General features: G+C 34.4%; 200 protein-coding genes, 3 tRNA genes, 3 rRNA genes and 2 riboswitches (2 of these 208 cut by a window edge). Of the genes, 160 read left to right on the top strand and 46 right to left on the bottom strand.

What is annotated here, in order from left to right; genetic code table 11:
• Positions 1–264: the 5' end (the start) of a methionine adenosyltransferase gene (gene metK / locus V5J73_RS12865; protein WP_338646366.1), read on the bottom strand. Its footprint begins 1,005 nt before the window's first position; only the first 264 of its 1,269 coding nucleotides appear in the window; its start codon is at positions 262–264; the stop codon falls past the left edge of the window.
• Positions 265–1,019: 755 nt separating this feature from the next.
• Between metK and V5J73_RS12860 the strand changes: the two genes are divergently transcribed.
• From V5J73_RS12860 to metF, 17 genes are all read left to right on the top strand, one after another.
• Entirely contained in the window at positions 1,020–1,229 is a 210-nt protein-coding gene (locus V5J73_RS12860) for a hypothetical protein (protein WP_338646365.1), read from the top strand.
• 231 nt (positions 1,230–1,460) lie between these two features.
• Positions 1,461–1,568: riboswitch (SAM riboswitch) on the top strand.
• A 78-nt stretch (positions 1,569–1,646) separates the two neighbouring features.
• Entirely contained in the window at positions 1,647–2,609 is a 963-nt protein-coding gene (locus tag V5J73_RS12855) for an alpha/beta fold hydrolase (RefSeq protein ID WP_338646364.1), read from the top strand.
• 18 nt (positions 2,610–2,627) lie between these two features.
• The gene (gene thrA, locus V5J73_RS12850; RefSeq protein ID WP_338646363.1) at positions 2,628–5,042 is read left to right on the top strand and encodes a bifunctional aspartate kinase/homoserine dehydrogenase I; all 2,415 of its coding nucleotides are present in this window, start codon (positions 2,628–2,630) and stop codon (positions 5,040–5,042) included.
• 66 nt (positions 5,043–5,108) lie between these two features.
• Complete coding sequence (locus tag V5J73_RS12845) at positions 5,109–5,534, top strand: OsmC family protein (protein ID WP_338646361.1); 426 nt, start codon at positions 5,109–5,111, stop codon at positions 5,532–5,534.
• 71 nt (positions 5,535–5,605) lie between these two features.
• A complete protein-coding gene (locus tag V5J73_RS12840) occupies positions 5,606–6,778 on the top strand; it encodes a trans-sulfuration enzyme family protein (protein WP_338646360.1) in 1,173 nt (390 codons plus the stop codon).
• 73 nt (positions 6,779–6,851) lie between these two features.
• The gene (locus V5J73_RS12835) at positions 6,852–7,262 is read left to right on the top strand and encodes an RrF2 family transcriptional regulator (RefSeq protein ID WP_338646359.1); all 411 of its coding nucleotides are present in this window, start codon (positions 6,852–6,854) and stop codon (positions 7,260–7,262) included.
• Between the two features lie 117 nt (positions 7,263–7,379).
• Positions 7,380–8,282 carry a sulfite exporter TauE/SafE family protein gene (locus V5J73_RS12830; protein WP_338646358.1) on the top strand — a complete coding sequence of 301 codons (903 nt, stop codon included), beginning with the start codon at positions 7,380–7,382 and terminating at the stop codon, positions 8,280–8,282.
• Between the two features lie 15 nt (positions 8,283–8,297).
• Positions 8,298–8,999, top strand: coding sequence for a phosphoadenylyl-sulfate reductase (locus V5J73_RS12825; RefSeq protein ID WP_338646357.1), 702 nt, complete (start codon positions 8,298–8,300; stop codon positions 8,997–8,999).
• Between the two features lie 111 nt (positions 9,000–9,110).
• Positions 9,111–10,010 (top strand): sulfate adenylyltransferase subunit CysD, encoded by a 900-nt coding sequence (cysD, locus tag V5J73_RS12820; RefSeq protein ID WP_132066486.1) that lies wholly within the window; start codon positions 9,111–9,113, stop codon positions 10,008–10,010.
• Between the two features lie 146 nt (positions 10,011–10,156).
• On the top strand, positions 10,157–11,401 hold the full coding sequence (locus tag V5J73_RS12815; protein ID WP_091173250.1) for a sulfate adenylyltransferase subunit 1: 1,245 nt from the start codon (positions 10,157–10,159) through the stop codon (positions 11,399–11,401).
• 29 nt (positions 11,402–11,430) lie between these two features.
• Entirely contained in the window at positions 11,431–13,524 is a 2,094-nt protein-coding gene (locus V5J73_RS12810) for a HEPN domain-containing protein (RefSeq protein ID WP_338646356.1), read from the top strand.
• Complete coding sequence (cobA, locus tag V5J73_RS12805) at positions 13,514–14,308, top strand: uroporphyrinogen-III C-methyltransferase (protein ID WP_338646354.1); 795 nt, start codon at positions 13,514–13,516, stop codon at positions 14,306–14,308. The genes V5J73_RS12810 and cobA overlap by 11 nt, the downstream gene beginning before the upstream one ends.
• The gene (locus tag V5J73_RS12800; RefSeq protein ID WP_338646352.1) at positions 14,295–14,885 is read left to right on the top strand and encodes a precorrin-2 dehydrogenase/sirohydrochlorin ferrochelatase family protein; all 591 of its coding nucleotides are present in this window, start codon (positions 14,295–14,297) and stop codon (positions 14,883–14,885) included. Before cobA ends, V5J73_RS12800 begins: the two co-directional genes overlap by 14 nt.
• Positions 14,886–14,995: 110 nt before the next feature.
• Positions 14,996–16,048, top strand: coding sequence for an NAD(P)/FAD-dependent oxidoreductase (locus tag V5J73_RS12795; protein WP_338646350.1), 1,053 nt, complete (start codon positions 14,996–14,998; stop codon positions 16,046–16,048).
• A gap of 92 nt (positions 16,049–16,140) precedes the next feature.
• A riboswitch (SAM riboswitch) is annotated at positions 16,141–16,259 on the top strand.
• A 264-nt stretch (positions 16,260–16,523) separates the two neighbouring features.
• Entirely contained in the window at positions 16,524–17,525 is a 1,002-nt protein-coding gene (locus V5J73_RS12790) for a homocysteine S-methyltransferase family protein (RefSeq protein WP_338646348.1), read from the top strand.
• A 169-nt stretch (positions 17,526–17,694) separates the two neighbouring features.
• Positions 17,695–20,373: a methionine synthase gene (metH, locus tag V5J73_RS12785; RefSeq protein ID WP_338646347.1), complete on the top strand. Its 2,679-nt coding sequence runs from the start codon at positions 17,695–17,697 to the stop codon at positions 20,371–20,373.
• Between the two features lie 80 nt (positions 20,374–20,453).
• Positions 20,454–21,410 carry a methylenetetrahydrofolate reductase [NAD(P)H] gene (gene metF / locus V5J73_RS12780; protein WP_338646345.1) on the top strand — a complete coding sequence of 319 codons (957 nt, stop codon included), beginning with the start codon at positions 20,454–20,456 and terminating at the stop codon, positions 21,408–21,410.
• A gap of 68 nt (positions 21,411–21,478) precedes the next feature.
• Here the strand turns inward: metF and gldA are convergent, their stop codons facing one another.
• Positions 21,479–22,375, bottom strand: a complete 897-nt coding sequence (gene gldA / locus V5J73_RS12775) for a gliding motility-associated ABC transporter ATP-binding subunit GldA (RefSeq protein WP_338646344.1) — start codon at positions 22,373–22,375, stop codon at positions 21,479–21,481.
• Between the two features lie 147 nt (positions 22,376–22,522).
• Between gldA and V5J73_RS12770 the strand changes: the two genes are divergently transcribed.
• From V5J73_RS12770 to queA, 13 genes are all read left to right on the top strand, one after another.
• Positions 22,523–23,776, top strand: a complete 1,254-nt coding sequence (locus V5J73_RS12770) for a dicarboxylate/amino acid:cation symporter (RefSeq protein ID WP_338646343.1) — start codon at positions 22,523–22,525, stop codon at positions 23,774–23,776.
• Positions 23,777–24,164: 388 nt separating this feature from the next.
• Positions 24,165–24,992, top strand: coding sequence for a prephenate dehydratase (locus tag V5J73_RS12765; RefSeq protein WP_338646342.1), 828 nt, complete (start codon positions 24,165–24,167; stop codon positions 24,990–24,992).
• A gap of 24 nt (positions 24,993–25,016) precedes the next feature.
• Positions 25,017–26,162, top strand: a complete 1,146-nt coding sequence (locus V5J73_RS12760; protein ID WP_338646340.1) for a pyridoxal phosphate-dependent aminotransferase — start codon at positions 25,017–25,019, stop codon at positions 26,160–26,162.
• A 176-nt stretch (positions 26,163–26,338) separates the two neighbouring features.
• Positions 26,339–27,196, top strand: coding sequence for a prephenate dehydrogenase (locus V5J73_RS12755; RefSeq protein WP_338646339.1), 858 nt, complete (start codon positions 26,339–26,341; stop codon positions 27,194–27,196).
• Positions 27,197–27,280: 84 nt separating this feature from the next.
• Positions 27,281–28,363, top strand: a complete 1,083-nt coding sequence (locus tag V5J73_RS12750) for a bifunctional 3-deoxy-7-phosphoheptulonate synthase/chorismate mutase type II (protein WP_338646338.1) — start codon at positions 27,281–27,283, stop codon at positions 28,361–28,363.
• 199 nt (positions 28,364–28,562) lie between these two features.
• Positions 28,563–29,540 carry a ribosome small subunit-dependent GTPase A gene (rsgA, locus tag V5J73_RS12745; protein ID WP_338646337.1) on the top strand — a complete coding sequence of 326 codons (978 nt, stop codon included), beginning with the start codon at positions 28,563–28,565 and terminating at the stop codon, positions 29,538–29,540.
• A gap of 37 nt (positions 29,541–29,577) precedes the next feature.
• Complete coding sequence (gene dtd / locus V5J73_RS12740) at positions 29,578–30,030, top strand: D-aminoacyl-tRNA deacylase (protein WP_338646336.1); 453 nt, start codon at positions 29,578–29,580, stop codon at positions 30,028–30,030.
• Positions 30,031–30,079: 49 nt separating this feature from the next.
• Positions 30,080–31,987 carry a DUF3857 domain-containing transglutaminase family protein gene (locus V5J73_RS12735; protein WP_338646335.1) on the top strand — a complete coding sequence of 636 codons (1,908 nt, stop codon included), beginning with the start codon at positions 30,080–30,082 and terminating at the stop codon, positions 31,985–31,987.
• Positions 31,988–31,991: 4 nt separating this feature from the next.
• Positions 31,992–34,007: a DUF3857 domain-containing protein gene (locus tag V5J73_RS12730; protein ID WP_338646334.1), complete on the top strand. Its 2,016-nt coding sequence runs from the start codon at positions 31,992–31,994 to the stop codon at positions 34,005–34,007.
• A gap of 3 nt (positions 34,008–34,010) precedes the next feature.
• Positions 34,011–36,020, top strand: coding sequence for a DUF3857 domain-containing protein (locus V5J73_RS12725; RefSeq protein WP_338646333.1), 2,010 nt, complete (start codon positions 34,011–34,013; stop codon positions 36,018–36,020).
• A gap of 2 nt (positions 36,021–36,022) precedes the next feature.
• Entirely contained in the window at positions 36,023–36,349 is a 327-nt protein-coding gene (locus V5J73_RS12720) for a nucleotide pyrophosphohydrolase (protein ID WP_338646332.1), read from the top strand.
• A gap of 126 nt (positions 36,350–36,475) precedes the next feature.
• A complete protein-coding gene (gene aroA / locus V5J73_RS12715) occupies positions 36,476–37,699 on the top strand; it encodes a 3-phosphoshikimate 1-carboxyvinyltransferase (RefSeq protein ID WP_338646331.1) in 1,224 nt (407 codons plus the stop codon).
• Positions 37,700–37,847: 148 nt separating this feature from the next.
• Positions 37,848–38,897 carry a tRNA preQ1(34) S-adenosylmethionine ribosyltransferase-isomerase QueA gene (gene queA, locus V5J73_RS12710; RefSeq protein ID WP_338646330.1) on the top strand — a complete coding sequence of 350 codons (1,050 nt, stop codon included), beginning with the start codon at positions 37,848–37,850 and terminating at the stop codon, positions 38,895–38,897.
• A gap of 205 nt (positions 38,898–39,102) precedes the next feature.
• Here queA and V5J73_RS12705 read toward each other — a convergent pair whose 3' ends face one another.
• Positions 39,103–39,837, bottom strand: a complete 735-nt coding sequence (locus V5J73_RS12705) for an SIMPL domain-containing protein (RefSeq protein WP_338646328.1) — start codon at positions 39,835–39,837, stop codon at positions 39,103–39,105.
• Positions 39,838–40,019: 182 nt separating this feature from the next.
• Between V5J73_RS12705 and kynU the strand changes: the two genes are divergently transcribed.
• Both kynU and V5J73_RS12695 read left to right on the top strand, forming a co-directional pair.
• Positions 40,020–41,294, top strand: coding sequence for a kynureninase (gene kynU / locus V5J73_RS12700; RefSeq protein ID WP_338646327.1), 1,275 nt, complete (start codon positions 40,020–40,022; stop codon positions 41,292–41,294).
• Between the two features lie 101 nt (positions 41,295–41,395).
• Positions 41,396–41,794, top strand: coding sequence for a YMGG-like glycine zipper-containing protein (locus V5J73_RS12695; RefSeq protein WP_338646326.1), 399 nt, complete (start codon positions 41,396–41,398; stop codon positions 41,792–41,794).
• Between the two features lie 71 nt (positions 41,795–41,865).
• Here the strand turns inward: V5J73_RS12695 and V5J73_RS12690 are convergent, their stop codons facing one another.
• Complete coding sequence (locus V5J73_RS12690; protein ID WP_338646325.1) at positions 41,866–43,398, bottom strand: cryptochrome/photolyase family protein; 1,533 nt, start codon at positions 43,396–43,398, stop codon at positions 41,866–41,868.
• Positions 43,399–43,401: 3 nt separating this feature from the next.
• Positions 43,402–44,043: a flavin reductase family protein gene (locus tag V5J73_RS12685; protein ID WP_338646324.1), complete on the bottom strand. Its 642-nt coding sequence runs from the start codon at positions 44,041–44,043 to the stop codon at positions 43,402–43,404.
• A gap of 163 nt (positions 44,044–44,206) precedes the next feature.
• Between V5J73_RS12685 and V5J73_RS12680 the strand changes: the two genes are divergently transcribed.
• On the top strand, positions 44,207–46,597 hold the full coding sequence (locus tag V5J73_RS12680; RefSeq protein ID WP_338646323.1) for a penicillin acylase family protein: 2,391 nt from the start codon (positions 44,207–44,209) through the stop codon (positions 46,595–46,597).
• A 60-nt stretch (positions 46,598–46,657) separates the two neighbouring features.
• A complete protein-coding gene (locus V5J73_RS12675) occupies positions 46,658–47,995 on the top strand; it encodes an FAD-dependent oxidoreductase (RefSeq protein WP_338646322.1) in 1,338 nt (445 codons plus the stop codon).
• A gap of 45 nt (positions 47,996–48,040) precedes the next feature.
• Here V5J73_RS12675 and V5J73_RS12670 read toward each other — a convergent pair whose 3' ends face one another.
• Complete coding sequence (locus tag V5J73_RS12670) at positions 48,041–48,403, bottom strand: cupin domain-containing protein (protein ID WP_338646321.1); 363 nt, start codon at positions 48,401–48,403, stop codon at positions 48,041–48,043.
• Between the two features lie 63 nt (positions 48,404–48,466).
• Positions 48,467–49,987, bottom strand: coding sequence for a helicase HerA-like domain-containing protein (locus tag V5J73_RS12665; RefSeq protein WP_338646320.1), 1,521 nt, complete (start codon positions 49,985–49,987; stop codon positions 48,467–48,469).
• Positions 49,988–50,360: 373 nt separating this feature from the next.
• Here V5J73_RS12665 and V5J73_RS12660 point away from each other — a divergent pair, with 373 nt between their 5' ends.
• The 7 genes from V5J73_RS12660 (at position 50,361) to V5J73_RS12630 (ending at position 56,892) form a co-directional block, all read left to right on the top strand.
• Complete coding sequence (locus tag V5J73_RS12660; protein WP_315179204.1) at positions 50,361–51,179, top strand: MotA/TolQ/ExbB proton channel family protein; 819 nt, start codon at positions 50,361–50,363, stop codon at positions 51,177–51,179.
• Positions 51,180–51,269: 90 nt separating this feature from the next.
• Entirely contained in the window at positions 51,270–51,869 is a 600-nt protein-coding gene (locus V5J73_RS12655) for an ExbD/TolR family protein (RefSeq protein WP_445236401.1), read from the top strand.
• Between the two features lie 18 nt (positions 51,870–51,887).
• Positions 51,888–52,436 carry an ExbD/TolR family protein gene (locus V5J73_RS12650; RefSeq protein WP_338646318.1) on the top strand — a complete coding sequence of 183 codons (549 nt, stop codon included), beginning with the start codon at positions 51,888–51,890 and terminating at the stop codon, positions 52,434–52,436.
• 39 nt (positions 52,437–52,475) lie between these two features.
• Positions 52,476–53,273 (top strand): energy transducer TonB, encoded by a 798-nt coding sequence (locus V5J73_RS12645; protein WP_282713088.1) that lies wholly within the window; start codon positions 52,476–52,478, stop codon positions 53,271–53,273.
• A 233-nt stretch (positions 53,274–53,506) separates the two neighbouring features.
• Positions 53,507–54,430: a PstS family phosphate ABC transporter substrate-binding protein gene (locus V5J73_RS12640; protein WP_338646317.1), complete on the top strand. Its 924-nt coding sequence runs from the start codon at positions 53,507–53,509 to the stop codon at positions 54,428–54,430.
• A 16-nt stretch (positions 54,431–54,446) separates the two neighbouring features.
• A complete protein-coding gene (locus V5J73_RS12635) occupies positions 54,447–56,114 on the top strand; it encodes a tetratricopeptide repeat protein (RefSeq protein ID WP_338646316.1) in 1,668 nt (555 codons plus the stop codon).
• 145 nt (positions 56,115–56,259) lie between these two features.
• Complete coding sequence (locus tag V5J73_RS12630; RefSeq protein WP_338646314.1) at positions 56,260–56,892, top strand: 7-carboxy-7-deazaguanine synthase QueE; 633 nt, start codon at positions 56,260–56,262, stop codon at positions 56,890–56,892.
• A gap of 181 nt (positions 56,893–57,073) precedes the next feature.
• Here the strand turns inward: V5J73_RS12630 and V5J73_RS12625 are convergent, their stop codons facing one another.
• Positions 57,074–57,616 carry a YfiT family bacillithiol transferase gene (locus tag V5J73_RS12625; RefSeq protein ID WP_338646313.1) on the bottom strand — a complete coding sequence of 181 codons (543 nt, stop codon included), beginning with the start codon at positions 57,614–57,616 and terminating at the stop codon, positions 57,074–57,076.
• A 15-nt stretch (positions 57,617–57,631) separates the two neighbouring features.
• Positions 57,632–58,348: a class I SAM-dependent methyltransferase gene (locus tag V5J73_RS12620; RefSeq protein ID WP_338646312.1), complete on the bottom strand. Its 717-nt coding sequence runs from the start codon at positions 58,346–58,348 to the stop codon at positions 57,632–57,634.
• 73 nt (positions 58,349–58,421) lie between these two features.
• Here V5J73_RS12620 and V5J73_RS12615 point away from each other — a divergent pair, with 73 nt between their 5' ends.
• Complete coding sequence (locus V5J73_RS12615; protein WP_338646311.1) at positions 58,422–58,916, top strand: YkgJ family cysteine cluster protein; 495 nt, start codon at positions 58,422–58,424, stop codon at positions 58,914–58,916.
• Between the two features lie 43 nt (positions 58,917–58,959).
• Here V5J73_RS12615 and V5J73_RS12610 read toward each other — a convergent pair whose 3' ends face one another.
• A complete protein-coding gene (locus V5J73_RS12610) occupies positions 58,960–60,177 on the bottom strand; it encodes an exo-beta-N-acetylmuramidase NamZ family protein (RefSeq protein ID WP_338646309.1) in 1,218 nt (405 codons plus the stop codon).
• Between the two features lie 112 nt (positions 60,178–60,289).
• On the opposite strand from V5J73_RS12610, the gene V5J73_RS12605 reads away from it, so the two are divergent.
• From V5J73_RS12605 to V5J73_RS12560, 10 genes are all read left to right on the top strand, one after another.
• The gene (locus V5J73_RS12605; RefSeq protein WP_338646307.1) at positions 60,290–61,525 is read left to right on the top strand and encodes an ABC transporter permease; all 1,236 of its coding nucleotides are present in this window, start codon (positions 60,290–60,292) and stop codon (positions 61,523–61,525) included.
• Positions 61,526–61,951: 426 nt separating this feature from the next.
• Positions 61,952–62,125, top strand: a complete 174-nt coding sequence (locus V5J73_RS12600; RefSeq protein ID WP_338644750.1) for a hypothetical protein — start codon at positions 61,952–61,954, stop codon at positions 62,123–62,125.
• 530 nt (positions 62,126–62,655) lie between these two features.
• Positions 62,656–64,169 (top strand): 16S ribosomal RNA (locus tag V5J73_RS12595).
• Between the two features lie 130 nt (positions 64,170–64,299).
• A tRNA-Ile gene (locus V5J73_RS12590) sits at positions 64,300–64,373 on the top strand.
• Between the two features lie 90 nt (positions 64,374–64,463).
• Positions 64,464–64,537: transfer RNA gene (locus tag V5J73_RS12585), tRNA-Ala, on the top strand.
• A 185-nt stretch (positions 64,538–64,722) separates the two neighbouring features.
• Positions 64,723–67,605, top strand: a 23S ribosomal RNA gene (locus V5J73_RS12580).
• A 173-nt stretch (positions 67,606–67,778) separates the two neighbouring features.
• A 5S ribosomal RNA gene (rrf, locus tag V5J73_RS12575) occupies positions 67,779–67,888 on the top strand.
• The 16S, 23S and 5S rRNA genes sit together here with 2 tRNA genes alongside, the layout of an rRNA operon.
• 281 nt (positions 67,889–68,169) lie before the next feature.
• Positions 68,170–72,978, top strand: a complete 4,809-nt coding sequence (locus tag V5J73_RS12570) for a gliding motility-associated C-terminal domain-containing protein (RefSeq protein WP_338646306.1) — start codon at positions 68,170–68,172, stop codon at positions 72,976–72,978.
• A gap of 61 nt (positions 72,979–73,039) precedes the next feature.
• Positions 73,040–73,957, top strand: coding sequence for a PorP/SprF family type IX secretion system membrane protein (locus tag V5J73_RS12565; RefSeq protein ID WP_338646304.1), 918 nt, complete (start codon positions 73,040–73,042; stop codon positions 73,955–73,957).
• A 19-nt stretch (positions 73,958–73,976) separates the two neighbouring features.
• Positions 73,977–75,842, top strand: coding sequence for an OmpA family protein (locus V5J73_RS12560; RefSeq protein WP_338646303.1), 1,866 nt, complete (start codon positions 73,977–73,979; stop codon positions 75,840–75,842).
• A gap of 82 nt (positions 75,843–75,924) precedes the next feature.
• On the opposite strand, the gene V5J73_RS12555 is transcribed toward V5J73_RS12560, so the two are convergent.
• Positions 75,925–76,506, bottom strand: coding sequence for a tRNA-(ms[2]io[6]A)-hydroxylase (locus V5J73_RS12555; RefSeq protein WP_338646302.1), 582 nt, complete (start codon positions 76,504–76,506; stop codon positions 75,925–75,927).
• A 368-nt stretch (positions 76,507–76,874) separates the two neighbouring features.
• Here V5J73_RS12555 and V5J73_RS12550 point away from each other — a divergent pair, with 368 nt between their 5' ends.
• Complete coding sequence (locus tag V5J73_RS12550) at positions 76,875–78,119, top strand: glycosyltransferase (RefSeq protein WP_338646301.1); 1,245 nt, start codon at positions 76,875–76,877, stop codon at positions 78,117–78,119.
• A 257-nt stretch (positions 78,120–78,376) separates the two neighbouring features.
• Here V5J73_RS12550 and V5J73_RS12545 read toward each other — a convergent pair whose 3' ends face one another.
• The 5 genes from V5J73_RS12545 to porU all read right to left on the bottom strand — a co-directional run bounded on the left by V5J73_RS12545 (position 78,377) and on the right by porU (position 86,772).
• Positions 78,377–80,011, bottom strand: coding sequence for a pyruvate dehydrogenase complex dihydrolipoamide acetyltransferase (locus tag V5J73_RS12545; RefSeq protein WP_338646300.1), 1,635 nt, complete (start codon positions 80,009–80,011; stop codon positions 78,377–78,379).
• Between the two features lie 7 nt (positions 80,012–80,018).
• Positions 80,019–81,017 (bottom strand): pyruvate dehydrogenase (acetyl-transferring) E1 component subunit alpha, encoded by a 999-nt coding sequence (pdhA, locus tag V5J73_RS12540; RefSeq protein WP_338646299.1) that lies wholly within the window; start codon positions 81,015–81,017, stop codon positions 80,019–80,021.
• 143 nt (positions 81,018–81,160) lie between these two features.
• Positions 81,161–81,643, bottom strand: a complete 483-nt coding sequence (gene cdd / locus V5J73_RS12535) for a cytidine deaminase (RefSeq protein ID WP_338646298.1) — start codon at positions 81,641–81,643, stop codon at positions 81,161–81,163.
• Positions 81,644–81,727: 84 nt separating this feature from the next.
• Positions 81,728–82,897 carry a type IX secretion system outer membrane channel protein PorV gene (gene porV / locus V5J73_RS12530; protein ID WP_338646297.1) on the bottom strand — a complete coding sequence of 390 codons (1,170 nt, stop codon included), beginning with the start codon at positions 82,895–82,897 and terminating at the stop codon, positions 81,728–81,730.
• A 38-nt stretch (positions 82,898–82,935) separates the two neighbouring features.
• Positions 82,936–86,772, bottom strand: a complete 3,837-nt coding sequence (porU, locus tag V5J73_RS12525) for a type IX secretion system sortase PorU (protein ID WP_338646296.1) — start codon at positions 86,770–86,772, stop codon at positions 82,936–82,938.
• 208 nt (positions 86,773–86,980) lie between these two features.
• On the opposite strand from porU, the gene gldJ reads away from it, so the two are divergent.
• Both gldJ and V5J73_RS12515 read left to right on the top strand, forming a co-directional pair.
• Entirely contained in the window at positions 86,981–88,666 is a 1,686-nt protein-coding gene (gene gldJ / locus V5J73_RS12520) for a gliding motility lipoprotein GldJ (RefSeq protein ID WP_338646295.1), read from the top strand.
• A 64-nt stretch (positions 88,667–88,730) separates the two neighbouring features.
• The gene (locus tag V5J73_RS12515; protein ID WP_338646294.1) at positions 88,731–90,017 is read left to right on the top strand and encodes a UDP-N-acetylmuramoyl-tripeptide--D-alanyl-D-alanine ligase; all 1,287 of its coding nucleotides are present in this window, start codon (positions 88,731–88,733) and stop codon (positions 90,015–90,017) included.
• 64 nt (positions 90,018–90,081) lie between these two features.
• Here the strand turns inward: V5J73_RS12515 and V5J73_RS12510 are convergent, their stop codons facing one another.
• The gene (locus V5J73_RS12510) at positions 90,082–92,955 is read right to left on the bottom strand and encodes a triple tyrosine motif-containing protein (RefSeq protein WP_338646293.1); all 2,874 of its coding nucleotides are present in this window, start codon (positions 92,953–92,955) and stop codon (positions 90,082–90,084) included.
• A gap of 348 nt (positions 92,956–93,303) precedes the next feature.
• Between V5J73_RS12510 and V5J73_RS12505 the strand changes: the two genes are divergently transcribed.
• The 9 genes from V5J73_RS12505 to V5J73_RS12465 all read left to right on the top strand — a co-directional run bounded on the left by V5J73_RS12505 (position 93,304) and on the right by V5J73_RS12465 (position 106,844).
• Positions 93,304–96,414, top strand: coding sequence for a SusC/RagA family TonB-linked outer membrane protein (locus V5J73_RS12505; protein WP_338646291.1), 3,111 nt, complete (start codon positions 93,304–93,306; stop codon positions 96,412–96,414).
• A 14-nt stretch (positions 96,415–96,428) separates the two neighbouring features.
• Positions 96,429–97,937 carry a RagB/SusD family nutrient uptake outer membrane protein gene (locus tag V5J73_RS12500; RefSeq protein ID WP_338646289.1) on the top strand — a complete coding sequence of 503 codons (1,509 nt, stop codon included), beginning with the start codon at positions 96,429–96,431 and terminating at the stop codon, positions 97,935–97,937.
• 15 nt (positions 97,938–97,952) lie between these two features.
• Positions 97,953–99,050, top strand: coding sequence for a hypothetical protein (locus V5J73_RS12495; RefSeq protein WP_338646287.1), 1,098 nt, complete (start codon positions 97,953–97,955; stop codon positions 99,048–99,050).
• Between the two features lie 7 nt (positions 99,051–99,057).
• Positions 99,058–100,014 (top strand): hypothetical protein, encoded by a 957-nt coding sequence (locus tag V5J73_RS12490; RefSeq protein ID WP_338646286.1) that lies wholly within the window; start codon positions 99,058–99,060, stop codon positions 100,012–100,014.
• 103 nt (positions 100,015–100,117) lie between these two features.
• A complete protein-coding gene (locus V5J73_RS12485; RefSeq protein WP_338646285.1) occupies positions 100,118–101,173 on the top strand; it encodes a family 16 glycosylhydrolase in 1,056 nt (351 codons plus the stop codon).
• 160 nt (positions 101,174–101,333) lie between these two features.
• The gene (locus V5J73_RS12480; RefSeq protein WP_445236425.1) at positions 101,334–102,134 is read left to right on the top strand and encodes an endonuclease/exonuclease/phosphatase family protein; all 801 of its coding nucleotides are present in this window, start codon (positions 101,334–101,336) and stop codon (positions 102,132–102,134) included.
• Between the two features lie 3 nt (positions 102,135–102,137).
• On the top strand, positions 102,138–103,601 hold the full coding sequence (locus tag V5J73_RS12475; protein WP_338646283.1) for a glycoside hydrolase family 30 protein: 1,464 nt from the start codon (positions 102,138–102,140) through the stop codon (positions 103,599–103,601).
• 20 nt (positions 103,602–103,621) lie between these two features.
• Positions 103,622–105,079, top strand: a complete 1,458-nt coding sequence (locus V5J73_RS12470; protein WP_338646281.1) for a glycoside hydrolase family 30 protein — start codon at positions 103,622–103,624, stop codon at positions 105,077–105,079.
• A gap of 28 nt (positions 105,080–105,107) precedes the next feature.
• On the top strand, positions 105,108–106,844 hold the full coding sequence (locus V5J73_RS12465; RefSeq protein ID WP_338646280.1) for a cellulase family glycosylhydrolase: 1,737 nt from the start codon (positions 105,108–105,110) through the stop codon (positions 106,842–106,844).
• A 287-nt stretch (positions 106,845–107,131) separates the two neighbouring features.
• Here the strand turns inward: V5J73_RS12465 and V5J73_RS12460 are convergent, their stop codons facing one another.
• Positions 107,132–109,462, bottom strand: coding sequence for a beta-glucosidase family protein (locus V5J73_RS12460; RefSeq protein WP_338646279.1), 2,331 nt, complete (start codon positions 109,460–109,462; stop codon positions 107,132–107,134).
• Between the two features lie 323 nt (positions 109,463–109,785).
• Here V5J73_RS12460 and V5J73_RS12455 point away from each other — a divergent pair, with 323 nt between their 5' ends.
• Together V5J73_RS12455 and V5J73_RS12450 are read left to right on the top strand one after the other, a co-directional pair.
• Positions 109,786–110,541 carry an NUDIX hydrolase gene (locus V5J73_RS12455; RefSeq protein WP_338646278.1) on the top strand — a complete coding sequence of 252 codons (756 nt, stop codon included), beginning with the start codon at positions 109,786–109,788 and terminating at the stop codon, positions 110,539–110,541.
• A 395-nt stretch (positions 110,542–110,936) separates the two neighbouring features.
• Entirely contained in the window at positions 110,937–112,388 is a 1,452-nt protein-coding gene (locus tag V5J73_RS12450) for an FAD-dependent oxidoreductase (protein ID WP_338646277.1), read from the top strand.
• A 39-nt stretch (positions 112,389–112,427) separates the two neighbouring features.
• Here V5J73_RS12450 and V5J73_RS12445 read toward each other — a convergent pair.
• The 7 genes from V5J73_RS12445 to V5J73_RS12415 form a co-directional block, all read right to left on the bottom strand.
• Positions 112,428–112,502, bottom strand: a tRNA-Val gene (locus V5J73_RS12445).
• A gap of 86 nt (positions 112,503–112,588) precedes the next feature.
• Complete coding sequence (locus tag V5J73_RS12440; RefSeq protein ID WP_338646276.1) at positions 112,589–113,809, bottom strand: bifunctional folylpolyglutamate synthase/dihydrofolate synthase; 1,221 nt, start codon at positions 113,807–113,809, stop codon at positions 112,589–112,591.
• Positions 113,810–113,868: 59 nt separating this feature from the next.
• A complete protein-coding gene (locus V5J73_RS12435; protein ID WP_338646275.1) occupies positions 113,869–114,666 on the bottom strand; it encodes an energy transducer TonB in 798 nt (265 codons plus the stop codon).
• Positions 114,667–114,694: 28 nt separating this feature from the next.
• Positions 114,695–115,087 (bottom strand): ExbD/TolR family protein, encoded by a 393-nt coding sequence (locus V5J73_RS12430; protein WP_132067464.1) that lies wholly within the window; start codon positions 115,085–115,087, stop codon positions 114,695–114,697.
• Positions 115,088–115,089: 2 nt separating this feature from the next.
• Entirely contained in the window at positions 115,090–115,794 is a 705-nt protein-coding gene (locus V5J73_RS12425) for a MotA/TolQ/ExbB proton channel family protein (RefSeq protein ID WP_338646274.1), read from the bottom strand.
• A gap of 209 nt (positions 115,795–116,003) precedes the next feature.
• Entirely contained in the window at positions 116,004–117,230 is a 1,227-nt protein-coding gene (locus V5J73_RS12420) for a Glu/Leu/Phe/Val dehydrogenase dimerization domain-containing protein (RefSeq protein WP_338646273.1), read from the bottom strand.
• A 68-nt stretch (positions 117,231–117,298) separates the two neighbouring features.
• Positions 117,299–118,369: an anhydro-N-acetylmuramic acid kinase gene (locus V5J73_RS12415; RefSeq protein ID WP_338646272.1), complete on the bottom strand. Its 1,071-nt coding sequence runs from the start codon at positions 118,367–118,369 to the stop codon at positions 117,299–117,301.
• Between the two features lie 88 nt (positions 118,370–118,457).
• Here V5J73_RS12415 and V5J73_RS12410 point away from each other — a divergent pair, with 88 nt between their 5' ends.
• The 10 genes from V5J73_RS12410 to V5J73_RS12365 all read left to right on the top strand — a co-directional run bounded on the left by V5J73_RS12410 (position 118,458) and on the right by V5J73_RS12365 (position 125,795).
• Complete coding sequence (locus V5J73_RS12410; protein ID WP_338646271.1) at positions 118,458–119,597, top strand: acyl-CoA dehydrogenase family protein; 1,140 nt, start codon at positions 118,458–118,460, stop codon at positions 119,595–119,597.
• An 87-nt stretch (positions 119,598–119,684) separates the two neighbouring features.
• The gene (locus V5J73_RS12405; RefSeq protein WP_338646270.1) at positions 119,685–120,362 is read left to right on the top strand and encodes a Crp/Fnr family transcriptional regulator; all 678 of its coding nucleotides are present in this window, start codon (positions 119,685–119,687) and stop codon (positions 120,360–120,362) included.
• 80 nt (positions 120,363–120,442) lie between these two features.
• Entirely contained in the window at positions 120,443–121,042 is a 600-nt protein-coding gene (locus V5J73_RS12400; RefSeq protein ID WP_338646269.1) for a peroxiredoxin-like family protein, read from the top strand.
• Positions 121,043–121,044: 2 nt separating this feature from the next.
• On the top strand, positions 121,045–121,503 hold the full coding sequence (locus tag V5J73_RS12395; RefSeq protein WP_338646268.1) for a YHS domain-containing (seleno)protein: 459 nt from the start codon (positions 121,045–121,047) through the stop codon (positions 121,501–121,503).
• Positions 121,504–121,515: 12 nt separating this feature from the next.
• On the top strand, positions 121,516–121,896 hold the full coding sequence (locus V5J73_RS12390; RefSeq protein WP_338646267.1) for a DoxX family protein: 381 nt from the start codon (positions 121,516–121,518) through the stop codon (positions 121,894–121,896).
• 9 nt (positions 121,897–121,905) lie between these two features.
• On the top strand, positions 121,906–122,394 hold the full coding sequence (locus V5J73_RS12385) for a DinB family protein (protein WP_338646266.1): 489 nt from the start codon (positions 121,906–121,908) through the stop codon (positions 122,392–122,394).
• Positions 122,382–123,092, top strand: a complete 711-nt coding sequence (locus V5J73_RS12380) for an NRDE family protein (protein WP_338646265.1) — start codon at positions 122,382–122,384, stop codon at positions 123,090–123,092. Before V5J73_RS12385 ends, V5J73_RS12380 begins: the two co-directional genes overlap by 13 nt.
• Before the next feature lie 10 nt (positions 123,093–123,102).
• Positions 123,103–124,137 (top strand): D-alanine--D-alanine ligase, encoded by a 1,035-nt coding sequence (locus tag V5J73_RS12375; RefSeq protein ID WP_338646264.1) that lies wholly within the window; start codon positions 123,103–123,105, stop codon positions 124,135–124,137.
• 4 nt (positions 124,138–124,141) lie between these two features.
• Complete coding sequence (locus V5J73_RS12370; RefSeq protein WP_338646263.1) at positions 124,142–124,795, top strand: hypothetical protein; 654 nt, start codon at positions 124,142–124,144, stop codon at positions 124,793–124,795.
• Positions 124,796–124,814: 19 nt separating this feature from the next.
• A complete protein-coding gene (locus V5J73_RS12365; protein WP_338646262.1) occupies positions 124,815–125,795 on the top strand; it encodes a M28 family peptidase in 981 nt (326 codons plus the stop codon).
• A gap of 1 nt (position 125,796) precedes the next feature.
• Here V5J73_RS12365 and V5J73_RS12360 read toward each other — a convergent pair whose 3' ends face one another.
• Positions 125,797–126,366 (bottom strand): GNAT family acetyltransferase, encoded by a 570-nt coding sequence (locus tag V5J73_RS12360; protein ID WP_338646261.1) that lies wholly within the window; start codon positions 126,364–126,366, stop codon positions 125,797–125,799.
• Between the two features lie 131 nt (positions 126,367–126,497).
• Between V5J73_RS12360 and V5J73_RS12355 the strand changes: the two genes are divergently transcribed.
• Both V5J73_RS12355 and V5J73_RS12350 read left to right on the top strand, forming a co-directional pair.
• On the top strand, positions 126,498–127,175 hold the full coding sequence (locus V5J73_RS12355; RefSeq protein ID WP_338646260.1) for an SDR family NAD(P)-dependent oxidoreductase: 678 nt from the start codon (positions 126,498–126,500) through the stop codon (positions 127,173–127,175).
• 12 nt (positions 127,176–127,187) lie between these two features.
• Complete coding sequence (locus tag V5J73_RS12350) at positions 127,188–127,790, top strand: SprT-like domain-containing protein (RefSeq protein ID WP_113636767.1); 603 nt, start codon at positions 127,188–127,190, stop codon at positions 127,788–127,790.
• A 3-nt stretch (positions 127,791–127,793) separates the two neighbouring features.
• On the opposite strand, the gene V5J73_RS12345 is transcribed toward V5J73_RS12350, so the two are convergent.
• The 6 genes from V5J73_RS12345 to gcvP form a co-directional block, all read right to left on the bottom strand.
• Positions 127,794–128,555 carry an ABC transporter ATP-binding protein gene (locus tag V5J73_RS12345; RefSeq protein WP_338646259.1) on the bottom strand — a complete coding sequence of 254 codons (762 nt, stop codon included), beginning with the start codon at positions 128,553–128,555 and terminating at the stop codon, positions 127,794–127,796.
• The gene (locus V5J73_RS12340; RefSeq protein WP_338646258.1) at positions 128,552–129,301 is read right to left on the bottom strand and encodes an MlaE family ABC transporter permease; all 750 of its coding nucleotides are present in this window, start codon (positions 129,299–129,301) and stop codon (positions 128,552–128,554) included. Before V5J73_RS12340 ends, V5J73_RS12345 begins: the two co-directional genes overlap by 4 nt.
• A 68-nt stretch (positions 129,302–129,369) precedes the next feature.
• Positions 129,370–130,218, bottom strand: coding sequence for a glycosyltransferase family 2 protein (locus tag V5J73_RS12335; protein WP_338646257.1), 849 nt, complete (start codon positions 130,216–130,218; stop codon positions 129,370–129,372).
• 94 nt (positions 130,219–130,312) lie between these two features.
• Positions 130,313–130,840, bottom strand: a complete 528-nt coding sequence (locus V5J73_RS12330; RefSeq protein WP_338646255.1) for a methyltransferase — start codon at positions 130,838–130,840, stop codon at positions 130,313–130,315.
• A 235-nt stretch (positions 130,841–131,075) separates the two neighbouring features.
• Positions 131,076–132,134 (bottom strand): 3-oxoacyl-ACP synthase III family protein, encoded by a 1,059-nt coding sequence (locus tag V5J73_RS12325; protein ID WP_338646253.1) that lies wholly within the window; start codon positions 132,132–132,134, stop codon positions 131,076–131,078.
• 306 nt (positions 132,135–132,440) lie between these two features.
• Positions 132,441–135,290, bottom strand: coding sequence for an aminomethyl-transferring glycine dehydrogenase (gene gcvP / locus V5J73_RS12320; protein ID WP_338646252.1), 2,850 nt, complete (start codon positions 135,288–135,290; stop codon positions 132,441–132,443).
• 146 nt (positions 135,291–135,436) lie between these two features.
• On the opposite strand from gcvP, the gene V5J73_RS12315 reads away from it, so the two are divergent.
• Positions 135,437–136,249, top strand: a complete 813-nt coding sequence (locus V5J73_RS12315) for a hypothetical protein (protein WP_338646251.1) — start codon at positions 135,437–135,439, stop codon at positions 136,247–136,249.
• Here the strand turns inward: V5J73_RS12315 and V5J73_RS12310 are convergent.
• Both V5J73_RS12310 and V5J73_RS12305 read right to left on the bottom strand, forming a co-directional pair.
• Positions 136,229–136,690, bottom strand: coding sequence for an SRPBCC family protein (locus V5J73_RS12310; RefSeq protein WP_315167230.1), 462 nt, complete (start codon positions 136,688–136,690; stop codon positions 136,229–136,231). The two genes, V5J73_RS12315 and V5J73_RS12310, sit on opposite strands and share 21 nt — an antisense overlap.
• A 129-nt stretch (positions 136,691–136,819) precedes the next feature.
• Positions 136,820–138,847 carry a M3 family metallopeptidase gene (locus V5J73_RS12305; RefSeq protein WP_338646250.1) on the bottom strand — a complete coding sequence of 676 codons (2,028 nt, stop codon included), beginning with the start codon at positions 138,845–138,847 and terminating at the stop codon, positions 136,820–136,822.
• Between the two features lie 228 nt (positions 138,848–139,075).
• Here V5J73_RS12305 and V5J73_RS12300 point away from each other — a divergent pair, with 228 nt between their 5' ends.
• A complete protein-coding gene (locus V5J73_RS12300; RefSeq protein WP_338646249.1) occupies positions 139,076–139,747 on the top strand; it encodes a hypothetical protein in 672 nt (223 codons plus the stop codon).
• Positions 139,748–139,795: 48 nt separating this feature from the next.
• Here the strand turns inward: V5J73_RS12300 and purE are convergent, their stop codons facing one another.
• The 4 genes from purE to V5J73_RS12280 form a co-directional block, all read right to left on the bottom strand.
• Entirely contained in the window at positions 139,796–140,278 is a 483-nt protein-coding gene (purE, locus tag V5J73_RS12295) for a 5-(carboxyamino)imidazole ribonucleotide mutase (RefSeq protein WP_338646248.1), read from the bottom strand.
• Positions 140,279–140,385: 107 nt separating this feature from the next.
• Positions 140,386–141,537 carry a 5-(carboxyamino)imidazole ribonucleotide synthase gene (locus V5J73_RS12290; RefSeq protein ID WP_338646247.1) on the bottom strand — a complete coding sequence of 384 codons (1,152 nt, stop codon included), beginning with the start codon at positions 141,535–141,537 and terminating at the stop codon, positions 140,386–140,388.
• A gap of 100 nt (positions 141,538–141,637) precedes the next feature.
• On the bottom strand, positions 141,638–143,281 hold the full coding sequence (locus V5J73_RS12285) for a DUF1501 domain-containing protein (RefSeq protein ID WP_338646246.1): 1,644 nt from the start codon (positions 143,279–143,281) through the stop codon (positions 141,638–141,640).
• A gap of 100 nt (positions 143,282–143,381) precedes the next feature.
• Entirely contained in the window at positions 143,382–145,034 is a 1,653-nt protein-coding gene (locus V5J73_RS12280; RefSeq protein ID WP_338646245.1) for a DUF1800 family protein, read from the bottom strand.
• A gap of 257 nt (positions 145,035–145,291) precedes the next feature.
• On the opposite strand from V5J73_RS12280, the gene hpt reads away from it, so the two are divergent.
• The 10 genes from hpt (at position 145,292) to V5J73_RS12230 (ending at position 153,837) form a co-directional block, all read left to right on the top strand.
• Positions 145,292–145,822, top strand: a complete 531-nt coding sequence (gene hpt, locus V5J73_RS12275; protein WP_338646244.1) for a hypoxanthine phosphoribosyltransferase — start codon at positions 145,292–145,294, stop codon at positions 145,820–145,822.
• 15 nt (positions 145,823–145,837) lie between these two features.
• A complete protein-coding gene (locus V5J73_RS12270) occupies positions 145,838–146,410 on the top strand; it encodes an adenylate kinase (protein WP_338646243.1) in 573 nt (190 codons plus the stop codon).
• Positions 146,411–146,677: 267 nt separating this feature from the next.
• The gene (locus V5J73_RS12265; protein WP_338646242.1) at positions 146,678–147,898 is read left to right on the top strand and encodes a hemolysin family protein; all 1,221 of its coding nucleotides are present in this window, start codon (positions 146,678–146,680) and stop codon (positions 147,896–147,898) included.
• 87 nt (positions 147,899–147,985) lie between these two features.
• Positions 147,986–148,987 (top strand): GTPase ObgE, encoded by a 1,002-nt coding sequence (obgE, locus tag V5J73_RS12260; protein WP_099713458.1) that lies wholly within the window; start codon positions 147,986–147,988, stop codon positions 148,985–148,987.
• Between the two features lie 127 nt (positions 148,988–149,114).
• Positions 149,115–149,816 (top strand): tetratricopeptide repeat protein, encoded by a 702-nt coding sequence (locus V5J73_RS12255; RefSeq protein ID WP_338646241.1) that lies wholly within the window; start codon positions 149,115–149,117, stop codon positions 149,814–149,816.
• 44 nt (positions 149,817–149,860) lie between these two features.
• Positions 149,861–151,216 carry a UDP-N-acetylmuramate--L-alanine ligase gene (locus tag V5J73_RS12250; protein WP_338646240.1) on the top strand — a complete coding sequence of 452 codons (1,356 nt, stop codon included), beginning with the start codon at positions 149,861–149,863 and terminating at the stop codon, positions 151,214–151,216.
• A gap of 7 nt (positions 151,217–151,223) precedes the next feature.
• Positions 151,224–151,682 (top strand): GNAT family N-acetyltransferase, encoded by a 459-nt coding sequence (locus V5J73_RS12245; RefSeq protein WP_338646239.1) that lies wholly within the window; start codon positions 151,224–151,226, stop codon positions 151,680–151,682.
• Between the two features lie 12 nt (positions 151,683–151,694).
• Positions 151,695–152,390 carry a RadC family protein gene (gene radC / locus V5J73_RS12240; protein WP_338646238.1) on the top strand — a complete coding sequence of 232 codons (696 nt, stop codon included), beginning with the start codon at positions 151,695–151,697 and terminating at the stop codon, positions 152,388–152,390.
• Between the two features lie 8 nt (positions 152,391–152,398).
• Positions 152,399–153,088, top strand: a complete 690-nt coding sequence (locus tag V5J73_RS12235; protein ID WP_338646236.1) for a YjjG family noncanonical pyrimidine nucleotidase — start codon at positions 152,399–152,401, stop codon at positions 153,086–153,088.
• Positions 153,089–153,090: 2 nt separating this feature from the next.
• Complete coding sequence (locus tag V5J73_RS12230) at positions 153,091–153,837, top strand: hypothetical protein (protein ID WP_338646234.1); 747 nt, start codon at positions 153,091–153,093, stop codon at positions 153,835–153,837.
• A 74-nt stretch (positions 153,838–153,911) separates the two neighbouring features.
• Here the strand turns inward: V5J73_RS12230 and V5J73_RS12225 are convergent, their stop codons facing one another.
• Entirely contained in the window at positions 153,912–155,189 is a 1,278-nt protein-coding gene (locus V5J73_RS12225; protein ID WP_338646233.1) for a replication-associated recombination protein A, read from the bottom strand.
• A 187-nt stretch (positions 155,190–155,376) separates the two neighbouring features.
• On the opposite strand from V5J73_RS12225, the gene V5J73_RS12220 reads away from it, so the two are divergent.
• Entirely contained in the window at positions 155,377–156,165 is a 789-nt protein-coding gene (locus V5J73_RS12220; protein WP_338646231.1) for a rhomboid family intramembrane serine protease, read from the top strand.
• Positions 156,166–156,203: 38 nt separating this feature from the next.
• Here V5J73_RS12220 and rlmB read toward each other — a convergent pair whose 3' ends face one another.
• The 4 genes from rlmB to V5J73_RS12200 form a co-directional block, all read right to left on the bottom strand.
• The gene (gene rlmB / locus V5J73_RS12215; protein WP_338646229.1) at positions 156,204–156,938 is read right to left on the bottom strand and encodes a 23S rRNA (guanosine(2251)-2'-O)-methyltransferase RlmB; all 735 of its coding nucleotides are present in this window, start codon (positions 156,936–156,938) and stop codon (positions 156,204–156,206) included.
• A 69-nt stretch (positions 156,939–157,007) separates the two neighbouring features.
• The gene (locus V5J73_RS12210; protein ID WP_338646225.1) at positions 157,008–158,444 is read right to left on the bottom strand and encodes a SusD/RagB family nutrient-binding outer membrane lipoprotein; all 1,437 of its coding nucleotides are present in this window, start codon (positions 158,442–158,444) and stop codon (positions 157,008–157,010) included.
• 11 nt (positions 158,445–158,455) lie between these two features.
• Positions 158,456–161,698, bottom strand: a complete 3,243-nt coding sequence (locus V5J73_RS12205; protein WP_338646223.1) for a SusC/RagA family TonB-linked outer membrane protein — start codon at positions 161,696–161,698, stop codon at positions 158,456–158,458.
• Positions 161,699–161,782: 84 nt separating this feature from the next.
• Complete coding sequence (locus V5J73_RS12200) at positions 161,783–163,294, bottom strand: hypothetical protein (RefSeq protein WP_338646221.1); 1,512 nt, start codon at positions 163,292–163,294, stop codon at positions 161,783–161,785.
• Positions 163,295–163,669: 375 nt separating this feature from the next.
• On the opposite strand from V5J73_RS12200, the gene rpsL reads away from it, so the two are divergent.
• The 33 genes from rpsL to carA all read left to right on the top strand — a co-directional run bounded on the left by rpsL (position 163,670) and on the right by carA (position 182,304).
• A complete protein-coding gene (gene rpsL, locus V5J73_RS12195; RefSeq protein WP_007136570.1) occupies positions 163,670–164,053 on the top strand; it encodes a 30S ribosomal protein S12 in 384 nt (127 codons plus the stop codon).
• A 74-nt stretch (positions 164,054–164,127) separates the two neighbouring features.
• Positions 164,128–164,604, top strand: coding sequence for a 30S ribosomal protein S7 (gene rpsG / locus V5J73_RS12190; protein WP_035668130.1), 477 nt, complete (start codon positions 164,128–164,130; stop codon positions 164,602–164,604).
• A 10-nt stretch (positions 164,605–164,614) separates the two neighbouring features.
• Entirely contained in the window at positions 164,615–166,771 is a 2,157-nt protein-coding gene (gene fusA, locus V5J73_RS12185; protein ID WP_338646219.1) for an elongation factor G, read from the top strand.
• Positions 166,772–166,782: 11 nt separating this feature from the next.
• Positions 166,783–167,088, top strand: coding sequence for a 30S ribosomal protein S10 (gene rpsJ / locus V5J73_RS12180; RefSeq protein WP_011963470.1), 306 nt, complete (start codon positions 166,783–166,785; stop codon positions 167,086–167,088).
• Positions 167,089–167,241: 153 nt separating this feature from the next.
• Complete coding sequence (gene rplC / locus V5J73_RS12175) at positions 167,242–167,859, top strand: 50S ribosomal protein L3 (RefSeq protein ID WP_099713444.1); 618 nt, start codon at positions 167,242–167,244, stop codon at positions 167,857–167,859.
• Positions 167,859–168,488: a 50S ribosomal protein L4 gene (rplD, locus tag V5J73_RS12170; RefSeq protein WP_091173690.1), complete on the top strand. Its 630-nt coding sequence runs from the start codon at positions 167,859–167,861 to the stop codon at positions 168,486–168,488. Before rplC ends, rplD begins: the two co-directional genes overlap by 1 nt.
• 6 nt (positions 168,489–168,494) lie before the next feature.
• Entirely contained in the window at positions 168,495–168,785 is a 291-nt protein-coding gene (rplW, locus tag V5J73_RS12165; protein ID WP_066081040.1) for a 50S ribosomal protein L23, read from the top strand.
• 6 nt (positions 168,786–168,791) lie between these two features.
• The gene (gene rplB, locus V5J73_RS12160) at positions 168,792–169,616 is read left to right on the top strand and encodes a 50S ribosomal protein L2 (RefSeq protein ID WP_035668122.1); all 825 of its coding nucleotides are present in this window, start codon (positions 168,792–168,794) and stop codon (positions 169,614–169,616) included.
• Positions 169,617–169,622: 6 nt separating this feature from the next.
• Positions 169,623–169,901, top strand: a complete 279-nt coding sequence (rpsS, locus tag V5J73_RS12155) for a 30S ribosomal protein S19 (RefSeq protein ID WP_007136562.1) — start codon at positions 169,623–169,625, stop codon at positions 169,899–169,901.
• Between the two features lie 6 nt (positions 169,902–169,907).
• A complete protein-coding gene (gene rplV, locus V5J73_RS12150) occupies positions 169,908–170,321 on the top strand; it encodes a 50S ribosomal protein L22 (RefSeq protein ID WP_035668120.1) in 414 nt (137 codons plus the stop codon).
• A 5-nt stretch (positions 170,322–170,326) separates the two neighbouring features.
• On the top strand, positions 170,327–171,085 hold the full coding sequence (gene rpsC, locus V5J73_RS12145; RefSeq protein WP_035668118.1) for a 30S ribosomal protein S3: 759 nt from the start codon (positions 170,327–170,329) through the stop codon (positions 171,083–171,085).
• A gap of 19 nt (positions 171,086–171,104) precedes the next feature.
• Positions 171,105–171,530 (top strand): 50S ribosomal protein L16, encoded by a 426-nt coding sequence (rplP, locus tag V5J73_RS12140; protein WP_007803637.1) that lies wholly within the window; start codon positions 171,105–171,107, stop codon positions 171,528–171,530.
• A 13-nt stretch (positions 171,531–171,543) separates the two neighbouring features.
• Positions 171,544–171,735 (top strand): 50S ribosomal protein L29, encoded by a 192-nt coding sequence (gene rpmC / locus V5J73_RS12135; protein WP_035668115.1) that lies wholly within the window; start codon positions 171,544–171,546, stop codon positions 171,733–171,735.
• A 17-nt stretch (positions 171,736–171,752) separates the two neighbouring features.
• Complete coding sequence (gene rpsQ / locus V5J73_RS12130) at positions 171,753–172,013, top strand: 30S ribosomal protein S17 (protein WP_091173701.1); 261 nt, start codon at positions 171,753–171,755, stop codon at positions 172,011–172,013.
• A 2-nt stretch (positions 172,014–172,015) separates the two neighbouring features.
• Entirely contained in the window at positions 172,016–172,384 is a 369-nt protein-coding gene (rplN, locus tag V5J73_RS12125) for a 50S ribosomal protein L14 (RefSeq protein ID WP_026717863.1), read from the top strand.
• An 11-nt stretch (positions 172,385–172,395) separates the two neighbouring features.
• A complete protein-coding gene (gene rplX, locus V5J73_RS12120) occupies positions 172,396–172,710 on the top strand; it encodes a 50S ribosomal protein L24 (protein ID WP_188049962.1) in 315 nt (104 codons plus the stop codon).
• A 2-nt stretch (positions 172,711–172,712) separates the two neighbouring features.
• Positions 172,713–173,264, top strand: a complete 552-nt coding sequence (gene rplE, locus V5J73_RS12115; protein ID WP_338646217.1) for a 50S ribosomal protein L5 — start codon at positions 172,713–172,715, stop codon at positions 173,262–173,264.
• A gap of 3 nt (positions 173,265–173,267) precedes the next feature.
• On the top strand, positions 173,268–173,537 hold the full coding sequence (rpsN, locus tag V5J73_RS12110) for a 30S ribosomal protein S14 (protein ID WP_026707007.1): 270 nt from the start codon (positions 173,268–173,270) through the stop codon (positions 173,535–173,537).
• Positions 173,538–173,634: 97 nt separating this feature from the next.
• On the top strand, positions 173,635–174,033 hold the full coding sequence (gene rpsH, locus V5J73_RS12105; protein WP_269685551.1) for a 30S ribosomal protein S8: 399 nt from the start codon (positions 173,635–173,637) through the stop codon (positions 174,031–174,033).
• Positions 174,034–174,051: 18 nt separating this feature from the next.
• Positions 174,052–174,594 (top strand): 50S ribosomal protein L6, encoded by a 543-nt coding sequence (gene rplF, locus V5J73_RS12100; RefSeq protein ID WP_338646215.1) that lies wholly within the window; start codon positions 174,052–174,054, stop codon positions 174,592–174,594.
• An 11-nt stretch (positions 174,595–174,605) separates the two neighbouring features.
• On the top strand, positions 174,606–174,956 hold the full coding sequence (gene rplR, locus V5J73_RS12095) for a 50S ribosomal protein L18 (RefSeq protein ID WP_113636694.1): 351 nt from the start codon (positions 174,606–174,608) through the stop codon (positions 174,954–174,956).
• Positions 174,957–174,962: 6 nt separating this feature from the next.
• Complete coding sequence (gene rpsE, locus V5J73_RS12090; RefSeq protein ID WP_035668102.1) at positions 174,963–175,490, top strand: 30S ribosomal protein S5; 528 nt, start codon at positions 174,963–174,965, stop codon at positions 175,488–175,490.
• Between the two features lie 12 nt (positions 175,491–175,502).
• Complete coding sequence (gene rpmD, locus V5J73_RS12085) at positions 175,503–175,685, top strand: 50S ribosomal protein L30 (protein WP_035668100.1); 183 nt, start codon at positions 175,503–175,505, stop codon at positions 175,683–175,685.
• An 11-nt stretch (positions 175,686–175,696) separates the two neighbouring features.
• Positions 175,697–176,149: a 50S ribosomal protein L15 gene (gene rplO, locus V5J73_RS12080; RefSeq protein ID WP_066081007.1), complete on the top strand. Its 453-nt coding sequence runs from the start codon at positions 175,697–175,699 to the stop codon at positions 176,147–176,149.
• A gap of 13 nt (positions 176,150–176,162) precedes the next feature.
• On the top strand, positions 176,163–177,509 hold the full coding sequence (gene secY / locus V5J73_RS12075) for a preprotein translocase subunit SecY (protein WP_099713440.1): 1,347 nt from the start codon (positions 176,163–176,165) through the stop codon (positions 177,507–177,509).
• Between the two features lie 3 nt (positions 177,510–177,512).
• Positions 177,513–177,728, top strand: coding sequence for a translation initiation factor IF-1 (gene infA, locus V5J73_RS12070; RefSeq protein ID WP_007136545.1), 216 nt, complete (start codon positions 177,513–177,515; stop codon positions 177,726–177,728).
• 12 nt (positions 177,729–177,740) lie between these two features.
• Positions 177,741–177,857, top strand: coding sequence for a type B 50S ribosomal protein L36 (ykgO, locus tag V5J73_RS12065; RefSeq protein WP_008992256.1), 117 nt, complete (start codon positions 177,741–177,743; stop codon positions 177,855–177,857).
• A gap of 2 nt (positions 177,858–177,859) precedes the next feature.
• Positions 177,860–178,234: a 30S ribosomal protein S13 gene (gene rpsM, locus V5J73_RS12060; protein ID WP_091203660.1), complete on the top strand. Its 375-nt coding sequence runs from the start codon at positions 177,860–177,862 to the stop codon at positions 178,232–178,234.
• An 8-nt stretch (positions 178,235–178,242) separates the two neighbouring features.
• Entirely contained in the window at positions 178,243–178,626 is a 384-nt protein-coding gene (gene rpsK / locus V5J73_RS12055) for a 30S ribosomal protein S11 (RefSeq protein WP_024981527.1), read from the top strand.
• Positions 178,627–178,719: 93 nt separating this feature from the next.
• Positions 178,720–179,325 (top strand): 30S ribosomal protein S4, encoded by a 606-nt coding sequence (gene rpsD, locus V5J73_RS12050; RefSeq protein WP_338646212.1) that lies wholly within the window; start codon positions 178,720–178,722, stop codon positions 179,323–179,325.
• 21 nt (positions 179,326–179,346) lie between these two features.
• Positions 179,347–180,339: a DNA-directed RNA polymerase subunit alpha gene (locus tag V5J73_RS12045; RefSeq protein ID WP_039110214.1), complete on the top strand. Its 993-nt coding sequence runs from the start codon at positions 179,347–179,349 to the stop codon at positions 180,337–180,339.
• 63 nt (positions 180,340–180,402) lie between these two features.
• A complete protein-coding gene (gene rplQ, locus V5J73_RS12040) occupies positions 180,403–180,891 on the top strand; it encodes a 50S ribosomal protein L17 (protein ID WP_338646209.1) in 489 nt (162 codons plus the stop codon).
• A gap of 312 nt (positions 180,892–181,203) precedes the next feature.
• A complete protein-coding gene (gene carA / locus V5J73_RS12035) occupies positions 181,204–182,304 on the top strand; it encodes a glutamine-hydrolyzing carbamoyl-phosphate synthase small subunit (RefSeq protein ID WP_338646207.1) in 1,101 nt (366 codons plus the stop codon).
• Positions 182,305–182,379: 75 nt separating this feature from the next.
• On the opposite strand, the gene V5J73_RS12030 is transcribed toward carA, so the two are convergent.
• Complete coding sequence (locus tag V5J73_RS12030) at positions 182,380–183,717, bottom strand: erythromycin esterase family protein (protein WP_338646206.1); 1,338 nt, start codon at positions 183,715–183,717, stop codon at positions 182,380–182,382.
• Between the two features lie 396 nt (positions 183,718–184,113).
• On the opposite strand from V5J73_RS12030, the gene eno reads away from it, so the two are divergent.
• From eno to ctlX, 4 genes are all read left to right on the top strand, one after another.
• A complete protein-coding gene (gene eno / locus V5J73_RS12025) occupies positions 184,114–185,406 on the top strand; it encodes a phosphopyruvate hydratase (RefSeq protein WP_338646205.1) in 1,293 nt (430 codons plus the stop codon).
• 156 nt (positions 185,407–185,562) lie between these two features.
• The gene (locus V5J73_RS12020) at positions 185,563–186,846 is read left to right on the top strand and encodes a citrate synthase (RefSeq protein ID WP_338646203.1); all 1,284 of its coding nucleotides are present in this window, start codon (positions 185,563–185,565) and stop codon (positions 186,844–186,846) included.
• A 65-nt stretch (positions 186,847–186,911) separates the two neighbouring features.
• The gene (locus V5J73_RS12015; protein WP_338646202.1) at positions 186,912–187,826 is read left to right on the top strand and encodes a dimethylarginine dimethylaminohydrolase family protein; all 915 of its coding nucleotides are present in this window, start codon (positions 186,912–186,914) and stop codon (positions 187,824–187,826) included.
• Between the two features lie 75 nt (positions 187,827–187,901).
• Positions 187,902–188,837, top strand: a complete 936-nt coding sequence (ctlX, locus tag V5J73_RS12010) for a citrulline utilization hydrolase CtlX (RefSeq protein WP_338646200.1) — start codon at positions 187,902–187,904, stop codon at positions 188,835–188,837.
• 47 nt (positions 188,838–188,884) lie between these two features.
• Here ctlX and V5J73_RS12005 read toward each other — a convergent pair whose 3' ends face one another.
• Positions 188,885–189,517: a MarC family NAAT transporter gene (locus tag V5J73_RS12005; RefSeq protein WP_338646198.1), complete on the bottom strand. Its 633-nt coding sequence runs from the start codon at positions 189,515–189,517 to the stop codon at positions 188,885–188,887.
• Positions 189,518–189,664: 147 nt separating this feature from the next.
• Between V5J73_RS12005 and V5J73_RS12000 the strand changes: the two genes are divergently transcribed.
• On the top strand, positions 189,665–190,030 hold the full coding sequence (locus tag V5J73_RS12000; RefSeq protein WP_338648624.1) for a CoA-binding protein: 366 nt from the start codon (positions 189,665–189,667) through the stop codon (positions 190,028–190,030).
• A gap of 111 nt (positions 190,031–190,141) precedes the next feature.
• Here the strand turns inward: V5J73_RS12000 and V5J73_RS11995 are convergent, their stop codons facing one another.
• On the bottom strand, positions 190,142–191,650 hold the full coding sequence (locus tag V5J73_RS11995) for a sodium:solute symporter (protein WP_338646195.1): 1,509 nt from the start codon (positions 191,648–191,650) through the stop codon (positions 190,142–190,144).
• A gap of 129 nt (positions 191,651–191,779) precedes the next feature.
• Here V5J73_RS11995 and recR point away from each other — a divergent pair, with 129 nt between their 5' ends.
• The 31 genes from recR to V5J73_RS11840 all read left to right on the top strand — a co-directional run.
• A complete protein-coding gene (gene recR / locus V5J73_RS11990) occupies positions 191,780–192,400 on the top strand; it encodes a recombination mediator RecR (protein WP_338646193.1) in 621 nt (206 codons plus the stop codon).
• A gap of 71 nt (positions 192,401–192,471) precedes the next feature.
• Positions 192,472–193,263: a polysaccharide biosynthesis/export family protein gene (locus V5J73_RS11985; protein WP_338646192.1), complete on the top strand. Its 792-nt coding sequence runs from the start codon at positions 192,472–192,474 to the stop codon at positions 193,261–193,263.
• A 15-nt stretch (positions 193,264–193,278) separates the two neighbouring features.
• Positions 193,279–195,747 (top strand): polysaccharide biosynthesis tyrosine autokinase, encoded by a 2,469-nt coding sequence (locus tag V5J73_RS11980; protein WP_338646190.1) that lies wholly within the window; start codon positions 193,279–193,281, stop codon positions 195,745–195,747.
• Positions 195,748–195,767: 20 nt separating this feature from the next.
• Entirely contained in the window at positions 195,768–196,751 is a 984-nt protein-coding gene (locus V5J73_RS11975) for an SDR family oxidoreductase (RefSeq protein WP_338646188.1), read from the top strand.
• Positions 196,752–196,817: 66 nt separating this feature from the next.
• Positions 196,818–198,209: a UDP-glucose 6-dehydrogenase gene (locus V5J73_RS11970; RefSeq protein WP_338646185.1), complete on the top strand. Its 1,392-nt coding sequence runs from the start codon at positions 196,818–196,820 to the stop codon at positions 198,207–198,209.
• Positions 198,210–198,368: 159 nt separating this feature from the next.
• A complete protein-coding gene (locus V5J73_RS11965) occupies positions 198,369–198,833 on the top strand; it encodes a UpxY family transcription antiterminator (protein WP_338646183.1) in 465 nt (154 codons plus the stop codon).
• 1,059 nt (positions 198,834–199,892) lie between these two features.
• On the top strand, positions 199,893–201,176 hold the full coding sequence (locus V5J73_RS11960) for a nucleotide sugar dehydrogenase (RefSeq protein WP_338646181.1): 1,284 nt from the start codon (positions 199,893–199,895) through the stop codon (positions 201,174–201,176).
• 31 nt (positions 201,177–201,207) lie between these two features.
• Positions 201,208–201,633: an adenylyltransferase/cytidyltransferase family protein gene (locus tag V5J73_RS11955; RefSeq protein WP_338646180.1), complete on the top strand. Its 426-nt coding sequence runs from the start codon at positions 201,208–201,210 to the stop codon at positions 201,631–201,633.
• Positions 201,634–201,659: 26 nt separating this feature from the next.
• A complete protein-coding gene (locus V5J73_RS11950) occupies positions 201,660–202,664 on the top strand; it encodes a mannose-1-phosphate guanylyltransferase (RefSeq protein WP_338646179.1) in 1,005 nt (334 codons plus the stop codon).
• 364 nt (positions 202,665–203,028) lie between these two features.
• The gene (locus V5J73_RS11945) at positions 203,029–203,418 is read left to right on the top strand and encodes an endonuclease domain-containing protein (protein ID WP_338646178.1); all 390 of its coding nucleotides are present in this window, start codon (positions 203,029–203,031) and stop codon (positions 203,416–203,418) included.
• A gap of 472 nt (positions 203,419–203,890) precedes the next feature.
• Positions 203,891–204,841 (top strand): GDP-L-fucose synthase family protein, encoded by a 951-nt coding sequence (locus tag V5J73_RS11940; protein ID WP_338646175.1) that lies wholly within the window; start codon positions 203,891–203,893, stop codon positions 204,839–204,841.
• A 50-nt stretch (positions 204,842–204,891) separates the two neighbouring features.
• On the top strand, positions 204,892–205,974 hold the full coding sequence (gmd, locus tag V5J73_RS11935) for a GDP-mannose 4,6-dehydratase (RefSeq protein WP_338646173.1): 1,083 nt from the start codon (positions 204,892–204,894) through the stop codon (positions 205,972–205,974).
• A 194-nt stretch (positions 205,975–206,168) separates the two neighbouring features.
• Positions 206,169–207,692, top strand: coding sequence for a lipopolysaccharide biosynthesis protein (locus tag V5J73_RS11930; protein ID WP_338646171.1), 1,524 nt, complete (start codon positions 206,169–206,171; stop codon positions 207,690–207,692).
• Positions 207,693–207,700: 8 nt separating this feature from the next.
• Positions 207,701–208,981 (top strand): glycosyltransferase family 4 protein, encoded by a 1,281-nt coding sequence (locus V5J73_RS11925; protein WP_338646169.1) that lies wholly within the window; start codon positions 207,701–207,703, stop codon positions 208,979–208,981.
• Positions 208,978–210,210: a hypothetical protein gene (locus V5J73_RS11920; RefSeq protein WP_338646167.1), complete on the top strand. Its 1,233-nt coding sequence runs from the start codon at positions 208,978–208,980 to the stop codon at positions 210,208–210,210. The genes V5J73_RS11925 and V5J73_RS11920 overlap by 4 nt, the downstream gene beginning before the upstream one ends.
• Positions 210,179–211,141, top strand: coding sequence for a glycosyltransferase (locus tag V5J73_RS11915; RefSeq protein WP_338646164.1), 963 nt, complete (start codon positions 210,179–210,181; stop codon positions 211,139–211,141). Before V5J73_RS11920 ends, V5J73_RS11915 begins: the two co-directional genes overlap by 32 nt.
• A gap of 161 nt (positions 211,142–211,302) precedes the next feature.
• Entirely contained in the window at positions 211,303–212,055 is a 753-nt protein-coding gene (locus V5J73_RS11910; RefSeq protein ID WP_338646161.1) for a glycosyltransferase family 2 protein, read from the top strand.
• On the top strand, positions 212,055–212,573 hold the full coding sequence (locus V5J73_RS11905; protein ID WP_338646159.1) for an acyltransferase: 519 nt from the start codon (positions 212,055–212,057) through the stop codon (positions 212,571–212,573). Before V5J73_RS11910 ends, V5J73_RS11905 begins: the two co-directional genes overlap by 1 nt.
• The gene (locus V5J73_RS11900) at positions 212,574–213,896 is read left to right on the top strand and encodes a hypothetical protein (protein WP_338646158.1); all 1,323 of its coding nucleotides are present in this window, start codon (positions 212,574–212,576) and stop codon (positions 213,894–213,896) included.
• On the top strand, positions 213,893–214,816 hold the full coding sequence (locus V5J73_RS11895; RefSeq protein WP_338646157.1) for a phosphotransferase: 924 nt from the start codon (positions 213,893–213,895) through the stop codon (positions 214,814–214,816). The genes V5J73_RS11900 and V5J73_RS11895 overlap by 4 nt, the downstream gene beginning before the upstream one ends.
• Positions 214,813–216,036 (top strand): glycosyltransferase, encoded by a 1,224-nt coding sequence (locus tag V5J73_RS11890; protein ID WP_338646155.1) that lies wholly within the window; start codon positions 214,813–214,815, stop codon positions 216,034–216,036. Before V5J73_RS11895 ends, V5J73_RS11890 begins: the two co-directional genes overlap by 4 nt.
• Positions 216,036–217,196 (top strand): glycosyltransferase, encoded by a 1,161-nt coding sequence (locus V5J73_RS11885; protein WP_338646153.1) that lies wholly within the window; start codon positions 216,036–216,038, stop codon positions 217,194–217,196. The genes V5J73_RS11890 and V5J73_RS11885 overlap by 1 nt, the downstream gene beginning before the upstream one ends.
• 66 nt (positions 217,197–217,262) lie before the next feature.
• Positions 217,263–218,006 (top strand): WecB/TagA/CpsF family glycosyltransferase, encoded by a 744-nt coding sequence (locus V5J73_RS11880; protein ID WP_338646151.1) that lies wholly within the window; start codon positions 217,263–217,265, stop codon positions 218,004–218,006.
• A gap of 121 nt (positions 218,007–218,127) precedes the next feature.
• Entirely contained in the window at positions 218,128–219,546 is a 1,419-nt protein-coding gene (locus V5J73_RS11875; protein WP_338646148.1) for an undecaprenyl-phosphate glucose phosphotransferase, read from the top strand.
• Between the two features lie 499 nt (positions 219,547–220,045).
• Complete coding sequence (locus V5J73_RS11870) at positions 220,046–220,669, top strand: polysaccharide biosynthesis/export family protein (protein ID WP_338646146.1); 624 nt, start codon at positions 220,046–220,048, stop codon at positions 220,667–220,669.
• A gap of 9 nt (positions 220,670–220,678) precedes the next feature.
• Positions 220,679–223,054 carry a GumC family protein gene (locus V5J73_RS11865; protein ID WP_338646144.1) on the top strand — a complete coding sequence of 792 codons (2,376 nt, stop codon included), beginning with the start codon at positions 220,679–220,681 and terminating at the stop codon, positions 223,052–223,054.
• 403 nt (positions 223,055–223,457) lie between these two features.
• Entirely contained in the window at positions 223,458–225,893 is a 2,436-nt protein-coding gene (locus tag V5J73_RS11860) for an SLBB domain-containing protein (RefSeq protein WP_338646143.1), read from the top strand.
• Between the two features lie 70 nt (positions 225,894–225,963).
• Positions 225,964–227,028: a Wzz/FepE/Etk N-terminal domain-containing protein gene (locus tag V5J73_RS11855; RefSeq protein WP_338646142.1), complete on the top strand. Its 1,065-nt coding sequence runs from the start codon at positions 225,964–225,966 to the stop codon at positions 227,026–227,028.
• Positions 227,025–227,990 carry an SDR family oxidoreductase gene (locus V5J73_RS11850; RefSeq protein ID WP_338646141.1) on the top strand — a complete coding sequence of 322 codons (966 nt, stop codon included), beginning with the start codon at positions 227,025–227,027 and terminating at the stop codon, positions 227,988–227,990. The genes V5J73_RS11855 and V5J73_RS11850 overlap by 4 nt, the downstream gene beginning before the upstream one ends.
• 58 nt (positions 227,991–228,048) lie before the next feature.
• The gene (locus tag V5J73_RS11845) at positions 228,049–229,323 is read left to right on the top strand and encodes a nucleotide sugar dehydrogenase (RefSeq protein ID WP_338646139.1); all 1,275 of its coding nucleotides are present in this window, start codon (positions 228,049–228,051) and stop codon (positions 229,321–229,323) included.
• Between the two features lie 148 nt (positions 229,324–229,471).
• Positions 229,472–230,686, top strand: partial view of a lipopolysaccharide biosynthesis protein gene (locus V5J73_RS11840; RefSeq protein ID WP_338646137.1) — the 5' portion only. Its footprint extends 231 nt past the window's final position; only the first 1,215 of its 1,446 coding nucleotides appear in the window; the start codon lies at positions 229,472–229,474; the stop codon falls past the right edge of the window.

The following is a 230,686-nucleotide window of genomic DNA, read 5'->3' as shown; positions in this document are numbered from 1 at the left end:
AGAATTGGCTTCAAACATGTATTCGCTTTTTGTATAACCAATTTTCTTGATTACATCACGCGCGATTTGTTGTACGTCTAAATAAGTATTTGATTTTACTTCACCTGCCAAAATTACTTGACCAGTAGTCACTAAAGTTTCGCAAGCTACTTTTGAATCAGCATCAAATGCCAAAAAATTATCAATTAATGCGTCTGAAATTTGATCTGCAATTTTGTCTGGATGTCCTTCGCTTACAGATTCTGACGTAAATAAATAGGCCATAATAATTATTATTTAAAAATTAAGCGAGGAAAAATAATTGCTGAAAAGGACTAAAGGAGAGTTTCTGCTTTAGCATTTTTTCTACTGAAAATTTTTCAGCATCCATAATGAATTAGTTTCATTATGAAGAGGTTGCAATCAGTTCAAATTTTTCCTCTTGTATTCGGGTGCAAATGTATGAAACCATTTTGAATTGCAAATTAATCTTAACTTTTTTTTGCTCATAAATCTTTCCTTCTTCTCATACTACTATAAAAAAAGAAAATAGAGTTTGTTTTTGCAGGTATTTTTTAAAACTTATTTGCATAATTCAGAAATAGTTAGCATATTTGTTACAACAAAAAAAGAAAAATGAAATTTAATGTGTGTAATATGTCAAAAGCCATTCAGGAAAATTCCTGTGGGTCGTCTATTGCTTAAATTAAAATCAAAATTTATATAGCAAAAGCCTCCCGAAAAAACGGGAGGCTTTTTTTTTGAAATCTATCCAACTGAAAATACAATTAAGTACAGAATGAAAAACTTGAAAATCCAGAATACCAATAATTTTAAAGTCAAAAATATGATTTGCGCCAATGCCATGGTGCGCATTCATGTCTGTTGATTCCAAAAAGTATAAGTTATAGAACAACTTAAAACCCTTTTGGATATTCTTCTAAAAGGGTTTTTTCGTTCAGATTAGTAAAGAAGTCAATAGAATTCAGAATTCAAAAAAATAATAGGAAAACAAAACTAACATCTTAAATTTAATCATCATGAGCACATTAAAACACTTCCCGAAGACATTACAGTTACTAAAAGGTTTCGGTTTTAGAACCAAAATAGAAAAGGTGAGCGATTCAAAAAATGAATTGACTAATCCAAGATTTGAAATTTCAAAGAATGATCCTTTGGCACAAAAAATAGTACCTAGTTCATTATTATTTCAAATGTATTCAAAAGAAAATGAAGAACTTTTTATCTAATAAAGAGAAGGCTCTTTTAGCTATTGGAACTTTAACGGGGAATCTCAAATTATTATTTCGACGAAAGATAGAATCATAGTGCTATGTTTTTTCTTTCGTCGGAATCATGATGCTACGCGTATTTTTTCCAAGTCAATTTGCAATAAATCAATTAGAAGCAATGTGATAAAAATTTGGTTGTTTAAAAAAATAGTAGTTAATTTGTGCCTTTAAGTTCAAAAACGTATTGAAATGTTATAAAGAAAGGCAGAGGGATTAGACCCGATGAAGCCTTAGCAACCCTTCGATTTATCGAAGAAGGTGCTGCATTCTACCACGCCAAACGTGGAAAGATAACACTAAGAATTTGTCTAGATAACTCCTAGCTTTCTTTCTAATATTTCCAAACACAGGTCAAAAATCATAAAAGATTTGCAATTGGAAAATAAACCAACATCCCTTTCATTACAAAATTTCACCACCGAAAGTGGCGCTTTTTATGCTGGCTTAAACTTAAGTTTTCAAGTTTTTGGAGCAGAATTGCATACCGCACCAATAGTTTTGGTTAATCATGCTTTAACCGGAAATTCACAAGTTGTGGGAGAAAACGGTTGGTGGAATGATTTAATTGGAGAACACAAAACTATAGATACAACAAAATATACAATCCTCGCGTTTAATGTTCCCGGAAATGGATTTGATGGTTTTAGCATCGAAAATTATTCGGATTTTAATACTAGAGATATTGCTAGAATTTTTATTGAAGGAATTCAGCTTCTTGAAATTAAAAAACTATACGCCATTATTGGTGGTTCTGTAGGTGGAGGAATCGCTTGGGAAATGGTAGCATTGGAACCAAAAATCACACAACATTTAATTCCTATTGCAACCGATTGGAAATCGACAGACTGGCTGATTGCCAATTGCTTTTTGCAGGAACAAATTCTGAAAAATTCTTCAAAACCTATTGAAGATGCTCGCACTCATGCGATGTTATGTTATAGAACTCCAGAGTCTTTTGCTGCCAAATTTCAGCGAACAACCAATGAAGAATTGGCTGTTTTTAATGTAGAAAGTTGGTTGCTGCATCATGGAGAAAAATTACAGAAACGTTTTCAAATCTCCTCTTATAAAATGATGAATCAACTGTTGAAGACGATAGATATTACGAGAAATAGTGATTCATTCGAAGATATAACGTCAAAAATTGAAGCTGACATTCATATTATCGGAATCAATTCAGACTTGTTTTTTACGGCAAATGAAAATAAAGCAACCTACGAGGAATTAAAAAAATATAAGAATAAGGTTAGCTATCAGGAAATTGTTTCCATTCACGGACACGATGCTTTTTTGATAGAATACAAACAATTACACAATTTGCTTCAGGATATATTCTAAGCCAAAAAACACAACACAATGAAAATATTAAAATTTGGAGGTAAATCTTTATCGAATGGCGACGGAATAAATAAAGTGGTTGCAATTATTACTGATAAAGTAAATCAGGGAGAGGAAATTGCCATTGTGGTTTCAGCAAGAGGGAATGCCACAGATGAACTGGAAGAAATTTTAAAGGTTGCGGCTACTAATAAGGATTATAAACTGCTTTTTGAGGATTTTAAAAAATACCAACAAGATGAATATGAGAACGTGGATTTGTCTGAGGAGTTTCATGTTTTGGAAAAATTATTTGAAGGTGTTAGTTTAATTGGTGATTACAGCAACAAAATTAAAGACCAGATTTTATCCAAAGGGGAATTGCTTTCTGCCAAATTATTGACGGCAATCTTAATTGAAAACGGAATAAATGCTCGCTTTGCAGATACCAGAGAATTGATTAAAACCGATTCGAAATTTGGTGATGCACAACCTTTGGAACAAATTTCGAAGAAAAACGTAATCAATTATTTTAAGGAGAATAACGGAACAATCGTGAATATTATTACAGGTTTCATCGGTTCTAATAATAATAATGACACGACCACTTTAGGAAGAAACGGCAGTAATTACACCGCTTCGTTGATAGCGAATTACTTAAATGCGGACGAATTACAGAATTACACACACGTAGACGGAATTTATACCGCTAATCCGGACTTAGTGCTTGATGCAAAAAAAATCGATCATTTGTCGTTTAACGAAGCCAATGAAATAGCCAATTTTGGTGCGACGATTCTTCATGCCAAAACGATTATCCCTTTATTGGAAAAAAACATTCCTCTTCGTATTTTGAATACTTTCAACCACGAAAATAAAGGAACATTAATTACTTCTAATTCTAATAAAGAAGGTATTAAAACACTTTCGGTACTTGAAAATGTGTCTTTAGTGAATCTGGAAGGAAGAGGATTATTAGGAAAAACTGGCGTTGATGCCCGTATTTTCAGAGTGATGGGTGACAATGATATTAGTGTGAGTATTATTTCTCAAGGTTCTTCAGAAAGAGGAATTGGTTTGGTTGTAGCTGCTGACAAAGCGACAAAAGCCATGATTGAATTAGAGAAAGAATTCGAAAATGATTTCTATTCTAAAGATGTGAATAAAATCACGGTGACCGATGATGTTTCGGTGATTTCTATCATTGGACAGGATTTGAGTACGTTTCACAAGCCTTATACGGCGTTGATAAAAAATAAAATTGTCCCGATTCTTTTCAATAATACGGTTACGGGTAAAAATGTGAGTTTGGTGGTTAAAAAATCGCAACTGAACAAAGCCTTAAACGTGATTCACGGAGAGATTTTTGGAGTTTCAAAGAAAATTAATATCGCTATTTTCGGACATGGTTTAGTAGGGGGAACGTTGATTAACCAAATATTGGAATCAGCAGCAACCATCGAAAAAAGAAAAGACATCAAACTGAATGTTTTTGCGATTGCCAATTCCAGTAATGTACTTTTAAATAAAAATGGGGTTACTCCAAATTGGAAAAATGAAATTCAAAACAATGGATTCTCTTATACTATTAATGACGTAATTGCATACGCAACCGAGCATCATCTTGAGAATTTAATTGCAATTGACAACACGGCAAGTGCCACGTTTGTCGAAAATTACATTCCACTTGCAGAAAGCAGTTTTGATTTGATTTCATCTAATAAAGTAGCGAATACATTAAGTTATAGTTTTTATAAAAAATTACGAAAAGTGCTAGCAGATAATCAAAAGAGTTATCTTTATGAAACGAATGTTGGAGCGGGATTACCATTGATTGATACGATTAAATTATTGCATCTTTCTGGAGAAAATATTACTAAGATTAAGGGTGTTTTCTCTGGGACATTGAGTTATTTGTTCAATAATTTTTCTGCAAAAGACGCTCCGTTCAGCGAAATATTAAAAGAAGCGATTCAAAACGGATATACTGAGCCGGATCCAAGAGAGGACTTGTGCGGGAATGATGTAGGTAGAAAATTATTGATTTTGGCCAGGGAATTGGACTTGCAAAATGAGTTTGAAGAAATTGATATTCAGAATTTAATTCCCGAACATTTACGTGAAGGTGATGTTTCTGATTTCTTGAATAAATTGACGGAGTTTGATCCAATTTATGCTAAAATAAAAGCAGAACAAAAACCTAATCACGTGTTGCGATACATAGGCGAATTGTCAGGCGATTTGCAAAATGACAAAGGAAATCTGGAAGTGAAATTAGTTTCGGTACCATCAGATACGGCTTTGGGCGGACTGAAAGGTTCTGATTCTTTCTTTGAAATTTATACAGAATCGTACGGAGACCGACCAATTGTGATTCAAGGTGCAGGCGCAGGCTCAGCAGTAACTGCGAGAGGAGTTTTTGGCGATATTTTGAGATTATCGGATAAAGGGTAATGATTTAAGATTGGGGATTTTTGAATTTAGATTTCAGATTGAATAAAAGAATTAAAGCAAATAATAATGAAAATAACATTAAATAGAGTAAACGATAATTTCCATTTCGAATTAAAAAACGAAAGAGGACATATTGTAAATGTAGATAGCCGTCCAGAATTTGGTGGAGATGATCAAGGACCAAGTCCGATGGAATTGGTATTGATGGGTGTTGCGGGTTGCAGCGCCATCGATATGATTTCAATTTTGAAAAAACAACGTCAGGAAATCACCTCTTTCAAAGCTGAGGTAGAAGGAGAACGTGTACAAGTTGGAGAAGCGAAACCATTCAAGGATATCCACATTGTGTTTTATTTGGAAGGACCAATAAACGAAGAAAAAGCAGCCAGAGCCGCACAACTTTCTTTCGAAAAATATTGTTCGGTTTCTAAAACATTAGAGCCAACCGCAACGATACATTACAAAGTAGTTTTGAATAATAAATCATTGTAGTTTAAATATAAGAGGTTGGATTTTCACGATTCCAACAACTTTAAACTTTAAACTTTAAACTAGAAAATAAAATGAACGAACAAGAATTTGGTTTTGAAACCCAAGCCATACGCAACCAACTAGAAAGAACACAATTTTTAGAGCATTCAGTGCCTTTGTACTTAACTTCCAGTTTTGTATTTGAGGATGCCGAAGACATGCGTGCTTCTTTTGCCGAAGAAAAAGACAGGAATATTTACAGCCGTTATAGCAATCCAAACACCAACGAATTTGTTGATAAAGTTTGTGCTATGGAAGGTGCTGCAGCTGGTTTTGCCTTTGCATCCGGAATGGCTGCGGTGTATTCAACCTTGGCAGCTTTATTGAAATCTGGAGATCATATTGTTTCGTCCAGTAGTGTTTTTGGAGCGACACATTCGTTATTCATTAATTATTTTCCAAAATGGAATATTGAAACCTCCTATTTTGATATAAATAAGCCGGAAACAATTGAAAGTTTTATTACACCAAATACAAAGATTCTTTTTGCTGAATCGCCTACCAATCCTGCTGTTGATATTATCGATTTGGAACTTTTAGGAGCAATTGCTAAAAAGCACAATTTAATTTTGGTAATAGACAACTGTTTTGCAACGCCTTACTTGCAACAACCTATAAAATGGGGTGCACATCTAGTGGTACATTCTGCTACAAAGCTAATGGATGGCCAAGGGAGGGTTTTGGGAGGAATAACAGTTGGTGATGCAGATTTGATTCAGAAAATCTATTTGTTTTCCCGACTTACAGGACCTTCTTTATCGCCTTTTAACGCTTGGGTATTGTCTAAGAGTTTAGAAACATTAGCGATTCGTTTGGACAGACATTGCGAAAATGCCTTGAAAGTAGCAGAATTTTTAGAAAACCATCCTCAGGTGAATAAAGTCAAATATCCGTTTTTGAAATCGCATCCGCAATACGAAATTGCTCAAAAGCAGATGAAACTAGGCGGAAACATTGTAGCTTTTGAAATCAAAGGCGGAATTGAAGCGGGAAGAGCTTTTTTAGACAAAATAAAATTATGTTCTTTATCACCAAATTTGGGCGACACCAGAACAATTGTTACGCATCCGGCATCAACAACACATAGTAAGTTATCAGTTGACGAACGTTTGGCAGTCAGTATTACTGATGGTTTAGTTCGTGTTTCTGTTGGATTGGAAACTGTAAAAGATGTAATTGCTGATTTGGAGCAGGCTTTGTCTTAATGATTTTTGATTTGGGATTAACGATTTTAGATTGTAGATTTGATATCAGTAAAAAGAAAATCAAACATCAATTATGCTGTCTAAAAAAACAAAATACGGAATAAAAGCACTTACTTTCTTGGCGCGCCAAAAAGACAATTCTCCTGTTCAAATAGCGGAGATAGCCAAGAGCGAGACTATTTCGATCAAGTTTTTAGAAAGTATTTTATTATTGCTGCGCCATTCCGGTTTTTTGGGTGCCAAAAAAGGAAAAGGTGGAGGCTATTATTTGATAAAAGATCCCAAAGACATCAATATGGCTCATGTGTATCGCATTCTTGAAGGGCCAATTGCATTACTTCCTTGTGCCAGCCATAATTTTTACGAGCCTTGTTCGGACTGTTCAGATGAAGCTACTTGCGCGGTTCGGAAACTGATGATTGAGGTGCGCGATAATACACTTAAAATCTTAGAAAGTAACACCTTGGCTGACATTGCCTTTTAAAGAATATATCACAAAATAAATTTTGTAGTTAACTTAAATTATTTACTTTTGCATAATAATCTACTATTCCGATAGGGCAATAGATTTAAATGTTAGAAACAGTTGAATAAAAAAAGCATGAACCAAGAATTGAAAGCTATTACCATCAATGCAAAATCGGAAACGACTTTTAAAGAACGCTTGTGGGTTATTATTCCGGTTGTCTTATTGGTAGGTTTAATTTCTACATTAGTTTACAATCATCATGCAGAATTTTCTTGGGATGGTTTTATAGCGGGATTTAATCAGGAATTTTTAATCTTTTTCTGTATCGGTGTTTTTGCACAATTAGTAGATGGAACTTTAGGAATGGGTTATGGAGCAACTTCTACTTCATTTTTATTAGCGTATGGAATTCCGCCGGCAATAAGTAGTACAGGAGTTCACGTGGCTGAAATGTTTACAACAGGAGCTTCGGCGATTTCTCATCATCGTTTTGGGAATATCAATAAAAAACTAGTGAGACATTTGTTAATTCCCGGTGTTTTAGGGTCTATTGCAGGTGCTTATTTATTGTCGGATGTAATTGATGGGGATGCGATAAAGCCTTTTATTGCGGTATACATGATAGGGCTGGCCATTATAATCATCAGAAAAGCAATGCAGAAAAACATCATTAAAAAGAAAACCAAGCGACTGAATATTTTAGCTTCTTTTGGAGGTTTTATGGATGCTGTTGGGGGTGGTGGCTGGGGGCCAATTGTGACTTCGACTTTATTAGGTCGAGGTAGAAATCCACGATATACTATTGGTTCTGTAAATGCAGCCGAGTTTGCAGTAGCTTTTGCCAGTGGTGTAACATTTATGCTTTTTGGAGGAATACAAGGATGGCAAGTTATTATAGGGTTGATTTTAGGTGGTGTGATTGCTGCTCCAATTGCCGCAATTTTAGTCAATAAAATAAAGAGAAAGCCTATGATGATTTTGGTAGGCGTTTTAATTATTGTTTTGAGTTTAAAAACACTGTCTAAATTATTATAAAAGAGAAACGAAATTATGAGCATAGCAATAACCAATACTTTATTAGATAAAACAAAGGATTTTTCAATTGAAGAGACTTTGGCTTTTTTGGCTAATGAATTTAGAGACAAAGTAGTTTTCTCGACTTCTTTTGGACAGGAAGACCAAGTAATTACGGCTTTAATTGGAAAAAATAATTTACCTATTACCATTTTTACTTTGGATACCGGAAGGTTATTTCAAGAGACTTACGATGTTTTTCATAAGACCTTGAAAAAGTATCAAATAGATATTAAAACTTATTTTCCGGAAACAAGTGCGGTTGAAGAGTTATTAAATCAAAAAGGCCCAAATAGCTTTTATGAATCAGTAGAGAATAGAAAAGAATGTTGTTTCATTCGAAAAGTAGCGCCTTTGACTAAAGCTTTAAAAGGAAATTCAATTTGGATTACCGGTTTGAGAGCTGAGCAATCAGAAAATAGAAATGATTTAGACCTTTTTGAATACGATGAAAAATTCGATATTATAAAATTCAATCCGTTGTTAAAATGGACATTAGAAGAGGTTCAGAAATATTTAGACGATAACAATGTGCCACAAAATGCCTTACACAAACAAGGTTTCGTCAGTATAGGTTGCGCACCTTGTACCAGAGCAATTGTCCCTGGAGAAGATATCAGAGCAGGAAGATGGTCATGGGAATCCAGTCATAAAGAATGTGGTTTGCACCAGAAATAGAAAACAGAGGTTAGAATAAAGAGAAAAGAAAAAATAATAATAGTTAAGAGATTTTAGATGAGGTTCCAACAACCTTAAACTTTAAACTTTTAAACTTTTAAACTAATAATAATGAGTTCAATATTAAAAACAAACGCTTTAGAAAGCGAAGCTATATACATTTTTAGAGAAGTTATATCTCAATTTGACAAGCCGGTTTTACTTTTCTCTGGTGGAAAAGATTCAATTACATTGGTGCGTTTAGCACAAAAAGCATTTTTTCCTGCAAAAATTCCTTTTCCGTTGTTGCATGTAGACACGGGACATAACTTTCCTGAAACTATTGCTTTCAGAGATAAATTGGTTGCTGAATTAGGATTGGAACTAATCGTTCGTAATGTTCAGGATGCTATTGACGAAGGTAAAGTGGTGGAAGAATCTGGAAAATATTCCAGCAGAAACAGTTTGCAAACGACGACACTTTTGGATGCAATCGAAGAATTCAAATTTGATGCTTGTATAGGTGGTGCGCGTCGTGATGAAGAAAAAGCAAGAGCTAAAGAACGTATTTTCTCTGTTCGTGATGATTTTGGTCAATGGGATGAGAAAAACCAACGTCCGGAATTGTTTGATATTTTGAACGGAAAAATTGAAAATGGTCAAAACGTTCGTGTTTTTCCAATTTCGAACTGGACTGAGCTTGATGTTTGGAGTTATATTGAGCAAGAGCAAATCGAAATTCCATCGATTTACTTTTCACACAAACGTAAAGTATTCTTGAGAGACGGTATGATTTGGTCACATTCTCCATTTGTGTACCAAGAAGAAGATGAAGAGATTGAAGAAAGAATTGTTCGTTTTAGAACTGTTGGAGATATGAGTTGTACTGCAGCTGTTGATTCTTACGCAGCAACCATTCAAGAAGTAGTAGGCGAAATAAGATCTTCGACTATTTCAGAAAGAGGAGCCAGAATTGATGACAAACGTTCTGAAGCTGCGATGGAAAAAAGAAAACAACAAGGGTATTTTTAGAAAATAATTATAAGTTATGAATTATGAATTGTTCCGAGACATTTAAAATTTAAAATTCAACATTTAAAATAAAAAAATCAAATTTAGAAGTTACATAAGGTGTTTAAGAAACCTTAAACTTTTAAACTTCAAACAAAAAACAAGGAATGGAAGTTTTAAAAATAGCAACAGCAGGAAGTGTAGATGACGGAAAGAGTACCTTAATCGGGAGATTATTATACGATACAAAATCATTGACTACAGATAAGATTGAAGCAATAGAAAAAAGCAGCAAGCAAAAAGGATACGATTATTTAGATTTTTCATTGGCTACCGATGGTTTGGTTGCTGAGAGAGAACAAGGAATCACGATTGATGTGGCGCATATTTATTTTTCGACAGCCAAGAAAAGTTACATTATTGCCGATACTCCGGGTCACGTAGAATATACTCGTAACATGGTTACAGGAGCTTCGACTTCGCAAGTTTCTATCATTTTGATCGATGCTCGTAAAGGCGTTATTGAGCAAACGTACAGACACTTTTTCATCAATAATTTATTGAGAGTAAAAGAAGTGATTGTTGCGGTAAACAAAATGGATTTGGTTGATTATTCGGAAGAAGTATACAATAAAATCAAAGCTGATTTTCAAGCGCTGAACAGCAAAAGTTCATTCAAAGAGCAAAATGTAAGTTACATTCCGTTGAGTGCTATCAATGGAGGAAATGTTGCTGATAAATCAGAGAATATGCCGTGGTACACTGGACAAACGGTTTTGGAACATTTAGAAGCTTTAGAGCCGGAAGATGTTTTTGAAACAGGAAAAGCTCGTTTCCCCGTTCAAACAGTTATTCGACCAAAAACGGAAGAGTATCACGACTTCAGAGGATATGCCGGAAAATTATACGGGAACAATATTAAAGTGGGTGATGCGGTAACGGTACTTCCTTCATTGACGGAATCTAAAGTGACCAATATTCACTTTTTCGATCAGCAATTTGATGAAGCGACAGCAGGTTCTTCTATTACTTTGGAACTGGAAAATGATATCAATGTGACAAGAGGCGACATGATTGTAAAATCGGATGAGCTTCCTAAAATCGAAAAAGACATCAATACAACGATTTGCTGGATGGACAGCAAAAAGTTAGTTCCAGGTGCTAAATATTTGGTACAACACAATACAAACAGAGTTTTGGCAAAAATAGAAAGCGTGAAAAACGTTATCGCTACAGATTATTCTGGAGTTACACCAGCGACTCAATTGGCTATAAATGAAATAGGCGAAGTAAATATTAAATTAAGCAAAGCTTTGTATTTTGATGCCTATAATGACAACAAATCAAACGGCGCTTTTATATTAATTGATGCTGCAACCAACACAACTGCTGGAGTTGGATTTATAAACTAAATCTAACTTTTGCCAAAAACAACACACAGATGGAAAGTTTTAGAACCGAAATAGAAAACCCGATTGTCCAAAAAGACATTATCGATTTAGAAAGAAAAATTGCTTTATTCCGTGACGGGAAAATTGATGATGAGCGTTTCCGGAGCCTTCGTTTGGCGAGAGGAGTTTACGGTCAACGTCAGGAAGGCGTACAAATGATTCGTATCAAATTGCCTTTTGGTAAAGTGACCAGCGAACAATTGTTGCGAATTACTAAAGTTTCTGATGAATATTCAACCGGACGTTTGCACATTACAACGCGCCAGGATATCCAAATTCACTATGTAAGTTTGGACAGAACGCCACAACTTTGGGCTGAATTAGAAAAAGATGATGTTACACTTCGTGAAGCTTGTGGAAACACCGTGAGAAATATTACGGCCAGTGAAACAGCAGGAATTGATACTGAAGAACTTTTTGATGTGTCGCCTTATGCGCATGCTATGTTTCAGTTTTTCTTAAGAAATCCGGTTTGTCAGGAAATGGGACGTAAATTCAAAATTTCATTTTCTTCTTCGGATAAAGATACGGCCTTGAGTTATTTACACGATTTAGGATTTATTCCAAGAATTGAAAATGGCGAAAGAGGATTTAAAGTAATGTTAGGTGGAGGATTAGGTTCACAGCCACACCACGCCGAATTGCTTTCCGAATTTATTCCGGTAAACCAAATTATTCCAACGACCGAAGGTGTTTTGAGAATTTTTGATCGCTATGGCGAAAGAGCGAAACGTTTGAAAGCCCGTATGAAATTCTTAATCAAAGATATTGGTAGAGATGAATTTTTAAAATTGGTTGATGAAGAGAAAAAAGCCTTGTCTTACCAAACAGTTGAAATCGATACAACTGCTTTTGATGCTGAAATAACTGCTCCTTTACTGGAAGTTCCAAAAGTAGAAATCGAAGATACTCCTGCTTTCGAAGCTTGGAAAAAATCAAATGTAATTGCGCAAAAACAAGCGGGTTATGTAGCGATTGGAATCAAAGTTTTATTAGGTGATTTTTATACAGATAAAGCGAGAGCTTTGGCTGAATTAATCAAAAATTATGCGGCGAATGAATTGCGTTTTACATTGAGACAAGACATTTTAATTCGTCACGTAAAAGAAGAAAATTTACCTTTTTTCTACCAAGAATTAGCCAAATTAGATTTTGTAGCTTTGGGTTACAATACCATTTCTGACATTACTGCTTGTCCGGGAACAGATACGTGTAATTTAGGAATTGCAAGCAGCACCGGAATCGCAGTAGAACTGGAAAGAGTTTTAGAAACTGAATATCCACAATACAGCAACAATCAAGAAATCACGATTAAAATCAGTGGTTGTATGAATGCTTGTGGACAACACAATATGGCCGAAATTGGTTTTCAGGGAATGTCTATCAATTCTGGAAAATTAGTAGCGCCAGCATTACAAGTATTATTAGGCGGAGGAAATTTAGGAAACGGATCAGGAAGATTTTCGGATAAAGTTATCAAAATTCCAAGTAGAAGGGGACCTGATGCATTGCGTTTCATCTTAAATGATTTTGAAGCGAACGGAAACGGACAATCATTCTTGAATTATTATGATGCCAAAGGGGAAAAATATTTCTACGAATTTTTGAAACCATTAGCCGATTTGACTAATCTTACCGAAGCTGATTTTGTAGATTGGGGAAATGCTGATAATTACGTGAAAGCAGTGGGAGTTGGTGAATGCGCTGGTGTTGTAATTGATTTAGTTGCTACTTTATTATTAGAAGCCAAAGATAAATTGACTTTTGCGCAAGAAGCTTTCGAAGAAGGAAAATGGTCTGATGCTATTTATCACGCTTATGCTGGATTTGTGAATGGTGCCAAAGCATTACTATTGGCTGAAAATCAAAAAACAAATCATCAAGCTGGAATCATTGATTTATTCGATACTGTTTTTGTGGAAACAAATAAAATTCCATTACAATCAACTTTGAAAGCTTTAGTATTTCAAATTAGAGAGAATGAACCGTCTCAAGCGTTTGCTACAAAATACATTCAAGAAGCCATTGTGTTTTTTAAGACCTTAGAAACATTTAGAGCCAAAGACCTTCAAGATGAAAAATAAAATAGAACCTCAAGTTACTTTAGTAGGTGCTGGCCCAGGTGATCCGGATTTACTGACCATCAAAGGTGCAAAAGCATTGGCGGAAGCTAATGTAGTTTTGTATGACGCCTTGGCAAATGAAGAACTATTGTCTTATGCTCCTAAGAAAGCTTTGAGAATATTTGTTGGTAAAAGAAAAGGCTGTCATGAATATACGCAAGACCAAATCAATCAATTGATTGTTGATAATGCGTTGACTTATGGAAATGTGGTGCGACTAAAAGGTGGTGATCCATTTATTTTTGGTCGTGGAAGTGAAGAAATAGAATTCGTAGAAAGCTTTGGAATTCCTACATTTGTAGTGCCGGGAATTTCATCCTCTATTGCAGTTCCTGCGTCGCAAGGAATTTCGTTGACAAAAAGAGGAGTTTCGGAGAGTTTTTGGGTGATTACCGGTACAACTTCGGCACGGAAATTATCTGCGGATGTGGCTTTAGCAGCTCAATCAACAGCAACGGTTGTAATTTTGATGGGAATGAGTAAACTGGATCAAATTGTGGCTTTATTCCAAAAAGAATCTAAAGGAGAAATGCCCGTTGCGATTATTCAAAACGGAACAACTCCAGAGGAAAAAGTAGGAATTGGAACAATTGATACCATCCAAAGAGTTGTGGCTGACAATAATTTAAGTTCTCCAGCGATAATCGTTATTGGAGAAGTGGTAGGAGACAGTAAAAAAAGTGTAGGTTTTTATAAAGAATTGAGATCGAACCACAATAAGGTGCTGGTATATGGAAAGGAATGAATTGTACCCAATATTTTTAAAATTACACAACCTTAATGTGCTTATAGTAGGTGGTGGAAATGTGGGGTTGGAAAAGTTATCTTTTCTGTTGAAATCCAGTCCAAATGCAAATGTTGAGGTAGTTGCACCGCGATTTTTACCTGAATTAGAACTATTGGCTTCAAGCTATTTGTCAGTAAAACTGACGTATAAAAAGTTCAATCGATGGATGCTTCGCAAACGCCACATGGTTATTGCTTGTACGGATGATTTGAAAGTGAATAAAAGGATTTATGATTTATCCAGAAAAAGATATTTGATTTGCAATATTGCTGATACACCGCTATTATGTGATTATTATTTGGGCGGAATTGTGACCAAAGGAAATGTAAAAATCGCCATTTCAACCAACGGAAAATCACCAACAACTGCCAAAAGATTACGGGAGTTTTTTGAAGAAATAATTCCGGACGATATTAATAAAATGGTCGAAAACCTAAATGAATATCGTAAAACGCTGAAAGGGAATTTCGAAGAAAAAGTTCAAAAAATGAACGAAATCACCGAGTCGTTGAAGAATAAAGAACCAAGAGAATAGCATAAAGAACAAAGAATTCTACTGATATTTATCATTTAAAGTAATAAAAATCAATCGTTCATTTGCAATTAAATAGTTTAGCACAATTACATTACATAAAGAATAAAAAAATGATTAAAACAGACATACTTATAATAGGAGCCGGACCTACGGGTTTATTTGCAGTTTTTGAAGCAGGATTGTTAAAATTAAAATGTCATATTCTGGATGCTTTGCCACAAGCGGGTGGACAATTATCTGAATTATATCCTAAAAAACCAATTTACGATATTCCAGGTTTCCCGGAAGTTTTAGCCGGAGATTTGGTTGATAATCTAATGGAACAAATCAAGCAGTTCGAACCAGGTTTTACCCTTGGTGAACGTGCTGAAACAATTGAAAAACAAGAAGACGGAACTTTTATAGTAACTTCTAATAAAGGAAAAAAATTCCATGCGCCTGTAGTCGCTATTGCGGGTGGATTAGGAAGTTTTGAGCCAAGAAAACCATTAATCGAAGACATCGAATTTTACGAGGATAAAGGAATCAAATACTTTATCAAAAACCCGGAAAAATTCAGAGACAAAAGAGTAGTAATTGCCGGAGGAGGAGATTCTGCTTTAGACTGGAGTATTTTCTTGTCGAATGTAGCTTCTGAGGTGACTTTGATTCACCGTCGAAACGAATTTAGAGGTGCTTTAGATTCTGTAGAAAAAGTACAGGAATTAAAGAATTCAGGTAAAATCAAAATGATTACTCCAGGAGAAGTAATTGGGTTGAACGGTGCAGAGCATTTAGAATCTGTTGTTGTCGATGAGGATGGCGCACACCGCACAATTCCTACAGATTACTTCATTCCGCTTTTTGGTTTAACACCAAAATTAGGACCTATTGGTAACTGGGGATTAGACATTGAAAAGAATGCTATAAAAGTAAATAATGCTTTGGATTATCAAACGAATATTCCAGGGATCTTCGCCATTGGTGACGTAAATACCTATCCTGGAAAATTAAAATTGATCCTTTGTGGTTTCCACGAAGCAACGATAATGTGTCAGGCAGCCTATCAAATCATCAATCCAGGTAAAAAATATGTATTGAAATATACTACAGTTTCTGGTGTTGACGGATTTGACGGGACTCGTAAAGAGGCTCCAAAAGCCGTGGTGAAAGCCATAGTTTAACAACTTAATATAAACTAGTTAAAAAATATAGCGCTAATACTTGCAAGTATTAGCGCTATGTCTTTACTTTGCACTGTTCATATATTTATTGAAAGTTATCACGAAAGGCGGAGGGAAAGACCCAATGAAACCTTAGCAACCCTTTATCTTTAAAGAAGGTGCTACATTCTACTTTGTACTGAACAGTTTCAGTATCTAAGATAGATAACACACGAATACGCACTAGTATTTCTCAAACCTTTTCTTGACAACATATCGATATTTAGCCACTGAATTTATTTCAGTATTAGGAGCGAATTATCAGGCTTTTTTGCTGATAATCTTCCCGCTGTACACTTTATCTTTTATGCCGAACCCCGGCACAAAAGGATGCCGTTTCCATCGGGGCTAAAGAGTTAATATTGTGAACTTTTGTAATCATTAATCAAAAGAACGAATCTCAATACGTATCGAGATTTGCAAGAAATAAACACTTATGTCAAACATTCAAAAGGCTATAAAAGAAAGGATTCTTGTTTTAGATGGAGCCATGGGAACCATGTTACAACGCTACAATTTTTCCGAAGAAGATTTTCGAGGCGAACGTTTCAAAGATTTCCCACATTCCTTAAAAGGGAACAACGATTTATTGTCACTCACGCAACCACAAGCAATACGAGCAGTTCACGCAGCTTATTTTGAAGCTGGAGCGGATATCGTTGAAACCAATACTTTTTCTGGAACTACCATCGGAATGGCCGATTACCATCTTGAAGATTTGGTGTATGAACTCAACTATGAATCGGCACGAATCGCCCGTGAAGTAGCCGATGAATTTACAGCTAAAAATCCAGACAAACCTCGTTTTGTAGCCGGTTCAATAGGACCAACAAACAGAACGGCGAGCATGTCACCAGATGTAAATGATCCGGGTTATAGAGCCGTGACGTTTGATGATTTGCGTATTGCTTATAAACAACAAGTAGAAGCCTTAATTGACGGAGGAAGTGATTTACTTCTAGTAGAAACTATTTTCGACACGTTAAACGCAAAAGCAGCACTTTTCGCCATTGAAGAAGTCAAAGACGAACGCAATATCGATATTCCAATCATGGTTTCCGGAACCATTACGGATGCATCAGGAAGAACACTTTCAGGACAAACCGTAGAAGCTTTTTTGATTTCGGTTTCACACATTCCATTGTTGAGCGTAGGTTTCAATTGTGCTTTGGGAGCTGATTTGTTGAAGCCCTATTTGCAAACGTTGTCGCAAAATACTTCATTCAATGTATCAGCGCATCCTAATGCAGGATTGCCAAACGCTTTTGGAGAGTATGATGAAACACCAGAACAGATGCAAGCCTTCATCAAAGAATATCTGGACGATAATTTAGTAAACATCATAGGCGGTTGTTGCGGAACAACGCCAGAACACATCAAGTTGATTGCTGATATCGCAAAGGAGTATAAACCTAGAGTATCAACAGCAACAATGTAAGTAAGAATGCCCGCGTGAGGGATAGCAGTGAAAAGCCCACAGCCTGACGAAGGAAGAGCGAGGACTTGCAGCGAATAGCCCGACCCTTTTGGGTCACGCCAAAAATATTAATAAGATATACGAAACCTACACGTTTGCTGAAATCGTGAAGGATCAAACAAAATAAAAAATGGCACAAGCAGAAACTAGAAGAAACCTTGTTTTATCGGGATTAGAGCCTTTAATCATTACGCCGGAAAGCGTTTTTGTGAATATTGGTGAACGTACGAATGTTACAGGTTCTAGAAAATTTCTTCGATTAATCAAGGAAGAAAAATACGAAGAAGCACTTAGCATTGCAAAAGAACAAGTAGAAGGTGGCGCACAAATCATCGATATTAATATGGATGAAGGAATGCTGGATGGCGAATATGCCATGACAAAATTCCTAAATTTAATCGCTGCTGAACCTGATATTTCCAGAGTGCCAATCATGATTGACAGCTCGAAATGGGATATTATCGAAGCTGGATTAAAAGTGGTGCAAGGAAAGAGTGTGGTAAATTCGATTTCGTTGAAAGAAGGGGAAGAACAATTCATCCATCACGCTAAATTGATTAAGCGCTACGGAGCTGCGGCAATTATTATGGCTTTTGATGAGGTAGGTCAAGCGGATAATTACGAACGCAGAATAGAAATTTGCCAACGTTCGTATGATATTTTGGTAAACAAAGTTGGTTTTCCTCCGCAAGATATTATTTTCGATTTGAATATTTTTCCTGTTGCAACAGGAATGGAAGAACACCGATTGAACGCATTGGATTTCTTCAGAGGAACCAAATGGGTAAGAGAAAATCTTCCTCATGCGCATATTAGTGGTGGTGTGAGTAATGTTTCGTTTTCGTTTAGAGGAAATGACACGGTTAGGGAAGCGATGCACTCGGTTTTTTTGTACCATGCAATTCAACATGGTATGACTATGGGAATTGTAAATCCAGAAATGCTTACTATTTACGATGACATTCCAAAAGACTTGTTAGAACATGTTGAAGATGTGATCTTAAACAGACGCGATGATGCAACGGAAAGATTGTTGGACTTTGCTGAGAATGTAAAAGGAGATACAAAAAGCAATGAAAAAACTGTTCAAGAATGGCGCTCGGGAACTGTTCAGGAACGATTGACGCACTCGTTAGTAAAAGGAGTCGATGAATTTATAGAAATTGATGTTGAAGAAGCCAGACTTGCAGCAACAAAACCTATCGAAGTAATCGAAATCAACTTAATGGCAGGAATGAATGTCGTTGGAGATTTATTTGGATCAGGTAAAATGTTTTTGCCACAAGTGGTAAAATCAGCGCGTGTCATGAAGAAAGCGGTAGCTTATTTATTGCCATTTATTGAAGCAGAAAAAGATGGTGTTTCAAGTTTTGCAGGTCGTATATTAATGGCGACGGTAAAAGGCGACGTACACGATATTGGTAAAAATATTGTTTCGGTTGTTTTGGCTTGTAACAATTACGAAATTATTGATTTAGGGGTAATGGTTGCTCCAGAGAAAATCATCGCGGCAGCCATAGAACACAACGTTGATATTATTGGTTTAAGCGGATTGATAACACCTTCGCTTGATGAAATGGTGTATCTAGCTAAAGAATTAGACAAAAGAAATATAAAAATTCCGGTAATGATTGGTGGAGCAACGACTTCACGAGCGCACACTGCCGTGAAAATTGCGCCACAATATAAATCAACTGTGATTCACGTAAATGATGCTTCGAGAGCGGTAACGGTTGCCGGAAATTTATTGAATAGTGAAAAGAAAATATATGCAAGTGACATTAGGGCAGAATATGATGCTTTTAGAGAGACATTTTTGAATCGTTCACGCGACAAAAATTTCTTGACGATTGAGCAAGCTCGTGTTAATAAACTGAAATTAGATTGGGATAATTACAACCCAATGAAACCTAATTTTATTGGAACAAAAACAATCGAAGTCGATTTGGATGTTTTGGTTCCGTATATTGACTGGACACCGTTTTTTAGAACTTGGGAATTGTTTGGGAAATATCCTGCGATATTGACGGATAATGTTGTTGGCGAACAAGCTACTTCTGTTTTTGCGGATGCCAAAGAAATGTTAGACGTTATTTTGAAAGAAAAGAAACTGACAGCTAAAGGAATCTACGGAATTTTTCCAGCGAATCAAGTGAATGATGATGACATCGAATTGCGTGATGAAAGCGGAAAAGTACTAGAGAAATTCTTGACGCTGCGTCAGCAATCACAAAAAACGAAAGGAGCTCCAAATATTGCATTGTCGGATTTTATTGCTCCGAAAGACAGCGGTAAAACGGATTATATGGGAGCGTTTTGTGTAACGACCGGTTTTGGTGTGGATGAATGGGCAGCTGAATTTGAAAAAGATTTAGACGATTACAATTCGATTATGGTGAAAGCATTGGCAGATCGTTTTGCTGAAGCTTTTGCGGAGTATTTACATGAAAAAATCCGTAAAGAAATTTGGGGTTACGCTGCTGATGAAAATTTAACTACCGAGGCAATGATTGAAGAGGTGTACAAAGGAATTCGTCCTGCGCCAGGTTATCCTGCTTGTCCTGACCATTTAGAAAAACCAACGATTTGGAAATTACTAAATGTAGAACAAGAAATAGGAGTGACTTTAACGGAAAGTATGGCGATGTGGCCGGCTTCATCGGTTTCAGGATATTATTTTGGAAATCCGGAAAGTAAGTATTTTGGACTTGGAAAAATAAAAGAAGACCAAGTTATTGATTATGCCAAACGAAGAAGTGTTTCAACAGAAGTAGCCATGAAATGGTTAAATCCAAATATTGCGGATTAAAAACATAGTCGTAAAGTCAAAAGTCATAAAGTCTAAAGGACGTGACTTTCGACTTTTGACATTCAAACTTTAAGACTTAAATGAAAGTAACACAACATATAGAAGCTGCAAAAGGAGAAACTTTATTCTCCTTCGAAATTATTCCGCCTCAAAAAGGAAAAAGCATTCAGGAATTATACGATAATATTGATCCGTTGATGGAGTTCAAACCACCATTTATAGACGTAACTACTTCTCGCGAAGAGTTTATTTATGTCGATAAAGGGAATGGTTTATTGGAAAAAAAACTGACCAGAATGCGTCCTGGAACACTTGGAATTTGTGCTTCAATCAAGCATAAGTACAATGTAGATACAGTTCCTCATGTGCTTTGCGGGGGTTTTACCAAAGAAGAAACCGAATATTTATTGGTCGATTGTCATTATCTGGGAATTGATAATGTGATGGCTTTGCGTGGTGATGCGATGAAAGATGAGCAGTCTTTTGTTCCTAAACAAGGAGGAAATGATTTTGCTGTTGATTTGGTCAAGCAAATTAACCAATTGAATTGCGGAAAATACTTGCATGACGTGATGGATGTTGACAACAAAGCTAATTTTTGTATTGGAGTTGCGGGATATCCGGAGAAACATTTAGAATCTCCGTCTTTAATTTCAGATTTGAAAAGACTGAAAGAAAAAGTGGATGCTGGTGCAGATTATGTAGTGACGCAAATGTTTTTTGATAATGCTAAATACTTTGAATTTGTTGCAAAAGCCAGAGAGATGGGGATTACCGTTCCAATTATTCCAGGAATTAAACCAATTGCAGTCCAAAGACACTTACAAGTTTTACCACAAATTTTCAGAATCGATTTGCCGGAAGATTTAATTCATGCGGTAGATCAATGTAAAAACAACGCGGATATCAGACAAGTTGGAATCGAATGGGCGATTCAACAATCACTAGAATTAAAAGCAGCTGGAGTTCCAGTTTTACACTATTATTCTATGGGGAAATCAGAAAATATCCGACAAATAGCGAGTAAGGTTTTTTAATTTTCAATCGTATTTCATAAAAAAAGCTCGTTTAAAATTGGATTTAAACGAGCTTTTTGTTGTTGTAACTATTTCGTAATCTCTCTAAATACAGCTTCTAGATTTTTATTTTTCTGATTCAGCTGCAAGGTTTTCAAACCATTGGCATTCGCAAAATCAAAAACAGTTGGGCGCATGTCTTTATCGGCTTTGAAAGTCAATTCCCAAATCATGTCATGCGTATTTTTAAAAGAGACAAGATTTTCGATTTTAGCAATCAGTTGTTCCTCGACTTTATAATCGAATTCTACTTCAATAACTTGTTCTTTATCCTCGGAAATTAAGTTGTCCAGTTTTTTATCGGTAACAATTTTACCGTTATTGATGATGATAACGCGGTCACAAATCGCTTCGACTTCCTGCATAATGTGGGTAGAAAGGAAAACAGTTTTGTCTTTCCCTACGTTTTTAATCACATTACGAATTTCCATCAATTGATTTGGGTCTAAACCTGTAGTTGGTTCATCCAAAATCAAAACATCTGGATTGTGTAATAAAGCGTTGGCAAGACCTACGCGCTGGCGATATCCTTTGGATAATTGCCCTATTTTTTTATGACTTTCGGTACTTAAACCGGTCAGTTGAATTACTTCTTCGATTCGGGATTTGGCTACTTTATACACATCAGCATTGAAAGCCAAATATTCCCTCACATACAAATCCAAATACAATGGATTGTGTTCTGGAAGATAACCAATAGAAAGTTGCACTGCTTTTTGTTGTGTATTTACATCATTTCCATTTACGATTGCAGTGCCTTCATCGGCATTGATGTAGGTTGTCAATATTTTCATTAAAGTTGATTTTCCGGCTCCATTTGGACCTAAAAAACCAACGATTTCTCCTTTTTTTATAGAAAATGAAATGTTATCCAATGCTTTTTGGGCACCGTAACTTTTTGATATGTTATTTACTTCTATTGACATGGAATTTTATTTGTTGCAAAAGTAAACAGAAAAAGTATTGATTTATTGTTTTTTGTAGCCCAATAGCTAAAAAGACCTTTGTCAAAGTTTTACAAAGCGAGATGATATTCTATTTTAGATTTATATATTTACCTAAACAATATAAATATGAATTTGAAAAATACACAATCAAGCAGTTTCTTGAAAAACTACAAAAGTATTTTATTACTACTTGGCGGAATTTTGGCAGGAAGTATATTGGGTTTAGTTTTTGGAAAAGGAGTAGAAGTGATTAAGCCTTTGGGCGATATATTTCTGAATTTATTGTTTACAGCAATTATTCCATTGGTGTTTTTTACGATTGCGTATTCGATTGCTAATTTAGAAAAGACGGAGAAGCTTGGAAAATTATTTGTAATTGTTATCGGCGTGTTTTTAAGTACGGTACTGATTTCGGCTATTTTGATGCTAGTTGCTGTTTTGTTATTTCCCATTCAGCAAGATATCATCATCTCAAAACTTCCATTGGAAACTATTCAGGAAAGTTCAGCTGGTTCTCAAATTACTCAATTGCTAACGGCAGGGGACTTTTTTGAATTGTTATCTCGCAAAAATATGTTAGCACTAATCATATTTTCTTTTTTAATAGGATTTGCCAGTTTACAATCGGGCGAAAAAGGGAAAGATTTCAGTCGGTTTTTGAATTCAGGTAATGAAGTGATGAAACAATTGTTACACATCATCATGAAAACGGCTCCAATAGGATTAGGTGCTTATTTTGCGTATCAGGTTGGGATTTTTGGACCGCAATTATTTGGCGCTTATGCAAAACCTTTGGGACTTTATTATGCAGTTTGTGCTTTTTACTTTGTCGTGTTTTTTAGTTTGTATGCATTTATCGCCGGAGGAAAATTAGGATTTAAAGTATTTTGGAAAAACAATATTACTCCTTCCTTAACAGCATTGGGAACTTGCAGCAGCATTGCGACAATTCCTGCCAATCTGGAAGGTGCTCAAAAAATGAATATCCCGGCTCACATCAGGAATGTAGTTATTCCACTGGGAGCTCCGTTACATAAAGATGGTTCGAGTATGTCGTCCATTATAAAAATTGCGGTTATTTTTGCCATGTTTGGAAAAGATTTAACGGATCCTAATACTATATTAATGGCTTTGGGAATTACAGTAATTGTTTCAGTAGTTGAAGGCGGAATTCCAAACGGAGGTTACATAGGAGAAATCCTTGCGATAACCGTTTATGGATTTCCAATGGAACAAGCGCTTCCGGCAGCAATGATTGTGGGAACTTTAGTAGATCCAATGGCGACTTTGCTTAATGCGAATGGTGATTTAGTGTCGGCAATGATGGTAACTCGAATTTCGGAAGGGAAAAAATGGCTTACTGAAAAGTTAGTGGCGTAATTTAGGTTAGATTTTAAAGGTAAAATTCTGGAAAAAGAATATTTCAATTTCCGAAAATCATAAAGACACGCTGATTAAAAAATATTTTAAAAGCCTTTTTTTAATTATTACATAATTAATAACCAGTTTTTTAGCGAATCCCTTTTTTGTTCAATAAAATCAGCTTTTTTTTTGGGTTAGCTGGAAATTATGTATACATTCGCAGAGTAATTAATACAAAAAACAACAACATGTTGAGTAACCGATTTTATTTTAGCAACTCTTATTATTTCTTCTGGAAAGTAGAAAGGGATTGTTGTATGGTTATTTGATTATAAAATTAAATTGATACTATAAATATACAATCCCGATGAAAATCGGGATTTTTTTTTGCTTAAAAGTGTGTAAAATGAATGAAATAATTGGAATACAAGGTATAACGGGTTCTTTTCACCATCAGGTGGCGCAGGAATATTTCAATCAAGCAGTTATTGTTGATGAATGTTTATCCTTTGAAGAATTAGTAGATAACCTGCTTTCTGGGAAATCAGATCAGGCAGTTATGGCGATAGAAAATTCTATTGCAGGCCCAATTATTCCGAATTATGCATTGATTGACAAAAATAATTTGCACATAATAGGAGAACATTATTTAAGAATTCATCAGAATCTAATGGCCTTAAAAGGTCAAAAAATAGAGGATATTCAAGAAGTACATTCGCATCCCATGGCAATTTTGCAATGTATGGAATTCCTGAAAAAATACCCAAACATAAAATTAGTCGAAGACAAAGATACTGCTGAAACGGCACGTAGAATTCAGGAAAAACAGTTGAAAGGAATTGCTGCAATTGCTAGTAAAACAGCTTCGGAAATGTATGATTTAGAGATTTTGGCTCCGGAAATTCAAACGATTAAAAACAATATGACTCGTTTTGTGATTATCAAAAAGGACAATTCTTTTGTCCCTGAAAACGAAATAAACAGAGCCTCCATCAAATTTGAATTGGATCACAAACGTGGAAGTTTAGCGGCAGTACTAAATGTAATGAGTGATTGTAAATTGAATTTAACCAAAATTCAATCGTTACCAAAAATTGAAACACCTTGGAAATATTCGTTTTTTGTTGATGTAACTTTCGAAAGATACGAAGATTATGCAAAAGCAAAGTCACTATTGATTATTATGGCGGAATATTTCAAAGTATTGGGTGAATATAAAAATACAAAGCAATAAAGATTTATAGAAAAAATTAAAGCCATGATTACAACCGCTAAGCGTTTAGATATAATTGAAGAATACTATTTCTCCTCAAAATTGAGAGAAGTAAGACAACTGGCTTCTGAAGGGAAACCCATTATTAATATGGGAATTGGAAGTCCGGATTTGCAACCGTCACAAGCGGTAATTGATGCAGTGGTTCTAGCAATGCAAGATGAAAATGCGCATCAATACCAAAGTTATCAAGGATTACCGGAATTGCGTCAAGGCATGGCTGATTTTTACAAAAATAATTACGGAGTTGCGTTGAATCCGGCTAACGAAATCTTGCCTTTGATGGGTTCCAAAGAGGGAATTATGCATATTTCGCTGGCTTTTTTGAATGAAGGCGATCAGGTATTGATTCCAAATCCAGGATATCCGACGTACACTTCGGTTACGAATTTAGTGGGAGCAATTCCAGTGTATTATGATTTAAAAGAAAATAATAACTGGGAACCGGATTTTGAAGCTTTGGAAAAATTGGATTTATCGAAAGTGAAAATAATGTGGATTGGTTATCCGCACATGCCAACAGGAGCGAGAGGAAGTTTGGAGTTGTTTTCAACCTTGGTGGCTTTCGCCAAAAAACACAGCATTTTGTTAGTCAATGACAATCCGTATAGTTTTGTTTTGAACGACAACCCGATGAGTTTGTTGCAAGTGGAAGGCGCAAAAGACGTGGCTTTAGAATTGAATTCTTTGAGTAAGACTTTCAACATGGCGGGCTGGAGAGTTGGAATGCTTCTGGGAAATGCAGCTTGCATTGATGCAGTTCTAAAAGTGAAAAGCAACATGGATAGCGGAATGTTTTACGGGATTCAAAAGGGAGCAATAGAAGCTTTGAAAAGCGACAAATCTTGGTTTCATTCGATGAATGCCGTTTACCAAAAAAGAAGAGTTTTGGCGGAACAATTAGCTGAGAAGTTAGGATGTAAAGTGTACAAAGAAGGTGTTGGATTATTTGTTTGGGCGAAATTACCGGACGGAATCACATCAGCTGAAGATTTTATTGATAAGATATTATACGAAAAATCAATTTTTATTACGCCGGGAACTATTTTTGGCTCAAATGGAGAAGGATATATTCGATTTGCACTTTGTGTAAAAGAAGAGAAAGTTCAAGAAGCAATTGATAGATTTTAGATTTCCAAAAAGATGTAATCTTTTATAAAGCTTAGAGGTTTAGAAAAGGTTGTAAAAACAAGAAGGTTCTGAAAAAATGAGGTTTCCTAGCCCTGATAGTAGTGGAAATCCTTTTATGCCGGGGTTCGGCATAAAATATTGAAACGAATAGCAGGATTAGCTCAAAAAAATAAAAAATGAAAGTATTTGTAATAGGAATAGGATTGATCGGCGGCTCGATGGTATTGGATATCAAGACGCTGTATCCGGAAGCCACAATTTATGGGATTGATACTAATGAAAGCCATTTGGCAGAAGCAATTGCTTTAGGAGTTGTTGATGCTGGCGTAACTTTTGATGATTTAATCGATGCCGATTTTGTAATCGTTTCGGTTCCTGTTGATGTTGCGTTGACGGTTTTGCCAAAAGTTTTGGATTCTATTGGGGACAATACGATTGTTTTTGAAGTAGGTTCAACAAAAACACCTATTTGTGAGGCAGTTTCAAATCACCCCAAAAGGCGAAATTTTATTGCCACGCATCCTATTGCGGGTACTGAATTTTCAGGACCTTCGGCAGCGATAAAAGGATTGTTTAAGGGAAAAACGAATATTATTTGCGAGGTGGAGCGAACAGCTTTCAAATTACAAGAAAAGGCGTTGGAACTTTTTGCCGAAATGGGAATGAGAATCCGTTATATGGATCCAAAATCGCATGATAAACACATTGCTTATGTGTCACATTTATCACATATAAGTGCTTTTATGCTTGGGAAAACGGTTATTGATAAAGAGAAACACGAGCAGGATATTTTTGATATGGCTGGTTCCGGTTTTGAAAGCACGGTTCGATTGGCGAAAAGTTCTCCAGCGATGTGGACGCCAATTTTCAAACAAAATAGAAAGCAGGTTGTAAAAACACTAGAGGAATACATTTCGAATTTATCAAAATTTAAAGAACTGTTGGAAAAAGAAGATTACGATGCGATTTACAATGAAATGCAAAGTGTCAATAAAATAAAAGAAATATTAAACGGAATAAATATAAAAAAATAGGCCGTTTTCAATAGACAGAAATTGTCTTAAGTAAACAGTTTTAAAAGAAGAACAACACATAATAAAAAATAAAATTTAGAAAAGATGGAAAACAAGAAAGAAATGAGAAATTGGTTGAATGAATTCAATTTATCTCATCCATTAGTGATTGCAGGACCTTGTAGTGCTGAAACAGAAGAGCAAGTGTTGAAGATAGCACATGAATTGAAAGATTCAGATGTAAGTATTTTTAGAGCTGGAATTTGGAAACCAAGAACGCGTCCGGGAGGGTTTGAAGGAGTAGGAGAAATAGGGTTGAAATGGTTAGTAAAAGCCAAAAAAGAAACGGGTTTGTTAATGGGAACTGAGGTTGCTACTGCAGCTCACTGTAAATTGGCTTTGGAATATGATATTGATGTTTTATGGGTTGGTGCTCGCACAACTGCAAATCCATTTGCTGTTCAGGAAATTGCAGATACATTAGCAGGGACAGATAAAATAGTTTTGATAAAAAATCCGGTAAACCCTGATATGGCTTTATGGTTGGGTGGTGTAGAACGTTTATATGCTGCTGGAATCAAAAAATTGGGAGTAATTCACAGAGGTTTTTCTACATACGAAAAAACAAAATACAGAAATATTCCAGAATGGCAAATTGCAATTGATTTGCAAAATAAATTTCCTGATTTACCTTTGATTATTGATCCATCCCACATTACAGGGAACAGAGACATGATTCTTGAAGTTACACAAGAAGCGTTGAATTTAAATTATGATGGTATGATAATCGAAACTCATACGGATCCTGATAATGCCTGGAGTGATGCAGCACAACAAGTTACACCAGATGCATTGAAGCAAATTTTTAAAGATTTGAGAGTGAGAAAACAGGACGACGTGTCTGATGAGTACACTCAGAAGATGAAAAAATTAAGAGCAAACATTGATGTTTTGGATACGAATTTATTGGACTTGTTAGGGAAGCGTATGAAAGTAGCTGACGAAATAGGTCAGGTTAAAAAAGATGCTAACGTTGCTGTTTTGCAAAATACCCGTTGGAATGAAATTCTAGGAAAAATGATTCTTGAAGGAGAAAAAAGAGGTTTGACAGAAGAGTTTGTTCTTAGAATGTTCAAAGCAATCCACCAAGAAAGTATTGGTCACCAAGAAAAAATTGTGAACGTTTAAAATAATTTTAGATTTCTGAAAACGTAAAATTTAGATTTTTATTAAATCCCAAGGCTTACAGTCTTGGGATTTTGTTTTTGTAGCAGTCTCAAATACTTTGAACTTTAAACTTTAAACTTGAAACAAAATTTTACCTTTGCAAAGTCTTAGGTTTTAAATCAGAAATCTAAATTCGTTAATCTTCAATCAAAAATCCTAAATGACAGGACTAGTATACAAATCTACAGGAAGTTGGTACACTGTAAAATCAGAACAAGGTGATTTTATAGAATGCCGTATGAAAGGTAAATTCCGTATGAAAGGAATTAAGAGTACCAATCCTATTGCTGTAGGCGATATTGTAGACTATGAACTCGAAGAAACATCAGATACAGTTACGGGAACCATTCATAAAATTCATGACAGGAAAAATTATATCGTGCGTAAATCAGTGAATTTATCGCATCAGATGCATATTATTGCGTCTAATATTGATAGGGTTTTCTTGCTGGTTACCATCAATAATCCACCAACGACTTTCAATTTTATTGATCGTTTTCTAGTTACTGCTGAAGCATATGGAATTGAAACGATACTGGTTTTTAATAAAATAGACACTTTTGATGATGCTACGCTTGATGAACAGTTGTATATGCAGCATGTATATCAGGAAATAGGATACAAATGTTTGCGTGTATCTTCGACAGAAATGAAAGGAATTGAGGATTTGAAAGCAATGATGATTGGTAAAGTAAGCATGTTCTCAGGACATTCCGGTGTTGGGAAATCAACTTTAGTAAATGCAATGGAGCCTTCTTTGCATTTAAAAACAAAAACAATTTCTGAGGCAAGCAAGCAAGGACAGCACACGACCACTTTTGCTGAAATGTACGATTTGTCATTTGATGCCAAGATTATAGATACTCCGGGAATCAAAGGTTTTGGGATTGTCGATATGGATCCAGCAGAAATCAGTGGTTATTTTCCTGAGTTTTTCAAATTGAAAGATCAGTGTAAATTCAATAATTGTTTGCATAAAGACGAGCCGCATTGTGCTATTAAAGCTGCTTTAGAAAAAGATGAAATCGCATGGTCGCGCTACAGAAGTTACCTTAAAATTCTGGAAGGAGACGATGAGCATTATCGTACTGATATTCATAACGAGGATAGAATAATTAGTGATAAAACGAGAGAATAAGAATCTCCAATTTTATAAAACAATTTGAAATTTAAAAATGAAAGTTGTAATCCAAAGAGTTTCCTCCGCCTCAGTAACAATAGATACTAAAATTGTAGCCGATATTCAGAAAGGATTATTGGTTTTAGTTGGAATTGAAGATGCCGATAATCAAGAAGATATTGATTGGTTGGTAAATAAAATTACGAACATCCGCATTTTTGGTGATGAAAATGAGGTGATGAATTTATCTGTAAAAGATATTGATGGCGAAATGATTGTAGTTTCCCAATTTACACTGCATGCTGCTACCAAAAAAGGCAATCGCCCTTCCTATATTAAAGCTTCAAAACCAGAAATCGCTATTCCTTTGTATGAGAATTTTATAAATCAGATGGAAAGCGAATTGGGTAAAACCGTTCAAAGTGGTGTGTTTGGTGCTGACATGAAAGTGCTTTTATTGAATGACGGTCCAGTTACTATAATCATAGATAGTAAAAATAGAGGTTAATTTTTCTTTAATCGAAAAATTCTTATATTTTTGATGAAAAGAATTTTTTATGATTGTCAAATATGTTTCTTTCCTGCTTTTGTTTTTTACCACCATTATTTTTGCTCAAAAGGTAGAATATACCTCTTTAACTATTCCTGATAGTTTAAAAGAAAATGCTAATGCTGTAGTTCGTTTAAATCAATTAGATATTGCCATTGCTTCTCAAAGAAGCATGAATATAACCACTAAAAGAGTGGTAACGGTTTTAAATGAAAAAGGGCTTAGTGCTGTTGATGCAATTGAAAACTTTGACAAGAGAAGAACTGTAAAAGCAATAGAAGCGGTTGTTTATGATGCATTTGGGAATGAAATCAAGAAAATAAAAAGAAAAGATTTTAAAGAACAAAGTTCCTCAGGAGGAAATACTTTATTTTCGGATGCACGTTTTATTTATTTAGAATATACTCCAACTCAGTATCCATTTACGATTGTTTTTGAAAGTGAAATAGAAACCTCTAACACTGCTTTTATTCCAACTTGGTCTGTGATTTCAGATTATAATGTTAGTATTGAAAAAAGTACCATTAACGTACTTTTTCCATCAACACTTGGTTTTAGAAAGAAAGAATTCAATTTTTATAATTTTAATATAAAAAGAGTAGTTGATACACCTTTGCAATTGCAGTATGTTGTATCAAATGTTGTCGCGCAAAAATATGAGGATTATACACCGATTTCCAAAGTTTTTCCTAAAGTAATGATGGGATTAGAGAGTTTTAATCTTGAAGGTGTAGATGGGACTGCAAAAAATTGGAAAGAATACGGGAAGTGGTTTTCGGATAATATTTTAATAGGGACAACTAATTTAAGTGATGAAACCAAATCGAAAATTAAAGCAATAATAGGTGTAGAAACTGATCCCATTAAAAAAGCAAAAATTGTTTACAAGTTTGTACAAGAAAGATCAAGATATGTAAGTGTTCAAGTTGGGATTGGCGGATTTAAGCCGATGTTGGCTAGTGATGTAGATCGACTTGGTTACGGGGATTGCAAGGCATTGTCTAATTATACTAGAGCCTTATTAGAAGTTGTGGGTGTTCCTTCTTATTATACTGAATTATATGGTGATCGAGATATAAGGAATATTGAAGCAGACTTTTTTTCAATTCAAGGGAATCATGTTATTTTGTGCGTTCCTAATGAAACTGAAAGTATTTTTTTAGAGTGTACAAGTCAAGATGATCCCTTTGGTTTTCAAGCAAACTTTACGGATGATAGAGATGTTGTTGTAATGAAACCTGATGGTGGCGAAATAATACATACTAAAGTATATCAAAACAAGGATAATTCTCAAAGCAGCAAAGGAAGTTACAGTATTGATGATAAAGGTAGTTTTTCTGGGAAAATTAGTATAGTATCAACAGGTTCTCAATACAATAGAAAAGCTTCACTAGAAAAATTGCAACCTAATGATAAAGAGGCTCATTATAAGCAATATTGGAGTAATATCAATAATCTTAAAATCGAAAAAACGCTCCTTGAGAATGATAAAGAAAGCGTTCGTTTGACAGAGAATGTAACGGTTAATGCTATCAATTATGGTAATGTCTCGGGTAACAAAATGATGGTTACTATAAATGCATACAATCAATATTCAGGAAATGTAAAAAGAATTCGCAACCGTAAAAATCCATTTGAAATATCAAGAGGATATATAGATACTGACGAAATTGAAGTTGCATTACCTACTGATTTTAGTATTGAGTTTCTTCCAGAATCCTTTGAGTTGCGCACAAAATTTGGAGATTATAAAACAGAAATAGTAAAAAAAGATGCCGCTAATTTAGTGTACAAAAGAACCTTATTTATAAAAAAAGGATTATACTCTAATAAAGAATATGACGAATACCGTCTTTTTATAGAGCAAATTTCAAAAAATGATAATGCCAAAATTATTCTAACCAAAAACCAATAAAACCATGAAGTACAATCAATTTTTCATTATTATCTTTTTTTCTTTAGTCTTTTTTGAAAGTAATGCGCAAGAATTTAAATTAGGTAAAGTTTCAGTTGAAGAACTTCAAGAGAAAAATCATCCCCTAGATTCTACTGCTGTAGCTGCTATTCTTTTTGAAAAAGGAGCAGTAGATTTTGAGTACAGTCAAAATGATGGTTTTGTGATGACCACCGAAGTGATAACGCGTATTAAAATCTATAAAAAAGAAGGATACGATTGGGCAAATAAAGAAGTGAGATATTACATTGGTAGCAATGCAAAAGAAACAGTGTCCTTCTCTGATGCCGTTACTTATAATTTAATAAATGGTAAAATAGAGAAAACAAAACTAAAAAGTGATGGAGAATTTGAAGGTAAGGTAAACAAATATTGGGGACAAAAAAAAATTACGATGCCTAATATAAAAGTAGGCTCTGTTGTTGAATTCAAATATAAAATTCGCTCATCACGGTTTAGTGAGTTGACAGAGTGGAATTTTCAATCCAGTATTCCTGTTAATTATTCTGAATTTAAAACCTCTATCCCAGAATATTTTGTCTATAATCCAAATCTAAAGGGGTTTGTCTCTCCTAAAATTACTACAGAAAAAAGCAATAAATCTTTAAGCTACTCGTATCGACCGGAAGCACGACCTGGAGAGAGTACAACTAGTTCTACTTCACAAGAAAAGTTAGAGTTTTTAGAAACAAGAACTGTTTACCTTGTAGAAAATCTTCCGGCTATGAAAGACGAAGCTTATGTTAACAATATTTCAAACTACTCAACAAGTATTTCTCATGAACTTTCTGTAGTGAAATTTCCAAATCAACCTTATAAAACCTTATCAACTGATTGGGCATCTGTGACTAAGACAATTTATGATTATGATGATTTTGGCGCTGAATTGAATAAAACAGGTTATTTTGAAGAGGATTTAAAGTCAGTAATTGCGGGATTAAATACACCAGAAGAAAAGATTTCTGCACTGTTGAATTATGTCAAAACTACAGTAAAATGGAATGATTACTATGGGTATTCTTGTAATGATGGTGTAAAACAAGCATACAAAAATAAAACTGGAAATGTTGCCGAAATCAATCTAATGTTAACTGCTATGCTAAGGCATATAGGCCTTACAGCTAATCCAGTTTTGGTGAGTACTCGTTCAAATGGAATTGCACTATTTCCTAATAGAACTGCTTTTAATTATGTAATCGCTGCAGTTGAAATGTCAAGTGGTCTTGTATTACTAGATGCATCGGATCGATTTTCCACTCCCAATATTTTGCCATTAAGAGTTTTGAATTGGGTAGGAAGATTGATACGCAAAGATGGTACTTCGATAGAAGTAGATTTAATGCCTAAAGTACCATCTAATGATGTAGTAATGATGAACTATGAAATTGATGCTAATGGAAAGGTTTCTGGTAATCTGAAACGCCAAAGAACGGATTATAATGCAATGATTTTTAGAGGTAACGTTGGAGATGTAAAAGAGGACGTTTATCTTGAAAAATTAGAGAATGAAAATAATAAAATTGAGATAAATGAATATTCAAGAGCTAGTGAAAAGGATTTAAAAGTACCAGTTGTAGAAACGTTTTCGTATTCAGGTACTAATTTTAGCGAAATTATTGGCGGTACAATTTATATCAATCCAATGTTGTTTTTTGCTGTAGAACAAAATCCCTTCAAACAAGAAATTAGAGAATATCCAATAGATTATGGATTTCCTTTTGTTGATAAATACAATATTGCGATTAAAATTCCAGACGGATACAAAGTGGAAACAATCCCAACGCCATTACTTTTAAATATGCAGGATAGCTTGGGTAGTTTTAAATTTGTGATAAATGCATCAGGGAATTTTATTCAGTTAGTGATTACACATCAAATAAATGTACCAATCATTACAGCAGAATATTATTCAATGTTAAAAGAGTTCTATCAAAAAATGATTGAAAAACAAAATGAGAAAATTGTACTGAAAAAAGTGTAATAAATGAACATAAAGCAATTAGTAGCTATTGTTTGTTTTGCGTTCTCGTTTACAAATTTAAATGCTCAAAATTTTGAATTAGGAAAAGTATCCGTTTTTGAACTCAAGGAAAAGTACCATCCTAAAGATACAACAGCTGTGGCAGCTATTTTATACAATAAGGCAAAAACTTTTTTTAAATATGATGAAAAAGTTGGCTTTACTATACATACCGAATTTCAGATTCGGATTAAAATTTATAAAAAAGAAGGATTAAGTTGGGCCAGTTTTCAGACGCCATATTATGTGGGATATGAAGGAAGTAATGATGATTCTGTTCGTTTTTCCAATGCGATTACTTATAATTTGGAGAATGGAGCAGTAGTTAAAACTAAATTAAATAGTGAAGGAAGCTTTAATACTAAGGTTAATGAATATTGGAAAGAGGCTTCAATTACATTGCCAAATGTAAAAGTTGGATCTGTTATTGAATTTAAATATATTTTAAAGTCAGAAAACATTGTAAAGTTTCCACGGTTTGATTTTCAGTATGAAATCCCTGTAAACTATTCAGAATACAGTACTGAAATCCCAGGTTTCTTTATTTATCAAGCGATTGTAAATGGTTTTTTACAACCAAAAACAGAACAAAAAGTAGATTTAGGAAGTTTTAATTATGCCAATAAGAATGATCCTACCAGAAGTAAATTTGTCAACTTTCAACAGTTAATCAGCAAGTATAGTGCTTATGATATTCCTGCTTTAAAGAGTGAACCTTTTATCGACAATCTTCAAAATTATCGCTTTTCGATTAAGCATGAATTGGAAAAAACGCAATTCTATGAGCAGCCTGTAAAAGACTATGCTGTGACTTGGGCAGGAGTGGCTAAAACAATTTTTGAAAACAAAGATTTCGGGAAAGAGCTAGATCAAGGATTGTACTTTCTGAATGATTTAAAAGCAATTTTAAAAAGCGAGGAGTCTGGCACAAAAACGGCATCAGAAAAACTCCTTCTCATTTTTAAATTTGTACAACAAAAAATGAATTGGAATAAAGAAAATAGTTATTACACTGACAAAGGTGTAAAAGAAGGGTATTCTAATAAAGTGGGAAATAGCGCAGAAATAAATTTCATACTAATTAACATGTTGAAATTGGCAGGAATTAATGCTAATCCAGTTTTAGTGAGTACACGAGAATATGGAGTTCCAGAATATCCAAACAGAACCGTTTTTAACTATGTAATTGCAGTTGCAGAGGTTGAAGGAAAACAGATCTTGCTTGATGCTACAAATAAATACACAAGCCCCAATGTTTTGCCTTTAAATGTGTTAAACTGGAAGGGTAGGCTTATTAGAAAAGATGGAACTTCACAGGAAATTAATCTAGTGCCAGAGTTGCCATCTAAAAAAAATTACAATATACTAGCCACTATAAATCCAGAAGGAAAAGTTACCGGTAAGTTTAGAGTGCAATATACCATGTATGAAGCCCTTAATTTTAGAGAAAAATTTTCAAAGCTTAATGAAGAAAGTTATCTTGAAAAATTAGAAAATGATTGGAACGGAATAGAGATTAGTGATTATTCAATAGAAAACAAAGACGCGGATTTAGAAAAACCAGTAACGGAAAGTTTTACTTTTGCTACGGCTAATCATTGCGAAATAATAGCTGGAAAGATGTTTGTCAATCCGATGCTATTTTTCACACTGAATAAAAATCCGTTTGTTCAAGAGCAAAGACAAATGCCGATTTATTTTGGATATCCAAAACATAACAAATACAGTATTAATATAGATATTCCTGAGGGTTATGGTGTAGAATCGTTACCGAAAGCAATGAAGATAGCTACTGTAGGGAAAGAAGTTGTTTTTAGTATTAATACCTCGTTGGTAGGAAATAAGATTCAGTTAGTAATTAGTGAAGAAATAAATGGAGTTATTTTTAACGCCAATTTTTACAATGAATTAAAAGAGTTCTATCAAAAAATGATTGAAAAACAAAATGAGAAAATAGTATTAATTAAAATATAATCATGGACTTAAAAAATTCCCAACTCGACGTAGATACTTGGATAAAAGAACACGGCGTTCGTTACTTTAATGAACTGACTAATATGGCACAACTTACCGAAGAAGTAGGTGAAGTAGCCCGAATCATAGCCCGTCGTTATGGAGAACAATCCGAAAAGGAAAGTGACAAAAACAAGGACCTTGGCGAGGAATTAGCTGATGTGGTTTTTGTGGTATTGTGTTTGGCAAACCAAACAGGAATTGATTTACAAGCGGCTTTCGATAAAAAAATGGATTTAAAATCTATTCGAGATAAAGATCGTCACAAAAATAACGATAAACTGAAATAATTTGTGGATTTTAAATTATGAATTATAAAGGAGGAGTGGTAAATTGCACCTCTTGAGTATTGGAGTAAAAATCTTCATCAAAGTCGATACTTCATAACTTATAGTTCATAACTCACAATTACAAACATGAATTTACTGTTACAAACTTCACATTCTAATTTACAAGCTCAAATTGCAATTACTGGTTCTAAAAGTGAAACCAACCGACTGCTATTGTTGCAAGCACTTTTTCCTAGTATCACTTTGGCCAATACTTCTAACTCAGATGATAGTGAAGTCATGCAAAAAGCGCTGAAAGGAAACGAGGAAATCGTAGATATTCATCATGCTGGAACTGCGATGCGATTTCTAACGGCTTATTTTGCAGTTGATGAAGGTCGAGAAGTAGTTTTGACTGGCTCTCAGCGAATGACGGAGCGTCCAATAAAAGTTTTGGTGGAAGCATTAGAACAATTGGGTGCAAAAATCTCCTACGAGAGGGAAGTTGGGTATCCACCAATTCGAATCAAAGGACAAAAAATCACGGCTTCTAAGGTTTCTATTCCTGCCAATGTAAGCAGTCAATACATATCGGCATTGTTGTTAGTAGCGCCAAAACTGGAAAATGGTATCGAAATCACTTTGGTAGGAGAAATCACTTCGGTTCCATATATCAAAATGACTTTGGCTTTGCTGAATGATTTAGACATTAAAACCAGTTTTGAAGGAAATGTGATTACTGTTTATGCAAAAGAAGAAGTAACATCAAAAGTAATGACTGTAGAATCCGATTGGAGTTCTGCTTCGTACTTTTTTAGTTTAGTTGCTTTGACTGAAAAAGCTTCTATTTCATTGACGAGTTATAAAGAAACCAGTTTACAAGGCGATTCAGCTTTGGTTGAAATCTACAAACAAATGGGTGTTGAAACGCATTTTGAAGGAAACAAAATGACTTTGGTTAAACTACCTGATTTTAAACTGGAGACTTTAAATTTAGAATTAAATAACACACCTGATATTGCTCAAACTATAGTGGTGACTTGCCTTGGGCTAGGAATTGGTTGCCATCTTACGGGACTTCACACCTTGAAAATTAAAGAAACGGACCGCCTCGAAGCACTTAGAATTGAGCTCACAAAATTGGGTGCAAATATTACCGTAACTAATGATAGCTTGACGCTAGGAGCTTCACAAGCAATTAATAATAATGTGAAAATCGCTACGTATAACGATCATAGAATGGCAATGGCATTTGCGCCTTTAGCTTTAAAAGTACCAATTATCATCGAAAATGCAGAGGTAGTTTCTAAATCATACCCTGATTTTTGGGAAGACATGAAAAAATTAGGTTTTGAAATTTCAGAAAAATAAAACGTGTAACGACTAGTGAATCAACGACTTTTGAAAATAAACAGCAAAACACTTGACAACGCCTATCTCACAATCGTATATTTGCAGCTGAAAGATTTTTTGGATTCGTATAAATCCTAAATCTAAAATCTAAAATCTAAAATTTAATATGAAATTATCACATTTCCAATTCGATTTACCTAAAGAACTTCTTGCTGAATATCCAGCTGAAAACAGAGACGAAGCGCGTCTAATGGTTATTGATCGTAAGAAACAAACTATAGAACACAAAATGTTCAAAGATGTTATCGATTATTTTGATGACGGCGATGTTTTAATTTTGAATAATACTAAGGTTTTTCCAGCGCGTTTGTATGGAAACAAAGAAAAAACTGGAGCAAGAATCGAAGTTTTTTTACTTAGAGAATTAAATTCTGAGCAAAGACTTTGGGATGTTTTAGTTGATCCAGCTCGTAAAATTAGAATTGGTAACAAATTATATTTTGGAGATGACGATTCGTTAGTAGCAGAGGTTATCGACAACACTACTTCTCGTGGTAGAACTTTGCGTTTCCTTTACGACGGTTCTTATGAAGAATTCAGAAATAAATTAACAGAACTTGGTGAAACTCCAATCCCAAAATACATTTCTAGAGATGTAACACCAGAAGATGCGGAACGTTACCAAACTATTTATGCTAAAGAAGAAGGAGCTGTTGCAGCGCCAACTGCAGGGTTGCACTTCTCGAAACATTTATTAAAAAAATTAGAAATCAAAGGAATTAAATTTGCCGAAGTAACACTTCACGTAGGTTTAGGAACTTTCAATCCAGTTGAGGTTGAGGATTTGTCAAAACATAAAATGGATTCTGAGGAATTAAAAATTACTCAAGAAGCGTGTGATATTGTGAATGAAGCCAAAGCTAAAAAGAAACGCATTTGTACCGTAGGAACTACTTCTATGCGTGCTGTTGAAAGTTCAGTGTCGTCACAAAACACCTTGAATCCGTTTGACGGATGGACAAACAAATTCGTTTTTCCTCCTCATGATTTCACGATTCCAACGTGTATGATTACTAATTTCCACACCCCAAAATCAACTTTATTAATGATGGTTTCAGCATTTTGCGGACACGATTTAATGAAAAAAGCGTATGCTGAAGCCATAGAAGAAAAATACAAATTCTATTCTTACGGTGACGCGATGTTAATTATTTAATCTCTGAATTACATCCTATTCTAAATAACAAAATCTCGTCAGTACTGGCGAGATTTTTTTGTTTGAGCCTAAATATTTTGGGTGTGTCCCGCTGAAAAAGCGGGTCGGGCTATACACTGTATCTTTATTTTCTTAAAGAAAGAAAATAAAGGATGCCGCTTCCATCCCTCACACGACGTTCTGTTTATAAAAGAGGTTTGTATTCCTAATTCACTTGATACACCAATCGCACTGTAATATTAGCCGTTTTGTTTTTGGATTGCGTATTAAAGGAACCGCCATAAGAAAAATCTTCCGATGAGTTTTGACCTGTAATCTGAAAAACGCCCATGTCTGATTTCTTTAGATTTCCTAAACTGGCATCTGCATTTTCAGCGATACTTTTTGCTCTGATACTGGCATCTTTCGTAGCTTCGGCAATCATTTTTATTTTTAGTTCAGCTAGTTTAGTGTAGTAATATTCAGGTGGAGAAGAATAAAATTCCACACCTGAGTTGATCAATTCACTCGATTGTCGCGATAATTCTTCAATTTTATTTACTTCCTTAGATTGGATACTCACACTTTGAGTTAAGGTAAATCCAGTGAAAATTTGCTGTCTTGTCGTTCCGTTTTCGTTATAAGTCGTTTCAAAATCTTTATTGAAATTTACCGCCGAAAACACCATTTCAGTTGAATGTATTCCTTTGCCTGATAAATAGCTTTTTATTTTCTCCCTATCAGCATCTAATGCAGCGTAGGCTTCTTTCAAAGTCATACTTTTTTTAGAAAAGGAACCATTCCAAACAATCAAATCCGATACAAAATCTTTCTTTCCTGATCCTGTTACACTTATGGTGTCGTTGCTTTTGTTTCGATTCTGAAATGCATTCGAAAACAAATACGAGGAAATCACCACGGCGATGGCAATAATGATAACATTAAAACTGTTTTTAAGCATAGCTAAGAATTTTAAATTCAATCAAATGTAGTTAAATAACGAGTAGTTTCTTAATTCCGTATAGGAATTGGGAACTATTTTTTTCCATTCGAAAATTTAACTCTTGTATAGGTAGCCAATCATTCAAAAGTCTTTTATCTATCGCTCCTTTTTTACTACTTTTACAAATCAAAATACAAATCATGACTTTCGAAAATACCCTTGAATTTGCAAAAAAACTTGATTCACAAGATCAATTACATAAATACCAAGACGAATTTATTTTTCCGCAGGTAAATGGAAAAAAAGTGATTTATTTCACTGGAAATTCATTAGGATTACAGCCTAAACGTACTAAAGCGTATGTAGACGAGGTGATGAATGATTGGGCAAACCTCGCTGTTGAAGGACATTTTTACAGTGAAAAACCTTGGTGGGATTACCATGAACGATTTGCAAATCCGTTGAGTAAAATTGTGGGTGCACTTCCAAGTGAAGTTACGGTGATGAACACCTTAACAGTAAATCTTCATTTATTGATGGTTTCTTTTTACCGACCAACAAAGACCAGATATAAAATCATTTGCGAAGAAAAAGCATTTCCTTCGGATCAATATATGTTTCAAAGTCAGGTTCATTTTCATGGATACAAACCAGAAGATGCTATTGTTGAAATCAAGCGTCGTGAAGGAGAACACAACATTCGCATAGAGGATGTTTTGGCTAAAATTGAAGAAGTAGGTGATGAGTTGGCTTTGGTCTTAATTGGCGGTGTCAATTATTACACAGGACAAGTTTTTGACATGAAAACCATAACGGCAGCTGGCCATAAAGCGGGTGCTTATGTAGGTTGGGATTTAGCACACGCTGCAGGAAACATAAAACTGGAATTGCACGATTGGAATGTGGATTTTGCAGCTTGGTGCAGTTATAAATACATGAATTCAGGTCCTGGAAATGCTTCTGGTTGTTTCATTCACGAAAAACACCACAACAATTCTGAGTTGCCAAGATTTGCGGGTTGGTGGGGACATAATAAAGAACGTCGTTTCAAGATGGAACAAACTTTTGACCCAATTCATGGAGCCGATGGTTGGCAAATAAGCAATTTACCGGTACTTTCGCTGGCACCTTATTTAGCATCTGTAGAAATGTTTGATGAAATAGGAATGGAGGCTTTAATTCAAAAAAGAGATGCGATAACGTCCTATTTAGAATTCATTCTACACGAAATAGACAAAGAAGTCGATAGTACTTTCGAAATTATTACGCCATCAAATCCATCAGAAAGAGCGTCACAATTATCAGTGCTACTGCATGGGGAAGGACGCAGTTTGTTTGATTATCTTATGAAAAATGGGGTGATTACGGATTGGCGTGAACCTAATGTAATTCGTTTAGCACCAGTTCCATTATATTGTTCTTTTGAGGATATGTATCATTTTGGACAAATATTGAAATCGGGAATTCTAAAATAATTCGAACATTGAATTATATAAGAAGTTGTTTTAATTGTATAAGTTTTTTAGAGCGATTTTGACGTTTCTTTGTGTTATTATAAATTACAAAATTTAAAATTATGAAAGCATTATATTTTATATTGTTCGCCGCAGTTTTTATTTCATGTCAAAATCAAGGCAAAATGGAAATTGAAAAAGCGAAGCTAGCAACTGTAGATTCCATGAAAGTTGAAATGGAGAAACAAAGAGTTATTGATTCGATGCAAGCTAAAATTGAAACTCAAAAAGAAGTTATCGTTGTTAATCAACCAGCAGCTACGACTACGACTACTACCACTACTCAAAAGACAGGGATGAGCAGTACAGCTAAAGGTGCTTTGATTGGAGCAGGAGTTGGAGCAGCTACAGGCGCAATAATCAGTAAGAAAAAAGTGCAAGGAGCCATAATTGGTGGAGTTGCAGGTGCAGGTGTGGGCGCCGGAACTGGTGCAATTATAGATGGAAGTAAAAAGGACTAGATTTACTTTAGATAAGTATAGAGAGTGTTTGAGTTCATATTGAATTTAAACACTCTTTTTTTGTATTAGTTTTAGTATGCGTCCATATTAGCAATAATTTCGTTTGCTTTTATTTTGATTTTATAGAGCTCTTCTGGCTTTATTTTGTTTAATAAATTCAACATCATCCCCATACGTTGGTTTCCTTTGAAATATTCTTTTTTCTCATCTAAGAAATTCCAATATAACGTATTGAAAGGACACGCTTTTTCTCCAAATTTTTCTTTGACATTGTAGGGACATTTATTACAATTATTACTCATTTTATTGATGTAACTTCCGGAGGAAACATAGGGTTTTGTGGCTATAATTCCACCATCTGCATATTGTGACATGCCACGGGTGTTGGGCATTTCGACCCATTCAATTGCATCTATGTATACGCCCAGATACCATGCATCTACTTCGTCAGGATGGATTTGTGTTAATAGTGTAAAATTTCCTATTACCATTAGCCGCTGAATATGATGGGCGTAAGCTTCATCTAAACTTTGATTTATGGCGTGGCTCATGCAATTCATTTTGGTTTTACCGGTCCAGAAAAATTCTGGTAATTTATTTGTGTTTTCCAATACATTCATTTGGGCATAATTGGGCATTTCTTTCCAGTAAATTCCCCGAATATATTCTCGCCATCCCAATATTTGCCTTACAAATCCCTCTACTTGTGAGATGGATATTTCGTTTTCATTCGCATGATAATAAGAAACAACAGCTTCAATTACTTCTTTTGGCGAAAGCATTTTACTATTCATGGCAAAAGACAAACGGGAATGAAAAAGGAACTTTTCATCGGTATGCATTGCATCTTCGTAATCACCAAAATGCTTTAACAGATTGGTACAGAAATAATCTAAAACCTCCAAAGATTGCTTTCGTGAAGTAGGCCAGCTGAAGTTATTTTCGTTGATATTTCCAAAAGTTGTAATTCCTGCTTCTTTGATTTGTGCAACAATTTCAGCAACATTGGTATGGAAATTTTTTTCTTTTGGTACTGGAACTTCTCCTTTATATTTCTTGCGATTGTCTGCATCAAAATTCCATTGATTGCCAACTGGAGTTGATCCATCCATTAAAAGGTGGTGTTTTTTGCGCATGTTGCGATAAAAATTTTCCATCAGCAATAACTTCTTTCCTTCAAAAAATTCAGAAAGCTCGTGACGCGTAGTGTAAAAATGTTCACTGTCAAATACTTCTGATTGTATTTTTAGATTAGAACAAATTGCTTTTAGTTGCTGGTCCAGCCTGTATTCGTCTGGAAACTGATATTCGAATTTTTCAATCTTATACTTTTCAATACAATGCGTGATGATTTTTTCTAAATCCTGTGGATTTTCAGCATCGGTAATTTCAAAATAGATTGTTTGATGTCCATCTGCTTTTATTGCTGTGAAAAAATTACGCATCGACATAAAAAAAGCCACGACTTTTTGTATGTGGTGTTTTACATAATCTGTTTCTTGGCGCATTTCTGCCAGAACATAAATCGTGTTATTGTCTAATTCCTGTAGCCAAGAATGTTCTGAATTCAGCTGGTCGCCAAGGATTAACCGCAGTTTTTTCATTTTTTATTTTTTGAAAAATGAAGTAGTAGGGATTTCTTTTCGAGCATATTGAAAACGATCTAATAATTTTGGTAAACAATACCCATCAAGACCATTTAACGCCACAACATTTCCTCTGTCAATTTGCAACCAGCCATCTTTGTGTTCTAAGTCTTCTTCAAAAAATAAATTTTCGATCGATGCAATAACATGAATCGTATCATTTTCCTTAATGTAATATTCATTCACATATTTGCAGTATAATTGAACCGGACTTCCTTTTACAAAAGGGATTTCAATATCATTTCTATATTCTTCTTCTAAATTGGTTTTGTCAAATTCAGAAATACCTAATTCATAATTTGCAGAGGTATGATGTGCATCTTCAATCATGTTTGCAGTAATATGATTTACTGTAAAATAACCCGTTTCCCGGATGTTTTTGTATGTGTCTCTAGGTACGGTTGTAGGTCTCATGATGAATCCAATCAATGCGGGATTACTTCCTAAATGGGTAACGCTACTAAAAATTGCCACATTGGATTTTCCGTTAAGGGATTTAGTAGCTAATAAGTTAGCTGATTTATATCCAGTACAAGAATTAATTAAATTCAATCTCTCGACTTTCTCCATTTGAGAAATATCATCTCTTGAAATGTGCTTCATATCTTTTTAATTTGGAACAAATATACTTTTTGTTTAATTAATTTTAAAATAAATTAAACAAAATAATTGTATTTAAATAGATTTAGTCAATAAGAACTCGTTTAAATAAAATGTTTTATATAACTTTCAAATCCTATATATTTGTTTATCAATTTATTTAAATATGAAAAAACTTAAAAAAATATTTCTGGTTTTGCTTTCGGTAGTATTAGTTTTAGCGGCAGCTATAATTGTTTATGGGTTTTATTTAAAACCAAAATACGAGGGCGAATTACAACTGAAAAACATTCAAAAAGAAACGACTGTTTATTTTGATGAGTTTGGCGTTCCGCATATTTATGCAACCAATTCAAAAGATGCGATGATGGCTTTGGGTTATGTTCATGCTCAAGATCGATTGTGGCAAATGGAACTGATGCGTAGGATTGCGCCGGGACGATTATCCGAAATATTTGGTTCAGTAGCACTTAAAAATGATAAGTTCTTTGCAGGTCTCGGCATCGAAGAAGCTTCTGCAAAAGCGATTGCTGCTTTGGATAAAAATAATCCAAGTTATCAATTGACTATGGCCTATTTAGATGGTATTAATCAATATCTTGAGGAAGGAACAACGCCAATAGAATTTAGTTTAGTTGGGGTTAAGAAAGAGAAATTTACAATTAAAGACGTTTATAATATTTTTGGTTATATGTCTTTTAGTTTTGCGATGGCTCAAAAATCAGATCCATTATTGACTGATATTCGAAACAAATACGGAATGGAGTATCTCAAAGATTTTGGTATTGATGGTTCATTTAATACTACCCGAATCAAAAATGCTAAAGAAACTTCTCAAGAATATATTGCGATTTCAAAATCAGTGGCTTCGATTTTAGATCGGTCTCCCATTTCTCCTTTTATAGGTAGTAACAGTTGGGTAATTGCTCCAAAGAAAACAAAAAACGGGAAAGTCATTTTTGCCAATGATCCACACATTGGGTTTTCACAACCAGGAACTTGGTATGAAGCCCATCTTGTAACGCCAGATTTTGAACTGTATGGCTGTTATTTAGCAGGAACTCCATATCCTTTGTTGGGGCATAATCGTGAGTACGCCTATGGTTTGACAATGTTTGAAAATGATGATATTGATTTGTATCAAGAGGAGAATAATCCAAATGATGCTAATTTTTATAAGACACCAACTGGCTTCAGCGCTTTTGAAATTCGAAAAAAAACAATAAAAGTAAAAGATTCTGCTGATGTTGTTTTGAATGTAAAAACAACACGTCACGGTCCGGTTGTAAATGATTTGATTGACGGGTTACAGCAAAATAAACCTGTTGCAATGTCTTGGATTTATACCCAGCAACCGATACAAATTCTAGATGCTGTTTATAAATTGTCCCATGCTAAAAGTAAAACCGATTTTCAACAAGGAGTTGCTTTGATTGCAGCTCCAGGTTTGAATGTAATGTATGGCGATGCCAAAGGGAATGTGGCTTGGTGGGCTACCGGAAAATTATACAAGCATGAAGCAGGCGTAAATCCTAATTTTATATTGAATGGTGCCAGTGGTAAGGACGATATAAAAGAATTTTTGGATTTCTCCAAAAACCCATCGGCAGTTAATCCAAAGTGGAATTATGTATATTCAGCGAACAACCAACCCGAACCCATAGATGGATTTTTATATCCAGGATATTACCTTCCGGAGGACAGAGCAAAAAGAATCACGCAATTATTAGAGCCAAAATCGAATTGGGATAAAACTGCTGTAGGAGAAATGATTTTTGATAATACGTCATCAGTGGCTCCAGAAGTAGTGAAACAGCTAGTTTCGTCTTTAGATCTTAAAATACTATCGGAAAATGAAAAAGAAGCTCTGGTTGTTTTGAAAGAATGGAAAGGTTCTAATAATCTTGCTGATGTTGCCCCGACAATTTACAATAAATGGATTTTTAATTATTTGAAGAATACTTTTGAAGATGAACTTGGTGCCACTAATTTTAAGCAGTTTTTAGGAACACACATTATGAAACAAATTATTGCAAAACAAATTGTGAATGCAACGTCGCCTTGGTGGGATAATATAAGTACTAAAAATGAAAAAGAAACCCGAAGTAAAATTATTTCACAATCCTTTAAAGAGTCTATTGTAGCTTTAGAAAAACAATTAGGGTCTACGGTATCTGATTGGACTTGGAATAAGGTTCACACACTAGAACATCAGCATCCATTAGGTAAAATAGCGGCATTAAGAAGGATTTTCAATGTAGGTCCATTTGAAGTTTCAGGTTCTACAGAAGTTATTAATAATTTGTTTTTTGATTTTACTGAGGATGGAAATTATAGTGTGAAAGGAGGTCCGTCAACAAGAAGGATTATTGATTTTTCGGATATCGAAAATAGCTGGAGCATCCTTCCGACAGGGCAATCAGGAAATCCATTAAGCGCACATTACAGTGATCAAGCGGAGCTTTATAATACGGGAAAATTTAGAAGAATGAAGCTAAATAAGGAGGAGATTGTTAGAACTTCAACAAAATTGGTTTTTATTCCACGTAAAAATTGATAGTTTTAAAGTTCTGAGTCTAATAAAATCAGTAATTTTGCTTAACTTTTATAAAAAATAATGCAAATTTCTCAAAAAATAGCGGTTGTAGGTTCTGGATTAGTTGGATCTTTATTGGCTATTTACCTTCGCAAAGCTGGACATACTGTTCATGTTTTCGATAGAAGCCCAGATATCAGACAAATTCAGTTTTCTGGTCGCTCTATTAATTTAGCAATGTCAAACCGTGGCTGGAAAGCACTAGATGCTGTGGCAATAGGTGATGCGGTCAGAGCCATTGCTATCCCTATGGACAAGCGTGCCATTCATCTTGTTGATAAGCTTAATTTTCAAAATTACGGGCAAGAAGGCGAATCTATTTATTCGATTTCTAGGGGAACTTTGAATAGAAAAATGATCGATTTGGCGGAAGCCGCTGGAGCTGAATTCTTTTTCGAGCATAAAATCTGGGATGTGACTTTAGATGATGCTACGTTGCATATTGGAGAAACCGAAAGAGGAGCGTGGGAAGAAAAGAAATATGATATGGTTTTTGGTGCAGACGGTGCTTTTTCTAGAATTCGTCATCGCATGCAACGCCAAAGTATGTTTGATTATTCACAAGAATTTTTGCCTATTGGATATAAGGAATTAAACATTCCTGCAAATTCAGATGCAACGCATAAATTAGACAAAAATTCTTTTCATATTTGGCCGCGAGGTGAGTATATGTTGATTGCATTACCAAATTTAGACGGAAGTTTTACATGTACTTTGTTCATGCCTTTTGAAGGAGAAAATTCCTTTGCTTCCTTGAAAGATCATAAAGAAGTAGAAGCTTTTTTTGAAAAGAATTTACCAGATACTATTGATGTAATTCCAAAATTGACGGAAGATTTCTTCAAAAACCCAACGAGTACTTTGGTAACTATGAAATGTTTTCCATGGACTTATGAAGATAAAATCGCTTTAATTGGTGACGCTTGTCATGCTATTGTTCCTTTTTACGGACAAGGAATGAATGCGGGTTTTGAAGATATTTCCATTCTTTATGAAATGATTGAAAAATATGGAGACGATTGGAAAACAATTTTCTCGGAATATCAAAAATCACGCAAACCAAATGCCGACGCTATTGCAGAACTTTCCTATCGCAATTTTATGGAAATGAGTTCTAAAACCGCTGATGAGAAATTCTTGTTGCAAAAGAAAATAGAAAAATCATTTTCAGATAAATACCCTGAGAAATGGATTCCGCTTTATAGTAGGGTTACCTTTAGTGATCGTCCTTATGCAGAAGCTTTGGCTATTGGAGATTATCAAAATGCTATTATGGAAGAGGTTTTAAAAATGGAAAACATCGAAAATATTTGGAATACCGAAACGGTAGAGAATAAAATTTTAGAGTTGTTACAATAATTTTTAAGGAATTGGCTTTGATGGGTTTTAAAGAATAATTGTTGTTTATTGCTCACGATGAACTTTAGTAAAATCGAAAGCAGGTTTGCAAATTGCAATATATTCGCAAGGTTCATCAAAAGGATTGGAATATTGTACTCGCGTATTTTTTTCAATTTTTATTGATTGCCCAGCTTCAAGGATCACAATTTCACCTTCAATGATAAATTGCTTCTTTCCTTTTATAATATAGGTGTACTCTTCAAATTCTGGCGTTTGGTAAGGTTCGCTCCATTTGGGTGGAGCAATCATGTGTGCAATTGAAATTTCTAGATTGTTTGTGCTCGCACTGCCATGGTGTTCCTCTATTAATTTACCATCAGTTGTGGGAACTACGAAAGGAGTTTTCTGGATAAAATATTTTTTCATTTTTATAATTACTTTTTAAAATCCCCTTTTTAAGATATAGTTGTAAAAGGGGATTGTAGGATGTTATTTTTTAAACATTTTTGTTAAAATGCCAAAGGCACCTCTAATAAAAGTAGCGCTTGTCAAGACTTTTAAAACTGATTTCCCAACTACACTTGCTGTACTCGGGCCTTTACTTTCTTCTTTTTCAGATGTTTTTGCCTGTTCTTGTTCTGTGGCTTCTTCCTCTAGTATAGTTATTTTTTTATTTAACATTTCATAAGCGCTTTCGCGATCAATAAGTTCGCTGTATTTTTTTACCAGTTTCGATTTATTATTGATTTCTTGGATTTCACTTTCGGTTAAAACATCCATTCTGCTCATCGGTGCACGCATCATAGTTGCTGCAAGCGGTGTTGGAATTCCTTTTTCGTTTAATGCGGTAACAAGTGCTTCTCCAATCCCTAAACTAGTCAAAATTTCATCTGTTTTGTAAAATTCAGATGTAGGGTAATTGTCCGCAGTTTGTTTGATTGCTTTTCGGTCATTGGCAGTAAAAGCCCTTAAAGCATGTTGGATTTTCAGACCTAATTGTGCCAAAACTCCACTCGGGATATCCATTGGATTTTGGGTAATGAAATAAATTCCAATTCCCTTGGAGCGAATTAGTTTTACAATAGTTTCTATTTGTTCCAGTAATGCTTTGCTGGCTTCGTTGAAAATTAAATGGGCTTCATCAATAAAAATCACTAATTCAGGTTGGTCTGAATCTCCTTTTTCAGGCATTTGCTGATAGATTTCAGCTAGTAAACTCAACATGAATGTTGAAAATAATTTTGGTTTGTCTTGAATGTCAGTTAGTCGTAAGATATTGACATATCCTTTTCCATTTTCGTCAATGCGCATGAGGTCTTCAATATCAAAAGATATTTCTCCAAAAAAAAGTTCGGCACCTTGCTGTTCTAATTCTATAATTTTTCTCAGAATTGTACCTGTTGTCGAAGTAGAAATTTTGCCATATCTTTCTTCAATTTCGTCTTTTCCTTCTTCGGTGATGTAATTGATTACTTTTTTGATGTCTTTTAAATCCAATAAAGGCATTTTGTGATCATCACAATATTTGAAGATGACTGAAACAACTCCTGCTTGGGTGTCGTTTAGATTTAAAATTCGAGAGAACAAAACGGGTCCAAACTCAGAAATAGTAGCGCGAAGCCTAACACCATTTTGTTCGGATAAGCTTAACAGTTCAACAGGGAAACTTGCTGTATTGTAGGGAATGTTTATTTTAGTATGACGTTCAGTAATAAATGGTTTCTCTTCACCCTCTTTTGCAATACCGCTAAAATCACCCTTAATATCCATCATCAATACTGGTATTCCAAAAGAGGATAATTGTTCTGATAAGACCTGTATGGTTTTGGTTTTTCCGGTTCCAGTTGCACCTGCAATTAATCCATGACGGTTTAATGTTTTTAGAGGTATTTTTACATGTGCATCGGGTAAAGCTTCTCCTTCTAAGATTGCTCCGCCTAGGGTGATACTATCTCCTTTGGTGCTATATCCAGTTGTAATTTGCTGTATGAAATCTTCTTTTTTGCTCATAATAAGTTTGCATTTAAATCATTTGCAAGGTATTATTTTTTTTACAAAACCTGAAATTTTAGTGTATACTGCAGTTTTCCTGCTTTTTTATTGTTAATAATATAAAATATTGGTTTTAATAGAAGGGAGTGGGTTATTGAAATATTGTGTTAATATATCATAAAAAAATACGTTATTTTTTGTAAAAGAGCTGATTTGTTTGAGTATTTTGATATAAATGCAAAGTGTTAAATTGTAAATGTGTTTTTGAAATAAATTTAATTATAATAAAATTAAAAAAAGTTTTTTTATTTAAACTAAAAATATAAATTTGCTCTACTACAAGTTTAATATAACTAAGATAATTTATTTAAAACTATTAAAATTAAAAAAAATGGCAAACGTTAAAAAAGAAAAAGGTGCAAACGGAGGAGGAATGATTTCAGGAATCATTATTGTAGCATGTATTTTTGTTGGATGGTTAATTTGGAATTTCATAATGGGTAATGGCGCTAATTTTGAAGGCGGTGTTAATACAGGTCACCCATTACCAGGAAATATGTTAGCAATGGTTTACAAAGGAGGTCCTATTGTTCCAGTATTATTAGGTTTATTGTTAATGGTTGTTGTGTTTTCATTTGAGCGTTATGCTGTAATTTCAAAAGCAGCTGGTACAGGTAATCTTGATCAATTTATGACAAGTGTACAAAAAGATATTAAATCTGGTAACATTGAAGGAGCTATTGCTTCATGCGACAAACAAAAAGGTTCTGTTGCAAACCCAATAAAATCAGCTTTATTGAAATACCAAGAAGTTAAAAAAGAAGGTTTAGATAGTGAAGCTGCTGCTGAAACTATTCATAAAGAAATCGAAGAGGTTACTTCGTTAGAAATGCCAATGTTAGAGAAGCACATGACTGTACTTTCTACAATGGTATCTTTGGGAACTCTTGCTGGATTATTAGGAACGGTAACAGGGATGATTAAAGCATTTAGTGCGTTATCTGCTGCTGGAACTCCGGATCAAGCTGCACTTGCAAATGGTATTTCTGAAGCATTGATTAATACAGCTACAGGAATTTCTACTTCTGCATTAGCAATTATCGCTTATAACTTTTTTACTTCTAAAATTGATACTTTGACTTACTCTATTGATGAGGCGGGTAATACAATTGTAAATACTTACAGACACTTCAGAAGTACACAAAAATAATTAATAATTTAATTTACAGGAAAATAGAGGTCTGAAATGACAGATTCTATTTTCTTGTAAATATAAAAAATAATATTGATGGCTATAAAAATGAAGAAAAAAGCAGGGTCTACTGATATGACTGCTATGTGTGATGTCGCTTTTCTTTTGTTGTCGTTCTTTGTAATGACAGCAACAGCTAAGATACCAGAGGCATTGCCAGTAGATACGCCTGCATCAACGGTTCAATCTAAGTTGCCAGAAGATAATTTAGCTACTATAACTATTGGTAAAGGAAAAGTTTTCTATGACCTTAAGGGAAGAGAAGTTAGAAAAAAGGCTCTTGAATTAATGGGTCAAAAATATGGTGTTGAATTTACAGAAAGTGAATCAGAAACTTTTGGTTTAATGGAAGGTATTGGGGTTCCAATTTCAGGACTTAAACAATTGATTGCTATGAAAACTGCAGATAGAAGTAAGCCTGGTGTGCAATCAGGGGTTCCTAAGGATTCATTAGATAATCAATTGAAAGAATGGATTTACAATTCTCGTATTGCAAATATTGATGTAAATGATAAAGAATTGCAAATTGCCATAAAAGGTGATGCGAAAGAAGAATATCCTGCGATCAAACAAGTGATGGATATTTTACAAGATCAAAAAATCAATAGCTTTAACCTAGTTACTGGTTTAAGAGCAACAGAAAAATAACTAAAAAAATACACTAAAATGGCTGAATTAAATACTGGCGACGGTGGAGGCAAAAAAGGTGGAAAAGTAAGAAGTAAAAAATCAAATTCAAAAGTAGATTTAACTGCTATGGTGGATTTGGCATTCTTATTGATTACATTCTTTATGCTTACTACTACGTTGTCAAAACCACAATCGATGCCTTTGGGTTTACCAGATAAGAATGATGATCCTACAAAAAATAAAGATATTAAAGTTGATGAAAATCGTACTTTAACAGTTTTATTAGGTGATAATGATAAGATGGTATACTATATGGGATTGTTAACATCTCCTATAGCTGGACCTAAAGACATTTCTTATGGTAAAGAAGGAATTCGTAAGGAATTATTGAAAAGAAAAAAATCAGTAGTTGAATACACTGGAAATAAGGACAAAGGTTTAATTGTAATTATAAAACCAAGTAAAAAATCAAACTACCGTAATTTAGTAGACATACTTGATGAGATGGCAATTGTAGGGGTTCCTACAAACGCAATTGTAAATGATTTTTCTCCTGAAGAACTAAAATTGTTAGAAAGTAAATAATATTTTCATATTTACTCTATAACCTAATAATTAAGAAAAATGAAATTAGATATATTCACAAACCAATGGCTTGATATTGTATTCGAAGGTCGTAACAAGGCTTATGGCGCTTACGAGCTAAGAAAATCAAATAACAAGACTACTGTTAGAGCGCTTATCTTTGGTGCAATTATTTTTGCTATAGCAGTTAGTATGCCACTTATTTTAGGTTTATTACCTGATTCTTCAGATGGTGATGACACTTTAGATACTAAAATTGTAAGTATCAAATTGCCACCTAAGAAGGAAGAAATTAAAAAAAATATTCCACCTCCACCACCACCTCCACCAAAAGTAGATCAGGTAAAATTTGTTAAGCCTGTTGTTGCAAAAGCTGAAGAAGTAACGGAAGAACCACCTAAAACTGTAGAAATTAAAGATAAAAAATTAGGTGCAGAAACTATTAAAGGAGATCCAGATGCTGTTTTAACTGTGGAACCGGTAGGTACAGGAACTGCAGCTGTTGTAGAAGAGGTAGATAACCAAATTTATAATACTGCTGGTATTGAAGTTAAGCCTGATTTTCCAGGTGGTATTGACAAGTTTTACAAATTTGTTGGTAATAACTATCAAACTCCAGAAGAAGAAGGATTAAAAGGTAAAGTTTATGTTACTTTTGTAGTTGAAAAAGATGGTTCATTAACTGATATCAAAGTAATTAGAGATATTGGTTATGGTACTGGAAAAGAGGCTATCCGTGTCTTGAAAAAATGTCCTAAATGGACTCCAGGTGAGCAAAATGGTAAAAAAGTGAGAGTACTTTATTCATTGCCTATTACTATCCAATCTGCGGAATAATGTTAAATAACATACTTAATAATATTAAGAAGAAATCGCTTAAAGAGCGATTTCTTCTTGTTTTAGGAATTTTGTTTTTTCTAGTTTATCTTATTTTAGGTTTATTTATTATCTTTATGAAGAATTTTCCTTTAGCAATGACGCCTACTTATAGAGTAGCTTTTGGTGTTTTGCTTATTGTTTATGCTTCTTTTAGATTCTTCCGAATTATTAATGATAATAACAACTAGATCATGAAAAATCATTCTAAACTTTCTCTTTTTATTTTGTTTTTAGTAGCAGTATTGATTTTTGCTTGTAATCAAATATCAGATAAAAATGCTAAGGAAACTATTCTAAAAGGTTCAACTACTATATATGTAGACGAAACCTTAGCCCCTATTATTGAAGATCAAGTTGCGGTATTTGAAAATGAATACAATGCCAAAGTAACGCTTGTTGCTAAATCTGAATCGGAGACAGTCAACTCTTTATTTAAAGAAAAGGCAGCTATTGCAATTTTGTCTAGAAATTTGTCTGCTGAAGAATTGAAGATTTTCAAACAAAGAAAAATTAATCCTAAAACAACTGTTTTTGCCACTGATGCAATAGCATTTATAGCAAACAAAAACAATAAAGATACGCTGGTTGCGTTACAAGATGTTATTAGTTTCATGCAAGGTAAGCCTGTTGCATCAATCAAAGGGTTAGTTTTTGATAATCTAAACTCAAGTACCGTTCGATACATGAATTCATTGGCGGGGATTAATGCTATTCCGGAAAAGGGAGTTTTTTCCTTTAAATCTAATGATGAAGTTATAAAGTACGTTTCCGAAAATGATGGTATGATTGGAGTAGTTGGTGTTAATTGGCTTTCTCAACCTTTGCCAGCAATGCAAAAATACGTTGATAATGTTAACTCTTTAAGTGTTAAAGGACTTAAAAGTGATAATTATTATATTCCATCACAAAATAATATTGCAGAAGGAAAATACCCTTTGGCACGCGATTTGTATATAATCAACTGTCAAGGTTTTTCAGGTTTAGGAATGGGCTTCGCTTCATTTGTAGCTGGAGATGTTGGTCAAAGAATAATTTTAAAATCTGGATTGCTACCAGTTCGTATTCCTACAAGGAAATTTACAATAATTGGTAAAGAACAAAATGATAATAAATAAATTAACTACAATTAAAATGAATAAATTTAAATTTTTTAGTGTTGCATTGTTGGCTTCCGCTTTTGCAAGTCAAGCACAAGATATAAATCAAGCAAAAAAGGCTATCGATGCAGAGCAATTTGAAAGCGCTAAATCGATATTAAAATCGATTATTAAAGCAAAACCAAGTAATGGTACAGCTTTCTTTACTTTAGGGAATGTGTATCTTACTCAAAGTATAGAAGATTCCGCTAAAATATATTTTCAAAATGGATTAAGTGCATCTGAAGGAGCTAAGTTGAATAACATTGGTTTAGGTCAAATGGATTTAGAAAAAAATGATGTAACAGCAGCTCAAGCGAAATTTGCTTTGGCTACAAAAGACATCAAAAAGAAAGATGTGCAAGAGTATGTTTATATAGCAAGAGCTTATATGAATATCGCAAAGCCAGATTATAAAAGCGCTATCGCAATTTTGAACCGTGCAGTGATAAACAATCCTCAAGACGCACAATTGCAATTAGCATTAGGTGATGCTTATTATGGTGATGGCAAACAAAATGAAGCTTACGTAGCATACAGAAGTGCTTTTCAAGCAGATAATACTTTGTTAAGAGCTAAAATGCAATTAGGAGTATTGTTGAAAGGTGCAAAATCATACGATGAAGCTTTAAAAGCTTATAATGAAGTTATTGCAATAAACCCTAATTATGGGCCTGTATACAGAGAATTAGCAGAAACGTATTATAAAATAGCACGTAATAAACCTTCTCAAGCTGCTGAAAACTATAAAACAGCGATAGGATATTATGATAAGTATATGTCTTTAACAGATTATTCTATCCATTCAAGAATGCGTCGTGCTGATTTCCTTATCTTAGTAGAAGATTATGCTGCTCTTGAAGTAGAAGCTAATAAGATGATTGAACTAGATAAAGTAAATCCAAGAATTTATCGTTATTTAGGATATGCGGCTTACAAAAATGGAAACGTTGATGTAGCAATTAAATCTTTGGAAAGTTTCATTAATGCACCTGGAAATAAAGCAATTGCTTTAGATTATTTATATTTAGGTTTAACCAAAATTAAAAAAGGAACTAGTGCTGATGGATCATCAATTGATGTTGATGCTTTAAATGCTGGATTAGTTGATATTAAAAAGGCAGTAGAGATGGAACCTTTAGCAGTTCAAGATTTAAGTGAAGTTGGTAAAAAATTATTTACACAAAAACTATACAAAGAGGCTGCTTCAATTTTTGAATTTGGAGCTAATGTTATGGATTCTAGAACTTATCTTGATGATAATGTTTATTATGGTTTGTCAAATTATTATGCTAATAATAGTAAAGATGTAAAACCAGATGTTGTAGCTTTACAAAAAGCAGATGCTGCTTTCGAAAAAGTTTTAGTAGCATCCCCAACATATCATGAAGCGTACCTTTACAGAGCAAGAACGAACCGTTTGCTTGAAAAAGACGATGTAATGACTAAAAACTATGAGGATTATGTTGCTAAAGTTACCGCTTTAGGGGCTGAAGAAACTGCAAAACCTGCCGTGAAAGCTAAAATTATTGAATCTTACAATAATATTGCTGCTAGTTATGCTAATACTGATAAAGCAAAAGCTATTGAATATTTCAATAAAACCTTAGCACTTGATCCTGCTAATGCTTATGCAACTCAATCAGTGAATACATTGAAATAAGATATTTGTTTCTTACCTATTAAACCGATAGTTTTTCAACTATCGGTTTTTTGTTTTTAGTGGTTTTTAAAGTTTATTGTTTTAGTTTCTGTTTTCAAATTAACTCATTTTCAAAATACCTATCTTTGCACTTTAAAATTAAATAATGTTATCAAAAGAAATACAATTAGAGGTTAACAAAGGTGCTATGCTACCGCTGATGGAAGAATTTTATACTATTCAAGGAGAAGGATTTCATACTGGTACTGCCGCGTACTTTATTAGAATTGGCGGATGCGATGTAGGTTGCCATTGGTGTGATGTTAAAGAAAGCTGGAATGCCGAATTACATCCTCCTACAGGTATTGATTTAATAGTTGGAAATGCAAGCAAGTACTCAGAAACTGTTGTTGTTACAGGTGGTGAACCATTAATGTGGGACATGTCATTGCTGACGCAAAAGCTAAAAGAGAATAATAGAAAAGTTCATATAGAAACTTCAGGCGCTTATCCACTTTCTGGAGATTGGGACTGGATTTGTCTTTCGCCAAAGAAAAATAAATTGCCAACCGAAACAGTATACGATAATGCACATGAGTTAAAAGTAATCATTCACAATAAACATGACTTTATTTTTGCCGAAGAGCAAGCCGAAAAAGTGAATAGTAATGCTATTTTATTTTTGCAGCCGGAATGGAGTAAAAAAGAAGAAATGACTCCGCTGATTGTAGAGTATGTTATGAATAATCCCAAATGGCGTGTTTCTTTACAAACGCATAAATATTTGAACATACCATAAAATGAAAAAGGCAAACAAGAATAATTGTTTGCCTTTTTTCATTTTTATGATATTTTGATTTTTGGAATCTGTATTTATCGTAACTACAGTTGGTAGCCCAGATAGCAGCGGCATCCTTTTTTATCTCATTTTTTAATGAGATAAAAAGATATAGCGAATAGCTGGAAAATGCTCCCAAAAATCACCATCCTTTTTGTTTTTTTAGTGTTGTGATATGTGCTAGATGATGATTACCATGCCAAGCATATGTTCCTATGATTTCCTTAATTTTAAATTCGGTACTGTTTTCAGGGTGAATGAAGCTTTTTTCTAAATCTACTTCTGATAAATTTTTCATTAAATATGTCAAACGAAAGTGCAATCCTTCTAGTAAGGAAAGAGTAGGCTGAATGGGCATTGTTAAATTATCATGTAATTCAGCCCAAAGATTTTCATAATAAAATTTTATTGTTGGATTTTCTTCAGTCAGTGCCCATTTTATTCTAACAAAACAGTTCATATGGCTATCAGCACAATGATGTATTACTTGACGAATGGTCCAGCCATCTTGACGATATGGTGTTTCTAGTTGTTCTTCGGTTAAATGAAGGATTTCTTTTTTCAATCGTTCTGGAAAGCTAGCAATTTCTTCTATTTTAGCAGTAAGGTATTCGGCTGAATAGGATTCGGGTGCCATAAATTTCCCAATAGGATATTGTGATTTTTCTAATGCTGTCTTTTCCATATTGGCTGTGTTGTTTTAAATCGAAAGTTTTGCTAAATAATCATAGTGTTCTCCTTCCAGAATCAACTCACTTTGTAATCCATTAGCAAAAGCTGCATTTTGTAAAGTGTTATAATCTAAGTATAGCCAAGGAAATTCATCTTCTTTTTCATTTTTATAACGAATTGTAAAAGTCAATTCGCCATAATATCCGTTACTTGGAATCCATTTCCCACCATCTTCATCATTGTCAAACATATAAATGATGTCTGAGGAATCAATTAGAATTTGCCCGCTTGGGTTTAATAAGCTTCTAAGTTTTTGTAAAAATTTAGTAGTTTCTTTCAGGGTTCCAAAAATACCAGTACCATTCATTAATAATAAAATGGTGTCAAACTTGTTTTCAGGATTGTTAGAGTCCATTTCAAGTATGTTTTGAACTTTTGCATTTTTTAATCCTCGAAGTTGACAGGCTTTAATTGCATTTGGAGAAATGTCAATCGAATGAACGTCTAAATTCCGTTCGTTTTGTAAAGATAAGCTATGACTTCCTGCACCACATCCTACATCCAAAATTTTTCCTCTGGCAAGTTGTAACGCTTTTTGTTCTAGTTTTGGCATTTCTTTATAAGTGCGAAAGAGATATTCAACACTCATTTCATCTTCTTCTGAGATAGAGGTTTCTGTGACTAAATCTTCCGGGGAATTATTGGTTTGAAAATCTAGGATGGCTTTGCCAAAAAGGTCTTTCATCTTTTTTGTTTAAAGTTTAAGGTTTCAGGAATCAAGTTTGTTACTTTTGTGTTTCCAACTTTAAATTATAAACTTGAAACATATTCTAAACAATCTTCCTAAAGAAGCCAAAGATAAGCATATCGAAAATAAAAAGTATTTCGATAAGCTGAAAAAGAAGACGCCAAAAAATTTAGATTATGTAATGCAAGATTTACATGATACTGAATTCAAAAAAACGGATTGTTTAAAATGTGCTAATTGTTGTAAAACGACAGGGCCATTATTCACAGATGCGGATATTGAGCGTGTTTCAAAATATTTGCGTCAAAAACCACAACAGTTTATTGAGCAATATCTTCGAATTGATGAAGACAGAGATTATGTTTTGCAAAGTGTACCCTGTACTTTTTTAGATAATGAAAATGCTTGTATGATTTATGATGTTCGTCCAAAAGCATGCAGAGAATTTCCGCATACGGATAGGAAAAAGTTCCAACAAATTACTGATTTAACATTGAAAAACGTAGCTATTTGTCCAGCTGCTTTTAATATTGTAGAAGAAATGAAGAAGAAAATGCCATTATGATTGACTATAGCAGGTCTCCTTTTCTCTTGCCTCTTTCTTCTTTTTAATAAATCAAATATTTTGACCTCATTTCCTTGAACTCAATTAATCCTTTTTTCCAACTTTCTCTAATTTTTTCTTCAGTAATTCCAGCTTCTATTTGTTGTTGTAATTTTTTTGTTCCAGCTAATTTGGTAAAAAAAGGATTGAAGAATTTTGATTTGTTAGTTGTCGTCTCGTACGCTTTAATCAACCATTTTAGTTCAAGCTTATTTACTTTTGTAATTGTAGATAAATCTTCGCCATAACAGAGTATTCCATTATAAACAGGATTTTGTGCGCCAAAATTTGGTTTTGGAGTAAAATTAAAATCACTCTTCGGTAAATAAGGAGAACCATAAATTTGAAATTGCATTTCCGTTCCCCTTCCTACACTTACATTCGTACCTTCAAATAGACATAAACTGGCATAAAGATTCACGGCTTGATCATTTGGAAGGTTGGGTGAAGGCTTTACGGGCAAACTATAATTCATTTTTCGGTTGTAATTACCGCAGGGAATAATAGTCAATTTAGATTGCACTTCATTCTTTAGCCATTTTTCTCCATTAATCATTTGTGCATATTCACCAATTGTCATTCCGTGAAGTAAAGGAATTGGATGCATTCCTACAAAACTTGTAAATTCTCTTTCAAGAATGGGTCCATCTATAATACTTCCGTTAGGATTTGGTCGGTCAAGAATTAAAAGTGCTATATTATTCTCCGCACAAGCTTCCATAATATAATGTAACGAGGAGATATAGGTATAAAATCGTGCTCCCACATCTTGTAAATCAAAAATCATAATGTCAATTCCTAGTAATTGTTCTGGTTTTGGTTTTTTGTTGTCGCCATAAAGAGAAATAATGGAGAGCCCAGTTGTAGAATCTTTCCCATCAACTATATGTTCACCTGCATCAGCTGTTCCACGAAAACCGTGTTCTGGTGCGAATATTTTTTGGATAGCAATATTTTTTTCTAAAAGAAAATCTACTAAGTGTGTTTTATTAGAGAGAATACCTGTTTGATTGGTTACAATTCCAATTTTTTTACCTTTTAGTAAAGGTAAATAGGTTATGGGACTATCTGTACCAGGTATTATACTTGTTTTGAGGTTGTCAGTAGCTTTTTCTAAATCGGATTTTTCATTTTTTTCCGAATCTGTTTTTCTGGCTGAACAAGCAGTGGAAATGATTATTATGAATATAAAACTAATTGGTATTTTAAATAATGAGTTCATAGTGAGGTTCAAATAAAATTAAGGTCAATTAGCGTAATTCGTGTTTTAGCTGTATTTTTGGCTCTAGCAACGCAAACTGGCGTAGCAAATCCAAATTAGAAACACAATCAAATTGAATTTAGAATATTTCATAGCCAAACGACTTATCACTGCTAAAGATTATAAAAGTAGCATTTCTGCTCCAATTATAAAAATTGCTATTTCGGCAATTGCAATCGGTATGATTATGATGATTGTTTCGGTAGCAACAGGAATCGGGTTGCAACAAAAAATTCGAGAAAAAGTTTCGGCTTTTAATGGACATATCATTATTTCGAATTACGATAACAATAAATCTGAGGTTACGCTTACACCCATTTCTAAAAAACAAGATTTTTATCCTAACTTTACTTCTGTTCCTGGAGTACAGCATATCCATGCGATTGCCAGTAAAGCAGGAATCATTAGAACCGAAACTGCTTTCGAAGGTATTATTTTCAAAGGAGTAGGTAATGATTACAAATGGGATTATATAAAAGAGTATCTTGTTTCAGGTAAATTACCCGATTATTCAAAAAATGTTAATCAAGAAGTTCTAATATCTCAATTCCTTGCAAATAGATTGAATTTAAAAGTTGGCGATCAATTTAATACATTCTTCATTAAAGAAAATCAAAATCAGCTGCCTAACATTCGAAGATTTCAAATCACAGGAATTTTTAATTCGGGTTTTCAAGAATTCGATGCTACCTATATTATAGGTGATATTCGTCACATGCAGCGTATCAATAAATGGACCCCAGATCAAATTGGCGCTTTCGAAGTTTTTGTAGATGATTTTAATGCAATTGAAGCTACCGGTGAACAAGTCTATGCACAAACAGCATCAACATTAGATAGTAAAACCATAATCGAAAAATACAGTTATATATTTGAATGGCTTCAACTTTTTGATTTCAACATCATTGTTATATTAGTAGTCATGATTCTTGTCGCAACTATCAATATGGTTGTCGCGTTATTGGTGCTAATTTTAGAGCGAACACAAATGATAGGAATTCTGAAGGCATTAGGCGCTAATAATTGGTCAGTCCGAAAGATATTTCTTTACAATGCCTTTTACCTTATAGTAAGAGGATTGTTCTGGGGAAATTTAATAGGCATCTCATTATTATTAATTCAACAACAGTTTGGAGTAATTCAACTTCCTCCTGAGAACTATTACGTCAATCAAGCACCAGTTTACCTTAATTGGGGATACATACTATTGTTAAACCTACTTACGGTGATCGTCTGTTTTCTGGTACTACTAATCCCTTCCTATATAATAACCAAAATTTCTCCAGTAAAAGCGATACGATTCGATTAGGTTTCTTTTGGCGTTCCTATTCATAGCACAAAAGCAATTATCAAAAAAGATAATTGCTTTTGTGCTATACTAGGCCGGGCTATTCGCTACAAGTCTTCGTCCCGTCAAAAAGAGCCGTGACTGTGGGCTTTTTGCTACTATCCCTAACGCGGTTTTCTTATAAGGAGAAGTTTAGAATGTATTGATAAATTGGAAAGTGTTTTTATTGTACCTTATATATAAGGAAGGAGGTTAATACTATTGCTACCTATTATAAGGTATCAAATAAAAGATTCGGGAAGTCTAGTTGGAGTAGATTAGGGTAAACCGTTCTTTAATTATGGTAACAAAAGGATTTGTGGTGTTTATTTTCAAGCAGGAAGGCAGGATAGGGAGCCAATAAGGAGAACACAGCTGCTATTTTAGGTTATTATATAACGTATCGTAATGTCTTTAGGAGTAGATATTGTGCCTTGTTATTGGTTTTTTTGTAGTTTAAATGGCTTTTTGGTCAAAAATCAAGGGGTGGAGTTAAAAAACTTTGTTATTCAAAAACCATGTTTACAGCGAGTTAAAAAAAAGACGAATAAAAAGGAAAAAAAAGGGTTTAAAAAAGCTTGAATAACGGTATAAAGGTTGTAGTTTTGCACCCGCAACAACGGCAAACGTTCATTTAAATACTGGCAAGCACAACGAATCGGGTTGAAAATTTATTTTCAAAAAAGATTAAAAAAAGCTTGTGAGATTAGAAAACGGATGTTACATTTGCACCCCGCTAACGAGAGAAGAAACGAGTTAGAGATGTTACTACGAGAGTGGTAATTTAGGTTAAGCAAAACAAATGAAGTTCCTTGAAATACTGATAAGAAAAGAAATTAAACGGAGATAAAAATTTCCAAAAAAAAACTTCATAATTTTCTTGCCAGTTAAAAAAAGAATTTTTACTTTTGCACCCGCTTCGAGCGACACACAATGTGAGTTAAACGAGGTTAAAATAAAAGAAGAATACGTTCCTAGACATATTGAATTGACAGCCGTTTTAACAGAGATGTTAAAACAAAAGAATAAGAGTAATAGAATCGAAAGATTTGAAAAAACCACTAGAATTTAGTCGAATAACAATAGCTTGAAGAGATTCAAGCAAACAATATACGATGAAGAGTTTGATCCTGGCTCAGGATGAACGCTAGCGGCAGGCTTAACACATGCAAGTCGAGGGGTATAGGTTTTCGGACCTAGAGACCGGCGCACGGGTGCGTAACGCGTATGCAATCTACCTTTCACAGAGGGATAGCCCAGAGAAATTTGGATTAATACCTCATAGTATAACATGACCGCATGGTCGAGTTATTAAAGTCACAACGGTGAAAGATGAGCATGCGTCCCATTAGCTAGTTGGTAAGGTAACGGCTTACCAAGGCAACGATGGGTAGGGGTCCTGAGAGGGAGATCCCCCACACTGGTACTGAGACACGGACCAGACTCCTACGGGAGGCAGCAGTGAGGAATATTGGACAATGGGCGCAAGCCTGATCCAGCCATGCCGCGTGCAGGATGACGGTCCTATGGATTGTAAACTGCTTTTGCACAGGAAGAAACAACTCTACGTGTAGAGTCTTGACGGTACTGTGAGAATAAGGATCGGCTAACTCCGTGCCAGCAGCCGCGGTAATACGGAGGATCCAAGCGTTATCCGGAATCATTGGGTTTAAAGGGTCCGTAGGCGGTTTAGTAAGTCAGTGGTGAAAGCCCATCGCTCAACGGTGGAACGGCCATTGATACTGCTAAACTTGAATTATTAGGAAGTAACTAGAATATGTAGTGTAGCGGTGAAATGCTTAGAGATTACATGGAATACCAATTGCGAAGGCAGGTTACTACTAATGGATTGACGCTGATGGACGAAAGCGTGGGTAGCGAACAGGATTAGATACCCTGGTAGTCCACGCCGTAAACGATGGATACTAGCTGTTGGGAGCAATCTCAGTGGCTAAGCGAAAGTGATAAGTATCCCACCTGGGGAGTACGTTCGCAAGAATGAAACTCAAAGGAATTGACGGGGGCCCGCACAAGCGGTGGAGCATGTGGTTTAATTCGATGATACGCGAGGAACCTTACCAAGGCTTAAATGTAGATTGACCGGTTTGGAAACAGACTTTTCGCAAGACAATTTACAAGGTGCTGCATGGTTGTCGTCAGCTCGTGCCGTGAGGTGTCAGGTTAAGTCCTATAACGAGCGCAACCCCTGTTGTTAGTTGCCAGCGAGTCATGTCGGGAACTCTAACGAGACTGCCAGTGCAAACTGAGAGGAAGGTGGGGATGACGTCAAATCATCACGGCCCTTACGCCTTGGGCTACACACGTGCTACAATGGCCGGTACAGAGAGCAGCCACTGGGTGACCAGGAGCGAATCTATAAAACCGGTCACAGTTCGGATCGGAGTCTGCAACTCGACTCCGTGAAGCTGGAATCGCTAGTAATCGGATATCAGCCATGATCCGGTGAATACGTTCCCGGGCCTTGTACACACCGCCCGTCAAGCCATGGAAGCTGGGGGTGCCTGAAGTCGGTGACCGCAAGGAGCTGCCTAGGGTAAAACTGGTAACTAGGGCTAAGTCGTAACAAGGTAGCCGTACCGGAAGGTGCGGCTGGAACACCTCCTTTCTAGAGCCTTAGTGTTAGTAGCAATACACGCTAGGGAAAGAAGACGAAAGTTCAAGTTGGAAACAAATGTGGACATTTTATTACTCTTGCTGTTAATTTAAAAAAAAAGAATAAAATTTAAGAATAAGAGTGTCTCGTAGCTCAGCTGGTTAGAGTACTACACTGATAATGTAGGGGTCGACAGTTCGAGTCTGTCCGAGACAACTATTTAGACTTAAAAAAGGAAATTCTAGAGTTGAAAGATTACGAATTACAACAATTCATAATTCATAATTCACAATTCATAATTAAATTGGGGGATTAGCTCAGCTGGCTAGAGCGCCTGCCTTGCACGCAGGAGGTCAACGGTTCGACTCCGTTATTCTCCACAAGATAGTATCAAGCGGATAGTATCAAGTATCAAGATTAGTCTTAATACTTAATACATTAAACTTAATACATATTAAAGTTCATTGACATATTGAGATAAGAAATAATAAAAAGTAGAAAGCATTTTTACTTGTTTATCATTAGACAAGTAAAGAAACGGTCATTCATAATTGAATGATTGGTACAATAAGCAAAATAAGGGCGTATGGGGGATGCCTTGGCTCTCAGAGGCGATGAAAGGCGTGATAAGCTGCGAAAAGTTACGGGGATTGGCACACACGATACGATCCGTAAATACCTGAATGGGGCAACCCACTATGTTGAAGACATAGTACACCGATAGGTGGGCAAACCCGCTGAACTGAAACATCTAAGTAGGCGGAGGAGAAGAAAACAAAAGTGATTCCGTAAGTAGTGGCGAGCGAACGCGGATTAGCCCAAACCAATGTTGTTACGGCAATGTTGGGGTTGTAGGACCACGATATTTCTTGCACAAAGAATTAGAATCTACTGGAAAGTAGAGCCATAGAGAGTGATAGCCTCGTATAAGTAATAAGTGTAAAGGATAGTGGTATCCTGAGTAGGGCGGGGCACGTGAAACCCTGTCTGAATTTGGCGGGACCATCCGCTAAGGCTAAATACTCCTGAGAGACCGATAGTGAACCAGTACCGTGAGGGAAAGGTGAAAAGAACCGTGAATAACGGAGTGAAATAGATCCTGAAACCATACGCTTACAAGCGGTCGGAGCCCTTTCGTGGGGTGACGGCGTGCCTTTTGCATAATGAGCCTACGAGTTAACGTTGCTGGCAAGGATAAGTGGTTAAGCCACGGATCCGTAGCGAAAGCGAGTCTGAATAGGGCGCTTTAGTCAGTAGTGTTAGACGCGAAACCGTGTGATCTACCCATGGGCAGGATGAAGCGCTGGTAACACAGTGTGGAGGTCCGAACCGGTTGACGTTGAAAAGTCTTCGGATGACCTGTGGGTAGGGGTGAAAGGCCAATCAAACTCGGAAATAGCTCGTACTCCCCGAAATGCATTTAGGTGCAGCGTTATGCGTAAAGTTATATAGAGGTAGAGCTACTGATTGGATGCGGGGGCTTCACCGCCTACCAATTCCTGACAAACTCCGAATGCTATATAATGTTTCATAACAGTGAGGGCTTGGGTGCTAAGGTCCAAGTCCGAGAGGGAAAGAACCCAGACCATCAGCTAAGGTCCCCAAATATATGTTAAGTTGAAAGAACGAGGTTTGTCTGCCCAGACAGCTAGGATGTTGGCTTGGAAGCAGCCATTCATTTAAAGAGTGCGTAACAGCTCACTAGTCGAGCGGACGAGCATGGATAATAATCGGGCATAAACATATTACCGAAGCTATGGATTTGTAATTTATTACAAGTGGTAGGGGAGCATTCTAACAGGGTAGAAGGTGTGTCGTAAGGCATGCTGGACTGGTTAGAAAAGAAAATGTAGGCATAAGTAACGATAATGCGGGCGAGAAACCCGCACACCGAAAGACTAAGGTTTCCACAGCTATGCTAATCAGCTGTGGGTTAGTCGGGACCTAAGGCGAACCCGAAAGGGACAGTCGATGGACAACGGGTTAATATTCCCGTACTAGTTATTACTGTGATGGGGTGACGGAGTGATGAAAGCGCCGCGAACTGACGGAATAGTTCGTTGAAGTACCTACCTATAAGCTGCGCAGGCAAATCCACGCGGCTTGGGGAAATACGATAGTACTCGGAGTCTTCGGACAAAGAGATAGTGCGCCTAAGGGCTTCCAAGAAAAACCTCTAAACTTCAGGTAATAAGTACCCGTACCGCAAACCGACACAGGTAGTCGAGGAGAGAATCCTAAGGTGCTCGAGAGATTCATGGCTAAGGAATTAGGCAAAATAGACCCGTAACTTCGGGAGAAGGGTCGCCAGCAGCAATGCTGGCCGCAGTGAAGAGGTCCAGGCGACTGTTTATCAAAAACACAGGGCTCTGCAAAATCGTAAGATGAAGTATAGGGCCTGACACCTGCCCGGTGCTGGAAGGTTAAGAGGAGATGTTATCTTCGGAGAAGCATTGAATTGAAGCCCCAGTAAACGGCGGCCGTAACTATAACGGTCCTAAGGTAGCGAAATTCCTTGTCGGGTAAGTTCCGACCTGCACGAATGGTGTAACGATCTGGACACTGTCTCAGCCATGAGCTCGGTGAAATTGTAGTAGCGGTGAAGATGCCGCTTACCCGCAGTGGGACGAAAAGACCCTGTGCACCTTTACTATAGCTTAGTATTGACCTTGGACAAATGATGTGTAGGATAGGTTGGAGACTGTGAAGTGGCGTCGCTAGGCGTTGTGGAGTCATTGTTGAAATACAACCCTTTGTTTGTCTGAGGCCTAACCCCCAATCGGGGGGACATTGCTTGGTGGGTAGTTTGACTGGGGTGGTCGCCTCCAAAAGAGTAACGGAGGCTTCTAAAGGTTCCCTCAGTACGCTTGGTAACCGTGCGTAGAGTGCAATGGCATAAGGGAGCTTGACTGAGAGACATACAGGTCGATCAGGTACGAAAGTAGAGCATAGTGATCCGGTGGTTCCGCATGGAAGGGCCATCGCTCAAAGGATAAAAGGTACGCCGGGGATAACAGGCTGATCTCCCCCAAGAGCTCATATCGACGGGGGGGTTTGGCACCTCGATGTCGGCTCGTCACATCCTGGGGCTGGAGAAGGTCCCAAGGGTTGGGCTGTTCGCCCATTAAAGTGGCACGCGAGCTGGGTTCAGAACGTCGTGAGACAGTTCGGTCTCTATCTACTGTGGGCGCAAGAAATTTGAGTGGATCTGATTCTAGTACGAGAGGACCGAATTGGACAAACCTCTAGTGTATCTGTTGTCACGCCAGTGGCATCGCAGAGTAGCTACGTTTGGAAGGGATAAGCGCTGAAAGCATATAAGCGCGAAACCCACCACAAGATGAGATTTCTTTTAAGGGTCGTGGGAGATGACCACGTTGATAGGCTATAGATGTAAAGGCAGTAATGTCATAGTCGAGTAGTACTAATAACCCGTAAGCTTATGTACGCTTTTCTCTCCCGATGCAAATCGGGAGAGAAGAAACTTTCTTTATGCTGAACTTGTTTCAGTATTAAACTTTTTATATTCTTTATCTCAGTATGTTAAGATATTATGTAATTGATGTTTATTATACAATATAAACAACATTACAATAATTGCCCAAAGCAATTATAACCTCTTAAGGTGGTTATTGCGGCGGGGCTCACCTCTTCCCATCCCGAACAGAGTAGTTAAGCCCGCCTGCGCAGATGGTACTGCAGTTATGTGGGAGAGTATGTCGTCGCCTTTCTTTGAAAACCCTGTTCTAACGAACAGGGTTTTTTGTTTTATATTGTTTCTAGTTTGTTTTGAAAAAAATATAGCATTGAAAAAATATATTCAAATATTAAATAGTTGTGGCTAAAAGTTTGCAACTATTTTTTTGTTTTTATATGTAATCCCATTTTAATTTTATTTCTTTATTTTTGAATAGTTAAATTTTTATTAAAATTTGATTTGTTCATTGAAAATAAAAGAATACATTTAAGGATTAAAAATATTTACAGTTATATTAACTACAAAAATCACTTTATGAGGAAAAAATTACTTATAGTTTTACTATTTCATTTATTATTTGGCTTTACCTTAAGTTCAAAAAATTTAAAAGATCTTGTAAAATTGCATGATGTTAATTTTGAAATAGCTTCAAAATTGATTTCTGTTGATACAGTAAAAAAAAATAAAAAATCTTTAAGGATTTTAAAATCTAAAGCCGTTTTACCTCCACCTTCAACAACTGCGGGTAGTTCTTGCGGTGATGGTATTACTTTAATGCAGGTTAATGTATATGCATTTGGGGCTAATGGTTCAGAGACTATCGAATGGTTTACCTCTCAAACATCAATAACTCCTATTTATACGGGTTCAATATATAGCCCCAGTATAAGTTCGACGAGAACCTATTATGTGCGCAGTCGTTCTGGAAGTGATATTAGTACACGTGTACCTGTTGTAGCATCAATTTATGTAGCGCCTTCAGCAGTTACTTTGACAGCTTCTCCTGTAAATAATACAACAAGCCCCCTATGTTTAGGAACATCTGTAACTTTTACTGCATCGGGTGGAGCTGATTTATTTGAATTCTCTGTTGATGGTGTTGTGCTTCAAGCTATGTCAACTAGTAGAGTCTTTACGACTAGTAGCTTAACTGATGGGCAGGTTGTTAAAGTAAGGACTAGATATGCAGTTACTATGGATGGATCTATTACTGAAACATCATGGGGAACGGGAGCTTTAGAGGATAATTTTCTTTCCGCTCCATTATCTGCGAATGCTTCAACAGGATATATCAATTCTTTAAAAATAAGTGCTTTAGAAGACAAAGTTGTTTTAGGGATTGCAGGTAAAGTTTTAAATAATAGAAGTATTTTGTTGTTCCTTGATACTAAAAATGGAGGATTCAATATTTCAAATTATGGTGATGAAGCAGGTTCTGATCCATTAGTCAGAGCTTTTAATATTTTTAATAATAATCCTAGTACTTTCGATTCTTATTTTCAGGCTGATTATTGTTTAGTTATATCTACAGATGCAGCCGAAACGAATTATTATGCAAATGTTATAGAATTAAGAACTGGTGCTTCTGTTAAAACTTATTTAGGAAGTGCTGCCACTGGTTTTCCCTCTAGTGTAATGGGAGTTAATAAAAATAATAGTGGAATCAATGACTATAATCTAGGTTTTGAAGTGGAAATTCTAAAATCTCTAATAGGTTATACTACAGGTGATATTAAGTTTTTTGCATTGACTATGAATGACAAAGAAGATGGTAGTCAATCCGTTACTAATTCATTTTTGAGTCCTGAAAGAAGTAGCAATTTAGATTATGGAATTGCTGCTATTGATTATAATCTTAAAGATCCAAATCCAGTTGTAGTTGCTTCATCTGCATTGATTCCTTGTTATTCGGAGGCTAACATTACAATGAATTTTGTATCTATTCCTACTGAAGTTAGTGTAACCCAACCTACTTGTGCTTTACAAAATGGAACTATTTTAATTACAACTCAGCCAGGTGTAGAATATAGTTTAAATGGTGCTGATTATCAAGACTCCAATATGTTTTCGGGTTTGTTACCAGGAAATTATACCTTGTTCGTTAGGAATAAATTAGATAATAGTTGTGTTCTTTCATCAGTATCCCCAACTGTAATTAATGCAATTCCATTACCTCCAGTAGTTCCAACAACAGCAAGTGTTACTCAGCCTACTTGCGGAACGCCATCAGGAAGTATTACAATAACAACCCAAACTGGAGTAGAATATAGTTTGGATGGAATAACCTATCAAGCTTCAAATATATTTACAGGATTAACTCCGGGTACTTATACTTTGTTCACTAGAAATACAGCCGATACGACTTGTGTAACTTCATCTGCTACGGGAACAACTATTAATTCAATTCCAACACCTCCGGTAGTTCCAACAACGGTAACTGTTACTCAGCCTACATGCGGCACACCATCAGGAAGCATTGCAATAACAACACAAGTAGGAGTAGAGTATAGTTTAGATGGTGTAAACTATCAGGCTTCCAACAATTTTGCAGGATTGGCTACAGGGAATTATACATTGTATGTTAGAAACACAGCTGATATCACTTGTGTTAATTCATCAGCATCAGTAACGACTATTAATTCAATTCCAACTCCTCCAGTAGTTCCAACAACAGCAAGTGTTACTCAGCCTACTTGTGGAACACCATCAGGAAGTATTGTGATAACAACACAAACTGGAGTAGACTATAGTTTAGACGGTATAAATTATCAGGTTTCTAATAGTTTTAATTTATTAATTCCAGGAGATTATACGTTGTATGTTAGAAGTTTAACTGATGCTACTTGCGTTACACAATCTGCCTCAACAGTAACTATTAATGCAATTCCATTACCTCCAGTAGTTCCAACAACAGCAAATGTTACTCAGCCTACTTGCGGAACGCCATCAGGAAGTATTACAATAACAACTCAAACTGGAGTAGAATATAGTTTGGATGGAATAACCTATCAAGCTTCAAATATATTTACAGGATTAACTCCGGGTACTTATACTTTGTTCACTAGAAATACAGCCGATACGACTTGTGTAACTTCATCTGCTACTGGAACAACTATTAATTCAATTCCAACACCTCCGGTAGTTCCAACAACGGTAACTGTTACTCAGCCTACATGCGGCACACCATCAGGAAGTATTGCAATAACAACACAAGTAGGAGTAGAGTATAGTTTAGATGGTGTAAACTATCAGGCTTCCAACAATTTTGCAGGATTGGCTACAGGGAATTATACATTGTATGTTAGAAACACAGCTGATATCACTTGTGTTAATTCATCAGCATCAGTAACGACTATTAATTCAATTCCAACTCCTCCAGTAGTTCCAACAACAGCAAGTGTTACTCAGCCTACTTGTGGAACACCATCAGGAAGTATTGTGATAACAACACAAACTGGAGTAGACTATAGTTTAGACGGTATAAATTATCAGGTTTCTAATAGTTTTAATTTATTAATTCCAGGAGATTATACGTTGTATGTTAGAAGTTTAACTGATGCTACTTGCGTTACACAATCTGCCTCAACAGTAACTATTAATGCAATTCCATTACCTCCAGTAGTTCCAACAATAGCAAGTATTACTCAGCCTACTTGCGGAACGCCATCAGGAAGTATTACAATAACAACCCAAACTGGAGTAGAATATAGTTTGGATGGAATAACCTATCAAGCTTCAAATATATTTACAGGATTAACTCCGGGTACTTATACTTTGTTCACTAGAAATACAGCCGATACGACTTGTGTAACTTCATCTGCTACTGGAATAACTATTAATTCAATTCCAACACCTCCGGTAGTTCCAACAACGGTAACTGTTACTCAGCCTACATGCGGCACACCATCAGGAAGTATTGCAATAACAACACAAGTAGGAGTAGAATATAGTTTAGATGGAGTAAATTATCAATCTATCAATACTTTCATAGGATTAGTTTCTGGGACTTATACGCTGTATGTTAGAAGTCTTTCGGATTCGAGTTGTGTTACTTCTTCGGGATCAGCAATAACAATTGATCCTATACAAATAGTACTTGAGCCAACTACAGTTAGCGTGGTTCAACCAACATGTGCTGTGCAATCAGGAAGTATTGTAATAACAGCACAACCTGGAGTAGCGTATAGTTTAAATGGTATAACGTATCAAGCTTCAAATACATTTGCAGGATTAGCTCCGGGTAATTATACCTTGTATGTAAGAAGTACAGTTGATAATAGCTGTTTAAATTCATCTGCATCACCAGTAACTATTAATACAATTCCAATTCCTCCGATAGTTCCAACAATGACTAGCATAGTTCAGCCAACATGTTCCGTTACGTCCGGGACTATTGTAATAGCTGCTCAATCTGGAGTAGAATATAGTTTGGATGGTACAACCTATCAAGCTTCAAATACGTTTGCAGGATTAGCTCCAAATAATTACATATTGTATGTGAGAAACAGTGCTGACAATACATGTTCAGTTCAAAGTCTGACAAGTGTAACTGTTAATCCGCTTCCTTTATTGCCGTCAACTCCAACTTTGGTTCAAGTTGTGCAACCAACATGTTTGGTTCCTTCGGGAAGTATCACAATTAGTACACAAGCAAACGTTCAGTATAGTATAGGTAATGGCTATCAAAACAGTAATGTCTTTAATAATTTGGCTCCTGGAAAATATACAATGAGTGTGCGATTTACAAATAGTATTGCCTGTATAACTATAGGTGCTGAAATAACTATAAACGCGATTCCTCCACAAATTCAATTCGAAACAATAGGTGATTGCGAAAATAAAGAATATGTTATAACAGCAAATCCACTATTAGGCTCATATGATCCAAACAATGTGTCTTATCAATGGAAGGATAATACTGGAGCTCCTATTGGAACTAATTCAAATGTGTTAAACGTAACTGATGTGATAGCCTCAACTCCAAGCGGACAAGTAGTGTTTCCTGTAACATATACCCTTACTGTAACTTCTACGAATACGGGTTGTGAAACATCAAGTAATGTAGTTATAGAGTCTGTTTATTGTAATATCCAAAAAGGAATTTCTCCTGATGGGAACGGTTCAAATGACTTCTTTGATTTAAGATTGATGGATGTTAAAAAACTGGAAATATTTAATAGATATGGTATTAAAGTTTACAATCAATCTGATTATACAGACCAATGGAAAGGTCAGTCAAACAAAGGAGAAGATCTTCCGAGTGCTACCTATTATTATGTGATAGAATTCAATAGTGGAGAACCAAAAACAGGTTGGATTTATTTAATCAGAGAAAAACAGTAATTAATAAATTTATTTGTCTGTAAAATTTTAAATAGACCAATAAACCGAAAAATAAATAGATATGAACAAAAAAATATTGATGTCTCTTTTAATTCTTATTGCCTATATGGATGTAAAAGCGCAACAAGACCCACATTATACTCAGTACATGTATAATATGAATGTTATTAATCCAGCCTATGCAGGTTCTAATGAGAGTATTTCCTTTGGTCTTTTATATAGAAAACAATGGGTAAACATAGAAGATTCACCAGCTTCATTTACTTTCGCAGGTCATACTCCAGCGGGAAAGAATGTAGGTGTTGGTCTATCATTTATATCAGATAAGATTGGACCGGTAACAGAGCAAAATGTATTTGGGGACTTCTCTTATACTTTGAAATTAGGAGACACACAAAGATTGGCATTTGGTTTAAAAGCTGGAGTTTCTTTTCACAAAGTAGGACTCAGGGATATTCAATCCAGTTTGCCAGACCCGAATGAAGGTATTTTTGGAGAAGACATCAACGATACATCATTTAATTTAGGGTCAGGGTTGTTTTATTACACAGACAAATATTATGTGTCTTTTTCTATTCCAAATATGATTAAATCGGCGCATCTAGATTATAACGGACGTGAATATGGTTCTGATGTTTCGCACTATTTTTTAACAGCAGGTTATGTTTTTGATCTTAATTATGAATTGAAATTCAAGCCTTCGTTAATGTTAAAATCGGCGTTTAATGTCTCTCCATCTTTAGATGTTTCTGCTAATTTTTTATATCAAGAAAAATTTGAGATTGGAGCAACTTATCGACTGGAAGATAGTTTTGGAGGAATGGTCAATTTTGCTGTCACTCCTGAACTAAGAATTGGTTATGCTTACGATCGTATTATTTCAGATTTGAAAGTAACCTCACCCTCCTCACATGAATTCATATTATTGTATGATTTATTTGAATCAAAAAAAGTTTCACGTTCTCCTAGATTTTTCTAAAATTTAATTTTTATAATTAATGAAAAAAAATACATTATTACTGTTTTTTGTGTTAGTAGGTTGCTCACTTTGCGCACAAAATAAAGAGACTAAGAATGCAGATAAATTATTTGAAAGCTACGATTATGTTGAAGCTGTTGATGGGTATCTTAACTTAGTTGAAAAAGGAAACACAGATGCTTATGTAGCCAAACAACTAGGTGATAGTTATTATTACATGCACAATACTGTAGCTGCTGAACAATGGTATGCAAAAGCTATACAAACAAAACAAGATTCAGAAACGTATTATAGATACGCTCAAGTCTTAAAATCTAATGGCAAATACACTAACTCTGATGCGCAAATGAAAATATTTTCGGCCTTAATGCCAGATGATCAGAGAGCCAAACAATTTAATAAAAATCCAAATTATCTTGCGGAGTTAGTAAATAAAGAAAAACTTTTTGTCGTTGAGAAGATTTCGGTGAATTCGCAAAGATCTGATTTTGGCGCAAGTCTTTATGGAGATATCCTTTATTTTGCAAGTGCTAGAAATGAAAGCAACAAAATATATGGTTGGAATAATGAACCTTTTTTAGATATTTATCAGTCTACCTATAATGCTGATGGCAGTTATTCGGAGCCAATTCCTGTTAATGAATTAAACAGTAGGTTTCATGAAGGTCCACTTACAATGACTAAAGATGGTAATGTTGTTTACTTTTCAAGTGAAAGTTTCAAAGATAAATTATTCGAGAAAGATAAAAATCACAAACTAAAGTTGGGTCAAGTCAATCTTTACAAATCAATTAAAGAAAATGATAAATGGGGAGTAGTAACTCCATTACCATTCAATAGTAAAAGTTTTTCTATGGGGAATCCATCCATAGATGCAGATGGAAAGGTTCTTTATTTTGCTTCCAATATGCCGGGCTCATTTGGGGGAACTGATATTTGGAAAGTAACCGTGAACAACGATGGGACATTTGGCACACCAGAAAATTTAGGAAATAAAATTAATACTGCAGGTGACGAGAATTTCCCTTTTGTAACGGATGATGGTATTTTGTACTTTTCTTCAAACGGTTTGATGGGTTTAGGAAGTTTTGATGTTTTTTCTGTAGATTTAAACAAAGACGAAGAACCATATAATCTTGGTAAACCTGTAAATACGGAGAAAGATGATTTTGCTTTTACGTTTAACAAAGAAAAAAATATAGGTTTTTTATCCAGCAATCGTGATGGTGTAGATCATATTTATAGTTCTGTTCCTATTTGTAAAGCGCAAATTGCTAGTGTTGTCAAAGATGCTAAAACGGGAGCGCTATTGGAAAATTCTAGAGTCGTTCTTTTGGATGCAAATAATACGGTTTTAGAAACTAAATTGTCGAATACTAATGGAGCGGTTTTTTATGATGTTGAATGTCAAAAGCCATATAGTATTCAAGTTTTTAAAGATGGTTATGTGACTAAATCTTTCTCTATAGCTAAAATTAGTGAAGGAAAGATTACTATTGATGCAGTTATTGACCCAATAGAAGTAATCGTTACTGAAACAGAAATTATTTTGAATCCTATTTATTTTGAATACAACAAAAGCAATATAACTAAGTTAGGGGCAACTGAGCTTGATAAATTGGTTTATATAATGTCTCAAAATGATAAATTAAAAATTTATGTAAAGGCTCATACTGATTCTAGAGGTACTGATGAATTTAACTTAGATCTTTCAGAGAGAAGGGCAAACACTACTGTAGCATACATTGTTTCTAAAGGAATTTTGGCTGATAGAATAACTGGAAAAGGTTTTGGAGAATCAGAATTCAAAGTGGATTGCCAAGAAAATTGCACCGAAGAAGAACATGCATTAAACAGACGTTCGGAGTTTATGATTGTTAAATAATATATTTGAATTGTATCTAATAAAAAACAGGATTCGTTTATGAATCCTGTTTTTTAGTTAATATGATAGTAGAATTCTAAACTTAACCGTGTACAGTTTCGTTTTTTCCGTAGTTTATGATGATAGAAGTTTCAAAATCAATCCATTCTTGCCAGCGTTTATCAACATCTACATTATCCGCATATTTTCTGGCAAAACCAAGAAAAGTCGTGTAATGTCCAGCTTCTGAAATCATTAAATCACGATAGAATTTAGCCAACTCTGGATCTTTTATGTTTTCTGAAAGTACTTTAAAACGCTCACAACTTCTAGCCTCAATCATTGCTGAAAATAATAACCGGTCACAAAGTGCATCTTTACGGCTACCATCTTTTTTCATGAATTTAAAAAGTTCATTCACGTAATGATCTTTCCTTTCTCGACCTAAAGTAAGTCCTTTGCTTTTTATTAAATTATGAACTAATTGCAAATGATCTAATTCCTCTTTAGCAATAATCAACATTTCGGTTACTAATTCTTCTAATTCAGAGTTGTAAGTAACAAGACTTATCGCATTCGATGCCGCTTTTTGCTCACACCAAGCATGATCCGTCAAGATTTCTTCAATGTTTGATTCAACTATATTTACCCATCTTGGGTCTGTGGCTAATTTTAATCCTAACATAACAATGCAATTTATTTAACTGCAAAATTAGTGTTTTCTTCCTGATTTTTATTGATTAAAGTTGAAATGCTTAACCAATACAATTTTTAATAATTGGGTGTGTCAGCACAAAAAAATGGCAAAAGCACAAACCCTTGAGCCATTTTTTTTGTGCTGTCGGGCTATGCGTTACAAGTCCTCATCTCGTCTTCGGTGCGCTGCATCGAGATTTCGGGCTTTTCACTGCTATCCCTCACGCAATTCGCAGTAAAGAACAGCGTTTTCATTCCAAAATCGATGATAATTACTGATGGCAAAAATTTTAAAGTAAATTACCTTTCGAATTCCCGTCAAAATAGCATTATTTTGTAGCATGAACTTTTAAAATTATGAATCAAGTGCAATCGCTTTTAATAATAGGTTTCGTCTGGCCTGAACCCAATTCTTCCGCTGCAGGAGGAAGAATGATGCAATTGATTTCATTATTTCAAGAGCAAGGTTTTCAGATAACTTTTGCTAGTCCAGCTCAAGACAGTGACTTTATGATTGATTTGAGTTCGTATGCTATTAATAAAAAATCAATTGCTTTAAACTGTTCTAGTTTTGATGTTTTCGTAAAAGAGCTAAATCCTAACCTTGTTTTGTTTGATCGTTTTATAATCGAAGAGCAATTTGGTTGGCGCATCGCCGAAAATTGTCCAAATGCTTTGCGAATTCTAGATACCGAAGATTTGCATTGTCTGCGATTGGCAAGACAAAAAGCGTTCAAAGAAAAACGCGAATTTCATACTCATGATTTATTTGTAGAAGAGGTAGCGAAACGCGAAATCGCCAGTATTTTACGTTGTGATTTGTCTTTGATGATCTCTGAATATGAAATGGAATTACTAACAAATGCGTTTAAAGTAGACAAGTCTTTACTATATTATTTGCCACTTTTATTAGAATCAAATTCTATTCTTGATTTAGAAAAATTACCTTCTTTTGAAGAGAGGCAAAACTTCGTTTTTATTGGTAATTTTCTTCATGAACCTAATTGGAATGCTGTACAATTTCTCAACGAAACCATTTGGCCTTTGATTAAAGAACAAATGCCAGATGCAATTATGAATGTTTATGGTGCATATTCTTCGCAAAAAGTAGTGCAACTTAATAATGTAAAACAAGGTTTCTTAATAAAAGGTCGTGCAGATGATGCGCAAGAAGTGGTGAAACAAGCTCGTGTGGTTTTAGCACCTTTGCGTTTTGGCGCTGGAATTAAAGGGAAATTATTAGAAGCGATGCAATGTGGTTCTCCAAGTATTACAACAAAAATTGGTTCTGAATCGATGCATGGAGATTTATCTTGGAATGGAATTGTAGAGGATAATCCTAAAGTTTTTGCTGATAAAGCAGTGCAACTATATCAGGATAAAAATCTTTGGCTTCAAGCTCAAAAAAATGGAATTACAATTATTAAGCAGCGCTATTTGAAAACACTATTTAAAGTTGATTTTGCCAAGCAAATTGATTTTTTAGTTTCTAATGCCAAGCAACACCGGTTGAATAATTTTATGGGTGAATTGTTACAACATCATACTCTTAGAAGTACAAAGTACATGTCAAAATGGATTGAGGAGAAGAATAAGAAGTAATACTTATTTGATTTCGTTTTTGGTCAACTCTATTCTATTTAGCTTAACATCACTTATACTTACTAAAACTATTGCTCATGATGAAAGGGTTTAATCAAAGTTCTCACATAGTCTGAGATTACTTTCAGCGTGACAAATTAAATGGAATTTTTTTGTGAAAGTGTAGAATGATTTGCTAGTGAAAGTGTGTATGGCCAATAAAAAACCCGCCATGTTGCAAAAAACATGGCGGGTGTATTATTTTAAGAACCTAGTTATTATGCTAGCATCGTAACTGGGTTTTCTATAAATTGTTTTAATGTTTGTAAGAACTGTGCTCCAGTTGCTCCATCAATTGTTCTGTGATCGCAAGCTAAAGATAACATCATTGTGTTTCCTACAACGATTTGCCCATTTTTCACCACTGGTTTCTCCACAATAGCTCCTACAGATAGGATAGCAGAGTTTGGTTGGTTAATGATAGAATTGAATTCAGTGATACCAAACATTCCAAGATTAGAGACAGTAAAAGTACTTCCTTCCATTTCTTGAGGTCCAAGTTTTTTGTTTTTAGCTCTTCCTGCAAGATCTCTTACACTAGCGCCAATTTGAGATAAACTCATTGCATCAGTGAATTTTAATACAGGGACTACTAAGCCGTCTTCAACAGCTACAGCTACTCCAATGTTTACATGGTGATTGATTGTAATAGCATCAGCTGACCATTGTGAGTTTATTTTTGGGTGTTTTTTTAATGCTAAGGCACACGCTTTGATTACCATATCGTTGAAAGATACTTTCGTATCAGGAACGCTATTGATTACGGCTCTAGATTTCATTGCTTCATCCATAGTCACTTCTATTACTAAATTGTAATGTGGTGCTGTGAATAATGATTCAGCCAAACGTTTCGCAATGATTTTACGCATTTGCGAATTTTTAATTTCCTCAGTAAATACTTCTCCAGCAGGAACAAATACTTGTGGTGCGGCAGCAGGCGTAGCGGCAGTTTCCGTTTTTGTTGCAGGTGCAGCAGCTGGTTGAGCAGCAGGAGTGAAGTTTTCTATATCGCTTTTTACAATACGTCCGTTTTCACCAGAACCTTTTACTTGCGTCAATTGGATTCCTTTATCACTTGCAATTTTCTTTGCTAATGGAGATGCTAGAATTCTTTTTCCGTCACTTGATGGTTCTTGAACGATTGGTTCTGAAGTTTTTTCTGTTGAAATAACTTCTTTTTCTTCTGTTACTGCTGGAGCAGCTTGTGGCGCTCCGCCAGTTTTATAGTTTTCAGCAATTCCGCTAATATCAGTTCCAGCAGGTCCAATGATTGCTAAAAGACTGTCTACAGGAGCTGTGTTTCCTGCTTCGATTCCTACATATAACAAAGTTCCTTCGTTGAAAGATTCGAATTCCATCGTTGCTTTATCCGTTTCTATTTCAGCAAGGATATCTCCTTCTGCAACAGTATCACCTACGCTTTTTAACCAAGTTGCTACCGTTCCTTCTGTCATGGTATCGCTCAAACGAGGCATAGTAATCACTACTACTCCTTTTGGTAAAGAAGCAGTTGCTGGCGCAGCAGTTGTTGTAACTTCTGGTGTTGATTTAGTTTCTTCTTTAGCTGGAGTTGCAGTAGCGGGTTTTCCTGCTAATAATGCGGAAATATCTTCGCCTTCTGTTCCTATAATTGCTAATAAAGAGTCTACTGGTGCAGTTTCACCTGCAGGTATTCCTATGTGTAAAAGTGTTCCTGCGTTGAAGGACTCGAATTCCATTGTTGCTTTATCGGTTTCAATTTCAGCAAGGATATCACCTTCGCTTACTTTATCACCTACTTTTTTTAGCCAAGTCGCTACCGTTCCTTCCGTCATAGTATCGCTCAAACGAGGCATTGTAATTATTGTTGCCATAATTGATTTATAGTTTATGAGGTAAAAATGGATAGTTCTCTTGTTCGTACACTACATCGTATAGTTGTTGAATTGGTGGGTATTCAGATTCTTCGGCAAATGTTACACATTCTTCCACTAAATCTTTTACTCTTTGATCAATTTCTTCAATTTCTTCTTCGGTAGCATATTTTTGATCTTTAATTACATCTAAAACTTGAGTAATTGGATCAATTTTTTTGTATTCTTCTACCTCTTCTTTCGAACGGTATAATTGCGCATCCGACATAGAGTGACCTCTATAACGGTATGTCTTCATTTCTAGGAAAGTTGGTCCGTCTCCACGACGTGCTCTGTCGATTGCTTCAGTCATTGCCTCGGCCACTTTTACAGGGTTCATTCCGTCCACTGGTCCGCAAGGCATTTCATACCCTAAACCTAATTTCCAGATATCAGTATGATTGGCCGTTCTTTCTACAGAAGTTCCCATGGCATATCCATTGTTTTCAACAATAAATACAACCGGAAGTTTCCATAGCATTGCCATGTTAAAAGCTTCGTGTAATGATCCTTGACGAGCAGCACCATCACCAAAATAGGTCATAGTAACTCCGCCTGTTTCAAAATATTTGTCAGCAAAAGCTAATCCAGCGCCTACAGGGATTTGTCCTCCTACAATTCCATGACCACCATAAAAACGGTGCTCTTTTGAAAAAATGTGCATAGAGCCACCCATACCTTTTGAAGTTCCAGTAACTTTTCCTAAAAGTTCTGCCATTACACGTCTAGGATCAACTCCCATACCTATTGGCTGAACGTGATTTCTGTAAGCAGTAATCATTTTGTCTTTAGTCAAGTCCATAGCGTGCAAAGCACCTGCTAAAACTGCTTCTTGACCATTGTATAAATGTAGAAATCCTCTAACTTTTTGTTGGATGTATAATGCTGCAAGTTTGTCCTCAAACTTTCTCCAAAGCAGCATATCTTCATACCACTTTAAATATACTTCTTTTGTAACTTCTTTCATCTGAATTTTTCTTTTGCTAAAGTGTTATTGTATTATCAATTTGTACCTATAACGCAAAATAGTTTCCTCCCACAAATTTGCGAAATGCAAAAATAAGACATTCCAAGTAAGAACTAAAATATTAAGGCCAATTTTTGGAATTTTTACAAGAATTTTTTATCAAACATAAAGGGAAGCAAGTTTTTCAGGGATTCTGATTTGTAAATGGCGCCAATTTCTCCCATAAAATAGATTTCGATAGGGGTTTCTTGTTTGATTTCGTATTCGGCTATAGATTGTCTGCAAGATCCGCAAGGAGGAATTGGAGCAGTAGTTTGATTCGAGTCCGAAGCAGCGGTTATTGCCATTTTTAAAATTTTGGCTTCTGGATATACTGCTCCTGCATAAAAAATCGCCACACGCTCTGCACAAAGTCCAGAAGGATATGCTGCATTTTCTTGGTTTGAACCTAATACCGTTTTACCGTTGTCTAAAATAATTGCAACTCCAACTCTGAATTTTGAATAGGGAGCGTAAGCATTTTTTCGAACTTCAACGGCTTGCGTCATTAAATCTTGAATGTCATTTGGTAAATCTTGAACGGAATCGAATACTTTGAATTGTGTGGTAATTGATATTTCTTTCATACTTTTTTTAGGGAAAAAAATCCAAACTTCATCCCGAAGCTTCGGGGTTGAAATTTGGATTATAATTTGTGGGTTTGTTTACGTTTAATATTCGTCATATTTATCTCCAAAATTGAAGGTAAGTGAAAAACGAAGGGTGTTTTCTAAAGGGTTTTTTACTTTTGATGCTGAGAATAAATAAGAGACATCTACTTTTACTACATTGTATTTGAAACCTGCTCCAAGAGAGAAAAATTGTCGAGCTCCTTTTAGAGGGCTTTCGTGAAAGTATCCCAAACGCATTGCAAAGGAATCTTGGTACAAATACTCTGCACCTACAGCATACGTAACTTCTTTTATTTCCTCACTCAGACCATCCGGCGCATCACCAAATGATTTGAAAACACCAGATGTCCAGCCTATAGCGCGATAGTTCTGATTGTTCTGATTGCGTTCTTCAACTGTAACTGTTCCGTCGCCGTTTAAATCTGGGTCTTGTGGTGTTGGGACCAATAATTTATTGAATTCAACATTTACGGCAACCTTATTATAGTCATCTAAAATAAAATCAAAACCAGTTCCTATTTTTAAATTAGCAGGTATGAAGTTGTTGTTAAAATCATCGTTGTCATAACTAATTTTTGGTCCTAAATTTTGAATATTAAATCCTGCTCTCCATCTTCCGTTGAATTCGTTGTATGCTATTTCTTCGGATTGGTAAAAACCGGCAACATCAACAGCAAATGTACTTGCAGATGATGCGTCGTTATTATCTGAAGCCACTTTTAGATTAGAATTGATAAATCGTCCAGCAACAGCCATAGAGAATTTTTCGCTTAATTTTAAGGAATAGGAACCGTCAATGGCAAACTCGTTTGGAGAAACTATTCTAGGTGCTTCGTTAGGATCCCCAGTTTCACGTAATTCAATTTCACCTAAACCAAAGTAGCGAAGGCTTCCTGCAAATGCACTTTTTTCATCCAATTTTTGGTAGTAAGTCACTTGCCCTAATGAGATATCATTAACTAGGTCAGTAAGGTAAGGGGTGTAACTGATTGAAAATCCTTTTGCATCTGTTGCAAAAGCATATTTTGCAGGATTCCACTGTTGTGAAAAAGCATCTGCTGATGTTGCAACTCCTATGTCTGCCATACCTGCTGCTCTAGCATCGGCGGCGACTAATAAAAAGGGAACCCCTGGATTTATAACTCTATCTTGTGCTTTTGCAAATGAAATTACAAACAAAAAGATAAAAAGTAATGTTATTTTTTTCATTATTCTAGGAAGTTTTATTAAACAAATATAGTATTTTATTAAAGTATTACAAGTTTTTCAAACTTTTCAGTTTTCTTATTTGTCAAGCTTGATTTGACGGTTAATTTGTAAACATATACACCTTTCCCTATTTTATCTCCAAAATCGTCTTTGCCATCCCAAGTGATTTCTTTTGATAAAAATCCTTCAGTTGTGATAATTTGATTTTTTGTCCAAACCACTTTGCCTGTTATTGTCATTACTTGAACTTGAACATCCAAGGGCTCAAATGGTCTGTTGTGTGTAAACCAAAATTCAGTATAACTAACGAACGGATTAGGATAATTCAACACATGTGTCAATGTTAGCTTTTCATCACCTACAACAATAAACTGAATCTCAGCGGTTATTGGATTGTTATATACATCCCATGCTTTGAATGTTATAGTGTGTAATCCTGGAGCTAAATTACGCAACGGAAATCGTAGCGTTCCACTTGTAAAATCGTCTAATGTCGTTTGATAATAATCATTCAGTACAAAAGGATTGCTTACATCTCCGTCAAGAATAGCAACAATATCATGACCTATTCCGCTTGCTGTATTTATTCCGTTTTCATCTTCAAGCAGTGCAACAAAATATGGGGATTCATTTGTTATGCCGCCAGAAACAAAAGTCTCGTCATTCATATATAACTTAACTCTTGGACTAATATTGTCTGCGATTGCACTTTCATTTATTCCTCCTATTTTTATATTAGAATCGTATCCAGTTTCGTCCTGTAGTAATTGACTTTTTTTGGAATAAAAACTAATTCTACCATTGGCTAAAGGAATTCTAATGTCTCGAGGTACAACAAAACTAAATTCAAATTGGCTGTTTGTTACTGAGGCATTTCCTCGAAATATGGCCTCTCCTAAAACATTGAAATTAATAGGCGGACTGTTTCCGTCGTTATTGTATGTTGTTCTTGAAACTGTTTTGTCGAAAATAGTTATAGCAACTTCTCCGTTATAATTTGTCAGAAGATTGTTGTTCTCATCTGTAATTTCTCCGGTTAGTTTCATTTTTGATAATGATTTAAAATCATCAATGGTTTGGGTGACCGGAATATCATTTACTTTAGTTAATCTAATTTTTGGCCTTGGAATAGCAAGCATTAATGCGGGATCACCTATGTAAAAAACAACATTGGTGGCTGAATTTGGATTGCTGTTTTTTGAAATTCTAAGCGCTTCTGCGATTGAAGTATATTGATTGGAATTGTAGGATAATAAATTTTTTGTAAGCAAGTCATTGAAATTTTCTGCACTGAATTGCCCTATGGAACGAATGGTGGTAATCATTGCAATTGCTCCGCCTTTTGGATTCCAATAGGTGTATTCTCCAGCTGTAGGTCTTAAAGGATTGTCAAATCGAGAAAACTCACATGTGATAGTTATAAATAAAGGATACTTATATTGATTGCTTAAATTTTGCCCGTCTGATTTTTCCCATATACGCTCACTTGATAAGCCATCTTCGCCACCATGTCCTAAATAATTAAACACCAAAGCTCCCTTTTCGAAAGCATTGAAAAAGTCTGTTCTCGCTTTTGGGTATCTTGAACCTCCTGCTGACGCTTCTTGGACATACGAATCTAAAAGAATTTTATTCACATTTAGAAATGGTTTCTCGGTAGCAATTGTGTTGGCAAGGATGTTTTGCCTGTTTTGTAAACTGGCATCAGATAATAAATCGGAGTCATCAGATACTAGGGCGAAGTTATTTCTCCAGCTTCCGTAGGATTTTAGGTCATGATATTCGATTACTTTATTGACCATTTCCTCGGCTTGTTTGGTGTCATTAACCAGCATTCTACCAACAGCAATGTCAATTCCTCCAAAAAATGAAACGATATTTCCCTCTGATGGATTCATTAGCCCAAAAAAATCATCTGAAGCAAAGGATGATTCGCCAGTTGAACTACTGTTCAAAGCATGGTAAATAGGTACTACATTAGTATTTCCAGAGATTCTATTTTTGAAATCGTAAGAAGCATCCCCAAAAAGATTCACAAACCGCACTCTTTTTTCTGTTGCAGAAGCATTTTCATAAATATATTTTATGCAATTTCGTATTGCTGCAACATCTTGTTTCCCAGAAGAAAATTCCTGATATATCGATTCTAAAGGGATAACTTTTACATTTAAATTCGAATGGGAACGATGAAATGTTGCTAGTTTTTCAGCTTGTGAAGTTAAAATATTTGGAGTGATAATAACGTAATCAATATCTTGAAATTGGCCTTGTCTGTTTTTGAATATGGTACCTTTTATGTTTTGATTTGCGATTTTTGATTTGGTATCTTTTAATGGAGTGTAATAGTCTGAGGCGTCTAAAGCGATATATTTTCTCAGTTCACCTAAGTTTGCTTTAAAATTTAAGGTGCTTTGATTAGAGTTTTCGATTTTGGTTGCATTATGTATATCAGTAACATCCCAAATTTGAGGAATAGTTGTTGTATTTGAAATACTGTAATTTACAATCCCAAAATTAGAACTGGACTGATCGTATTGAAAATGGAACTGTTTTCCGTAGCCTTGTAGTTTTCTCTTGGCGATAAGTCTGATGTTATCAAGAAAACCTCTGGAGCCTGGCACGCCATTGTTGTTGTATTTTAGTTTTATTTTTATGTTTTCAGAACCGTTGAAATTGCTGTTGATTGGCAAAGAACCTAAATAGAACGCTGTTTCTGAATTTTTATTCAAGGCAGGGAAAGAAATGGTACCAACCGTAGTTTCATTTGCAGACACATTTAAAGTGGTGGCCGTAAATGCAGCAGAAGCGGCTGTTAGTGAAATTTTTACGGGGGTTGATGAGTCGATATTAGGGAAATTAAAATCAAATTCTTGTTCGTCTTTAACTTCGAATGATTCGCCAAACCATTGACGACCCAATCGTGCTATATTTATAAGGTCCAATTCGTGGTATTGATGATCATCAAAAGAAGTTACGGTCAAGCTACTATTTCCGCTGGGTTGAGCCATAGTCTCGATTCTTTTTCCATCACCACCTTGTATGGTAATGTAATAATAGGATTTTGTATCGTAGAGATTAGTAAAGGTTAGACTTTCTTGATTCCAAGTGTCAATTCCCTCGGCATAAAAAAGGATATAATCCTCATTGTTAAAAATTCCGTCAGCTTCGCCATTGATTTGAATGGCATTTTCAGCCAAGTCATTGGGGTAAAAAATACTGTTTGATAACGGGAGCATGCGTCCGCCATTACCATATATTTTTATTTTTCTGGGGTCTAATGTGTTTGCGTCTAATCCTAATTGCTGTAAAAAAGATTTTGTGATTTTATAGACACCTGATTTTTCAACATAAAATTGGTACCAGTTTCCAGTTGCTAAAACAGAATTAACGATGCTATTTGTACTTGTGTTTTTACTTAATGGTGAAAGTCTAGTAGTGTTGTTCTCTACTTCATACGAGAATGACTTGATTCGTTTGTATCCAAAGTCGTCCTTAATGATAGGTGAAAAGTTAATAAATGCCTCATTAGTATCTCGAGAAATGCTGACTTTTAACGAGGCATTTATTGTTTTAGGAATGTTTTCGCCGGTTAAATCGCCTAGTTGAGAAGTCGCGATAGTTTCATAAGTTGCATTTGTGATTGTAACTTTTCCTTCATTAAACGTAACTGGTTCTTTTACTTTTAAAGTATAAAATAACGCATTTTGGGAAGCATCATAATGAAAACTACTCCCTGTAAATTGAGGGATTATGACTTTGAAGTCTCCATACGACATTTCTTTTTTATCTGTCCATTCAATAACGGCATCACCTTTAATTTGAGCAAAAGAAACAAAAGGAATTAAGCTCAAATAAGCTAAAAGTATTTTTCTCATCGTTTTTTTAACGTGATTAATAGTGGGTTATTATTTATCAGTAAAAATAAACCATTTCGTGTGATTTAAATAATAAATATTATAAATTTGCGTTTTGATATATAATTTATTGTTAAAATTAAGCCGTCTAAAATTATTAAAAAGTATGATGTCGGTTAATGGTTAATTATTATATTGCGACACTTAAAATTATTACCTACGAAAGAGTATGAAAGCAAACAAAATTTTGGGTTTACGATTGTTGATAGCAATCCTATTATTAATTGGTGTTTCCAGTTGTAGTAAAAAATCCAGTTCCAAAAATACCTCAAGAGCAACCGGTTGGAATATGGACAGCAAGAAAGCAGGTTCAAGTAAAAAACAACAAGCAGGGCCAGGTTTAGTTTTTGTTGAAGGTGGTACATTTACTATGGGTAGAGTAGAAGATGATGTTATGCATGATTGGAATAATACTCCAACTCAACAACACGTTCAGTCTTTTTATATGGATGAGACAGAGGTTACTAATTCTATGTATTTAGATTATTTAGATTGGTTGAAAAGTGTTTATCCACCAACTGAAGAAAATTATAAAAATATATACGAAGGAGCTTCACCAGACACCTTAGTTTGGAGAAATAGATTGGGTTATAATGAGACGATGACTAATAATTATTTAAGACATCCTTCTTATGCTGAATATCCTGTTGTTGGAGTAAATTGGATTCAAGCTGTTGAATTCAGTAACTGGAGAACACAACGTGTGAATGAAGCGCTCTTAGAAAAAAATGGATATCTTAAAAAGAATGCTAAAACCTTAGATGTAACTGCTGAAGCTAACTTTGATACTGAGACGTATTTGAATTCACCTACTTTGGCTTACGGAGGAAATGAAGATATTGTATTAAAAGGAAAAAACGGTGGTAGAAAAACACCAAAAGCTGGAAAAGACGGTAAAGTTATTGAGCCTAAGAATGTTTATGCACAGCGCTCTTCAGGAATATTGCTGCCTGAATATAGATTGCCAACTGAAGCAGAATGGGAATATGCGGCTGCCGCTGATGTAGGGCAAAGAGAATACAACATCTACAAAGGCCAGAAAAAATATCCTTGGTCAGGAGGGTACACCCGTTCAGGTAAAAGACAAAGTAAAGGTGATCAATTAGCCAATTTCAAACAAGGTAATGGAGATTACGGTGGAATCGCAGGTTGGTCAGATGATGGTGCTGATATCACAAATGAGGTTAAAAAATATCCTGCAAATGATTTTGGATTGTATGATATGGCTGGAAATGTTGCCGAATGGGTGCAAGATGTTTACAGACCTATAATTGATAATGAAGCCAATGATTTTAATTATTTTAGAGGAAATCAATACACTAAAAATAAAATAGGGGCAGACGGTAAAGTTGAAATTGTTACTGCAGCCAATATGAAATTTGATACTTTAAGTAATGGTAGAATAGTTGCTAGAAAATTCCCAGGTCAAATTGCGCAAGTTCCTGTTGATGAAAAAGAAACGTATTTGAGACAGAATTTTGATAAAAGTGACAATACTAATTATAGAGATGGTGATAAGCAATCAACTAGATATTATAATTTTGGATCTTCAGAATCTGACACTGAAAAACAAAAAGATGAAAAAATCATGTATAACTCTCCTAAGCACAATGTTACAACAGATAGTTTAGGTAAAATGGTTAGAAAATATGATAAATCAAGCAAGAGAACGACTTTAATAAATGATGAAGTTAGAGTGTACAAAGGTGGTTCTTGGAGAGATAGAGCGTATTGGTTAGATCCTGCACAAAGAAGGTATTTTCCACAAGATATGGCTACTGATTATATAGGTTTTAGATGCGCTATGTCAAGAGTAGGGCCTAAAGCTGATAAGAAAAAATCTGCTAGAAATTAAATTTTTTATAAAATAAAAAGAAAAGCCCTTTGATTAGGGCTTTTCTTTTTTTAAAGCGTTTCAAATGGATATTAATTACATTCATAGTTTATTTTTAAAGTGCACATCGGTTTCAATAGATACCCGAAAGATTGAAAAAAACTCCTTATTTGTTGCTATAAAAGGGGAACGTTTTGATGCAAATACTTTTGCAAAAGAAGCGTTAGACAAAGGTGCTTCTTATGTCATAATTGATGACGAATCTTATTTTATTGACCAAAGAACTATTTTGGTTGACGACAGTTTAACAGCATTACAACATCTTGCTAAATTTCATCGTGAATATTTGAAATTGCCAATAATAGCACTTACGGGAAGTAACGGAAAAACTACGACCAAAGAATTAATTCATGTCGTTCTCTCTAAAAAATTTAATACCAAAGCAACTGTTGGAAACCTAAACAATCATATTGGTGTTCCATTGACTTTACTTTCGTTCAATACTGAAACAGAAATTGGAATAGTTGAAATGGGTGCAAATCACAAAAAAGAAATTGAATTTCTATGTGAATTGGCAACACCGGATTATGGTTATATCACTAATTTTGGAAAAGCACATTTAGAAGGTTTTGGAGGTGTTCAAGGTGTTATTGAAGGAAAAAGTGAAATGTATCAATACCTTTCGGCAAGTGATAAACTCGCTTTTATAAATTTGGAAGATCCAATTCAAGTAGAAAAGTCAATTTTGTTACACTCCTATTCTTTCGGTATAAACAAAACAAATGCGAATGTAAATATCACATCTGTTAATGCAAATCCATTTGTGATAATAAACTATGCTGATCTAATTATTTCAACGCATTTAATAGGTTTGTACAATGCAAATAATATTAATGCTGCGCTTACTATTGGGAAGTATTTTGCAATTGATAATGTATCAATAAAAGAAGCTTTAGAAAGTTATGTACCTGAGAATAATAGGTCACAGCTATTGACAAAAGGAACAAACCAAATTATTCTGGACGCCTATAATGCAAACCCAAGCAGTATGGCTGTAGCTATTGAGAATTTTCTGCAGTTAGAGAGTTCAAATAAAGCAATGATTTTGGGAGACATGTTTGAGTTGGGACAGGAAAGTCAGGAAGAGCATAAAGCAATAGTTGACTTGCTTTCGAATGAAGATAATGTGAAATGTTATTTTATCGGTTCAGCATTTTATGCCAATAAATTTGAAAAAAGCAACTTTTGGTTTTACAATACATTTGAAGAATTTTCAAATGATTTGCCAATGACTGAATTCAATAATTGTACTATTTTGATAAAAGGATCCAGAGGAATGGCATTGGAGCGAACTTTAAATTTCTTGACATAACGAACAGCTGTTTTTTATAATAGAAATGCCATCATAATATGCTATGATTGCATTTTGGTTTTTATTAAATGCTCATTAGAAATCCAATCAGATTTTCTTTTTTGTGGAGTCCTAGTTTTTTTCTCAATCGGTAACGCGCCAGTTCTACTCCTCCGTTTGATATATTCATGATTTCGGCAATCTCTTTTGTTGACATATTCATTAATAAGTAGGTCGATAAATCCAATTCTCGCGGAGATATTGTTGGGTATTTTTCTTTTAATCTTTTCAGGAAATCAAAATGGACATTCTTAATGTGTTTTTCTAAATCCTTCCAACTTTTGTCTGCATTCACCTCTTTAGTTATACTTTTATTTAATTTTGTAAATTGGAATTTAGTCGAATCATCAAAAGACTCGACATTGATGTCTTTTAGCTTATGAATAATTCCATTTAGGATTTTGTTTTTCTTAACCACTTGCAGCGAGTTATTGACTAATTCTTTGTCCTTTGCCAAAATCTTAATTTGTAAAGTATTACTTTTTAATTTTTCAATTTCCTTTTCCAGTTCGTATTGTTCCTGTCTTATTTTTGACTCTTTCTCTAAATAAAGTCTTCGTTGTTCTATTGTTTCGTAGTATTTGTTTTTTCTAATTTTTATTTTTACTCTGTTGCGAATGAAAAATACTGAGGCAACAATTAGTAAAAGGTAAATGAAATACGCTAAAAAATGCCTATACCAAGGAGGTGAAACGGTAAAAGACACTTTTGCCTCTTGGGATTGTATCCCGTGACTATTTCGTACCTTTAATTTCATTATATAGTCTCCCTCTCTCAAGTTAGTGTATTCTTTGATTGAAATGGAAGACCACGTACTCCATCGATCATCAAAGCCTTCTAGTTGATAAGAAAATTGTACGTTTTCTAGATTTTCATAAGTTGGAGATGAAAATGTGAATTTTACGTGATTTGCTGAATATGGTATTCGGAGCCTCTCGATTTTATTTTGTCCATTTCCTAAGATTATTGTTTCTCCAGGATACGAAAAGCTTCGTATAAAAGCAATCGGTTTTGACACGGAATAATTCTGTAGTTTTGCATTATAATGCGCTAAACCATCAGTCAGACCTATTAATATATTTTCAGGATTAATTGTATTTACGGAGATGTAGTTGTTTACAAGGTTACCAGTTAAACTAGAAAAAGGAGCAATTTCATTTTTATAATTACCATTTTTCTGTTTCATTAAAACGCCTAATGATTCACTAAAAACATACCAGATATTGCCGTAATTATCTTCTGTTAAAGCATATATTTTTGGAACATCTTTAAATATAATACTGATTTTTTTGTCTTCAAAAAACAAATCTTGCTCTTCTGAATATCTATAGAAACGATTGTTTGTTTGAAAGTATACATTGTCTTTCATTCGTTGTAAACTTCCTATTCCTTTGTTAGAATTTGACAAGTTTTTGTGTCTTTTTATAGATTTAAATTTGTCTAAATCGGTAGAGAAAGTCAGCTGGTAGATTAAATTATCTTTTTTTAACCACAAATTGTGTTCATCTACTTCATAGGTGTTGGCAGATAAATCAAATCCTTCTATTTGATTTTTATAGCCCCATCCGCTAGTTGTTTTTTCAAATAAGGTGAATCCATTGTAGGTAGACCCAATTAAATAATTAGGCCGGTTTGGAATTGGCTTAAAGCCAAAATACCATTTATTGTCTAATGTTTTAATCACTTTTCCACCAGAAATGAGTAATGCACCTCTATTATGAGCACAGATCAGTTGATCATCAATCACTTGAATATTCCAAGCCTGTCCAGTTGTTCCTTCAACAAGTTTAAAAGAATCTTCTTTAATACTGTTGTTCCAAGAATGATAAAAAAGACCTTGATTAGTGGCTACATAAAGGTTCCCTTTGTAAGTTGCAGAAGCATAAACGGTACTTAAATCATAACTAAAACCAAAATAGGTAAAAGGAGAGCTCTCATTAATAAAGGCAATTCCATTGTCTAAGCCAAGCCAGAGATTATTTTTATTGTCAATAAATGAAGTCAGTACGGTATTGTTTTGCAACCCCTTTTTATGATTGATGTGCTGGATTATATTTCCGTTGAAGTCACAGATAATCATGCCGTCTAATACAGAATTTAGGACGATAAATCTATCGTTTATCGCTACGCCACCCAAAGAGCTGTTTTTTTTGATAAAATAATTAGCTTCTGAATTCCAGGGAGTGATGCTTTCATTGTCGTATATAAAAAGTCCCTTATCTAAAGTTATAACAAGAATTTTTTTATCTGGCATCTGAAACATTCCCCATATTTCAGTAGAGTTCAAAACGGTAGTTCCTTTCAGTGGAAGCAATTTTCCGTTTTTATATTCCAATATACCCAAAGAAATGTCTTGAAAATAAAGTTTGTTTTTTATTTGAAATGAAAATTGAAACCGGTTTGGGGATTCAAGTAATTTAAGTTTTTGGTTTTTGAAAATATAGGCTCTTGTAAAAGATTGATAAATTACTTCTCCATTATGAATGTGAATTTTCCATATAAAGTCTATGGCTTTGATGTTATCGTTGTTAATTAATTTTGAAACTGAAAAATAAATTAGTTTTCCCTTTGAATTAGCCTCGAAATATCCAAATTCATCATAGCCTCCCACAAAAATTTTCCCTAAATCATCAATTTTTAAGCATCTGATAGCTGATCCATTTGGCAAACTGTACTTCTTCCATGATGACCCGTCAAATTGAAATAGACCATTGTTGTTAGCGAAATATAAATTACCGTTTTTATCTTGGTCAATGTTCCAGTTTTGAGTACCTCCTTTATAATCCGTTCTTTTATAATTTCGGATTTCGGGTAAGCCTATATTTTTTACCTGACTATAGATTGTAGTTAAAGAGGATACAATCAGAAAAATTAAAATAGGGAGTTTAGTGAATCTCATGATTAAGGTCTAAATGTATGAGTTGAATTTTATTATAACGAAGTGCTTGTGGTTATTTGTAAAAGGATGATTTATAGGCTATTTTTTGTAATAATTCTACAAATAAAATGTAATATCTGTTTATTTTATAAATGTAGTGGTTTTTATTTAAATTAACATTTAAATAACAATATTAAAAAATATTTAATTTATTGTAAAATAAGTATTTATAAAAATTTTGATGTGTTTTTGTTAAGTATTATAAAAGTGTTTGATGTGTTTTTGTAGTAAATAATTAAAATGAATATAAAAAAAATAGTGATAATATTGCGTCAAATTACTAATTAATTAACCAAAATTTTTAGAAATATGAAATTTACAAAACTGTTCATTTTTTGTCTTTTATCTATTCTATTCTCAGTTTATACACAAGCACAAGATGTTACTGTAAACGGAAAGGTATATGACGAAAACGGGCTGCCCATCCCAGGAGTAAGCGTTTTAATTAAAGGAACTTCCAAAGCTACCGCTACGGATTTTGATGGAAATTACCAAATTAAGGCCGATGCAAAAGGTACTTTAGAGTTTAGCTATTTAGGTTATAATACCGCAAAAGAAGCTATTAATGGAAGAAGTAAAGTTGATGTTAATCTTAAACCTTCAACAGAGAGTTTACAAGAAGTTGTCGTTGTAGGTTACGGAACTCAAAAGAAAAGTGTTGTTACGGGAGCAATATCCAGTGTGAAAGCAAAAGATCTTGAGAAAGTTCCTAACGGACGTATTGAGCAAGCTTTACAAGGTAGAGTTTCTGGAGTTACTATTGCTGCCAGTTCTGGTCAACCGGGTTCTGCATCAACAATCCGTGTCAGAGGGGTAACTACTTTTGGTGATGGAGGGAATAATCCACTTTGGGTTGTTGATGGTGTTGTTGTTGATGGTGGTGGAATAGGATTCCTTAATCAATCAGATATAGAGTCGATTGAAGTGCTTAAGGATGCTGCTTCTGCTGCAATTTATGGAACACGTGCTGCAACAGGTGTTATTTTGGTGACAACCAAAAAAGGAAAATCAGGAAAAATTTCGGTTAGCTATAATGGTTTTTCAGGAATTTCAGCACCAGAAAAGACTTTAAACTTACTGAATGCCACGCAGTATGGCGCTTTGTTAAATGAAAAATCAGTTGCCGCCGGCGGTCCAGCAATATTTCCTAATTTATCTGCTTTAGGAGTTGGTACAGATTGGCAAAAAGCGATTTTTAATACAAGCGCTTTCCGTTATTCACATGAATTAAGTATTAGCGGAGGATCTGATGTTTCTAATTTTTATGCTTCTTTTGGACTTCAAGAACAAGAAGGAATTGTTTCAACAGAAATATCAAATTACAGCAAAAAGAATTTTCGTTTAAACTCGACACATAAAATATCTAAAGTATTTACTTTCGGACAAACTTTAGGTTTTTCGAGACAAAAAACAATTGGTATTGGAAATACGAACAGTGAATTTGGTGGGCCGTTAAGTTCAGCAATCAACTTAGATCCAACTACTCCTTTAGTAGAAACGGATCCGGTAAAAGCCAATGATGCACCTTACGCTACTAATCCTGTAATTCGTGATGCAAACGGAAATCCTTATGGAATTTCAAGTTTGGTTGGTCAAGAAATGACGAATCCTTTGGCTTATGCCAAAACAAGACTAGGAAGTTATGGAACTTCAGATGACATCGTTGGTAACGCATATATTGAAGCGGCTATAACAAGTCATATCAAAGTGAGATCAACTTTTGGAGCAAAATTAGCAACATGGGGAGGTCAAGGATTCACGCCTGTTTTCTATTTAAGTGCAACTTCAAATGTGCTAAAAAATAACTACAGCAAATATGAAAACAAAAGTTTTGCGTGGAATATTGAAAACATAATGACGTATACAAATCAATTTGGGGATCATAACTTAACGGTTTTATTAGGTCAAGGATCTTACGTTGATAATATTGGTGGAGGCCTTGGTGCTACATTGTTTGGATTGCCGGTAACTAGTTATAAAGATGCTTCTTTTAATTTCGATATACCACAATCTGATAGAAGTAGCTATACTTATGATTCTACTCATCATAAATTAAATTCTTTGTTTTCACGTGTAAATTATGATTATAAGGAGAAATATTTGTTTACAGGTATTATTCGTCGTGATGGTTCTAGTCGTTTTGGTGGTAACAATAAGTTTGGAATTTTTCCATCATTTAATCTAGGATGGGTTTTAACCAAAGAAGATTTTTGGAAAGAAAGCAAAGTACTTAATACTTTCAAAATAAGAGGTGGATATGGTGTTGTTGGAAATGATGCTATACCAGATTTTAGATATCTTTCTCTAGTTGAAGGAGGTTATAATTATTCTTTTGGGAATTCAGGTGCAATTACGACTGGATATGCTAACCTTACACTTGACAACCCAGATTTGAGATGGGAAGAAACTTCTCAGGCAAATGTTGGTTTCGAATCGAAATTTTTTAATGACATAAGTCTTACTGTTGACTTGTACAAGAAATCGACCAAAGGGATTTTGCGTCCTATAAACATACCTGGTTATGTAGGTGTTACTGCAAGTCCAATTGGGAATGTAGCTGATATGGACAATAAAGGAATCGAAGTTGAATTAGGCTATAAAAAGACTTTTGGAGACTTTAATTTCTCTGTGAATGGAAACGTTGCTTACTTAGAAAATAAAGTTACTTATGTCGCAGCAGATTCTAATTACTTAGCAGGTGATGCTTCTTTTCAATCTATGGGACCTGTGACTAGAACACAAGTAGGACAGTCGTATAATTCATTCTACGGATTTAAAACAGCGGGTATTTTTCAAAATCAAGCAGAAATTAATGCTTATACAAATGCATCTGGAGGTTTAATTCAGCCAAATGCGCGCCCTGGAGATTTCCGTTGGATTGATACTGATGGTAATGGGTCAATTGGAGATGATGACAAACAATTTTTAGGGACTAATATTCCAAAATATACTTTTGGGTTGACATTGAATTTAGAGTATAAAAACTTCGATTTGATGGCATTTGCTCAGGGAGCTGCAGGAAATAAAATTTTCCAAGGTTTGAGAAGATTAGATGTAGGAAATGCAAACTATCAAACGATAGCTTTAAGCAGATGGACAGGGGAGGGAACTTCTAATAATTATCCTAGATTGACTAATGATGATACCAATGGGAATTTTGGAAAAATGTCAGATTTTTATTTAGAAGATGGAGATTATTTAAGATTGAAATTAGTCCAACTTGGATATTCTTTGCCTAGTAAAGTAGTAAGCAAAATTGGAGCCAATAAAGTACGCTTTTATTTAACTGCTGAGAACTTATTGACTATAACGAAATACACTGGATACGATCCTGAAATTGGTGGAGGTGTATTTGGAATAGATAAAGGAATTTATCCGCAAGCCAGAACATTTATGCTTGGAGCTAATTTACAATTTTAATAAAATCAACAAATATGAAAACGATAAAATTTAAATATTTATGTATTGCAGCAGCTGTGATTTCTTTAGGTTCCTGTACTGAAGAATTTGTAGATGTAACACCAAAAGGGTCATTCCTTTCGGATAATTATTATGCGAATCAAGACCAAGCTACTGCAGCTCTGGTAGGAGTTTATGATGCCATTAGAAAAAACACAGGTGGTTTTGAAAACATGGTAGGCATGATGAATGCTGGTTCAGATGACTTCTTCGCAGGTGGAGGTGGTTCTACAGATGGAGCAGGAATTCAGGGTTTTTCCACGCATACACTTACAGGTACAATTGTTCCCGGAAGTTTTTGGAATGATCATTACCAAGGAATTTTTAGAGCAAACACTTTACTATTGAAATTACCAGGTGTTGCTATGCCAGATGATGTAAAGGCTCGATTTAGTGGAGAATCAAAAGCATTGAGAGCCATGTACTATTTCAACTTGGTTAGATTGTTCAAAAATGTACCATTATTATTGGATCCTTTGACAGCTACTAATATGTATGAAGTGGAACAAGCGACATCAGAAGCTGTCTATGCTCAAATAGAGAAAGATTTGATTGATGCAATTGCTACTTTACCAACATCAGTTCCTGCTGATACTGAATCTGGACGTCTTACAAAAGGGGCCGCTCAAGCTTTGCTTGGAAAGGTATATTTACAAGAGGGTAAAAAAACCGAAGCAGCAGCTATTCTAGCCTTAGTAAATGGAACTCCAGGTGGAACAAATCAATATGGGAATAAATTGCTGACTAATTTTAGTGATTTATGGGTAGTTTCTAATAAGTTTAATACGGAGTCACTTATTGAAGTTTCTCACACCAGTGCTGGTAATTCTGACTGGGGATTCTGGGGTTCAGGTAGAGACGAAGGGAATTCATTGAATGTTATGGTAGGGCCTAGAAGTTATTCAAGACCATCAGGTTCTACAGCACCTGATTTACCATCAGGATGGAGTTTTAATGTTATCACTCAAGATTTATATGACGCCATTAAGTTAGATCCAAGATTTGGTGCTACAATATTAGATTTGAAAGCTCTGAAAGCAGCTGGTAAAGCAGATTATATTGGTGGATATCAAGATACAGGATATTTCTTAAACAAATTTCTTCCTCGAAAAGAAGATGTAAGAACTGGTGGTGGAGCCGCAGAATTGAATTACAGACAAAATTCGTATATCATTAGATTAGCAGATACTTATTTGATGGAAGCCGAAGCATTAGGTTCAGGAGCAAGAGCTCAAGCATTACTCGATGCAGTTAGATCAAGAGTTGGCTTGCCTTCTGTTCCAGTTACACTTGCAGCCATTAAAAATGAAAGAAGAATGGAACTCGCTGGTGAAGGACACCGATTTTTCGATCTTGTTCGATGGGGTGATGCAGCGACTAAATTATCAAATAGAGGTTTTGTAGCTGGTAAAGATGAAATTTTCCCTATTCCAATACGAGAACTTCAGGGAACTAAATTGAAACAAAATCCTGGCTATAATTAATTAAAAGATAAAATTATGAAAAAGATAAAATTAATTTTCAGCTTTATACTAGTAGTTGTTGTAGCTGTGAGTTGTACTGTAGAGGGAATTAGCGATGACACAGCTCTTTTAGGAACAGAATCATCTGCAAATCTCAATAAGATATTTGATATCAGTACCGATAATTCAGGGAAAGTGATCATAACTCCAACAGCTGATGGTGCTATTTCTTTCAAAGTAGACTATGGCCACGGGGCAGTAGCGCCAGTTACAGTAGTTCCTGGAGCAAGTACAACCCATGTTTATCCAGAAGGAAAATATACGGTAAAAATTACTGCAACTTCAATTGCTGGAGTAGCTACTGAACAAACATTCCCCTTAGATGTTGTATATAGAGCACCTGAAAACCTAGCAGTTACTTTAAATAAAAACATTCACAATTTGAAAGTAAAAGCAAAAGCAGATTATGCAAAATCGTATTTAATTTATTTTGGTGATGTCCCTAATGAAGTTGGAACGCCATTAGCTACTGATGGAGAAGTTTCTCATGATTATGCAGTAGCCGGAACGTATAATGTAAAAGTTGTTGCGTTAAGTGGTGGTGCTGCCAAAACCGAAAAAACGACGTCAACAATTATTTACAATGCGTACGGGTTGCCAATTACCTATGAATTAGCGACTCAAGATTATGGAGTTGGTGGAACTTTTGGTGGGATTTCAACTGCAGTAATAGCAAATCCTTTTCCAACAGGATTAAACACTAGCGCGACTGTTTGGAAATACACAAAAACTACCGGAGCAGAAACTTGGAGTGGAACCTATTCTCCTTTAGATTCTCCAATAGATTTTGCAACTGGAAATAAAATCAAATTATTGATGTATGCAACAGAAGTGGGGAAAAATCTAAATGTAGAATTAGAATGGGCTGTAGGCGGAACACCTGCTAATGGTGTTTCGGTTTTAAAAGTAGCCAATACTGTTGCCAATTCTTGGCAAGAATTAGTATTTGATTTCAGTACAATTGCAGCAATTCCGGCTGATGCCAAATTTACTCAACTTGTATTTAGATACGATGATTCAGCAAAAGGATCAGGAGAAGTAATTTATATAGACAATATTAGATTAACTAATTAAAAAAAATATGAAAACAAATATCAAATACATTTTAGGGCTTTTCATAGTAGCACTAACATTTATTAGCTGCAACGAAGAAGAGTATAGTTTGGGCGAATTATCGGCACCAGCAAATGTTGTCATAAATACTGAGGTTGTCGGAGTAGATGCAACGCATCCAAACGGTGATGGTTCGGGAAGCGTAAAAATTGCTGTAACGGGAGACAATGTTCTTTCGTATAAAATTGATTATGATGCCAATACTCCATTGGATTTAGTTTATTTACCAACAGGTATTGCGACTAAAAAATATACTTCGGTTGGAGTAAATACCTATAGAATAACTGTTGTTGCTTATGGCAAAGGCGGATCTTCTACTAATGTGACAAAAGATGTTACCGTAAGAAGTGATTTTACAGTTGCTCCTGAAATTGTTACTGCATTAACGAATGATGCTTCAAAAACGTGGGTAGTAGATAAAAGTGTAGCAGGTCATCTTGGTGTAGGTCCTTGGAATGTTGCTTCGATCAGACCAGAATGGTGGGCTGGTGGTGTTAATGAAAAAGTAGCTTCTGCAAATTGTTTTTACACAGCCACTTTTACTTTTGCTAAAGTTGCAGCCTCGGGAACATATTCCTTACAAGTTGCAACTCCGGACGGAGCATTTACAAAAACAGGTTCACTAACAACTCTTCCGGGTATTCCGGGTTCAGGAGATGAAGGCTGTTATAATTATGGAGGGGGAACTTCGGCTTTTAGTTTTATACCGGCATCATCTGGTGCACCGGCAGTAATTACTAATGCTGATAATTCAACGTCTACCCAAACGAGTATTTTATTGTCAGGTGTAGATACTTTCATAGGATATGGTGCAGTTCAAAAAGAATATGAAATCTTGGTTATTACACCAACTTATTTATATGTTCGAGTTCAAGGAACGGAGACTGGAAATGCTTGGTACCTAAAATTAAAACCTGTACTTTAATAAATCATGAAGTAAAAGGCTCAGAACTTTTAACAGTTCTGAGCTTTATTCGATAAAAAGTATTTAAAAGATGGGGAAAAATAGGTTATCTCAATTTTTAAAAATGAAGAATTATATGTTTGTATTTGCTTTAGCTAATTTTTTCATGTTTTTCTCATGCACTAGTAACGCTAATACTGAAGAGGAAACAATAATGTTACCTTCAAATCTTTCGGTTTCAGCAACAGTAGCTGGTGCAACTGCACAAAACCCAAACGGAGATGGTAGCGGAACAGTAAATTTTAACATCAGTGCAACTAATGCGACTTCTTATAAAATTTTACTTGGTAATGGAGAAACTAAAGAGTTAACAAATGGAAGTTTTACTTATACCTATACAACAGCGGGTACAAATACCTATGTTATATATGTGTCAGCATATAATTCAGGACAGTTTGTTTCTTCCACTATTTCAGTAACGGTTTTTGTGGGTTCTGCTTTAGTTTGGTCAGATGAGTTTAATGTCAATGGCGCTCCCGATAGTTCAAAATGGGGATATGATTTAGGTGCTGGTGGCTGGGGAAATAATGAATCTCAATACTACACGAACAGACCGGAAAATGTAATTGTTCAGGATGGTTTGTTAAAAATTAAAACTTTAAAAGAAAGTTTCAGCGGAAGCAATTATACTTCGGCTCGAATTCTTTCAAAAGATAAATTTTCGTTCAAATACGGAAGAGTGGAAATTAGAGCAAAACTGGCTTTGGGCGCGGGAACTTGGTCCGCTTTATGGATGTTAGGAAGCAATATAAGTACAGCTGGTTGGCCTGCATGTGGAGAAGTAGATATTATGGAACATGTTGGAAACAGTCAAAACAGGGTTCATGGATCCTTGCATTCTCCAGGACGTTCAGGAAATACACCTGATACAAGCACGGTTATGGTTCCTAATGCTTCAACTGAGTTTCATGTTTTTTCCATAGATTGGACAGCAACATCCATTAAGTTTTACGTTGATAATCAGTTGTTTTATACCTTTACAAATTCGGCGAGTCTTCCTTTTAATCAGAATTTTTTCTTAATCATAAATTGTGCAATGGGAGGGAATTTTGGCGGAGCAATAGACCCTAATTTTACGGCTTCTACTTTTGAGGTCGATTACATTAGGGTTTACAATTAATTATGTTTTTGTTTAGTTAGGTCTTCATTGGGAGCTTCTGTTTGTAAGTTGGATAGAAGCTCTAATGAAGTGTTATATTTGGTATCAAATATTAATTCATTAAAAAATAGTATACATGAATCAGGTAAAAAAAATAATTGTTTCGGGAGTTTTTCTGCTAATGGGAATTTTTTCTAATGGGCAAACATTGAAAGTGATGACATACAATATTCGCTTAGATGTTGCCAGTGACGGAGCCAATGCTTGGAGTCTTCGCAAAGATTATTTTATTTCTCAAATTCAATTTTACAATCCTGATATTTTTGGAGTCCAAGAAGCAAGACCAAATCAGGTTGTTGATATTGCAACTTCCCTTCCGGAATATAATAATGTAGGTATCGGAAGAGACGGAATTGGGCAAGGAGAATCGTCTAATATTTTTTATAAAAAAGAAAGATTTACAGTTAAAGAAAGCAATACGTTCTGGCTTTCTGAAACGCCGAATATAATTTCAAAAGGTTGGGACGCTGCTTACAATAGAGTTTGTACGTATGCGCTGTTCAAAGATTCAAAAACAAAACAACTCTTTTGGGTTTTTAATACACACTTGGATCACATTGGCGAAGAAGCCAGAACCAGAGGAATTCAATTAATTCTTTCGAAAATTAAGGAACTAAACACTAAAAATTATCCTGTAATTCTTATGGGTGATTTAAACTCAGAACCTAAAGAGGACAGAATAATAATGCTTAAAAAAGCAATGGATGATACTAGAGAAGTTTCGAAAGAGAAACCTTTCGGGCCTTATGGAACATTTAATAATTTTAAACACAACGAACCTGTAACTAAATTGATCGATTACATTTTTATTTCGAAGAATAGTATTTTGAAAGTAAAAAAATATGCCGTTTTGAGCGATTCAAAAGACTTGAAATATCCATCTGATCATTTGCCGGTTTATGTTGAAATAAACTTTAAATAAAATATGAACACTATAAAAAACACTATGAAATTTTTAGCTGTATTAACTTTTACGCTGCTGATGTCAAAATGTTCTCCGTCTGGAGATACTGTTGATCCGGCTCCAGCACCTGCACCAACTCCGCCAGTGGCAGTGACAAATGAAATGGATTTTTGGTTGACAAAAGGCAATCAAAGCGTCACACTTCAAAAGCAAACATCAGTTTTAGCATTTGGCACAACCTATAATACCTATGCTAATATTGAGGTCGATGATGCTAAAGTGTTTCAAACAATCGATGGTTTTGGATATACTTTAACGGGAGGAAGTGCTCAGGTTATCAATCAATTAAATACTCAAAAGCGACAAGAATTATTAAAAGAATTGTTTGGTTCTGATCCTAATTCCATTGCAATAAGCTACTTGAGAATTAGCATTGGTGCATCCGATTTGAATGCCGCGCCATTTACGTATGACGATTTACCAAGTGGACAAACGGATATGAATCTGGGCAATTTTAGTTTGGCACCAGATAAAACGGATTTAATTCCAATGCTAAAAGAAATTGTGGCAATCAATCCAAATATTAAAATTATGGCAACTCCATGGTCGCCACCAGTTTGGATGAAAGACAATAATGGTTTTGTCGGCGGAAGCTTGAAGCCGGAATATTATGCAGTTTATGCAAAATATTTTGTCAAATACATTCAAACAATGAAAGCCGAAGGAATAACCATTGATGCTGTTACGCCTCAAAACGAACCCTTACATCCGGGCAATAATCCAAGTATGTTGATGATTGCATTGCATCAGGCTGATTTTATAAAAAATCATTTAGGTCCAGCTTTCAAAGCGGCAAATTTATCAACTAAAATTGTGGCGTACGACCATAATTGCAACAAACCAGAATATCCTATTGCGGTGCTGAATGATCCAGGAGCAAATCCTTATGTTGATGGTTCTGCATTTCATTTGTACGAAGGAGATATCAGTGCGTTGTCTACGGTACGAAATGCATTTCCTAATAAAAACATCTATTTTACAGAGCAATACACGTCTTCTACAGGAAGTTTTGACGGAGATTTAAAATGGCATGTAAAAAATGTAATCATCGGCTCGATGCGCAATTGGAGTAAAACAGCATTAGAATGGAACTTAGCCAATAATGCTACTTTTGGACCAAATACTCCGGGCGGTTGCACCACTTGTAAAGGCGCATTGACGATTAACAGCAGTGATAGTTTTACAAGAAATGTAGGATATTATATCATTGCCCACGCTTCTAAATTTGTTCCTGCCGGTTCTGTGAGAATTTCGAGTAACTTTAGTGGAAATTTAAACAATGTGGCTTTTAAAACGCCTAGTGGGAAAAAAGTTTTAATTGTTGAAAATGATGGAAATACTTCCGAAATTTTCAATATCAAATACAATGGGAACTGGGTAAAAACTTCCCTCGAAGCAGGTTCGGTAGGAACGTATATCTGGTAAATAAAATAGATAATAATATCATGAAAAGAATAACGACAGCAGTACTTTTGGTAACGTCTTTTTTTGCTTTTTCTCAGCAAAAAAGTCAAGCTAAACGCAACTCTTTTTCTACAAAAGACAAAACGATTATCGTTTATACTACAGCAGAAAATACAAAGTTACGATTAACACAAACCGATAAATTGAGTTTTAGCAGTTCAAAACAGCCTTTAGAAACAGAGATTTCTGTTTTTGTGGAACCAACTAAAACATTTCAAAGCTTTATGGGAATTGGCGGAGCAATAACAGATGCCAGTGCTGAGGTTTTTGCAAGATTAAGCAAAGAGAAACAGCAAGAACTTTTGAATGCCTATTATGATAAAGAAAAAGGAATTGGGTATTCGTTATTGAGAACCACCATTCATAGTTCTGATTTTTCGAGCGGAAGTTATACCTATATAGAAGAGGGAGACAGTGATTTAAAAACCTTCAATATTGATCATGATCGAAAGTATCGTATACCAATGATCAAAGAAGCCATAAAAACAGCTGGTGGGAAATTATTGCTTTATGTATCGCCTTGGAGTCCTCCTGCATTTATGAAGAGCACCGGAAACATGCTTAAAGGCGGGACTTTACGTCCAGAGTACAGCCAAGCATGGGCCAATTATTATGCAAAATTCATCAAAGCGTATGAAAAAGAAGGAATGCCAATTTGGGGATTAACAGTTCAAAACGAGCCGATGGCCACGCAAACTTGGGAATCTTGCATTTATACCGCTGAAGCCGAGCGCGATTTTTTGAAAAACTTTCTCGGTCCTACATTGAAAAAAGAAGGTTTAGGAGATAAAAAAATTGTGGTTTGGGATCATAATCGTGATTTGATGAACCAGAGAGCCAATGTTATTTTCTCTGATCCGGAAGCCTCAAAATATGCTTGGGGAATGGGTTTTCATTGGTATGAAACTTGGGCAGGTGGAGCACCTATGTTTGAGAATGTACAAAAAGTAAACGAAGCCTACCCCACTAAAAATTTATTGTTTACGGAAGGTTGTGTCGAAAAATTTGATGCTAAGAAATATCAATTTTGGGCAAATGGAGAACGATATGGAACCAATATGATTCATGATTTTAATAACGGAACTGTAGGTTGGACGGATTGGAATATCCTTTTAGACCAGAATGGAGGGCCAAATCACGTAGGTAATTTTTGTTTTGCACCCATTCACGCCGATACGAAAACGGGAGAATTAATCTATACACCGTCATATTATTATATTGGACATTTCTCAAAATTCATTCGACCAGATGCTAAAAGAGTCAGTACAGCAGTAAGCCGAAGCAGTTTGATAAGTACTTCATTCCTGAATAAAGATGGAAAAATGGTTACCATAGTAATGAATCAAGGCGAAAAAAATGTGACCTACAATTTGATTATTGCCAATGAAAAAACGGTTATCGAAATACCTGCACATGGCATTCAAACTTTAGTCTATTAAATCGGAGCCTTATTTAAAAACTAACAGTATGAAAAAAATTGTTTTACTTGTTTTTGTTTCTTTATCGATGGCGTCATTCGCACAAGGGTTTATACATCGAAAGGGACAAGAAATTGTTGATGGAAAAAACCAAAATATAGTGTTACGCGGTTTGGGATTGGGCGGATGGATGGTTCAGGAAGGATATATGCTTCAAACCGGTTCGTTTGCAGGTCCTCAACATGTGATTAAACAAAAAATAACGGATTTAATTGGTGCCAAAAACACGAAAGAATTTTATGATGCCTACAAAGCAAACGGAATAACTAAGCGAGATATCGATTCATTGGCGGCTTGGGGTTTCAACTCTGTTCGCTTGCCGATGCATTATAATTTATATACGTTGCCTCTTGAGCAAGAAGCGGTTTCTGGTCAAAATACTTGGCTGGAGGAAGGTTTCAAAATGACCGATGATTTGTTACAATGGTGCGCTGCCAATAAAATATACCTCATTTTAGATTTGCATGCTGCACCAGGCGGACAAGGTAAGGATGCCAATATCTCAGATTATGATCCCACAAAACCATCACTTTGGGAAAGTACTGCAAATCAAGATAAAATGGTGGCGCTTTGGGAAAAATTAGCCATACGTTACAAAGACAATCCTTGGATTGCTGCTTACGACATCATAAATGAACCCAACTGGAATTTTACTGGTACCAATCAAAATGGTTGCGATGAAAATTTAAATGCACCTTTGAGAGCCTTACAAGTTAGAGTTACCAATGCCATTCGAGCCATTGATAAAAATCATTTGATTTTTATTGAAGGGAATTGCTGGGGAAATAATTACAACGGAATGTTTCCGCTTTGGGATGAAAATATGGCGTTGAGTTTTCATAAATATTGGAATCAAAATGATACAGCTTCGATACAAAAAATGTTGGATTACAGAATCCAATACAACGTACCGATTTGGTTAGGTGAAAGTGGAGAAAATTCCAATGTTTGGTTTCAAGAAGCCATCTCGCTGGTTGAGTCGAATAATATTGGTTGGGCTTTTTGGCCTATGAAAAAAATTGACAATCTTGCTGGCGTAACATCGGTTACAAAAACGCCTGAATACAATCAATTGTTGAAATATTGGAATAATGAAAGCGCTAAACCTACGGTTAATTTTGCCAAAAAAGCATTAATGCAAACTGCCAAAAATTTCAAAATGAAAGACCTGACCATCAGATACGATGTGATTGATGCGATGTTCAGACAAGTTCAGACAACCGATACCAAAAAATACAAAAACCATTCTTTACCTGGGAAAGTATTTGCAACGGATTATGATTTGGGACAAAACGGATTTGCTTATTTAGATAAAGATGTCGCAAATTATGACGGGACTAAATTTACCAAATGGAACAAAGGCGGAATGATGCGAAATGATGGAGTTGATATTGAATCTTGTAAGGACACAAGTACGAACGGTTATCAAGTAGCTTTTATTGAAGATGGTGAGTGGTTGCAATACACAGTTGAGGTGCCATCCAAAACTACTTTTGATGTTGCTGTTCGTTATGCGAGCAATGTTGCTGGCGGAAAACTTTATTTAGAAGATGAAAATAGTAGAATTTCTGAAACCATAACAATTCCGGCTTCTGGAGGATATGATAAATGGAAAACCGTGACTTTGAAAACTGTGATTTTAAAACAAGGTGTGCATAAAATTAAAGTGCATTTTGAAAAAGGGAATTTCAATTTGAACTTTTTAGAATTTAAAAAAATCAAGTAAATGAATAGAACCCTAAAATCTTTAAAAGCATTTTTTTTTAGTTTAACACCAAAGATCAATAAGTAATAAAAAAACGCAATCGACAGTATTTTAAAATTTACTGTTGACTGCGTTTTAGATAAAAAAAGTATTGACTCTGTATCTATTTCCTAAAGAACTTGTAGTTATGGTATTAGATTTAGGAACATAGATTTTACGAGAGGGAATTTAATTGTGATAAGCGCGCTATAGACGATATTGGATTAAATTCTTTTCAATACTTTTTTAACAACAATTAATAACAATTTTTAATTTTGGTTGACAGCTTTCAAAATACCATCAAGATTTTCCTCTGTAAATTTCCCTCCTGATAATAAAATCAGTTTATTTAACGGCATATCGGATAGCATAGCTTCAAAAAATAAAGCCGCTTTTTTCTCCTCTTCCGTCTCTGGTTTTTTAGTAGTACCAGTGAAACTTTGAACTAGTTGTTCGTATATCGCTTGACTGTTTGGTGATTTTTTGAATTCCTTAAATAGTGATTCACGCGTAAATACTGCTTTTGCAGCTTTTGTAGATGCAATATCTATAGTTTGTTTTAAAGGTAAATCACGAGATGAACTTCCAACAAGGATGTCAAATTTCCCTGATTTTATTGCCCAGTCATGTGTTTTTGAATTAAAGTAAGCAAAGTCGCGTGAAGTTAATTGAAAGCTAACGGTTTTTTCTTCTCCAGCTAATAATGATACTTTATCAAAATGTTTTAGTTCATTTTCGGGTCTAGATACTTCGCTTTCTTGCTCATGAACATACAGTTGAACAACTTCTTTTCCAGCAATTTTGCCTGTGTTTTTTACTTTTACAGAGATAATAATAACATCCGAATCTTTGGCTGATGTTGTATTGGCTTTAATATCAGAATATGAGAATGTAGTATAACTCAATCCATATCCAAAAGGAAAATTAGGTTCAATTTTCTTTTTGTCATAATAGCGGTACCCAATGTAAACTCCTTCACCATAATTTGCATTTCCATCTTTTGAAGGGAAATCCAAAGCTGTTGGTGTGTCTTCCAAACGTTGAGGAAAAGTTTCAGATAATTTACCTGAAGGATTTACTTTTCCAGTTAGCACATCAGCAATTGCTCCACCGCCAGCTTGACCGCCAAGGTAGGCTTCTATGATTGCGGCAACATCATTTTTCCAAGGCATAGCTACAGCAGCGCCATTCATCAATACTACCACAATGTTTTTGTTCACTTTCGCTACCTCTGTAATTAATTTGTTGTGACCAGCAGGCAAATCCATATTGTTTCTGTCAAAGCCTTCTGACTCATAACTGTCTGGTAAACCTGCAAAAACAAGTACTAATTCAGAGTTTTTTGCGTTTTGAACAGCCTCTGCAATTTTTGTATCGTCAGTTTCACCTAGTGTATTGTAACCTGTTGAAAAAGAAAATTGTGTTCCTTTTGCTATTTTTTGTAATTCACTCAGTGCATTTTGAATTTGTGTAGGTCGTACTTGAGAACTTCCGGCTCCTTGATAACGCGGGGTTTTAGCAAATTCACCAACAACAGCAATCTTTTTTAAAGTAGATTGAAGTGGTAAAATAGCATTGTCATTTTTCAATAAAACAATGCATTCTCCGCTTACTTGTCGGGCTAATTCATTGTGTTTTACTTTGTCGACAACAATTCCTTTTTTATGACTGTCTTTAGCTTTTAAAGTAACGGCGAGTAGATCAGTTACGATTTCGTCCAATCTGGCTTCTGTCAAAGTTCCTTTTTTAACTGCTTCAACAATTTTTTTATCATTCAAACCACCGCTTGCAGGCATTTCTAGATGCATCCCGGCACCAACCCCTAAAGCTCTTTCATTCACGGCACCCCAATCAGAAACTACAAAACCTTGTAAGCCCCATTTACCCTTTAACATTTGGTTTAATAAATAAGAGTTTTCAGAAGCATAGGTTCCGTTCAGTTTATTGTAAGAGCACATTACTGTCCAAGGCTGTGCTTCTTTTACTGCCATTTCAAATGCTGGAAAATAGATTTCGTTCAAGGTACGTTCGTCAACATTTGAACTGTTTGACATGCGTTCTACTTCTTGACTGTTAGCAGCAAAGTGTTTCATAGAAGTTCCTACGCCTTGACTTTGAACACCATTTATAAAACCAACCGCTATTTTTCCGGCTAAAACGGGATCCTCAGAAAAATATTCAAAGTTTCTTCCGCCAAGAGGAGAACGTTTCATATTGACTCCGGGTCCTAATAATATTTGAACGTCACTGGCTTGAGCTTCGATTCCTAAAGCTTCTCCCATTTTTTGAGCCAAAGCAGTATTCCAAGACGAAGCTAAAGCAGATGCCGTTGGAAAACAAGTAGAAGGCACACTATTAGTGAAGTCAAAACCTTCGGCTTTGCGCAGGCCATGAGGTCCATCAGTCATAAAAATCGAAGGAATGCCAAGTCTAGAAATGGCTTTTGTGGACCAAGCTGTTTCTCCTGAACATAAAGAAGCTTTTTCTTCTAATGTCATTTGGGAAACTAATTTTTTGGCTTTCGCACGATAATCTGTAGCTTGTGCTTGCAATTGTGACGTGAATGCAAATCCAATAAGTAGTAAAATAATTTTTTTCATAGTATTTTAAGTTGGTTTTTTGGGTAATTATCTTTGTAACAATCTATTGTGTTATTTTGACGCAAAGTACATATTTTTTTGAAGCACAATACATAAAATATAAAATTTCACATTTTTTTTTCGTTAATGTTTTTCTTTAACTGTTTTTCACGAATAGTTGTTTTCTTATCAAATGGATTTGTTTCTTTACCAAAATATTTTTTGGTTTAAGCCGAAAGAAAGAATAATGAGTATTCAAAATGGAGCGCTCTTTTATTTTCTAAAAAAAAATGAACTAAATTGCGGCTTTTAAAGGGTGTATTAATTTCAAGAATAAGAGTCACATGTTAAAAAATATTTTAGCTAACAAGGCGTCGTACCAACCGGGTTTGTCGATAGATTGTGTGATTTTTGGATTTCATGACAATCAGCTTAAGGTGTTATTGATAAAAACAAAGTACAGTGATAAATGGGCTTTGCCAGGAGGTTTTGTGTCAATAAATGAAGGTATAGATGAAGCTGCTGTTACTGTTTTACATGGTAGAACTGGTCTAAAAGGAATTTTTCTGAGACAATTTGCTACATTTGGTGCTGCAAATAGGTGCGATGTAGAGGTGAGTAACAGTGTACTACGTTTTTATGATATTCCTCTAGATGAAGGCAAATGGTTTGCAAGCCGCTTTGTAACAGTTGGGTATTATGCGTTAGTTGATTTTTTACAAACTATCCCACAACCATTGGGTGCAGGCGAAATTGTAGAATGGATTGATCATGATGCCGTACCGGAGTTGGTTTTAGACCATAAAGAAATTTTAGATAAAGCATTAGGCACACTTCGAATGGAGTTAAATCTAATGCCTGTAGGTTATAATTTACTTCCTGAAAAATTTACTATTCCCGAGTTACAGAAGTTATATGAAACCATTCTAGGAAGAAAATTAGATCGTAGAAATTTTTTACGTAAAATAACGGCAATTGGAATTTTAATAAAATTAGACGAGAAGAAAAGCAATGTAGCACATAAAGCGCCTAATTTATATCGTTTTGACAAGGAAAAATACGAAGAAGTCGTCAAGAATGGATTGACACAAGGTTGGTAGTCAGAAAAAGTTATTGATATTTTTAGCTTATTTTAAAAATGTAAGAAGATAAAAACTCCATTAATTCAATGGAGTTTTTTTGTCTTTAAGCATATAGTTTCTCAAAATTTTAGAAATGATAGGTTGTCATTTCAAAAGAAAAAAATGTGATCAGACTTTAAAATATTCTGGTAATTAGTGTTTCGAGTTCTCTCCAAAATTTCTAAAGTAATTTAGCTAAACTTTTGTTTTAAATTTGCGGAAGTATTCAAACCACTGAACAATTAAAAAATAGTTAATTTTCACATTCAATGGTTTAGAAGAAAAGAAAGTATAATCAATACTTTACTCTTAGGACAGTATCAATTGCATTAGTTTTATTCTTAATCTTATAGGAAAGTCAAATAAAAGTGGAAGTGAAAAAAGCAGAAAATGAGCAAGCAAGCTGGACTATGTGTAATGAATGTCAGGGACGCGGAAAAAAAAGTCGCGGGCTAAGTGATAAAGCGCGACGAAGCTACCAGAAGGCATGCGAACAATTTGAAAAAAATAATGGAGAAGGCGTGGCTCCCGTCCAACCTAAGGGACACCTATATATATGCTTAACCTGTAATGGGTCTGGTTTGATTCACTCATTTAATCCTCCAAAACCAGATAGGAAAAACTTTCCCCACGTTGCTATTATTGGCGGTGGTATTGGCGGAGTAGCTCTAGCTGTTGCTTGTTTGCACCGAGGAATTCCTTTCACCCTTTATGAGCGCGATAGCAATTTTGATGCTCGATCTCAAGGGTATGGGCTTACGTTGCAACAAGCCAGTAAAGCGATTGAAGGACTGGGTATTTACTCTTTAGAACAAGGGGTGATTTCAACAAGACATGTGGTTCATACTACAGATGGAAACGTGATTGGGGAATGGGGTGTCAGAAAGTGGATGCAGTCAGATGAGAAAAAATTTCAGAAACGTACAAATGTACATATTGCACGGCAAGCGTTACGTTTCGCTTTATTGGAGCAACTCGGCGGGCATGAAGCAGTACAATGGGGCCATCAATTAGTTGATTATAATGAATCGGAAGGTATAGATATTGATTTGTCTTTTCAAGTAAATGGTGAGATTAAGCATTGTAAAGCAGATCTTGTGGTTGGAGCAGATGGCATTCGTAGTTCGGTGCGTAAGTTGCTAATAGGGGAGAAAAGTAGTCCTTTGCGATATTTGGGTTGTATTGTGATATTAGGTATTTGTCCTTTGAGTGCGCTGAAAAATAGAGATAGTTCTTTACTCGACTCGGCAACTGTATTTCAAACCGCCAACGGTAATGAGCGAATTTATATGATGCCATATACATCAGATTCGGTGATGTGGCAACTTAGTTTTCCAATGTCAGAAGAAGACGCTAAAGTATTAAGTGCTCAAGGACGGGAAGCACTTAAGGAAGAAGCATGTCGGAGAACGCAATGGCATGATCCAATTCCTGCTATTTTAGCGGCGACTTCGGAAGCTCAAATTTCGGGTTATCCCGTATATGACCGAGAACTACTCGATTCAGAACTGCTGGTCAAGGGTAGAAAAGTGACTCTCATAGGAGATGCGGCTCACCCAATGAGCCCATTCAAAGGACAAGGGGCAAATCAAGCGTTATTGGATGCGCTTTTGTTGGCTCGTGGAATCTTAAAAGGATGTAGGCCTTTATCAAAATGGAGAGAAAAGGGAATAAGAGAAAGTGTGTTAGCCGAGTTTGAATCAGAAATGTTAGAGCGGAGTGCTGTTAAAGTAAAAGATTCAGCTGCAGCGGCGGAGTTCCTGCATTCTGAAATTGTATTACGTGAGGGTGATGAGCCAAGAGGGCGTTGTTTACAGAGAAAATAAGACATAAAAAAACTCCATTATTTCTAATGGAGTTTTTTGTGGGCGATGAGGGGTTCGAACCCCCGACCCCCTCGGTGTAAACGAGGTGCTCTGAACCAGCTGAGCTAATCGCCCTAAACAATTTAGTAACTTTCGTTAGTGTTATTGCGTGTGCAAATATACAACTAGAATTGGTATTTACAAGTAAAAAAATAAAAAAATTATAAAATTTCCGCGACCACAAATGTACTTCCGCCAATGTATATGAAGTCAGTTGCTCCTGCATTTTTCAGTGCTTTTTGATAAGCTTCTGAAACAGAATTGTATACTTCGCCTTTTAAGCCAAAGCTAGTAGCTTTTTCTTTTAGAATCTGAACTTCTAGACCTCGAGGAATATTAGGTTTGCAGAAATAATAATTTGCTTTTTTGGGGAATAAAGGCAAAATCTCCTCTAAATCTTTGTCATTTACAACTCCTAAAACAATATGTAAAGTGTCAAAATCTTCTTTTTGAATTTGATTCAAAACAATTTCTAGTCCGTTTTTATTGTGTGCAGTATCGCAAATAACTTTTGGGAATTCTCTTAATTGCTGCCATCTTCCTTGTAGTCCAGTATTTTTAACCACATGTAACAAGCCGGCTTTTATGTTTTCGGGTGTGATTTTAAATTCATTCGGACTATTTAAAACGGAAATGGTTTGTAGTACCGTCTTTTTATTATGAATTTGATAATCGCCAATTAAATCAGAAGGATAGGTTTCTGAAACTAAATCAGCAGCAAAATAAATTTCCGAATTGCATTCTTTGGCTTTAGCCAAAAAAACAGGTTTTGTTTCAGAAGTATATTCTCCTATTATTACAGGAATGTTGGGCTTTATGATCCCCGCTTTTTCAAAAGAGATTGATTGAAGGGTGTTGCCCAAAAATTGTGTGTGATCTAATCCTATATTGGTAATCACCGAAACTAATGGAGTGATGATGTTGGTCGCATCTAATCTTCCGCCCATTCCCACTTCAATAACGGCTATGTCTACTTTTTCTTTAGCAAAATAATCGAAGGCAAGTCCAACGGTCATTTCAAAAAAACTCATGTCATTGGACTCAAAAAAACTTTTGTGTTCATTTATAAAATCAGTAATAAATTCTTCAGATATGTCCTTTCCGTTAATTTTTATACGTTCCCGGAAATCCTTTAAATGAGGAGAAGTGTACAATCCAACTTTATAACCAGCTTCTTGAAGAATCGATGCCAACATATGCGACGTAGAACCTTTCCCGTTAGTTCCGGCAACATGAATGCACTTTAATTTTTCTTGTGGATTCTCAAGATGTGCTAGGAGTAAATGAGTATTGGTCAAATCTTTTTTATAGGCCGAAGCGCCCTGAAGTTGGTACATTGGGAGTTGATTGAACATCCAATTTATGGTTTCCTGATAGTTCATGTGGTCTTTAAATAATAAAAACTCAAAGATACTTGAGTTTTTAATGTTTTTGCTACGGATTATTCACTTAGTTTAAAGTTAACGGTGATAAAGCCAACTTGAGTTTCGGGTGCTTTTGGATCTGCTTGCCATTTGTATTTTCGGGCTGTAGCCAAAGCGGGTTCTACTAGGCAAGGATTAGTGTTTGTTGTGCCTTTAGTATATTTGGCGGCAATTACGTTCCCGTTTCTATTTACTGTAATTTGAACGACTACAGTGCCAAATTCATTGCATTTTTGCACTTCTTTTCCTCTGGAGCTGATGCTTCTGCCATTAAGTCCCCAGCCACTTCCGTTGCCGCTTCCACTTCCTGAACCATAATAACTGTTAGCGTAAGGATTACCATTTGGACTTCCTTTGTCTCCAGCTGTATTGTCATTGCCTTGGCCTCCTTGAGCTTTTCCATCTGATTTGGGTCCGTTTAGGATGCTTGACAATGCGTCAGAAGTACTTTGTGAAGGTTTTGGATTTTCTTTGGGCTTAGGTTTAACAATTTCTTTGGCGGTTTCCTTATTAGGTTGGATTTTCTTAGTTTCTTTTATAACCACTGCCTCTTCAATATCTTGTGATAAAACCTCGTCATTGCTTGAGGCAGTTTCCTGTGCTGCAGTCGTTTTAGGAGCTGATTGTATGGCTTCGGTAGGTTGTATGTCTCCTGATCCAAATTCAGTAGTTCCAAAGTTGATTGCTATTCCATTTTCAGGAGGAGGATCTAGAGAAGTCAATCCTAAATAAAAGAACAAAATAAATAGAATCACAAAAATAATTGATGTGATTGCAAATGATTTTTTTTCTTCTTCTGTTTCTATGTATTTCATTTAGAATAAATCTTTAAACGCACTAAAATTATTTAGGTCTTACTGCTAAAACTACTTTGATTTGGTTTCGATTTGCGATATCTAAAACACTCACAGCTTTCTCAATTGGTACACCTTCTTCGGCTCTCAAAACTATAGCTTTTTCTTTGTCAGCGGTAAATAGGGATAGCAATTTAGATTCCAATTCAGTTTCTAAAACGGGTTCTTTATCAATAAAAAACTCTAATTTTTTATTGATGCTTACGGAGATATTTTTATTACTGTCTGTTTTTCCTTTTGCTTTTGGCAATACCAAATCCAAGGCATTAGTGGTAACCATTGTTGACGTCAGCATAAAGAATATCAGTAATAAAAAAACAATATCAGTCATGGATGACATATTGAATTCAGCGCTAACTTTATTTCTTCCTCTTAAATTCATGATTATGCTGGATCGTTTAATAAGTCTAAGAAGTCAACCGCATTGGCTTCCATTTGATGAACTATCTTGTCAGTTTTTACTACTAGGTGATTGTAACCTACGTATGCAATAATACCAACAACCAGACCAACAACAGTTGTTGTCATGGCAGTATAAATTCCTTCTGAAAGAGCACCCACTTCGATTTGACCGCCAGAGCTAGCCATTTTATGGAATGCCTGAATCATTCCCACAACCGTTCCTAAAAAACCAGTCATAGGACCTGCTCCCGAAATAGTAGCAAGCATGCTTACGTTTTTCTCTAGTTTGTAAATTTCTAATTTTCCAGCATTTTCAATAGCTGTGTTGATATCGTCAAGTGGTTTTCCTATTCGTGAAATTCCTTTCTCGATTAGTCGTGCAACAGGCGATTTATAGTGCGCACAAATAATTTTAGCGTTATCAATGCGGCCGTTTTTAATGTTTTCCTTGATTTGACCCATGAAGTTCGTGTCTACTTTCGAGGCTGCGTTGATGGCCATTAAACGTTCAAAATAGAGGTATAAAGCAATAAAAAACATCAGAAATAAGGAGATCATTATGATCTGACCGGCTAATCCTCCGCTAGTTAATAGTTCCATAATTGATAACGTTTTCTCAACAGGAACAGCTTCCGCTAAATTTTCACTTGCAACAGATAGGGTGTCTGCTTGTAACAATATGCTCATATAATTTTTCTTTGGTAATGAAACGCTAATATATTATAAAAATTGCTATTTCTTAGATTAAAATATGCAATAGATTAGGTTTTGTGTAGGGCGTTATTATAAAATATTGAAAAAGTCAGTTTAATACATTTGTTAGGGACATAATGCGTTAAACTGACTTTTCAGAATAGAATTGTAAATTATAAAATTGTTTTTAAAAACAAGTAAATCTATGTTAACTGCTTCAATGCGATTTCAAAAGCAGTGGCACTAATATTTGTTTTACTTGGATTTAAAGCATGTGCTTTTTCAATTGCTTTTTTGATAATTTCTGAAGTGTCTTGAAAGATAGCTTCATCGGTCATTTGTACTTTCTTTTCCATGAAGTAAGCAAAAACTCTTGCCATTCCACAATTAGAAATAAAGTCAGGAATCAAACTCACTTTATGATCTACATCTTCCATAATTGGACCGAAAAAGATTTCTTTATCAGCAAAAGGTACATTTGCGCCACAAGAAATTACCTCAAGACCGTTAGCAATTAAACTGTCAATTTGAGATTGAGTTACCAATCTTGAAGCGGCACATGGAGTGAATATTTCGGCACCAATGGTCCATATTTTTTGATTGATTTCTTCAAAAGGAATCATGTTTTCGGCAACTAGTTTGTTCCCGTCTTTGGCAAGAAATAAAGCTCTTATTTCTTCAAAAGTGAATCCTTCTTCGTTGATTAATCCACCATCTCTGTCGATAATACCAATGACTTTCGCACCCATTTCGGCTAAATAAAAAGCAGCAGCAGAACCTACATTTCCAAAACCTTGTACGATTGCTTTCTTTCCTTTTACATCACCACCATAAATTGTATAATAATTGCGAACGGCTTCAGCAACGCCATAACCGGTAATCATATCAGCTACAGTATATTTTTTAGAAACATCTGGTGAGAATTTTGGATTTTCTATCACTTTTACCACACCTTGACGCAATTGTCCAATTCTATTGATTTTATCTGCTTCGGTTGGTTTAAAGTGACCATTGAAAACTCCTTCTTGCGGATGCCAAACACCACATTCTTCCGTCATTGGAATTACTTCGTGAATTTCATCTACATTCAAATCGCCACCCGTTCCGTAGTAACTTTTCAATAATGGAGAAACGGCTTTATACCAACGTTGTAAAACGCCTTTTTTTCTTGGATCATTTGGATCAAAATTAATTCCAGATTTAGCACCGCCAATAGCAGGTCCAGAAACCGAAAATTTCACTTCCATGGTTTTTGCCAAAGACAAAACTTCATTCATATCCAACCCTTTTCTCATTCGAGTTCCACCACCGGCAGCACCACCACGCAGCGAATTGATGACTGTCCATCCTTCAGCTTCCGTTTCAGCATCTTTCCAATGGAAAACTATCTCAGGTTCTTTATTTTCGAATTTCTTTAATAAATCTTTCATTTGTTGCGATATGTTTAATTTTGGCAAATATAAAAAAATAGAATAATGTGAAATATGTATTTTTAATTTTATTTTGGTGAATAAATTTTTCCAGAACTGTGATCTGTTTTTGCGCCTGTAACGCTACTTAAAACATTGATTTCTCCGCGCAATTTTAAAACTCCGAGTAGTGCAAAAATTAACGCTTCTTTGAATTCCAGAATCTTTGGAGACGGAATTATAATTTTCATTTCGGGTAAATAGTACTGAATTCTCTCGATGAGAAAATCATTGTAAGCGCCGCCGCCAGTTATAAAAAGGCTTCCGTTTTTATTAGGCAAAGCCAAAGCAATTTGCAACGCCACATGTTCCGTGAAAGTGTGCAATTTGTCTTCAAGGGGAATGGTATGGCTTTCGATAAGTGGCAAAATCGTTTCTTTTACAAATTCGAAACCCAACGATTTAGGATGTTTTTTTTGGTAGAAATCTAAAGCATTTAATTCCTTTAATAATTCTTCGTTACAATTACCAGTTTTTGAAATAAGGCCTTTGTCATCATAATCCAATCCCAATTGATTGGCGTAAAAATTTAAAACGGTATTTAGAGGCGAGATATCAAAGGCGATTCTTTCGTTATTTTGTTCAAAGGATACATTCGAAAAACCACCTAAATTTATGCAGTAGTCGTATTCAGAAAATAAAATTCGGTCACCAATAGGAACCAAAGGTGCGCCTTGTCCGCCAAGTTGCACGTCTTGAACTCTGAAATCACAAATAACAGTTTGGTTGAGTAGAGTAGCTATTTCCGGTAAATTGCCAATTTGCAATGTAAAGCCATTTTGTGGTTGGTGAAGAATAGTGTGTCCGTGTGACGAAATAGCGTCAAGGTTTTTTATGTCGTATTTTTTGACAAAATCCGAAATAATGGTAGCTAGAAGTTGGGTGTAGTCTTGATTTAGTTTTTCGAGTTGAGTCTTAGAAAAACCGACTGCAATTTTTAATTTGTTTAACCAATCATTTGGGTAAGCGATAGTTTCAGATTCCAGAATTTCAAATTCCCATTTGTTGTTTTTTACTGTAAAAACAATGTGTGCCAAATCTACGCCGTCTAACGAAGTTCCAGACATGACTCCTATAATAGTATACTTTTCTTTAAACATTGGCTAAATTTACGAAATCGTTTGAAATCTGATATTTAATAATTACTTTTGACGACAAATTTAAGAACATTTAATTTACAATAAAAATATGGATTTTAATCTAACCGAAGAGCATTTAATGATTCAACAAGCCGCTAAAGATTTTGCTGTAGCAGAATTATTACCGGGTGTCATTGAACGCGATGAACATTCAAAATTTCCTACTGAGCAGGTGAAAATGATGGCCGATTTAGGTTTTATGGGAATGATGGTAGATCCTAAATATGGCGGGTCTGGTTTAGACAGTATCTCTTATGTTTTGGCAATGACGGAAATCGCAAAAGTTGATGCTTCGGCTGCTGTAATTATGTCAGTAAACAATTCTTTAGTGTGTGCGGGTCTTGAAAAATATTGCAATGAAGAGCAAAAAATGAAATACTTAGTGCCGCTTGCAAAAGGAGATGTTATTGGTGCTTTTTGTTTGTCAGAGCCTGAAGCGGGATCTGATGCAACTTCGCAAAAAACGACAGCAATTGATAAAGGAGATTATTATTTGTTAAATGGAACAAAAAACTGGATAACAAATGGTTCTACAGCATCTACTTATATTGTAATTGCACAAACTGATATAGAAAAAGGACATAAAGGAATCAATGCCTTTATTGTAGAAAAAGGTTGGGCTGGTTTTGATATAGGTCCAAAGGAAAAAAAAATGGGGATTAGAGGATCTGATACGCATTCTTTAATGTTTAGTGATGTTAAGGTTCCAAAAGAAAATAGAATAGGTGAAGACGGATTTGGATTTGCTTTTGCTATGAATGTTTTAAACGGCGGTAGAATAGGAATTGCATCACAGGCTTTAGGAATTGCAACTGGTGCTTATGAAATTGCGTTGAAATATTCTCATGAAAGAAAAGCTTTTGGGAAAGAAATTTTTAATCATCAAGCTATTGCTTTCAAATTGGCTGATATGTATGTGAAAGTAACTGCAGCAAAATTATTGGTGATGAAAGCGGCTTGCGAAAAAGATGAAGGTAAGGATATTGCGCATTCTGGTGCTATGGCAAAATTATACGCTTCAGAAATAGCTTTAGAAGTGGCAAATGAAGCCGTTCAGATACACGGTGGAAACGGTTATGTTGCTGAATACCATGTAGAACGTATGATGCGTGATTCTAAAATTACACAGATTTATGAAGGAACGTCTGAGATCCAAAGAATTGTAATTTCAAGAGGATTAGTTTCTTAAAGCATATAAAATAGCTTGTACAAACCCTTTTCAATTTCGGTTGTAAAGGGTTTTATTTTTTTAATACATTTACGGAAATAATTTTTCATGTACGAGGATTTAAAATATTGGTATTTGCGCGATCATAAATTATTCAGGACATTGAGTTTTGGACAAATCAGACAATTGTGTATTATTACCGGTTTTAAAAAAGCTCAGAAAGGCGAAATCATTTATTTTTCTTCATCGGATTTGCCGAGAATTTTTCTGCTAAAAAAAGGAAACATAAAGATTGTTGCGGTCGATGAAGATGGCAATGAAACGATTAAAGATATTATTCAAAAAGGAGATTTATTTGGAGAACTGACTTTGGAAGCTGACAGCCAGTCCAATGAATATGCAAAAGTACTTTCAGATGACGTGGCTATTTGTAGTTTTCTAATGTCGGATTTTGAAGATTTATTATTGCGAAATCCAAGTCTGGCTTTGTCATACACTAAGTTTGTCGGGCTTAAAATGAAACGCATTAAAAACAGTTATTCTAATTTGATTTCTAAAGATGCTAAAACCCGATTGTTTCAGTTCTTAAAAGATTGGGCGGAGAAAGAAGGGGTACGAACTGAAAATACCGTGGTTATTGAAAATTACCTAACCCAAAATGATATGGCACAAATTATTTGTACTTCAAGACAAACTGCCACCCAATTGCTCAATGAAATGGAAGCAAATGGTACTCTAATTTATAGTAGGAAAGAAATAATTATAACGGATATTAGTAAATTGTAATTATTTTACTAGAACTGTAACATAGCCGACAAATCATTTCGAAATAGCACAGTAGTTTTAGAACATTAAAATGTATCACTATGAAAAAAATAATTTGTTTGGCTCTATTTGTAATTGGTTTGTCTGCTCAAGCTCAAAATGATTTACCTAAAATATCCACAGAAATTGCTCCATTACTCATTGGAGAAAAAATCCCTAATTTTATTTTAAAATCAGTAGAAAATACGGATGTTGATTTAGCAGCATTAATCAGTAAGAAAAAAACGATTTTAGTTTTTTACCGTGGCGGTTGGTGTCCGTATTGTAACGCTCATTTAGCAGCTTTGGCCGAAGCCGAAAAAGAATTGTTGGATTTGGGATATCAAATTATCGCAATAAGTCCAGATGCTCCAAAAAACTTGAAAGTTACTGATGAGAAAGAAAAATTGAATTATTTGTTATTATCAGACAGTACAGGCGAATTATCTAAAGCGGTTGGTATTGCTTTTCAAGCTCCAGAAAATTATAAACCAATAGTAATTAAAGGATCTGAGGGAGCAAATAATTCTTTTTTACCAGTTCCTTCGGTGTTTATCTTGAATACAAATGCTGAAATAGAATTTGAACACATTACACCTAATTTCAAAAATAGAATTTCAAATGATTTATTAATTGCTGCTGCAAAATCTTTAGATAAATAATCATGAAAAAGTTACTATTTATATTAATCGTGCTGTCTAGTTTTTCTAGTTTTTCGCAAAAGGATAACAAGCGAATATCCCATTTTAACCTTGAAAAAAATTTGGCTATCCAAGGATATGATCCTGTGGCTTATTTTAAACAAGGTAGAGCAGTGAAAGGAAAAAAAGAAATAGCAGCATCACATGAAGGCGTGGTTTATTATTTTTCGACGCCAGTAAATAAAGAATATTTCTTGAAGAATCCTTCAAAGTTTGAACCACAATACGGTGGTTGGTGTGCTTTTGCAATGGGCGACTCTAACGAAAAAGTGTCTGTAAATCCAGAGACTTTCAAAATTATTGATGAGAAACTGTATTTGTTTTACAATGCTTTTTTTAATAATACATTGAAAACCTGGAACAAAGAAGAATCTAGATTGATGATGAAGGCTGATGTAAACTGGAGTAAAATGACTAAATAAAAAATAGGATTTATGAAATCAATTGTATTTTTTTGGATACTTCGACTAGCTGTGGCAGTGATTTTAGTGCAAACGTTGTACTTCAAATTTACGGGAAGCGAAGAGTCTGTCTATATTTTTTCTGCTTTGGGAGTAGAACCGTATGGAAGGATTGGTACTGGAATTGCTGAATTGATTACTGCAATTTTAATTTTAATTCCAAGAACTTCACTAGTAGGAGCTGTAATAGGTTGCGGTGTTATGGTTGGTGCGATTTTTGCGCATCTTTTTGTGTTGGGGATTGAAGTGAAAAATGATGGTGGTACACTTTTTATTTTGGCGCTAATTACCTTTCTTTGTTGTGTTGGTTTAGTTTTTAAAGATAGAACTAGAATAATGAATTTGTTGAATTAAAACTTAAATATGCTAATACCTTCTATTAATAATAGTTTAAACGAACTAATTGATCTGCTCAGGCAATTGTCACAAAATGAATATTCTAATTCCTGTGCAGAGTTAAGTAATGCAACTATTGGAGAGCATACAAGACATATTATTGAAATGTTTCAGTGCCTAGAAAATCAATATGATTTAGGCATTGTGAATTATGACAAAAGAGAACGAAACAGTCGTATTCAAACGGATACCGCTTTTGCCATTGAAAGTATAGTGTTGATTCAACAAAATTTAGAAAAAGAAAATAAAGACATCGAATTGTTACAAATTATTGATGGAGAAGAAATTCGAATTGAAAGTAATTATTTCAGGGAGTTGCTTTATAATTTAGAACATTGCATTCATCATCAGGCACTTATAAAAGTGGCTATTTTGCAATGCGAAACAGTAACAATTGATCCTAATTTTGGAGTTGCCCGCTCTACTATAGAATATAGAAATCAATGTGCACAGTAAGTTTTGTAGCAACGAATGATAAAATTATCATTACTTCAAATCGGGATGAAAAAACAGTAAGACCGAGTGCAATACCTCCAAGAAGTTATACCGTAAACGGAAAAAATCTTATTTTTCCCAAAGACCCAAAAGCAGGAGGAACGTGGTTTGTGGCTAATGCAGATGGAGTAATTTTAGTACTCTTAAACGGTGCTGATGAAAAGCATGAAGTAAAGCTTTCGTATCGAAAAAGCCGTGGCTTGATTGTTTTAGACATGATTAGTAGCTTATCGCCAAAGGATTTTTGGAGCGAAATTGATTTGGAAAACATAGAACCTTTTACGTTAGTTTTATTTCAAAACAATGCGCTATTTCAATTGCGCTGGAACGGAAAAGAGAAAGAAACAATTACTTTAGATATTCATCAAAATCATATTTGGTCTTCATCGACTTTGTATACCTCATCGATTCGAGAAAAACGTGCCAACTGGTTTCATACTTTTATGGATGAAAATTCTGAGATTTCCGAATCAAAAATGCACGATTTTCATCGCTACACCGAAGAAGAAAATGATGAAAACGGTTTGGTTATCAATAGAAATGATGAAATGAAAACGTTGAGTATCACACAAGCGGTTATTGAAAAAAATAAAGTAGCTATATTGCATTACGATTTGATTGCAAAGCAGGACTTTTCGACCTCATTTATCACCGTCTAAAAAATATATTTTGAAACTATTTTTTCATAAAATTACCCATTGGGAATATTGGCCTTTCCAGATTGTTTACATTCCTATTTATTTTTTATGGTCCTACTATTCTATCAAAGCAAAGTCTATTTTTTTCTTTAATGCGTCTAATCCAACCATAAAAAATGGCGGTTTTATGATGGAGTCCAAAAAAGAAATCTACAATTTGATTCCACAACAGTATTATCCAAAAACGGAATTAATAAAAGAAGGAACTGCTCTTGAAGATGTTTTAAATGTGATTGAAGTAGCAAAAATAAAATATCCTCTGATTGCAAAACCAGATATTGGACTGCGAGGATCTGGGGTCAAAAAAATAAATACCGTTCAAGATTTAAAAGAATATGCTGAAAAAGCAAATTTCGATTATGTAGTGCAGGATTTAATTCCGTTTGATAACGAAGTTGGGATTTTTTATGTGCGTTATCCTCATGAAAAAACCGGCAGAATTACAGGAATAGTTTCCAAAGAATTTCTAATTATTACCGGAAACGGATTCTCTACCGTAGAAGAATTAATTAAACAAAATCCGCGATACGAATTACAATTAAAGGTTTTGAAACAGGAATACGGAAAAAAACTACTTCATATTCTTCCAAAAGGAGAAAAATTGAATTTGGTGCCTTATGGGAACCATGCACGAGGTGCAAAATTCATTGATGGAAGTCATTGGATAACACCAAAATTGACGGAAACAATAAACGAAATGTGTCTGCAAATTCCAGGTTTCTACTTTGGTAGATTGGATGTGATGTACAATACAATTTCAGAATTAGAACAAGGATCGAACTTTTCAGTCGTGGAGCTTAATGGTGCTGCTAGCGAACCCACACACATTTATGACCCAAAGCATTCTTTGCTTTTTGCATGGAAAGAACTCGCGCGTCACATTACCTATATGTATGAAATAAGTGTGGCAAACCATAAAAATGGTGCTCCTTATTTACTGCATAAAGACGGTATGAAGGAATACAGAATGCATTTGGAACAAAGCAATAAAATTGTAAATTTCTAAAATCATGAAGGCATTAAAGAACATTTTTGTTGGTTTTTTAGTGAGCTTTATCGGTTCGATACCTTTGGGATATTTGAATGTAGTAGGTTTTGAAATTTATTCAAAAACAGGAATGAAAAGTTTGATTCTCTTTTTATTGGGAGTGATTTTTGTGGAGATGTTTGTGATTTATTTCACTTTAATTTTTGCAAAACAATTGGTCAACAATAAAAAATTAATGAAGATTATTGATTTTTTTGCCGTTTTCTTTCTGCTGATTTTAGGGTATTCTTTTTATGCTAATTCCAATCAAACAATGGAAGAGCCAGGTATTCTAGAGAAATATGCAATGTATTCTCCTTTCCTGATTGGTGTGTTTTTGAATTGTATCAATTTCCTTCAATTGCCATTTTGGACCGGGTGGAATCTTTATTTGATGAATGGAAATTATATCTCCATTGTAAATAAGCTAAAATTATATTATGTTTCAGGGACTTTAATAGGTACATTTTTTGGAATGATGACTTTGGTTTTGATATTAAATACCTTGTCTCAAAACACAACCGGCTTTTCTAAATATGTAATGCCAGTAATAATTCCGTCATTTTTTGTAGTTTTAGCTATTGTTCAAATGGTAAAAGTCTACAAGAAATATTATAGAAATAAAGTCAGATTATAAAAAAATAAATCTTAATATTATGAAAAAAGCATTCCTGTCTCTTTCTTTGGTTTTCTTCGGTTGTTTTTCAAGTTCGGTTGTAATTGCTCAAATCGCTAGTGATTCAAATTTAAAAACGATAGAAGTTCCTTATAAAGTTAATGAAAGTGACGTTGCTAAAACTTTGAAATATTTAGCTTCGGATGAATTGGAAGGAAGGGAAACCGGAAAAGTAGGAATGGTAAAAGCCGCTGATTATTTGGAGCAGTTATTCAAAAATAATAATGTGAAACCCTATTTCAAATCGTATCGCGATACCTTGTCTACATTTAAAGAACCAGCTTTCAATATAGTAGGTTTTATTGAAGGAAGCGACGCGGTTCTTAAAAATGAATTTATAATTTTAAGTGCTCATTACGATCATATTGGCTTGGATAAAAAAGGCATAAATGGTGATTTTATAAATAATGGAGCCAATGATGATGCATCAGGAACAACTGCAGTTGCTGAAATGGCGAAATACTTCAGTATTGCCAAAAATAATAAACGAAGCATTCTTTTTGTGTTTTTTGCAGGAGAAGAAAAAGGGTTATTAGGGTCTAAACATTTAGCCAAAAAACTGAAAGCACAGGATTTTAAATTGTATGCTCAGTTCAATATTGAAATGATTGGTGTACCAATGAAAAGAGATTATCTAGCTTATATTACTGGTTTTGATAAATCTAATATGGCAGGTAAAATCAATGAATATACTGGTAAAAATACGATTGGTTTTCTTCCGAAAGAAGCCGAATATAAATTATTCTACAGGTCAGATAACTTCTCTTTTTATGATGTTTTCAAAGTGCCTTGCCAATCTGTGAGTACATTTGATTTTGAAAATTTTGAATTCTATCATCATGTTTCTGATGATTTCAAAGCTATGGATATTCCGCACATGACTTCATTTATTCAGGAATTTTTGCCTGCTGTAACACAAATGGCAAACACGGAGGCACAAGAAATCATAATGCTTAAATAGTTTAAGAAACTGCCTGACTCATATCATACGACAAAATAAAGTACTCGTTATTGTTGAATTGAAAATCTCCAATAATAGTCCATTTTAGTTTTTCGGTATGCGCTTTCGTTGACGGAATGTTAATTTTATTGATGAAAGTTAAGGCCAATGGATATTTATGAAGCATGTGTGTTCTCATGAATTCAAACAGTGGCGTTATCAATCCTTTGCCGCGATATTCTTTGTGAATGCAAATAGGGCCATATTGAAAACTATTGTTTGTGGTGATTTCAAAATCCAAAAAGGTCAGCTCCGTAAACAAGGAACTCATATACTTGAAAATGGGCCATTGTTTGAAAAAATCCCAACTTCCTGCGAAAATGTAAGCAATGATTTTGTTATTGTCTTTAGCAATAAATAAGTTATTTTTATTGATGACTTCGGTTAGTTGCTCAATGGTAAATGGCGTGGTAACAAACCCGGAAGCTTTTTCTTCTTCGGATAAATTAGCTACAAGGTACAATTCCTGTAATGCCAATACGCCATCAATATCACTTATTTTTGCAGTTTCGAATTGTATGCTTTCTGTCATTTTATGAAAATTCAGATGTTAATTTGGATTACCAAAAATAAGTAAAATTATAGGAATCTTTAATTTTTATTACAGCAAGAATCCTTTGCTTAAAGCATTAGTTTTTTATCGTTTTTGTTTATTTTTGCTCTATGAAAAATATCATCATCACAGGAACGAGTAGAGGTATAGGATTTGAATTGGCATTACAATTTGCCAATGCGGGACACCAAGTGTTAGCCATTTCTAGAAAAATTCCTCAAGCTTTATTGGGCAACGAAAATATTACCTGTCTTTCAGTTGATTTAGCTACTGAGTCTGAATTAGTTAAAGTAAGCGATTTTTTATCCAAATCTTGGAAACAAATAGACGCAGTCGTTCATAACGCAGGAAGTTTATTGCTAAAACCTTTCTCAGAAACAACTCAGGAAGATTTCGAAAATATCTATAAAGTCAATGTTTTTGGAGTTGCTAATTTGACTCGAACTTGTCTGTCTTATTTACAAAAAGGGAGTCATGTTGTAACTATAAGTTCTATGGGTGGAATTCAGGGAAGTTTAAAGTTTGCCGGATTGGCAGCTTATAGTTCTAGTAAAGGAGCTGTTATTACACTGTCAGAGTTGTTAGCAGAAGAATACAAAGAGCGTGGGATTTCGTTCAATGTTTTGGCTTTAGGTTCGGTACAAACTGAAATGCTAGCAGAAGCTTTTCCTGGTTACCAAGCACCAATATCAGCGAGTGAAATGGCAAATTATATTTATGATTTTACTTTGACGGGAAATAAATATTTCAATGGGAAAGTATTGCAAGTTTCTTCAACAAATCCATAATTTATAACTACTTTGAGCGAAACTTTAGCCAGATATATTCCCGAACATGCGGTAAAACCCGTTTTCGAACTTATTGTTGCCAATCAAGTGCATCTTAAGATTGTGAATGAGCGTCAGACGCGTCATGGGGATTATAGAAAAGGGTTAAATGGAAAACATGAAATTACGGTAAACTCAAATTTGAATAAATACAAGTTTTTGATTACATTGATTCATGAAATTTCGCATTTGGTAGCTTTTGAAAAGTTCGGACGAAACATTAAGCCTCATGGAAACGAATGGAAATATTCTTTTCAGCGATTGATGATTCCTTACATTCGACCAGAAATTTTTCCGAATCATTTGTTGCCTTTGTTGGCAAGACATTTCAAAAATCCGACTGCCAGTAGTGATACCGATGCTACTTTGGCATTAGCCTTGAAACAATTTGACCAACAAAATGATAAGAATTATGTTTTTGAAATTCCGTACGGCAGTGTTTTCCGAATCCAAAACGGAAAGATTTTCAAGAAAATAGCCATAAGAACCAAGCGTTTTGAATGCTTGGAAATGAGTTCCGGAAAGACTTATTTATTCAATCCAAATGCTGAGGTGGAGTTGTTGAAATCGAGTTAGCCTTTATTCTTTCAAATATGCTTCTCGTACTTTTTTGAACAAATTAGAAGAATAAACAAAAGCTACAACGGCTTCGTTATCAGTTCTAAAAATTTCTTCTTTGGTTCCTTCCCAAGCTTTTAAACCATCTTTTAAAAATAGAATTTTCTCTCCAATTTCCATCACAGAGTTCATGTCATGTGTGTTGATGACTGTTGTAATGTTGTATTCTTCGGTAATTTCTTTGATCAAATTGTCAATCAAAATAGCTGTATTTGGATCTAAACCAGAGTTTGGTTCATCACAAAACAGGTATTTTGGATTGTTTACAATCGCGCGTGCAATCGCAACTCGTTTTTGCATTCCTCCTGAAATTTCCGAAGGTAGTTTTTTATGTGCATCTGTAAGATTCACTCTTTTTAATACGAAGTCAACGCGTTCTTGAATTTTTGAATTGTTGTCTTTGGTGAACATTTTCAAGGGAAAACCTACGTTCTCGGCTACAGTCATAGAGTCAAACAAGGCGCTTCCTTGAAAAACCATTCCAATTTCTGTTCGTAAATCTCGTTTTTCATCTGGATTTAATTCAGAATAAATCCTTCCGTCAAATGCGATTGTTCCTGATTCTGGTGTGTGAATTCCTAAAAGACTTTTGAGCATAACGGTTTTCCCAGAACCACTCTGTCCAATAATTAAATTCGTTTTTCCAGTTTCAAAAACTGTTGAAACGCCTTTAAGGATTTTGATACCGCCAAATGATTTTTCTACGTTTTTTACTTCTATCATGAGCCAAGTAGCAATTGAGTTAATATGTAATTAAAAGTAATTATGGTAACCGATGTCCAAACAAAGGAAACGGTACTTGCGCGTCCTACTTCGAGTGCACCACCTTTCATGTAATATCCGTGAAAAGAAGGTATAGTTGCTAATAACATAGCAAAAATCAATGTTTTAAGGAAAGCATAAACGATATGGAATGGTATAAAATCCAATTGTGCGCCATTTATAAATTCGGCACTTGATGTAAATCCGCCATAAACTCCGGCCATCCAGCCACCTAAAACTCCCAAGAACATACTGATTCCAATAACAAAAGGATAAAGGAGTAATGCAATTATTTTTGGGAAAACCAAGTAGTTTAGCGAATTAACTCCCATCACTTCAAGGGCGTCGATTTGTTCAGTAACTCTCATGGTTCCAATACTTGATGTGATAAAGGAGCCCATTTTTCCAGCCATAATAACTGAGATAAACGTAGGCGCAAATTCTAAAATTACCGATTGCCGCGTAGCAAAACCAATCAGATATTTTGGAATTAAAGGATTGGTCAAGTTCAATGCAGTTTGTATGGCAACAACACCGCCAACAAAGAAAGAAATGAACGCTACAATACCAAGAGAACCAATAATTAAATCATCTATTTCTTTGAAAATTAGATTTCTCATGACAGACCATTTTGTCTGTTTATTGAAAATTTCTTTTAGCATCAAGAAGTATCTTCCTATCTGCGTTATATATCGAATGAGCATCATAGTTATGTGATTATAGGCTAAATTACAAAAATAGTTATGAGTTATACCTTTTGCGTTATTAGTTTTCGTTAGAAAATTTTCTCTTTCATTTTCTTTAAACGATACTTACGAATGAATTTAGCTTGTTCTGCGGTCACCAATAATGGAGTTTTTGCCGCTTTTGCTTTCCAAAATCCTTTTATATAATCTAAAAAGAGTACTGGTCTTTTTTTCATCATTGCCAATTTTGCCGAAGCGATGGAAGTGATTAAAAAACCATATCCTAAAGTGTAAAACGCTTCTCCTTGTTTATAACGGGCTGTTTTGTTGTAATTTGCTCCAGTTGGTTTTAAATGTTTCACGATTAAGGAAGCATCGGTAACGACTTTCCAGCCGTAAAATTTTGACAATAATTCATCAACAGTATCCCAACCCATAGCCGGTTTTAAATTCCCTATTTGTTGGAAGCATGCTTTTCTGTAGGCTTTGAATGCGCCACGAATATGATCTTTATCGGTTAGATTTTCCAGAATCCATTCGCCATTTTTTTCAATGTATGCAAATCCGCCAGCCATTCCTATTGTTGCATCTTTTTCGAAAATATTTAAAATAGTCTCGAAATAATTGTTGGGCAGAATTAAGTCGGCATCCAGTTTTACGATGACATCATACTCTTCGTCCAATGTTTCGAATCCTTTATGAAAAGCCTGAATAACTTTACTTCCCGGTAAATGTATTGCGCTGGAAGTTTTATTTACTAAAGAGATAAACGGATTTTCTTTGGCGTAAGCGGTTACTATTTCAGCTGTTTTATCAGTAGAATTGTCATTGACAATCACTACTTTTTTGGGTAAAACAGTTTGAGAAATCAAAGAATCTAAAGTTAAAGCGATGAAAGCTTCTTCGTTATGAGCCGGAATAACAATATAATAATTCATTTAAAATATTTTTGAATGGAGATTAACGATTCTTGATTTCAGATTTTTACATCCTTTATCACAATCATAAATCGACATTCGTTAATCAACAATCTTAAATCTTAGCTCTTTCAGCGTAAACAATATAATATCTGTTGGTAAATTTTCTCAATAAGGGACGAAGACCAAATTTCTTTACGGGATTTGTCCATTTTTCACGGTCGACTATTTTCCAACCTGTTTTTTCCAAAAGCCAGTCCAATTGCCAATCTTCAAATTCATGGTAATGTCTGTCCCACATATCGGTTTTGCTTCGATAAGCTGGTGAAAACCACAAGCGCATTGGGATAGATATAAAAAGTTTATCTGATTTTATTTCGCTTAAAATCGTGTAAGGATTCAATAAATGTTCAAAGATTTCGAAAGCGGTTACCACATCTTTTTTTTCTGTTGAAAATACGGATTGGTCTTTGTCTAAGTCTTCTCCTGTTGTATTTGTAACTGCAAATCCTTCGGATTTCATGATTTTAGAAAAAGGATTTTCTACGCCTAAATCTAATATGGTTTCTGAAGTTGAGACGTGTTTTTTTAGAAATTCTAAAGTATGTTTGAATCTTTTATTGGGAAACGTTTTTTCGTACATGTTTTTTTGATTTTGCCGCTAGGGCACGAAGGCACAAATATAGTAATAAATGTGTTTTTGGGCATTGTTTTTTAGCCCGGATGGGAATGAAAATCCCGGAGCTTCAAAATGTAGTTTTTCAAGGTGCAAAAAGCGACTGAAAGAAGCTTTCTTGCACCTTAGAAAAACAAGTTTTGTAGTGAGGAATTGTAGTGTACAGCCGGATTAGCTTCTGATTGTTGTGTTCCTCAAAATTTTAATATCTGTAAACAAATGCGTTAATGTTCATTCCAGCTCCTACGGATGCAAAGATTAGAACATCGCCTTTTTGTATGGATTGGTTTTCTATTTCTCCGCGAATTAACAAGTCGAAAAGAGTAGGAACGGTGGCGACACTGCTATTTCCAAGTTCATGAATGCTCATGGGCATGATATCTTTTGGAACGGGTCTGTCGTATAATTTGTAAAAGCGCTGAATTATGGCCTCGTCCATTTTTTCATTGGCCTGATGAATAAGTATCTTTTTTACATCATCAATGCCTAATCCGCTTTTGTCCAAACAACTTTTCATGGCTGCAGGAACTTGGCTTAATGCAAATTCGTAGATTTTACGTCCGTACATTTTTATGTAACGAATGTCTGGATCTAAATCGGGGTTGTATGATTTTCCAAAGAACAAGTAATTAGCTTCATCATTTGCGTAAGTGGCGCTTTCATAAGCTAGCATTCCTGTTTCATCATCAGAAGCTTCAATGATAGAAGCACCTGCTCCATCCGAATAAATCATGGAATCCCTATCATGTGCATCGACAACTCTGGAAAGTGTTTCTGCGCCAATTACCAAACAACGTTTTGCCATGCCAGATTTTATGAAAGCATTTGCTTGCATTACACCTTCAATCCATCCCGGACATCCAAAAAGGATATCGTAGGCAACGCATTTTGGATTTTTTATTTGTAATTTATTCTTAACACGTGTGGCTAAACTTGGAAGCATATCAGATTGATTTGTTCCTGTTTTTACATCGCCAAAGTTGTGAGCAAATATAATGTAGTCAATTGTTTCTGGATTAATTCCAGCATTTTCTATAGCTTTTTGAGAGGCAAAAAACGCTAAATCGGAGGAGGTGTATTGGTCTTCTGCATAACGCCTGTATTCTATTCCTGTTATTCCTTTAAATTTATTAATGACTACTTCATTTGGGTAGCCAAAAGCTGTTCCGTCTTCATTCAAAAAAACATGTTCACTAAAGTCAGTATTGCTTACTTTTTTCTCAGGGATATAACTTCCTATTCCAGCTATTTTTATTTTCATTGCGTTAAATTTCCAAATTTGATGCTAATTTAATAATTAAAATATTATTAGACTCACAAAATTTACTATGCATGCATATAATTATGAAATAATAGTTTATTGGCAAAAATATTGATTATTTTATTACGAATCGCAAAAAATGATGCGATATTTATTTTCTAATTGTAGCGATTGATAAAACAAGATGTTTTTTATGAATTTATATTTTGTATTTATTTTCAATGTGGAAATAGAATATTTTTTGTGAAATAAAACAAAATGCCTCGATTTACCGAGGCATTTTGTTTTTATGTAATAGTTGGAGAATTAGTTTTCCATGTACGCTTCAATTGGCGCACAAGAACAAACTAAATTTCTATCACCATATGCTTCATCAGCTCTACGAACGGTAGGCCAGAATTTGTTTTCGGCAATGTATTCTAGTGGAAATGCAGCAGCTTCACGAGTGTATGGGAAATTCCAAGTATCAGTAGTTACCATCATTAAAGTATGTGGCGCATTTTTCAATACATTATTTGGATTGTCTAAAGTAGCAGCTTCAATTTCTTTTCTAATCGCAATCATGGCGTCACAAAAACGATCTAACTCTTCTAGGTTTTCACTTTCAGTAGGTTCAATCATTAAAGTTCCGGCTACTGGGAAAGAAACGGTTGGAGCATGAAAACCATAATCCATCAAACGTTTAGCAATATCAGTTACTTCAATTCCTTTTTCTTTAAAAGGACGGCATTCTAAAATCATTTCGTGAGCTGCACGACCCATTTCTCCAGAATACAACGTATCATAATGACCGTTTAATTTCTCTTTGATATAGTTTGCATTCAAAATGGCGTATTCAGTAGATTGTTTCAATCCTTCAGCGCCAAGCATGCAGATGTAACCATACGAGATCAAACAAACCAATGCTGAACCCCAAGGTGCAGCAGAAATTGCCGTAATAGCGGTTGAACCTCCTGTTGGAATTATAGGATTAGTTGGTAAAAATGGAACTAATTGAGGTGCAACGCATATTGGTCCTACACCTGGTCCACCACCTCCATGAGGTATAGCGAATGTTTTGTGCAAGTTTAAGTGGCAAACATCAGCGCCAATTGTAGCAGGATTTGTTAATCCAACTTGCGCATTCATATTGGCACCATCCATATATACTTGTCCACCGTTATCGTGAATCAATTGTGTGATTTCTTTGATGGCGCTTTCAAAAACACCATGAGTAGATGGATAGGTTACCATCAAACAAGAAAGATTGTCTTTGTGAAGAATTGCTTTTTCACGTAAATCCTCAATGTCAATGTTTCCGTTTTCCAATGTTTTAGTAACTACTACTTTCATTCCTGCCATCGCTGCTGAAGCTGGATTTGTTCCGTGAGCAGATGATGGAATTAAAGCAATGTTTCTATGGTAATCTCCTCTTGATTGGTGGTACGCACGAATTACCATTAATCCGGCATATTCTCCTTGAGCTCCTGAATTAGGTTGTAATGTTGTTCCTGCAAAACCTGTAATAACATTTAATTGTTGTTCTAATTTAGCCAGCATTTCTTGGTATCCTTGTGCTTGATCCAATGGTGCAAATGGGTGAATATTATTCCATTGTGCCAGACTTAAAGGCAACATTTCTGAAGCTGCATTTAGCTTCATCGTGCAAGAACCCAATGAAATCATGGAGTGATTCAATGCTAAATCTTTTCTTTCCAACATTTTGATGTAACGCATTAGCGCGGTTTCAGAATGATATTTGTTGAAAACATCATGTTGTAAGAACGTTGATGTTCTGTTAATGCTTTCTGGAAAATGATTGGTTTCTGATAAATTATCAATTGTTGTTGCTTGAGTTCCTTTTGCGGAAGCGAAAACAGCAACGATTTTATTTAAATCAGCAATACTTGTTGTTTCATTTAAAGAAATTGAAACGGTATTTTCGTCAACATAGTAAAAATTGATTTCGTTTTGTTCAGCAATCGCTTTTAATTTTTTGGCATCAGCCTGAACAGCAATGGTGTCAAAGAATGCAGTATTGATTTGTGAGAAACCTAATTTTTCTAATGTGTTTGCCAAAGTCACTGCGGAAGCATGTACTTTGTTAGCTATGTATTGTAATCCTTTTGGACCGTGATACACAGCATACATTCCTGCCATTACTGACAGTAATACTTGTGCAGTACAAATATTTGAGGTTGCTTTATCACGTTTTATGTGTTGCTCACGGGTTTGTAATGCCATACGCAAAGCCCGATTTCCATCAGTATCAACCGTTACGCCGATGATTCTCCCCGGCATGCTTCTTTTGTATTCTTCTTTTGTAGCAAAATAAGCGGCGTGTGGACCTCCATAACCTAAAGGAATTCCGAAACGTTGTGTGGTTCCTAAAACTACTGCAGCTCCCATTTCTCCCGGAGGAGTCAGTTTTACTAAACTCAAAATATCTGCAGCAACGGCTACTTTTATTTCGTTTGCGGCTGCTTTAGTGATAAAAGCCGTATAATCATGAACTTGTCCAAATTTACCTGGATATTGCAAGATTGCTCCAAAATATTCCGATGAAAAATCGAATGTTTCGTGGTTTCCAATTACTAATTCAACGCCAATTGGTGTAGAACGTGTTTGTAAAACGGATAAAGTTTGTGGTAATATTTCCTCTGAAACGAAGAATTTGTTAATGTTATTTTTCTTTTGATCGCGAGAACGAACATCAAAAAGTAATGCCATTGCTTCAGCAGCTGCAGTTCCTTCATCTAATAAAGAAGCATTAGCGATTTCCATTCCGGTCAATTCGATAACCATGGTTTGGAAATTCAAAATAGCTTCTAAACGACCTTGTGCAATTTCTGCTTGATATGGTGTGTACGCTGTATACCATCCTGGGTTTTCAAAAACATTTCTTTGGATTACCGCAGGGATAATGGCCGCATTGTATCCTAAACCTATATAAGATTGAAAAACTTTATTTTTATTCCCTAATTTTTGAATGTGATTTGCAAACTCATATTCAGTCATTGCAGGCTCTAAGTCCAAATCAGATTTTAAACGAATATCACTTGGGATAGTTTCATGGATCAGTTGGTCAAGTGTTGCTGCCCCAATTGTCTTCAACATGTGTTCTAGATCATTTTCTCTTGGGCCAATGTGTCTTAATGCAAAAGCGTCTGTTTTCATTGTGTATAAAATGGGTTGTGTGTTTCTTGTTTTAAAGGGTGTAAAAATAAATATTAATCTGCTATTAAAAGACTTTTTTAACTTGATTTTCTGTGAATTTTTCAACTAAAAGCCATTCTTGTTAACACTTTGATTAATTTTGTCTAATGAGGTTTTTGAAACTAATTTTCGATTTTTATTTAAATAGTAGCATTCACGTGGCTTTATCTTGTTATGCCTTGGTTAGAATGACGCAACATATGTTCCACATTTCAGTAGATGAGCCAGTCGCTAACTTTGCTTTTTTTGGTACAATTGTAGGATATAATTTTGTAAAATATGACGCACTGGCCAGAGTTCAACGATTGCAAATGCGCAAAGAGTTGAAAATGATTATCTTATCTAGTTTTTTTGCTCTTTTTTGTGTTGGATACTATTTTTTTCAACTGGAACGGATTACCCAGATTGTTGCTATTGTTTTTTTAAGTTTAACATTATTGTATACACTTCCCTTTTTTCCAAATAAGAAAAATGCCAGAAATTGGGCTGGTGTAAAAATTTATATTGTGGCTTTATGCTGGGTAGGAGTGACATTGGCTTTGCCAGTTTTGAATGCTGAAGTTCCAATTACTTCCGATTTCTATTTAAAATGTATGCAACGCTTTATCTTGATTTTTGTATTGGTACTTATTTTTGAAATTATTGATTTGGCAAAAGACGATCCGCATTTAAAAACCGTGCCACAGCAAATAGGAGTGAAGCACACTAAAATATTAGGGTTGTTACTTTTACTTCCGTTTTATTTTTTAGAATTTTTTAAAAGTAATTTTGACAAAAACCAATTGATTATCAACTTGATTTTAGTGATTGTCATTTCATTACTTATGCTTTTTGCAAATGAAAAACGGTCTAAATATTACACTTCCTTTTGGGTAGAAAGTGTGCCGATTGTTTGGTGGTTATTGCTTCTCATTTTCTGATAAAGCTTTCAATGTTTTATTTCTTTCGATGATAAAATTAATCATGTGATTTTTTAAAAACAGTAAATCAAATAATTCTCCAAAGAATCCATAGGGAACTTCATAATGTAATTTATCCTTCATTATAGTAACTCCGTCTTTTTCATTAAATATATGTTCATGTCGGAACGATTTGAATTTTCCTTCTTCCATTTCATCAACAAAATAGTCGTATAAATTCATGGCTGTGATTCGGCTTTTATGGGTCAAATAAACACCAAAATGTTTGCCTCGCCAAGTAACGGTTTCGTTGTAATTGATTAACCCGGAAGTGATTCCGTCAATTGCAGTTTCTTTAGTGAAATTGACAGATTCTTGGTGTGTGTCAATATCTCTGGATAGATCAAAAACAGTTTGTATTGGGGCATTTATTTTAGTTAAAACCTTAATAGTTGTTATCATATCAAATGTTTTTTGTTTTTAATAATACATTTAAAGTAATTCAAGAATAAATTGTTGTTTTTAGCTTTCTGTGCTAAAAGGGTATTAAAAAACCCGAAGCATTATACTTCGGGTTTCAAATATTTATACTTATACCAATCCTGCTCTTCTCAATAATGCATCCGGTTTTGGTTCTTGTCCTCTAAAGCGTTTGTACAAAATCATCGGATGTTCTGTTCCGCCTTTAGACAGCACGTTTTCTTTGAATTTTGTGGCTACCTCTTTATTGAAAATGCCTTTTTCTTGAAAATATTCAAAAGCATCAGCATCCAAAACTTCGGCCCATTTGTAGCTGTAATAACCAGATGAATAACCACCTTGAAAAATATGGGAAAAAGAAGTGCTCATTGCATTCTCCTTTACATCAGGATACAATTGTGTGGCTGCAAATTGTTCGGATTCAAAAGCTTTGATGTCTTTGATATTGGAAGGATCTTGCGCATGCCATCCCATATCTAATAATCCAAAACTCAATTGGCGCATCGTTGCCATTCCTTCCTGAAAACTCGCGCTTTCTTTAATTTTATGTACTAATTCCATCGGAATCATTTCGCCAGTTTGATAATGATACGCAAACAAAGCCAAAGCTTCCGGTTCGTAACACCAGTTTTCTAAAATCTGGCTTGGTAATTCTACAAAATCCCAATATACTGAAGTTCCTGATAGACTTGGATATGTTGTGTTGGCTAACATGCCGTGCAATGCATGACCAAATTCATGAAACAAAGTCGTAACTTCGTTAAAAGTTAATAATGATGGTTTCGTTTCAGTAGGTTTCGTGAAATTGCATACAATTGAAATATGCGGTCTTTCGTTGCTTCCTTTTTTGATATATTGCGATTTAAAAGACGTCATCCATGCACCGTTTCGTTTGCCTTTTCTTGGAAAGAAATCAGCATAAAAAACAGCAACCAGTTGGTCGTCTTCGTCTTTTACTGCGTATGTTTTTACTTCTTCGTGGTATTTATCCACTTCAAAAATTTCTTCAAAGGTAATTCCGAATAATTTTTGCGCTACTGCAAAAGCACCGTCCAGAACTTTTTCTAATTGAAAATAAGGCTTTAATATTTCATCATCCAAATTGAATAATTGCTGTTTCAATTTCTCCGAGTAATACGCGCCATCCCATTTTTCGAGATGTTCAATTCCGTGTTGCTCTTTTGCGAAATCAGTCAGTTGTGCAAATTCTTTCAGAGCTGCCGGTTTGGCTTTTTCCAATAAATCATTCGAGAATGTTTTTACTTTCTCTGGGCTTTCGGCCATGCGTTCTTCAAGCACAAAATGCGCGTGCGTGGCGTAACCTAAAACTTGTGCTCTGTCAAAACGTAATTTGGCAATTTTAAGCACAATTTCCTGATTGTCAAATTCATTGTTTTGAAAGCCTTTCGCGCCAAAAGCGATTGCCATTTTCTTGCGCAATTCACGATTATCTGCATAGGTCACAAACGGAACATAACTTGGATAATCTAAGGTAAAAATCCAGCCTTGCTTTTCTTGGATTTTTGCCAAAGAATGTGCAGCTTCGATAGTTCCGTCTGGTAAACCGGCTAAATCGGATTCATTTGTAATATGCAATTGATAGGCTTGGGTTTCGGCTAAAACATTTTCGCCAAATTGCAAACTCAATTTCGATAATTCTTTGTCGATTTCTCTTAATTCATTCTTTTTGTCTTCGGGCAAATTCGCTCCGTTTCTGGAAAAACTCTTGTATTTTTTGTCTAAAAGAGTGGTTTGCTCTGGATTTAGATTCAGTTTTTCTCGTTGCTCATACACCGTTTTTACTCTGGCGAATAAATCTGGATTAAGACGAACGTCATTTCCAAATTCAGACAATAAAGGTGAAACTTCCTGGGCGATTTTCTGAATTTCATCATTAGTTTCTGCAGAATTCAAGTTGAAAAAGATGCTTGAAATTCTGTCCAAAACATCGCCGCTGAAAGCTAATGCTTCAATCGTATTTTCGAAAGTTGGTTGTATCGGATTTCGAACAATAGCATCGATTTCGGCTTTTGCCAATTCGATTCCTTTTTGAAAAGCAGGAAGAAAATCTTCGTTTTTAATTTTCGAAAAAGGCGCAGTATTGTATTTTGTATTGAAATGGTGTGTTAGGATGCTCATTTGTATTTTGTAATAAAAATAATTCGATATTTAAAAGAAATCAAAGGTACGGATTTAATAAAAAAAATGGGGTTGTCTAGGGAATTGATTTGGGCCAAAATAGCGCACTATAAAGTGTTATTTAAATGTTATTTATTTCGTTTGGCAGTAATAAAGCCCTAAATTGTGAAAAAATGATTCGTTTTATAGAAGACTAATCAGAAAAAATATAATAAATTTAAAGAAAAGATGAAGTATCAAATTACAATAAATAGAGCGAATACTGTTGATGAGGTGGAAGAATATTGGACAAATGAAGATTATATTAAACTACTTGAAAAATTTGATTATCCAGATGCAGCTGAGGCAGATGCTGCCAGTTTAAGAGAATTGTTATTTATGGCAATTTCTGATTTTGAAGCCAGAGATGCTGCTGCAATTGTATTGGAATACAAATTATCTGAAGCTTTAAATGAAGGTCAGATTCAGCAAATTTCGAATGATATGTTTTTGGATAAAGTATGTGAAGAATATCCAGAGATAGGATTGCATTCGACTTTGTTTCATATTAATCAATTGCTTTTCAAAGCATACAACGGTACTTTTCCTAATGCAAAAGCGACTATTATCGAATGCAGTTTGACGCCAGCAGAAGGTGAAAATGAAAACGAATTGACTAAAGAAAGTATTTTAAAATTATTAAACAACGGATTGTCGGGTAGTAATTTAATTAAACGATTATTTGATAGTCAGATGACTGAAAATGCTCTTTTCCCAGAAGCCGAAGACATTTTATGGGATGTTAAGACTACGGATAATGTGAATTATACGATTATGACTTCTGAATATTGGTTAAGTAAAGACGATATTATTGCATCAGAATTTGAAGGAGTTCTTGAAATCGTGGTTAATGCTGAATAATGTTTCAAGATTTAAATAAATGAAAAAAGCTCCATCAAGGAGCTTTTTCTATTTCTGTAAACTTTCAGAAGCGATGTTAACGGCTTCTTTCAATCCTGTTTTGTATTTAATTATTTTTTCCATCACACTTTTATTGTGACTTCCTATAATTTGAGTGGCAAGAATTCCTGCATTTTTTGCTCCGTTTAAGGCAACGGTTGCTACGGGAACTCCGCCTGGCATTTGCAGAATGGATAATACGCTATCCCAGCCATCAATGGAATTACTTGATTTTATTGGCACGCCAATTACTGGAAGTGGCGACATAGAAGCGACCATTCCTGGCAAATGCGCTGCTCCGCCAGCACCTGCTATTACTACCGAAATTCCGCGAGTGTGTGCATTGTTGCTGAAATCAAATAATTTTTCGGGAGTTCTGTGTGCCGAAACGATATCGACTTCAATTTCTATTTCAAATGCTTTTAGGATATCTATGGCTTCTTGCATGATGGGCATATCGGATATGCTTCCCATTATTACGGCTACTTTCATTGTTTTTTATTTAAAGATTTAAAGATTTAAGTATTTAAAGATTATTGAGAAATTCAATTTAGTTGGTGTTCTGAATTGTTTAATCTTTAATTTTTTCAATCTTTCAATTAACTTATTACTCTAATCGTATTCTTTACATTCTCGGCAATTCTTCTTGCTTCATTGATGTCTTCGTTTACGATGGTGACATGTCCCATTTTTCTAAAAGGACGTGTTTGTTTTTTTCCGTAAATGTGTGGCGTAACACCATTCCAGCCCAATATTTTTTCGATGTTTTCATACACTACATTTCCGGAAAAACCTTCGGCGCCTACTAGATTTACCATAATTCCAGCTACTTTACTGTCTGTATTTCCCAGAGGTAAATCAAGAATAGCACGCAAATGGTTTTCAAATTGTGACGTATAGCTGGCTTCAATAGAATAATGACCGGAATTATGCGGGCGTGGAGCCACTTCGTTCACGAGGATTTCATCGTCCTCAGTTTGAAACATTTCTACAGCTAATAATCCCACATGATTGAATTTTTCGGAAACATTCAATGCGATTGCTCTTGCTTTTTCAGCAACTTTTTCATCAATTCGAGCAGGACAAATCACATATTCTACTTGATTGGCTTCGGGATGAAATTCCATTTCCACCACAGGATACGTTTTGATTTCACCGGAAGGATTGCGACAAACAATAACGGCCAATTCATTTTTGAACGGAACCATTTCTTCAGCAATACATTCTACATTCGCTAAATTATCCAAGTCCGAAATATGGCGGATCACTTTTACACCATTACCATCATAGCCAAATTCCGTACATTTCCACACAAATGGCAGTTTTGTTTTTGAATCTAATATAGAAACAACTAGACTTTTCAAATCGTGAAAACGTTTGTAATTTGCTGTTGGAATAGTATTTTGAGTATAGAAATCTTTCTGAATTCCTTTGTTTTGAATCAGTTTCAACGTTTTTGGAGAAGGGTATACTTTTAATCCTTCGTCCTCGAGTTTTATTAAAGCTTCTAGATTTACCAACTCAATTTCAAAAGTTAAAACGTCCACTTTTTTACCAAAGTTATAAACCGTTTCAAAATCCATTAAATCACCTTTAAAAAAATGATTACAGGCTATTTTACATGGTGCTTCATCACTTGGATCAAGAACATAAGTTTGTATGTCGAATTTTCGGGTGTCAAACAATAGCATTTTGCCCAGTTGTCCACCGCCAAGAATTCCCAATTTAAAATCAGAAGAAAAATAATTCATTGTCTAGTTGTATGTTTAGGCAAAGATACTTTATAATGATTAATAATTAAAAGATACGTGTTGTAAAATAGTTCTAAGGGTGATTCAATATTCATGTTGTTTACCGTCTCACAATTATTTTTTTTGAGAAAACACCATTGTTGGTTTCAATCTTCAAGTTGTAGAATCCTACTGATAAATTTTCAATGTTTATAGAAAACTGACTGTAGGCTAGAGGGTTCTTATATTTTCCAATAAATTTTCCATCCATAGAGTAAATAGAAACAGCAAGAATATCATTGTTGTTAGGAGCGTTTATTGTTAGGAGTTCTGATACTGGATTAGGATAAACAATTACCTCATAATTGTTCTTATATTCATTAGTAGATAGTAAATTGTCGGTATAGCAAGTTGCATTAACTATGTTTTGAGTTTTTATTAAATCTGCAATTTTGTTATTTGAAAATCCAATGTTGGTAGTATTATTATAGAAAGTGAGATCTAATGTCTTATTACTTGTTCCAAACCAATCTTGAAGTACTGTACTGAAAACTCTTCTGTAATCATGCTGAACAGTTCTTACTTGATAATTATTAGTCGAAACTGCTTCGGATAAATTAATATTTGTTCCTGATATACCTGGGTTTATAGCATTTCCAAAAACAAACATTGGGGCAATTTCACCATGATCAGTTCCTAAACTTGCATTTTCTCCCGCTTTTCGTCCAAATTCTGAAAAAGTGATAGCTACAACATCATTAGCTATGTTTTGATTGTTTAAATCTGTAATGAAAGAGTTGATTGCTTCGGATATTTGAGTTAAAAGATTCGCATGATTACCTAAATGTGTAGTATTGTTAGCCGCGACCTGCATATCATGAGTATCAAATCCTCCTACTTTAACTAAATATACCTTAGTTTCAAGACCTCCTGAAATAAAACGAGCGACTGTTTTTAACTGATTGGATAAACTCGTATTTGGATATGTTAAAGAATTAGAGCCTGAATTAAATGAGTTAGTAATAGTCTGGGCATAAGAATTTGTAGAGGTATCATTATTAATTATATATTGGATTAAGCCTCCATATTCTGAATCAGGAATATTTGTTGGGGGAGTTCCACCTAAGCCATTTACGACAGAATAAAATCCTGATAAATCCTGACCACTTATATTTAGAGACATTCCATGCTCGATAACTCCATGGAAACCTAACGAATTATCGCTACTCCCTAATTGAATGCCTAAAGGAAAATTTGAATTTAAAAAGGCAGTGTAATAATTCTCTAGAAAACGTCCTATCCATCCACTGTCAAAATAATTATTTGCCATTGTGCCGTCACCTCCTGTTAGCCACAAATCAGTCGATTTAAAATGAGATTTATCTTGAGAGGGATAGCCAACACCTTGAATGATTCTCATAAACCCTTTGTCATATAAGTCTTTAAAACCAGTCAAAGAAGGATGTAATCCCACTTGGTTTGTTAAAGGTACAGTTGAATCTAGATTGATTACGCCATTTGCTTGCCCAATATTATTAAGCTTTATATTTGGTCGTAAGGAAGCATAAGTGTCATATTGATTTAGAGGTACAATAGTGTTTAATCCATCATTAGCCCCTGCCAATTGAATTAAAACTATTTTTTTTGAGTTAGAATCAGGACAGGTCGTCATTCCTGCAGATTTAAAAAGAGCAAAAACTTCTGTAGGCAATAATGAAAGTGCGCTAGCTGTTGAAGTCAATTTAATAAAATTTCTTCTTCTCATGATATTTGTTGTTTTGTTATTAATTATTGAAATAATACTAAAACATCCGAGATTTGGGGTCTCTTAATATCGTGCCGATAAACATAATTTGGAAATAAAATTAAAACATTTGAGATTCGGGAGCTCTTAATATTTTGGTTACTAATAGCTTTAATCGAGATTCGACTACTGAACTATTATTGGTACTAATAAAATTATTCCAGGCTTCAGTCCAGTAATAATTAGTAAGACCTTGCAGGAGGAACGAATTCATAAAGTAGTTAATACGATCTGTGTCCGGTTCCTGAGCGAAAAGTGCGTTGCATAGTTCAGAAGTTAATGTAAAAGGGTTCGAAGGATTTGATATGATACCATCATTTTTTATAACTGCCGATATGTTTATTTTAGTTATAATGTTACTATTACCGCTTATTCTGTTAATGCCATCGAGCAGTGATTCTCCTAACCTATATTTCGCAATTAATGTAGAAGATGAAATCCATGTTTTGTCAAAATTTGGAGCTTGGTAGTATGCGGCGTGTCCAGCAACATTTTCGGGTTCAAATAAAATCATATTGGAACGTATAAAAAAGGTATTGCTGACAAAATAAGTCCAAAAATTATAATAAAAATAGGATGGATTTGAGGAAGGGTCAGGAATAGAAGCTTTTAAATAGGTACATATTTCTGACAATTGTTGAAGAGGTGATTTTATTATTCCACCTATAGTTTCATCGGTAGCGTTACTGTCATCTAAATCATAAAAATGTTGACTTTCTAATAATTTTCGAATTATGGGAACAATTTCATATCCATTGTCATAAAAGTCTTGAGCTAATGGATTTATTATGTCGTTTTCGACTTCTTCCGAAATGTTACTTTTCACAAAATAAGTGTATATTTTTCTACAAATGTTTTTAGCAGTAGCTGGTTGTTCAAAGACCATGTCAATATAGCTGTTTAATTCAGTATCCATCGAGGCTGCATCAGTTGCAGATGCAATTGTTTTATTATTAAAAGCACTGCTAAATGATTTAGAGCTTGTGTTGTGATCTGAAAATTGATTGTATCCTTTTGGGATTCCAGTTTCTGAATCTATTATAGATCTCTCATACTTTCTTTTAAAACCAGTTAATACTCTTGCAGCTTGCACGATATCTGATTCTGTGTAATTGGTGTAGTTCCCGGGTGCAATTTGGGCTCCTTTTCCAATAGTGAATAACTCTAAAAATTCACGAGCATAATTTTCATTTGGAGAACTTTTTATATTAGAAGTGTTATTTAAAAAAGAAAGCATCGAGTTATTTAATGTTATTTTTTTTGCTAATATTTTATAATTTCCATAGGAATAAAATAAAAGTAATCTGATGTAATCATAAAATTCAGTTGCTGATCCAAAAACTTGTTCGTTTTTTATAACTGTAAATCGAGTAGATAGAAAATGGGAAAGTTTGAATTTTAATGTAGGAGTATTTATGGCATTAAACCACCACCAACCAGTTACTATTGTGCCTTTGCCATATTGATTCGGAAATGAAGAGGCAAGATTAGTAGATTCTGTCCAAAAGCCATCTGGTGCAGTAGTTGGTAAAGAGTCATAAGGCAAATTTAAAGGGAGTGTGCTCTCTACCAATAATAAATGCAAAGCCTCGTTGGGAGTTAATTTAGAGTACTGTTCTATTAGGGCCTTGGTATAAACAAAAGTTGCTCTTCGCAATAAATGTTTAGCGTTTTTGATGCCTAAAATTGCTGTATTTGGATTTAGTGAAGCCATAGTTTTACGATTTTCAATATCCTACTACTTAAATTTAGGGATAAATAAAATTCCAACAATTTTTTTTCGATTAACGGATTTTAATAATCGTTTAACTACTTGTTTTTGAGTATATTGTTTGTTTTTTTTGTAATTTTAAATGTAAGGATTGTTTGGGTAATTAACTTGTTTGATTCGTTAGTCAGAAATTAATGCCCAATTATCAATTGTCAAATCCGAATTCTGTATCTTTGCGCATTATTTTAAACACGAAAATAATGATACAACTTCACGATAAACAATTTGTTCCGTTTATTTCTGCTAAAGAAATTGATTTTGCCATTGCTAAAATGGTTTCGCAAGTCGAAGCTGATTTTGCTCATGAAACACCTGTATTTGTGGGTGTGCTGAATGGCTCTTTTATGGTAGTTTCGGACTTTATGAAATTATACAAAAAACCATGTGAAGTATCTTTTATAAAAATGGCTTCCTATGAAGGAACTTCTTCCACAAACGAAGTGAAACAATTAATAGGTATAAATCAGGATTTGACAGGACGTAGTGTAGTTATAATCGAGGATATTGTTGATACCGGAAATACATTGGTAGAGCTGAAAGAATTATTCAAAAAACAAAATGTAAAACATTTTAAAATAGCAACACTTTTTTTCAAACCCGAAGCATATAAGAAAGATATTAAAATAGACTATGTTGGAATCCGAATTCCAAATAAATTTATTGTGGGTTTTGGCTTAGACTACGATGGCTTGGGAAGAAATTTACCTGAAGTATATAAACTAAAAGAATAACTATACAAGAACAACATGACTAACATTGTTTTATTTGGAAAACCAGGAGCTGGTAAAGGAACTCAAGCTGAGTTTTTAAAAGAAAAATACAAATTAACACATATATCAACTGGTGATGTATTTCGTTTTAATTTAAAAAATGATACAGAACTAGGCAAACAAGCAAGAGTATTTATGGATGCTGGAGATTTAGTGCCAGATGAACTCACTACAAAAATGCTGATTGATGAGGTAAACAAGCACCCAGATACTAATGGGATTTTGTTTGACGGATATCCAAGGACCATTTCACAAGCCGAGGCTTTAGATGCTTTTCTTATTTCAATAGGTTCTAAAGTTGCGGCCACAATCGCACTAGAAGCCGATGACGAGATTTTAGTAAAACGCCTATTGGAAAGAGGGAAAACAAGTGGTAGAATTGACGATCAAGATGAAGAAAAAATTAGAAATCGCTACCAAGAATATAATGAAAAAACAGCGCCTTTAATGAATTATTATGAGGAGCAAGGAAAGTTTTATGCCGTAAACGGAATAGGTTCAATCGCTGAAATTACAGAAAGAGTAAGCAACGTGATTGATAATTTATAGGAGCAATTCCAGCTGTACATTTCAAGTCCTCGTTAAAATAGCTGTTTTTCTAAGCCATAAAAGGAGCTTCCTTTGGGCGCTCTTTTTTGACAAGAAAAATCAGCTTTTTAAACTCTGGGCTTTTCATTACCATCTGGGCTAAAATCCAGATTGCAGATTTCAGAAAGTAAAAATTCAGAAATTAGATTTTAAACAAAAAACGAATCAACTAAAAAATTGGAAATACTAATAATATTTTTTCTAATACTATTAAATGGGGTTTTCTCAATGTCAGAAATCGCATTGATTTCAGCACGAAAAAACAGATTAGAGACTGCAGCAAAAAAAGGAAATAAAAGCGCTAAAATTGCACTCGATTTGGCAAATTCGCCAAACAAATTCTTATCAACCGTACAAATAGGAATAACACTAATAGGAATTCTTACTGGTATTTATAGCGGGGATAAGATAACTGTAGATGTAGAAACCTTTGTAAGTGGATTTGAATTTTTAAAACCGTACGCACACCCAGTTGCTGTAGGTTTAGTTGTTGTTGTTTTGACTTTTTTCTCTTTAGTTTTAGGAGAATTATTACCTAAAAGAATCGGTTTAAATCATCCAGAAGCCATTGCAAAAGCGGTTGCACTACCTATGAAAATTGTTTCGATAGTTACCGCGCCATTCATTTGGTTGTTAACGCATTCAACAGACTTTTTATTGGATATTTTGCAAATAAAACCCACAGCTGACGGAAAAGTAACAGAGGAGGAAATAAAAGCAATTATCAAGGAAGGCACCGAAGGAGGTGAAGTTCAGGAAATAGAACAAGATATTGTAGAACGTGTTTTTCATATTGGAGATAGAAAAATAAACTCCTTGATGACGCACAGAAAATCGGTTGTTTTTCTACCTTTGCATTCTGATAAAGAACAGGTTAGAGAGTTTATGCTCAAGGAATTGCATTCTATTTACCCGGTTTATGGCGAAAATTATGACGATATTGTTGGGGTTGTTAATCTGAAAAATATTTTTGCTCATTTTGAAAATGAAAGTTTCAATTTAGCAGCTATAATGACGGAAGCTCCTTTTATGATGGAGCAAACTACTGCTTATGTTGCTTTAGAAAATTTTAAAAAAACAGGCATACATTATGCGTTTGTATCAGATGAGTACGGTGTTTTTCAAGGTGTAATAACGTTGAATGATATTCTTGAAGCCTTGGTTGGTGATGCTTCTGATTTTTATAAAGATGATTTTCAGTTGATTGAAAGAGAAGATGGAACTTGGTTAGTTGACGGGCATTATTCGTTACATGATTTTTTGACGTACTTTGAATTAGATGAATTAATCAATGATTATGAGGTGACTACGGTGAGTGGATTAATAATGACAGAACTCTCTCATATTCCAAAACAAGGAGAAAAATTGATTTGGCAAAAATTTGAGTTAGAAGTCATTGATATGGATGGCGTGAAGATTGATAAAGTGATGGTGAAAGCACTTAAATAATTAAAATAGAAATAGACGACAGGAAAGGCAAAACAGTTTGAGTTTTTCAATCTGAAGCCCGAAAGCTGAAATCTGAAATTAAAAAAAATGACAGAGGGGAATTTTGTAGATTACGTAAAAATATATGTTTCTTCCGGAAAAGGAGGGAAAGGATCGACGCATTTGCATAGAGAAAAATTTATTGAAAAAGGTGGGCCTGATGGTGGTGATGGTGGTCGTGGAGGCCATGTTTATTTAGTGGGAAACAAAGGTCTTTGGACATTGTTTCACCTAAAATTTGCGCGTCATATTAAAGCCGGTAATGGTGGTGATGGTAGTGGAGATAGAAGCACTGGTGCCGATGGAGATGATAAATTCATTGAAGTGCCTTTGGGGACAGTAGTCAAAGATAAAGAAACGGGAGAAATATTGTTTGAAATCACCGAAGATGGTGAAAAACAAATTCTATCTCGCGGTGGAAAAGGTGGTTTAGGAAACTGGCACTTTAGAAGTTCTACGAATCAAACACCTAGATACTCACAACCTGGTTTGCCTGGTGTAGAAATGGATGTGATTTTAGAATTGAAAGTATTGGCTGATGTAGGTTTAGTAGGATTTCCTAATGCAGGAAAATCAACGTTGTTGTCAGTACTGACTTCGGCTAAACCAAAAATTGCTGATTATCCTTTTACGACTCTAAAACCGAATCTTGGAATTGTGGCCTACAGGGATTTTCAATCGTTTGTAATTGCGGATATTCCTGGAATTATTGAAGGAGCTGCTGAAGGGAAAGGTCTTGGGCATTATTTTTTAAGACATATTGAGCGTAATTCGACTTTATTATTTTTAGTTCCCGTTGATACTCCAGATATCAAAGCGGAGTACGATATTTTAGTAAACGAATTGACTAAATACAATCCTGAAATGCTAGACAAAGAGCGTTTGCTAGTAATTTCTAAATGCGATATGCTGGATGATGAGTTAAAAGCAGAATTGAAAACCGAATTGGATGTTGCTTTCAAGGATGTTCCTTATATGTTTATTTCTTCTGTGGCTCAACAAGGTTTGACAGAATTGAAAGATAAATTATGGAAAATGTTGAATGACTAGTTTTTCATTTTAAGTACATTATAAAAACCGTCTCGTGTGATATATGAGACGGTTTTTTTTGTAAAAAATAGTTAAACCTTTCACATACTTAGGGAATTTCAAGTATAAATTTCCTTATTTTTGAATTATGAAACAGTTACTATTAATTCTTTTATTTCTACCAATAATAATGTGGTCCCAGTCCAATTATGAAAAAGCTGAAAAATTTTTCAAAGAAGAGAAATATGATCAGGCACAGTTGGCTTTTGAATCAGTTTTAAAGTCCAATCCATCAGATTTAAAAACGATTGAATATCTCGGAGACATTGCAGGACAGAATAAATCTTGGGATAAAGCAATTGGATATTATAAAAAACTCAAGCAACTAAAACCATCCGAAGCTAATTATTATTATAAATACGGTGGAGCTTTAGGAATGAAAGCTAAAGAGGTAAATAAGTTTAAAGCCCTTGGAATGATTGATGAAGTGAAGTCCTCCTTCGAAAAAGCAATCACTCTAAATCCAAAGCATATTGAAGCCCGTTGGGCGTTAATTGAGTTGTATATTCAGTTGCCAGGAATTGTTGGAGGAAGTGAATCTAAAGCCATTAAATATTCAAATGAATTATTGCGATTGTCTCCTATGGATGGATATTTGTCAAGAGGGCATATAGAGGAATATTTTAAAAGATATAAAGTAGCAGAATTGCAGTATAAAAAAGCTATAATTGTAGGTGGTTCAAAGACTAGTTATCAAAAGTTAGCTAGCTTATACAAGAATAAAATGCAAGAGCCTGAAAAAGCAAAAGCAATATTAGAAAACTATAATAATAAAAAAGTTCAAGATTAATTTTATATCTTCTTGAATTAAACAATCATAAACTGAAAATTAGAATGCGTACACATTTTATAGCTATCGGCGGAAGCGCGATGCACAATCTCGCTTTAGCACTGCACAACAAAGGGTATCAAGTTACAGGAAGTGATGATGCGATTTTTGAACCATCAAAATCAAGATTAGATAAAAAAGGAATTTTGCCGTCAGAATTGGGCTGGTTTCCTGAAAAAATAACGTCAGCTGTTGAAGCAGTTATTCTTGGAATGCATGCTAAGGCTGATAATCCAGAATTACTGAAAGCACAAGAATTAGGATTGAAAATATATTCTTATCCTGAATTTCTTTACGAACAATCCAAAAATAAAACACGGGTAGTGATTGGCGGTTCTCATGGGAAAACTACCATTACTTCAATGATTTTACATGTGATGCATTACCATGATATAGCTGTAGATTACATGGTTGGCGCACAACTGGAAGGCTTCGATACGATGGTGCATCTTACGGAGGAAAATGATTTTATAGTTTTAGAAGGAGATGAATATTTGTCTTCGCCAATAGACAGAAGACCAAAATTTCATTTGTATCAACCTAATATCGCTTTGATTTCAGGGATTGCTTGGGATCATATCAATGTTTTTCCAACGTATGAGAATTACGTAGAACAGTTCGAAATTTTTATTGATAAAATTACAAATGGCGGAATATTGGTTTACAACGAAGATGACTCTGAAGTAAAACGTGTTGCGGAAGCTGCTACGAATCCAATTCGAAAATTAGCATATCATACTCCAAAATACGCTGTTAATGACGGTGTTACCCTGCTGGAAACTCCTGAAGGCGATATGCCAATTGAAGTTTTTGGAGCGCATAACCTGAATAATTTAGCTGGAGCCAAATGGATTTGTCAAAACATGGGTGTTGATGAAGCTGATTTTTATGAAGCAATAGCTAGTTTTAAAGGTGCATCAAAAAGATTGGAGAAAATTGCCGAAAGCAAAAACAAAGTTGCATATAAAGATTTTGCCCATTCGCCAAGCAAAGTGTCTGCCACTACAAAAGCAGTGAAAGAACAATATCCAAACCGAACTTTAATAGCTTGTTTAGAATTACATACCTACAGCAGTTTGAATGCAGAATTTTTAAAAGAGTACGAAGGCGCACTAGAATATGCTGATAAAGCCGTAGTTTTTTATTCACCTGATGCAGTAAAAATCAAACAGCTTGAAGAAGTTACTTACGAACAGATTGCTAAATCTTTTAACCGTGAAGATTTAATTATTTATACCAATCCAAAAGATTTCAAGGACTATTTGTTCAACTTAAATCTTGAAAATTCGGCTTTGTTGTTGATGAGTTCGGGTAATTACGGCGGATTAAACTTTGAAGAAGTAAAGGAATTGGTAAAGTAAAAGTGGTATGAAAGACAAAATTAGAATTGTTACGACTACAAGTGAAAACCCAGATTTTGTCAATTTGATTGCCGCTTTGGATGAAAGTTTATGGGAGCGTTATCCGGAATTGAAATCGGATTATTGGGGTAATAATATCATCGAGTTGAATCCAAATGTTATTGTTCTTTATTCAGAAAATAAACCCGTAGCTTGTGGTTGTTTTAAAAAATACGATAAAAATACAATTGAAATAAAGCGTATGTTTGTTTCACCCGAAGCAAGAGGAATGGGTTTAGCCCAAACTATTTTGCGTGAATTAGAACTTTGGGCACAAGATTTAGGATATTCGTTTTCTGTTTTGGAAACGTTATACAAACAAAAGGAAGCCATTGCATTATATCAAAAAACGGGATATAGTATAGTTGATAATTACGAGCCTTATGTAGGTTTAGAAAATAGTATTTGCATGCGGAAACCAATTTAAACAACAAAATAAATGGCTGAGAATTCCTTTTTTCCTATTACGAATTGGTCCGAAGACGATAAGCCGCGCGAAAAGCTGATGCTCAAAGGCAAAAGTGTCTTGAGCGATGCGGAATTAATAGCAATTTTGATTGGTTCAGGAAGTAGAAATGAATCAGCAGTGGACTTAAGTAAAAGGATTTTGGCGAGTGTAGATACTAATTTGAACGCATTAGGAAAAGTATCACTTTCGCAATTAATGAGTTTTAAAGGAATAGGAGAGGCAAAGGCTATTTCGATTATTGCTGCTTTAGAATTGGGAAGAAGAAGAAGGGCGGAAGGAGCTGTGGAATTAAAGAAAGTCACATCCAGCAAAATAATTTTCGAAATCATACAGCCCATTATCGGCGAATTGCCACATGAGGAATTTTGGATTATATATTTGAATAACTCTAATAAGGTCATTTCGAAATCCCAGTTAAGTAAAGGTGGTATAACCGGAACACTGGTTGATGTTCGCCTCGTTTTTAAAACTGCACTTGAAATGGGTGCAACAGGACTAATCTTGTGTCACAATCATCCGTCGGGGACTTTGATTCCAAGTGAAGCAGATAAACAAATTACAAAGAAATTAAAATTAGCAGGCGATAGTTTGGAAATAAAAGTATTAGATCATTTGATTGTTACTGAAAAGAACTATTTTAGTTTTGTTGATGAGGGAATATTTTAAAACATAAAATGAAACATACTATAATAACTGATGTTTTCTTTGATTTAGATCATACACTTTGGGATTTTGATAAAAATTCAGAGTTGACATTTGAGACTATTTTCAATAAAAATCATCCATCAGTAGAAACTAAATCCTTTATTGAAAAATATGTTCCAATAAACCAAGAATGTTGGAAGTTATATCAATATGATAAAATTACGCATGAGGAATTACGCTACAACAGGTTAAAACATTCTTTCGATGCACTTGATTATTATATTTCTGATGAAGAAATAGATGTTATTGCAAATGATTATATTCGTTTTTTACCCGAAAACAATCATCTTTTTGATGGGACTTTTGAGGTTTTAGAATATTTGAATCAAAAATATAATCTTCATATAATCACAAATGGTTTTGCAGAGGTTCAGTATAAAAAAATAAATAATTCTAATATTGGGAGTTATTTTCAAACGGTTACTAACTCTGAAATGGCCGGAGTCAAAAAACCGAATCCTATTATTTTTGATTATGCTTTAGATTTGGCCAAAGCTAAAAAAGAAAATAGTATAATGATTGGGGATAGTTTTGAGGCTGATGTTCAGGGGGCACTTAATGCTGGATTAGACGCTATTTTTTTTAATGAAAGTAAAATACATATAGAACAAAATATTAAACAAATTAATCATTTATTAGAACTAAAAAAATATTTATAGATATGAAAAAGCAATTCTTAGTATTGTTGTTATTGGTCGTTGGTTGTTCTTATTCCCAATCTGTTAACGATTACAAAGCAGTAATAATTCCTTTGAAATATGATTTTCTTAATGGGGAGAATCAATTCCGTTTAAATACATTAACAAAGTTTAACTTAAACAAGGCTGGTTTTGTTTCGTTTTATGCTAGTGAAACTTTATCCTCTGAATATAATGAAAGATGTAGTTTGTTGTATGTTGATGTGGTAAAAGAAAATGGTTTTTTGACCACAAAACTTTTTATAACCTTGAAAGATTGTTATGGAAAAATAATATTCCAATCGATTACAGGAAAAAGTAAAGAGAAAGAATATAAGCTAGCTTATACCGAAGCATTAAACGAGGCATTCAAGTCTATTTATGATCTACACTATACTTATAGTGGTGTTATGGCTCCTGCACAACCTATGATGCTTCAAAATCAAGCCTCTCCTAAAGTGGTTGAAAAAGTAGTTATTACAGAGGGTAAACCAATTAGCGATATTGTAGATTCTAATTTGCTATATGCACAAGCAACGGCTACTGGATATCAATTGATTGATAATACTCCACAAGTAGTTATGAAGTTGTTAAAAACTTCTCAACCGAATTCCTTTATTGCCATTAAAGGTTCGGTACAAGGTTCTTTAATTTTAAAAGAAAATCAGTGGTATTTTGAATATTATCAAAACGATAAATTAATGTCTGAAAAAGTAGCTGTCAAGTTTTAGGCTTCAGAAATCTGTTGCTAAAAATAGTTTCATAAAAAAATGTCTCGAGAAATCAAGACATTTTTTTATGAAATTTAATATCCGTATTTATCTTTCCAACGGTTTTTAAGAAATTCCCGGATGCTATTTTCTCTGGAATTGTTTCCAGGAACATAAATTGGAGTTTTGCTTAATGCCTCAGGTAAAAATTCTTGTTCAGTAAAATTGTTGTTGTAATCGTGTGAATATTTGTATTCTTCACCATAGCCTAATTCTTTCATTAATTTCGTTGGTGCATTGCGTAAGTGAATAGGTACCGGTAAATCTCCAGTTTGTTTTACTATTTGTTGAGCGCTCCCAATAGCTAAGTATGAAGCATTACTCTTTGGAGAAGTTGCTAAATAAACGGCACATTGGCTCAATATAATTCTACTTTCTGGATATCCAATTGTAGCCACGGCCTGAAAAGTATTATTAGCCATAATAAAAGCAGTTGGATTTGCATTTCCTATGTCTTCACTACTCAGAATAAGCATTCTTCGAGCAATAAATTTTACGTCTTCACCACCTTCAATCATTCGGGCGAGCCAATATACAGCACCATTTGGATCACTTCCCCGAATTGATTTTATAAAAGCAGAAACAATGTCATAATGTTGCTCGCCGGTTTTGTCATACAAAACGGTATTTTGTTGGACCAAGGCAAAAACACGATCATTTGTAATTATAATTTCGTCTTCATTAGACGCATTTACGACAAGTTCAAAAATATTTAATAGCTTTCGTCCATCGCCACCGGAAAGTCTCAGTAATGCTTCTGTTTCGCTTAAAACAATATTTTTTGTAGATAAATAAGCGTCTGTTTTCATGGCGCGTTCCAGCAAAGACTCTAAATCTTTTTTGGTAAAAGCATTCAAAATATAAACCTGACAACGGGAAAGTAATGCAGGAATCACTTCAAAACTCGGGTTTTCTGTAGTGGCGCCAATAAGTGTTATCCAACCTTTTTCTACTGCTGCCAGCAAAGAATCTTGTTGTGATTTGCTAAAACGGTGAATCTCATCAATAAATAAAATAGGATTTTTAGCGGTAAACAAACCACCGCTTTGCTTCGCTTTTTCAATCACATCACGAATATCTTTTACACCAGAATTGATGGCGCTCAAAATATAAAAGGGACGTTTTGATTCTTGTGCAATAATTTGTGCCAATGTAGTTTTTCCAGTTCCCGGTGGTCCCCAAAATATTAATGAAGGGATGATTCCTTTTGCAATTTGTTGCGTCAATGATCCATTTGGTCCTACAAGGTGGGATTGACTTATGTAGTCTTCTAATTTTTGTGGTCGTATGCGTTCTGCAAGTGGTGCTTCCATTTTTGTTTAACCGGTAATTTGGTTATTCGTTGATTCGATAAATTTCCGATTACAAATTTAGTCATAATCTAGTTGCCGATTTAACGAATAATCAAATTAACGAATTAACCTTTATGACAAAATAGCATTAAATTGCTTTTGGATAAGTTTTTGAATTAAAACCAGAATATAAAACTTCTCGTTATTCATGGAAAAGCATTTTAAATTTACCAATTCAGTTATTGGGTTGCCACTTTTTTTTGTGGTATTCCTGTGGTTTATTTTTTGGCTCGAAATCCGATTTGATTTTGATTTTGTCGAAAATGGTATTTATCCGAGAACTCTTTCTGGTTTACAAGGTGTTTTGTTTAGTCCATTCATTCATGCTGACATAGAGCATCTTTATAATAATTCTATTCCGCTGTTGATTTTATTGGCTGCTTTACAATTTTTTTATGCAGAACAATCGCTAAAGGTTGTTGTGTATGGAATTTTATTTTCTGGGTGTATCACTTGGATTATTGGTAGAGACAATTACCACATTGGAGCAAGTGGACTTATTTATGTACTATTTAGTTTCGTTTTTTTTAAAGGGATACAAACTAAATACAATAGACTAGTGGCCTTATCACTTGCAGTCATAGTTGTTTATGGTGGCTTAGTTTGGTATGTTTTTCCAAGTCCTGAGATAACCGGAAATAAATCAATTTCTTGGGAAGGTCATTTGGGAGGATTACTTACGGGATTCTTTCTTTCGTTAGTTTATAAAACGCCAGAGTACAAGAAAATACTAAAATACGATTGGGAACATCCTGATTTTGATCCTTCTGAAGATAAATTTATGCAGCGTTTTGATGAAAGTGGAAATTTTGTCAACCTACCAGAAATCGAAGAAATAGAAGAACAACTGGAATTGTTGTCATATTATACTTCCAATTATCCTGTAAATTATCATATTATTAGAAATGAAAAAAAGGAATCAAAACCTAAGTCTTGATTCCTTTTAAGTATTATTATAAAGAATATATTAAAACCTTATGATCGTTGTCTTACCGCTTCGTATAAGAAAGCACCGCAAGCTACCGATACATTCAATGATCCGATAGTTCCAAACATAGGAAGTTTAGCTTTTTCGTCTACTATTTTTAAAACTGATGGGTTCACACCTCGATCTTCAGATCCCATAATGATTGCAACGGGTTCGTTTAAAGAGATATCATAAATATTCTGATCTGTTTTTTCGGTTGCAGCTACGGTTTTAATACCGCTTGCTTGTAAAAGAAAAATGGCGTCCTTGATGTGTTCTACTTTACAAATTGGAATGTTGAAAACTGCTCCGGCAGATGTTTTTACTGTATCACCATTCACTGGGGCTGAACCCGCTTTTTGAACGATTATGCCATTAACGCCAGTACACTCCGCAGTTCTGATGATAGCACCAAAATTACGTGCATCAGATATTTGATCTAAAATTAAGAACAATGGTTTTTTTCCGTTTTCTTGCACCGATTCAATTAGTGATTCTAAATCGAAAAATGAAATAGGGGATATAGTCGCTACGGCACCTTGATGGTTATTCGGTGTCAATCTATTTAGTTTTTCAACGGGAACATAAGAAAAGTTAATGTTGCCACGCTTCATCACTTTCATCAAGTCTTTCATTAGTTCGCTACTAGCTTCCTTTTGAATATAGACTTTGTCTACAGTTGCACCCGCTTGTATTGCTTCGATTATCGCTCTAATCCCAAATATTTGATGTTCTTTTTCCATGGTGCAAAGATATAAAAAAAAACCACCCCAAAAAATGGGATGGTTTTTAATATTAGAATTAAGGAATAATTAGAATTTATCCCAAAATAATTTTGTTGTTTGTTTGTCTCCTCCAATTGATGTTGTAGCAGCATTGTAGTTCACTGTGTTTAAGTTTTGCTCAGCTAATGGATAAGTCAATCTTGTTGGAACATCAGCTTCAGAAACTGCAGGTTTATTAAATCCTGGAAAGTCATATTGTCTCCAAGCTGTCCATGCTTCGTAACCTCTGTTGTACATGGCTAACCATAATTGCTTACCAATTTTAACTTTCCAAGTACCTGGAGCAGTAGCATAGTTTACATTTGGATTTGCCAAGTAAGCAGTTACACCTGTAGTACCCCAATAGTCAAATGAAGCAGTAATTCCTTGGTTATAAAAACCTGGAGCTGCAACTGGAGTTCCAGAAATAGAACGCTCAGCAGCATCAGCTAAATAAAAAGAAACTTCAGCGTAATCAATTAAGCTTGCTGGGTTTGAAGGGTCAACAATTCTATTGCTTACATGTGTATATCTTGTGTATGAATTGTTGTCACCATAAGGACCACCTTCAAATACACCAACTCCTAAGTTCTCATCAAAATAGCTTGTTCTTCTAGGATCATTTAAAGCATTCATTTCATCTACTAATGTGTTTGCAACAACAAAATCAGATCTTCCAGATTGAACTAAATCTACCCAAACAGGGTTTGTGTTTGGAGAAGATGAGGCATATTCTAATTCTGCATTATCAGCGTTCGATGTGAAAACACCACCGGCAACCGCTGCTTTAATTGCAGTTTGTGAAACGGCACTCATAGTTGTTACGTCAGCAACACGAATTCCCATTCTTAATAATAAAGAATTTCCAAATTTTTTCCAATTTGCTGTATTTCCTGAATAAATTGGATCAACAGAACCAAACCCCTCATCAGTTAAATCAGGTATAGCAGCTGTTAAACGTTTTATAAGATCAGTATAAACTGTTTCAGCTTTATCGTAAGTTGGTAAAGCGAATTCACCCGGACTTAATGCTTGTGAATATGGAATATCACCAAAATTCTCTACTAAATTTGCCCATGCATATACAGATAGAATTTCAATTTGAGCATTTCTTGTTTTTTTCTGAGCAGCAGATAATCCAGCATCAGCATCAGTAATTGTTTTAGCAGACTTTAAATCCAATAAAACATCTCTGTAAAGCTCATTCCATTGAGAGGCAGTAATACTACGAGTATTAAAATCGTAATTTGCTTCGTCAACATAAGTTGTTTCTGTCCAATGCTGCCCTAATAATCTAAAGATATTAGTGTTTACATTAGTACTTGTCATTTGATCGAACAAACTTTTTGTTGCAGAGTTAAAAAGGAAACCGGCATTAACCTGCGTAGGGTTTTTCGTATCTCTATTGTAGTTTTCATATTGGTCATCTGATTGACACGATACAAAAGCAAAAACAGTAAGAGCTGTTAATATTAATTTTTTCATATTGTTTTTTTTTAAAACTGTAATTTAAGACTTCCACCAATTTCTCTTATTGAAGGATATGCACCTGATTGGTATCCTTGAACATTTCCTGAACTCAAACCAGCTTCTGGATCAGCGTAAGGTGTGTTTTTATGGATAATCCATAAGTTTCTTCCAATCACAGATAATGTAACATTTGTGAATGGTAGTTTTTTCAGATATTTAGTATCTAAATTATACGTAATACTAGCTTCACGTAATTTAATATAACTTGCGTCATAAACGTGAAGTTTGTTAGGCGCTCGAACGTAACCTAATGCGTTTGCATAATTACTCATGTCGGTTCTTACTTCATTTTTACTTCCATCAGGAGCTACACCATTTAATATGATACCACCACTTGTTGCGCCATAATTTCCAGCAGTTCCTACAATTGGATTACGAACAGGATTTCCTAAGTCGTTGTTTGCAGCAGAGAAATCATACATACCTGTAGCATAACCATACCAAGTGTCAAGAGAGAAAACATCTCCACCTTTTTGCATATCAAGTAAGAAACTTAAATTGAAATTTTTGTAAGTTATACTGTTGTTTAAACCTGCTTTCCAATCTGGATTGATGTCTCCAATTACGATATTGTTAGCGGTTGTTCTGTTGTATCGCCCGTTTGTTTGATTTACTATACGTTGACCATTATCAGCGTAGATAAAGTCACTTCCTCTAATAGTTCCATAAGGCTGCCCTGGAGTAGCGTTTATTGAAATTCCACCTTGTAGTGATGCTAATTGTAAATTGTCGATACCATTTAATAATTCAACAACTAAGCTTTCATTTTTAGTCCAGTTTAAGTTCATGTCCCATTTAAACGAATCTAACTTTATTGGTGTTGCGTTCAACTGTACCTCAAACCCTTTGTTTTGTACAGTTCCAGCATTTAATACTGCTGCAGAATATCCAGTAGAGTTAGATAACGGAATGCTTGTAATTTGATCTTCAGTTATAGTTTTGTAGTATGAAACATCAAATCCTAAACGTTTTTTGAAAAATTGCATCTCAAGACCAAATTCAGTACTTTTAGATCTTTCAGGTTTTAAGTTTTCGTTTGGCTTGACTGTCGGATTGGATGCTATTCCATTTCCATTAAAAGGAGAACCAATAGCATACGTATTAAATACATTGTAAGGATCAGTATCGCTTCCTACTTCAGCGTAGTTTGCTCTGGCTTTACCAAATGATAACCAATCAGCTTTTAGTAATTCAGAGAACACCAAACTTCCAGTTACTGAGTAGTAACCATAACGATTGTCATTTTTAGGTAATGTTGAAGAACGGTCAGTTCTGAATGAACCTTCCACATATGCGAAGTTATCATATCCTAAGCTAGCTCTAATATACTCACCGTCAACCATTTTAACTGCATCGTATTCTAACGGAGCTTCAATTGGATTAACGCTGTTTGAAAGTGCATATAATCTAGCTAAGTTTAAACCACCATTGGTTTGAGCACTAATGCTATTAGCAGTATTTTTTCTTAAGTTCCAACCAATATTACCTTCTATGTTTAATTTTTCAGTAATATTTTTGTTGAAGTTTAACATTAAATCATAGTTGTACTCTGATCTATTGTTGTTTGTTCTTCCATATCTAGATACGTCAGAACTTCCTACTGCAGTTCTTTCTTCTTGTATTGATGCATACGTGTCAAATGAAAATCTAGCCATAACACTTAACCAACTTGTAAGTTTGTTGTCTAAAGCAACATTACCAAAATATCTTGATCTTGTATCGTTTTGATAGTTTTCATAGAATGTCCAGTACGGGTTGTCAGAGTATATTGGTCTTAAATTGTCTATGCTGTTAGGGTTCCAAGTTATGTTTTCTCTTGTTAAGAAATATGCCGCTTCTTGTTCTTTGAAGTCAACGTTCATTTGGTTCCATTGTCTGAACTGTTGCATAACGTTTTGCGCACTATATCCAGTTCCGTTTCTTCCTTTACCATCTGTTTTTACATAGTTAAAAGTAGTAGATACTTTTAAATTATCAGATAATTCTTGTGATCCAGAAAAGTTAATACTATTTCTTTTGATACTTCCATTAGGTAAGTTACCTTCTTGGATTAAGTTAGTAAATCCTAAACGGAATGAACTTTTATCAGTTCCTCCATCTAGTGATACAGAGTTTACAGTGGTTGCAGCAGTTTGCCATACATAATTTGGATTGTTCTTTCCAGCAACCCATGGAGTAGCTTTACCGTATGTATCTTTTAATTGTGGATAAATAGAATTCCATTGGTAAACTAATTTTGTTGGGTCAAATGCAGCTCCATAAGAAGCATCTTCAGTAAATGGGGTAGTCAAATCGTCAATACCGTCACCATTTACATCTGCTAAGAAGAAGTAACCAGATTCGTCATCATAGTATGGTCCATAACCAGCTCCGTATTTGTTTTGGTATCTTGGAAGTGTTGTTTTGTCAGCAGTTCCTAAAGTTAAGCTAGAATTGATTGTAACACCAATACCTTTTTGACTTTTCCCTTTTTTTGTAGTAATCATTATCACACCATTAGAAGCGCGAGAACCATAAAGTGCTGTAGCAGCTGCACCTTTTAGAACGTTGATAGATTCGATATCGTCAGGATTGATATCTGATGCGGCATTACCGTAATCGTAACCTCCACCACCTGCTCTTTGAGTTGAAGAGTTTGTGTTGTTGTTGTCAACGGGTACACCATCAACTACGAATAACGCTTGGTTATTTCCGCCAATAGATTTATTACCACGTATAACCACATTAGTTGAACCTCCAAGGTTTCCGGATGTTTTAATATCTAAACCTGCAACTTTTCCTGATAATGAGTTAACAAAGTTTGAACTTTTTACATCTGAAACTGCACTTCCTTTTACTTCTTGAGTTGCATAACCTAGAGATTTTTTTTCTCTTTTAATCCCTAAAGCAGTTACTACAACCCCCTCAAGCTCTAATGCATCACTTGCTAATTTTACATTTACAGTTGATGAACTAGCTGTAATTTCTTGGGTTTTCATTCCAATGTAGCTGAATACCAAGACTTGGCTTGGTGAGGCTTTGATAGAAAATTTTCCGTCAAAATCAGTTTGTGTTCCAGAATTTGTTCCCTTAACTAACACACTAACGCCTGGTATAGGCAATCCTGCATTATCAGAAACAACACCAGAAACAGCTCTTTCTTGCGCAAAAGTTAGTTGCGCCACAAGTACTATTAGTAGTACTAAGAATCCATTAAACTTTAGTTTCATTTTTTAATATTTTGAATTAGTCTCGCAAACTTCTTAATAATTTGTTAACTTTCCTAATATATGAAATACTAATTTTTGTTAATATTAAAAATTAACATTATAACTAATGTGTAAAATAGTGTTATAAATTTCTATTTGTTGGTTTTTGGTAGTGCCGTTTGCTATTGCGAATTTTAACAAACCGTTTTTTGTTTGTAGTCCAAATCCAAGGCCTATTCCTAGAAGATTTTTTGTGTTGTCTCTTTGTGTAATGTCTAGTTTATTTTTGTAAATGCAATAATCTAAGATTGTGTGAACGTATAGGTTAGAGGATATTATGTGTCTATATTCTGAAAGAATTGAGCTTGTGAAATAAGCTTGTAAGCTGTTTTCAGTAAATCCTCTTATGCTGTTAAATCCTCCAAAACGGAACAGCTCATTTACAATGTAACGATCGCTTTGTAGATAGTAATTTTGGCTATTTATATTTATTATATTTTTTTTGTTTAAGGTAAAGTTATGTGCTGCTTGTATGTTTAAAAAAAATTGATTGCTTTTTGTGCTGTTTTCTAGCGGATTATTAATTTCTATCTTCCCGGTTCCTGCTGTTATTGAAAAAATTGACTTCATTGGAAATGTAAAATTGTTTACATCTATTTTTCTATAATTAAAACCAAATGTTAAAAAGGAATTATTAAAATCGCTTATGGAAGTGGTTGTTGAGTTTTGTATGTCGCTTGATTCGGTGGCTTGGTATCCAATATAAAATCGCGTGTTGTAATTTTTAAAGTAACTTAAGTCAAATGCGGTTTTTGTGTTTTGAAAAGTGCTGTCTTGTCTAAATAATTGGATTTGCGCTTTTAATCCTATCGGGGATTTAAGTAGATAAGGAATTTCAATACTACCGTTGAATGTTTTTTGATCGTTTCCGTCGCTTTTCCAATAAACAGAAAATTGTTCTCCGGTGCCTAGGATATTTTCTAGTTTTAGGTCTAAGTATCCGTTTAAGGTTATTTTTTTGTTATCAGTATTTGAAAATCCGATAAAGCCATCAAAAGTATTGGATTTTTTTTTCTCAAGATATATGTAAACTTTTGTGGTGTCTTTTGTAAATAAAATTTCGGGATACTTAACTTGATTAACAAATCCAAATTTTTCAAAGTCACTATAAATTTCATCCACAATTTTCTGATTAAAAATGCTGTTTTTGTATTTCCTGTTGATTTGCGCAAAGTGCCCGCTCGGAAATGTGGTGGTTTTATTGTTTTCTGTGTAATTGATTGTAATGGAGTTTAATTTTCTTTTTTTATCTGATTCTAATTTTAAATCAGCGTAAATTTCGTTTTCTATTCTTTTTATGTTCACTAATTTTAGTCTTGCTAAAGCAAATCCGTTTTGCTCTAATTTCCGAACGGCTTGATTTAGAAACGAATTAATTTCGGTATAAGGAAGTGTTAAAGTGTCTTTTTTTCTTTGATCTACTATATCGGTAAATAGGTTTTTAGTACCTATATATATATGTATGTATTTTATTTTTTTTCCTAGTATGAAATTAGCAATGTAAGTAGAGTCTCTTTTTGTGCTAATTGATGTTGTAGAGTTGTCTACATATCCCATTTCGGATAATTTTTGAGAAACTCGGATTATTTCGTCTTTAAGTAATTTTGGGTTTTTATGTTCGGAGTTGTATTTTAGGGAGTCTATAGTTTTTGTTTCTAATGCGTTACTACCAGTTATTACTAAATGAAAACTTTGCGCAGAACAAGTAAGGCAAAAAAATAGGAATAAAAGGTAAATTAAAGACTGTTTCAAATGAGTGTGTGTTTTAATAAAAGTAATGCAAATATCTATTGTTTGCTATAAAAATCAAATGATAAAATAATCTTATTGAAAATTAATAGATTAACGTTTGTAGAGTAAAAAATATTTTCTACATTTGCAACCCCGTAAAAAGCGGGAATTTAATATAATAAGAAATTTTTAGTATTAATTATGCCAACAATTCAACAATTAGTAAGAACAGGAAGAACTCAGATAACTAAGAAGAGTAAATCGGTTGCTTTAGATTCTTGTCCTCAAAGAAGAGGGGTTTGTACGCGTGTTTACACTACAACACCAAAAAAACCAAACTCTGCAATGCGTAAAGTAGCGCGTGTACGTTTGACAAATGGTAATGAAGTGAATGCTTACATCCCTGGTGAAGGACACAATTTACAAGAGCACTCGATAGTATTAGTTAGGGGTGGAAGGGTAAAAGATTTACCAGGAGTTAGATATCACATCGTTCGTGGTGCGCTTGATACGTCAGGAGTAGCAGGAAGAACGCAAAGAAGATCTAAGTACGGAGCAAAACGCCCAAAAGAAGCAAAAAAGTAATTTAAAAAGTTAGTTCTTGTATAGGTGTAATTTATTACAACTGTATAAGTATGACATTTTATTAAAAAAAAGACATGAGAAAAAGAGCGGCAAAGAAAAGACCACTTTTACCAGATCCAAGGTTTAATGACCAACTGGTAACACGTTTTGTGAACAACTTAATGTGGGATGGAAAAAAATCGACAGCGTTTAAAGTATTTTATGATGCTATTGACATCATTGAGTCTAAAAAACAAGATGCGGAGAAACCATCATTAGAAATTTGGAAAGATGCGTTAACTAATGTTATGCCTCACGTAGAAGTACGTAGTCGTAGAGTAGGTGGAGCAACATTTCAAATTCCAATGCAAATTCGTCCAGACAGAAAGATTTCTATGGCAATGAAATGGTTGATTCTTTATTCAAGAAGAAGAAACGAAAAATCAATGGCTCAGAGGTTAGCTTCAGAATGTTTAGCTGCGGCTAAAGAAGAAGGAGCAGCTGTTAAGAAAAGAATGGATACTCACAAAATGGCAGAAGCTAACAAAGCTTTCTCTCACTTTAGATTTTAATTCTTAAGAAATGGCTAGAGAACTTAAATATACAAGAAACATAGGAATTGCTGCTCATATTGATGCTGGTAAAACAACAACAACAGAGCGTATATTATTCTATACTGGAAAATCACACAAAATTGGTGAAGTACACGATGGTGCTGCAACAATGGACTGGATGGCGCAAGAGCAAGAAAGAGGTATAACAATTACTTCTGCGGCTACAACTTGTGAATGGAATTTTCCAACAACTCAAGGTAAAATTTTACCTGAAACATTGCCTTATCACTTTAATATTATCGATACTCCAGGACACGTTGACTTTACAGTTGAGGTAAACCGTTCTTTGCGTGTTCTTGATGGTTTGGTTTTCTTGTTTAGTGCTGTTGATGGTGTTGAGCCTCAGTCGGAAACTAACTGGAGATTAGCAGATCAATACAGAGTACCGCGTATTGGTTTCGTTAATAAAATGGATAGACAAGGTTCTAACTTTTTGATGGTTTGTCAACAAGTAAGAGATATGTTGAAATCAAATGCAGTTGCAATCACTTTGCCAATTGGTGAAGAAAATGATTTCAAAGGTGTTGTGGATTTAGTAAGAAACCAAGCTATTGTTTGGGATGATGCTGGAATGGGAGCGACTTATGAAGTTGTTGAAATTCCTGCTGATATGATCGACGAAGTAAAAGAATACAGAGATATCCTTATTGAAGCTGTAGCTGATTATGATGAGAACTTACTTGATAAGTATATGGAAGATCCAGATTCTATCACGGAAGAGGAAATCAATACTGCTTTAAGAGCTGCTGTAATGGATATGGCTATTATTCCTATGATTGCTGGTTCTTCTTTCAAAAATAAAGGAGTTCAATTCATGTTAGATGCTGTATGTAAATACTTGCCATCTCCAATGGATAAAGCTGGTATCGAAGGAATTCATCCTGATGATGCTGAGTTATTAGAAGAAGATCAAACTAAAATCTTGCGTAAGCCAGATGTTAAAGAGCCATTTGCTGCTTTGGCATTTAAAATTGCTACTGACCCATTCGTAGGTCGTTTGGCTTTCTTCCGAGCTTATTCAGGAAGACTAGATGCTGGTTCTTATGTTTTGAACACACGTTCAGGAAATAAAGAAAGAATTTCTCGTATCTACCAAATGCACGCTAACAAACAAAATCCAATCGAATACATTGAGGCTGGAGATATTGGAGCTGCTGTTGGATTTAAAGATATTAAAACTGGAGATACATTGTGTGATGAAAAACACCCAATTATTCTTGAGTCTATGAAATTCCCTGCACCAGTAATTGGTATTGCTATTGAGCCTAAAACTAAGGCTGACGTAGATAAAATGGGTATGGCTTTGGCTAAATTAGCTGAAGAAGATCCAACGTTTACAGTTAGAACGGACGAAGCTTCAGGGCAAACTATTATCTCTGGTATGGGTGAGCTTCACTTAGATATCTTGGTTGATAGAATGAGACGTGAATTCAAAGTTGAAGTGAACCAAGGTGAGCCTCAAGTGGAATATAAAGAAGCTTTTACTAAGAAAGCACAACATAGAGAAACATACAAAAAACAATCTGGAGGTCGAGGTAAGTTCGGTGATATCGTATTTATTTTGGAACCAGCAGATGAAGTTGATGGTAAAGCTCCAGTTGGATTGCAGTTTGTAAATGCGGTAAAAGGTGGTAACGTTCCTAAAGAATATATCCCATCGGTTGAAAAAGGTTTTAGAGAAGCTATGAAAACAGGTCCTTTAGCAGGATATCAAGTAGATAGTTTGAAAGTAACTTTATTAGACGGATCTTTTCACCCTGTGGATTCTGATGCACTTTCTTTTGAGCTTGCAGCAAGAATGGGGTATAGAGAGGTAGCTAAAGCAGCTGGTGCTGTTATATTAGAGCCAATCATGAAAATGGAAGTGATAACACCAGAAGAAAACATGGGGGATATCGTAGGTGATATAAACCGTCGTAGAGGTCAGGTGAATGATATGGGTGATAGAGCTGGTGCTAAAACTATTAAAGCAGATGTGCCGTTGTCTGAAATGTTTGGATACGTTACTACGTTAAGAACACTTTCGTCAGGTAGAGCAACATCTACTATGGAATTTTCACACTACTCTGAAACGCCTTCTAATATTTCAGAAGCAGTTATCAAAAAAGCAAAAGGAAACGCATAATCTTTAAGAAAATGAGTCAAAAAATCAGAATAAAATTAAAATCTTACGATCACATGTTGGTAGACAAGTCTGCTGAGAAGATTGTAAAAACGGTAAAAAGTACCGGTGCAGTTGTTACAGGACCAATTCCATTGCCAACACACAAAAAACTTTTTACTGTTCTACGTTCTCCACACGTTAACAAAAAAGCGAGAGAGCAATTTGAAGTAATGTCATATAAGAGATTAATTGATATTTATTCATCTTCATCTAAAACTATTGATGCTTTAATGAAATTAGAATTGCCTAGTGGAGTTGAAGTAGAGATCAAAGTTTAAGGATTTACTTAAGAGTAAAAAGAGCACTTTGTTTAAGTGAAAACTTTTTTTGGATTGTGTGTAAATAAGTTATACTTTTGCACCACTTTAAAAATAGGGTTCACTTAAATGATGTGTTCTATTTTTATATTTAATAATTAATAATTAATATTTATGTCTGGGTTAATTGGTAGAAAAATCGGCATGACTAGTATTTTCGACGAGAACGGGAAGAATATTCCTTGTACAGTAATCGAAGCTGGACCATGTGTTGTTACCCAAGTCAGAACCAAAGGTGTTGACGGGTACGAAGCGTTGCAACTTGGTTTCGATGACAAAAACGAGAAACATTCCACAAAAGCGGCTTTAGGTCACTTTAAAAAAGCGGGAACTGTAGCTAAGAAAAAAGTCGTTGAATTCCAAGATTTCGCAACAGAGCAAAAATTAGGAGATCTTATTGATGTTTCTATTTTTTCTGAAGGAGAATTTGTAGATGTACAAGGTGTATCTAAAGGTAAAGGTTTTCAAGGGGTTGTAAAACGTCACGGTTTTGGTGGTGTTGGTCAAGCAACTCACGGTCAACACAATCGTTTAAGAGCGCCAGGTTCTGTAGGAGCTTCTTCTTATCCATCTAGAGTATTCAAAGGAATGCGTATGGCTGGACGTATGGGAGGAGACAATGTAAAAGTTCAAAACCTTAGAGTTTTAAAAGTAGTGGCTGATAAGAACCTACTTGTTATTAAAGGATGTGTTCCTGGTCATAACAACTCTTATGTAATCATTCAGAAGTAATGGAAGCAAAAGTATTAGATTTCAACGGAAAAGATACTGGAAGAAAAGTTCAACTTTCTGATTCAGTATTTGGTATAGAACCAAACAATCATGCAGTATACCTTGATGTTAAGCAATATCTTGCTAATCAAAGACAAGGAACGCACAAAGCTAAAGAAAGAGCTGAAGTTGCGGGAAGTACTCGTAAGATTAAAAAACAAAAAGGAACTGGTACTGCTCGTGCGGGTAGTGCAAAGAATCCATTGTTTAAAGGTGGTGGAACAGTTTTCGGACCAAGACCAAGAAGTTATTCATTCAAATTGAATAAAAGCTTGAAACGTTTGGCTAGAAAATCTGCTTTCTCAATTAAAGCAAAAGAGTCGAACATTATCGTTCTTGAAGACTTTAATTTTGAAACTCCAAACACTAAAAATTTCATCAACGTTTTGAAAGCTTTAGAGTTAGAGAATAAAAAATCCCTGTTTGTGTTGGGTGATGTAAATAAAAATGTATATTTGTCGTCACGCAATTTAAAAGGCTCTAGCGTAGTAAGTAGCTTAGAACTAAGTACTTACGCTATATTAAACGCTAATAATTTAGTGCTTTTAGAGAGTTCTTTGGAGATAATTGAAGAAAATTTAAGTAAATAATAGGATATGAGCATCATAATTAAGCCTATAGTAACGGAAAAAGTAACCAAAGAAAGTGAAGTTTTAAACCGCTTCGGATTTGTTGTTGACAAAAAAGCAAACAAAGTGCAAATTAAGAAAGCTATTGAAGCTGCTTATGGAGTAACTATTTTGAGTGTTAACACGATGAACGTAAGACCGGATAGAACTACAAAATACACTAAAAGTGGTTTAATCAGTGGAAAGACGAATGCAATCAAAAAAGCAATTGTTCAAGTACAAGAAGGAGAAACAATTGATTTTTACAACAATATCTAAGATAAAATGTCAGTAAGAAAATTAAAACCTATTACCCCAGGTCAGCGATTTAGAGTTGTGAATGGTTATGACGCCATTACAACTGATAAGCCGGAACGCTCTTTGATAGCGCCGATAAAAAACTCTGGTGGTAGAAATAGTCAAGGAAAGATGACCATGCGTTATACGGGTGGTGGTCACAAGCAGAGATATCGTATCATTGATTTTAAACGTACAAAAGAAGGAATTCCTGCGACGGTTAAGTCAATTGAATATGATCCAAATCGTACTGCTTTTATCGCTTTGTTAGCGTATGCTGATGGGGAGAAAACGTATGTTATTGCTCAAAACGGATTGAAAGTTGGTCAGAAATTAGTTTCTGGTCCAGAATCTCAACCTGAAATTGGTAATACATTACCTTTAAGTAGAGTTCCACTTGGAACTGTAATTTCTTGTATCGAATTGAGACCAGGACAAGGAGCTGTAATCGCTCGTTCTGCTGGAACATTTGCTCAATTGATGGCAAGAGATGGAAAATATGCTACAATCAAAATGCCTTCAGGTGAGACAAGATTGATCTTGTTGACTTGTTCGGCTACAATTGGAGCGGTTTCTAATTCAGACCACCAATTAGTTGTATCAGGAAAAGCTGGTAGAACAAGATGGTTAGGAAGAAGACCTAGAACAAGACCTGTTGCAATGAACCCTGTCGATCACCCAATGGGTGGTGGTGAAGGACGTTCTTCTGGTGGACATCCACGTTCAAGAAATGGAATACCAGCTAAAGGTTATAGAACTCGTTCTAAGAAAAACCCGAGTAACAAGTATATCGTAGAACGTAGAAAGAAATAATAAGATATGGCACGTTCATTAAAAAAAGGACCTTTCGTTCATTATAAGTTAGACAAGAAAGTTCAAGAAAACATCGCAGGTGGAAATAAAGGAGTGGTTAAGACATGGTCTAGAGCTTCTATGATTACTCCAGACTTTGTTGGACAAACTATCGCAGTTCATAACGGTCGTCAATTTGTACCAGTTTACGTAACAGAAAACATGGTAGGTCACAAATTAGGAGAATTTTCACCAACTAGGTCTTTTAGAGGTCATGCTGGAGCAAAAAATAAAGGTAAAAAATAAGAAGCAATGGGAGTTCGTAAAAGAGAAACAGCAGACGCAAGAAAAGAGGCGAATAAGTCTTTGGCCTTCGCAAAATTGAATAACTGCCCTACTTCACCTAGAAAAATGCGCTTAGTAGCGGACTTGGTAAGAGGTCAGAAGGTAGAAAGAGCACTTAACATCTTAAGATTTAGTTCTAAAGAAGCTTCAAGAAAATTAGAAAAATTGGTTTTATCAGTAATTGCTAACTGGCAAGCTAAAAACCCTGAAGCTAATATGGAAGAAGCTGGTTTATTTGTTAAGGAAATCCGTGTTGATGGTGGAATGATGTTGAAAAGACTTCGTCCAGCGCCACAAGGAAGAGCACACAGAATAAGAAAACGTTCTAATCACGTAACAATCGTGCTTGGGGCTATCAATAACACACAAAGCAATTCTTAAGCAGCATGGGACAAAAGACAAATCCAATTGGAAATAGACTTGGTATCATCAGAGGGTGGGACTCAAACTGGTATGGTGGAAATGATTACGGTGATAAACTTGCCGAAGATCATAAAATCAGAAAGTATATCCATGCTCGTTTATCAAAAGCTAGTGTATCAAAAGTAATCATCGAGAGAACTTTGAAACTTGTAACCGTTACTATCACTACTGCTAGACCTGGTATCATTATCGGAAAAGGTGGACAAGAGGTAGACAAGTTGAAAGAGGAACTTAAGAAAATTACTGACAAAGAGGTTCAAATCAACATATTTGAAATCAAAAGACCTGAACTTGACGCGTATCTAGTTGCTACAAGCATCTGTCGTCAAATCGAAAGTAGAATTTCTTACAGACGTGCAATCAAAATGGCTATTGCTGCTTCTATGCGTATGAACGCTGAAGGTATCAAGGTTTTGATTTCTGGTCGTTTGAATGGTGCAGAGATGGCTCGTTCAGAGGGTTTCAAAGAAGGTAGAATTCCTCTATCAACTTTCAGAGCTGATATTGATTATGCTTTGGCTGAAGCTCATACTACTTACGGTAGAATGGGTATCAAAGTATGGATCATGAAAGGTGAAGTTTATGGAAAGAGAGATCTTTCTCCACTTGCTGGAATGGACAAAAAACAATCTGGTGCTGGTGGTAAAGGTGGTGATTCTCCAAGAGGAGACAGAAAGCCTTTTAACAAAGGTGGAAAACCAGACGCTCGTAAACGAAAGTAAATTTTTAAACTAAAGAAAAATGTTACAGCCTAAAAGAACAAAATACCGTAAGGTACAAAAAGGTAAAATGAAAGGGAATTCTCAAAGAGGACATGAACTTTCTAATGGAATGTTTGGTATTAAATCTGTACATGAAGATGGAATGTTCTTAACCTCTCGTCAAATCGAAGCTGCGCGTATTGCTGCAACTCGTTTCATGAAAAGAGAAGGACAATTATGGATCAAAATATTTCCAGACAAACCTATCACTAAGAAACCTCTTGAGGTACGTATGGGTAAAGGTAAAGGTGCAGTTGAGTATTGGGCTGCCGTTGTTAAACCCGGAAGAATTATGTTTGAAGTTGGAGGAGTACCTTTGTCAGTTGCAAAAGAGGCGTTACGTCTTGCAGCTCAAAAGCTTCCAGTAAAAACTAAATTTGTCGTTGCTAGAGATTTCGAAGCATAATCTATATTATATTATGAAACAATCAGAAATAAAAGATCTTTCTGCAGCGGAGTTGCAAGAAAAACTTAGCCAGACTAAGAAGGCATATGCCGACCTAAAAATGGCTCACGCTATTTCACCAATTGAGAACCCACTTCAAATTAGAAGTGTAAGAAGAACAGTTGCAAGATTAGCTACGGAACTTACTAAAAGAGAGTTGCAATAATTGTAATCTGCTGAAAGATGGAAGAAAAAAGAAATTTAAGAAAAGAAAGAGTTGGTGTTGTTACTTCTGACAAGATGGATAAATCTATCGTAGTTGCTGAAGTACGTAAAGTAAAACACCCATTATACGGTAAGTTCGTGTTGAAAACTAAAAAGTATCACGCACACGACGAAATGAACGACTGCAACGTTGGAGATACAGTAAGGATTAGCGAAACGCGTCCTTTAAGTAAAACAAAATGTTGGAGGTTAGTTGAAATCCTAGAAAGAGCTAAATAATTATGGTACAACAAGAATCAAGACTAAAAGTAGCAGATAACACTGGAGCAAAGGAAGTTTTAACTATCCGTGTTTTAGGAGGTACCAAAAGAAGGTATGCCTCTGTTGGAGACAAGATTGTAGTTTCTATCAAAGATACAGCACCTAACGGAAGCGTTAAAAAAGGAGCTGTTTCAACTGCAGTTGTTGTACGTACCAAAAAAGAAGTAAGAAGAGCCGATGGTTCATACATTAGATTTGATGACAACGCATGTGTGTTATTAAATGCTGCTGGTGAAATGAGAGGAACTCGTGTTTTTGGTCCGGTAGCAAGAGAACTTCGTGAAAAACAATTCATGAAAATTGTATCATTAGCACCAGAAGTGCTTTAATTCGTTTTAAGATGATAAAGCTAAAAATAAAATCAGGTGACATCGTAAGAGTAATAGCTGGAGACCATAAAGGTGCTGAAGGTAAAGTATTACGTGTGTACAAAGAGAAAAACAAAGCGATTGTTGAAGGTGTAAACATGGTTTCAAAACATACGAAACCAAGTGCAAAAAGCCCTCAAGGTGGTATCGTAAAGAAAGAAGCTTCTATACAAATATCTAACATCTCTTTAATTGATCCTAAAACAAAGGAAACAACTAGAGTAGGTATTAGAGTAGAAGGAGATAAGAAAGTAAGATTTTCAAAAAAATCTAATCAAGTACTATAGTAATGGCGTATATACCTAGACTAAAAGAAGAATATAAGAGCAGAGTAATTGCTGCTCTTAAAGAGGAATTCGGATACGTAAACGTAATGGAAGTTCCAAAATTGGAAAAAATCGTTTTAAGTAAAGGAGTTGGTGCAGCTGTATCGGATAAAAAACTTATCGACTATGCAGTTGAAGAGTTAACAAAGATCACTGGACAGAAAGCAGTATCTACAATCTCAAAGAAAGACGTAGCGTCATTCAAATTGAGAAAAGGGATGCCTATCGGAGCGAAAGTTACTTTGCGTGGAGAAAGAATGTATGAGTTTTTAGATAGACTTATTACATCTGCTTTACCACGTGTGAGAGATTTTAGTGGAATTAAAGCTACTGGTTTTGATGGAAGAGGTAATTACAATCTTGGTGTTTTGGAGCAAATCATTTTCCCAGAAATTGATATTGACAAAGTAAACAAAATATCAGGGATGGATATATCTTTTGTAACTTCTGCAAAAACAGATAAAGAAGCAAAATCACTATTGGCTGAATTAGGTTTACCTTTTAAAAAGAATTAAGATATGGCTAAAGAATCAATGAAAGCCCGTGAGGTTAAGAGAGAAAAAACTGTAGCAAAGTATGCTGAGAAAAGAAAAGCTTTGTTAGAAGCTGGAGATTTCGTAGGTTTGCAAAAATTACCGAAAAATGCTTCTCCTGTTCGTTTGCACAATCGTTGTAAATTGACTGGTAGACCTAGAGGTTATATGCGTCAATTTGGTATTTCACGTGTAACATTTCGTGAAATGGCAAATAACGGTTTAATCCCAGGTGTTAAAAAAGCATCTTGGTAGACGTAACTTAGTTGCGTTGATACAAACACATTTATAAATTGGTTAAAGGTTCATAGGATGAGTGTCCTATGAAAACCATAACCGCAAATTAATACACATGTATACAGATCCTATTGCAGATTATTTGACAAGAGTTCGTAACGCTGTGGCTGCAAACCACAAAGTTGTTGAAATTCCTGCATCTAATCTAAAAAAAGAAATAACTAAGATCTTATTCGATCAAGGTTATATCTTGAGTTACAAATTTGAAGACAACGCTGTTCAGGGTTCAATCAAAATTGCTTTGAAGTATGATAAAGATACTAAAGAGTCTGTAATTAAAGATATCCAAAGAATTAGTAAACCAGGTTTACGTAAGTATTCAGGTTCTTCATCAATTCCTAGAATCCTTAACGGATTAGGAATTGCTATTGTTTCTACATCAAAAGGTTTGATGACAGGAAAGAAAGCCAAGCAATTAAATGTTGGTGGTGAAGTAATTTGTTACGTTTACTAATCATTAAAATAGTAGAAGATGTCAAGAATAGGTAAAAATCCGGTTGTAATCCCTGCTGGTGTAACTGTTGAAGTTGCAAATGGTATCATTACAGTAAAAGGAAAAAATGGTCAACTAACACAGGAGTTCTCGGACGTAACTGTAACAGTTGAAGACGGTCAAGTTCAAGTTGATAGATCGTCTGATCACAAAGACCAAAGAGCAAAACACGGTTTATATAGATCTTTAATCAACAATATGATTGTTGGTGTTAATGAAGGTTTTACTAAATCTTTAGAGTTGGTAGGAGTTGGTTATAGAGCTTCAAATCAAGGACAAAAGTTAGATTTAGCTCTTGGATATTCTCACAATATTGTTTTAGAAATTGCTCCAGAAGTAACTTTAGAAACAATATCTGAAAAAGGTAAAAATCCAATTGTTAAATTAACATCATTTGACAAACAACTTTTAGGTCAAGTAGCTGCGAAAATCAGAGGTTTCCGTAAGCCTGAGCCATACAAAGGAAAAGGTGTTAAATTTGTGGGTGAAGTATTAAGAAGAAAAGCAGGTAAATCAGCTTAAAAAATAAGATTATGTCATTAACAAAACCTGAAAGAAGACAACGAATTAGATTCAGAATTAGAAAAACAATTAGTGGTACTGCTACTAATCCAAGACTATCTGTATTTAGAAGTAACAAAGAAATTTACGCTCAACTTATTGATGACGTAAACGGAGTTACTATATTGGCGGCTTCTTCAAGAGAAAAAGAAATAGGTAACGGTACGAATATTGAAGTTGCTACAGCAGTTGGAAAACTAGTTGCTGAAAAAGCTTTAAAAGCTGGTATAGACGTAGTGACTTTCGATAGAGGAGGTTATTTATATCACGGTCGTATTAAATCATTAGCGGAAGGCGCAAGAGCGGCTGGACTTAAATTCTAATATAGTATGTCTAATAGTAAATACAAGAATGTAGAGTTAGTAAAACCAAGTGGTCTTGAATTAAAAGATCGTTTGGTAAGTGTAAATCGTGTTACTAAGGTTACAAAAGGAGGTAGAGCTTTTGGTTTTTCTGCTATTGTGGTTGTAGGTGATGAAAATGGAGTTGTTGGACACGGATTAGGAAAATCTAAAGATGTTTCTGAAGCAATTGCGAAAGCAGTAGAAGATGCTAAGAAAAATTTAGTAAAAATTCCTTTGAATGGTCAATCAGTTCCTCACGAACAAAAAGGTAAATTTGGTGGTGCACGTGTGTTTTTAATTCCTGCCTCTCATGGTACAGGAGTTATTGCTGGTGGAGCTGTTCGTTCAGTTCTTGAATCAGTTGGAATTCATGATGTATTATCTAAATCTCAAGGATCTTCAAATCCTCACAACGTAGTAAAAGCAACTTTTGATGCTTTATTGCAAATGAGAAGCGCTTATACTGTTGCAAAACAAAGAGGTGTTTCTTTAGAAAAAGTTTTTAAAGGTTAATTCAAGGAAATTATGGCTAAATTATTAGTAAAACAAGTTAGAAGCAAAATCAACTGTCCTCTTACTCAAAAAAGAGGATTAGAAGCTTTAGGTCTACGTAAAATGGGACAAGTTGTAGAGCATGATTCAAACCCTACAATCCTTGGGATGATAAATAAAGTTAAACACTTAGTTTCTGTTGAAGAAACTAAATAACAAATACTGTTATGAATTTAAGTAACTTACAACCTGCTGAAGGTTCTACACACAATCAAAATAAGAGATTAGGTAGAGGAGAAGGTTCTGGAAAAGGTGGTACTTCTGCAAGAGGTCACAAAGGAGCAAAATCTCGTTCTGGTTATTCTAAAAAGATTGGTTTTGAAGGTGGGCAAATGCCACTTCAAAGACGTGTGCCTAAGTTTGGTTTTACAAACATCAATCGTAAAGATTACGAAGGTGTAAATCTTGATACACTTCAACTTTTAGTTGATAATGGTGTTATTAAAGATACTGTTGATATGACAGTTTATGTTGCTAATCGTTTAGCTACTAAAAATGAAATCGTTAAGATTTTAGGTAGAGGTGAATTGACAGCAAAATTAAAAGTAACCGCTCACAAATTTACTGCTACTGCAAAAGCTGCTATTGAAGCTGCTGGTGGAGAAGCTGTAACAATGTAATTTTTCAATTAATATGAAGAAATTTATTGAATCAATAAGTAATGTTTGGAAAATCGAGGAACTGAAAAATAGAATCCTAATTACATTGGGTTTGCTTTTAGTTTATCGTTTTGGGGCTCAAGTAACCCTGCCAGGTATTGATGCTACACAGTTAGGTAATTTAGCTGGGCAAACTAAAGAAGGAATTGGTTCAATTCTTGACATGTTTACTGGAGGTGCATTTTCTCAAGCTTCTGTTTTTGCTTTAGGAATTATGCCTTATATTTCTGCTTCGATTGTTGTTCAGTTAATGGGAATTGCGATTCCTTATTTACAAAAACTTCAAAGTGATGGAGAAAGCGGTAGAAAAAAGATTAATCAAATTACTCGTTGGTTGACAATAGGAATTACTTTAGTTCAAGGTCCAACTTATATCTATAATTTATATAGAACATTACCTAGTAATGCATTTTTATTGGGATTCAATTCATTTGAATTCTTATTTTCTTCAGTAGTGATTTTAGTTACAGGTACAATTTTTGCCATGTGGTTAGGAGAAAAAATTACTGATAAAGGAATTGGAAATGGTATTTCTTTGTTAATCATGGTTGGAATTTTGGCTAGATTACCTCAGGCTTTTATTCAAGAGTTTACAACAAGAGTTACCAATAATAATGGTGGACCTATGTTGTTGGTTATTGAAATTATCATTTGGTTATTAGTTATCATTTGTTGTGTGCTATTAGTTATGGCGATCAGGAAGATTCCTGTTCAATATGCTCGTCGTACAACATCAGGTGATTTTGAACAAGACATGTTGGGTGGAAACAGACAATGGATTCCTCTGAAGCTTAATGCTTCTGGAGTTATGCCAATAATTTTTGCGCAAGCAATTATGTTTATTCCAGCAGCCTTAGCAGGTTTGTCTAAATCAGATGCATCACAATCAATCGTTGGCGCTTTTAGTAATATGTTTGGATTTTGGTATAATTTTGTATTTGCAACTTTAATTATTGTATTTACTTTCTTTTATACTGCAATCACAGTTCCTACTAATAAAATGTCTGATGATTTAAAGAGAAGTGGTGGTTTTATTCCAGGTATCAGACCAGGAGTTGAAACTTCTGATTATCTTGACAAAGTGATGTCCTTGATAACTTTTCCAGGATCTTTATTTCTTGCTTTGATAGCTGTGTTCCCAGCAATTGTTGTAAGTCTTATGGATGTTCAACAATCTTGGGCAATGTTTTTTGGAGGTACTTCATTAATAATTATGGTTGGAGTTGCCATAGACACAATGCAGCAAATTAATTCATACTTGTTGAATAAACATTATGATGGTTTGATGAAGAGTGGTAAAAATAGAAAAGCAGTAGCTTAACTTATGGCAAAACAATCAGCAATAGAACAAGACGGATCAATCATTGAGGCATTGTCAAATGCAATGTTCCGTGTAGAGTTAGAAAATGGACATATTGTAATCGCCCATATATCTGGAAAAATGCGTATGCATTACATCAAATTATTACCTGGTGATAAAGTGAAACTAGAAATGAGCCCTTACGATTTGTCAAAAGCAAGAATTACTTATAGATATTAAAGGATATTCAAAATGAAAGTTAGAGCTTCAGTAAAAAAGAGAAGTCCCGAGTGCAAAATTGTGCGAAGAAAAGGGAGATTGTACGTAATAAACAAAAAGAATCCTAGATTTAAACAAAGACAAGGATAATTATGGCAAGAATAGCAGGGGTAGATATCCCAAAAAATAAGAGAGGTGTTATAGCACTTACCTATATCTTCGGATTAGGAAAAAGTAGAGCTGTTGAGATTTTAGAAAAAGCTCAAGTTAGCCAAGATAAAAAAGTTCAAGATTGGAATGATGACGAGATCGGAGCAATTCGTGAGGCGGTATCAACTTTTAAAATTGAAGGAGAATTACGTTCTGAAGTTTCTTTAAACATCAAACGTTTAATGGATATTGGATGTTACAGAGGTATCCGTCATAGAACTGGTCTTCCTTTAAGAGGACAAAGAACTAAGAACAACTCTAGAACAAGAAAAGGTAAGAGAAAAACTGTTGCCAACAAGAAAAAAGCAACTAAATAATAAGTAATATGGCTAAAGCAACTGCAAAAAAACGTAAAGTTATCGTTGAATCAACGGGAGAAGCTCATATTTCTGCTACTTTTAACAATATCATCATTTCTTTGACAAACAAAAAAGGTGAAGTTATTTCTTGGTCTTCAGCTGGTAAAATGGGTTTTAGAGGTTCTAAAAAGAACACTCCATACGCAGCCCAAATGGCAGCAGAAGATTGTAGTAAAGTAGCTCTTGAAGCTGGACTTAAAAAAGTAAAAGTTTATGTAAAAGGACCAGGAAACGGACGTGAGTCTGCTATTCGTTCCCTACATAACGGTGGTATTGAAGTTACAGAGATTATCGATGTTACTCCAATGCCTCACAACGGATGTCGTCCTCCTAAAAGACGTAGAGTTTAATACTCAAAAACAAATTATAGTATAACCTAGATTGAACTTCGATTATTGAAGGATAAGACCTGAATTCATAATCTCAATCTTAAACAATTTAAAATGGCAAGATATACTGGTCCTAGTACAAGAATCGCTCGTAAATTTGGCGAGGCAATTTTCGGAGACGATAAAGCTTTCGAAAAAAGAAATTACCCTCCTGGACAACACGGGATGGCAAAAAAAAGAGGAAAAAAATCTGAATTTGCTATCCAGTTAATGGAAAAGCAAAAAGCTAAATATTCTTATGGAATTTTAGAAAAACAATTCAGAGGTTTGTTCAAAAAAGCATCAGCGACTAAAGGAGTTACTGGTGAAGTTTTATTACAATTGTGTGAAGCAAGATTGGATAATGTAGTTTTCAGAATGGGAATTGCTCCTTCTAGAAGAGGTGCTCGTCAAATCGTTTCTCACAGACACATCACAGTTAACGGTGAAGTGGTTAATATTCCTTCTTACCACCTTAAACCTGGTGATAAAGTTGCAGTTCGTGAAAAATCTAAATCTTTAGAAGCTATCGAACGTTCTTTATCTAATTCAAGTCATGTTTATGAATGGATTACTTGGAATAACGATATCAAAGAAGGTACTTTTGTTTCTGTACCAGCAAGACTTCAAATTCCAGAAAACATTAAAGAACAATTAATCGTAGAGTTGTACAACAAATAATAATTGACTTAGTCGAAATTTATGGCAATATTTAATTTTCAGAAGCCCGATAAAGTTATCATGATCGATTCAACCGATTTTGAAGGTAAATTTGAATTTAGACCTTTGGAACCAGGATACGGATTGACCGTTGGTAATGCACTTAGAAGAGTTTTGCTTTCAGCATTAGAAGGTTATGCAATTACATCTGTTCGCATTGAAGGTGTAGATCATGAGTTTTCTACTATTTCAGGAGTTGTTGAAGACGTTACCGAAATTATCCTTAATCTTAAACAAGTACGTTTTAAACGTCAAATTGAAGATATTGATAATGAATCAGTTACTATTTCTGTTTCTGGTAAAGATCAATTAACAGCTGGTGATTTTCAAAAGTTTATTTCAGGTTTCCAAGTTTTGAATCCAGAACTAGTTATCTGTAATTTAGACAGTAAAATCAAACTTAATTTCGATTTAACAATCGAAAAAGGTAGAGGATATGTTCCTGCTGAAGAGAACAAAAAACAGAATGCTGCAATTGGAACTATTTTTACAGATTCAATTTTTACTCCCGTAAAAAATGTAAAATATGCCATTGAAAACTTCCGTGTAGAACAAAAAACAGATTACGAAAAATTAGTTTTTGAAATAAAAACTGATGGTTCAATCAATCCAAAAGATGCTCTTACTGAAGCTGCAAAAGTTTTAATTCACCATTTCATGTTGTTCTCTGACGAAAGAATTACACTCGAGGCTGACGAAATTGCACAAACAGAATCATACGATGAGGAATCATTGCATATGAGACAATTGCTTAAAACTAAGCTTGTTGATATGGATCTTTCTGTGAGAGCACTAAATTGTTTGAAAGCGGCTGAAGTTGATACACTTGGTGATTTAGTATCGTTCAATAAAAATGACCTAATGAAATTCCGTAATTTCGGTAAAAAATCTTTAACTGAACTTGATGAGCTTGTTGCAGTTAAAAATTTGAACTTCGGTATGGATTTAGCAAAATACAAACTAGATAAAGAATAAATTACTTCATATTTTGATCTCCAAAATGGATAGTATCAAGATGAAAGTATAAAAAAACACGTCATGAGACACGGAAAAAAATTCAATCACTTAAGCAGACAGACAGCTCATAGGAAATCTATGTTAGCTAATATGGCTTGTTCTCTTATCGAGCACAAACGTATTAACACTACTGTTGCTAAAGCAAAAGCGCTTAAACAATTCGTTGAGCCTTTAATAACAAAATCTAAAGTTGATACAACTCATAATCGTCGTATCGTTTTTGCTTACTTACGTAGCAAATATGCTGTAACTGACTTGTTCAGAGATGTAGCTGCTAAAGTAGGAGACCGTCCAGGTGGATACACTCGTATCATTAAAGTTGGAAATCGTTTAGGAGATAATGCTGATATGGCAATGATCGAGTTAGTAGATTTCAATGAACTTTACAATGGTGGTAAAAAAGAAGTTAAAAAAGCAAAAAGCCGTCGTGGTGGAAAAGCTAAGAAAGCTGATGAGGCTACTGAAGCCTCAGTTGCTGAAACTGAATCAACTACTGATACTGCTGAGTAATTATGAAAATAATCATTCAATAAAAATCAAGGATAAGCTATTAGTAGTTTATCCTTTTTTTTTGATTTTTTTGGAGCAAAAATCTTGAATTTATTGATATTTTCTCCTGCTGTTCACTATATCTTTTGCTTAAAAAAAGCAAAAGGAAACCGTTTCCATCAGGGCTAGATTAGAACTTTTTTCTTTTTTATATTAAATTTCAAAAATTTGTTTCCATTGCTTTAAAGATTTAAATTTGCATAATATTTAACTACAGATGAAACCAGCTTTGCTAGTTCCATGAGACTATTAAACAATAATAGAAATCAACGCATGAAATATACAACACGACAAAAAGCAATTCTTTTATTAAGTGACGGAACCATATTCCATGGTAAATCTATTGGAATCAGTGGTACCACTTTTGGGGAAGTTTGTTTTAACACTGGAATGACAGGTTACCAAGAAATTTTTACGGATCCATCTTACTTTGGACAATTAATGGTAGCCACTAATGCCCATATTGGAAATTATGGAGTAAATGATTCAGAGGTTGAATCACAAAGTATTAAAATAGCAGGTTTGGTTTGTAAAAATTTTAGCTTCAATTATTCTCGTGAAGGAGCTTCCGGGAGTTTGGAAGATTATTTTATCAAACAAAATCTAATTTGTATCTCTGATGTAGATACACGTGCTCTTGTAAGTTATATTCGTGACAATGGTGCTATGAATGCAGTCATTTGCACTGATGAAACTTCAATAGAAGAACTAAAGATTGCATTGGCAAAAGTTCCAGATATGAAAGGTTTAGAATTAGCTTCTAAAGTTTCTACTACGGAACCTTACTTTTTTGGAGATGAAAATGCAACCTATAAAATTGCGGCACTTGATTTAGGAATTAAAACGAATATCCTTCGTAATCTTGCCAAAAGAGATTGCTACATCAAAGTATTTCCTTTTGATTCTTCGTACCAAGATTTAGCAGCATTTAATCCAGATGGATACTTTTTATCTAATGGACCTGGTGATCCGGAACCGCTTTCTGGAGCTATTCAAGTTGCTAAAGAAATCCTTGAAAATGACAAGCCTTTATTCGGAATTTGTTTAGGACATCAAGTTATTGGTTTAGCAAACGGAATTTCGACTTATAAAATGTTTAATGGTCACAGGGGAATTAATCATCCTGTAAAAAACGTCATTACCGGTAAAGGAGAAATAACTTCTCAAAATCATGGTTTTGCTGTTAATAAAGAAGAACTGGATAATCATCCTGATTTAGAGATTACTCATCTTCATCTAAATGATGGAACAGTTGCAGGTATGCGAATTAAAAACAAAAATTGTTTCTCAGTTCAATACCATCCAGAAGCAAGTCCAGGACCACATGATTCCTCTTATTTGTTTGATCAATTTATAGAGAACATAAAAGGATAAATTAGGATAACTTCCTAAATTAGATATTGAAAAGGGTTTGACTTTTAATTAAGTCAAACCTTTTTTTAATTACAATTACATTCCAAAAGGATATGTTTCCGGAATTTGGTTGCCGTCTGGCTGAATGTGTATTGGATGTAATGCACTTGTTTCGTCTAGAAAAATAAAAGCATCGTATCTTTTTGGTAATATTGTGGGAACATAATTCCCAAATCTTTCATGCTCTGGATTATAAACAACTCCTATTGCACGATGGCCTATATTGGACGAAAGGCATTTTTCATTCTTTACTTTATTCATTAATAATAACCTATTTTGCCCATTGGAAGCGAGGTGAAAGGCATGTTCCCAACTACCTACAACAGCTTCAGGTACTTTTATTTTTCGCATAGAACCACCCCATTCTCTACCGGCAATCACGCTTCCTTTGTAAGAACCAAATCCAACTGCAATAACTCCTTCGTTCGAATATTGCTCTCGTAAAAGCTGGCCTACATTTACCATACCTTCGGATGCCATATCTGTTGCACGCGCATCTCCAATGTGAGTATTGTGTTCCCAAACTATTATTTTTGCGTCCTTTCCGTGAAATTTCATCAGTCTTTGTACAGTAGAAACCATGTGTTCGTCACGTATATTCCAAGAGGCAGAACCTCTTTTTATCATGGCGCGATAATACTTTTCAGCATTTCTGGCAATAAATGCATTTTGTTCTGTGCTTAAAACATTTTCTGCATCGTGGTTGTAATTGGGTGCATTTTTAATAATTTCCGTAAGCATGTGCAGGATTTCTTTCTCGCATAATTCTGGAACGTAGGAAGAGGCTTTGGCATAAGATTGCCCTTCGTCTTTATTGTAGGGTTCAAAACATTTCATGGCTGTTTTAGCAACTGCAAGTGCTTTTGGATCATTTTTTTCTAAATATTGAATGATCGAATTCATAGATTCCCTAAAACTGTATACATCCAATCCGTAAAATCCTATTCTTTTATCAGCAGAAAAGCTTTCGTTATAAACTTTGAGCCAATCTATGAATGCTGCTGTTTCCCAATTTGCCCACATCCAAGTAGGCCATCTTTTAAACTCATTCATAACGCTAAAAATATCTTTCCCGGAATCTAAATATCCTTTTGCATACCGATTTAAACGATAGCAATCCGGCCAATCTCCTTCGACTCCTACAAATGAAAATTCTTTCTCCTGAATGAGTCGTTGAGTTATTTTAGCTCTCCATGTATAATATTCATGTGTGCCGTGTGAGGCTTCACCTAAAAGGACATATTTTGCATCTCCTATGTAGTCTATTAATGGGTCTAAATCTTCTTTATTTTCCAGAGAAGAAGCCGTTTTATTCAATAATGCTGCAATTTCACTAGAATTCATTAAATTGTTAAGGTTTTTTAATGCTTCCATCACATTTTTATTTTTTAATTTAGAAATTGAATTGTCAAAATTGTTGTCTAAGAATTATGTAATAGGAATTGAGTTTTTTTATTTTAAAAAGTCAATATAAAATTAATCTATATATTTGATAATCAGTGTTTTTTAATTTGTTTTTACTAAAAATAATTTGTTTTTAAGACGAGATTATTATCATTTAGTTTTTGTTAGTGTAGTGAGTATTTTCCGAATTAGATTTTAAGGGAATTGAAAAAAATAACAGATAATGTAAAAATTAATTCTTTAAATAGCTTAAATGTTTTGTTTGCCAAAAAATTATAACGTTTTCGTTAATAACATTCATTATTTTCATAAAATCATTCAAAAAGATAGAATATATTTGTATTTTAAAATTTAAAATTTTAGTATATGAGTATTATTATCAAAATTCACGCAAGACAAATTTTCGATTCAAGAGGAAATCCTACAATAGAAGTAGATGTAATTACAGACAATGGTGTTTTAGGAAGAGCAGCTGTACCATCTGGAGCTTCAACTGGAGAACATGAAGCAGTTGAGTTACGTGATGGAGGAAAAGCATTTCTTGGAAAAGGAGTTTTGAATGCTGTGAAAAATGTGAATACCATTATTTCTGAAGAACTTGTTGGTGTTTCAGTTTTTGAACAAAATCTAATTGATCAAATGATGATTGATTTAGATGGAACTCCAAATAAATCTAACTTAGGAGCAAATGCAATTTTAGGTGTTTCACTAGCTGTAGCAAAGGCTGCTGCTAATGAATTAGGATTGCCATTATATAGATACGTAGGTGGTGTTTCTGCAAATACATTGCCGGTTCCAATGATGAATATTATCAATGGAGGATCTCATTCTGATGCGCCTATCGCATTTCAAGAATTCATGATTTTCCCTGTGAAAGCAACTTCTTTCTCACATGCAATGCAAATGGGAACTGAAATTTTTCATAGTTTGAAAAAAGTGTTGCACGATAGAGGTCTTTCTACTGCTGTAGGTGATGAAGGTGGTTTTGCGCCAAATTTAGCTGGAGGAACTGAAGATGCTTTAGATACTATCAAAAAAGCTGTTGAAACTGCTGGTTATACTTTTGGAGATGAAATCATGATTGCTTTGGATTGTGCTTCTGCTGAGTTTTATGTAAATGGAAAATACGATTATTCTAAATTTGAAGGAGAAACAGGTAAAGTTAGATCTTCTGCTGAGCAAGTAGAGTATTTGGCGGAATTAGTGGCTAAATATCCAATCATTTCTATTGAGGATGGAATGGATGAAAATGACTGGGATGGATGGAAATTACTTACAGAGAAAATTGGAGATAAAGTACAGTTAGTAGGAGATGATTTATTTGTTACTAATGTAACACGTTTGTCTACTGGTATCGAAAAAGGAATTGCTAATTCAATCCTTATTAAAGTAAACCAAATAGGAACTTTGACGGAAACTATTGCAGCAGTTAATATGGCTAAGAATGCAGGATATACCTCTGTAATGTCGCACCGTTCAGGAGAGACCGAAGACAATACAATTGCAGATTTAGCAGTAGCTTTAAACTGTGGGCAAATTAAAACGGGTTCTGCTTCTCGTTCTGATCGTATGGCTAAATACAATCAACTATTAAGAATTGAAGAAGAATTAGGGAATACTGCTTATTTTCCTGGCAAAAGTGCTTTCAAAATAAAATAATTTCTTATAATATTTTATAGGATAGCCATTCACTTAATGTGGGTGGCTTTTTTTTGTAATATTTAACAATTTCATTGTGTTATTCTCTTTTTAATTACTGTTTAATTCCTTAGATTTGAGAAATTATTATTTTAAAAGTTTATTTTCAATTATATTATGTCAAAAATAGCAACATTAGAAATTGATGGTAAAAAATTTGAACTACCGATCATTGTAGGAAGTGAAAATGAAGTTGCCATTGATATTAACAAATTACGTGATTTATCAGGTGTAATTACGCTTGATCCCGGTTATAAAAACTCAGGTTCTTGTAAAAGTGATATTACTTTTTTAGATGGAGAGCTTGGAATCCTTCGCTACAGAGGATATTCAATCGAGGATTTAGCTGAAAAAGCAGATTTTCTAGAAGTATCTTACCTTCTGATTTTTGGAGAGTTGCCAACTAAAGTTCAGTTAGTGCAATTTGAAAATGATATTAGAAAATACACCTTGGTCAATGAGGAAATGAAAAACATCATTGATGGGTTTCCTAAAACGGCACATCCAATGGGTGTATTAGCTGCTTTGACAAGTGCATTGACGGCATTTAACCCTAAATCGGTGAATGTTGAAAATGAAAAAGAAATGTATGAGGCAGTATGTAAAACAATGGGTAAATTCCTTGTTATTGCAACTTGGACGTACAGAAAAAGTATGGGTTATCCTTTAAATTATTATGATAATACTAAAGGATACGTAGAAAACTTCATGCGTTTAATGTTTGAATTGCCTACAGAACCATACAAAGCAAATCCTGTAGTCATAGATGCATTGGATAAATTATTTATTCTTCACGGTGATCATGAGCAAAACTGCTCAACGTCTACCGTAAGAATGGTAGGTTCTTCTCATGCAGGATTATTTGCTTCAATATCTGCTGGAGTTTCTGCACTTTGGGGACCATTACACGGAGGAGCAAATCAAGCAGTTCTGGAAATGTTAGAAGAAATTCATAGAAATGGTGGTGATGCTGACAAGTATATGGCTAAAGCCAAAGATAAAAATGACCCTTTCCGTTTGATGGGTTTTGGTCACAGAGTCTATAAGAATTTTGATCCAAGAGCAAAAATTATTAAAAAAGCGGCTAACGAAGTTTTAGCAACTTTAGGAGTTGAAGACCCAATTCTTGCAATTGCAAAAAAACTAGAAGAATCCGCTTTAGAAGATGAATATTTCAAATCAAGAAATTTATATCCTAATGTAGATTTCTATTCTGGAATTATTTACAGAGCTTTAGGAATTCCTACCGATATGTTTACAGTAATGTTTGCAATAGGTCGTTTACCGGGTTGGATCGCACAATGGAAAGAAATGCGTGAAAATAAGGAGCCTATCGGAAGGCCAAGACAAGTTTATACTGGGCACCCTTTGAGGGATTTTGTGCCAACAGATAAAAGATAAAATCAGTTTAAAAAGCTTCACTAATTAGTGAAGCTTTTTTTATATTTGCCAAAAGCTAAAAATACATGTTAGAGTTAAATATAAAGAATGAAACTTCTAGGCTTAGAGCTGTAGTTCTGGGTTCAGCAGTTAATAATGGACCTATACCAAAGGTTGAAGATGCCTATGATCCAAAATCATTAGAACATATTTTAGCAGGCACTTATCCGCAGGAGAAAGACATGGTGAATGAAATGGAAGCATTTAATACTGTGCTAAAAAAATATAATGTGACCGTTTATCGTCCGGAAATGATTGAAAATTACAATCAGATATTTACAAGAGATATTGGTTTTGTAATTGATGATGTTTTTGTAAAATCGAATATTTTACCAGACAGAGAACGGGAACTGGATGCAATCCAATATATAATTGACCAAATTGATCCTAAAAAAGTAGTTCGTCCTCCAGAGGAAGCTCATATAGAAGGTGGTGATGTGATGTTGTGGGATGATTATGTTTTCATTGGAACATACAAAGGAAGCGACTATAAAGATTACATTACTGCAAGAACTAATATGCAAGGAGTTCAGTATATTAAAGATTTATTCCCAAATAAAATTGTAAAAGAATTTGATTTGGTTAAATCTAAAATTGAAGCTCGTGACAACGCATTGCATTTAGATTGTTGTTTTCAACCCGTAGGAAAAGATAAAGGGATTATTTATAAAAATGGTTTCCGTGAAGAGGCAGATTATTTATTTCTGGTACATCTTTTTGGAAAAGAAAATTTATTTCATATTACGAGAGACGAAATGTATCATATGAATTCTAATATTTTTTCTATTGACACAAATGTTGTTGTTTCAGAAAGAAACTTCACAAGACTTAATAATTGGTTGCGTGAAAGCGGTTTTGTTGTTGAAGAAATTCCATACGCAGAAATTGCAAAACAAGAAGGATTATTACGATGTTCTACCTTGCCCTTAATTAGAAATTAAATATTTGTTTAAGTTTTAAGTTTAATGTTACTCAGCATTAAACTTTAAACGAGTAAACTTTAAACTAAAAATAATATGAAACAAACGACAAATTCTATATTGATGATTCGCCCGGTTGCGTTTAGAATGAACGAACAAACGGCAGTAAATAATTATTATCAAAAAGTAATAGATGGGCTTTTGCCAGCAACTGTAAATGCCAAAGCACAGCAAGAATTTGATGCTTTTGTAGAAAAACTAACTGCAGTGGGTGTAGATGTTACTGTTGTTGAAGACACCTTGGATCCTGATACTCCGGATAGTATTTTTCCAAACAATTGGATCTCTTTTCACGAGAATGGAGATGTTGCTTTGTATCCAATGTTTGCTGAGAATCGCCGAGCAGAACGTCGGGAAGATATTTTAGATATTCTAGAAGATAAAGGTTTTGTGATTAACAATATCGTTGATTATACATCAGCTGAAGAAGATGGTTTTTTCTTGGAAGGAACAGGAAGTTTACTTTTGGATAGAGCTAATGCTAAAGCTTATTGCGCCTTATCTCCAAGAGCGGATGAAGAATTGTTTATCGAATTCTGTGAAGATTTTGATTATGCACCAGTAATTTTTGAAGCGTTTCAAACGGTAGATTCAGAGCGAAAGCTTATTTATCACACTAATGTGATGATGTGCTTGGGAGAAACCTTTGCGGTAATTTGCTCGGATTGTATCGATGATAAGAAAGAACGCAAAATGGTTCTAGATAATCTGAAAGAAAATGGAAAAGAAGTGATTTTAATCACCGAGGCCCAAATGAATAATTTTGCAGGTAATATGCTTGAAGTTCGTGGAGCAAATGATAAACGCTATTTGGTTATGAGTGCCGCTGCGCATCAAGTCTTAACACCAAAACAAGTAGAACAATTAGAGAAACATGCTGAAATTTTGAGTTCTAGTTTAGACACCATTGAGGCTTGCGGCGGAGGAAGTGCCCGATGTATGATGGCCGAAATTTTCTTGCCAAGAAATTAAAAAAAAAAGCGGATATGATTGTAAATCGTATCCGCTTTTTTTCTTTTTTATAAGGAGAGGTTCCCTTTTATTATATTGATAATAGCGCTTACAATATATTGAATTCCAATAGCAATTACAATGAATCCCACAATTCTTGAAATCGCAATAATTCCAGATGCTCCAAGTATTTTTGCCAAATAATGGGCGCTTTTAAGGATGATAAAAATGGTAATAGCAATGGCAAGAATAGCAATTGAAGAAATAATAATCTCCATAGTAGTATTGTGTTCCTGATAAAAAGCTATAAGTAATGAAATTGATCCCGGACCAGCAAGCATAGGAATTGCAAGTGGAGTCAAGGCAATATCATTTCTTTGCTGAGCGTCAGTTTCGGCTTTTTTATTAATACCTCGCTTCTTAGTGAATTTACCAGAAAGCAATGAAAAACCAGAGCTTACAATGATAATTCCTCCAGCAATCCTTAACGCATCAATACTAATTCCAAAGAAAAGCAATACATACTGTCCAATAAAAAACGAGACGATAAGAATAATAAATACATTTATTGCCGTCCATAAAGAAATTCTGGAGCGCTCTTTTTTGGTGTCATTTTGTGTGAGCCCTACAAAAATTGGAACGGTACCAATAGGATTTAAAACGGAAAAAAGCGCGACAAAGAGGTAAATAAATAAATCCATATTTTGTTTTTTAAGATTGTAAAAATACTCTTTTTTTGCTTTTTAATGTTAGGCTAATGTTTTTTCTTACGTTTATAACTAAACCTAATAATTGCTATACTCATGGACCTTTTTTATTACTTTTGTAAAATATAATTCTATAAAATGATAAAAAATAAAAAAACGCTAGTTCTTGGGGCATCTACAAAACCAGCGAGATATTCTTTCATGGCAATTGAAAAATTGGTTGAGAAAGGACATTCGGTTCTTGCTATCGGTCAAAATGCAGGAGAAGTAGCAGGAGTGAAAATCCAAACGAAAGCAATTCCGTTAAAAAAAGTTGACACAGTAACTCTTTATCTAAACCCTTTGCGCCAGCGCGATTACTATAATTATATTGTTGAGGCACAACCAAAACGTGTTATTTTTAATCCCGGTACTGAGAATCCAGAATTTTATCAATTATTGAAATTAAATGACATCAAAGTCGAGATAGCTTGTACCTTAGTTATGTTGGCAACAAATCAATATTAAATTTTTTAGGAGTTATTCCAACTGTACGCTATATTTTTTCTTGTTCCGTTAAAAAAAACGGAATAAGAAAAGGATATCGTTGACTCCCGAAACTTCGGGATGGGCTAAAAACTAGAATCGTGTTTCCGAAGTGGCATTCTTGCTAATTAACATTAACCCTAGAAAAGTGATTAGCCCATTTACGATTATCAGTTCGTTATCGAACACATATCCTAAAAATAATGTTTTCGAATTTTCGCTTATGAGATAAGTTAGAGCTGGAGATAACAAGCATACAATTGGTACAAACTTGTCTTTGACTGTTTTTGACCTTAAAAACAAACCAAAACAATACAATCCTAAAAGCGGGCCATACGTGTAAGAGGCAACTCTAAAAATCATTCCCACTACAGAACTGTCATTTACGGCATTAAAGAAAATAATGACTAAAAACATTAGTATCGAAAAGGCGATATGAACAAAATGTCTGGTTCGTACTACATTTGGTTTATTTAGGTTTTCGGCTTTATCCATTCCTAAAAAATCCACACAAAAGGAAGTAGTAAGTGCTGTTAATGCAGAGTCCGTTGTAGCAAACGTTGCGGCTGTTAATCCTAATAAAAAAATAACAGACGGAATCAAAGCCAAATGATTAAAGGCAATTTCAGGAAAAAGTAAATCTGTTCTGGGTTTGCCTGTTACTAAATCCGTTGGAACTTCAATCCCATTTTTAGTAGCATAAATGTAAAGTAAAGCACCTACGCTGAGGAAAAAAATATTGATTAGTACAAATATTCCTGTAAAAGTGAACATGTTTTTTTGTGCTTCGCCTATGTTCTTGCAACTTAAATTTTTCTGCATTAAGTCCTGATCTAAACCTACCATGGCAATGGTTACAAAAATTCCTCCCAGAATTTGTTTTACAAAATGGAACTTACTCGATATAAAATCCTCAAAGAAAAATACTTTAGAATAATTGCTGTTTTTCACTTCCTCAAAGGCTTCAAAAGCATTTAAATTTAAACTTTTGCAAATAAAGAAAATGGTCAGGAAAACGGAAGTTACTAAGAAAAAAGTTTGTAAAGTATCCGTAATAATTATCGTTTTTAATCCGCCTCGATAGGTGTAAGCAAATATCAAAGCTAATGAAATTAAAACCGTAACAGCAAAAGGAATTTCATAAAAGTCAAATACAAAACGCTGTAAAACAATCACAACAAGATACAATCGGAATGCTGATCCAATGGTTCGGCTAATCAAGAAAATAGTTGCAGCAGTTTTATAAGAATAAATTCCCAACCGTTGTTCAATATAACCATAAATTGAGGTCAAATTCATTCGATAATACAGCGGAAGTAATACTTTTGCTATGATAATGAAGCCGATAGCATTGCCTAATACAAACTGAAAGTATTTGAATTGCTCTCCATTTGGCGCCCCAACTTCTCCTGGAACAGAAATAAAAGTTACTCCAGAAAGTGCCGTTCCAATCATTCCAAAAGCTACTAAGTACCATTTAGAATTTTTATTGGCTTTAAAAAAAGCATCGTTTCCACTGTCTTTTTTACTTACAGCATGAGAGATGTAAAATAAAATTCCAAAATAAACGATTATGAGGATTAGAATGGTGCTGGGAGTCATTGTGTTTTTTTTATTCGAAGCCAAAATACGATTTTTTGCTTAATCGTTTATTTGTATATGGGAAAATCACAGATTCGATTAAACAAATAACCGATTGAACAAATAAACTAATTGACTACTTTTGCTTTTATGGAATTTTCTTCAAAACTTATAGAGAAAGCAGTTAATGAAATGTCTCAGTTGCCGGGAATTGGCAAACGAACCGCACTGCGATTAGTATTACATTTGTTAAAACAGCCTAAAGAGCAAACTGGTTTTTTATCCCAAGCCTTGGTGGCTATGCGTGAAGATATTAAGTATTGTACTAGCTGTCATAATATTTCGGATAGTGTCATGTGTGAAATTTGTGCCAATCAGAGTAGGAATCACCAGATTATTTGTATTGTAGAGGATATTCGGGATGTTATGGCTATTGAAAATACGGGACAGTTTAGAGGGATTTATCATGTTTTAGGAGGTAAAATTTCTCCTATTGATGGAGTTGGTCCCAGTCAGTTGAATATTAATACTTTGGTCGATAAGGTGAAATCAGGTAGTGTAACTGAAGTGATTTTTGCATTAAGTTCTACAATGGAAGGCGATACCACTAATTTTTATATCTATAAACAAATTGCCGATTGTGAAATAACTATGTCAACAATAGCAAGAGGGATTTCGGTAGGAGATGAGCTTGAATATGCTGATGAAGTTACCTTGGGAAGGAGTATTTTGCAAAGAGTACCTTTCGAAAAGTCGTTTAAAAATAATTAATCCATTTAATGAATAGTGATGTTTTTTAAATAGTAAATGAAAAGCTATATTTGTCATTAAAAATATTTAAAATGAGCAAATCCATACTCTATTTGTTGTTGTTTATTAGTGTGTTGTTTTCTTCTTGTATTCCAACTCAAGATTTAATTTACCTTCAGAAAAAGAACAATTCAGATGCTGAAAATAGGATAGCGCCTGTTGAGTCAAAGCCATATAGGTTACAAACTAATGACGTTTTGAGTATTACCATAAAAGCAATTGATCCTAAATTAGTTGCTATTTTTAGTCCTTCAAATGAAGGTGTTGCTGCGGGTAAATCAGAGTCAGGATTGTATTTTGACGGATTTACGGTGGATGATCATGGTAATATAAGAATTCCTGTTTTGGGAGAATTAAATGTTATAGGCTATACCTTGGAGGAAATTAGAGTTAAAGTTGAAAAGCAATTGTTAGCAGAATATTTCAATAAAGAAGCTAATATTTTTGTTACGGTTAAATTAGCTGGCTTACGGTTTACCATTAATGGAGAGATAAGTGCTCCAGGGACTAAAACTTTGTTTCAAGAGCAAGTAACTATTATGGAGGCTATTGCAAATTCTGGTGACATTACGATTACCGGAGATAGAAAAGCAGTTACCATTATGCGAAAAACACCAACCGGGGTTGTTATGCATGATTTAGATCTTACCGATATAAATGTGATGCAATCGCCTTATTTCTATTTGCAACCAAATGATTATATTTATATAAAACCACTCAAGCAAAAAACTTGGGGTACTGGAAAAACTGGTATTGAATCTTTGGGAACGATTATCACATTGTTATCTTTAGCGACAACTACTTTTTTACTATTAAAAAATTAAAACAGCACTCAAAAAATGTTAGATATAAAAGATTTTTCGATTTTTGAAAACCAAGTAAGCTTTGACTTCAAAGGTTTCTTAATAAAAATCGGAAGTTATTGGAAGTGGTTTTTAATAAGTTTATTAATTACTTTCACGATTGCATATCAAGTAAATATTCGTAAAGAAAAAATTTACGGTATGGAAACGCTTATTTCTGTCAAAGAAGAAAGCAATCCTCTTTTTACCTCAAATACCAGTTTAGTGTTTAATTGGGGAGGTACTTCAGATCAAGTTCAGACTATTTCAACGACTTTGCAGTCGAGGTCTCATAATGAACTAGTTGTAGATAAATTACAGTACTACATTAATTATTTAGTTCAAGGCGAATATAAGCTGGTAGATGCCTATGGGTCAGTTCCTTTTTATGTCAATATTGATAAATCAAAAGGGCAATTAGCGGGGACTTTAATCGGTATTAAGTTTATAAATGAAAATACCTATGAAATTAGAATTCCGTTTCAGAGTCAAAATGTTTCTGTAATAACCTATTCGGACAACTCATATAGCAATACAGCAGTTGAGACTGGGGATTTTGTAAAGCAATACAAAGTAGGTGAAAAAGTTTCTTTACCTTTCTTAAACTGGAAGTTGCAAATAAATGAAAATCCAGGTTTCTATAAAGGAAATGAATATTTTGTGTCTTTTAGTGATTTTAACGGAACGGTATCAGCATACAAAGGGATAAATGTAAGTTCAGATGATAAAGGCGGTTCTATAATTACCTTAGGTATGCAAGGAACTAATAAAGCACGAATGGTAGAGTATTTGAATGCGACTGTTAAGATGTTGATAAAAAGACAATTGGACAGTAAGAATCAATTTGCTACGAACACCATAGCATTTATTGACAGTACATTAGTAACGATGGAATCTCAACTCAAGGAAACTGGAAATGAGTTGAAAACCTTTAGAAAAGGTAAAAACATATACGATATTGAAGAGGGTGGGGCTAAATTTTCTGAAAAAATATTGGAATTTGATGTCAAGAAAGACGAAGTAAATCGTAAAATGGCGTACTATAATTCTTTGAAATCATATTTAAAAAGTAGTGTAAACTATGCGAAGCTTCCAGCTCCCTCTGTTGCAGGAATAGAGGACCCAAATATTGTTGTAAATGTTTCGAAGTTGATAGCATTATCAGCCCAAAGATCTGAGATGGCTTATGCTGTAAAAAGCGATAAGATATTCAAAGATTTTGACAACCAAATGGAAGCTGTCAAAAACGTCTTGTTAGAAAATATAGCAACTGCTAAATCTTCTCTTCAGTATGATTTGGCAATGGTGAGTAGCAAAATAAATGAGACTGAAAGTACTATAAAGCAACTTCCGGAGGATCAACAAGAGCTTATTAAAATCAAAAGGAAATATGATTTAAGTGATAATATTTACAGTACTTTTCTTCAAAAAAGAAGTGAAGCAGATATTGTTAAGGCGGCAAATCTATCAGATGTTCATTTTATAGATCCAGCAAAAGATGTTGGTGGAGGACTTATAGGTCCAAAAACATCAGTTAATTATGTATTGGCTTTATTTCTAGGGATACTTTTTCCATTGGTTTTTGTATTTGCAGTGTTCTTTATCAATAATTCGGTTCAAAATGCAGAGGATATTAGTAAAATGACAAAAATCCCTTTAATAGGTGTTGTAGGAGTTAATAAAGAAAATACCAATTTAGCTGTTTTTGATAAACCAAAATCAGCTTTGTCAGAATCTTTTAGAGCCATTCGTTCCTCTCTTCAGTTTTTATATAAACAACAAAATTTAGACGGAGCAAAGACACTAATGATTACCTCTTCTGTGAGTGGTGAAGGAAAAACATTTTGTTCCATCAATATTGCTACGGTATTTGCTCTTAGCGAGAAAAAAACAGTGGTTATTGGTTTGGATTTAAGAAAGCCAAAACTGTCTGCTGAATTTAATTTGTCGAATGAAATTGGGGTGGTTAATTATTTAATCAAACAAAAAACAATTGATGAAATCATCAATCAAACACACATACCTTTTCTAGACGTTATTTTGTCAGGGCCTATTCCACCCAATCCTGCTGAAATGATTATGAGTCAAGGAATGGGAGAACTAATAGCAGAGTTAAAGAAAAAATACGATTATATTATTCTGGATACGCCACCAGTAGGACTGGTATCAGATGCTTTGGAGTTAGCACAATATTGTGATGTTACTTTATATATAGTTAGACAAAACTTTACTAAAAAAGAAATGATTACGCTATTAAATAACAGAGTGAAACGCGGGGAGTTGAATAATACTAGTATTATTTTGAATGGATTAGTGAATAAAGCAAAATATGGTACGGGTTATGGATACGGTTATGGGTACGGTTATGGATATGGAACCTATGCAAATGGATATTATGAAGAAGGAAAACCTAAAAGCATCTATCAAAGGATAGCACAGAAAATTTTGAATAAACAAACGAAGTAATTGTTTTAAAATAAAAACAGATGCAAATAGAAACAAAGAGTTCCGTTTTAATTACTGGAGGTGCAGGATTTATAGGTTCGAATCTATGTGAGTATTTTTTGTCGAAAGACTATAAAGTAGTTTGTTTTGATAATTTTGCAACTGGTTATAGGCATAATTTAAAGGATTTCATAAATCATCCCAATTTTTATTTGATAGAAGGGGATATTCGTAATGCTATAGAATGTCATAACGCAGTACAAGGAATAGATTATGTTTTACATCAGGCAGCATTGGGTTCTGTACCAAGATCTATAAATGATCCTGTTACAACAAATGATGTAAATGTTGCTGGTTTTTTGAACATGTTAGTAGCTTCAAGGGATGCTAAAGTGAAACGATTTGTATACGCAGCAAGCTCTTCTACTTATGGTGATTCTGAAGCTTTGCCTAAAGTTGAAGCAGTAATTGGAAAGCCGCTTTCGCCTTATGCTATAACAAAATATGTGAACGAATTATATGCTGAAATCTTTAGTAGGACTTATGGCTTAGAAACAATTGGGTTGCGGTATTTTAATGTTTTTGGTCGGAAGCAAGATCCAAACGGAGCATATGCTGCGGTCATTCCTAAATTTGTAATGCAATTGATGCAATTACAAAGCCCTAAAATAAATGGGGATGGAAACTATTCACGTGATTTTACTTATATTGATAATGTAATTCAAATGAATGAGTTGGCTATGCTAACCAATAACCCAGAATCAATCAATACGATATACAACACAGCCTATGGCGACAGGAATACGTTGAATGATTTAGTGACGTATTTGAAAGAATTTTTAGCTCAATACGATCAAAAAATTGCTGCTGTTCCCGTAGAATATGGCCCTAATAGAGCAGGCGATATTCCACATTCTTTGGCAAGTATCGACAAGGCAAAAGAATTGTTGGGTTATAATCCAAAATATTCGATGCAAGAAGGATTGAAAGAAGCAGTACAGTGGTATTGGAATAATCTTAGATAAAAGTTTTTTCGGTAGAAAAAAATATACATCAAATTAAAATATATTTGCAAATTAAAATTTAAATAAATGAAAATTACAAAAATTTGTTGCATTGGAGCTGGATATGTAGGAGGCCCAACGATGGCGGTTATAGCTCAAAAATGTCCACAAATACAAGTTACAGTAGTAGACTTAAATGAAGAGCGAATTGCTGCATGGAATGATAAAAATGTAAATAATATACCTATTTACGAACCCGGTTTAAGCGAAATTGTTGCCGAATCAAGAGGAAAAAACTTGTTTTTTTCTACTGATGTAGAAAAAGCAATAGACGAAGCTCAAATTATATTTATATCGGTTAATACGCCTACTAAAACCTATGGAAAAGGAAAAGGTATGGCTGCTGATTTGAAATATATTGAATTGTGTGCGAGGCAAATTGCCAAAGTTGCCAAAGACAATAAAATTGTTGTAGAGAAGTCGACACTTCCTGTTAGAACAGCGGAAGCTATCAAAAGTATTTTAGATAATACCGGGAATGGCGTACAGTTTCAAATTTTATCAAACCCTGAATTTCTTGCTGAGGGAACTGCTGTTCAAGATTTATTAAATCCGGATCGGATATTAATAGGAGGCGATTCTTCTGAGGAAGGACAAAGAGCGATTCAAGCTCTTGTTGATGTATATTCTAATTGGGTTACCGCTGATAAAATATTAACTACTAATGTTTGGTCCTCAGAGTTGTCTAAACTTACTGCAAATGCATTTTTGGCACAACGGATTTCATCGATAAATGCCATGTCTGAACTTTGTGAAAAAACTGGGGCAGATGTGAATGAAGTGGCGAAAGCTATAGGAATGGATAGCAGAATAGGATCAAAATTCCTTAAAGCGTCTGTTGGGTTTGGAGGTTCTTGTTTTCAAAAAGACATATTGAATTTAGTTTATATTGCAAAATCGTATGGGTTGCATGAAGTGGCTGATTATTGGGAGCAGGTAATTATAATGAATGATCATCAAAAAAGACGATTCTCAAACAATATTGTTCAAACGCTATACAATACAGTTTCTGATAAAAAAATAACTTTTCTAGGTTGGGCTTTCAAAAAAGACACTAATGATACTAGGGAATCTGCAGCTATTTATGTGGCTGATGATTTGATAAATGAACATGCAAAAATAGCGGTTTATGATCCTAAAGTTTCCAATAAAAAGATTCTTGATGATTTGAATTATTTAGAAACGAGAAGCGCTACTTTAAACACGAATAGTATTAGCTCATTTGATTCTCCTTATGAGGCGTGTCATAATGCTCACGCGATAGCTGTACTTACGGAATGGGATGAATTTGTCGAATATGATTGGCAAAAAATTTATGATTCAATGCAGAAACCTGCTTTTGTTTTTGATGGCAGAAACTTACTGAATGCAGCAGAATTAGAAGCGATTGGTTTTGTATACCAAGCGATAGGGTCATAGAAATAGGTTGTTAAGTCAAAGGAGTTGCGTTAGATATCGGCAATAAGGAAAAAAAGAATAGCGTCTTTATAATAAAGCGCAGTCCATATTGTTATGTCTAAAAGTTTACTTTGAACACCGTTACTAAAAACTAATTTAGTACCATATAAAAACAAAAAAATGAATTGGTATGTAGTTTACACAAAGCCCAAATGGGAGAAAAAAGTTGCAGAACAATTAAAAAATAAAGGAATAGAGTGCTATTGCCCTTTGGTTACACAAGTTAGACAATGGTCAGATAGAAAGAAAAAAGTTGAGGTGCCACTTTTTAATTCTTATGTTTTTGTTCAGTTACCCGATTCTGAACGGAATGCTGTATTTCAATCAGTAGGAGTGGTGCGTTATTTATTTTGGTTGGGAAAACCAGCTGTAGTTCGCGATGAAGAGATTAGTATTATCAAAAAATGGATGGATCCTTCCGAGAGTAATGATGTTTCAATACACTCATTTCAAGTAGGAGATGCTATACAATTAGAATCAGGACCTTTTTCTAACCAAAAAGCAATTGTTCAAGAGGTTACTAATACACATTATGTGTTGGTTTTGGAATCGTTAGGATGTGTATTGAAAATGAAACATAAATAAGGTTTCTAATTTTTATTAATTTCGAGTTTGTGTATTATTATTATTATTAACCCATTGGTAGTATTGGTTTTTGATGGTAATTCTTCGTCAGTTTGAGTGTTTTTTTTCCGATGCTTCGAGAAGAAAATGTATCGAGCCTTTCGATAAAAGTCAGAACAGCGGAAAATTTTAATAAAAACGGTTCTCGATACACATCACTTCGAGTAGCGGAGCGTATCGAGAAGTTTTGTTCTGTTTTACTACACAAAAAAACACTTCCCTAAACAAGTTCGGGATAAACGGAACTGATGTTTTTAATAATTTCACCCAACTGGTTATTATTATTATTATTATTATTATTATTATTATCGTTTGGTGTAATTCTGTTTTTATAACGCATCGTAATGCATTTGTCACACTGAGCTTGTCGAAGTGTTTTTGGGAAGGTCTTCGATAAGCTCAGACTACCCTCTTGATTTTAATCGACTTTGATTTTGAATTAAGAGTTGTCCTTAAATTAATTTTGCTTGATGAATCCTTCGACTCCAATGCGGGTGGTGAGAACAAAAAAATCAAGTTTACACATCCTCGTTAGTTAAATTAGTTTTCGAATGCCACAAAAAAACTATTCGTGCGTTACTATTTTTATGGAATTCACGGAACTTCGACTTCGCTGTGCTCAATATCTCCTTTTCTTTTTTGCCATCCCCTGACATTTGCTACTCTACTGTGTAATTTAAGGGCGTTAGATTTACGTAAATTTCAGCTAGAAGTTTTAACGCTATTAAGGTTAGTTTAGCACCTTTTTTTATTGCTTTTTATCACCAATTTAGGTGATTTTTTATAGTAGTTTAAGTTGGTTTTTTATTGTTTTGTTATCTGTCATTCAGTTGTTTATGATTTTGTGTCGCTTTTTAGGAAGCGTATTGCTATTTCGAACAATAAATAATAGGTAAAAAATTGGCATTTTGTACCTATATTTGCCCTCTTAAATTATTCTCGTTTCAGCTCATTTCTGTGGGTGTGAATCGCGAAGCGGTAGAATAAAGTTACCGATAATTACTTCTAATAGTTCAAAAAATGGATTCTAAAGCAAAAATAGCTGTAATTGGTTTGGGTTATGTAGGTTTACCATTAGCAAGATTGTTTGCAACTAAGCATGCTGTTGTTGGATTTGACATCAATCAATCTAGAGTTAGTTCTTTGAAATCAGGTACTGATACAACATTTGAAGTAGATGATGCCACGCTGCAAAAAGTGCTATTAGAGCAACCAAGTGATGCAATTGGTTTGTATTGTACAACTAATATTGCTGATATTACGGATTGCAATTACTATATCGTAACCGTTCCAACTCCAGTTGATAAAAATAATCGGCCCGATTTAACCCCGTTATACAAATCCAGTGAGACGGTAGGTGCAGTCTTAAAAAAAGGAGATATTGTTATTTATGAATCAACTGTTTATCCTGGAGTGACAGAGGAAGAATGTGTCCCTGTTTTAGAACGCGTTTCTGGATTGAAATTTAACGTTGATTTTTTTGCGGGCTACTCGCCTGAGCGAATTAATCCTGGAGACAAAGAACACACCGTAGAAAAAATTTTAAAAATTACTTCAGGTTCCACTTTTGAGATTGGACAAAAAGTAAACAAACTATATCAATCTGTTATTACAGCAGGTACGCACTTAGCGCCCTCTATAAAGGTAGCCGAAGCTGCTAAAGTAATCGAAAATTCTCAGCGAGATATTAATATTGCGTTTGTAAACGAGTTGTCTAAGATATTCAATTTGATGCATATAGATACGCAGGCCGTTTTAGAAGCAGCACGAACCAAATGGAATTTTCTGCCTTTTAAACCCGGATTAGTTGGTGGGCATTGTATAGGCGTTGATCCTTATTACTTAGCTCAGCGGGCGCAAGAGTTTGGGTATCACCCTGAAATTATATTAGCCGGAAGGCGATTGAATGATAGTATGGGCGAATATGTAGCTTCTCAAGTAGTGAAGCTTATGATTAAAAAAGGGATTTCAGTTAATGGGGCAACTGTCTTAATGCTTGGTATTACCTTCAAGGAAAACTGTCCTGATGTTCGTAATACAAAAATTGTCGATGTAATAGCTGCTTTGACAGATTATGGAATTACAGTTACTATTTATGATCCTCTTGCTAATCCGTTTGAAGTGCAAAAAGAATATAACTTATTGACTACAAATAGAATACCTAAGGAGCAGTTTGATGCTGTAATTTTAGGAGTTGCTCACCATCAATTTTTGGATATAGATTTATCCATATTACAAAAATCTACTAGTTTATTGTATGATGTGAAAGGGGTTTTAGGTGATGTAGCTGATGGACGGTTATAAATAAGAAAACAATTAAATTACCGACCAAAAAATGAGAATAGGAATTACTTTCAGTGCATTCGACTTACTACACGCGGGGCATGTAAAAATGTTAGAAGATGCAAAAAGGCAATGTGATTATTTAATTGTTGCTTTACAGACTGATCCAACAATTGATCGTCCTGAAAAAAACAGACCGACGCAATCGGTGGTAGAAAGATACATACAACTTAAAGGATGCGTCCATGTGGATGAAATTGTTCCTTATGCCACAGAACAGGATTTAGAAGATATTTTACGGTCTTTTAAATTGGATGTCCGTATTATCGGAGAGGAGTATAGAGAAAAAAACTTCACTGGTCGAAGCTACTGCGAAGAAAAAGGAATTGAATTGTATTTCAATGTGCGGGATCATCGATTTTCAAGTAGCAGTTTGCGTAAAGTAGTGGCCGAAAAAGAATTAAGAAAAGTAATTTAGGGTTTTAAACCTTGTATAAATAAAATATGGAAAAGCATTCAATTACACATGTCATCCTTACTGGAGGTGTTGGTAGTCGCTTATGGCCGTTATCACGTAAAAGCCAACCCAAGCAATATCTGGATATTTTTGATGGTAAATCCTTGTTTGAGATGACTGTAGATCGCAATCGTAATATTGCTGATCAAGTAATGGTTGTCGGTAATATTGATAACTGTCATTTGAGTAAAAATGTCTTAGAAAAATCGAATACTCAATATGTAGATATAATTGAATCTACTCCAAGAAATACAGCTGCGGCGATTGCTTTTGCGGCTTTTGCTTCGCAACCAGATGATATTTTAATAGTCACTCCATCGGACCATATTATTGGCAAAATGGAGTGTTATGAAGAAGCGATTCAAGAAGCGGTCGAGAAAGCGGCAAACGGATACATCGTTACTTTTGGCATCGTTCCCACTAAACCGGAAACCGGTTATGGTTATATTGAACGTAAAGGAGACAATGTGGTTTCGTTTAGAGAAAAACCAAATCAGGTTTCGGCTCGTGATTTTATTGCCAAAGGGAATTTTCTTTGGAATAGCGGGATGTTCTGTTTTAAAGCAGGAGTGCTTTTGGACGAGCTAAAAATGTATGCTCCAGAGGTATACGAAAAATCAAAATTGGCTTGGGAAAATAATACCAATGGAAATTTAGATTTGAAGCTTTCTATGGATATTCCTTCCATAAGTATTGATTATGCGGTAATGGAACGAAGTAAAAAAATCAAAGTAGTATCTTCTCAATTTGATTGGTCGGATTTAGGGTCTTTTGAATCCGTATATGATTACCTAGTCTCTACGGGGCATCCGGTCGATAAAAACGGGAATATGGTAATTGGTACTGATAATTATACTGCTTTTATCGGACTTAAAAACACCATTTTTGTATATACTGATACAGCTAATCTCATTTTGCAAAAAGATAATTCTCAGGATGTTAAAAATGTATACAATCAGCTGGAAAGAGAAAATTCGGATTTGTTGGATTAGATCAACAAGACGGAGTGCCGGTTCTTGGTTTTTCCCCGACCCTAAAGGGAGACCATAAACAGGCATACAAAAAATAATTTGTTTTCCCCTGCCCTAAAGGGAGTCAAATTATTTTAAATGAGAATATCTAGTGTGATACAAAGTTTAACCTAATACAAATAATTTGTTTTCCCCTGCCCTAAAGGGAGCCAAATTATTTTGAAACGAGAATATCTAGTGTGATACAAAGTTTAACCTAATACAAATAATTTGTTTTCCCCTGCCCTAAAGGGAGTCAAATTATTTTTAAATCGAGAATAATATCTAGCGTAAAGTATAAAATGATGAAATACAAAAGCTGTTAATTACGTTTAGTTAAATCAAAATGAAAGAGAAGGATTTGCAGTATGATGAAAGTATGTGGAAGGGAGCTCCCGCTAGCGGATTTTTGAAGGCTCAATCCTTAAGGGAAACTTTAACAGAAGCTGAAGTCTATTTGTGGCAAAGATTAAAATCAAATCAATTTCATGGATTAAAATTCAGAAGACAACATCCCATTGGTATTTATATTGTTGATTTTTATTGTCATCAGCATAAATTAATTATTGAATTAGATGGAGAATATCATAACACTTTAGAACAAGTTGAAAAGGATCAAGAACGAACAGATTTTTTAAGTTTTCAAGGATTAAGGGTTATTCGTTTTACTAATGAACAAGTGCTAACTGAAATAGATCCTGTTTTGGAGAAAATTGGAGAATGTTGCAAAGAATAATCTGAAAATAATTTGTTTTCCCCTGCTCTAAAGGGAGTCAAATTTTTTTTAAATCGAGAATATCTAGTGTGATACAAAGTTTAACCTAATACAAATAATTTGTTTTTCCCCAACCCTAAAGGGAGCCAAATTATTTTGAAACGAGAATATTTAGTTTGATACAAAGTTTAACCTAATACAAATAATTTGTTTTCCCCTGCCCTAAAGGGAGTCAAATTTTTTTTAAATCGAGAATATCTAGTGTGATACAAAGTTTAACCTAATACAAATAATTTGTTTTTCCCCAACCCTAAAGGGAGCCAAATTATTTTGAAACGAGAATATTTAGTTTGATACAAAGTTTAACCTAATACAAATAATTTGTTTTCCCCTGCCCTAAAGGGAGTCAAATTATTTTAAATGAGAAATTTCGGTAACTTCGTTTAAAAATATACAAAATCACTTTTTGAAAGTACAGTTAAGAAAAAATACAATGCATAAAAACACTAAAATTTATATAGCAGGACATAACGGCATGGTGGGCAGCGCTATCTGGAGAACACTTTTGGCTAAGGGGTATACGAACTTAATTGGTGCATCCAGTGCAACATTAGATCTAAAAAACCAACAAGCAGTAAAGGACTATATAGCTGCCGAAAAACCAGAAGTGATTATTGATGCTGCTGCAAAAGTAGGAGGTATTTTGGCCAACAATAATTTTCCTTATCAATTTATAATGGAAAACATGCAAATCCAAAATAATCTAATCGATACCGCACTGCAATCCGGTGTGGAAAAGTTTATTTTTCTGGGAAGTTCTTGCATTTATCCAAAGCTAGCGCCTCAACCCTTAAAAGAAGAATACCTGCTTACGGATTCCTTAGAGCCGACTAACGAATGGTATGCAATAGCAAAAATTACTGGGGTTAAAGCCTGTGAAGCTATTAGGAAACAATTTAATAAAGATTACGTAAGCTTAATGCCGACGAATTTATACGGTACCCATGATAATTTCGATTTAACTTCTTCGCACGTTCTGCCGGCGATGATGCGAAAATTTCATGAGGCCAAGGTAAATAATAATGCTCCGGTGACCCTTTGGGGAAGTGGAACTCCTATGAGAGAATTCTTATTTGTAGACGATATGGCACAGGCTGTGGTATTTGCTTTGGAGAACAAATTACCGGATTATTTATACAATGTAGGAACGGGAGAGGATTTAACGATTCAACAATTAGCAGAAACCATTCAAACCATCACGGGACACCAAGGAGAAATCATTTGGGACAGTACCAAACCGGATGGAACACCAAGAAAATTGATGGATGTTTCCAAAATGCATGGATTGGGATGGAAGCATCAGGTGCAATTGGAAGAAGGAATACAGAAAACCTATGACTGGTTTTTGGAGAATATCGAAAACGTAAAAAAAATAAAACTATAATTATTTTATTGAGTCCTTAGAGGCTTAATTATTATTAAAAAAATAGAATCATGGCAACTCATAAAGTAGCATTAGTAACAGGAATTACAGGACAAGATGGATCTTATCTGGCAGAATTATTATTAGAAAAAGGATATATGGTTCATGGTGTTAAACGCCGCGCTTCTTCTTTTAATACGCAGCGTATCGACCATATCTATCAAGACCAGCATGAAGTACATGTTAATTTTAAATTGCATTATGGAGATTTAACTGATTCTACTAACATTATACGAATCATTCAGGAAGTGCAACCCGATGAGATTTATAATTTGGGAGCGATGTCGCATGTGAAGGTGTCTTTTGATTCTCCTGAATATGTAGCTAATGTAGATGGGATAGGGACTTTACGAATATTAGAGGCCGTACGAATATTAGGTTTAGCAAAAAAAACTAGAATTTATCAAGCTTCCACTTCTGAATTGTATGGTGGATTTGCAGAAAATAAAAATGAAAAAGGGTTTTATGATGAAAACTCTCCATTTTATCCACGTTCCCCGTATGGTGTAGCAAAGATTTATGGTTTTTGGATTACCAAAAACTACCGTGAGGCCTATGATATGTATGCCTGTAACGGTATTCTTTTTAATCACGAATCTCCAAGACGTGGTGAAACATTTGTTACCCGTAAAATCACCATGGCAGTCGCTGCTATTGCTAAACGAAAACAAGATTGTCTATTTTTAGGAAACTTGAATTCTCAAAGAGACTGGGGACATGCAAAGGATTATGTAGAAGCAATGTGGCGTATTTTACAACAAGATATTCCTGAGGATTATGTAATTGCAACAGGTGTTACAACTTATATCAGAGATTTCGTAATCATGGCTTTTGCTGAGGTAGGCATTACATTGACTTTTGATGGAGAACAAGAAAATGAAACGGCTACAGTAGCTGCCTGTTCAAATCCTTTGTATCAGTTGGAAATAGGTAAAGTGGTGCTTCGTGTCGATCCAGAATATTACCGTCCTACTGAAGTTGATTTATTGATTGGAGATCCTACGAAGTCAAAAACACAATTGGGTTGGGAGCCACAATATGACTTAGCCGCAATGGTGAAAGAGATGGTGGCGAGTGATTTGAGATTGTTGTAGGTTAAAAACGGTATTTCAAAGACGGAGGCATTACCACAAATGTCGGTAGTTTTATTCTTTGGTACTTCCATAAATAATTTCTTTTTTTTAAGGAAGCCACATTGTGACCTCTAACTCTAGTTAGGGTATACTTTTAATTATCTCTGCTTTTTGCATAGTGACAATTTTTATTTAAAACATATCAAAAACATATAATGTCTAATAACAATAGGATAGCTAAAAATACATTTCTACTTTACATTAGGATGTTTTTTGTAATGGCCATTTCATTTTATACTAGTAGGTTAGTATTAATGTATCTGGGAGTAGAGGATTTTGGTATATATAATGTTGTTGGGGGCATAGTATCCACTTTTTCATTTTTAAATGGAGCAATGGCTTCTTCTACGCAAAGATATTTAACCTTTGAATTAGAAGCAGGAGATAATGAAAAACTAAGAGTTGTGTTTTCTATAAGTTTATTTATTCATGTAATAATTGGATTAAGTATTCTAATTTTAGGTGAAACAATTGGGTTATGGTTTCTTAATACACAAATGAATATCCCTGACAATAGATTTATGGCCGCAGTTTGGGTATATCAATTTGCAATCTTAAATATGATTGTATTAATAATTAGTGTGCCATATTATGCGATGATTATTGCACACGAAAAAATGAAAGTATTTACATACATTTCTGTTGCTGAGGTGTTTTTCAAACTTCTTATTGTAGTATTATTAGCTTATTCATCATTTGATAATTTAATTTTATATTCTTTCTTGTACTTTATAGTTCAATTTGCTATTCGTTTTATTTACATTATTTATTGTAAGAAAAATTTTCAAGGTACAGAAATCAAAAGATTTAAATATGATGCGACTTTAATTAAAGAAATGACCTCTTTTGCAGGATGGAATCTATTGAGCAACTTTTCTTATATTACTTTTTCTCAAGGTATTAATATATTGTTAAATATTTTCTTCGGTCCGGTTGTAAATGCCGCTAGGGGTATTGCAACAATGGTACAAGGTGTTATTAGTCAGTTTACCGTGAATTTTCAGATGGCAATTAATCCACAAATAACTAAATCATATGCTTCTAAAAATTTTCAATACATGTATAGTTTAATATTTAGAAGTTCTAAGTTTACTTTCTTTCTATTATATGTACTTTGTGTTCCTGTGTTTTTAGAAACTAACATTATTTTAGATATCTGGTTAAAAGATGTGCCTTTATATACAGTTGTTTTTTTAAGATTAATACTTATTACATCAATATTTGACGCAATTTCTAATCCGATAATTATTTCTGCAATGGCTACTGGAAAAGTTAAAATGTTTGAAATAATTGTTTCCAGTATTTTTTTATTAATATTACCTTCATCTTATTTAATCCTAAAATTAGGAGGAGAACCTTATACAGTTTTTATAGTTCATATTTTCTTTGAAATAATTGCATATATAGCGAGACTAATAATTATTAGAAAATTAATCGATCTTTCCATAAGAGAGTATGTGTTTAAAGTAATATTTAAATGTTTATTTGTAATTGCTTTATCTATTCCTTTACCATTATATCTTAAGTTTACATTAAGTGATCATTTATATTCATTTTTCGTTGTTAGTGGTGTTTCTGTTATATCATCAATAATTGTAATTTATTTTGTTGGATTAGATTTTTCAGAGAAAAAATTTGTGAAAACTACGATAATAGATTTGAAGAGGTTTATAAAATAAAATAGATTATGACTGTTGGTTTTTTTTTAAGAAACAAAGGTTTCTCTGATATAGATACATCAACTGTATTAGAAGCAAATCCTGGAATTGGTGGATCTGAATATGAAATCTTGTGTATCTCGTGTTTACTTTCTTTGCGTGATAATGATATTGATGTTATTTTATATGTTGAAGAAGAAGGCTTTTTTCCTGATATATATTATAGAGTTGTTAAGGATTTAGAAAACTGCGTAAATAATTGTTCAGAAGACAATGTTGAGATATTAGTTGTTGATTATAAACATCATGTAAAAGACATTATTGACAAATCAAATAACAGTCTTAAATACTTTATTTGGGCTCATAATTTTGTGACTTATAAAGATTTGAAATATTTTGCTTCAAAAAAGAATGTTGTAAGATTAGTGCATGTTAGTAAAGAATCCCTCGATTTATATCGGGATCATAAATCTATTTATAAGTCAATATGTATTTATAACGGAGTACCAGTAAAGGAAGCGAAATTTTATTTGGACAAATTTAATCCAAACGAAGAGAGAAAAAATAAGGTTGTATATTTAGGTAGTTTAGTTAGAGTAAAAGGGTTTCATTTGCTAGCTAAAGCTTGGAAAGAAATTTTAAGCGAAATTCCAGATGCACAACTTTATGTTATCGGAAATGGTAAATTATACGATAGGTCTAGTAAGTTGGGTAAGTATGGAATAGCTGAAGAAAGCTACGAGAATAAATTTATTGATTTTGTCACTGATAAAAATAAAAATATATTACCATCAGTACACTTCTTAGGAACAATGGGAATTGAGAAAATTGACATCCTAAGAGATTGTAAAGTTGGTGTTCCAAATCCCTCAGGAAACACAGAAACATTTGGTATAGGTGCTGTAGAGATGCAACTTATGGGTTGTCAGATCGTTACAATTAAATGCCCGGGTTATATTGATACTGTACATCCTTCTAATTTTCTGTATCATGATGAACGAGAATTAGCAAGTTTCATAATTAAATCTCTTAAGAGAGAAAAAGGGAATAATGAATATTTTGATATATATAAATTTATAAACAATAATTTTTCATTTGAAAATATTATAAATAAATGGGAATTTGAGTTGACTAACCATAAAGAGAATTTAGATATAAATTCAGACCTAAAAAATAATTTTCATTTAAAGCAGCTGAAAGAAAAATTAAGAAGAAGTAAAGCAATATTCCCTTTTATGGAAATGGTTCCTCCGATAGAATTAATTTGGAATTTTAAAAAAAAAATTATTGGTAAATTTTTTAAGAAATGAATAGTAGAATTATTTTATTGATATTGGTTTTATTAATACAGCTGAATTTCTTTAATTTATCAATAATTCCATTATCAATAATTGAGAACCTGTTGAAATTTGTACAATGGGTAATGATATTCATTGGTATTATACTTAGCCTTCGTAAACAAACTAAATTTGGTTCTTTTTTTATTATTATTGGATGTTCTTTATTGGTTAATTTTATGTCGTCATCTTATTTTAGAAATCAAGACATATTAGTTTCTTTAAAGACTTCATTGTTTTTAGCTCAAATTTTTTTTTATTATTTTCTAGTAGCTTATGATGCGTCAATTAAATCAGTTGAAAAGTTAATTGTTTTATTTTCAGTAGCATTGTTTATACTATTCATTGCTCAATATTTTTTATATCCTATTAAAATATTCAATTCAGATATTGGTGTAAGTACTATTTCAACAGAGGTAGTTAGATGGACTTTTTATGGACAAGGATTTTTATCTCTAGGCTTATTATTTGCATTTAATAAATTTCATGAAAGAAAAAACCTTAAGTTCTTATTCTTGACAATAATACTTTCTTTGTATTTTTTATTACAGGGTTCAAGGAGTATAATTATAGCAATTGTACTTGCTTTTTTGTTTCTTCTATATAAAAAAGGATATTTGAAGATTAGTAGTAAAAATGTTGCAGCCTTCGTAGTATTCTTATTATTCGGTATTTTAATGTTGAATATACCACAAGTTAACAATGTCATTAATTATTCTATTAATAGAAGTATTGAAGATCAAAATTCGAAAGAGGATTATGTTAGATTTTTACAATTAGATTATTTTGTTAATTCTCATTCAAAAAATAGTACTGAGTTTATACTTGGGAGTGGACTTCCGGGTGATTCGGAGTACGGTCGTAAAATGAACCTTAATGCTGACGCTTCAACAAATGCATTTCCTATTAATTGGGTTGATTTGGGCTTTATTGGTTTAGCTATAATTGTTGGATTTCCATTCTCAATTAGTATATTTTATTTTCTAGCAAAAGAGGGGTTTAAGAAAAAATGTGATTCCAGATTTTATTATATACAAAGTTGGTATGTTTATTTAATCTTGTCTACTATTTTTTATCCAACTGCTTTTATTGGAGGTAATATGATTGTTATTGCATTGACAATGTATATTTTATATAAAGGAAATAAAAAGAAATTAGTTAAAAATAGTTATGGAGCTCTCAATTATAATACCCGTCTATAATGTTGAAAAATACATTAGACGTTGCTTAGATAGTATTTACAATCAAAATATTCCTTATGAAAGTTTTGAAGTTATTATAGTAAATGACGGAACTCCAGACAAGAGTATGGAAGTTGTTCATGAGTATTTAAATCTTCATAAAAACATGAAGATAATCAATCAGGAAAACCAAGGGTTAAGTATTGCAAGAAATAATGGATTAGCAGCAACGGAGGGTAAATATGTGTGGTTTATAGATAGCGATGATTGGATATGTGAAGATAGTATAAAATGTTTATTTGGGTATCTTAATAAACAATACAATCTAATTGCCACCAATTTATATTATACATATGACAATCCTGTTAATAACCGCTTTGAAAGAGAAATCAATAAGGATTTGCTTTTGTGTTCAAAGGATTATATATCAAATTATTCTGTTGGGGCAAGTCAACGTTTTATTATAAAAAGAGATCTCTTAGTCAGATTTCAATTGAAATTTTATCCTGGTATTTTACATGAAGACGCTGAATTTAATTTGAAATTAGTTTACTATGCTAAACAAGTATATTTACTTAAAAGACCTTTATACTTTTATTACCAAGGTAATGCAAACTCTATAATGTCCTCATGGAAATTAAAAAATTCTGAAGACATGTATAAGGTTTATAGATTGTTGACAGTTTTTTGGAAAGAAAAAGTGGTAAATGATTTAAAGTTAACTTGCAGGATTTATTCGTTCAAAGTATTGCTTACTTCTTTAGATCTAAAAAATGATTTGGAATTCAAATTGTTTTATACAAAAATCAAGAAAGAGATTAAAAAAGAGGCTTTGTATTTGCTTTTTTCAAAAAATGTAACTCTCAAACGTAGATTTATTTTTTTTACTTGCAGTATTTCTCCCTATTTCTTTAATATTATCAGACAAAAAATTGAAAAAGTTCGTGCGTAAAATATAAAGTAGTTTTAATTGGTTTATAATATATGCTTTAATCTGCATCAGTCATTTTCAAGCCAATATTGGATAGCCAGATATAGAGTTGAAACCGTGCGAAATTTATAAGATTAAATTAATCCTAATGCAGTAAAAAATTAAAATCTGCTGAAATACATATGAACTCTAATCAATCACCTCTAATAAGTATAGTTACCGTCGTTTACAATGGTTCAAAGACACTTGAACAAACTATTCAAAGTGTAATTAATCAATCACATACGAATATTGAGTATATTATTATTGATGGAGGTTCAACAGACGGAACAATTGATATTATACAAAAATATGAAAAGGAGATATCTTTTTGGATTAGTGAGCCAGATAAAGGTCTTTATGATGCTATGAATAAAGGAATTTCATATGCCAAGGGAGAGTTAATTGGTATGATTAATAGCGATGATTGGTATGAACCAAATGCTGTTGAATTGATAGTTAAATCCTATATTGAAAATCCAAGCAAACGTATTTTCCATGGTGATCGATTTGATATTCTTGAAGATGGTACTAGAATAGTCAAAAGGTTTCATCCCTCAAGTTTTAAATTTATTTACTATGGAATGACTTATAACCACCCTTCTATGTTTGTCCATAAAGAAGTTTATAAAAATGAATTATATAACATAAATCTTCGTGCATTATCTGATTACGAGTTTGTTTTAAAACAATATTTAAGAGAACCTAATAATTTTATATATCTACCTGAAGCGTATGTTAACTATAGACTGGATGGAATAAGTGGAAACATGAGTATTTTATCGGCTTTAGATGAAGGCTTTAAGGCAAGGAGATTTGCAGGGTTAAACATTTTTCAAAATTCATTCTCAGCGTCATTGAGATTTTTGCGCGTAACTATTTTTAAGTCATTGTAATGAAAAAAATATACCTCTTACTTTATTACATGTTTGCTAAGTATTTGCCGATGCAACCATTTCCTGGATACAAACTATTCTATAAACTCCGTTACTTTTTAGTAAAAAGAATTATTTTAGAATGTGGTAAAAATGTGATTGTTAAGAATAAATGTTATTTTGGTAATGGCTCAAAATTGAAAGTTGGTGATTATTCACAAATAGGCCAGAATTCAAGAATATCGGGGCCCGTAACCCTTGGTTCTCATATTATGATGGGGCCGGATGTTGTGATTATGGCTGTTACACATGATATTTCTGATATGACAAAACCGATGGTTGACCCTAGCAATCCATCTATTGAGAACCCTATTTTTATTGGAAATAATGTATGGATTGGAACTCGTGTAATTATTTTACCAGGGGTTTCCGTTGGAAGTAATTCTGTAATCGGATCTGGAGCAGTAGTTACGAAATCATTTCCGGAGAATAGTGTAATTGGAGGTGTTCCTGCTAAATTAATTAAAAAAAGAGAATAATTGAAAAATGAGATTTTTATCAAACTAATAAATTTTCTTAAAATTGAAGAAATTAATTATTGTATCCTGGGGAATACTAATGAGTATCCTTCTAAAATAGGGGGCGACATAGATATAGTTATTGATTCTGAAAAATTTAAAGAGGTGAATTCAATTGTAAGCCGATTTTCTATTGCTTATGAGATTGAAATATGTAATTTACTGCAACATGAAAGTGAGGGAAAATACTTTGTCGCATCTACTGTTAATAATACCAATGGAAATTTTAGTATGTTGGCTTTGGATTTTTGTGCTAATTACATGAGGCAAGGTCGAATTATTCTTACTGATATAGAGCTGCTTAACTCCAGACAATTAGTTGGTAAAAATGGTGTTGAGTTTTGGGTATGTTCCAATGATGTTGCATTTATTTATTATCTTATTAAGAAAATTGAAAAACAAAACATTAATGTTGAACAATTTGAATATCTCCATAATTTATGGTTACAAGATCGTGGACGAATTATTGAACAATTATATAAACGGTTCCATGAAACTTCATCACAAAAATTAATTGAAATTTTTGACAAATCTGATTTTACTGGATTTTCAAAAGATTTTTTCAAAACACTCAGCATAGAATCACAAAGTAAGTATCAGAGAAGTTTTATAACCGAAATTTTTGAGTTTAAACGAAAGGTTTACAGATTTACTAAGCCCACAGGTCTTATCATTTCAGTTCTTGGCTGTGATGGCTCAGGGAAATCTACTGTTATAGATCATTTAATGAACGATTCACCGGACTTTGAAGCATTCAGAGGTACGGAATACCATCACTTATTTGCAACTAAAAATAAAGCTTCTGGAAAAGCTCCTGTGACAAATCCACATGATCAAATCCCAAGATCTTGGATGATGTCCAATCTTAAATTGATGTATTTTCTTTTTAAATATATTTTTGGGTATTGGCTGATTGCTTATCCTCAAAAAGTTCGTAGCAAGTTGGTCATTTTTGATCGTTATTACTATGATATTTTAGTAGATCCAAGAAGGTATAGGCATAATGGGAGTCTTTTACTAACTCAGTTTATAGGCAGAATCATTCCGAAACCAGATCTTTTCTTTGTGATTGATGCGCCAGCAGAAATTTTGCAACAACGCAAACAAGAAGTTAGCTTTGAAGAATCGAAAAGACAAGGTCAGGCTTATTTAGATTTGAAATATAAATTGAATCATCTTTCGATTATTGATAATACGCAACGAGCCGAAATTGCAAGTTTTGAAGTAAAAAAAGTACTTTACAGTTATTTGGTTAATCGATACAATAAACGTTACAGAGTATGACAAATAATAAGTTTGTGTATTTTCCACCAGGAAGAAAAGAGTATTTTTTTTCAGTAAATTTAATGGAAAAAAGCAGGGGCGTTGATTTTCTTTATTCTCCTTTTTCTGTTTCAACAAAATTATTTTGGAACCTATTATTGAATTCCAATTTTTTTAGATCATTTTTCACATGTGATCAAAAGTCTATGCCGTCTTCTATTCAGACAATCTTAAAACTTTTAGATTCGAATAATGCAGCATTTCAAATTAAAATAGGTACAGAAGGACCTGACCAGAAAACAACTTTGATTAAGTATTCAAAAAAAGATATAACTTTCTTTAAGATAGGTAATACCAAACGAGGTATTGAATTGATTAACAATGAATATGCCATTTTGAATGAATTAAATGGTAAATTCAATGCACCGAAAGTAAAAAATTTTTACTTAAAAGAGGGGGTTCAATTTATGGAAACGGACTATATTATTGCTCAAAAAATTAAGTCAACCACTATAAATGAATCTATTTTTTTATACCTATTAAACATAGCGTCACGAAATGTCGATTCAAATGAAAGTATTACTACAAGTTTCAATCACGGCGATTGCTGTCCATGGAATTTATTACAGCAAGGCGAAAGTAATGTTTTACTAATAGATTGGGAATTAGCAGGAAAATATGTTCTTGGATACGATTTGTTTACCTATGTTTTTCAAACTGCTTTTCTTTTAACTCCAAACATATCAAATAGACAGATTTTGGAAGATAATATGGTTTGGATTCAACGTTTCTTTGACAACTTTGATATAGAAGACATAAAACAATATTTGAGTTGTTTTGTAATAGCTAAATTAGAAGATGAAAAAAGAAAGGGTAAAGTTTCGAAATTGACTAAAAAATACCTTCAATTACATCAAGACCTTCCTAATTTACAATTATGAGAGTATTATTATCTGCATACGCATGCGAACCCAATCGAGGATCAGAACCTGGGGTGGGGTGGAACTGGGCTTTAGAGGTAGCAAAACGAGGGCACAAGACTATAGTGATTACACGATTGAATAACAAACAAATAATAGAATCAGTTATTCTAAATGATTTAAATATTCAATTTATTTATTATGATCTTCCGGTAAAATTGATGTGGCTAAAAAAAGTGTTTGGAGTTCATGTTTATTATTTTTTATGGCAAATCGGAATATATTTTAATGTCAAAAAAAAACTTTATCTATTACAACCAGATATTATTCACCACATAACATTTGTAGCAATACGCAAATATAGTTTTCTAGGTTTTTTGGGAGTACCATTCTATTATGGGCCTCTTGGAGGCGGAGAATCTTGCTCTGCAACTCTTCTACGAGGACTACCAGTACGTTACAGATTAAAAGAAAATTTAAGAAACAGTTTGAATGCTTTTGTCAAATGGAATCCTATTTCAAGAATCATTTTTAATCAATCCAGAAAAATTTTTTGTACTACAAATGAATCGGCTGCGTACTTGTCACATTCATTTAAAAATAAAATTCATTCTTTTCCTGCAATTGGTATTACTAATGAAAATGTAATTTTAAATAAAACTTCATTAAACGGAAATTTAAAAATTCTATATGTTGGCCAATTTATTTATTGGAAAGGGATTCAAATGGCACTTGATGCTTTATCACTACTAAAAACGGAAAATAATAATTTTACTTTAACTTTAGTTGGCAAAGGAGAGTTTGAGCCTTTTTTAAGAAAAAAAATAAAGCGCTTAGGCTTGTCAGAAAATATTATATGGATTAATTGGTTGCCACAAGAACAACTAAAAGAATTATATCAAAATAATGATCTTTTTATGTTTCCTAGTTTACATGACAGCGGTGGGATGGTCGTGTTAGAAGCAATGATCAATGTTCTCCCAGTTTTGAGTTTTAATATGGGTGGACCTGGATATTTTAATAATAATGATATTGGTTGGGTATTAGATGTAAATAATAAAACGTATCAAAATGTTGTTAATGAAATGGCATTGAAATTGAATTCCATTTCAAAGAACTCAAAGGAAATCGTTATTAAATCGCAGAAATGTAAGGAATATATTAGTCACTACTCATGGGAACAAACTGTGAGTCAAGTTTATAATATCATTGAGAATGATTTTCAAAATGTAAATAATTAATGAAAATCCTCCTCATTCATACCCATTACCAATTACATGGCGGAGAAGATGCTGTTGTAAAGCAGGAGATAGAATTATTAAAGCATCATCATACTGTTGAAGTTCTCTGGTTTCAAAATCAGGCTGGTTGGAAAGGTGCGTTGCAATTTTTATGTTCTATCTGGAATATTAGTTCTGCTACAACAGTCAGAAAAAAAATTCAGGAATTCAAACCTGATGTAGTGCATGTGCACAATTGGCATTTTGCAATGGGTCCATTGGTTTTTAGGGAAATAAATCGATTAGGTATTCCCATTGTTCATACCGTTCACAATTACCGTTTGTTATGCCCTTCTGCTATTCTTTTACACAAGGGAATTTTGTTTACAAACAGTTTGAAAGAATCATTTCCTTGGACTGCGGTACGCAATAAGGTATATCGTTCATCAATTTTGCAAACTTTTTGGCTTGGTTTTGTGATTTGGTTTCATAAGGAGATTGGTACCTGGGAAAAAATAGATGCCTATGTGTGTTTGACTCCTTTTGCTATTACTCTTTTTCAACAATCGAATTTTGGAGTTTTGAAAGATCGTTTTACCGTTAAACCTAATTTTACTTCTGCGCCAAAAGATTTTCAGCCTAGCGAACGTGAACAGCATTTTTTGTTCATTGGTCGTTTATCTGAAGAAAAGGGAATAGCAGTTTTATTGAAAGCTTTTAAAGATTCGCCATTTGTATTAAAAATTGCTGGTGATGGACCACTGAAAGAATTAGTGTTAAATTTGGCAAAACAATCATGTAATGTAATTTATTTGGGTAATTTGACCACTGAAAAAGTCACCGAAGAATTGCAAAAAACGCAGGCTTTAATTTTTCCTTCTATATGTTATGAAATGTTTGGTTTGGTAAATATAGAAGCATTTGCAAATCAGACGCCAGTCATCGCCTCTAAAATTGGAGCTCCTCAATCATTAATAATCGATAGTTACAATGGATTTCATTTTGAACCTGGAAATGTGAATCATTTAAAAGAGATTATTACTAAATTCAATGCTCTATCTATTGCCGAGAAAAAACAAATGGGTTCTAATGCTTTTCGAAATTATCAGGATGCGTATTTACCTGAATTGCAACTAGGATATTTTGATGCTATTTATAGTAAAGTTTTAAAAAAGAAATAAATTAAAGCACAAAAGATACATATATCAGTAGGAAGTATCCAATAAATTACCCAATGATTAAAAATAATGACTAATTCAATTGCTACAGTTCCGTTACTAGACTATTCCATATACAGTGGTGATTTAAAAGAATGTTTTAGAGTTGGCAAAACGCTAATCAATACGATTAACCAATATTCCTTTTGTATTGCAGAGAAGGATCCTGCATTTAAACTTGCCTTGCAACAATCGGATGTTTTATTACCGGATGGTATGGCTGTAGTGGCGGCAGTTCAATTGTTGAATGGTCAGAAAATAAAAAAAATTGCCGGAGCTGATATTCATCAGTATCTTTTGGACGATTTGAATAAAAAAGCGGGTAGTTGTTTTTATTTGGGTTCTTCCGAGAGTACTTTGTTAAAAATTACCACACGACTATCTAATGAGTTTCCTAATATCAAAGTTGGGACTTTTTCGCCACCTTATAAGTCGGAGTTTTCGGCTAGTGATAACGAGCAAATGTTGAAAGTAGTCAATGCCTATAAACCCGATGTTTTGTTTGTAGGTATGACTGCACCTAAACAGGAGAAATGGAGTTTTGCCCATAAAGCACAATTAGACACCACAATTATTTGTTCCATTGGTGCCGTTTTTGATTTCTACGCTGGAACTGTTGAACGTCCTTCCCCTTTTTGGATCCAATTGCACTTGGAGTGGTTCATTCGTTTGGTAAAAGAACCTAAAAGGATGTGGAAAAGGTATTTGTATTATGGACCAATTTTTATTCAATTGATTATGAGGGAGAAATTTAATCGTTTAACAAAAAGTTGAACCGTTTATGAAGTAAAGTTTATTTTTCGTTTAATCAAAAATAAAAATGAGACAATCGATTAAATAAATTCCCGGAGTAAATACTAAAGATTATAAATAAAATAGAAACTTCCAATTAGTTATGTCACTATTAAAAGACCTAGCCGCTTACCGTTTTTCCCGTTATTTTAAACTTGGCTTTGTGCTGTGGGATCTGTTGTTGTTAAACGGAGCTATTATTCTATCGTTTCTGCTTCGCTATGAGGGTTTAGACCGGCTTCATTTTAAAGAAGTCCGAACGGTTTCTTTATTATCTAACCTGCTATGGATTATTTTATTGCTACATAAAGATTCGTATCGAATCATTCGGATTGAGCGTATCGAGACAATTCTTATCCGCATGATCAGGCATATATCGATTCATTTATCGCTTATTGCCTTATTTGTGACGGTTTTGAAATATACTGACATATCGCGTTTGCGTTTGTTTTATTTTTATTTGATTTTTTTTCTTTTTCTCTTTGTTTCCCGTGTGGCGTTTATGAAATTTTTAAAGTACATCCGAGCCGAAGGATACAATTTTAAAAATGTAATTATAGTTGGTGCCAATGATGCAGGGGAGAATATTCGAAAGATTTTATCAAAAGACCTGACGTATGGGTATCGAATCCTCGGTTTTTTTGATGATAAAGTAGATCCATTTGCACCTATTTCCTTACCCGTATTAGGAGGATTTGATACTATTCAGGACTATATTAGCACTAATAATGTTGATGAGATGTATATTGCGTTACACATTGACCAGATTAAAATCATCCATCAATTGACTGCCCTATGTGAACGGTATATGGTACGTATTAAATTTATTCCTGATTTTCAGCAATATACCAAGTCTCGTAAGGTAGAAATCACTTTTTACGAAAATACGCCGGTATTGATGTTGCGTAAGGAACCTTTGGAGGGATCGCTTAATCGACTGTTGAAAAAAATAGTTGATGTTTGTTTTTCTCTTGGCGTTATTGTTCTGATTTTTCCGTGGTTGTTTCCCATACTGATTATCCTCATCAAAATGGATTCTCCGGGACCGATTTTTTTTAGGCAAAAGCGCTCAGGCAGGGATAATAAAGAATTTTGGTGTTTGAAATTCCGAACGATGCGGGTGAATACTGCTGCAGATAAGATGCAGGCGACCCTTGGGGACAAGAGAGTAACCAAACTAGGGGCCTTTATGCGCAGAACCAATATCGATGAATTACCGCAGTTTTTTAATGTATTATGGGGTACTATGTCCGTTATTGGACCGCGACCTCATATGTTAATTCATACCGAACAATACTCGGAATTAATCAATAATTATCTGGTGCGTCATTACGCCAAGCCTGGTATTTCGGGATGGGCACAGGTGAACGGTTTTCGTGGAGAAACGAAAGAACTGATTGAAATGAAAGACCGTGTGGATTATGATATCTGGTATATTGAAAACTGGAGTCTCCTTTTAGATTTTAAAATTATTTATCTTACCGTTTTTAATGTGTTTAAGGGGGAGGAGAAGGCTTATTAGTTTTTAGTGGAAAGTATTCCAGTTTTCATTAGTAAGAAAACAGTAATTTATTGTTTAACTAGAATAGTGTTGTAATATATAGTTATTCAAAATTGATTTTACTGAACAAAATAGATAGTACATTAAAGGGTTAGATTATTTAATTGCTTTTTTGTGTAACCCCCAATCCAAAAGATAATCCTTATATTTGCACCTTTTAAAAAATTAAAGCCATTTGAAATGATTGCAAAAATACATTTGTATCAAATGCAAATGATGTTATGTGTTCATAACTTTTGCTGGCAGTCAAAAGAAACACAGATCAGGTTAAAATAATAATAAATAGTCCATTATGAAATATTTTTCTTTACTACAAAAAACAATCCCACTGTTTTTAATATTTTTTCTTTTTTCTTGTGCTTCCCGAAAAGATATTGTCTATTATCAAGATGTAGATAGTTTAGCCTCTCAGGTTGAGTCAAATTCATATGAAATTAAAATTCAACCAGATGATTTGCTAATGATTATAGTTTCAGCTGATGATCCTGAAATTGCTCTTCCATTCAATTTAACAACGAGTTTTATATCCAATGCATCTAGACCAGATTTAATGGGTCAACAATCTACACAGCTTTATTTAGTAGATTCTAATGGATTTATAGAGTTTCCAATATTGGGTAAATTAAAAGTTAGCGGAATGAGTCGTTCTGAAGTACTGAAGTTGCTTAGAGATAAGATATCCGTGTATATAAAAAATCCTATTATTAATCTTCGTATCATGAACTTTAAAGTTTCGGTGCAAGGAGAGGTTACTTTACCTGGAACTTATAATGTTTCTTCTGAAAGGATTACTTTGATTGAGGCTTTGACGATGGCAAAAGATTTGACAATTTATGGTAAAAGGAATACTATTTTAGTTATTAGAGAAGTAGAGGGCATAAAATCATACAATAGGGTTGATATCACTAAATCAGATTTTATTAATTCTCCTTTTTATTATTTAGCACAAAATGATGTGGTATATGTGGAGCCTAATAAAAACAAGATAAATGGAGCTGCTATAGGTCCTAATACGGGTGTGATTATCTCTATCTCATCCTTGTTGATTACTTTAATTACCTTACTAATTACTACAACAAAATAAACTCATTATATGGACAATAATAACTTTGACGAAGATTTTGAAAATGATTTTCAACTTAAAGAATTTTTAAATAAATACTCTATATATTGGCAATGGTTTGTACTTGGTATAGGTGTCAGTTTATTATTAGCTTTTTTGTATTTGCGTTATACAATACCGCAATATCAGGCTTCAACAACTATATTGGTAAAAGATGAGAAAAAAGGAGGAATGCTTTCTGAATTATCCGCTTTTGCGGATATGGGGCTGGGTGGCGGTATGAAGAGTAATGTTGATAATGAAATTGAAATTTTAAAGTCTAGAAAACTAGTAGAAACCACCGTTAAAAAGCTTAATCTTAACATTGCTTTTTTTATTAAAGGAAATGTAGTAGATAGAGAAATTTATCAGGATGCTCCAATAGCGATTTATTTTGTTGATAAGACGAATCAATTTTATGAAAATAAAATGGATTTTAAATTTACAGAAATAACATCCACTACTTTTAAGTTGGAAAACGAAACAGAGAATGAATTATCTAAGGTTTTGTTAAGCAATAAAAACGAGTTTCGATATGAGGAGTTAATTCCAACCAAATATGGTAATTTGATTGTTAGTAAAGCTAAATACGATAATACCATTGTTGTTCGGGATTATAAAACAATTAGGATTTTAGTAAGTCCTCTTAGAGATGTTGTTGAGAGTTTTAGAAATAGACTAAAAGTGGAACCTATCAGTAAAACGAGTAGTGTTGTTGCTGTTTCAATCACAGATCCAGTTGTTAAAAAAGCGGAAGCTTTTTTGGATAACTTGATACAGATTTACAATGAAGCTGCTGCAGCAGACAAGAATTTTATTTCCGAAAACACTTCGAAGTTTATAGCTGATAGGTTGACATTGATCACCCAGGAATTGGACGGGGTAGAGCAAGATGTAGAAAAATTCAAAAAATCTAATAACCTGACTGATATAGAGACAGAAGCCAAACTTTTTATAGAAGGCTCAAGTGAATATGATAAAAAAGGAGTGGAAACTGAAATCCAGCTGAATGTAGTCGCCTCTATGCTGGACTATATGAAAAAAAGCTCTAATTCAGACTTGTTACCAAGTAATGTCATTTCCACAAATGGAGATACTTCCGGATTAATCAGTTCCTACAATCAATTGGTTTTGGATCGAAACCGTATTTTAAAATCGGCCACTGTTGAAAATCCATCCGTAGTTAAAATGGATCAGCAAATAGCGTCGCTAAAATCGACAGTTACGGCAAGTTTGCAAAGACTAAAATCTACCTTGAGCATTCAAAAAAGAAATTTAAATAATGAAGAGGGTGCTTTAAATACTAAGATAGGTAAGATACCCGTACAAGAACGTCAGTTTAGAGTGATTGCCAGACAGCAAAAGGTAAAAGAGGAATTGTATTTGTATTTATTACAAAAAAGAGAGGAGACTGCTATTTCATTGTCGGCTACAGAGCCTAATGCCAGAGTAATAGATGTTGCAAAGGCAGGTGAGAAAGCTGTTTCTCCGAAGAAAAACATTGTTTATCTAGCAGGTTTGTTGTTGGGACTACTTGTTCCATTTGGTGTAATTTACACTAAGGATTTATTGGATACCAAGATTAAAAGTCGCTTGGATCTAGATGGGAAAACCTTAATTCCTTTCATAGGTGACGTTCCTACCTCTGATAATCCATCAGAAATCATGAAGTCTGAGAGCAGAACAAGTTCGGCAGAAGCGTTGCGAATTATCAGGACTAATCTGGAGTTTATGCTGAGTAAGGTTCCCGAAGGATTGGCTAAAACTATTTTTCTAACCTCTACTTTTCCTAAAGAAGGAAAGACTTTTGTATCAGCTAACCTAGCGGCTACGTTTGCCTTGTCTGGTAAAAAGGTGTTGTTGATAGGAATGGATATTAGAAATCCTAGATTGGATGAATATCTGACTTTGCCTGATCGTGGGGTCACTAATTATTTGTCTTCAAAAGATTTGGCGCTAGAAGATTTAGTAGTTAAGTATGACGGATTTGAAGATTTCCATGTTTTACCGGCAGGGATTATTCCACCCAACCCAGCAGAGTTATTGATGAATAAGAAAGTGGATACTCTTTTTGATACTTTGAAAAGCCAGTATGACTATATCATTGTGGATACAGCCCCTGTAAGTTTGGTTACCGATACTATGTTGATCGCCAAGCATGCGGACTGTTTTATTTATGTTGCTCGTGCTAACTTTTTGGAAAAACGCATGTTGAACATTCCGAATACTTTATATAGAGAGCAGAAATTACCCAATATGTGTTTGTTGCTTAACGATACAGATTCTACAAAAGGGTATGGTTACGGTTACGGCTATGGTGCGAGCGTTAAAAAAGTAGCTTGGTACAAAAAAGTAGTACGGTTTTAGAAAATACCTTATTTGGTTATAAAAGTAAAAAGTTTACAGAATGTTTTATTTTGTAAACTTTTTTGTATTTAACGGCGTTATTCCTTGTGTAATTCACTGTTTTTCGTCAGTTTGAAACAATTGTGCTTACTTTTGCAAAAATTATGGTTCCGTCTGGCGTCAAGTAGTCTGTTATAAATCAAACAAATGGCTTTTTTGATTTATATTTCCTACTCTAACTATAGATTTTCCTATAATTTTACTATAGCTTTGTGGAAATTTCAGTAAAAGCGTAGGTTTGTTATGTGACTTACTGTAGCGAAGCTGTATCTATCTTTTAATAGTAGTTTGAATATACTTTGATTTAAAAATTAGATGTGGTTATTAGTTTAGAAATTTGATAAAATTAAATTTTATAGTAGATATGAAAAAAATAATTATTGTTGTTTTACTGTTTGTAGCTCTTTTTCAATCGGGTACAGTGGTGGCACAGGACTTGTTAAAAAGTACTGATTTGAGTACGCTGAAAGTAGATTATTTATCGGATAGTGATATTTCAAAAATAAAGGCACAACTACAAGCTAATAATGTTACTATAGAGCAAGCGGAACCTATGGCTTTGGCTAAGGGAATGTCTGCCTCTGAATTTGCCAAATTAAAGGAGCGACTTGCTATGCCCGTTAGTAAAAGCGGGACCGTTAAAAAGGAGGAAGACGAGGGCAAAGTAGACACCGAATTAGAGAAGGATTCTGGAAGAAAGCAGGAAAGAATAGTTAATACGAAAGTAAAAGATTCCATTAATGCACTTATTTTTGGTTCGGAATTGTTTGATAATCCTACTTTGAATTTTGAACCCAATTTGAAATTAGCCACGCCAGTCAATTATGTATTGGGGCCTGGTGATGAGTTGCAGGTTAGTGTTTATGGAATACAAGAATTTAGTGCCAGTATACCGGTAAGTGTTGAAGGAAAAGTCACGATACAGTATGTAGGTCAGATTCCAGTTGCGGGAATGTCTATTGAAGCTGCAACCCAAAAAATTAGAGCTGCTTTTGCGCGAGTGTACAGTACTGTTAGTTCAGGACAATCTCAAGTAAGTGTTAGTTTGAGTCGTATCCGAACTATAAAAATAACTTTGATAGGAAGTAAGCAACCCGGCAACTATTCAATTTCTTCTTTAGCAACGGTCTATAATGCTTTGTTTTTAGGCGGCGGACCAGGAAAGAATGGCAGTTATAGAAATATTGAATTATTAAGGAATAATAAAGTATATCGCACTATTGATATCTATCATTTTTTAGTGAATGGCGATCAGTCCGATAATGTTGGGTTAAAAGATAATGACGTTATTCGGATTCCAGCCTATATGCAAAGAGTTACTGTTGAAGGGCAGGTGAAACGCCCTGGGATATTTGAAATGAAAAAGGGAGAGTCATTTTCTGATTTGTTGTCTTTTGCTTCTGGATTTAATGAATTTGCCTACACAGCTTCGGTAAATGTCTTGCAAAAAACAAGTAAGGAATTCAAAGTTAAGGATATAAAATCAACAGAGTTTACTACGTATATGCCTTTGTCCGGTGATGTGTTTACTGTTACAAAAATTTTAAACCGATTTGAAAACCGTATCAAGATTGATGGTGCTGTTTTTAGACCAGATACGTACTCTTTTTATGAAGGGATGCGTATTTCGGATTTGATCGCTAAAGCAGATGGACTAAAAGAGGATGCTTATAGTAAAAGAGCTAGGATTATTCGATTGAAACCCGATTTAACAACGGAAATTGTCAATGTGAATTTAGAAAAGGCATTAGAAGGTGATCTTGGAGCAGATGTTTCTTTGAAAAAAGAAGATGTCGTTACCGTTTATTCTATTTTAGATTTTGTTGAAGAGTATAAAATAACCATTGATGGCGAAATCAAAAAACCTGGAATTTACGACTATAATGAAGGTTTGACTTTGAATGATTTTTTAGTACAAGCAGGAGGATTAACAGGTTCCGCTTCTAAAAGAGTGGAAATAGCTAGGATGATTGTATCTGAGCAAATTGATGATGCAAATCCCAATAAAGCAGAATTATTCAATATCGAGATTTCTCCGGACAATAACGAACAAGCGAAAAATTTTGAATTGCATCCTTTTGATGTGGTGAACATCCGTAAGATGGCAGTATATGAAAAACCAGAAATGGTAACTGTAAGTGGTGCCGTACATTATGCTGGAAAATATGCTTTGGTCAATAAGAAATCAAGGGTGTATGATGTTGTTCAAAGAGCTGGAGGATTGACTTCGTTGGCCAATGTAGAGGGCGTTAAAATCAAAAGACCAATCGCTGCCAAGCAAATTGAGGATATCGAAAATGTGAATCTGAATTTGGGAAAAAAAGACAGTATTCAAAACAAATTAGAGAAAAAATTAAAGGAAGAATTGAAATTTGCGACCATTCCATTGGATTGGAAAGCGATAGCTAAAAACCCGAATAAGGCCAGCAATGTTACTTTATTTCCTGGTGATGAGATTGAAGTCGCTGCCTTCAATGAAGGTGTTAAGGTGGCTGGTAATGTGCTGTTAACCTCAGAGATTCCTTATGAAAAAGGGCGTTCTTTTGGCTATTATTTAAGTGCTGTAGGAGGAGTGGATGCCAAAGGCTGGAAGAAAAAAGCGTATGTGATTTATCCGAATGGGAAAGCTGCAACCGCAAATTCGTTTCTTTTTATCAGGTCTTATCCTAAGGTAACCCCTGGCTCTCAAATTATAGTACCAGAAAAACCAGAAGTTAGAAAGATGAGTACTGGAGAATGGGTAGGTATAGGAAGTGTGATCTCTAGTTTGGCTTTATTGATTTTGACTGCTTTTAAATAGTGAATAGTGAGTTGTGAATTGAAATACGTTTATTAAACCTAGACGTACCCATTATAAAGAAATATAATTTATGAATGAACCAACCCCAAACGATGAAATTTCGTTAAAGGAATTGATAGGAAAAGTAAAGGAATGGTATCACTACCTCCTTTCGCAATGGAAAACACTACTGTTGGCAGGAATTATAGGGGCAGCCCTAGGAATAACATATTCTTTTATTAAGAAGCCAATCTATACCGCAACCTTGTCCTTTGCATTGGAAGATGAGAAGTTAGGTGGTGGTGGTTTAGGCGGTGCCTTAGGATTGGCCAGTTCATTGGGTTTTGACTTAGGCGGCGGCGGCGGCAGTATTTTTACTGGTTCTAATTTGACCGAGCTGTTCAAGTCTAGATCTATGGTGGAGCAAACCTTAATGACAGCAGTTGTTTATAATGGAAAAAATATTTCGTTAGCCGAGATGTATCTTGAGGAAAACAATTCGAGAAAAAAATGGGCAAACAAACCTCAATTAAAAAATATACAATTCTTGCCGGAAACTAAACGCAAGTATTTCACTCGGGTACACGATAGTATTATGGGGGTAATGTACCAAGAATTATCCAAAACAGGATTGTCTGTAGGGCAAAAGGACAAGAAAATTGCCATTATTACTATAGATGTAAACTCCACCAACGAATTGTTTGCTAAATATTTTACTGAAGCCCTAGTCAAAGAAGTATCTGATTTTTATATTGATACTAAAAGCAAAAAGGCTCGCCTTAATATGGCAATCCTGCAAAGGCAAACCGATTCTATTCGTGGGGAGCTTAATGGAGCTATTACCGGAGTAGCGGTTGCTAACGATAACACTTTTATGCTGAATCCAGCCCTCAACGTACGTCGTGCTCCTTCTGCCCGTAGACAGGTTGATGTACAAGCGAATACTGCTATTTTAACGGAATTGGTCAAGCAAACGGAGTTAGCTAAAGTAACTCTACGTAAAGAAACACCATTAATTCAGGTAATTGATCGACCAATTTTACCTTTGAAGAAAGAGAAATTCGGGAAAGCTAAGGGAATTGTAGTTGGAGGGATTTTGGCTGGGTTTTTAGTAATGGTGTATTTAATTATAAAAAAGGTACTGAAAAATTTATGAAAATATTAATTACAGGAGGAGCAGGTTTTATTGGTTCAAATCTTACTGAGCATTTTTTATCAAAAAATCATCAAGTAGTTTGTCTGGATAATTTTGCAACGGGTCATCGCCATAATATTAATCCTTTTTTAGAAAACCCTAATTATTTTTTAATAGAAGGGGATATTAGAAATTTATCGGATTGTCATACTGCTGTTCATGGAGTAGATTTTGTGTTGCATCAAGCTGCATTGGGTTCTGTTCCACGATCTATAAATGATCCTATAACTACAAATGATGTTAATGTTTCTGGTTTTTTAAATATGCTTACCGCTTCGCGTGATGCAAAAGTTAAAAGGTTTGTTTATGCGGCTAGCTCTTCGACTTATGGAGACTCACAAGGGCTGCCTAAGGTTGAAGAAGTAATTGGAAAACCGCTTTCTCCTTATGCGATTACTAAATACGTAAATGAATTGTATGCTGAAATATTCAGTAAGACTTATGGTTTAGAAACTATTGGATTGCGTTATTTTAATGTTTTCGGACGCAGGCAAGATCCTAATGGAGCCTATGCTGCAGTGATTCCAAAGTTTGTTATGCAATTTATGAATTATGAGAGTCCTGTAATTAATGGAGATGGTAATTATTCAAGAGATTTTACTTATATCGATAATGTGATTCAAATGAATGCATTAGCGATTTCTACTCAAAATCTAGAGGCGGTAAATACGGTTTATAATACAGCTTATGGGGACAGAACAACTTTGACACAGTTAGTTGGGTTGTTGAAGGAATATTTGTCTGAATTTGATGCTAAAATAAGTGATGTTGAAGTTATACATGGTCCTAATAGGGCTGGAGATATTCCTCATTCTTTGGCTAGTATTGAAAAAGCTAAAAAGTTATTGGGGTATAAGCCTCAATTTTCAATTCAAGATGGCTTAAAGGAAGCAGTTGCTTGGTATTATAATAATTTAAAATAATAAAGAAAGGAGCAACTTATTTAATAAAGTTGGTTTTCTATTAAAAATTAGATTTAGCATGAAAAAAATAGCGATTATTGGACTAGGTTATGTAGGACTTCCTTTAGCCAGATTATTTGCTACTAAATATAGTACCGTAGGATTTGATATAAATAAAAATAGAATATCTGAATTAAACACAGGTCATGACCATACTCTTGAAGTAGAAGATGAAATTTTACAAGCTGTTTTGGTAGATAAATTTTCAGACAAAGTAGGGCTTTACTGTACCAATGATTTAGAAATTTTAAAAGGATGTAACGTTTTTATAGTTACTGTGCCAACACCGGTTGATAAAAATAACCGACCTGATTTGACTCCATTATACAAAGCGAGCGAAACTGTGGCTAAGGTCCTTAAAAAGGGAGATATTGTTATTTATGAATCTACAGTATATCCAGGAGTTACAGAAGAAGAGTGTGTGCCTGTTTTGGAAAGAGTGTCTGGTTTACAATTTAACGTTGATTTTTTTGCGGGCTATTCGCCAGAAAGAATAAATCCAGGAGACAAAGCGCATACTGTTGAAAAAATCTTAAAAGTTACTGCGGGTTCTACTCCTGAAATAGGTATAGTAGTAGACGAATTGTACAAAAGTGTTATTACTGCTGGAACTCACTTAGCGCCATGTATTAAAGTTGCTGAAGCAGCTAAGGTTATCGAAAACTCACAACGTGATATTAATATTGCTTTTGTAAATGAGTTGGCTAAAATTTTCAATTTAATGGATATTGACACCCATGCCGTATTGGAAGCAGCAGGAACCAAATGGAATTTCTTACCATTTAAACCAGGTTTAGTTGGAGGTCATTGCATAGGCGTTGATCCGTATTATTTAGCACAACGCGCTCAGGAATTTGGCTATCATCCTGAAATTATTTTGGCTGGTCGTAGATTGAATGACAGTATGGGAGAATATGTTGCTTCTCAAGTGGTGAAGCTGATGATACAAAAAGGGATAACTATAAAAGGGGCTAGTTTATTGATGTTGGGGATTACTTTTAAAGAAAATTGTCCTGATGTACGTAATACTAAAATTGTTGATGTTGTTGCTGCTCTTAAAGATTATGGAGTTATAATTACGATATATGATCCATGGGCAAATCCAAATGAAGTTTTGCATGAATACCAATTAAAAACAACTAAAGAGTTACCAACCCATACATTTGACGCTGTAGTTTTAGGGGTAGCTCATGAATGTTTTTTAGAATTAGATTATAGTTTATTGCAAAAGCAAATTAGTTTATTATATGATGTGAAGGGAGTATTAAAGAATAATGTTGATGGGAAATTATAAAAATGGGGCTTAATTCATTGTTTCCCTTTTGTTTACATATCCTAGTAGTAGGTTAAAATTAAAGAATAGAATACACGTCAAAACTAATTAAGATTATCTGCAAAAAATTAATTGATTACTATATTAAATATTTGCGAACTATTATAAAATGCAATCAAGTACAGTTTTAGTAAAGAATACAGCGTGGGCTTTTGTAAGTCAAATTGCCTATATATTAGTAGGTTTAACCGGTAATGTGATCCTTGCTAGAATATTGACACCAAGTGAATTCGGTACAGTGGGTATAGCAATGTTTTTTATTGGGATATCTAATGTATTAGTCGATAGCGGTATGGGAGGGGCATTAATACGAAAGGAAAAGCCTAGTAATATTGATTATTCTACCATTTTCGTTTTTAACTTATTTATTAGTATTGTTTTATTTTTATTGTGTTTAATAATTTCAGGCTATGTCGCAGAATTTTATAATACACCTATATTGAGGTATGTTTTAAGCGCATTAAGTTTAACGATTGTTATAAATTCTTTATCGCTAGTTCAAGGAGTTAAACTTGTAAAAGCAATGTCTTTTAAAAAGATAGGATTATATAGATTAGTAGCTTTCTTTATGGCTTCTACTGTTGCTATAACTATGGCATACATGAATTTTGGACTTTGGTCTATTGTAGCTCTTCAAGTTTTATCCGCTTTATTTTTAACTATAATTTATAGAATAAAAGAGGGTGGTATGGGGAAGATAGTGTTTAGTATGGTCTCTTTTAAAGAAATGTTATCCTTTGGTGTGTTTACGACGCTTTCCTCCTTAATGATTACGGTATTCGATAATATCTATCAATTAATAATTGGAAGATACTTTAGTGTAATTAATGCGGGTTATTATTATCAATCTAAAAGACTTCAAGATGTTCTTGATGCACCTACCAAAAATGTTCTATATAATGTTGTTTATTCCTACATGAGTAGATTGCAAAGTGAAAATGCTGTTTTTAAGCTAAGCCATGCCAACATTATCAAATTATTAGCTATTGCACTAAGTACGATCACAAGCTTAGTAATTATGTACTCTGATCAAATTATTTTGATTTTATTTGGTCAAAAATGGATTCATTCTTCCTTTTATCTAAAGCTTTTAAGTATTTCCTCTTTCTTTAGTATAATGGAAATAGTTTATGGGAATCTTTTTCGAATTTTTAACAAAACACATTCTTTACTATACCTAGAAATAACTAAAAAAATAATTCAATCATTGAGTATTATGATTGGTATCTATTTTCATAGTATAGACTATTTATTATACGGATTAATATTTACATCAATTGTTGGCTATCTAATCACTTTAATTGCCTCACAAAAGATTATTAAG

Source organism: Flavobacterium sp. KS-LB2, from assembly GCF_036895565.1.
Classification (GTDB): Bacteria; Bacteroidota; Bacteroidia; order Flavobacteriales; family Flavobacteriaceae; genus Flavobacterium.
This window is presented reverse-complemented; position numbering and strand designations above follow the sequence as displayed.

What these genes read in the sequence shown, in the direction of transcription:
- V5J73_RS12860 (WP_338646365.1), top strand. Translation starts at nt 1,020, where the DNA reads ATGAGCACATTAAAACACTTCCCGAAGACATTACAGTTACTAAAAGGT.
- thrA (WP_338646363.1), top strand. Translation starts at nt 2,628, where the DNA reads ATGAAAATATTAAAATTTGGAGGTAAATCTTTATCGAATGGCGACGGA.
- V5J73_RS12845 (WP_338646361.1), top strand. Translation starts at nt 5,109, where the DNA reads ATGAAAATAACATTAAATAGAGTAAACGATAATTTCCATTTCGAATTA.
- V5J73_RS12840 (WP_338646360.1), top strand. Translation starts at nt 5,606, where the DNA reads ATGAACGAACAAGAATTTGGTTTTGAAACCCAAGCCATACGCAACCAA.
- V5J73_RS12835 (WP_338646359.1), top strand. Translation starts at nt 6,852, where the DNA reads ATGCTGTCTAAAAAAACAAAATACGGAATAAAAGCACTTACTTTCTTG.
- V5J73_RS12830 (WP_338646358.1), top strand. Translation starts at nt 7,380, where the DNA reads ATGAACCAAGAATTGAAAGCTATTACCATCAATGCAAAATCGGAAACG.
- V5J73_RS12825 (WP_338646357.1), top strand. Translation starts at nt 8,298, where the DNA reads ATGAGCATAGCAATAACCAATACTTTATTAGATAAAACAAAGGATTTT.
- cysD (WP_132066486.1), top strand. Translation starts at nt 9,111, where the DNA reads ATGAGTTCAATATTAAAAACAAACGCTTTAGAAAGCGAAGCTATATAC.
- V5J73_RS12815 (WP_091173250.1), top strand. Translation starts at nt 10,157, where the DNA reads ATGGAAGTTTTAAAAATAGCAACAGCAGGAAGTGTAGATGACGGAAAG.
- V5J73_RS12810 (WP_338646356.1), top strand. Translation starts at nt 11,431, where the DNA reads ATGGAAAGTTTTAGAACCGAAATAGAAAACCCGATTGTCCAAAAAGAC.
- cobA (WP_338646354.1), top strand. Translation starts at nt 13,514, where the DNA reads ATGAAAAATAAAATAGAACCTCAAGTTACTTTAGTAGGTGCTGGCCCA.
- V5J73_RS12800 (WP_338646352.1), top strand. Translation starts at nt 14,295, where the DNA reads ATGGAAAGGAATGAATTGTACCCAATATTTTTAAAATTACACAACCTT.
- V5J73_RS12795 (WP_338646350.1), top strand. Translation starts at nt 14,996, where the DNA reads ATGATTAAAACAGACATACTTATAATAGGAGCCGGACCTACGGGTTTA.
- V5J73_RS12790 (WP_338646348.1), top strand. Translation starts at nt 16,524, where the DNA reads ATGTCAAACATTCAAAAGGCTATAAAAGAAAGGATTCTTGTTTTAGAT.
- metH (WP_338646347.1), top strand. Translation starts at nt 17,695, where the DNA reads ATGGCACAAGCAGAAACTAGAAGAAACCTTGTTTTATCGGGATTAGAG.
- metF (WP_338646345.1), top strand. Translation starts at nt 20,454, where the DNA reads ATGAAAGTAACACAACATATAGAAGCTGCAAAAGGAGAAACTTTATTC.
- gldA (WP_338646344.1), bottom strand. Translation starts at nt 22,375, where the DNA reads ATGTCAATAGAAGTAAATAACATATCAAAAAGTTACGGTGCCCAAAAA.
- V5J73_RS12770 (WP_338646343.1), top strand. Translation starts at nt 22,523, where the DNA reads ATGAATTTGAAAAATACACAATCAAGCAGTTTCTTGAAAAACTACAAA.
- V5J73_RS12765 (WP_338646342.1), top strand. Translation starts at nt 24,165, where the DNA reads ATGAATGAAATAATTGGAATACAAGGTATAACGGGTTCTTTTCACCAT.
- V5J73_RS12760 (WP_338646340.1), top strand. Translation starts at nt 25,017, where the DNA reads ATGATTACAACCGCTAAGCGTTTAGATATAATTGAAGAATACTATTTC.
- V5J73_RS12755 (WP_338646339.1), top strand. Translation starts at nt 26,339, where the DNA reads ATGAAAGTATTTGTAATAGGAATAGGATTGATCGGCGGCTCGATGGTA.
- V5J73_RS12750 (WP_338646338.1), top strand. Translation starts at nt 27,281, where the DNA reads ATGGAAAACAAGAAAGAAATGAGAAATTGGTTGAATGAATTCAATTTA.
- rsgA (WP_338646337.1), top strand. Translation starts at nt 28,563, where the DNA reads ATGACAGGACTAGTATACAAATCTACAGGAAGTTGGTACACTGTAAAA.
- dtd (WP_338646336.1), top strand. Translation starts at nt 29,578, where the DNA reads ATGAAAGTTGTAATCCAAAGAGTTTCCTCCGCCTCAGTAACAATAGAT.
- V5J73_RS12735 (WP_338646335.1), top strand. Translation starts at nt 30,080, where the DNA reads ATGATTGTCAAATATGTTTCTTTCCTGCTTTTGTTTTTTACCACCATT.
- V5J73_RS12730 (WP_338646334.1), top strand. Translation starts at nt 31,992, where the DNA reads ATGAAGTACAATCAATTTTTCATTATTATCTTTTTTTCTTTAGTCTTT.
- V5J73_RS12725 (WP_338646333.1), top strand. Translation starts at nt 34,011, where the DNA reads ATGAACATAAAGCAATTAGTAGCTATTGTTTGTTTTGCGTTCTCGTTT.
- V5J73_RS12720 (WP_338646332.1), top strand. Translation starts at nt 36,023, where the DNA reads ATGGACTTAAAAAATTCCCAACTCGACGTAGATACTTGGATAAAAGAA.
- aroA (WP_338646331.1), top strand. Translation starts at nt 36,476, where the DNA reads ATGAATTTACTGTTACAAACTTCACATTCTAATTTACAAGCTCAAATT.
- queA (WP_338646330.1), top strand. Translation starts at nt 37,848, where the DNA reads ATGAAATTATCACATTTCCAATTCGATTTACCTAAAGAACTTCTTGCT.
- V5J73_RS12705 (WP_338646328.1), bottom strand. Translation starts at nt 39,837, where the DNA reads ATGCTTAAAAACAGTTTTAATGTTATCATTATTGCCATCGCCGTGGTG.
- kynU (WP_338646327.1), top strand. Translation starts at nt 40,020, where the DNA reads ATGACTTTCGAAAATACCCTTGAATTTGCAAAAAAACTTGATTCACAA.
- V5J73_RS12695 (WP_338646326.1), top strand. Translation starts at nt 41,396, where the DNA reads ATGAAAGCATTATATTTTATATTGTTCGCCGCAGTTTTTATTTCATGT.
- V5J73_RS12690 (WP_338646325.1), bottom strand. Translation starts at nt 43,398, where the DNA reads ATGAAAAAACTGCGGTTAATCCTTGGCGACCAGCTGAATTCAGAACAT.
- V5J73_RS12685 (WP_338646324.1), bottom strand. Translation starts at nt 44,043, where the DNA reads ATGAAGCACATTTCAAGAGATGATATTTCTCAAATGGAGAAAGTCGAG.
- V5J73_RS12680 (WP_338646323.1), top strand. Translation starts at nt 44,207, where the DNA reads ATGAAAAAACTTAAAAAAATATTTCTGGTTTTGCTTTCGGTAGTATTA.
- V5J73_RS12675 (WP_338646322.1), top strand. Translation starts at nt 46,658, where the DNA reads ATGCAAATTTCTCAAAAAATAGCGGTTGTAGGTTCTGGATTAGTTGGA.
- V5J73_RS12670 (WP_338646321.1), bottom strand. Translation starts at nt 48,403, where the DNA reads ATGAAAAAATATTTTATCCAGAAAACTCCTTTCGTAGTTCCCACAACT.
- V5J73_RS12665 (WP_338646320.1), bottom strand. Translation starts at nt 49,987, where the DNA reads ATGAGCAAAAAAGAAGATTTCATACAGCAAATTACAACTGGATATAGC.
- V5J73_RS12660 (WP_315179204.1), top strand. Translation starts at nt 50,361, where the DNA reads ATGGCAAACGTTAAAAAAGAAAAAGGTGCAAACGGAGGAGGAATGATT.
- V5J73_RS12655 (WP_445236401.1), top strand. Translation starts at nt 51,270, where the DNA reads ATGAAGAAAAAAGCAGGGTCTACTGATATGACTGCTATGTGTGATGTC.
- V5J73_RS12650 (WP_338646318.1), top strand. Translation starts at nt 51,888, where the DNA reads ATGGCTGAATTAAATACTGGCGACGGTGGAGGCAAAAAAGGTGGAAAA.
- V5J73_RS12645 (WP_282713088.1), top strand. Translation starts at nt 52,476, where the DNA reads ATGAAATTAGATATATTCACAAACCAATGGCTTGATATTGTATTCGAA.
- V5J73_RS12640 (WP_338646317.1), top strand. Translation starts at nt 53,507, where the DNA reads ATGAAAAATCATTCTAAACTTTCTCTTTTTATTTTGTTTTTAGTAGCA.
- V5J73_RS12635 (WP_338646316.1), top strand. Translation starts at nt 54,447, where the DNA reads ATGAATAAATTTAAATTTTTTAGTGTTGCATTGTTGGCTTCCGCTTTT.
- V5J73_RS12630 (WP_338646314.1), top strand. Translation starts at nt 56,260, where the DNA reads ATGTTATCAAAAGAAATACAATTAGAGGTTAACAAAGGTGCTATGCTA.
- V5J73_RS12625 (WP_338646313.1), bottom strand. Translation starts at nt 57,616, where the DNA reads ATGGAAAAGACAGCATTAGAAAAATCACAATATCCTATTGGGAAATTT.
- V5J73_RS12620 (WP_338646312.1), bottom strand. Translation starts at nt 58,348, where the DNA reads ATGAAAGACCTTTTTGGCAAAGCCATCCTAGATTTTCAAACCAATAAT.
- V5J73_RS12610 (WP_338646309.1), bottom strand. Translation starts at nt 60,177, where the DNA reads ATGAACTCATTATTTAAAATACCAATTAGTTTTATATTCATAATAATC.
- V5J73_RS12600 (WP_338644750.1), top strand. Translation starts at nt 61,952, where the DNA reads ATGTCTTTAGGAGTAGATATTGTGCCTTGTTATTGGTTTTTTTGTAGT.
- V5J73_RS12570 (WP_338646306.1), top strand. Translation starts at nt 68,170, where the DNA reads ATGAGGAAAAAATTACTTATAGTTTTACTATTTCATTTATTATTTGGC.
- V5J73_RS12565 (WP_338646304.1), top strand. Translation starts at nt 73,040, where the DNA reads ATGAACAAAAAAATATTGATGTCTCTTTTAATTCTTATTGCCTATATG.
- V5J73_RS12560 (WP_338646303.1), top strand. Translation starts at nt 73,977, where the DNA reads ATGAAAAAAAATACATTATTACTGTTTTTTGTGTTAGTAGGTTGCTCA.
- V5J73_RS12555 (WP_338646302.1), bottom strand. Translation starts at nt 76,506, where the DNA reads ATGTTAGGATTAAAATTAGCCACAGACCCAAGATGGGTAAATATAGTT.
- V5J73_RS12550 (WP_338646301.1), top strand. Translation starts at nt 76,875, where the DNA reads ATGAATCAAGTGCAATCGCTTTTAATAATAGGTTTCGTCTGGCCTGAA.
- V5J73_RS12545 (WP_338646300.1), bottom strand. Translation starts at nt 80,011, where the DNA reads ATGGCAACAATAATTACAATGCCTCGTTTGAGCGATACTATGACGGAA.
- pdhA (WP_338646299.1), bottom strand. Translation starts at nt 81,017, where the DNA reads ATGAAAGAAGTTACAAAAGAAGTATATTTAAAGTGGTATGAAGATATG.
- cdd (WP_338646298.1), bottom strand. Translation starts at nt 81,643, where the DNA reads ATGAAAGAAATATCAATTACCACACAATTCAAAGTATTCGATTCCGTT.
- porV (WP_338646297.1), bottom strand. Translation starts at nt 82,897, where the DNA reads ATGAAAAAAATAACATTACTTTTTATCTTTTTGTTTGTAATTTCATTT.
- porU (WP_338646296.1), bottom strand. Translation starts at nt 86,772, where the DNA reads ATGAGAAAAATACTTTTAGCTTATTTGAGCTTAATTCCTTTTGTTTCT.
- gldJ (WP_338646295.1), top strand. Translation starts at nt 86,981, where the DNA reads ATGAAAGCAAACAAAATTTTGGGTTTACGATTGTTGATAGCAATCCTA.
- V5J73_RS12515 (WP_338646294.1), top strand. Translation starts at nt 88,731, where the DNA reads ATGGATATTAATTACATTCATAGTTTATTTTTAAAGTGCACATCGGTT.
- V5J73_RS12510 (WP_338646293.1), bottom strand. Translation starts at nt 92,955, where the DNA reads ATGAGATTCACTAAACTCCCTATTTTAATTTTTCTGATTGTATCCTCT.
- V5J73_RS12505 (WP_338646291.1), top strand. Translation starts at nt 93,304, where the DNA reads ATGAAATTTACAAAACTGTTCATTTTTTGTCTTTTATCTATTCTATTC.
- V5J73_RS12500 (WP_338646289.1), top strand. Translation starts at nt 96,429, where the DNA reads ATGAAAACGATAAAATTTAAATATTTATGTATTGCAGCAGCTGTGATT.
- V5J73_RS12495 (WP_338646287.1), top strand. Translation starts at nt 97,953, where the DNA reads ATGAAAAAGATAAAATTAATTTTCAGCTTTATACTAGTAGTTGTTGTA.
- V5J73_RS12490 (WP_338646286.1), top strand. Translation starts at nt 99,058, where the DNA reads ATGAAAACAAATATCAAATACATTTTAGGGCTTTTCATAGTAGCACTA.
- V5J73_RS12485 (WP_338646285.1), top strand. Translation starts at nt 100,118, where the DNA reads ATGAAGAATTATATGTTTGTATTTGCTTTAGCTAATTTTTTCATGTTT.
- V5J73_RS12480 (WP_445236425.1), top strand. Translation starts at nt 101,334, where the DNA reads ATGGGAATTTTTTCTAATGGGCAAACATTGAAAGTGATGACATACAAT.
- V5J73_RS12475 (WP_338646283.1), top strand. Translation starts at nt 102,138, where the DNA reads ATGAACACTATAAAAAACACTATGAAATTTTTAGCTGTATTAACTTTT.
- V5J73_RS12470 (WP_338646281.1), top strand. Translation starts at nt 103,622, where the DNA reads ATGAAAAGAATAACGACAGCAGTACTTTTGGTAACGTCTTTTTTTGCT.
- V5J73_RS12465 (WP_338646280.1), top strand. Translation starts at nt 105,108, where the DNA reads ATGAAAAAAATTGTTTTACTTGTTTTTGTTTCTTTATCGATGGCGTCA.
- V5J73_RS12460 (WP_338646279.1), bottom strand. Translation starts at nt 109,462, where the DNA reads ATGAAAAAAATTATTTTACTACTTATTGGATTTGCATTCACGTCACAA.
- V5J73_RS12455 (WP_338646278.1), top strand. Translation starts at nt 109,786, where the DNA reads ATGTTAAAAAATATTTTAGCTAACAAGGCGTCGTACCAACCGGGTTTG.
- V5J73_RS12440 (WP_338646276.1), bottom strand. Translation starts at nt 113,809, where the DNA reads ATGAACTATCAGGAAACCATAAATTGGATGTTCAATCAACTCCCAATG.
- V5J73_RS12435 (WP_338646275.1), bottom strand. Translation starts at nt 114,666, where the DNA reads ATGAAATACATAGAAACAGAAGAAGAAAAAAAATCATTTGCAATCACA.
- V5J73_RS12430 (WP_132067464.1), bottom strand. Translation starts at nt 115,087, where the DNA reads ATGAATTTAAGAGGAAGAAATAAAGTTAGCGCTGAATTCAATATGTCA.
- V5J73_RS12425 (WP_338646274.1), bottom strand. Translation starts at nt 115,794, where the DNA reads ATGAGCATATTGTTACAAGCAGACACCCTATCTGTTGCAAGTGAAAAT.
- V5J73_RS12420 (WP_338646273.1), bottom strand. Translation starts at nt 117,230, where the DNA reads ATGAAAGATTTATTAAAGAAATTCGAAAATAAAGAACCTGAGATAGTT.
- V5J73_RS12415 (WP_338646272.1), bottom strand. Translation starts at nt 118,369, where the DNA reads ATGTTTAAAGAAAAGTATACTATTATAGGAGTCATGTCTGGAACTTCG.
- V5J73_RS12410 (WP_338646271.1), top strand. Translation starts at nt 118,458, where the DNA reads ATGGATTTTAATCTAACCGAAGAGCATTTAATGATTCAACAAGCCGCT.
- V5J73_RS12405 (WP_338646270.1), top strand. Translation starts at nt 119,685, where the DNA reads ATGTACGAGGATTTAAAATATTGGTATTTGCGCGATCATAAATTATTC.
- V5J73_RS12400 (WP_338646269.1), top strand. Translation starts at nt 120,443, where the DNA reads ATGAAAAAAATAATTTGTTTGGCTCTATTTGTAATTGGTTTGTCTGCT.
- V5J73_RS12395 (WP_338646268.1), top strand. Translation starts at nt 121,045, where the DNA reads ATGAAAAAGTTACTATTTATATTAATCGTGCTGTCTAGTTTTTCTAGT.
- V5J73_RS12390 (WP_338646267.1), top strand. Translation starts at nt 121,516, where the DNA reads ATGAAATCAATTGTATTTTTTTGGATACTTCGACTAGCTGTGGCAGTG.
- V5J73_RS12385 (WP_338646266.1), top strand. Translation starts at nt 121,906, where the DNA reads ATGCTAATACCTTCTATTAATAATAGTTTAAACGAACTAATTGATCTG.
- V5J73_RS12380 (WP_338646265.1), top strand. Translation starts at nt 122,382, where the DNA reads ATGTGCACAGTAAGTTTTGTAGCAACGAATGATAAAATTATCATTACT.
- V5J73_RS12370 (WP_338646263.1), top strand. Translation starts at nt 124,142, where the DNA reads ATGAAGGCATTAAAGAACATTTTTGTTGGTTTTTTAGTGAGCTTTATC.
- V5J73_RS12365 (WP_338646262.1), top strand. Translation starts at nt 124,815, where the DNA reads ATGAAAAAAGCATTCCTGTCTCTTTCTTTGGTTTTCTTCGGTTGTTTT.
- V5J73_RS12360 (WP_338646261.1), bottom strand. Translation starts at nt 126,366, where the DNA reads ATGACAGAAAGCATACAATTCGAAACTGCAAAAATAAGTGATATTGAT.
- V5J73_RS12355 (WP_338646260.1), top strand. Translation starts at nt 126,498, where the DNA reads ATGAAAAATATCATCATCACAGGAACGAGTAGAGGTATAGGATTTGAA.
- V5J73_RS12345 (WP_338646259.1), bottom strand. Translation starts at nt 128,555, where the DNA reads ATGATAGAAGTAAAAAACGTAGAAAAATCATTTGGCGGTATCAAAATC.
- V5J73_RS12340 (WP_338646258.1), bottom strand. Translation starts at nt 129,301, where the DNA reads ATGATGCTCATTCGATATATAACGCAGATAGGAAGATACTTCTTGATG.
- V5J73_RS12335 (WP_338646257.1), bottom strand. Translation starts at nt 130,218, where the DNA reads ATGAATTATTATATTGTTATTCCGGCTCATAACGAAGAAGCTTTCATC.
- V5J73_RS12330 (WP_338646255.1), bottom strand. Translation starts at nt 130,840, where the DNA reads ATGTACGAAAAAACGTTTCCCAATAAAAGATTCAAACATACTTTAGAA.
- V5J73_RS12325 (WP_338646253.1), bottom strand. Translation starts at nt 132,134, where the DNA reads ATGAAAATAAAAATAGCTGGAATAGGAAGTTATATCCCTGAGAAAAAA.
- gcvP (WP_338646252.1), bottom strand. Translation starts at nt 135,290, where the DNA reads ATGAAAACAGACGCTTTTGCATTAAGACACATTGGCCCAAGAGAAAAT.
- V5J73_RS12315 (WP_338646251.1), top strand. Translation starts at nt 135,437, where the DNA reads ATGAGGTTTTTGAAACTAATTTTCGATTTTTATTTAAATAGTAGCATT.
- V5J73_RS12310 (WP_315167230.1), bottom strand. Translation starts at nt 136,690, where the DNA reads ATGATAACAACTATTAAGGTTTTAACTAAAATAAATGCCCCAATACAA.
- V5J73_RS12305 (WP_338646250.1), bottom strand. Translation starts at nt 138,847, where the DNA reads ATGAGCATCCTAACACACCATTTCAATACAAAATACAATACTGCGCCT.
- V5J73_RS12300 (WP_338646249.1), top strand. Translation starts at nt 139,076, where the DNA reads ATGAAGTATCAAATTACAATAAATAGAGCGAATACTGTTGATGAGGTG.
- purE (WP_338646248.1), bottom strand. Translation starts at nt 140,278, where the DNA reads ATGAAAGTAGCCGTAATAATGGGAAGCATATCCGATATGCCCATCATG.
- V5J73_RS12290 (WP_338646247.1), bottom strand. Translation starts at nt 141,537, where the DNA reads ATGAATTATTTTTCTTCTGATTTTAAATTGGGAATTCTTGGCGGTGGA.
- V5J73_RS12285 (WP_338646246.1), bottom strand. Translation starts at nt 143,281, where the DNA reads ATGAGAAGAAGAAATTTTATTAAATTGACTTCAACAGCTAGCGCACTT.
- V5J73_RS12280 (WP_338646245.1), bottom strand. Translation starts at nt 145,034, where the DNA reads ATGGCTTCACTAAATCCAAATACAGCAATTTTAGGCATCAAAAACGCT.
- hpt (WP_338646244.1), top strand. Translation starts at nt 145,292, where the DNA reads ATGATACAACTTCACGATAAACAATTTGTTCCGTTTATTTCTGCTAAA.
- V5J73_RS12270 (WP_338646243.1), top strand. Translation starts at nt 145,838, where the DNA reads ATGACTAACATTGTTTTATTTGGAAAACCAGGAGCTGGTAAAGGAACT.
- V5J73_RS12265 (WP_338646242.1), top strand. Translation starts at nt 146,678, where the DNA reads ATGTCAGAAATCGCATTGATTTCAGCACGAAAAAACAGATTAGAGACT.
- obgE (WP_099713458.1), top strand. Translation starts at nt 147,986, where the DNA reads ATGACAGAGGGGAATTTTGTAGATTACGTAAAAATATATGTTTCTTCC.
- V5J73_RS12255 (WP_338646241.1), top strand. Translation starts at nt 149,115, where the DNA reads ATGAAACAGTTACTATTAATTCTTTTATTTCTACCAATAATAATGTGG.
- V5J73_RS12250 (WP_338646240.1), top strand. Translation starts at nt 149,861, where the DNA reads ATGCGTACACATTTTATAGCTATCGGCGGAAGCGCGATGCACAATCTC.
- V5J73_RS12245 (WP_338646239.1), top strand. Translation starts at nt 151,224, where the DNA reads ATGAAAGACAAAATTAGAATTGTTACGACTACAAGTGAAAACCCAGAT.
- radC (WP_338646238.1), top strand. Translation starts at nt 151,695, where the DNA reads ATGGCTGAGAATTCCTTTTTTCCTATTACGAATTGGTCCGAAGACGAT.
- V5J73_RS12235 (WP_338646236.1), top strand. Translation starts at nt 152,399, where the DNA reads ATGAAACATACTATAATAACTGATGTTTTCTTTGATTTAGATCATACA.
- V5J73_RS12230 (WP_338646234.1), top strand. Translation starts at nt 153,091, where the DNA reads ATGAAAAAGCAATTCTTAGTATTGTTGTTATTGGTCGTTGGTTGTTCT.
- V5J73_RS12225 (WP_338646233.1), bottom strand. Translation starts at nt 155,189, where the DNA reads ATGGAAGCACCACTTGCAGAACGCATACGACCACAAAAATTAGAAGAC.
- V5J73_RS12220 (WP_338646231.1), top strand. Translation starts at nt 155,377, where the DNA reads ATGGAAAAGCATTTTAAATTTACCAATTCAGTTATTGGGTTGCCACTT.
- rlmB (WP_338646229.1), bottom strand. Translation starts at nt 156,938, where the DNA reads ATGGAAAAAGAACATCAAATATTTGGGATTAGAGCGATAATCGAAGCA.
- V5J73_RS12210 (WP_338646225.1), bottom strand. Translation starts at nt 158,444, where the DNA reads ATGAAAAAATTAATATTAACAGCTCTTACTGTTTTTGCTTTTGTATCG.
- V5J73_RS12205 (WP_338646223.1), bottom strand. Translation starts at nt 161,698, where the DNA reads ATGAAACTAAAGTTTAATGGATTCTTAGTACTACTAATAGTACTTGTG.
- V5J73_RS12200 (WP_338646221.1), bottom strand. Translation starts at nt 163,294, where the DNA reads ATGGGATATGTAGACAACTCTACAACATCAATTAGCACAAAAAGAGAC.
- rpsL (WP_007136570.1), top strand. Translation starts at nt 163,670, where the DNA reads ATGCCAACAATTCAACAATTAGTAAGAACAGGAAGAACTCAGATAACT.
- rpsG (WP_035668130.1), top strand. Translation starts at nt 164,128, where the DNA reads ATGAGAAAAAGAGCGGCAAAGAAAAGACCACTTTTACCAGATCCAAGG.
- fusA (WP_338646219.1), top strand. Translation starts at nt 164,615, where the DNA reads ATGGCTAGAGAACTTAAATATACAAGAAACATAGGAATTGCTGCTCAT.
- rpsJ (WP_011963470.1), top strand. Translation starts at nt 166,783, where the DNA reads ATGAGTCAAAAAATCAGAATAAAATTAAAATCTTACGATCACATGTTG.
- rplC (WP_099713444.1), top strand. Translation starts at nt 167,242, where the DNA reads ATGTCTGGGTTAATTGGTAGAAAAATCGGCATGACTAGTATTTTCGAC.
- rplD (WP_091173690.1), top strand. Translation starts at nt 167,859, where the DNA reads ATGGAAGCAAAAGTATTAGATTTCAACGGAAAAGATACTGGAAGAAAA.
- rplW (WP_066081040.1), top strand. Translation starts at nt 168,495, where the DNA reads ATGAGCATCATAATTAAGCCTATAGTAACGGAAAAAGTAACCAAAGAA.
- rplB (WP_035668122.1), top strand. Translation starts at nt 168,792, where the DNA reads ATGTCAGTAAGAAAATTAAAACCTATTACCCCAGGTCAGCGATTTAGA.
- rpsS (WP_007136562.1), top strand. Translation starts at nt 169,623, where the DNA reads ATGGCACGTTCATTAAAAAAAGGACCTTTCGTTCATTATAAGTTAGAC.
- rplV (WP_035668120.1), top strand. Translation starts at nt 169,908, where the DNA reads ATGGGAGTTCGTAAAAGAGAAACAGCAGACGCAAGAAAAGAGGCGAAT.
- rpsC (WP_035668118.1), top strand. Translation starts at nt 170,327, where the DNA reads ATGGGACAAAAGACAAATCCAATTGGAAATAGACTTGGTATCATCAGA.
- rplP (WP_007803637.1), top strand. Translation starts at nt 171,105, where the DNA reads ATGTTACAGCCTAAAAGAACAAAATACCGTAAGGTACAAAAAGGTAAA.
- rpmC (WP_035668115.1), top strand. Translation starts at nt 171,544, where the DNA reads ATGAAACAATCAGAAATAAAAGATCTTTCTGCAGCGGAGTTGCAAGAA.
- rpsQ (WP_091173701.1), top strand. Translation starts at nt 171,753, where the DNA reads ATGGAAGAAAAAAGAAATTTAAGAAAAGAAAGAGTTGGTGTTGTTACT.
- rplN (WP_026717863.1), top strand. Translation starts at nt 172,016, where the DNA reads ATGGTACAACAAGAATCAAGACTAAAAGTAGCAGATAACACTGGAGCA.
- rplX (WP_188049962.1), top strand. Translation starts at nt 172,396, where the DNA reads ATGATAAAGCTAAAAATAAAATCAGGTGACATCGTAAGAGTAATAGCT.
- rplE (WP_338646217.1), top strand. Translation starts at nt 172,713, where the DNA reads ATGGCGTATATACCTAGACTAAAAGAAGAATATAAGAGCAGAGTAATT.
- rpsN (WP_026707007.1), top strand. Translation starts at nt 173,268, where the DNA reads ATGGCTAAAGAATCAATGAAAGCCCGTGAGGTTAAGAGAGAAAAAACT.
- rpsH (WP_269685551.1), top strand. Translation starts at nt 173,635, where the DNA reads ATGTATACAGATCCTATTGCAGATTATTTGACAAGAGTTCGTAACGCT.
- rplF (WP_338646215.1), top strand. Translation starts at nt 174,052, where the DNA reads ATGTCAAGAATAGGTAAAAATCCGGTTGTAATCCCTGCTGGTGTAACT.
- rplR (WP_113636694.1), top strand. Translation starts at nt 174,606, where the DNA reads ATGTCATTAACAAAACCTGAAAGAAGACAACGAATTAGATTCAGAATT.
- rpsE (WP_035668102.1), top strand. Translation starts at nt 174,963, where the DNA reads ATGTCTAATAGTAAATACAAGAATGTAGAGTTAGTAAAACCAAGTGGT.
- rpmD (WP_035668100.1), top strand. Translation starts at nt 175,503, where the DNA reads ATGGCTAAATTATTAGTAAAACAAGTTAGAAGCAAAATCAACTGTCCT.
- rplO (WP_066081007.1), top strand. Translation starts at nt 175,697, where the DNA reads ATGAATTTAAGTAACTTACAACCTGCTGAAGGTTCTACACACAATCAA.
- secY (WP_099713440.1), top strand. Translation starts at nt 176,163, where the DNA reads ATGAAGAAATTTATTGAATCAATAAGTAATGTTTGGAAAATCGAGGAA.
- infA (WP_007136545.1), top strand. Translation starts at nt 177,513, where the DNA reads ATGGCAAAACAATCAGCAATAGAACAAGACGGATCAATCATTGAGGCA.
- ykgO (WP_008992256.1), top strand. Translation starts at nt 177,741, where the DNA reads ATGAAAGTTAGAGCTTCAGTAAAAAAGAGAAGTCCCGAGTGCAAAATT.
- rpsM (WP_091203660.1), top strand. Translation starts at nt 177,860, where the DNA reads ATGGCAAGAATAGCAGGGGTAGATATCCCAAAAAATAAGAGAGGTGTT.
- rpsK (WP_024981527.1), top strand. Translation starts at nt 178,243, where the DNA reads ATGGCTAAAGCAACTGCAAAAAAACGTAAAGTTATCGTTGAATCAACG.
- rpsD (WP_338646212.1), top strand. Translation starts at nt 178,720, where the DNA reads ATGGCAAGATATACTGGTCCTAGTACAAGAATCGCTCGTAAATTTGGC.
- V5J73_RS12045 (WP_039110214.1), top strand. Translation starts at nt 179,347, where the DNA reads ATGGCAATATTTAATTTTCAGAAGCCCGATAAAGTTATCATGATCGAT.
- rplQ (WP_338646209.1), top strand. Translation starts at nt 180,403, where the DNA reads ATGAGACACGGAAAAAAATTCAATCACTTAAGCAGACAGACAGCTCAT.
- carA (WP_338646207.1), top strand. Translation starts at nt 181,204, where the DNA reads ATGAAATATACAACACGACAAAAAGCAATTCTTTTATTAAGTGACGGA.
- V5J73_RS12030 (WP_338646206.1), bottom strand. Translation starts at nt 183,717, where the DNA reads ATGGAAGCATTAAAAAACCTTAACAATTTAATGAATTCTAGTGAAATT.
- eno (WP_338646205.1), top strand. Translation starts at nt 184,114, where the DNA reads ATGAGTATTATTATCAAAATTCACGCAAGACAAATTTTCGATTCAAGA.
- V5J73_RS12020 (WP_338646203.1), top strand. Translation starts at nt 185,563, where the DNA reads ATGTCAAAAATAGCAACATTAGAAATTGATGGTAAAAAATTTGAACTA.
- V5J73_RS12015 (WP_338646202.1), top strand. Translation starts at nt 186,912, where the DNA reads ATGTTAGAGTTAAATATAAAGAATGAAACTTCTAGGCTTAGAGCTGTA.
- ctlX (WP_338646200.1), top strand. Translation starts at nt 187,902, where the DNA reads ATGAAACAAACGACAAATTCTATATTGATGATTCGCCCGGTTGCGTTT.
- V5J73_RS12005 (WP_338646198.1), bottom strand. Translation starts at nt 189,517, where the DNA reads ATGGATTTATTTATTTACCTCTTTGTCGCGCTTTTTTCCGTTTTAAAT.
- V5J73_RS11995 (WP_338646195.1), bottom strand. Translation starts at nt 191,650, where the DNA reads ATGACTCCCAGCACCATTCTAATCCTCATAATCGTTTATTTTGGAATT.
- recR (WP_338646193.1), top strand. Translation starts at nt 191,780, where the DNA reads ATGGAATTTTCTTCAAAACTTATAGAGAAAGCAGTTAATGAAATGTCT.
- V5J73_RS11985 (WP_338646192.1), top strand. Translation starts at nt 192,472, where the DNA reads ATGAGCAAATCCATACTCTATTTGTTGTTGTTTATTAGTGTGTTGTTT.
- V5J73_RS11980 (WP_338646190.1), top strand. Translation starts at nt 193,279, where the DNA reads ATGTTAGATATAAAAGATTTTTCGATTTTTGAAAACCAAGTAAGCTTT.
- V5J73_RS11975 (WP_338646188.1), top strand. Translation starts at nt 195,768, where the DNA reads ATGCAAATAGAAACAAAGAGTTCCGTTTTAATTACTGGAGGTGCAGGA.
- V5J73_RS11970 (WP_338646185.1), top strand. Translation starts at nt 196,818, where the DNA reads ATGAAAATTACAAAAATTTGTTGCATTGGAGCTGGATATGTAGGAGGC.
- V5J73_RS11965 (WP_338646183.1), top strand. Translation starts at nt 198,369, where the DNA reads ATGAATTGGTATGTAGTTTACACAAAGCCCAAATGGGAGAAAAAAGTT.
- V5J73_RS11960 (WP_338646181.1), top strand. Translation starts at nt 199,893, where the DNA reads ATGGATTCTAAAGCAAAAATAGCTGTAATTGGTTTGGGTTATGTAGGT.
- V5J73_RS11955 (WP_338646180.1), top strand. Translation starts at nt 201,208, where the DNA reads ATGAGAATAGGAATTACTTTCAGTGCATTCGACTTACTACACGCGGGG.
- V5J73_RS11950 (WP_338646179.1), top strand. Translation starts at nt 201,660, where the DNA reads ATGGAAAAGCATTCAATTACACATGTCATCCTTACTGGAGGTGTTGGT.
- V5J73_RS11945 (WP_338646178.1), top strand. Translation starts at nt 203,029, where the DNA reads ATGAAAGAGAAGGATTTGCAGTATGATGAAAGTATGTGGAAGGGAGCT.
- V5J73_RS11940 (WP_338646175.1), top strand. Translation starts at nt 203,891, where the DNA reads ATGCATAAAAACACTAAAATTTATATAGCAGGACATAACGGCATGGTG.
- gmd (WP_338646173.1), top strand. Translation starts at nt 204,892, where the DNA reads ATGGCAACTCATAAAGTAGCATTAGTAACAGGAATTACAGGACAAGAT.
- V5J73_RS11930 (WP_338646171.1), top strand. Translation starts at nt 206,169, where the DNA reads ATGTCTAATAACAATAGGATAGCTAAAAATACATTTCTACTTTACATT.
- V5J73_RS11925 (WP_338646169.1), top strand. Translation starts at nt 207,701, where the DNA reads ATGACTGTTGGTTTTTTTTTAAGAAACAAAGGTTTCTCTGATATAGAT.
- V5J73_RS11920 (WP_338646167.1), top strand. Translation starts at nt 208,978, where the DNA reads ATGAATAGTAGAATTATTTTATTGATATTGGTTTTATTAATACAGCTG.
- V5J73_RS11915 (WP_338646164.1), top strand. Translation starts at nt 210,179, where the DNA reads ATGGAGCTCTCAATTATAATACCCGTCTATAATGTTGAAAAATACATT.
- V5J73_RS11910 (WP_338646161.1), top strand. Translation starts at nt 211,303, where the DNA reads ATGAACTCTAATCAATCACCTCTAATAAGTATAGTTACCGTCGTTTAC.
- V5J73_RS11905 (WP_338646159.1), top strand. Translation starts at nt 212,055, where the DNA reads ATGAAAAAAATATACCTCTTACTTTATTACATGTTTGCTAAGTATTTG.
- V5J73_RS11895 (WP_338646157.1), top strand. Translation starts at nt 213,893, where the DNA reads ATGACAAATAATAAGTTTGTGTATTTTCCACCAGGAAGAAAAGAGTAT.
- V5J73_RS11890 (WP_338646155.1), top strand. Translation starts at nt 214,813, where the DNA reads ATGAGAGTATTATTATCTGCATACGCATGCGAACCCAATCGAGGATCA.
- V5J73_RS11885 (WP_338646153.1), top strand. Translation starts at nt 216,036, where the DNA reads ATGAAAATCCTCCTCATTCATACCCATTACCAATTACATGGCGGAGAA.
- V5J73_RS11880 (WP_338646151.1), top strand. Translation starts at nt 217,263, where the DNA reads ATGACTAATTCAATTGCTACAGTTCCGTTACTAGACTATTCCATATAC.
- V5J73_RS11875 (WP_338646148.1), top strand. Translation starts at nt 218,128, where the DNA reads ATGTCACTATTAAAAGACCTAGCCGCTTACCGTTTTTCCCGTTATTTT.
- V5J73_RS11870 (WP_338646146.1), top strand. Translation starts at nt 220,046, where the DNA reads ATGATTATAGTTTCAGCTGATGATCCTGAAATTGCTCTTCCATTCAAT.
- V5J73_RS11865 (WP_338646144.1), top strand. Translation starts at nt 220,679, where the DNA reads ATGGACAATAATAACTTTGACGAAGATTTTGAAAATGATTTTCAACTT.
- V5J73_RS11860 (WP_338646143.1), top strand. Translation starts at nt 223,458, where the DNA reads ATGAAAAAAATAATTATTGTTGTTTTACTGTTTGTAGCTCTTTTTCAA.
- V5J73_RS11855 (WP_338646142.1), top strand. Translation starts at nt 225,964, where the DNA reads ATGAATGAACCAACCCCAAACGATGAAATTTCGTTAAAGGAATTGATA.
- V5J73_RS11850 (WP_338646141.1), top strand. Translation starts at nt 227,025, where the DNA reads ATGAAAATATTAATTACAGGAGGAGCAGGTTTTATTGGTTCAAATCTT.
- V5J73_RS11845 (WP_338646139.1), top strand. Translation starts at nt 228,049, where the DNA reads ATGAAAAAAATAGCGATTATTGGACTAGGTTATGTAGGACTTCCTTTA.